Raw genomic sequence first — 230,686 nt, forward strand, 5'->3', positions numbered from 1 at the left:
AAAGCGCAGTCGTTTCCAGTGAGGGTGAGAACCCCCGCGGTTCGACAAATCGTCGGGAACGATTTGTGCCGCCGAAGGTGCCCGTAGGGGCGGGTACAGGATGTACCCGAGCACATCCCTCACTCTCCGGCGCTCAATACCCAATAACTTTAAACACATGCGGCTTTGCCACAACTGTATGATTTTCATACCCGGGATATACGACCACAGTCGCATTGTTACATCCTGTTCACATGTTTAGGCTGGCGTTTTCTTCGCGCAATCTAAAGGTGTAATGTGTCACAAGAAAGTTCTTCTTATCAAAAACTTCACAAACCGAGCAGTAGTTTTGAATCGCGGGACGACTACTTAAATCACGAACTACAAATTATTTCTCCAAAGCGCTGGCGCTTGAATCTTCCGGGTAAGGACTACCGTGTTGAGTGGGAGGACTTTATTCCGGGGATGGCCGCAACTATTGGGAAAATCGTCATGGTTGCGGCGGTAGTAGGGGCATTTGCTGCACCACTTGGCTTGTCACCTGAGTTCGTAATTGAAAACGTGCGCTTTGAACTGCTCATTGCCGCGGTGTTGTTTGTGGTTCTGATCTCTGGCTTTTTGAACCCTTCTGCCAATCTGGCGGGCACTCATGGTCCTCTTCTGCCACTCGTACCGTTAATGGTGGCTTCTGGTGGTCACCCCATGGCGTTGGGGCTGTTAATCGGTTTGTTTGGGTTTATTTTAGGTATAACTAAAGGCGGGAGTATTCTTGCCAAATTAACCAGTAACGGTGTCTGTGGCGGCTTACTGTTGTACTTAGGTTTTATTGGTATAACAGGGCAGGTTAAGAAACTGTTTGCGTGGGCAGAAAGTTTCGACATGGCGTACCTGGCCTTTGTCGTGATTATCGCCACTATTTTAATGTACGCATGGTTAGAGCATATTCAAAAACGCTGGCTGGCTATTCCACTTGGCGCAGTCATGGCAGCTGTCATTGCGCTTGCTTTCGGGGCACCTTTTGAATTTACCACCTCACCAGGTATGCCTAATTTAAACCCAGCGTATTGGTGGGGAGAAGATACAGGCTGGCAGTTAGGGTTACCTGACTGGTCGCATTTTATCGCGGTAATGCCTTTTGCCGTGCTGGCCGTAGCCATGTGGTCGCCAGACTTTCTGGGTCATCAGGTGTTTCAAAAGCTGAGCTACCCTAAAAAAAGCGAAAGAGCCCACATGAACATAGATGACACCATGATTGCTGCGTCAAGCCGCCAGGCGGTAGGTAGCTTACTGGGAGGTGGTAATATTTCTTCCTCTTGGGGAACCTATATTATACCGGCGTCAATTGCACGCAGGCCCATTCCGGGCGGTGCGCTGGTAACCGGCCTTCTATGTGTTATCGCCGCAATATGGGGTTACCCTATGGATCTCGCAATTTGGCCGCCGGTTCTCTGTGTCGCGCTGGTCGTGGGTGTGTTTTTACCGCTAATGGAAGCGGGTATGCAGATGACAAGGGAAGGCAAAACAACCCAGTCTGCGGCACTTGTCGTCATTTCTTCTGTGGTGGTCAACCCGGTTTTCGGATGGTCTTTAACCATGCTACTGGACAATATTGGTTTGGTAGGCTGCAAAGACAGAGCGATAGAGTTAGGTAAAGCCGGCCGCTGGTTAATTCCCGGTGTCACCTTTATTGTGTTGTGTACGGTAATGGCACTCATTGGAATGTTCCCGGGCGTACCTGCTCTGATGGAGACGTTTAGGCTTTAAATCGTCATTCGCGTGGGCTGGCCGAGCAGCCCACGCTTAATTTTATCGGTATTGCTTACCTGTCCCAGTAGGGAATATCCTCAAAATATTCGGACAAAAAATCTATGAACACCCGTAGCTTGTTTGATACGAGTTTACGGTGCGGGTAAACCGCATACAATGATACAGGCTCAGGAACAAACGCTTCCAATACAGAGACTAACTCTCCCCGTTTTAATGCACCACCCGCAATAAAGGTAGGCTGTAAAACATAACCTTCACCTTGTTTGGCGACGTTGAGTAAAACTTCGCCATTATTCGCCGTGAGTCTGGGCGTATATTTTTGGGCGTTGGCTTTCAGCGCTCTTATCAGTTCAGATTGATCGTTGTCGTAGTTAACATACGTGTATTCCAGATAATGATCAGGTTTTAATTCAGCAGGGTGTGAGGGCATCCCGTACTTCTCTAAATAAGCGGGCGAGGCGCAGAGGGCTAACTTTACAGTAGTGATTTTCTTTGCCACCAGCGTCGAACTGGCAAGGTGGCCTGCGCGAATGGCAACATCGAAACCTTCATCTACTACATCCACTTTCCGATCATTCAGTTGCAGGTTAATTGATACGTGAGGGTGGGCGTTTTGAAATGCTCCTAATGCCCCCGCGAGATGCAGAGTAGAAAAGGAAACTGGTGCACTCACATGCAAAACGCCTTTTGCCTGGGCATTGAAAAGCCCGAGTTGGCCTTCCATGTCATTAATACTTTCAAGAATATGGTTGGCATGCTGTAAGCACTGCCGCCCGGCTTCGGTGAGATGGATACGCCTTGTGGTGCGGTTGAACAACCGGGCGTCGAGATGCTTTTCAAGTTGCGCCACGTATTTGCTGACAAGTTGATTCGATGTATCCAGTTTTTCTGCCGCTTTGGTAAAACTGCCTTCATTTGCAGCCGCCACAAAGGTTTTGAGCAGCGCGATCCTGTCCATTTTCTTATCCGATTATCAATGGTGTATTGGTAATCATTCAACATGCAGCCACTTTATTCAAGTAGCGTTGGTAACTATTCTAAGCTCATAACGTTTGTAAGGCAGCGTTACAGCGGAAGACAAAGGCGCACGCAACGCCATTGAGGGAAGCCTTGCCGTTTTTAAGATTACAGAAATTGAGGATAATATGATGAGTCAGCAACTTTTGAATAAAATTTTTACTACTAATAACAGCTTCGCGAGTCTGGTGTTACGCATACCGGTAGGAATTATTCTGGCCGCCCACGGCGCACAAAAACTTTTCGCCTGGTTTGGGGGCTACGGCCTGGCGGGCACCGGTCAATGGATGGAGAGTATAGGGCTGGCACCAGGCTATCTCATGGCTTTACTGGCCGGTACCGCTGAGTTTTTTGGTGGAATTGCGTTAATCCTGGGTTTGCTTACCCGACCCGCTGCTCTGGTGAGCGCATTTACCATGATTATTGCGATTTTTAGCGTGCACGCTGCCAACGGTTTGTTTATGAGTAATAACGGATACGAGTTCGCTTTGTCGCTACTGGCTGCGACCAGCGCGCTGGCGATACAAGGTGGTGGGAAATACTCGTTTGATTTATTTATTGCCAATAAGCTGAACAGCAAAGGCGCTCGATAGAGACCAAATAACGTCACTAATTTTGTTTTTTCAGGGATAATTGAGGCGTTTTGTTTATCAATTGGTCGCTTAGACAAAAATGTTCAAATAAGTGCTTTACACCTCGGACGAAATCATTAAGATACGCAGCACTTCACGGAGAGTTGGCAGAGTCCGGTTGAATGCACCTGACTTGAAATCAGGCGAAGGGTCAAACCTTCCGGGGGTTCGAATCCCTCACTCTCCGCCACATTCCGAAAAACCCGCACAAGTTGCGGGTTTTTTTATAACTAAAAAAAAGCGCAGACTTTTCCAGTGAGGGTGAGAACCCCCGCGGTTCGACAAATCGTCGGGAACGATTTGTGCCGCCGAAGGCGCCCGAAGGGGCAGGTACAGGATGTACCTGAGCACATCCCTCACTCTCCGCCACATTCCGAAAAACCCGCACAAGTTGCGGGTTTTTTTATAACAAAAAAAAAGCGCAGACGTTTCCAGTGAGGGTGAGAACCCCCACGGTTCGACAAATCGTCGGGAACGATTTGTGCCGCCGAAGGCGCCCGAAGGGACAGGTACAGGATGTTCCTGAGCACATCCCTCACTCTCCGCCACATTCAAAAAGCACATCCCATAGTCACTAATCACTGATTAATGTGATTTGGCATGACCCAGTCATCGGTTTTATTCATTACAACCCAAACCAATAACCTTATCGCTCTTTTCATTTGCACTAAATAGTGGGTAAGCAGCTCTTTTTCAGCACGATACGCAAAAGTTACCGAAGCGGCTAATAACCTAAATAAATTCAGCGGTATTTATAACCTCGGTATGCAATTTTCCTTAATGGTTACAGGGCTTCCGTTAGCGCTTTTCTGATCTTATCAGCCGTGTAGCCGGTAAATATCGTATTATAAATATACATACAATCTTCCCCTCAGTGCTGCTATCGTTATACGTACTGCGAGTCGTCGACGTACGCCCTTGAGGCGATGACAACCTATGTGCATGCTTTTCACAGGGAGCCAATCATGACGCATCCACACACTCCTGATCTTGCGACGGGATCGGTTGAGGAGAAACGTCAGGAAATTCTGCGTTATTTTCATCATTCCTTCGACCTTTACGACTCTCTCTTCAGTGTATTGGCTACCGATGATGCATTTTATCAACGCCCTGAAAAGCTCCGTCATCCGTTAATTTTTTACTATGGCCACACGGCTACGTTTTTTATAAACAAGCTACTGCTGGCGAAACTCATTGATGAGCGCATTAACCCTGAGTTTGAATCCTTGTTTGCGGTAGGCGTAGACGAAATGAGTTGGGATGATCTTAACGACGCTCACTACGACTGGCCGTCCGTGGAACAAGTCAGAGATTATCGACGTCAGGTTCGTACGCTAGTGTCTGATCTTATTAGCACAATGCACTTTACAATGCCCGTGTCCTGGGAAAGCCTCATGTGGCCGGTTGTGATGGGAATTGAACATGAGCGCATTCATCTGGAAACATCCTCGGTACTAATTCGGCAGCTTGATATCGGCTATTTGCGCCAGTCGTCAGATTGGCCACGGTGTGAAGAGCAGGGTGACGCGCCGGCCAACCAATTGGTTGAGGTACCGGCGGGCAAGGTTTCGCGCAGTAAATCACATGATGACTCTATATATGGCTGGGATAATGAGTACGGCACAGAAGAAGAAGCAGTGGGGGCGTTTAAAGCCGCAAAATATCTGGTGTCTAACGGCGAGTTTCTTAAATTTGTTAAAGACGGGGGTTACCAGCAGTCGCAATGGTGGGAACAAGAAGGTAATCGCTGGCGGGACTACACGCAAGCCACTCACCCGGTGTTTTGGGTTGCCGGTGAGCACGGCTTTGACTACCGCAGCATGCTGGATATTCAGCCGTTGCCGCTAAACTGGCCTGTGGATGTTAATTATCACGAGGCCAAAGCGTTTTGTAACTGGTTAAGTGCGAAAGAGGGCAGATCAATTCGGCTGCCCACCGAGCATGAATGGCTGCGAATACGGGACGAAGCTGGTGTCACAGAGCGTCGTTATGCAGGTGACGCCAATATTCACCTGTCTGATAGCGCATCATCGGTGCCTGTGGATCGCTACCCACAGGGTGAGTTTTTTGATGTAGTAGGAAATGTCTGGCAGTGGACGGAAACACCCATTTACCCCATGGCAGGCTTTAAAGTGCACCCGTTGTACGATGACTTCACTACACCCACGTTTGATAATAAGCATAACCTGATCAAAGGCGGCAGCTGGATATCAACCGGTAATGAAGCAACCCGGGACAGCCGTTACGCATTTCGCCGCCATTTTTTCCAGCATGCCGGGTTTCGCTATATTGAATCGGACAGCAACATCCAGGTGTCAGACATGAATTATGAAAGCGATACCCAGGTCTCTCAGTACTGCGAATTTCATTATGGACAGGAGTATTTTGGGGTACCTAACTTTGCTAAATCCTGTGCACAAGTGTGTCTCCGTCATATGCAGGGGCGCCCTAAACAGCGGGCACTGGATCTCGGTTGCGCGGTGGGCCGCTCGGCTTTCGAGCTTGCCAGAGAGTTTGACCATGTTGATGCAGTGGACTTTTCCGCCCGGTTCATTAAAACAGCAGCAGCCATGCAGGCTAATGGCGAAATCCGCTATAGCCTGGCAGAGGAAGGCACGTTAACGTCATTTCATATTCAGCGGATAGCAGATATGGGTCTGACAGACGCTGCGCAGCGCGTCAGGTTTATGCAGGGCGATGCTTGTAATCTCAAGCCACAATTCGATAACTACGATCTCATTTTCATGGGCAACCTGTTGGACAGGGTATACAGCCCGCGCAAGGTATTACAAACCGTCACGGAGCGATTAAACACAGGTGGGATCCTGGTGGTGGCTTCACCGTTTACCTGGCTTGACGAGTATACAGAGCCCTCGGAGTGGCTGGGCGGATTTAAGGAGGATACCGGCGAAACCCTGACGTCTACCGATGCCCTGGAACGTGAACTGGCGGCACAGTTTATACGGCTGGATGGCCCGTTTGACATACCTTTTGTGATACGGGAGACCAAACGTAAATATCAGCATAGCCTGTCAGAATGCAGTGTATTTCAGAAGCGTAGCTGATGTTTGTCGACCGGCGAAATAGCGGTGCAGAGAAGTTCGATCGTAAACGGGCCCCCGGCAACTGTCAGCACGAAGATCCTTTGTACCTGTGGCTGGCAGATCTCGATGTGCCACCTCCCTCATGCGTACACAAGGCAGTGGCGGAATTTCTTGCATCCGACGCCTTCGGCTATGTAGAGACTGATATCGGGGCTGCGGTATCTCATTGGTATGCCAAACGTGGCACATTAGCTCCTTCCTTTACCCCTGTCCCGTTGTGTTCTGTTATTGCGGGTGTGCATACAGCAATCAGCATATTCTCCAAGCCAGCGGACTCGATAATGGTGTTCACACCCACGTACGGGCCACTCATAGACGCCATTCGCATAGCGGGACGCATTCCATTATACGTTCCGTTGCAGGCGGGTCGGCCGACTATCGAAAGCCTTTATCCCAGTGCTTCCATGCTGCTGGTCTGCCATCCGAATAACCCTGATGGCAGTCAGTTTTCAGAGGAGACACAGCGCCAGATTGCGAGGTTTTGTCAGCAACATGACATTACCGTGGTTAGCGATGAAGCACATGCCGATTTCACGTTTGGCGAGAGCCCGGTGATGCCCTGGGCTGCGCTCGATGCTGACGCCATATCGCTGGCCAGTCCGGTGAAAGGCTTTAATCTTGCTGCCATTCCTGCAGCCAGTTATGCCCTGATTGCTAATCAGACAAAGCGGGAGATGTTTGCTGATGCCGTAAAAAAGCGCCACCTGTCTGCCTCAGCGGTAAGCAGGGTGGCATTGAATGCAGCCTATCAGCAAGGTGGTGACTGGTTTACTGACGTACAGCATTGCCTGCATAAAAACCGTGTTCTCAGTGAGCAGTTAGCCAGCAAACTCCCCGGGAAGATTACCTGGTCAACGGGCACGGCAGGCTTTTTCATGTGGCTAAATCTTGCAGCAGGTTTGTCAGTGAATGACACCCACGCACGGTTGGATAGGGCGGGCGTAGTGTTGTCCCCGGGCGAGTCTTTTGGTGCTCCGGGCTGGTTTCGAATGAATTTGGCTTCCCACCCAGAAGTGTTAAAAGAAGCATTTTCCAGGCTCCTAAAATCATTCTAGATAATAGAATAAATGTTAAAAATTTAGCTGATATAAGTATGGAATATTAGATTGTAAACTGCCCTTATCTTAAGGCTTCAGGAGCAATGTATGCGATATATCAGACGAGCAGATGAGCGGGGACGAGTCGATTTTGGCTGGTTGCAGAGCCGTCACTCATTTTCCTTTGGCCATTATTATGACCCCGCGCACATGGGCTTTTCGGTACTGCGGGTGATAAATGATGACGTAGTAGCCGCGGGGAGGGGATTTGACACCCATGGCCACCGGGATATGGAAATTATCTCGTATGTGGTCTCTGGTAGCCTTGCCCACAAAGACAGCACGGGTACGGACGGTATTATTCCAGCTGGGGATATACAGCGCATGAGCGCTGGCAAGGGGATTATGCATTCGGAATACAACCCCTCGGAGACTGATACCGCCAATTTTCTGCAGATATGGATATTACCGCAGCACCGAGGTATAGCACCCAGTTACGCGCAGCGTACCATTAGTCAAAATGGCTCCGTGACACCTTTAATCACGCCAGACGGTAGCAATGGCACGCTGAGTATTAATCAGGATATGTCGTTGTTTCGGGTGTTTTTGCAAGATAACCAGAGTCAGTCTTTTAGTACACATGCACGGTGGGGCTACCTGCATGTTATCAACGGGTCATTGGATATTGACGGTTCAATTTACCGGGCAGGGGACGCAATTGGCCTTTCCGAAGAAGACACTATTACCATTACCGCATCTCAGACGGCTGAGGCGCTATGGTTTGATCTGCCGCCGGGCTAACAGTGCCTTAGTCGGTGTCTTTAACCCACTTGCCGTTGGTATTTTTGTGGTAGCTCTGTTTAACGGCCGACCAGGCAACCTTAAACGCAACGTCTTCCCGGCTGTTGTTGCCGTGTCGGTCTTTCGGCTCGGCATATTCCTCCCAGGCGCGGTTGAAGGCGGCAATGAAAATATCCTGGGCGTGAGCAGGCAAATTATCTTTCATTGAATCAGGTAACGATGTGCGGGATGAATAGGGCATAACATCTCTCCCTTGTTCGTCCCATACCTTACGCACAAGTCATTGACGCTGTTCACAATCTCATCATAAATCATTAAATTTCAATGAGTCTTGTCTTAGCTCTTCACTCCATCTTGGTGCATGGTATTATGCTGACTGTGCGTACAGCGAAATTAAACAATGAAAACACCAAATTCAGTGAGCGTTCAACGTGATTAAAATTATCCTGGCAGATGACCATGATCTGGTCAGAACAGGGATACGCCGAATTCTTGAAGATGTTGAGGACTTTGCCGTCGTCGCGGAGGCGAAGAACGGTGAAGAGGCTGTTCAATATTGCCGCAAAAATGCGCCGGATGTTGTACTGATGGACGTCAACATGCCCGGCATCGGAGGTCTGGAAGCCACCAAGAAAGTCGTCCGTATGTCGGAGAACACGCGGGTGATCTGTTTGTCTATGCACAAAGAACACCCCATCCCGTCTCAGGTTATGCAAGCAGGGGCGTTTGGCTTTCTGACCAAAGATGCTGAACCCGAAGAAATGATCAACGCCATATACAAAGTGGCAGCAGGGCAGAAATATTTGCCAGCCGAGATTGCCCACAACATTGCGCTGAGTAAGCTAAACCCCGACAGTGATAACCCCTTTGATTGTTTGTCCAGTCGTGAATTGAACATTGCCATGCGACTGACCCGCGGACAAAAGGTCCCGGAGATTGCCTCAGAACTGAGCATAAATGCCAAAACGGTGAATACGTACCGTTATCGCATGTTCGACAAGCTGGGCGTAAGCACCGACGTAGAGCTGACGCATTTGGCTTTGCGTCATAAACTGATCGACCCCAACCTATTATAAGTGGTTAATGACTGACTTCGACTCAGCGGCGTTTCTCAAAAATCTGACTAATCAGCCTGGCGTGTATCGGATGTACAACGCTCAGGAGGAAGTGATTTATGTAGGAAAAGCGAAAAACCTCAAGAAGCGCGTGTCCAGCTACTTCAGAATGCAGGTAGATAACGCCAAAACCCGCGCGCTGGTCAGTCAGATTGCCAATATGGACGTAACGGTAGTAAATAGTGAAACCGAAGCGTTCCTGCTAGAAAACAATTTTATTAAGAAGTACCGGCCCCGGTACAACGTCCTGTTACGTGACGATAAATCATACCCGTTCATTTTTCTGTCGGCGCATGAACACCCGCGGTTATCTTTTCATCGCGGCCCGCAAAAGAAAAAGGGGGAGTACTTTGGCCCTTACCCCTCGGCATGGTCGGTGCGGGAAAGCTTGCGTTCAATGCAGCGGATTTTCCCGGTACGTCAGTGTGAAGACAGCTACTACCGCGCCCGCAGCCGTCCGTGCCTGCAATATCAACTGCAACGCTGCAGTGCGCCTTGCGTGAAAGGGTATGTAAGCGATGAAGAATATGCCGAACAGGTCAACCTCGCCCGCTTATTTTTAAAAGGTAAAAATCAGCAGGTCATTGGTTCACTGGTGAAGAAGATGGAACTGGCCAGTGAAGCGCTTAATTTTGAGGCGGCCGCCCGTTACCGTGATCAGATCAACGCATTGCGCAAAATCCAGGAGCGCCAGTGGGTGTCCGGGACGCAAGACGAGATGGACGTATTTGGGTTTGCTGTGAAGGGCAACATGGCCTGTATTCAGGTGATGTTTATTCGTGATAGTCAATTACTGGGCAGCAAGGCATTCTTCCCAAAAGTCCCCAGCACCGCCGATGAACAGGAAATTTTTGAATCGTTCTTTTTGCAGTTTTATTTGGCAGGCAACAAACTTATTCCGAAACAAATCGTACTATCTCATGAATTCAGTGATGAAGAGGCGATAGCCGATTTGTTGAGCGGAGAAGCGGGTTATCGGGTTAAATTTTTTCGCGGCGCCCGAGAGGAACGTAAACGGTATTTGCACCTCGCCCAAACCAATGCTCAAACCGCATTGGATGCGCAGTTCAGTCAACAAAAATCAGTACACGCCCGCTTCCTGGATCTGGAAGCAGCGCTGGAAAAAGACACGCCTATTCAGCGAATGGAGTGTTTTGATATCAGTCACACGTCAGGTCAGCAGACCGTGGCGTCGTGCGTTGTATTTAACCGGGAAGGGCCGCATAAGTCAGATTACCGGCGTTACAATATTGAAGGGATCACACCGGGAGACGATTATGCGGCAATGGCGCAGGCACTTAAACGCCGGTATAAAACCGTTAAAGAAGTGCAGAAGATCCCGGATATTTTATTTATCGATGGTGGCAAAGGCCAGTTAGCGCAGGCTGAAACCTTCTTTCAGGACTGGCCCCACGACAAAAAGCCGTTACTAATCGGGGTGGCTAAAGGCACCAGCCGGAAGCCGGGGCTGGAAACATTGATTATGGCCGGGTCGCATGAAACACTGCAACTGGAAAGCCATTCACCGGGATTACATCTGATACAGCATATTCGTGACGAATCCCACCGCTTTGCTATTGCCGGTCACCGAAACCGTCGCCAGAAAGTGAAGACAACGTCCACGCTGGAGACAATACCCGGGATAGGCGCGAAGCGCCGCCAACAGCTTCTGAAGTACATGGGCGGGTTGCAGGGACTTAAGCGAGCCAGCCGAGACGAGATTGCCAGTGTACCGGGAATAAGCCCGCAGTTGGCAGAAACCATTTACGATCATTTGCATAATTAGAACTTATCGGCATAGTGTTAAACTCAGCCTCTTAGGACAATGTGCGATATAACAGCATACATACAGAGAAGTAATCATGTGGACCATTCCTAATATCATCACTATGTTCCGGGTTGTACTGATACCGGTTTTTGTCGTTGTGTACTTTCTGGACTGGCGGTGGGCCCACGAGGCCGGCGCGTTTGTGTTCTGGTTAGCGGCTATCACCGACTGGTTTGATGGCTACCTTGCCCGTCGCCTGAAGCAAAGCACGCCGTTTGGCGCATTTTTAGACCCTGTTGCAGACAAGCTGATTGTGGGCGCAGCACTGCTTATGATAACCCACAGCTATGCCTCGTTGTGGATCACCATCCCGGCTATTCTGTTGTTGGTGAGGGAGATTTATGTGTCAGCACTGCGAGAGTGGATGGGGCAGCGTGGCCTGAGTGCCACGGTGAAAGTGTCATTTATGGGCAAAGCGAAAACTACCGCACAAATGTTGGCGTTAATCGGCCTGTTGTCGGGGATGGAGTATTTCATGGGCTTCCCCATTTACTGGGTAACCCTGGGCCATGTCCTACTTTATATCGCGGCCGTGCTTTCGGTATGGTCAATGATCAGTTATAGCCTGGCCGCCTGGCCGCACCTGAAACCGTCAGCCGGCGACGATCACTGAACAGCTTGTGATCAAAGTGGGTAAAAATATAGCAAACGAGCAGCAAATTAAGGATTTACGGCTTTTTTAGCGGTTTTACTTATTGACAGATCGGGCTGCACAGGTAGAATGCACCCCACGTTTGAAGAGCACCTCTTCAGACAAAGTTGTAAAGATTTTGCGGGAATAGCGCAGCGGGTAGTGTACATGCCTCGTCACGAAGTGATTGCCAATTTGGCAAGGTGATGAAAAGCATAACAACCTCTGATGTGAAACCAATAAATTATGCGGGAATAGCTCAGCTGGTAGAGCACAACCTTGCCAAGGTTGGGGTCGCGAGTTCGAATCTCGTTTCCCGCTCCAAATTTGGCGGAATGGCAGAATGGCTATGCAGCGGATTGCAAATCCGTGGATCTCGGTTCGACTCCGGGTTCCGCCTCCATCTTCACTGCGCAAGCAGTAATGCAGGGACCAACCTGTCACCTTAATGCATTTTATGCATACCCCAGCCCGGGTGGTGAAATTGGTAGACACAAGGGATTTAAAATCCCTCGCTGGTAACAGCGTGCCGGTTCAAGTCCGGCCCCGGGCACCATTTTCTTGCTACACTCCAACACCACTAAACTGCTTCACCATAGAACATGTTTAGATACGCATCGAACTATACGTTTACGCTACCGAAACTACGCTGGCTGTGTGATTTCCATGGCAAGCTACGCGTTTTATTCAGTGTAAGCCCGCAGTTACCGCATTAATCCTTCGGGTTATCGTCCTGTCATTGACATCCTGGTTCGCAACGCGTATCAAGTTTGTGGAAAATACAGGAGTGAACACATGTTCGAATATAAGAAATTAGCGCTGGCGGTCTCGCTGGTGTTCGTAACAACGGCATGCACCGACGCGGTATCAGAACAAACAACAACCCCCGCCGAAACGCAAGCCTCAGCAGCAGAGAACAACTCTCAGGCTGTTGCTCAGACTGAATCAGAAAAAGCCAACCAGCTGTTCGAAGACATTTTCATGGAAAATGTGATGCGCAGCCCGATGTATCAGTCTTATCTTGGTATTAAGAAAGATCAGGATAAGTGGGATGACATCTCTGATGCAGCCAAACAGGAAGAGCTGGAGCTACAGAAAAAACATCTTGAGCGTGTAATGGCGATTGATGAGTCTAAGCTGAACGAACAAACCAAGCTTAGCTGGATGTTGATGAAGCAAAAACTCGAAAACGAGATTGCTGACTTCAAATGGCGCCATCACAATTACCCGGTTAACCAAATGTTCGGCCTGCACTCCAGTGTCGCTTCGCTGTTGATTAACCAGCATGGGATTAGCGAAGTAGGGGATGCAGAAGATTATATTGCCCGTTTAAACGGCTTGCCGGCCCTGTTCGACCAGCTGGCTGAAAATCTGAAGCTGCGTGCGGAAAAAGGCATTATCGCGCCGAAGTTTGTTTACCCTTACGTCATCAGCGACAGTAAGAATATCATTACCGGTGCTCCGTTTGACGACGGCGAAGCTAGCGCCTTATGGGCAGATTTCAATAAAAAGCTTGATGGGCTGGAGATTGACGACGAGCAACGTAGTGCCTTGGTTGCGTCAGCCAAACAGGCCATGCTGGAATCGGTGAAACCCGCCTATGAAAGCTTAATTGCTGCAGTTAAGGGTATTGAGAAACAGGCCACTACTAAAGATGGCGCCTGGAAATTCCCTGACGGCGAAGCGTTCTATAATAACGCCTTGCAGCGTACCACCACTACCGACCTTACTGCCGAAGAAATTCATAAAATTGGCCTAAGCGAAGTGGAGCGGATCCACGAAGAAATGCGCGGCATTATGAAGAAAGTAGGCTTCGAAGGCACCTTGCAAGAGTTCTTCGTACACATGCGCAATAACGACGATTTTGTGTATGAAAGTACAGAAGAAGGCCGTAAGCGTTATCTGGACGAAGCAAAAGCCATTATTGATGATATGCGTGGCCGACTGGATGAGCTGTTTGTTAACAAGCCGAAAGCTGGGCTGATTGTGAAAGCGGTAGAACCGTTCCGCGAAAAGTCAGCGGGTAAAGCCTTCTATCAGCAACCGTCTATGGACGGCTCTCGTCCGGGCACGTATTACGCTAACCTGTACGACATGGCGTCTATGCCTACCTATCAAATGGAAGCGCTGGCTTATCATGAAGGGATCCCGGGCCACCACATGCAAATTGCTATTCAGCAGGAGCTGGAAGGTATTCCTAAATTCCGTCGTTTCGGTCGCTACACCGCATACAGTGAGGGATGGGGCCTGTACACCGAGAAATTGCCGAAAGAAATTGGCCTGTATGAAGACCCGTATTCAGACTTCGGGCGTCTGGCAATGGAACTTTGGCGTGCGGTTCGCCTGGTAGTAGATACCGGGATCCATGACAAGAAATGGACCCGCGAAGAAGGTATCGACTTCTATGTAACTAATACCCCGAACGCTAAGGCTGATGCCGTGAAAATGGTGGAACGCCACGTGGTAATGCCGGGTCAGGCCACCGCCTATAAAATCGGCATGCTGAAAATCATGGAGCTGCGGGAGAAAGCCCGCACCGAGCTGGGTGACAAGTTTGATATTCGTGAATTCCACGATGTCATTCTTGGCAATGGTCCGGTACCGCTTAATATTCTCGAGCAGTTCGTTAACGACTATATCAGCGAAAAGAAAAACGCTTAATCGCTGACGTTTCGATACTAAAGCCTGCGTCATCCGCAGGCTTTTTTTATGCCACTAACAACCCTTACTTTTGTCCATCCTCATAATACAGTGGTAGTAAGTAAATTCGTACTTTTAATGCATTCAGGGATATCGGTATAAACCAAAGCGCCTGAAGTACGTAACGATTGGTAGTAAACCAATCATGGAAGGGCGGTAATGGTCTCAGATAAACCTGTTATTTTATTAACTGGCGCGTCGGGTAATGTGGGCAATGCGTTAATCAATGCCCTGCAAGCAGACTATGAAATCGTCGGGATGGACTTAAACCCGGCACCTGCTGCGGATGCCAGTATCGAGTGCGATTTCACATCTGACGACAGTATGGCGCTGGCCATGCGAGAAATTGACGATGTGTTAAACGGGCGGCCCATTGCTGCAGTCATTCATCTGGCGGCTTACTTTGACTTTACCGGTAATGATCACCCCCTTTATCACGAATTAAATGTTGCGGGTACCAGGCGGCTTCTTAGCCAGCTTCGCAGCAAGGCTGTAGAACGCTTTATTTATGCCTCAACCATGTTGGTGCATCAACCTGCCAGCCCCGGTATTAAGATTACTGAAGATACCCCTGTCGAGCCGGGTTGGATTTATCCACAATCTAAAGCTGACGCTGAACAGGTTATTGCCGATGAGCATGGCGAGATACCAGTGACGATCCTCCGAATGGCAGGACTGTATGATGATCATACGGCAGTACCCACACTCAGCCACCAAATCGCCAGAATCTATGAGCGGGATATAAAAAGCTGGGTGTATTCCGGCGATGCGATGGCGGGACAGGCATTTATCCATCAACAGGATATGACCGACCTGTTTGCCCGTGTAGTCAGCAAACGAAACAGTCTGCCTGACTACCACGCGTTGCTGGCCGGGGAAGATAAGGTGATGGGCTATCAGGCTCTGCAGAACAGGCTTGGGCAGTTAATCCATGGTAAACAGGAGTGGGAAACGCTGTCGGTGCCACAAAGTATTGCCAAACCGGGCGCCTGGATTGAAGAGAAAACGGAACCGGTCGTGCCGGATGACTTCGATCATGGCGATAAGCCTTTTATTCGCCCGTTTATGATTGACCTGTCCAGTGACCACTATGATCTGGATATCAGTCGGGCAGAAAGCCTTCTTGGCTGGCATCCACAACGCCGTATTCATGAAGGGTTAGCTAAACTGGTCGCTAATCTGCTCGAAGACCCTGCCAAATGGTACAGCGATAACGGCATTACCGCGCCGGACTGGATAACGGCCGCCGACGATAAACAAGTGAACGCAGAAAAAATTCGTCACAACCATATTAAGCAGTTTCGTCAGCAACACGATCATTTTTTGTGGGCGCATTTTCTCAACATGGGGCTGGCTTTCTGGCTAATCACTGCGCCGTTTTTAACCGGTTATCAAAGCCAGTCTATGATTGCCAGTGACATTGCCAGTGGGGTGGCGCTTTTCATATTCGCCAGCTTGTCCTTGTCCTGGAAGCTCAGTGCTGCGCGTTGGGCATGTGGTGCTATCGGCCTGTGGGTATTGAATGCGCCACTGGTATTCTGGGCGCCCACGGCACAGGCGTACCTGAATGACACATTTGTAGGCATGCTGATTATTGGCCTGGCGGTGTGTTCAAGACCCACTCCCGGGGTGAGTATAGTGGCGGCACAAACCGGACCTGACACTCCGCCGGGCTGGTCGTTTAATCCGTCGGGTTGGGTGCAGCGCATGCCAATCATTATTCTGGCATTTGTTGGCTTTTTTATTTCCCGCTACCTGTGCGCCTATCAACTTGGGCATATCGACGCAATCTGGGACCCGTTTTTTACCGGCACCCCGGGTAATCAGAAGAACGGCACTGAAGAGATTATCACTTCGTCGGTGTCAGAAGCCTGGCCGGTACCGGATGCGGGGCTGGGTGCCATGACTTATGCACTTGAGATCATAACCGGCATCATGGGATCTGTGCGGCGCTGGCGCACCATGCCCTGGCTGGTTATGTTGTTTGGTATCATGATCGTACCCTTGGGAGCGGTGTCTATTTTCTTTATTATCATTCAGCCCGTGGTATTGGGTACCTGGTGTACGCTGTGCCTGATTGCGGCTGCCGCGATGCTGATTCAGATCCCGTATTCGTTAGACGAACTGGTGGCGACCAGCGAGTTTCTTTACCGGCGTAAGAAAGCGGGTCGACCGCTGTTGCGGATCTTCTTTACCGGAGACACGGACGATGGTCCACAGGAGCCAAAACCTCACGAGTTCCGTCGACCAGCATGGGCAGTAATTAAGGATATGCTGGGTGGCGGTGTAAACCTGCCATGGAACCTGGCGCTGGGGATTCTGGTCGGGATATGGCTAATGTGTACCCGACTTACTCTTGGTGTGGACGGTACCATGGCTCATGCTGATCACATTATCGGCGCACTGGCGCTGACCGTTATTGTAACCGCGATGGCTGAGTCAGCCCGGGTGCTGCGTTACCTGCTTATTCCCTTGGGCGCAGCTTCAGTCATAGCCCCAATAGCGTTGAGCGCTGGCTGGCCGTCTGTGGTATCTGGCCTGGTCTGTGGAGGGCTGTTAATCGCCCTTAGCTTGCCACGAGGCCAGATTAATAATGAATATGGTCTCTGGCATAAACTCGTGCGGTAATGTTCAGGGGAGTTTACGTAAACGCTGTTAGGGTGACGCCGCGCACGCAAGCAAAAACTGGTGGTTACCAGACGCTTTGATAGAATGCGCGGCCTTTATCGTCGACAGTAACGGGACTCATGCAGGATTTATTACCTTTTGCACTGTTGTGCTTTACCTCTTTCTTCACGCTGATAAATCCTCTGGGGGTGATGCCGGTCTTTATGACCCTCACTGCGGACCTTACGCCTGCTCAACGGGTGAGAACCGCCCAGAAAGCGACCCTGGTTTCATTTATTACCATTGCGCTGTTTGCAATGGGTGGCCAATTACTGTTTTCTTTCTTTCATATTTCGGTAAACAGCTTCCGTATTGTGGGTGGCATCATTTTCTTACTGATGGGCATGGACATGCTCCAGGCACGCTTGTCGCGCATTAAGGTTGGCGAAGATGATGTGAAAACGTACGTGGAAGATATCTCCGTTACCCCTCTGGCTATTCCCATGATCTGCGGGCCGGGCGCGCTGACCAATGCCATTGTGCTAATGGACGATGCTGTCTCAATTAACTATGAGCTGGTGTTATTTGGCTCCATCTTTCTGGTGCTGTTTGTGACTTACTGGATCCTGTATTTCGCAGGCGGATTAATTAAGCTACTTGGTGATACCGGCATCAAAGTAATGATGCGCCTGATGGGCCTGATCATCATGGTTATCGCCATCGAATTTATCGTTGCAGGTATTAAACCCATCGTACTGGATATTGCCAGACAGTGGCCTCAATAGACCCGCCACCACGAGGTTGCACAACCGACGGCAGTCCAGGGTGACGGCGCTGTTTTTTTCGCCCTGTTCACCGTATGATATTTACCATCTGTTTGTAACACCAACCAATAAATAGCCTGCTGAAAGAGGAGCGTTCGTGAACTCACCCCTGATATCTGCCACTGCCGTGCGCGAGACACTGGAGCACCAGCCCGTAAGTTTGTTGCGGGCGCTAATGGATGAGCCGGGTTCTGGCACTCCGGATTCCCGCAATGCAGACCGTTTGCCTGGCTCAGTTGATTTTGACCTGGACGGGGACGGCAGTGATCCGCACGCTACCGCGCCGCATATGATGCCCTCATCGCAGACATTGGCTAACTACCTGGGGCGACTGGGTGTGGCTGAGTCGTCAGATATCATAGTCTACGACACCCGGGGGATGTTCTGCTCGCCGCGTGTATGGTGGATGTTAAAAGCCATGGGGCATGACAACGCAAAGATCCTCGATGGCGGGGTTCCGGCATGGCAGGCCGAAGGCTATCTGATGGTGCCGGGTGAGTCAGAGCAACCACCGGTACGAATGTATGAACCTGCCCTGGAAGCAGGCTGGTTTGTGCCAGCGCCTATGGTGTTAAGCGCCATTCAGGCTGGCAGGCAGATTGTGGATGCCCGGGGACCAGGACGTTTTAAGGGTACTGAACCTGAGCCTCGTAAGGGCGTGCGCTCAGGTCATATGCCGGGAGCCACCAACATTCACTACAGTACGCTGATTGAAAATGGCCAGCTGTTACCGGTGAATGAACTCAGACAACGGTTTGAGCAGGCTGGTATAAATTTGGCGGAACCCATTATTTGCACCTGTGGGTCGGGGATCACTGCCTGCATTGTGGCGCTGGCAGCCCGGCTGTGTGGCGCCACGCAAGTGAGTGTGTATGACGGCTCATGGGCTGAATGGGGCGCGAACCCTGACTATCCGGCAGAGCTGTCATGAGAGGGCTGCCACGGGTCGTGGTATTAACCGGGGCAGGGATCTCCGCCGAGTCCGGATTACAGACCTTCCGCGACAACGACGGGCTGTGGGAGTCACATCGCATCGAGGACGTGGCAACCCCCGAAGCCTTCGCCGCTAACCCTGAACTGGTTTACAGCTTCTACAATGCCAGACGGGCACAACTGCAACAGCCTGAAGTTACCCCTAATGCAGCGCACACTGCGCTCGCTAAGTTAGAGCAACACTTAGGCGATCACTTTCTGCTGGTAACACAAAATGTCGATAACCTGCACGAGCGGGCCGGCAGTGAGCGGGTGTTGCACATGCACGGAAGCTTGCTTGCAGCCCGGTGTAGTCATTCAGGTGAAAGTCATACGTGGAAACAGGCGTTTGATGGCAGCACTCCTTGCCCGTGTTGTGCATCGCCGGGGCAGTTACGGCCAGATATTGTCTGGTTTGGTGAAATGCCCATGTATATGGATGCGATTCACGATGCGCTCTCACAGGCCGATTTTTTTGTTTCTATAGGCACATCAGGCCAGGTATACCCGGCTGCGGGATTCGTTCAGACAGCCCGTGAGTTTGGTGCCACCACAATAGAACTAAACCTGGAAGCCAGCCAACGCGGTTCACTGTTTTCAGAATCATTCCAGGGGCCCGCGTCGAAGTTGGTACCTGACTACGTAGAGGCATTTATCGAGCAACTTTCTGTATCTGAGAAGTAACCATGTTCCCGTATTTTGAAGAATTTATTACCATCGCGTTGGTTCACCTGGTGGCAGTGGCCAGCCCAGGACCGGACTTTGCAATTGTGGTACGCCATAGTGTCGCATATGGTCGTCGTGTGGCCATGCTCACCAGTATCGGTATTGGCTTAGGGATTTTACTGCATGTAGCGTATTCACTGGTGGGCCTGAGTGTGGTGATTGCCACTACGCCTTGGTTATATGCGGCTATCAGCTACCTGGCTGCGGCTTATCTGATTTATTTGGCTGTAGGGGCGCTGCGCAGTGGACCGCCAGAAAAGAACACTGTCGTCACTGCGGATAAAAAAGCCCCGGCGGACAGTATGTCAGATAAAAAGGCGCTGTGGATTGGCTTTCTTACCAACGGGCTAAACCCCAAAGCCACGTTGTTTTTCCTGTCGTTGTTTACTGCCATTATCAACGTAGACACGCCGTTTACTATTAAACTGGGCTATGGAATTTACCTGGCCGTTGCCACCGGGATCTGGTTCTGCTTTTTATCATATCTGCTTAGTACCAGCCGGGTAGCCGAACTGATTGGTGCAAAGGGTTACTGGCTGGATCGTATGATGGGCGTATTGCTGATTGGATTGGCGGCCAAGCTTGTCTGGATGTAGTAGGGTTCCACGGCACAATACGTTACAATACGTGGGTTTATGAACACAGATGAGACCCTTGCGTGACGCAAAAAAACCATAATTCAGAATCACAAGTTAGCCAAACGGACAATCTTGAAGCCACGCTGGAAGGGCGTTATCAGTTTGATTTGCAGCGCACACTGGCCCGCGCGAATCACTTAGTTAAAACCCATTTTTCAGCCATGGTGCAGGCGTGCGTGGTAGTTTTTCTGGTGTTGGTGGTCATTGCACTTATCATGCAGTCATTGCCGGCTGAACAGCAGGGCTTTATTCAGATAGGTGCCATACTGGTGCTGGCACCGCTGCAAACCGGCCTGTATATGATGGGCGTGCGCGGCGCGCGCAACGAGTCGGTGAAAGTCATGGATGTATTCAGTTATCTGCCCATTACTATTGTGGTAGCGCTTACCCAGTTAATTGTGGCGATTCTTACGCAACTGGGATTGGTACTTCTGATTGTGCCCGGCATATATATCATGGTTGCATCAACCTTTGCGTTAACCCTGGTGGCCGACAGAAACTTGTCTGCAGTAAACGCCATACTGATGTCTTGCCGTATTGTTAACCGTTACTTCTGGCACATGCTGATGTTTACGGGCGTGTTTTTAGTCCTGATGGGCATTGGAATAGCCACGTTCGGTTTCGCGCTATTATGGGTAATGCCACTGTATTTCTTCGCCATTGGGGTGCTTTACGCCGATATGGTGGGCACATCAGGCGCACAATCATCGTCAGCAGGTGAACAGCATGAGTCAACCTTCGATGCATAAACGGGAAACCGTTAAAATTGTCCTCATTACACTCGGGGTATTGGGGGTAATTGTTATTAACGCCTGGATCCTCGCCAGTCGGGAACCTGACATTCTGGATGTGCCGGAAACCACTGAAGCGCGCAAACCGGTACCTGATTTCTCGGCCTACGACAATATTCAGGAGAAAAAGGCGGCGTTTTTCAGTTATCTGAAACCAGAAGTTGAGAAACAAAATGCGTATCTGCTGGCTCTGCGTCACTATCTGCAAACGCTGCTGCGACAGGTCCTGGCCGGTGAGACAGTAGATGACGACGATCTTGAACGAATTGGCTGGCTGTCGAAGGAGTATCGTGTGAAAGCCGATGCACCGGTTAAAGACCGTATTATGACGCTGCTTCAGAAAGTCGATATTTTACCGGTTGAACTGGTGCTAGCCCAGGCAGCCAACGAGTCGGCCTGGGGAACCAGCCGATTTGCACAACAGGGCTATAACTTTTTCGGTTTATGGTGTTTTCGTAAAGGGTGTGGCTTTGTACCTTCCCAGCGAAATGACGGCGCCAGTCATGAGGTGGCGAAATTTGATAACCTGTCACGCGCCACTTACACCTACATGCGAAATATAAACCGGCACGATGCCTATAAGCGGCTTCGCGAGATCCGCAGTCGCCTCAGAGCAAATCAAATCCCTATCAGTGGGGTGGCGCTGGCGGAAGGGTTAATGAATTATTCCGAACGCGGTGCCGCGTATGTGGAAGAACTGCAGAATATGATTGAATTTAATCAGGAGTACCTCACAGAATGAAGAAAGTATGGGTAGTGGCATTGGCCACACTGTTAAGTTTCCCGCTAAGTGCAGAAACTATCGAGGTTGAATACAGTCGTTTTTATAGTCATGTAAGAAAGCTAAACAGTGAAGATACCAACGCATTACAGTTCGCATTCGGCTTTTTACGGGTCGGTGAGGGGCGTTTGTGCGGTATCAATGATGCTGAAATCGTCACGGACAAACAAACATTACCGTTACAGGTGAGTGAGGAGAACCGCTTTACTGTGCCCTCTGAAAAAGTGCTTAAAATGGCTGATGCACTGATCAGAATCGATCTGGCTGAGGCAGCTAACGTGTGCGATATGTCAGTTCAGCTGGAAACCAAGCCAGAATACCTCAAGCAGTCGTATACTGCTGAAGAGCTTACCGAACTACTGGAAAACTACCGGGCATTTTTCAATGAAATGGGCAGCTTTCTGTCATTTATGATGCCCACCGTCGAGGGGCTTATGGTGCATTTCTCTGATCCCAATCTTGATTATCTGATTGAAGATGCGCCGGCGGTGAATAACGGCATGTTAATGCTGGATATGGACTGGCTGGACAAGGATAAAGGCATTGAGTTGCCTGAAAAACCGTTACGCATAACGGCCATGGCGTCCAAAGGGTAACCTTGAAGCCCGCTTCTGCTATGCCATGCGGACCTGGTGCTGGGGCAGTACGGTTTACTGTACCGCACATAATGGCGAGCCCGACGGCTTACATGTAAGCCGGTGGTTTCAGCTTCTTTGCAGTAGCTTATCCTGTATCAAGATTAATTAATCACCAATTGATACCGAATTTGCTCGGCCAGGCGATTAACCGTTTCTTCACCGCGTTTGCACATTTCCTCTGCGCGGTGAAATTCCATTAAACCCACATCAGTGAGCTGCGGCTCGATAAATATGTCTGGTGGATCGCCCGCCAGCCGCGACCGCGTTACCCTGGCCTGCAATATTTCCAGAGAGCTGCTCATAATGCTTAAAATACCCGGCGGGGTCATCTTATTTGGCTGGGTTTCTGGCGAGAACCACTGGCGTACTACGTTCTGACTTTTGGTAAAGAAGTCATCGGTTTTACGCTGAATTTCTTCATGCTCCATGCGCGCCTTTACCAGGCGCTGGGGGCGAAAATCGGCGTTCAGGTTCACCGCGATAACAAAGTCTGCACCGAGCTGGCGACACAGATTTACCGGCACCGGGTTAACGACCGCGCCATCTACCAACCAGCGCTCTTCATTGGCTACCGGGCTGAACAGAGCCGGAATGGCACAGGAAGCCTGCACAGAGTCGCCAACATCGCCACTACTGAATACCACCTCACGACCGGAATATAAATCAGTTGCTACTACGGCAAATGGCTTTTCCATTTCTTCAAAGGTAGGTGCACAGAAGTCACTGGCTAGTTTATCAAATACCTTCTGACCACTGGCCAGCGAGCCACGACGAATACCTACCCCCATCAGGGACAACACCTGCCACTCGGTCAGGCTTTCGGACCAGGCTTTTAATTCGTTTAATTTGCCACTGGCATAAGCGGCACCGACATAAGCACCAATTGAACTTCCGGCCACCACGTCGATATTTACACCGAGCTTTTCCAGTGCCTGAATGATGCCAATGTGCGCCCAACCTCTGGCCGCGCCGGAACCTAATGCAATTCCAATTTTCATCGCGTTGTATCCATTACCTGAATAACCTGAACGCCGTTGTTGTCTTGCTCATTTGTCATTTCCGGGGCATCAAGGATAGGGGCGTCGAAGCCAATATCACCGTCAGCCACCGGGCCATCCGAATGCGCTATATTCTGAAAGTCATACAACTTATTGTCGGCCAGATGAGAAGGGGCCACGTTTTGCATAGCGCGAAACATGCTCTCTATACGACCCGGGAAGCGGCGGTGCCAATCCTGCAACATGGCTTTGATGTTCTGGCGCTGCAGGTTTTCCTGCGAGCCACACAAATTACAGGGAATAATGGGAAACTCCACGGCGTCCGAATATTTCTGAATGTCTTTCTCGGTGCAATAAGTCAGTGGCCGGATAACGATATGTTTGCCGTCGTCGCTCACCAGCTTGGGGGGCATGGACTTAAGTTTGCCGCCATGGAACATATTCAAAAACAAGGTTTCCAGCATATCGTCGCGGTGATGACCTAAGGCGATTTTCGTGGCGCCCAGTTCGGTTGCGGTGCGGTACAAAATTCCACGGCGCAGACGGGAGCATAGCGCACAGGTCGTTTTACCTTCCGGAACTTTCTCTTTCACGATGGAATACGTGTCTTCTTCTACGATCAGGTACTCAACTCCCAGTCCTTCCAGGTATTGAGGAAGCACGTGCTCCGGGAAGCCCGGTTGTTTTTGATCCAGATTTACCGCGATGATGTCGAAATGAATTGGCGCAATCTTTTTCAGGTACAGCAGTATGTCCAGCATGGTATAGCTATCTTTGCCGCCTGATAAGCACACCATCACCTTGTCGTTTTCTTCAATCATGCCGAAATCGGCAATGGCTTTGCCCACATTGCGACGCAGTCGTTTCTGCAGCTTGTTGAAACTGTATTTCTGTTTACTGGTGGACGATGCCGACTCACTTGCTGCTGCGGGGGTTCCGGATACACTCATGGATTAACGCTTATTTCATACTGCTTAAAACACCATTATACCGAAGGGGTAAGGCATTCGTCACCTTGCCTCTGTACAAATTTTAAAGCTTTTCCTAACGCAGCGGGCATTGAAAGTCATCTGGCTTTACGGCCAGGACATCACAATCAAGATCATCAATGACGTGCTCAGCGGTATTACCAATTAATGCCGCGGATAACCCCACACGACCCACCGTGCCAATTATTACCAGTTCCGCATCAATGTCTCTGGCAACTTGCGGTACCACCTTTTCCGGCATACCTTCTTTCACATGACAATGATCAATTGAGATGGCATGCTTTTTCGCGTGCGATTGCATTTCTTCAAGGTGGTGGGTGCGCACCGAATGGTTGTAACGGTCAGGATCAAAGCCTGGCACCTCAATGGCAATATTCAGCGGCGTGCCAGGGTAGCTATTTACCAGATGCACGTGACCACTGAGTAAATTGGCGTAATCCCGGGCAATATGAGTAAGCTTGTCGTTAAGTTGGGCGTGCTCGTCGTCTTCCGTGCCCACGTTAACGGCGGCAATAATATTACCGTCTACCGGCCAGCCGTGATCTTTTACCAGTAGCACAGGGGAGGGGCATTTACGTAATAAGTGCCAGTCAGTAGGCGTAAATATGACTGAGGCCAAATCATCATGCCGCTTTGTGCCTTTCACTACCAGGTTAACTTCGTTGTCCAGCACGTAGTGAATAATGGCTTCAAAAGCCCGGTTATTCCATTCCACTACGACTTCGATGTCCTCGTTGCCTTGATTTTTAAGCTGTGCCGCCAGCCAGGCAGACCTGTCTTTGGTAACTGCATCACGCATGGCTTCGCGTTCATCAGGGCTGAGCATAGTGGTCATGTCATAAGAGAAGTCGTAGACCACCATGATTGCGGTTACCGTCGCGCCTGTTTTTTTGGCAATTTCCAGTGCCCGGGAAAGCGCGGGTTGATTGTCATTGTCAGGTTCGATAACAGCAAGTATGTGATTGTACTTAATCATAGGGTTGTCTCCGTACCAATGTCACCGACCTAAAGGCCCTGTGCAAGACTGTCGCATCTTAGTTAAGTGTAAACCCTGATTCTAAAAAATGGGGGAAATTTATGAATTTAACTGACATGACAAGCCTGCATCCCGGGTATGGGCAGAATGCAGGAAGTGGTACAAAGTAGACGTTTGCGATCAGACGAAATGATGAGCGGCCTGATAGAGCATGTACACGGCGTACGCCAGCAAGCTGACAGCGATAACTTGCCGTGAAATTGGATGCCGGAAACCCTGTAGCAGCCATTTCACACCATAACTGGCAACCAGCAAGGTGGGCAGCGTACCCAGGCCAAAGCAAAACATGATCAATGCACCCTGTAAGGCAGATCCTGAAGCCAGTGACCAAGTGAGGGTAGAGTAAACAAGCCCGCAGGGCAGCCAGCCCCAGATTGCACCATATGGGTAGGCAGCGAGGGGTGATTTGAACGGCACAAAGCGACGGGAAAGAGGCTGGAGGCGTTTCCAGATATGACGTCCAAGTGATTCAATATGGCGCAAGCCCAGCCACCACTGACCCAGGTAGCAGGCCAGTGCGATCAGCATGACGCCACTCAGGACGGCTAACACTGGCCCGAGCACGGGCAGTAAGGTGGCGGACATTTGCCCCAGCGCTCCGGTGATCGCGCCCGCCAGTGTATAGCTGCTGATACGGCCAAGGTTATAGCTCAGGGTATAGGGAAGGGGGTTAGTGTCGGCCGGAGTGACCACTCGTAACGCACTGATCACGCCGCCGCACATGCCAATACAGTGTACCCCGCCGGCCAGGCCAATCAGCAACGCGGAAAACAGGCTAATCTCGGTCATTCAGCAGTTTTTTCCGCTCTTCGGCCAGTTTTTTCTCTTCGGGCGGGAGGTCGTCATCGAATAAAATGTTGTAACCCTGACGGTCGAGATCTTCAAACTGGTTACTTTTTACTGCCCAGAAAAATATCCCTATAGCGGCAGCAATAATGATAATCGCCACCGGGATGAGGACGTAAATAATGCTCATAACCGCCTCCTATCTGAGTAACCGGGTTGAATTACTGACCACAATAATACTGCTTAATGACATGCCTACTACTGCCATCCAAGGCGACAGGACGCCACTGACTGCGAAAGGCAGGATGAGGACATTGTACCCGATTGCCCACGCCATATTCTGAATAATTTTACGCCGCGCCCGGCTGGCCAGCTCAAACAGGCTGGTGAGGGACAGTAGCTTATCGCCCAGTAAAACAATATCAGCAGCTGTTTTGGCTACGTCGGTGGCACCGCCCACGGCGACTGACACATCGGCGCTGGCCAGTACCGGTGCATCATTAATTCCGTCACCCAGCATCATCACCCGCTGCCCACGTTGCTGCAGGGCTTGCACGTGCTGATATTTTTGTTCAGGTGACAGCCCGCCGATAGCCTGTTGAAGCGGTAGCTCGCTGGCCAGTGTATCAACATGACTCTGCGCATCTCCGCTCAGTAAAATCAAAGCACGGCTCTTTAAGTACTGTAAAGTCTGCGCCGCGTCTTCGCGCAGGCTGTCGGTCACTAAGAAAGCGGCTAGGACTTGCTGTTGAGTGAACAGATACACGTTGGCATCGAATCCTGTGTGAGGCACAGAATGAGGGCAAAAGTGCCGGGCACCCATAAAATAGGTCTCCCCGTTAACATTACCTTTAATCCCTGCGCCAGGTGTGACCGAAAATTCACTGATTGCAGCAAGATCATGGCGGGAGAATGCCCGGGCTATGGGGTGCTCAGACCGGGATTCCAGCGTAGCGGCAAGCTGCAAAATATGTTCGACAGGCAATGCGTCGGAAAACCACTGCTTAGATACCGCAAATTCACCCACCGTAAGCGTGCCGGTTTTATCCAGTGCTACGGTATCTATGTCATTGAGTTGCTCCAGGACATCTGCTCGTTTTAACAGGATCCCCTGACGATTCAGTTTTGCCATTGCGCAGGTCAGTGCGGAGGGCGTGGCCAATCCCAGAGCACAAGGACAGGTAGCGACCAGTACAGCGATGGTGATCCAGAAAGCATCCTCGTTTTGCTGCCACCACCAGAATGTAAAAGTGGCAGCAGAAATGAGCAATACTGCGCAGACAAAGTAGCGTGAGAAGCGGTCGGCTAGCTGGGCAATGCGCGGCTTGCTGGCCATGGCTTCGGCCTGCAAGCGGATAATCTGATTGACCAGCGCATGTTTAAGGGTGCTGGTCACGGTGACAGTCAGTGTTCCGGCCTGATTGACTGTGCCCCCGAACACCTTATCACCTGGCTGCTTGCGAACCGGGACAAATTCCCCCGACAACATGGATTCGTCTACGCTGCTGGTGCCGTCGCTAATCACTCCATCTATGGGGACGGTTTCACCAGGTTTGATCAGCACCCGGTCACCCACGTTTAACTTTTTAGCCAGGCAGGTGTCCAACTGGCCATCACTAAGTAACAGGGTGGCCGACACCGGAATGTGCTGGGTCATATTCGCTGAAATTTCTGCTGCCCGGTGGCGGCTGCGGTGTTCCAGGAAGCGACTGAGCAACAGCAGGAAGATGAACATGCAGATAGATTCGAAATACACTTCACCAGATTCCGTTAAGGTGGCCTGCAGGCCGGCGCCATAGGTACCAAATATTGCCAGTGTGACCGGCACATCCATATTAACGGTACGTGCGCTCAGGGCTTTCAGGGCCCCCAGATAAAATATGCTGCCCGAGTAGAGTACAACCGGGGTGGTAAGCACTAAAGCCACCCAGTGAAAATAACGTCGGGTGTCTTCGTCGATACTGCCAAATAAATCGAAATACAGGCCGGCCATGAGCATCATAACTTGCATGGTCATCAAACCCGCCAGGCCAAGCTTCTTAAGAAACGACTTCTGTTCTTTTTTGTAAGAGGCTTCATGCTGGTCAGGCTGAAAGGGGATGGCCGTGTAGCCGATACGCTTTAATGCACTCAGTAAATGACTCAGCGACAGTTTGTCATCATGCCAGGTAACCATTGCCCGGCGAGCCTGCACGTTAACCGCGACCTTCTCAATGCCATCAACCCGGGCCAACTGCTTTTCAATTAGCCATCCGCAAGCCGCACAGGTAATACCCTCTACGGTGAGCTGGATCTGTTTGTGTTTGCCTTCTTCAAACACAAACTCTTCCTGAAGTGCAGGATCGTCGTACACATCCATGGTTTTCAGTACATCAGATAAGTCGGCATCACCCTGAACCGCAGGCTCTGTACGAAAGCGGTAATAGTCTTCCAGACCGTTATCGACTATGGCAGTAGCTACGGCCTGACAGCCGGGACAGCAAAGGGTGCGCGGCTCGCCTAATACAGTGGCCTGGTAGGAGTGAACAGGGTCGTTGGCCTGCCCACAGTGATAACAAACGTGGCTTGTCATATCAGGGGTTAAAGGTTATCTCACCCGTTTGAGGCAAGGTGATCACGTTAAGGATTTTCCACTCCTCGTTAACGGGGGTAAGGCTGATCCGCCACTTGCCGTTCAATGAGTTTTCGGTAAACCCACGATACACGCCCCCTGCATCCCGGCTGAGCATTACCGTGACATCACGTTCTTCTAACGTGGTGTGATAAAAGGCCAACTTAAGTGCCTGACCATCCTGAGGGATACCGGAGTGAAACTTCACTGAAATTGCGCCGTCGTTGATAACGAGGTCGCTGGTAATGTTCCGTCGCCGGGCTTCTTCCTCTTTATCAAGGTTGGCGTTAATGGCTTTACCTTCCTTGTAGTAATCATCAACCACCAGGCTGTCAGATGTGTTGGTCGCCAGGTTCAGCAACACCATCCCCATTGTGAAGGAGGCTAACGGAATAAAAATAAGAAACCAGGGCCAAAACTGTTTATACCAGGGCGTATTCATGTACTGCAGACCACACTAAGAAAAAGGATTGGTTACGGGATTAGACGGATAACAACTGATATTTTCGCATAAAAAAAGCCTCGTGATAACGAGGCTTTTTGCAAAACATAGAACGATTAGTTCGACAAACTGTACACGTAAGACGCCACCACATGGATTTTGTCTTCGCCCAGCGTATTCTTGAACGAAGGCATGACACCGTTACGGCCATAATAGAGCGTTTCTGTTACCGCACGCTTACTACCGCCATATAACCAGATGTTGTCAGTCAGGTTAGGTGCACCCATAGCCTGATTGCCTTTGCCGTCGGCACCATGGCATGCAGCGCAGGCTGCGAAGCGTGGTTTGCCCGCTGCGGCCAGTTCCGCATCTACGTCACGGCCACTCAGGCTTAACACGTACGCCACTACTTCATCAATGCCTTGCTCGCCCATGGCATCCAGCCACGCTGGCATGGCCGCCTGACGCCCCATCATAAGGGTTTCTTTGATTTTCTCGCCAGAACCGCCATACAGCCAGTCGTCATCGGTAAGGTTAGGGAAGCCGCCAGCCTGACCACGGGCATCTGAACCGTGACACTGAGAACAGTTTTGCAGGAACAGGCGCTGTCCCACTTTCAGTGCTTCAGGATCTTTAGCTAATTCTTCCACCGGCACCTGAGCATACGCTTCGAAGATAGGGTCAAATTTTTCTGCGGCGAAATCCAGTTCGCGGTCATACTCAACAATTAACCCTTGCTCTTTCGCGTCAATGCGTGCCTGACGGGACTCTTCCAGTGACTGAATGTTCTGGTTTGAACTTTTCCAGCCCCACAGCCCTTGCCAGGAACCTAAACCCGGGTAAAGTGCCAGGTAAATAACGCCCCATACAATGGTGATATAAAATAAGATGGTCCACCATTTTGGCAGCGGGTTGTTTATTTCCTCGATGCCATCAAATTCGTGCCCCATTGATTCACCTTCCGCTACGCCAGTGTGGTTACCCAAACACCAACGTAAAAGGAAGTAGCATCCAATGATTAACCCGAGGGTTATCACTGAAATCCATATTGTCCAAAACATAGTCATGAGTTTAAGACTCCCGCTTACTCTTATCGTGATTCTTCTTATCTTCGTCTGCGAAGGGCAGGTTGGCCGCTTCGTCAAACCGCTTTTTATTGCGACTACTGAACGCCCACCACACTACACCTGCAAAGCAGACAAAGACGATGACAGTAAATATGCTGCCTACAATTCCCTGATCCATAACTATTTCAGATGTGTGCCAAGAGATTGAAGGTAAGCAATCAGAGCCTGCATTTCTGTTTTGCCCTGAACTGCCGCTTTAGCGCCGGCGATATCCTCGTCGGTGTACGGAACGCCGAAACCACGGAATACTTCCATCTTTTCAGCGGTTAACTCGCCTGTCAGCGTGTTCTCTTCCAGCCACGGGAACCCAGGCATGTTTGACTCTGGAACAACGTTACGTGGATTAAGCAGGTGAACACGGTGCCACTCATCGCTGTAACGACCACCTACGCGAGCCAGATCCGGGCCAGTACGTTTTGAGCCCCACAAGAAGGGATGCTCCCATACCGACTCGCCGGCAACAGAGTAGTGGCCATAGCGCTCAGTTTCGGCGCGGAATGGCCGAATCATCTGGCTGTGACAGCCTACACAGCCTTCACGGATGTAGATGTCACGGCCTTCGAGTTCCAGCGCAGTATAGGGGCGCAGATCTTTAACCGGCTCCATTACCTGTTGCTGGAACATCAGCGGGGTAATCTGGACCAGCGCACCGAAACTGATTGCAACTAAAATCAGTACGGTGAGCAGGCCAACATTTTTTTCAATTAACTCATGTGCGTTTTTCATTCTACTGCTCCTTACGCTGGCTGTGTTGCTGGGTCAGCCGCAATGCTACCTTTCGGTGCGCGTACGGTTTTGTAGGTGTTGTAAGCCATGATCAGCATGCCAGCCACCACAAAGAGACCACCAATGAAGCGCACTACATAGAACGGTTTAGAGGCTTCCAGCGACTCAACAAAGCTGTAGGTGAGGGTGCCATCGGCATTCACTGCACGCCACATCAGGCCTTGCAGAACACCAGACATCCACATCGCGACGATGTAAAGCACCACGCCAATAGTCGCCAGCCAGAAGTGCACATTAACCAGGCTGGTGCTGTACATAGCACGTTGCCCGAACAGTATGGGGATTAGGTGGTAGATTGAGCCAATGGAGACCATGGCAACCCAGCCTAATGCACCAGAATGCACGTGACCGATAGTCCAGTCAGTATAATGAGAAAGCGCGTTTACCGTTTTGATAGCCATCATTGGGCCTTCAAACGTTGACATGCCATAGAAAGACAGCGACACAATCAGGAAGCGCAGAACGGGGTCGGTGCGCAATTTATGCCAGGCACCAGATAACGTCATAATACCATTGATCATGCCGCCCCAGGAGGGAACGAACAGAATGATAGACATCACCATGCCCAGCGACTGTGTCCAGTCAGGCAGCGCTGTGTAGTGCAGGTGATGCGGACCCGCCCAGATATAAAGTGAAATCAGTGCCCAGAAGTGAACAATAGACAGACGGTATGAGTAAACCGGACGTCCTGCTTGTTTGGGTACAAAGTAGTACATCATGCCCAGGAAACCAGCGGTCAGGAAAAACCCTACGGCATTGTGACCGTACCACCACTGCATCATGGCATCTACGGCACCGGCGTACAGCGAATAAGACTTGCCGAAAGCGACCGGGATAGCCATGCTGTTACCAATATGCAGAACCAGTACGGTCAGCATGAAGGCGCCAAGGAACCAGTTTGCTACATAGATGTGTGAGACCTTGCGGATCACCAGCGTGCCAAAGAAGTTGATCACGTAGGCAGTCCAGACCAGCGCGATCAGGATATCAATTGGCCACTCAAGTTCAGCATATTCCTTACTTGTGGTCAGGCCCATAGGTAAGGTGATAATGGCCAGAACGATAACGGCCTGCCAGCCCCAAAAAGTAAAGGCCGCCAGTTTGTCACTGAACAGCCTTACCTGGCTGGTTCTTTGGACAATATAATAGGAGGTGGCGAACAGTGCACAGCCACCGAAGGCGAATATTACGGCGTTAGTGTGCAGGGGACGCAGACGCGAAAACGTCAAATATGGGATGTCGAAGTTAAGTGCCGGGGCGAATAGTTGCGCAGCAATAAACACTCCCAGGCCCATACCAACGATTCCCCATACAATGGTCATGATGGTAAATTGCCTGACCACTTTATAGTTGTAGTCAGGTTGTGCTTGGCTTATTTCACTCATTTTAATGAATTTCCACTTCAAATGAACAATGGGTCTCCAACTGCCGTGAGGTCACGGTATTTGCGAGATTGCGGGTTCACATCGTGCCTGGAAAGAGTAATAATTATTGTCCCCAGGCCAGTCGGTACGCGGATGATAAAGTTTTTGTATACAAAAAGATACCACAAACTGTGCGTGTATGATCGTGCCCGATTATTAAAAAACCGAATGCTAACAAAGCCGCTGTAAACATGAACAAAAAGATAACAAAAATTTTACATAGAAGTGTTGCGCCGGTCAGTATTCTGGCACTTATCATAGTAGTGTATCTGGCTCAGGACCACCTGAGGATGCAGGGAAAGACCACACGAGTCATACAGGAGCCGGCTAACCACTGTGAATTTGTCAAAGGACGTTGTGATTTTCAGATAGCCGGGAAGCCGGCGCGAGCAGAATTTATTACTCCGGTGGCAACCGAAGAGTCGGTTACGGTGGCCTTTACCTTACCCAGTCATATCAGCCTGCAAAGCGTGTGGATAGAAGGCGAAAATATGTATATGGGGCAAATTCCGGTATTAGTAGAAAATGAGTCTGAAAATAGCTGGTCGGGCTGGTTTATGCTGGGAAGTTGTTCTGAGCCGGTCATGCGCTGGAAAATGCTGGTAAATATAAAAGGCCGGACAGAGCCGGCCTTATTGTACTTTACTACATCGTGATTACATCTGAGATTGTAAGTAGTTAGGCAAACCTATACGTTTGATTAAACCTAGCTGCTGTTCCAGCCAGTACGCGTGGTCCATCTCGGTGTCATCTAACAGCGTAATCAGCATGTCCCGGGTGACATAGTCTTTTTCCTGTTCACACAGGGCAATGACCTCACGTAATTTAGCATCAACTTCATACTCTACACGCAGGTCGCTTTCCAGCATTTCGGGTACGTCCGCGCCAATCTTCAGACCGGTGCGCTGCACCATGTCCGGCGTGCCTTCCAGGAATAGCATGCGTTCGATGAGTTTGGTTGCGTGACCACGTTCATCGTCGAACTCATGATCAATACGTTCATATAATTTGTGCAGACCCCAGTCGAGGTACATTTGTGAATGGATGAAGTACTGATCCATCGCAGCCAGCTCGAACGCTAGCAGGGAGTTTAACCCGTCAATTATTTTCTGATTGCCTTTCATTTGTCATCTCCCATTACTTGCGTCTGCAGATAATTTTCAATGCCCATATTTTCTATTTGATATTCCTGCGTTTCCAGCCAGTCCAGATGTTCTTCTTCGTATTCAAGAATGTCTTCCAGTAAATCCCGGCTGACATAATCTTGCTTCTCCTCACACAGCGCTATCGCTTCGCGGAGCAGGGGCAGTTGTTCATTCTGAAATTTAGTATCGCAGGCCAGCATTTCTTCGGTGTCTTCACCAATATAAAGTTTGCCCAGCGCCTGCAGATTCGGTAAGCCTTCAAGAAACAAGATGCGCTCAATCAAGTCGTCCGCTTGTTTCATGTCTTTAATGGATTTTTTGTAGTTCTTCTCGTTGAGCTCCTGTAAGCCCCAGTTTTTGAACATCCGGGCGTGCAGGAAGTACTGATTAATTGACGTCAGCTCACACGTGAGAACGTCATTCAGCTTAGCGACTACCTGTTTGTTGCCTTTCATAATGCGTCCTGTTGAAAAATGATGACGAAAGTTTAGTTTAAACTTGTCGCCTTGTCAAAAAATACTATAGAAAACAAAGGCATACTAACGATAATAGTTCTCACTGTAACCTTTGTTTGTATTCGTAGTCGAGCGCTACGATGCTGCCTGCGTAGGTGAGGGAGAACTCTCAACGAAAGCCAGGCTTTCCTCAGCAAAGCCAAGGCCGGCTTCAGTGAAGAAATTGAATACTTTGTCTACGCCATGCGTCAGTAAATAGTCCACTTCATCTTCATAACGGGCGATGGCAGCCACCTTGCCCTGATAACCTGCATTACGTAGCTGACGAGTGATGTTGATAGCATCTTCTATAGACGGCAAGGCCAACAGCACCAGACGTACCTGGCTAATATCCAGATTGTCCCACAGATCAACGTCTTCACCGTCGCCCACAACCACGTTCCAACCATCGTGTTTTAGGTGATTTACTTTCGTGCGATCAGCGTCCAGGCCCCAGACTTTACTGTCCACCAGCTTAGAAAGAGACTGGAAGGCGCCTGAACCAACCCGGCCCATGCCCACCACCAGAAACTCAGCGTTGTCGATTACGGGGTAAACGTCGTCTTTAAGGCGCCGAGAGCGCTCGTAGCGCTTAATTGACGATTTCATGCGGTGATACTGACTATGGGATGAACGATACAAAATACTGGTAAATACAAACGATATCGAGACCGCTAATGCAATCACCACCAGCCAGGATTCTGCCAGTAAGCCCAATGAGACCGACAACGCACCGACTATAAGACCAAATTCACTGTAATTTGTGAGCACCAGGCTGGTGAGGTAGGCAGTTCGTGCCCGCAGGCGTAGACGGGTGAACAAACCAAAGAATAAGAGGGCCTTGGCGGGTAGTAACAGGCAGAACAGTAGCGCCAGTAAAATCATCTGCATGTCTGGCATCGCCATCAGGCCAATGCTGAGGAAAAAACCAATGAGGAACAGGTCTTTGAAGCTCATCAACGACTTGGCCAGCTCTGTGGCTTTGGCGTGCCTGGCCATCAGGATACCGAAAATAAGCGCGCCTAAATCGCCTTTGATATTTACCAGCTCAAATACATGATAGCCACCAAGGGCCAGAATGAAGCCGGTCAGGGGCAATAACTCGCCGTGGCCCGATTGATTCAGCACTTTGTAAAAAACCGGTACCAGGGGCGGAATAGCTAACAGGCCAAACGCCCATATACTTGGTAACTTACCGGTGGCTGCAACCAGGAATATCACGGCGAAAATATCCTGCATTACCAGGATGCCTATCGCGAGGCGACCGTGGCGGGTTTTCATTTCACCGCTTTCTTCCAGCACTTTGACCACACACACTGTACTGCTGAAGCTCAGGGCAAAGGCAATAAGCGCTGCACTTTGCCAGTCTATTGCCGAGGTGGTTGCAGAAATAAGTGCGGCTGCGCCGTACAATGCACCGGCAATAACTGCTATCCACACTAGTGTATGGGTTATGCTGCCTGCCCAGACCTCCCGTCGGCTGAGATCGCGGATATTCAGCTTCAGGCCAATGGTAAACAGCATGATAGTAATGCCAAGGTCGGCAATAGACTGTAATGTACTGTTCGATTCAAAGCCGAACATATTGAGTACAAACCCGGCAACCAGATACCCCACCAAGGGCGGAATGCCAACCAGTTTGACAGCTAAACCACAAATAAAAGCGAAAAGAAGAAAAGCGTATTCCATGTAAGTAGGTGTTCCCTGGAAACTTAAAGGAGCGAACGTGTTGCCGAGGTAAGCTTGCTATATATGGGGCGGGAAGTAAATGCCGTAAATACCTGAAACTCAATGTATGTATAGGGCAGGGTATGCAATTGTTCTGGTCTCCTACATTTATATAATCACCATATGACCCTAACTACTCGCCCGGCTATATCGGGGGCATGCCAGGCGTGAGAAAAACGCTTTCTGGCGCGTAGGCAGGCGCACTCACTGTCACCAGTTATTATTGCCCGGTATTATACCCATCCCCGTCATTTCACAGAGGGTATTCCACCCTACACACACAAAAGTAAGCGGTTATGCAGTGATTCCCCTGGTTTAATTGTTTTTTTAGATTGGGCGCATAAAACATGAGCGAATAAGGGTTACGCGTAACTATTATTTAATTCATTATCAGTGAGTTAGGAGTATTATGTTTTGGGGTTTATTTGCCTTTCCTGTGCCTTTTGGCCACTAAATAAGTCTCATGAACCACAAAAAGAGCGCTGTCAGGCAGTGAACAGTCTACACAATTTACCCTGTGATTATTCTTAGTAGTTGAAGATTATTCCACTGGAATAATTGCTTTATTCCGCCTGGAATATGATCTTTTTGTGGGAACCGACCATACAGCAATGCATCCCATTGCTGTGCAGGGAGTGCCAATGCGACTTACCATTCTAATTTTTCTGTTTGCTACACTGGCCATAAATGTGGCCCTCGGATTTTATTGGCCACCCGCCTGGTGGTTTATTCTATTGACCGCCACCTTGTTGGGCTTTGCCATTTACGATGCCTTTCAACAGCAACATGCCATTCTACGAAATTTTCCCCTTATTGGCCGGATGCGCTGGACCATTGAAGGACTGCGCCCCTATGTTCAGCAATATCTGATTGAATCGGACACCGGCGGCACGCCTATATCCCGGATGTTCCGGGCAATTGTATATCAGCGGTCCAAGAACAGCCGAGAAACCGTGCCGTTTGGCACTCAGATAGACACGTATTCAGACGGGTACGAATGGATTGGACACTCATTGTCAGCCAGGCAGGTTGAAGATATGGAAGAAAACCCGCGGGTGACAATTGGCGGGCCTGCCTGCAAGCAACCTTACAGTTCAAGTTTATTGAATATATCTGCAATGAGCTTTGGTAGTCTTTCCAAAAACGCCATTCTGGCACTGAACAAAGGAGCGAAAAAGGGGGGATTCTCGCATAATACAGGTGAGGGCGGCCTCACCCCGTACCACCTGGAACACGGCGGTGATTTGGTCTGGCAGATTGGGACTGCTTATTTTGGTTGCCGCACAGTGGACGGTAACTTCGACGCTGATTTGTTTAAAGAAAAATCCCGCCTGCCCAGTGTTAAAATGATTGAGATAAAACTTTCTCAGGGCGCGAAACCCGGACACGGGGGCATTCTTCCGGCGTATAAGAATACACCGGAAATTGCTGATATCCGCGGTGTTGAGCCGCACACTCAGGTCGATTCCCCCGCCCGCCATCCGGCTTTTTCTACACCGCTGGAGCTAATGGACTTTATCAGCCAGCTAAGGGAGTTAAGTGAGGGCAAGCCGGTGGGGATTAAGCTGGCGCTGGGCAGAAAAAGTGAGTTTGTGGCTATCTGTAAAGCGATGCAGAAAACCGGTGTGATGCCTGATTTTATCACGGTGGACGGAGGCGAAGGCGGCACCGGCGCCGCACCACTGGAGTACACAAATTCAATTGGTAGCCCGTTGCGTGAAGCACTGGCGTTTGTTGATGACTGCCTGGTGGGCTTTGATTTGCGTCAGCACATAAAGATCATTGCAGCGGGTAAAATCATTACCGCATTTCAGATAGTGAAAAACCTGAGCCTGGGCGCCGATATTTGTAACAGTGCGCGAGGTATGATGCTGGCTTTGGGCTGCGTGCAGTCATTATCGTGCAACACTAACCGCTGTCCAACTGGAGTTGCCACGCAGGATCCCAGTCTGGTGCGTGGGCTTGATATCACCGATAAGTATGAAAGGGTGTACTGCTTTCACCATAAAACTATTCACGCTTTGATGGATATTCTGTCCTCTACGGGGCATACCTCACCGGAATCACTCAACCGTACCCACATCTTCCGGCGTGTGGATCAGGCATGTGTGAAGCGCTATGACGAAATTTTCCCTATTATCAAGAAAGGCAGCTTCCTTGGTGACGAAATCCCGCAAGACTTCAAAATACATGTACAGGAAGCCAGCGCCGAGAGTTTTATGCCTTACAGTGAACTCACCGACATGGAAGAAAAAGCGGAGTCAGTGACTTAGTCTTTGGCTTCTCTTTGTGTATTACGTAACTCGTAGAGGCGGTACTCGGTGGTGCGGTAGGGGACGACTTCGTATTTAGGCTGCAGGAATGCCACGATATCGATCAGGTCGGCCACTGTCATGATGTCATTCATATCGCGCATACGGCTTTTGCCGCCTTCTGTAGTCTGGCTAACGGGGTAGCGACGGCTTAACTTGTGTGACGGGTTGATGACACTGGTGACCAGTTCTCCGTAAGTGGTTACCCGGCTGCTACTGCCTCCCAGCGAGACCGGTTTAGGCATTACGTAATTATGATCAGCCGGAACGGTTATGCCTTCTACCGTATGACAGTCGGTGCAGCGGTACTCCGCGAAGAGCGCTTTACCCGCCTGCGCATCACCTTCAGGCAGGCTGAAACCACGGGGAGATTCGGGCCCGAAACCACATGCAGTAAGACCAACGCTCGTGCAGACTGCCAGTAACAATTGCTTTTTCATGTTTATGCCTAATTGAATAAAGTTGTTCTACACTACTGTTATAGAGCCACTTTACTTACGGCGTCAATATTTGTGTGAAGCGGCAGGTCTTGAAATGTGGAGAGGCAAGATGAGTGATTACGACACCATTCTGGTGGCACTGGACGTGTACGCAGAGCATGAGCCGGTAATAAACAGAGCAATGAAGATGGCCTCTTCGTCATCAGCAGTACATTTGCTCTATGTCACCTATCCACAAACCAACTTTGAGCCTTATGGCTTGTTTCTGGAGCGGGACTACTCCACGGATATTCAACAGCATGCCAGAGCGCGGTTACAGGAAGTAGCAGAAAAGCACAGCATTCCGTCAGAGCAGATCCATGTTGCTATAGGCTCGCCGGCCGACCAGATCCATCGCACCGCCGAAAGTGTACAGGCCGACTTAATTGTAATAGGCACACACGGTCAAAGCGGTATGCAGCTGCTGCTGGGCTCCACAGCGAACGCAGTTTTACACGGTGTCAAAACCGACGTATTGGCGGTAAAAGTATAAGATGTTCTCTGCCTGACGCTGAACAGGCAGCTTTTTCTCAGAGACCGAAACTACTCAGTGGCCAGCTTGTGCAGGCTGTGCAACAACACGTTGGCCCCTTTTTCTATATCCTGCCAGTGGGTCCACTCATCAGGCGCATGACTGATCCCATTTACACTGGGCACAAAAATCATCCCTGCCTGGGTAACCTTCGCCATATGTTGGGCGTCGTGTCCGGCGCCACTTGGCATGTGTTCATGAGGGAGATCCAGCCTGGTTGCCTGTTCGGCAATAAGCTTGATTATCGTGTCGGACATTGGTTGGGGTTCCAGCCAGCTCATCTGTTCAAACTCGAACATCAAATTGTGCTTTCGGGCAATAGCAGATAACACTTTGCGACAACTGTCGGCCAGGGCTTGCATCACGTCGCAGTCAGTATCACGTCCCACCAGAGTGAACTCAACCTCGCCTGGCACGGTGTGAGCGTGGCCAGGTTTGAGGTCGACTTTCCCCACCGTTAAACGACTTTTATCGGAGCCTTCTTCGGCAATGATACGGGGAATTTCGTTGGCAAAATTCGCCAGGCCCATGAACGCGTCACTGCGCATATTCATCGGCGCGGTGCCGGCATGATTAGATTTTCCAATTAGTCTAACTATCCATTTATACACGCCGGAAATGGACTCGACGACGCCAATGGGTTTTCTGATGGTGTCCAGTACCGGCCCTTGCTCAATATGTAATTCTATATAGCTTTTGAAATAGCCAGGATCGACCCGGGCCTCCAGCGCGCGCATAGGGTCCAGTCCACAGGCACGCATCTCGTCCTGTAACTTTACGCCGTTCACATCATGTGCCGACATCAGCCAGTCTGGGGTAAGTTCACCAATTAATGCCTGCACACCCATCATGCCACCAAAGCGACCTTCTTCTTCTGAGAACGCATACACCTCAACCGGTGTAGCCGGCGTAATATCGTGGTCACGCAGCACCCTTAATACTTCCAGACCGGCCAGCACGCCCAGGGTGCCGTCAAACATACCGCCGCTAATGACAGAGTCAATATGCGACCCGGTAGCAACTACTTGAGAAGGCTGTTCTGCTTTTGCTCTGCCCACCACATTGCCTGCCTGATCGATATATGACCAAAACCCTTCGTGTTCAAACCTTTCTTTAAGCCATTGTTTTGCTCTCGTGTCAGCCTCCGTAAAGCCTAAACGGGTTACACCTTTGGTTTCTGGGTTGTAGCCTATTTCAAACAGCGAGAGTAAGTCAGATTTGAGTCTTTCAAGGTTGATAGCTAGCGTGGACATAATGAAAATTTCCTAATGTTACGCATTAAATGAGGCGGGTTATTTCGAAATGAATGGACAATATTTGTTCACAGTAGAATGACTTTGATTATAGTGCAAATAATTAGTAGGCTAGATTTGCACTGGAGAAAAGGACACTCATTTTGTCGCGTTATCGCTGGCACGTGGTGCCAGACATTGCCGTTAAAATCATACTTGCGAGCTTACTGGTTTTTGCCGGTTGTGCTCCGGTCACTGCGGCAAACATCGAAAAGCGAACCAGCCAGGATGGCACCATTGTTGTTCCCTGGAAGGAGGGCTATGCCCGGTATCAAACGCTGCGAATCAATTCCGTCAGCGGAGATACGCTAAGCCGGCATCCGGTGGTGAACGGGCAGAACTGGGTGATAACCGGTCTGTCTGACGGACAATACCGCTTCATTTTATCCAGCTCTGACTCCCAAACACAGATCCTCTCACTTCATGTAAGCCATTATTCTTTAACCAGTGCCTTCGGCTTATTCACGTTGGGCCTGATCATGTTTGTTTATTTGCTGGTAGCGCTGATGAAGGGGGGCAGGGATGACTGACTTTATGCTGGGACGTGAAACTGCACTGGTTATCTTAGTGCTGTTCGGACTGGCCTGGGTAGGCTGGGGTTGGTATCTGGGGCGCAACAATCGCACTATTGAAGATTACGCTTTAGCTGGTCGCAGCGTGGGCTTTGCGATGGCAACCGCGACGGCCATGGCCACCTGGATTACCAGCAACACCACCTTAGTCGCCCCGCAACTGACTTACCAGTTTGGCGTATGGGGTATGCTGGGGTACAGCATGGCCGCTCTGGGTCTTATTCTGTTTGCCCCTCTGGCACAACGTATCCGTCAGTTGCTACCGAATGGATTTACCAGCGGTGACTTTATCTATCAGCGGTACGGCAGGTTTGCCTGGGCCATGTTTATTATTATTTCGCTGTGCTATGCATTCGGGTGGCTCGTCAGTCTGGGAATGGCCGGTGGCCTGTTGCTCTCCTCGTTGAGCGATCTCAGTTATCTTACGGGTATGACCGCTATCCTAGTGATTTGTGTAGGATACACCCTGTTAGGGGGGCTCAAAGCCGTTATCGCCACCGACTTTGTGCAGAGTATCGTGATTATTACCGGCGTGGTGATTGTTGCCTGGGTGTGTATAGACACGGTGGGCTTTGACACCATGCACACCACACTTACCCGCGAACAACCGGAATTACTTAACCTGTTGTTTCCCGCCGCCATTATGTTTTTCTTCAATAATATCTTTTTTGGTATCGGCGAAATATTTCACTCGAATGTGTGGTGGTCCAGGGCCTTTGCCTTCGGGCCGGGAATCGGAAAGAAATCGTATCTGACCGCCGGGCTACTGTGGTTACCGATTCCTGTGGTCACCGGGTTTATAGCGCTGGCAGCCAGTTCCCTGAACTTAGTGCCGCCCAGTGCAGATATGGTCGGGCCTATGGTGGCGGCTAAATTGCTGGGTAGTATCGGGGCGGTATTTATCTTTGTCATTGTATTTTCAGCATTAGCGTCCAGCATGGACTCTCTTCTTGCAGCCACTTCTGATCTACTTACCCAGGATATCGTTAAAAAGCTATTCGTACCGGACGCCAGCTCCGACACTTTATTGCGGGCTAACCGTTACATTGTCATCGGGCTTGGTATCGGTACCTGGTGTATCGCCGCATTTAAGCTGGCGACGCTGGGCGCGCTGCTCAATTTTACGGGGGCGTTTGTTGCATCCACCATCTGGCCGATTGTATTCGGGCTGTATCAGCCAAAACTGACCGGCAGATGGGCGGGTCTGGCTATGGTGGCCGGCACCACCTGTGGCCTGATTGGGTATTTTGCTATCGGTTTTTATGTGGCCGCCATTATCTCCTGTGGTGTGTCATTAGTGTGTTGCCGCATAGGCATAATGCAGAGTAAGGATTATTTTCAGTGGCATGAACTGGAGGAGAAAGGATGACGATAAGCGAATCGGCGCTGACAATTCTGGTTTATGTCTGTTTGTGCGCGAGCTGTATCAGCCCACTGCTGTTGTTGTACTGGCTGATACGCGACATAAAAGGTAAAAAATTATGGTGAAAGCAGAATTGGATGCTGTGGTCAGGTTTGAAAGGGAACGCCCCGATGTCTACGGCAGCGCCCATCCTAAATCGCTTCTGCGGGCTATCCAGGAAGATGGTGACCACTTAAGCAAAATGACTAACAAGCACATCTATTCAGCAGATCAGTTCGATCGTGAAAGTTTGTTACAGTTGTTCCGCCTCGCCGCCAAATACGAAGCCAACCCCGATCGTTTCAGCACTTCTCTGCAGGGGCAAATTCTTATTTCCGCGTTTTACGAGCCCAGTACCCGTACGCGGCTGTCTTTTGAGAGTGCCTGGCATCGTTTGGGGGGCGATATAATGTCAATTACCGATCGCTCAACCACAGGCATTGCGAAAGGTGAAAGCCTGGCCGACGTGGGAGAGATGTTTAATAACTATGGCGACTGTGTGGTATTGCGGGATACAAACGCAAACTCTGTCCGGGAAATGATGGGCGCGCTGCGTATACCCATCATTAATGCCGGCAACGGTACAGATGAGCATCCCACTCAGGCGCTGGCCGATCTATACACTATTTTCAAGTGGAAACCTGAGCTCATTACCAACCCGGGCGCGGAAAAAATTAACATATGTATTGTCGGGCTTCCTTCCAAAATGCGGACAGTGCGAAGTCTGTTAAAACTGGTAGTGTCGTTTGCAGACTGTTTTGGCAGGGTCACTATCGTTAACGATAAAAGCCGTGATGAGATGTTTGCCGATGATCAGCTTCAGCAAATGCTGGAGGCCGGTTTGGAGGTGCAGACCAGTGATAACCTCGACGAGGTGCTACCAGACTCTGACGTGGTGTATATCAATGCAATCGCCTGGGAGGGCAATTCCTTCAATCAATACGGTAAGCAGTTTCATATCGACAGCCAGTCACCACTGAAGAAAGACGCCATTGTACTGCATCCGCTTGCCCGCGGTGCAGAACTGTGTACCAGTCTGGATAACACCCCTCACAACTGGTATTTCGCCCAGGCCAGAGGCGCGGTTTTCTTGCGGCAAGCGCTGTTAACCTGTCTGGTTCGCAGAGTGGAGCGCGTTCTCGATATTGTTTAATTCAAGGGAGATATGAATTTATGTGTGGAATAGCTGGTATTTTTGCTGCGACACCTGATACTGCCATTGAATCACAGACCCTGGTCAATATGGCGGCCATTATGAACCACCGCGGTCCGGATAGTTACGGATACTGTAATCCAGCGGACATGGGCATTGGCATGAGCCACGCGCGGTTATCTATTATTGATTTGGACGAGAACCGGGGCCGCCAGCCTTTCTGGCTCGACGGTGGGCAGACCATGTGTGTGCATAATGGTGAGTTCTACGACTTCCAGCGGATCCGGACGGATCTAATGGCGGCGGGCGTGGATTTCACCAGTAAAAGCGACTCGGAAGTGTTACCCACGTTGTTTCGTCGGTTTGGTATGAACGTCACATTAACCCGCCTGCGTGGTGAGTTTGCTTTTTCTCTGTATGACGAAATGGAAGATACGTTGTATCTGGTGCGGGATCGGTTTGGTATCAAACCCTTGTATTGGACCCAGACAGACGATGCAATTATTTATGGTTCGGAAGTGAAAGTGCTCCTGGCACATCCGGATGTAAAACCTGAGCTAGATTCGGAAGGGCTGTTTCACCAGCTGATTCAGGTGATGGTTCCCGGCACCACGGCCTTTAAGGGGATCCAGCAGGTCGAGCCGGGTCATATGCTCAAAATTACCCGTAAAGACGGCGAATTTCATATTGAAACCCACAAATACTGGGATATGGACTTTCCGGTAATCGGCACCCGGGAAGAACACACCGAAGATTATTATATTGAAGGCGTGCGCCGGGAATTAATTGATGCAGTACAGGTCCGGCTGAATGCCGATGTGCCGGTAGGCTGTTATCTCTCCGGTGGTATCGATTCATGCGCTATTTTAGGGCTGGCGTCGGGCATTGAGCAGGAACCGCTAAAAGCGTTTACCATCAGTTTTGATAACGCCGACTACGATGAGTCTGATATAGCCAGGGAAATGGCGGAATCGGTCAATGCAGATCAGGAAGTACTGCAGCTGAATGCTGACTTATTGTATAACAACTTTTCCCGCACAATCTGGCACACAGAACGGACGATCTATAACACCCTGGCTGTGGCTAAACTGATGATGAGCCAGCGGGTTCGTCATGTGAAATACAAGGTAGTGTTGACCGGCGAGGGTTCTGATGAGCTGTTTGCCGGATACCCGGCCTTTCGCCAGGATATGTTTCTGCACGGCATGGAAGGGCTGGATGCGTCCCAGGCAAGCGAATGGCGTAAATCGCTGGAAACTTCTAATGCGTTATTTAAAGGGGCGATGCTGGCGAAAGACGAATATGTCTCAGAGGAATTAAACAGCAAGGTCGGCTTTACCCCGAGCTGTTTGCAGCCCTGGCTGGGTTGTAGCGAGCATGCGAAACAACTGATCCATCCGTCCCACCGGGAAAATCTGCAAGGTTATGAGCCAGGCAATGCCATCGCTGCCAAGCTCGATGACAGTTACCTCAGTGAACGTCACCCGCTGGACAAGGCTCAGTATGTCTGGATTAAAACCATGCTGGAAGGCCAGATCCTCACCTGGGGCGGGGACCGGGTAGATATGGCGAACTCAATGGAGGCCCGGCCACCTTTTCTTGACCACAAGCTGGCCGAATTTGCGGCGAATATACCTCCAGAAATGCGTATTCGCGGCAGTAAAGAAAAATACGTTCTGCGTGAGGCAATGAAAGGTTTATTGCCGGAGACCCTTTACAAACGTGAGAAATTTGCCTTTATGGCTCCGCCAGCACATACCGATGATGCAAAATGGCAAAAACTAAAAGCCTTGCTAAACCAGTATGCCAGCAGGGAAAAAGTGGAAAAGGCAGGCCTGTTGGATGCTGATTATCTGGAAACGCTGGTGAGCAAGCAGGAATCCTCGCACACCGATGTCAGTGAAAAGGTGCAAATCGACGCCATTCTTAATCATGCATTGGGCGTGATGCTGTTACATCATCATTTTATCGAAACAGATATTCCGGCGTATGCGTATGAACAAGCACAATCGTTGAACTGGGTAGTGTGATACTGCAAAGGGTATGTTACTAAAAAAAGGGAGGCCATTGCGGCCTCCCTTTTTATAGCGGCGTTTATTGCCAGGCTTTAAGCGACCCGATGAACACCGAGACGTTCTTACAGCCGATACTTTTCAGATAACTGGCTGCCACCGTGGCACGCTTCCCGCTGCCACACATACAGGTGTAATGAATGTCAGGGTTCATCTCACCTTGTTTTTCTTTCAGATGACCAAGGTAGATATGCAGGGCGCCAGGAAAGGGCGTGGATTCAACTTCATCCTGTTTTCTCACATCCAGTAGCACCCAGTTATCAGGTGGGGTTTGCAGCCGTTCGGCGACGGTCTCGGCCGTGACGACTCCCACGGTTGATGCTTCCAGCTCATTTTGTGAGGCAGGAAAGGGTATTGCACTGGTGTAGCCCTCTACAGTAGTGAAGCCCATACGATGGAGCTGTGCGGCTGCCTCGTTGGCCTGCTGTGCGCTGTCGGCCACAAACGCGAGCGGCGAGTCATAATCAAGTAGCCAACCACCATAGGCACTGATGAGACCGCCAGCCAGATTCAGACTGCCCGGGACATGTTTTTCCCGAAAGGCCGCGTGGGAACGAATATCAATTAAGGTACCCGGGCGTGAGTCAGGATCTAACCATTGTTTGGTTTGGTCTGGGCTTAACTGCATACACATACCATCGCGCAGTGGGTTATCTGCTCCTTTAACATTGGCTTCTTCCATTTTGCTAAAGTAGGGCGCGATGTAGTGACTTTCGTTTACTTTCGTATTGATGAAGGCATCTTTGTCCGATTCTCTGAATAGCGGATTGCTCTGCTTTTCGATGCCAATAGTGGTAAATTCACGGTCAGCCATACCCCCGCCGCAAACAGAACCTGCACCATGAGCAGGGTATACAATAACCCGCTCACCCAGTTCACTTAGCTTTTGCAGGCTATCGTACAGTTCACCTGCCATCTTCTCCATTTCATCGGGATAAAAGTCTGTGCGACCCACATCGCTCACGAACAGGGTATCGCCGGTAAACACGCCCACTGGCGTGTTGTCAGTCTTGGTATCGGTAAGCAGAATACAGATACTGTCTTTGGTATGCCCGGGCGTGGTTAAAATGTCGAGCTTGCAGGCGCCAATCTCGAGGGTGTCACCGTCGTTTACGGTATCGGCATATTGTACGGGCTCATCGGCATTCGGCCCGTGATAAACGTCTACGCCTATCCTGTTTTTAAGCGCCAGTGCGCCTGAAATAAAGTCTTCATTACGGTGAGTTTCAATAACTGTGGAAATGCGACATTCATTCTGTTTAGCTATGGAAAGATATTTATCAATATCCAGCTGAGGATCGATAACACAGGCTTCCCCGTCGCTTCCTACTACATAAGAGAGGTGCGCCACGCCTGGCGTCTTAATGCTTTCTACAAACATAATGTATCTCCTATACGTTGATATGCCTAAACACGGTAAACCTATGCAAGAATAGCTCCTTACATGCGACTCTTCATAATTGGCGCCAGTGGCTACCTTTAGCGACCCTCCACCATCCGGGGCATGCCGGTTGTGTGCAATAATTGCACAGGGGGGATGTAATAAATAACGGGTCGCCTTCGAGAGAGCTCCTCATTATTAAAATTGGCAAGCGATTTTTATAGTTTTGTAACACGCATCGCTTAGGCTTAGAGAAAAAATCAACATCGGCGACTATGAAAACAAAAAATACCGGTTTCGTCCGGCTTTACTTTGCAACTATCTATTCGGTAAAGGGGCTTATTGCAGCGTTTAAGAGTGAAGGCGCAGTACGCCAGGAGCTGGCAGTAATGCTGATACTTATTCCGATAGCACTAGTACTGGAGGTGAGTCTGGCTGAACGCATTCTGCTGGTTGCATCGTTGGTAATTGTGCTCATTGCCGAATTGTTAAATACAGCGATAGAGTCACTGGCCGACCGGGTAAGTACAGAAATTCATGTGCTGATTGCGAAAGCAAAAGATATTGGTTCTGCCGCCGTCTTTGTTGCCCTGATGCTGGCAGTGTTTACCTGGGGCGCGATATTATACAATTACTTTACTATAAAATAATTTGGTGATGAAAAGAGATAACAGCGCTTAAGCCGCAACGCTGTTATCTGTCTGTTTACCAAAAAAGGCGCAGCGCTTTATCAAAAAGACGCCACTTTCTTTCCATCGGGTAGGCAGTCATTCAACATCTCAGTCACGTTACCCTGAATGAGCTTGACGTGGGAATAATGGACCCGTGTAGAAGCCGGGGTTTCGAAACTCACCGTGCTGAATACCAAATCTTCGTTACTGGAGGTAACTTTTACCAGCAGGTGGTCGTCTTCACCGGCCACCGGAACCCGTAAATACAGCGGTTCATTGTGGGTGGACACATACTCGTTGGCTTGTTCCGGAGAGTGGAATGGTGGTTTCTTTTCCGGTTGTAACTTCCAGTGTGATGACTGCTCGACAATTTGAGCTAACGTTTTTGCGTGATGTTCTGAAATTTCGTTTGCCATGCTTCCTCCTTAATGCGGATTACGCTGTTAATACGAAAAGAACGACAAAAAGATTGCTTCGCGTTGTGAGCAATAATGGCAAGAGAAAAATTTCAATTATCTTGCGGGACAGGGCGGTTGGACGCCTTTGTGTAATGCTGATGGAGAAAACGTTTTAAGGCCTGAAAGTCCAGAGGCTTGGTGAAATGTTTATCAAACCCTGCTTGTTTAGCGAGCACTTTGTCTTTTTCCTGCCCCCAGCCGGTAGTAGCAACCAACAACATGGCATGACCGTTCGGCATATCTCTCAGCGCTTTGGCTACTTCATAGCCACTTATGTCAGGCAGACCAATATCGGAAAGCACCACATCCGGATTGAAGCTGGCAGCGCTTTTCACGCCACTCGCACCGTCGTGCGCAAAACGCGTGGTGTGACCGTTTAAATCAAACAGCATTGCGAGACTTTCTGCTGCATCTACATTGTCGTCAATCACCAGGATCCGTAATTTGGGTGTGACGGTCTCTGGTTCACGGGGGGTTACAGTTACCGCGCCGGACTGATCCTCGGCCAGCGGCATAGTCACGGTAAAGGTACTGCCTTTACCTATGCCTTCACTGTGAGCAGATATACTGCCACCATGCATCTCCACAAGCTTAGCAGCCAATGCAAGTCCAATCCCCAAACCGCCCTGGGCTCTTTCAATTGCCGGCTCAAGCTGGGAAAACATGCCAAAAATATGGGAAAGTTGGTCTTCTGGGATGCCAATCCCAGTATCGGTAATGGTAAATCGGATCTCCATACCGCTTACTTGAGCCTGCAACGATATCTTGCCCCCCACGGGGGTGTATTTTGCAGCATTGGTCAGCAAATTGGATAACACCTGGATGAGCCGGGTAGGGTCTGCGTGTAACAGCACCGGGGTCTCAGGTTGTGACACTGTTATATGATGTTTATTTTCTTCAATGATGCCATGGGACGCTTCCACGGCACTTTGCATTATGTCGGCAACATCTACTTTCTTTTTGCGCAACGATAATCGTCCCTGAGAAATGCGAGAAGCCTCCATGAGATCCTCAACCAGGTGGGTCATCTGAGAGACATGACGTTCGATAACCTCTTTGGACCAGCGCATCCACTGTTCCTGAGGATCCTTGGTACGGATAATCTCAAGTACATTCTGAATAGGTGCCAGGGGGTTTCTAAGCTCGTGTCCCAGGGTGGCCAGGAATTGATCTTTGCGCTTGTCGGCCTCTCTCAACTTCTGATTCAATTCAAAAAGCTCACGCTCAGCAGCTTTGCGGCCGGAGATATCGGTAAAAATGCCAAATATTGATACTGCTTCCCCTGACTCGGCGTAACTGCCGTGACCGCGCCCCTCCATATCCAGCCAGCTTCCATCACTGTGCTGTAAACGAAATTCAATGTCGTAATCGGCTTCATGTTTGATAGCCAGAGCCAACTCAGTGATAAATGCGTGACGGTCATCGGGATGAATAAGCTCAAGAAAGGCATCGCTACTGGACCAGCGAGATGTATCCGTAATACCTGTGAGCATTTGTAATTCAGTACTCCATTTAACCTGCCCACTGGCCAGATCCTGCGACCAAACACCCATGCGGGCACTGCGTATGGCGACGCTTAAAAACTCATTAGCCTGGCGTAGCTGTTGTTGGGTTTCATGAAGGGAGAGAAGCGAGTCTTCGACAGAACGGCGGGCCTTTAATAGCTCTCGTTCATAACTTTTGCGGTCAGCGGCCTGAATTAATGCCAGTTGATCATATTGGGTTTGCTGAAACTCAATTCGCGAGGCGTTAACCAGCATGGGCAATACAGTGCCTTGTGCAGTTTTTAGATCCAACTGAACTTCCGCTACTGTACCCTGGAGCTGCATCAGTGGCGCCCAGTGAGTCTGGTGGAAAACACGACCCCCGACAGTTAGCAGGTCCTGTATACGCCGGGTATACAGTAATTCGCCTGCTTCTATGCCCATCCACTTGCAAAACGTGGTATTTGCTTTAACGATGGTACCATTTAGTTCAGTGGTCACCAGACCACATGCTGCATGTTCGTAAGTTGCAGCTGTATCTGGGATCGCGGACGATAACGCTTTCGGCTTATTGATATTCTAAAAACCTCTTCATGGCAACTGCACACTGATCCGGTGAACTCATATGTGGACAGTGTCCCACATTATTAATAATAGACAATGTAGCGTCAGGCATAGTGTTTTTCATAAACTCCCCTACAGTGGTCGGAGCTATGAAATCATCATCGCATTGCAATATTAAGCTTGGAACCTGACACTTATCGAGTTCGTCGCGGTGATCCGAAGTGAAGGTCACATCAGCAAAATGTCTTGCGATATCAGGGTTGGTACGACAAAAGCTATTAGTAAGCTCCTCAGATAGCTCCGGCTGGTCGGGCGCGCCCATTATATTCGGCGCCATTGCACTGGACCAACCCAAGTAATTGCCTTCAATAGTTTCACACAATTCTGCAATGTCTTCTTCAGAGAATCCGCCGTGATAGTCCCCGTCATTTATATAGCAGGGGGAGGGCGCTACCATGATTTGACGGGAAAACTTTTCAGGCGCAGTGTTGCAGGCGAGCAGACCTATCATTGTACTTACCGAGTGCCCCACAAAAATAACGGGCTTATCAGTAGCGTCATCAATTATTTCAATAAGATCGTCTGCGTACCCCTGTAAGTGGCTGTATTTTTTGTAATCATAAGCGGTAAGGTCAGACTTACCACTTCCCACCAGATCAAATAAAACCAGTTTGTAATCACGGGTAAACGAGGGGGTTAAAAACCGCCACATGTTTTGATCACAGCCGAAACCGTGCGCCATAACCATGACAGTCTGTCCATCGCCTATAATATTGACATTATTTCGAAGTCGAACGTCCATAGTTCCCTCGTATGATATGGGAGTTTAGGTTGATAATTGATTTATAAAAAGTTTGTGACCTTATACTTTCGTTTATACCGTTTGGCAACGCACTGTGCAATGTCTTCGAACGAAGATATGGAGTATTTTCACCCTCTGCACAACTAATCCCGAAAATTTACAGGTTTGGCAAGGCGCAAAATTAATACTGAGCGCCCAGTTAAGACGGTTGAGCCAATTGATATTCGTCTTGTCTGTTAAATATTTTACATATGTATCGTGTTTGTCTAGAATTATACAAATGAGTTATCTGTCAGAGTCTGGAAGGTGAGAACGTGGAAAAGCAACGCACAAATAGTCAGGCCCTCGTGTCTAAAGCCTATCGAAATGCCTGCAAAGACTTTGGGCTCACGGATGCAGAGGCTGCCGCAATAGTAGGAAAGACCCGTGCGACATTAACAAATGGGAGGGGCTTTAACGAAAGCAGTAAAGAGCATGAAATTCAGGTGCTGTTTATCCGCTTATACCGGGCGTTATACGCCATTCTGGGTGGCGACAAAGCAGCGATGAAGCATTGGTTTACTACGGCCAATAAGCACCTGCGTGGCGTACCTAAAGATCTTGTGAAAAGAATTTCAGGTTTGGTAAACGTTAATGAGTACCTGGATGCCATGAGAGCGAAAATATGACGCCACGAGAGGTAGTGGAGAAGTTTGGCCAGCATGGTGAGTATGCGGGTAGCATATGGCGAATAGTAGAAACCCAGGAAGAGGCGGCCACGTATGGGTTGGTGGACGATCTGGAAGAGCACGCTCTGCTAGAAGATATTATAGATAACTTTAAACCACCGTATCCTGATGAAGCATATGGTCGCCATTACCTTATAAGTACGCCGTTTCGTTATCCCCCGCTCAACCACGGCTCCCGGTTCGGAACCCGCCATGAACCCAGTTATTACTATGCCAGTGAGGAGATCAGCACCTGTCTTGCTGAAGCGGCATTTTACCGGTTCGTCTTTTTTGACGGAATGGAAGCGCCTTTTCCTCATAAAGTACATTCAGATCACCAGCTATTTTCTGTCACCGCGGTAACAGCGAGTGCCTCAGATATGACTACGGTAAACGATCCGGTGGCGTTAAGTCAGTTAACCAGTGAAAAAAGTTACTCATTTACGCAGGCGGTAGGGGAAATTTCAAGGGAGGCCGGGACACAGCTTATCCGTTACTATTCTGCGCGGTGCGATCAAGGGGTTAACGTGGCGATAGACAACCCGGCAGTGATAGTCTCTTCCCAGCCCGAACAGGTTACACCGGTTCTGTGTGAAGTCTTGCCGGAGGCTAAGGTTCTGCGGTTCTCACTGCCTAAAGAGTTCCCGGTTACCTTCCGAATTGAACAGTTTTTGGTGGAAGGTGCATTGCCTTACCCGGCCAGCTAATGTACTTAAGGGTAGGGCGTGAGGACTATCGTAAAGGCTGGCCCTGCGATTAATTCCAGCTGTCTAAATAGTTCTGCAAGCTGGCTTCAGATAGCTCTCCCATATGACTGTCAGATAAACTTCCGTCAGGATTAAAAAAGAGAGTTGTAGGCAGACCATATGCACCCACTGCCTGGGCTGCGCTTCCTGAAATGTCGAAATAGACATTATCCAGTTCAACACCTTGTTGCTGAAGAAACTTACGCGCGGTGGCAGGAGATTCTTTTTGGTTAATAAAAACAAAAGTGACATCGCGCCGTTGGGCCTGCGCATTCTCCAGCACAGGCATTTCCCGCCGACAAGGCGGGCACCAGGAAGCCCAGAAATTAACCACAACAGGTTTGTCGGACAGTTGAGGCAAACTTACCGGCTCTCCATGTCGATTAACGACCTCAATTGAGGAATACGTTGTGGTGCTAGACAGCAGGGTGTTTATCACTACCAGCGGGAACAGCAACGCCACCGTGATTGCTCCTGATTTCACATAAGAGGTAACCAGCGCCTTATCGCCCCTGATTTTTACGAGTAAGGTGATAACGCCTGCCACCCAGCCAAAGCCGTGACTAAACCCACCGTCGCGAATGTCCAGCACAGACAGCAGGTTTTGCTGATAGATTTCCCAGAAAGCAATGACAAAAGAGAGGCGGGCCACTATGAAGCCGGCTATAAGAGCGGTGATGACGGCATCTTTAGCCTTCTGATGATGTTTAGATTTGCGGGTAAACAGGTGCACGGTCAAGTAAAACAGCGCAATTGCTGCCAATAACAGTGCTGTACTTGTCGCCAGTGCAAACGGGCCAATTGAAATGCTAGTCACAGAAATCCCTTATAGAAAACGAGATCGGGCATTTTACAGCATTGATATACAATGACGAGGGGAGTTAATCACCCACTAACGTTTGAATTTGGCGGCCAGTTTAGCCATGCCACCTTTACCCACGGCAGCCTGCTGGCCATAATGGCCGGGCATGTCAGGAGACTGCCAGCCCCCGGCCAGCTGCATTTCCGGTAACGTGGCGCCGTTCTCAGCCAGTGATACTGCGCCACCGACACGGCCAGAGTGCGGTGTGATTTTCTCTTTAATACCGGCAAGCCGGGCAATGCGCAACCAGGTACGATAAATACTGGAATAATGCAGCGTCGCAGCATGTTTCCCTGTAGCAGCTTCGTTGTAAGGAAGTAATGCGTGGCCCCGGTTCGCTACCCGACGAAACAAGACGCCATTATTTATACGTCTGGGATCATCAGATGGGCGAGGGCAGTCATGCCCGTGTTCATGGTTGGCTTCATTTATATACTCATCAATCATTGCCAGCGTACTGGAAGATAAATAGCGGTAGCTACCTTTACCAGTCTGGTCAGCTTTTGAGGTAAGTACCAGTAACGTATTGCTGCGCTTATTCACATGCTCCAATCGTACCCGGACTAATTCATCTGCACGCAACAGCGCATCAAACATTAGGTTAATAATAGCCAGGTCACGCATTTCCAGAAGCGTATCGGGGATCACCCGTTCATTTATTGTGTTAAGTAAATCGAGGGTTAGGGGGACTGCCTGAGCATGACTCAGCTGATACTTCTCGTTTTCAGCCAGGGATAACCGAATAAAGTCGCGCAAATAGACAGACTGAATAAGCGGGTTTGGCAGCTTAGCAATACCCAGAAATTTACTCAGCGCACTCAACCGGCGTTTAATGGTACGGTACGCGAGCGGAGACTGACAGAGTACTTCGACATAGCGCTTAATACAGTGTTCATTATTTGCCATGTTATCATCGAAGCCTGCCAGCCCGTCCTGACTGCAGAAAATAGCAAACTCGTTAAAGTCACTGACATAAGCGCGCTGGGTATTAAGTGGCAGTTTGGTAAATATGTCCTGAAAATACTCGTTCACAGCGTGTTTATATGTATGAGCAAAACCGGCTGAGACAGGAATATTTTCTGACATAACAACTACTTAACTGATGCCCTTTAGAACTTCACGCACGATAACTGGAATTATCATGCGTGAACATTTTCAACGTACTTTATGATGTATGCGGCGTGATGCTATACCGCACCACTGTCTGAATATACAGTTATCGTAAAAAGATGCAAGCCGAACGAAGTACAGGGTATAGCAAAGCCACAGTAGCGGCCTTGTTGTTTTCGGGCTGGGCTTGGTACTGGTCCGGTATAATACACGGCTTTCATTCAGGCCGCGCGGCGCTGTCTGGGTACGGTCTTTCGTAATACAGGTTCTGCGCAGCTATTAGCTACGACGGTGTGAGCCCCAAGCCTTACCAAAACGCATATCAGTAAAGGTAGTAATGAATTTCTGCAGCAATTTAACCTGAGCACCGCGTGCGATTGCGCATACGCTGGAAGCAAATCACCAGCCATGGGGACAATAGCGTACCTCGAAACACCATAGCGAGCTGCAAGGTAACAAGTAAAACCAGGAGTTGGCATCTGTGAGAATACGGAAACCTGGCACCAGAGTTACCTTACATGGCACGCAACATGGCGCAGACCAAATTAACCAACGCACAAACAACGCAGACTGTTGTGTACGAACAACAAATGCAAGTAAGGGCAGAGCTACGCGCACTTAATACTCACAAACAGTACGTATCCACCGGTAATACGACAGACAAAACATAACACACTGAAATACTGTAGCTTTATCAGAAGCTACTCTGGTCCTGCTGTACTTACTTTAATACCTTATTTAACATAATATACATTATGAGAAGTAAGCTATTGGGATGGATGAGGGCGTCTGGACGCGTCCTACCCATGCCTAGGGCTTGCTTATTGGTGTTCAGGCCTGCACATAGTGTTTCAGTGCGTATTAGGATTTTCAGTTAATTACGCAAGCTCATGGCTGTACTAAATGATATGTACGGGTTTATCTGCTTACCGTGGAGGTTCTTGCGTAGAAAGTAATAATTAATGACGCGTGAGCCAGCTCATAGCAACTACCGTTAGTGCTACATGATTAACCCTGGCTTTGCTGTGTTTATTGCAACGGTCAGACTAAGCCTTGATAACGTGGTCTCAATTTCCTTTTGTTTAAGACCATAACGCTACGTGAAATCTGACAGATTAAACGAGGTGTTGCCCGTTACATTTTACGCTGCGTACCACGGTACTGCGGCATTACGCTTCATAACTTTATTCTTTGAGTCTGGTTCTGGACAGCTTTGCAATTTATTGCCTGTCGTTATGTTGTGCGGCAATGTTACCTGAAGTTTGTAGCTTCCGGCGTTCATTACTGACTTTTTCACGTAACACGTCACTGGTTATATCTCCGCGAATTAACAGTCCCATGTAATACATGGTGTTTTGGCCTAACTTCATCGTGCCGTAAAACTTATCGCGGTCAGCTGTCAGGAATCGGTTGATTAACAGTATCCGGTTAACACAGCAGTCTTTAAGATCCTTGTTAAACGCATCCAGGTGTTTATACAGTGCCTGTTTTGCAACATCATTGTTTGCCACCGGCAGTGTTTCAACTTCCGTTTTATACTGCCTGAATGCCATCGATTTGGTTATGGCTTGATCAAATGCATTCAGGCTTGCTTCTGCCAGTGGTACTCGTATGGATGCCAGCCTGGCTTTAAGTGCAGTAAGTTCGCTGTTTTTCCAGCCTACAATACGTGCACTCGAATACACCTGATGTGCTTCGTGGACCAGGCTCTGGATCATTTCCAGTTCAGCCAGATTCTCTTCCGGCTGTTGCCATACATATTCGTTACCCAACTGTGATGCTTTTTCCACCAGAATGGCTGCTTCATTATCGGCAGCATTTCGCCGGATCATGGAGTCTGTTTGTACATTGGCTGGTTCGCAAGCTATACAACAAATAAGTATAGTTGGCATCATCAATACTTTAACAAAAGATAACGGCATTATTTAAGATTCCATTCTTTAAATAAGAGAATATCGGCAGACCTGGTTTATAAACTATTCTAAGTCCCCTGCTCTCGCCAAGGACTTTTAACCATCATTTCATTGTCGACCACTTTCAGCTACCCGATTAAGGGGCATCGACGTGCATCGGTCATTTTAATGCTTGTTCATTATACTGGTGTCCAAACGAGCCCCGTTCATAGATACTTGTTAATTAACGTTATCGTCTTTTTTATCAACTTCTTGCATTAGTTTATCTGCCAATGACTCTAATAAAGAAAGCTCTGTTTCTGTAATGGTGCGAGGTTTAACATCGATAACGCACAAGCTCCCTACTGCTTGTCCTGCGCGACTTCGTAGTGGCACGCCTGCATAGAAACGAATTCCGCGGCTTTTTAGAAATGGGTTGTTGGCGAACCTTTTATCTTTCGCGATATCTTTAATCACAAACGCACTGTTGTTTGCTACAACATGTCCACAAACAGATGTTTCCCTAGGGGACTCACCGGCCATGGCAAGGTCCTCCGGTAGACCAAAATGAGATTTCCAAAACTGCCGATCTGAATCAATAATAGACACCAGTGATATAGGTACCTTAAAGGCTTTTGCCAACGTACGTGAAATATTGTCGAATACCTCCGATGGTTCGTTAGTGAGTAAATTTAATCGGTGCACTTCCTTAATTCGTTTAGATTCGTCTTCTGGGATAGGAGCCGACTCGAAATGCGTTTCCTCAGGTACGTTCATTATCATCTGGGCACTGCTGACTGCATCCTGTATAGATGTCACCACAGTAGCTTCGGATATTTTAGTCATTCTACGTTGAAGATCATTCGCGTGGGCAGTTTGACTCCAAACACCGATTAAGCACTTCAATCCAGGACAACCGGCACTTAACCGACGACTAAGTTGCCGTGCGGGAATAAAGGCGTCAGGTGGTACTGCGGAAATGCACACCACTTTTATATCTTCCTTTCTCACTAAATCGGCGCACTCTTCTGGTAAGCTGGTTGCAGCGTGAATTTTGGTAGCGACTCCGTTCAATCGCATAGCCCATGCTAAAATTTTTGCCCCCAGTTCATCTATGTCGTCTTTTGCCGGAACTAACAACACATTGGCCGTATCTGATTCGAAACATGATTCGGGCGCGAACTCATCGCCCAGCTCTTCAAGCAGCTCAGGTGTATTTTGCAATATAAAGGTCTGTCGAATTTCAGCCAGATCACCTGAATTCCGGTCCGCCTCCGCCTCATTCAGTGCTGGTATCAATAGTTTATCGTAAAACTCCATAAACGAATTGTCTTTGATGTATTGCTGCGAGACTGTCAGCATTTCATCATAATCCATTGCCAGCATTCTCTGGTACAGCCTTTCGTGTGGTTTCAGAGCGGGAACACTTCCGAGCAAAACACTGATGAATTTCAAGCTGGGCACATAGTTACCCATTACTACAACGCACACGGTAAGTGGCGTTGATAAAAATAGTCCGACAGGCCCCCATAGCCAGGTCCAAAATACCGCTGCGACCATCAGCGCAAAGTTAGAGATTCCAGTGCTCACCCCATATAACCATGGCTCTATAACATTGTTACTGATTACTTCTAACGTCAAAAATAGTCCCAACGTCATAAACAATTTAGACCAACCGGGTTCGATAGCAAAAGCAAGCACTAGGGGGAAAAAAGCAGCAAGCCAAGGCCCTAAATAAGGAATGAACCGCAATAAAATAGCCAGTAAGCCCCATAGAAAAGCGTTTGGAACGCCAATAAAATAGAGACCAATCCCAATCGGGATCCCGTACGTAGCATTGACTAATAATTGCATGAGTAGATAACGTGATACACGCTTCGCAGCATCATCTATTGCCTCAGTCGCCATATTCAGGCGCCCGCCGCTGATGAGTTGGATTACTCTTTCCCGTAAATCTTCACGCTGAAATAAGATCGCTATAACAAAAATAGCAATAAGGGCGGTTGTGCCCAGTGGTCCAACGAATGGACCTATAATCTTCGCTGTCGATTCAATGAAGTTTTGTTTTTCAGATCGAATTTCAACTTCAATGGGCCTTGAATCCTTGGGAGGTGTTACAGTATTGCCATCATGACTCGGATGTTCTTCGGAGTCTTCAGTACGAAGCTCCTTACGCAAGTTATCTACCACATCACCCGCCCGCATTAACGGACTGTCTCCATGGTGGGTCTTATTTATCTGTCGTATTTTTCCCCGTAAGGTTTCTTCATAACGAGGGAGTTGCTCTGCTAAACTTACTACTTGGATGCTTACCGTCCATGCAATCGCAGTAATGATACTGAACGCAATGGCTATAGTAGCAATTATGGCGACCACTCTATGCACGCCATATCTTTGTAGACGAGTGACTAAGGGCGCTAGTAAGAAGGCCAACATGACGGCCACTGCAACGGGCATGATTACTACTTTTGCAAGGTATAAAATTGCAATGGCAGCCGTTAAACCCAATGTAGTTATCAAAAACGTTTGATCTGCGGCTTGGGGGCGGGTTGTTTTCACTTAGTATGCTTCCTTCAGAAGCGTTTGCACGTTTCCGGGCGCACTGTTACCGCTGCAGACGTTTATACTCGCTATCAGTCCACTTCTGATTCTTAGCTTATCAATGGTGACAAGTAGCATGTCGACCCTCGTTGCAAAGGTATGCTTACTAAAAAATTTTTAGGAGTAAAGATGCGTAAGTAAGAAAGTGTAGTTAATTCCTTGCCAGCAAAATTTCGCAGCTTCTGAAACTCGACAGGTGGTAGGTTAAGTCCACCTATATTCATCTGTAGAGTCTACCAACTCTGTTTCTTCACAAACCATTCTCTCCCCGCGGCTATTACCTGTAAGTATTTCAACTATCCAATGCCCTTTACCCTTACCGCTATAAAAACCAGTAGGTTGTGATATCACTTTTTCTAATAACTTTACTCTGTTCCCACTTTTAGAGAAAAACCTCTCATCACCAGTTATCATGCAATTTCAACCTTGAGATGGCCTCACGGACTTATACTTTAGTCTAAAATTTATTCGCTGTCATACTATCTAGGTGAGTTTTATTGAGGAACTAACCTGAACCAATACTAAGGAAGTCATCATATACGTTCTGCTGCACCCACAATGAATAGCTATAAGACCACAGACTAGCCTATGCGCTCATAATCTGGACGGATTCATGACTAAAAATAGGTCTCGTTTATAGCATCGTGAATTGTGAGCAGACCTAGTTGAATATCATCGATAACATCATGCAGCACATCCTGTTTTAATTCGGAAGTGTCGAGGTTGCTCAGTTCATTGCGAACATTGGCAATCCTGGTTTGCACTGCTTTCGGGTTAGGTAACTCTTTTAAGCATTTTTCTAATTGGCTTAAACCATGACTTAGTGAGCGAGGAAAGGTTTCTTTCTTCAATAGAAAGTTAAGGATATCTTCCCGTTTAATGCGTAACCGCATTTCCTGTCGGTACATCTGATAGGCAGTCAGCGACTTCAACACGCCCATCCATTGGATATTTTCGAAGGCGGTATGATCCTCTGATAAACCCGGTATCAGTGAGGCTGAGCGCACATCAATTATACGGGTAGTCATATCCGTCCGTTCGAGGTGCCTGCCGAGCCGCAGAAAGGCGTAGGCCTGATCACGATTCATGGTTCCGCCTACCAATCCGGTGATGGTTTGATTGCCGGTGATGACCCGGCTCAAGCAGTCAAAGCGGTGGCGACGAGTCAACACACTCTGGCCATCGTTTTTTGCCTGCGCATGTAAATTATTAATCAGCTCCCAGGCTTCAGATGGAATGATTTCCCTGACAATCCGTGCGTTCTCGCGCGCCATAGCCAGCGTATTGATAATAGAACTTGGGTTCGACGTGTCTGTGACCATAAAGCGAATAACACTTTTTTCATCGGCAGTTTCGTATTGCTCATAAAACGTGTCACGAAATGACAGTATATCGATGATGGGTTCCCAGCCTAACGTCACGCTTTTTGGCAAGTCCAGTAACAAGTGCGTGTTAACCTGAATGAGTCGGGCCGTATTTTCCGCACGTTCAAGATAACGGGCCATCCAGTATATGTGATTAGCTACGCGTGAAAGCATGTCAGACCTCCGAGTCCACAATCCAGGTGTCTTTACTCCCACCACCTTGCGAAGAATTTACCACCGTCGAGCCTTTGCGCATTGCCACCCGTGTCAAACCACCGGTGGTGACAGTGATTTTACTGCCAGACAAAATAAACGGCCGCAAATCGAGATGTCGTGCTTCAGCTTTGGTATCGATAAGCGTGGGCGCCGTCGATAAAAGAAGCATGGGTTGCGCTACATAATTACGGGGATCTCTGCGGATCAGCCGAACAAATTTGTCTCGTTCAGCTTTGGTGGCATGCGGGCCAATTAGCATGCCGTAGCCTCCCGACTCGTTGGCGGGCTTCACCACCATGTCGGCGATATTGTCGATTACATAGTCCCGCTCTTCTTTATTAATACACTTATAGGTGGGTACATTAGGCAGCAGTGGCTCTTCATTCAGGTAATAACGAATAATATCAGGTACAAAGGCGTACACGACTTTGTCGTCTGCCACCCCTGCCCCGGGCGCATTTGCCAGCGCGACATTACCCGCTTTCCAGGCCCGTAATAATCCGGGTACGCCCAGCATGGAGTCTTCCCGAAAGGCTTCCGGGTCGATAAACGCGTCGTCTATGCGCCGGTAAATCACATCTACCTGTGCCAGGCCCGCTACGGTACGCATAAATACTTTATCGTTTTCGTCGACCACTAAATCAGTACCCACGACCAGCTCCGCGCCCATTTGCTGAGCAAGGTATGCGTGTTCAAAGTAGGCGGAATTATAAATACCTGGTGTCAGTACCACTATCTCAGGTTGCTCAATCTGGCGGGGGGAAAGCTCACATAACATGTTGTAAAGATCAGAGGGATAATCATCCACGGGCAGGATGTTGTATTTGCCGAACAGCTCAGGGAAAACGCGTTTCATGACGTGACGGTTCTCAAGCATATACGACACACCAGAGGGTACCCGCAGATTGTCTTCTAGCACATATACCGTACCGTGATGGTCGCGAACTAAATCTGAGCCACAAATGTGCGCCCATACCCCATGCGGAGGCTGTATGCCCCGGCACTCTGGCAGATAATTTTTAGACTGGGTGAGTATAGACTCAGGGATGATATTGTCTTTAATAACGTGCTGCTCATTGTACAGGTCGTTTATGAACATATTGAGTGCTTTGACCCGTTGCTTCAGACCTTTTTCAATTTCTGTCCACTCTTGTTTATGAATAATGCGGGGAATAATGTCGAACGGCCAGGCCCGATCGATAGAGCCTTCTTCTTCACTGTAAACCGTAAAGGTGATCCCCATAACCTGAATGGCAGTGGTTGCCGCCAGTTTGTAATCGAGCAGCTCTCCGTCGCTCAGTGAACGCAGATATTGGCATAGTGCGTCCGCAGCCGGTCTGGCCTTATTTCTGCCGGCTATCAACTCATCATAAAATGGCCCCGTTTTATAACTCCCCCATCGTATCGCCATTACCATGCCCTTCCGTTGCTGACCATTTCTTATACATCTATACGCGGATAATGGGTAAAAAGCAATCAAGGAAATTAGCAACAATCTGCTAAAATTGCGTTGCGCATCAACGTCACAGCCGCCATGCTATATCAGAAGCTGTATTTCACAGGAAAGGCTGATAGTGACGTATTGTTTGGCAATAAAAGTAAATAAAGGCGTGGTTTTCGCCTCTGACTCGCGCACTAACGCGGGCGTGGACTACATTGCGACGTACAGCAAAATGACGCGCTTTGTTTGGCCTGGAGAGCGGGTAATTGTATTACTTACATCCGGTAGCCTGGCAACATCGCAGGCGGTGGTTAATGCGATCAACCGAGATCTGGAAAATACTGACAGCGAATTCACCTTGCGTAGTGGCAAACATTTGCATCAGGTTGCTGAATATGTCGGAAAGCTCAGTCAGCAAGAGCAACAGCGCCATGAAAAAGCCATGGAAAAAAGCGGTCACAGCGCTGAATCCAGCTTTATCCTGGGCGGACAAATTGCCGGACGGCCGCCGGAAATTTTCATGATCTATCCGCAGGGCAATTTTGTTTCTACGTCAAATGAAACCCCCTACCTGCAAATAGGCGAAAACAAATATGGCAAGCCGATCTTGGACCGAATTATATCGCCCGCCACCTCGCTGGAAGACGCTGCGCGCTGTGCTATTGTCTCGCTGGACTCTACTATTCGCAGTAATATTTCAGTGGGTCCGCCTATTGAGCTTGCCATGATCAATACCAATGCGCTGGAAGCGCCGTTTCATATGACCCTGACCATGAACAGCCCTATGTACAAGTCATTGCAAAAACAATGGACACAAGGACTAAAACGCACATTTAACCGGCTTCCCCGGTTTGAATGGGAGAAATCTTAGCGGTGCTGTTCAATGAGGTTGTGAATAAAGCGTAGTTTTCCAAGGGCATCGGGTGGAATGGTAAAAGGATAGGCATCATCTAAGCCCATGCTTCTGTTTAATGCATTTAGCACGGTAGTTAGCCGACACCAGTCAGCGTAAAGTCGGTCGAAATCAATACCACGGGTTTTATCAACCGGATCCACAACTTCATTGGTTTCAAGGCTCACGCCATATTGTGCAGCGGTGTCCAGGGTGTCGATGATGTGCAGATAATGGGCCCAGGATTCAGCCCAGTCTTCCCATGAATGGGCGCTGGCATAGGCGCTGATAAACTGCGACTCCCAGTCCATAGGTGGACCGCTCTCATAGTATCGTTGCAGCGAGGCCGTGTAATCTTCTCGTTCGTCACCAAACAGCTCGCGATACGTATTCAGATAAACGCTGCCTCTGATAAGCCACTCCCAGTAAAAATGGCCGGACTCATGTCTGAAATGCCCGATTAACGTGCGGTAGCGTTCATTCATTTGCTCGCGCATCATGACGCGGGAACTGTCTTCCGCTTCCTTGAGGTTCAGTGTGATCATACCGTTACTGTGACCGGTAACAACGGTCGATTTTACTGTGAGTTCCTGGCCATACTCGTCTTCCTCAACGTCCTCCAGAAACTCAAACCGCAGGTTAGGTTTATTACTACGCTGTTCCCATATTGGTAAGCCCAGAGACATAAGCGTAAACAACAGCCGTCGCTTGGCCTGTTCCATTCGAAACCATAGCTGCATATTGTGCGGCCGGGACAAATCGGGGATGGTTTTAGTCAGGGAGCAGGAGTGGCATAGCGACTGTTGGCTACCCTCCTCCACTACCCAGTTGCAGATGTGGTGATTTAAATAATTAGTACACGGCCAGTAACGTAGCCCGTTAACGTGTGATACCCAGGCACCGTCTGCCGCATTATCAAAAGAAGAAATGGCGACGATTTCTGGAACAAACCCCAGTGCACGGTTACATGACAGGCACTTGGTGTTGGCAAAGTAAACGGTGTTGCCACATTGACAGGTAAAGTTCTTCACAATTAAACCACCAACTTGCGGGTACTCTGTCTGTTATACGTGGTAATGCGTCCGCCTACAATGACGATTTTGTGGCTGCTGTGGAATGCTCTGCCCGTTTGCGGTTACCTGCACAGCGTTTGGAGCAGTAACGAACGCTTTCCCAGCTTTTTTCCCATTTCTTACGCCAGCTAAACGGGCGTTGGCAGACGGGGCAGATTTTTTCAGGCAGGTCAGACTTCTTCATCTTTTGACAGCTTTTGCAAAAATATAGCCGCAGATGTGCGGGTGGCGTCTAACTTTTCTTGCGTCATTTTATCGTAGGTACGATACATCATCGCCATACGGTGGTTACTGCGAAGTTTGTCTTCATGTTCGTCTATGAAACGCCAGTACAGATAATTGAATGGGCAGGCATCGTCACCTACCTTCTTCGTGACTTTATACCCACAGTTTTTACAATAGTCGGACATTTTGTTGATATAACTGCCACTGGAAATATAGGGTTTGCTTGCCAGGTTTCCGCCGTCCGCAAATAACACCATACCCGCCACATTCGGCAACTCAACCCACTCATAGGCATCGGCATACACCAATAAATACCACTCCTGCACTTCCTGGGGAGACAAACCGGTAAGCTGGCAGAAGTTGCCCAGTACCATCAGGCGTTGAATGTGATGAGCATAGGCATTGTCGCGGGTTTCTTTTATACACTGCCTTAGACAATTCATGTTGGTTTCGCCGGTCCAGAAAAATGCCGGTAATTTACGATGGTGATTAAAAAAATTCTCTGATTTTAATTGCGGCATAAAGTGCCAGTAGAACCCGCGCACAAACTCCCGCCAGCCAAGGACTTGGCGGATAAAGCCTTCTGCAGAATTTAGTGGTGCGCCGTCGTTATAATAAGCATTCTGCGCGCGCTCAATGACCTCTTTGGGCATCAGTAAACCGCAGTTTATGTAGAACGAAATATGCGAGTGATACAGCCACGGCTTCCCCTCTACCATGGCGTCCTGATATTTGCCGAATGTCGGCAGTCGTTCATTGATAAAGGTGTCGAGCACCTCTAACGCCTGTTCTCGGGTTACTGCAAAGTAGAAATTTTTCGTATCGCCGAAGTGATCGGGAAAATGTTGTTCAACCAGTTCAATAACATCGCGGGTAATAGGATCTGGATTAAACGTACAAGGTGCGGGAACCTGTTCCGAGGCGGGCATGGGCTCACGGTTTTGCGCATCATAGTTCCACTTCCCGCCCACCGGCGCATCCCCGTCCATAAGAACGTGATAGCGCTTGCGCATTTCACGATAAAAGAATTCCATCCGCAGTTGCTTGCGGCCTTTTGCCCATTGGGTGAAATCCTCTGGTGTCGAGAAAAAACGCGGATCCTCAAGCACAGTGACGGGGAAACCGAGCTGGTATTCCCACTGATACATGCTTTGCTGTAACCGGTACTCGCCCGGCTCGGTTACCATAACCTCGCTAAGCTCACTGTTTTCGCTAAGGGTGTGTTTTACCTGTTGAAGCAAGCTCCCCTGATTTTCACTGTCGTCGTAGCGACAGTAGACAACCTTAAACCCATCGCTTGTAAGTTGTTCAGCGAAATGTCGCATGGCACTGAATAAAAATGCAATTTTCAGTTTATGGTGCTTAACGTAAGTCGCTTCTTCACGCACCTCCGCTAACAGAAAAACATCACGAGATTGATCTGCCTCCTCGATGATTGGCAACGAAGCGGTAAGTTGGTCACCAAGGATAAGCCGTAAACTTGCGCTCATGAGTGACGCTACCCTTTTATGTCGCTGAATGCATCCAATGCGCGTTGCCGGCTGGCTTTCAGATCAACCAAAGGCTCAGGATAGTCTTCACCCAGGGTCAGTCCGGCTTTCTTTAGTACTTCATCTGGGGCATCCCAGGGTTTATGAATATACTTGTTGGGCAAATCAGAAAGCTCAGGGCAATAAGTTCTGACGTATTCTCCCTGCTTATCAAACTTTTCACCCTGCAGAAGCGGATTAAAAATCCTGAAGAAGGGGGCTGCGTCTGCGCCGCACCCAGCTACCCATTGCCAGCTGGCGGTATTGCTGGCGATATCTGCATCGACCAGGCAGTCCCAGAACCAACGCTCCCCCTCATGCCAGCTGATTAGCAGATTTTTAACCAGGAAAGAGCCTACCACCATGCGTACTCTGTTGTGCATATACCCGGTTTGCCATAATTCGCGCATGCCAGCATCAACAATTGGTATGCCGGTCTGACCCTGTTGCCATGCGCGCAAATCCGCGGCACTTTTACGCCAAGCAAATTTATCAAATTTGGCATTGAAGTTACGGTTTGGCAGTGTGGGAAAATGAAAAAGCAGGTAGTAACTGAACTCACGCCAGCCCAGTTCACTTAAGAACGTATCAATGTTTTTGTCTTCGTTATCGCCAAATTTGTCTTTAATGGCATACCAAATTTGATTGGGCGATATTTCTCCAAAGTGGAGATGGGGAGATAGTTTTGAGGTGCCGGCTGTGGCCGGAAAATCACGATCCTCTTTGTAACGACAAGCCGCTTCATCCATAAAGTGGGCCAGGCGGTCTGCAGCACCTTCCTCTCCGGGTGTCCAGCTTTCTGCAATGCCATCATCCCAGTTAACTTCTGGTAGCAGTGACAGACGGGCAAGCGAAGTCCCCTTGTCGGGCACGTCTGCGTAAGTGATCCTTGCCGGCGGTGCCTTGGGATAACGTGGCGGTGCGGCGTTCAGGCAACCTTTACGGTAATAAGGCGTAAATACTTTGTATGCCCCACCGTCCTTTTTGCTGATGGACATAGGCTCCCATAACAGGCTGCCGTTACAGCTGGTTACTGCATAGCCCGATTCTTTAAGCGATGCCTTGAGCGCTTTGTCTCGGTTTATCTGCCAGGGCGCGTAGCAACGGTTCCAGAAAATACCGCTTGCTGAAAAGGCTTCCATCAACTCAGGAATGATGATTTCTGGATCACCGGAAAAGAATTGCAAATGGCCATTAAGACGCTCATTCAGACTGGTCAGAGAATGATGTAACCACCACTTTGACGCGCCTCCGGGCTCACGTCCGTTAGGGACGCTGGTGTCGTAAATGTAGATGGGGATGATCTTGCCTTCATCGCAAGCAGCATTAAGCGCAGGGTTGTCTTTTACACGAAGGTCCTGGCGGAACCACATAATGCTTACTGGTACTGACATTTTTATCCTTTTTATAGGTCTTATGACGTTTTTTTTACGTAAGTGGAGCAGACGAGATCGATTCGTCATCACAAATAACAAAAGAAGACTTCCTATGCCCACACCTTCACGCGGTTTATTCTGGTTCAGGCACGACTTACGCTTACATGACCAGGTTGCTTTGCTGGCTCTGTCCGAACAGGTCGACACGCTGCTGTGTGTATACCTTTACCCCTCTGCCCATCAAAGTAAACATTTACCGGACTCCCTGGGTGATGGCAAAAACCGAAAACGTTTTCACGATGAAACCGTTATTGCCTTGAATGAAGCATTACAAGAAGTGGGACAAACACTGTGCGTGCTACCTGGTAATGAGACACAAAAATTACAAACAATTTGTAAAGACTATGGCATTACCCATATTGGCGTGACTGATTACGGCGGCTGGAATGAACGACAGGCAGTGCAGGTGCTGGCAGGCTCCCTGCCGGGTGTGAGCTTGGTAACAGGCGAATCCTGTACCTTATTCAATCAAGAATCATTGCCCTTTCCCATTGAGGCCATGCCGAATGGCTATACAGGCTTTCGCAAAAAAATAGAGAAACACTGTAAGGTTGAGGCGCCATTAGCGCCCCCTGTAGCGCTGCCACCACCGCCCGACACTCTGCCGCAGTCAAAAATACCCTCACGGCCGGCCAGTGCCACTGACTTCAAAGGAGGCGAGCAAGCAGGACTAGACCACTTGCACCGTTACTTTGCCAATACTGACGCGCCAGCCACGTATAAGGAAACCCGTAACGCTATGGATGGGTGGTGGCCGTCTACCAAGTTTTCGCCCTGGTTGGCGCTGGGCGCTCTGTCGCCCCGGCTGATTTATAAACACCTGGCAGACTTCGAGCAAAACGTAGTCAGTAACGATTCAACCTACTGGATCTATTTCGAACTGCTCTGGCGTGAATTCTTCCATTGGTTGCAGAGAAAACACGGAACCCAATTCTTTGCCTATGCCGGCTTTAAAGACAATATTCCTGACAGTCATTACAACATTGAAGTGATCAAGCGCTGGTGTTACGGAGAAACCGGTTACGACATTGTAGATGCCTGCATGCGACAACTAAACGCAACGGGCTATATGTCTAATCGCGGTCGCCAGTTAGTTGCCAGCTGCCTGGTACACGAACTGAATCAGGACTGGCGTGCCGGAGCGGCATACTTTGAGCGCCAGCTGATTGACTACGATGTGGGCAGCAACTGGGGGAACTGGCTTTATTTGGCTGGTGTTGGCAGTGATCCGCGCGGGCATCGCAAATTTAACCTGAAAAAACAAACTGACACTTACGATCCTGATGGCACATTCCGAAACAAATGGCTGAAGCAATAGCGCCTGCCACTAACTAGCGGTTCTGATCTTTCAGCCATTCATTTAATAGCCGGATCTGACCACATTTATAAGCAGCGTACGTAAGGCGTAACGAGTTCGACAGCACTTCAGAGTCACTCCAGCCGGTTTTTTCACGGATTTCTTCGTGACAACGCATAGCGTCCTGTGTCACATAGCCGCGCACCATCTTTTTCCCTGCTGCCTTCTGACGCTCACGAAAGCGCTTTTGTTTTTCGGCATTTACCGAGGCTGACACGGTGTTTTTATTAGTCATAGTTAAGCATTCCTCTACTGTAAAGCCAGTGTAGCACGGACAAATTATCATAAAAATTACTGTTCAGAGTTGTTTAGCGTACAAGTGTTCGCTAAATTAGCCGCGTCAATTCTTTCAACTAATTGAGAAACGAATGTCAGATAAACAAAACAGTTTTAATCGTGAAGACTTATTAGCCTGTAGCCGGGGGGAAATGTTTGGTCCCGGTAACAGCCAGTTACCCGCCCCTAACATGCTGATGATGGATCGGGTAGTAAGCATTACTGAAGATGGCGGCGAGCATGGTAAAGGCGAGATCGTCGCAGAACTGGATATCCAGCCAGACCTGTGGTTTTTCGATTGTCACTTCCCTGGTGACCCGGTTATGCCAGGGTGCCTTGGACTGGATGCAATGTGGCAACTCGTTGGCTTCTTCCTGGGCTGGAGTGGTGGTCCGGGCAAAGGACGCGCACTGGGTGTGGGTGAAGTGAAATTTACCGGCCAAATTCTGCCTACCGCTAAGAAAGTTACCTATCGAATTACTATGAAGCGCGTAGTGAAGAGAAGACTGTTCATGGGGCTTGCTGACGGCACTGTAGAAGTAGATGGTCGCGTTATCTATACCGCCAAAGACCTTAAAGTGGGCTTGTTCCAGGATACGTCTAACTTCTGATTTGGCGCATGGCGCTGGCCATTCCATCAAGACCAAAAAAGCCCCTTAAAGGGGCTTTTTTAATGAACATAACTTGAAAGAGATGAACCTATTTGACGGTGAATCCGAGTTGTCTGTCTTCTACCGCTTCGCGCCATCCTCCTAACCACTGCGATCTCGCATCAAATTGCTGAAATGGACAAAGCTCCTTTGAACGACCACTGATTCCTGCCTGATACCCTTTTTGATGGGCGCGGGTCAATTTATCTCTTTTTTGTCTTTTCATTGATTAGCCTCTTGTCTTGGTTAACGTACACCGATAATTCCGAGACCGCTGATAGCAAACAATAGGAAAGTAGCGCCTGGAAAATTATCGTGCACTATTATGTGATAGTGCACACCCGGAAAGGGTTCAAGTTTTTTTATTCGCGTAGTTACTTGACAAAAAGTAAGTTCATGACTGGAAATGATTTTTAATATTACACTTTTTTTGCATAATTATTACGTTACACAAAACAAAAGCACATAAAAAAGCCGCTCATGAAAGCGGCTGGTAGGCATATTTAACTGCGCCGGCGTCTGAATACGGCCAGTCCGGTCACTAACATGGCCCAAAGTGGAGAAATTGACGCTCCCTGACGTTCATAACTTTCCTCATCTTCATCACAGTTTTCGATGGTGCCGTTGGCCTGAGGGGATAGTTTTAACGCGACTATTCTGTCTCTTTCCACCGTCTCGCCATCGTTGTTAATGATGTCATTGCCGGTAATGTAGGTGTCGTTAACTTTGATCCGGGCATTCACGACAATTTCATTGTTGTCGTTAATATCCACCGCATCTACCAGCGTGTAAGGACTGTCGCAGCCAATCAGTTCGTTAAGGTTCGTGAACTCTTCAGTGTCAATGTTGTACATAAACGCATGTGTCTCGCGCAACGCATCTGTACTGGACTCCACATCTGCACTACCTACCACTATATTGTTGTTGTTAATGGCTTTGGCATCGACGCCTGCACTTTTGAAGAATCCCTGTGGGTATTTGGCATCGCCCGTATCTAGATTGTATACAAACAGACGCTGGCGAGCGATGGAGTTGGGTGCACGCAGCACAAACCCGGTTACCCAACCATTATCATTAATTGCCACCGCTTCACTTTGCAGGTTTTCGTCGCGGGGTAATAACTCGGTGGTTGCCCCATCGTCATAGGCTACTGCCACTTTTTCCAGTTCGAGCTGGGCGCGCTGAGAGCCCGGGCGGGTAATCGCTATGCCTTCGCCCGTCAACGCCGTCCCCACGGCCACACCCTGGTTATTGATGTCATAAGCACGGGCGTAGTAGCCATTTTCATCGTCTTCTTCAGGCTCGAACAGCAGCGGGAAAGTTTCAGTGCTAATTACGTCGCCATTGGCATCTAGCTGCCAAATATGAGGCAGGTTTACGGCTGAACTGAACCCGCTACCAGAACGAACAGCGAAGTAACACAACTCAAGAGGACGGTCGCCCCGGGTTTCTTCGTCATCACAGGTTTCAATGCTGGATTGCACTGACGCAGGAAAGCTTACCGAACCGTAGCCAGCAACCTGCAAATTCTGATTAATCGCAAATGCGTGACTTTTACCACCAAGCAAGTCATTGACAGGCGGCAAGCGTTTCGTCGTGCCATTAACCTGAACAAACGCCTGATCGTCTAATTCAGTGAATGTGTAATTTATATCGTTGCCATCTTCATTGGTATACACCAGCTCTTTGGTGATCCCTTCTGACGTGCCGACAATGTAGTCGCCGGCCAGGCTATCCCGGGCAAGAGTATCAACCGACTGTGTGTAGTCATCAAACTTTTCGGTTACCTCATCAAAGCCAGGTACTAAATTAAACTCTGTGGTATCGGTGACAAAGCTTCGGAACTCTGCCAGCTCCTGACCGACCGTACTCCCACGAATACTCAGCAGATAATTCACCACAATGGTGTAGTCAGTGTCGCTGAAAATGCCGGCTTTGACGTCGTCTTCACTTTCTAAAGGAAAACGCGCATTACCATACAGGCCCGTGTCTTCCAGTTGCTCTACATCGATGGGCGGATTATATTCAAATCGGGTGGTCGCCAGCATGAAGCCATTATTATCAATACCGGTGGCGAATACGTTTTTCGCTTCCTCATTAACAGGAAGTGGCGTTACAGAGTACGTAGCGGCGGCCGCAGATACACTGCCAGTCGCCAAAAGGACGGCTGCGGCAAGCTGAGTTCGTTTCATTTAAAATCCTATTTACTGCTGATTATCTTCCAGCATGCTTTCTAATTCATCCCAGCGCGCATATTTCTGGGAAAGTTCATTTTCAATGTCATTAAGCTGTGCCAGCAATGGCGCAGTGACCTCGTTGTCCTGCCTGAAAAAATCCGGATCGTTAACTTTTTCCTGCAACTCACCTAATGTGAGCTCCAGGTTTTCAATGTCGGCGGGCAACGATTCCAGTTCACGCTGATCTTTATATGATAACTTTTTCGTCTTACGGGGAGAAGACTTAGCACTAGGACTGTCACTCGCAGAATTAGTTTCATTCTTTGCGCTTTCCTGTGCAGCTTTACGTTGGGTGTCCCGTTCTTTGTCGCGCTGCTGATACCACCGTTCAACATCGGTGAAGCCACCCACAAATTCACGTAACTGCCCTGCCCCTTCAAACACCAAACAGCTGTTAGCCACATTATCCACAAACTCGCGGTCGTGACTCACCAGTAATACGGTCCCCTCATAGTTATTTAACAGGGTCTCCAGCATTTCCAGTGTTTCTACATCAAGGTCGTTAGTAGGCTCATCGAGTACCAGCACATTACTGGGTTTGAGCATCAGTTTCGCCAGCATAAGACGGTTTTTTTCACCACCTGATAGTGACTTAACCGGCGCATTTACCCGCTCAGGGGAGAACAGGTAATCCTGCAGGTAACTCATGACGTGGCGGGGGTGACCATTAACAGTGAGATCCCGCTTTCCATCCGCGACAGCGTCAATCACTGACTTTTCAAGATCCAGACCCAGCCGGTGTTGGTCGAAATACGCCACCTCAAGGTTAGTCCCTTGCCGACAATGTCCGGCGTCTGCCGCTAGCTGCCCTAACAAGAGCTTTATCAGGGTGCTCTTACCGCTACCATTAGGACCTATCAGTGCCAGTTTATCCCCACGCATAACGTTAAGGTTTAAATGCCTGACGATTGGTTTACCTTCAATAGCGTAACTTAAATCGTTAACTTCAAAGACCATTTTACCGGAGCGTGCGCCCTGGTGTTGCGCAACTACTGCTGAGCCCATCAGATCGCGGCGCGCCTGGCGGGCTTCGCGCAATTTCTTGAGCGCCCTTACCCGTCCTTCGTTCCGGGTACGACGGGCTTTAATGCCTTGCCTGATCCAGACTTCTTCCTGAGCAAGCTTGCGATCAAACTCCGCATTCTGGCTCGCTTCAACTTCCAGGTCGTGTTGTTTTTTATTTAAATAGGTTTCGTAATTGCCCGGATAACTGGTCAGTTGTCCCCGGTCGAGATCCACAATGCGGGTAGCCATGTTGCGGATAAACGCCCGGTCATGGCTGACAAAGACGATGGCGCCTTTAAAGTGCACCAGACTTTGCTCAAGCCAGCGGATCATCTCAATATCGAGGTGGTTCGTGGGTTCATCAAGCAGCAAAAGATCGGGCTGTCTGACTAATGCCCTGGCCAACGCAGCTTTTCTGCGCCAGCCACCGGAAAGCGTAGACAAGGACGCATCCGCATCCAGCTTCAGCATAGTTAATGTTTGTTCAATTTGCTGCTCAAATTGCCAGGCATCCCGGGTTTCCAGTTCTTCCTGGAGCTTTTGCAGGCGTTTAAGATTAAGCTCACTGGGGTCGTCTGCTACCAAACGGGTTTGGTGATAATAGTCCTTAATCGTGTCGCCGACATCAGCGAGCCCCTCGGCTACGTAGTCAAACAAACTGATTTCGGTGGTTTGCGGCGGATCCTGCTCAAGGCGGGCAATAATAGTATTACCCTCGATAATTCGCTGGCCATCGTCGGCAATAATATCGCCGGCAATAACTTTCATTAAGGTTGATTTACCACTGCCATTGCGACCAACCAGACAGACTCGTTCGCCGGGCTGAACCAGAAATTCCACGCCATCGAGTAACGGGGGATCGCCAAAAATCACAGTAATATTCTTTAACTGCAGAATGCTCACTGAAAAAACGTCTCCAAATCGTCGGTAGTGAATGGCCAGCCAATTTCCTGACCGGTGTCGGCGCGTTTGAGTACCGGAATGCGGGCACAATACAGATGATACCAGTCTGTGTTATCACGCACGTTACACATTTCAACTTCCAGTTTCTCAGCGCCTTTAACCTGAGACAAAGCGTGCTGTGCTAAGTCACACAAGCTACACTGCAGTCCGGTGAAAAACTGCACCTTCATAATTGTAAAATCCAGCATTTGTGAACAGGTGATTGCTTAACGAAATCTTCAGGAATGGTTCGACTGGTAATCTCTTCTACATTCAGACCCAGTGCCGATAATGCCTGATTATCCAGCTTGAAGCCTTTCCGGTTGTTCGAGAAGATAATCGTACCAGCCGGGCGCAGACACGCGACGGCATCTGTAATCAACGCAACATGGTCCCGTTGCACATCCCAGGTATTCTGCATACGTTTCGAGTTAGAAAATGACGGGGGATCGATGAAAATCAGGTCATATTTGCCGTCATGCTGATTTAACCAGCTGGTACAGTCAGCCTGCACAAAGGCATATGCGCCGGAGAGTTTATTGCGGGCAAAGTTTTGTCGGGCCCAGTCGAGATAGGTTTTAGACATATCTACGGTGGTGACCGAACGCGCCTGCCCCATTGCCGCAAATACCGACACGCTGCCTGTGTATGCGAATAAATTCAACACGTCTTTACCCTTAGCACGATCCTTCACCATTTGGCGGGTATCGCGGTGGTCAAGAAACAGGCCTGTATCCAGATAATCGGTAGGGTTCACAATGAATGTGGCGCCATTTTCGTGCACTTCAATTGTGTTACCTTGCTGCGCCATTTTTTCGTATTGCTTAGTGCCCTTTTGCTGACTACGCACTTTTAACGCAATTTTCTTTGAAGATACACCTGTTACCGCGGGCAAGTGTAACAGCACTTCCTGTAATCGCCGCCGGGCTTTGTCTTCTGAAACGGTTTTCGGCGGTGCATACTCCTGTACCACCAACCAGTCAGCATAACGATCAATGGCCACGTTATAGTCGGGCAAGTCGGCATCATAAATACGATAACAATCCGTATTCTGCTTCTTCAGCCAGCTCTTACGCTTTTTAAGGTTTTTCCGTAAACGGTTTGCAAATTCATGGTTTTCAGCCTCATCACCGAACTGTTCACAATTGGCGTCGTCCAGCTGATAGTTCACCAGGCGGCATTCCAGTTTACCGTTATTCATCGCGTAGTCTTTTGCAGCCCGCAACTTCATAACCCGCAGTAAATCCCGGTTGCTGCTGAGCAAGGTGACATGCCAGTCTTTCCACGCTTCTTTAAAGCGTTTACCCCACGCTGAGAAAAGCGGGATAAGGTCCGTCAGCTCGCCCAGTCGTTCACCATAGGGCGGATTTGTTACCACAAAACCAGGGGACTTGGTGGGTGGCGATGCTTTGGTTGCATCCTGAACGCTGAATTGAATGGCGTCATAGACGCCCGCCAAATCGGCATTCTTACGCGCGATTCCAATAAGTTTACGACTTATGTCTGCCGCCACAATAGTGCCCTCTGCAGGCCGTTGGGCTGCGAGTGCCTCGTCTACCAAAGAGTCCCACAGCGTTGGGTTATGTCCCAGCCATTGGTTAAACCCCCAGTATTCCCGTTTCATGCCCGGTGCAATATTGCGAGCTATGTAGGCCGCTTCAATAGCGATGGTGCCTGAGCCACACATGATATCAACTAAGGGCGCCGTGGGGGTCTGCGCCCAGCCACTACGCATCAGCATCGCGCAGGCGATGTGTTCTTTGAGGGGAGCATCACCGGTATCCTGACGATACGCCCGTTGATGCAGACTGCTACCAGACAGGTCAATACCGATTAATGCCGTTTCCCGTTGCAGCCGAACGTACACAGGAACATCCGGTTGCCGCTTTTCAACGCTGGGGCGAGGCTGGCCCTGTTCGACAAAGTGATCGACAATCGCATCTTTGACTTTGACGGCGCCGAACTGGCTGTTATTTATCGCCCGATTAGTACCTACAAATTGTACCGACAACGTATGTTTACTGGAAAGGTGCATCTGCCAGTCTATTTCGCTGGCGGTGTCATACAGCGCGTCAGCGTCGCCTGCTTTGCCGGTATTGAGTAGCCATATAACCCGGTTGGCCAGACGTGACCATAAACAAAGCGTATAAGCCTGTTCCAGAGTACCTGAAAACTGCATTGCGCCCGGTGACATTTTAATTTCCACACCAGGGCATAAGGTTTCAATTTCGCTTTTTAACAGTTCGTCCAGGCCACGACTGGTCGTGACTAATATTGTATTCATAATGTTCCTGAGTTAAGCCGCCATAAGGCTACAGTTGGCGTACTATATTGCACGGGCTATCTGGCGTATGAGTGACGGGCCCTGGTAAATAAATGAGGTATATACCTGCACCAGTGACGCCCCCGCCTGAAGGCGATCTTTCGCAGCCTGGGGACTATCAATGCCACCCACGCCGATAATGGGTATTTCCCTGTCTAAGGCCACGGCCAGCTTGCGGGTAACGTTCAGGCTCATATCGGTAAGAACTGCCCCGCTTAATCCCCCTGCCTCTTCGGCATGAGGAAAACCCTGTACCGCTTCCCGGCTCAAGGTGGTATTAGTAGCAATGACGCCATCCATTTTCGCCGTCAGCAGTGAGCGTGCAATACTGTTTATTTCATCGTCCGTCAGATCGGGGGCTATTTTAATAAATAACGGCACGTATTTCCCGTGAGTCTGACACAAGGTTTCCTGTGCTTCCTTCAGGCCACGCAGCAACGCGTCTAGCGCTTCGCCATACTGCAAGTTGCGTAACCCCGGTGTGTTAGGCGAGGATATGTTTACGGTAACATAACTGGCGTAAGGATAGACTTTATTCAGGCATATCAGGTAGTCGTCCAACGCCTTCGCATCGTCAGTGTCCTTATTCTTACCGATATTAATACCGATAGTACCATTGAACTGGCTGTGCTTTACCTGCTCTACCAGGTAGTCGACACCTTTATTATTGAATCCCATGCGGTTGATGATGGCCTGCTTGTCGCTGATACGAAACAAGCGTGGCTTAGGGTTGCCGTCCTGGGGACGAGGCGTCACCGTGCCGACTTCAATGAAACCAAAGCCCATGGCCGCAAATGCATCAATGCATTCGCCATTTTTATCCAGCCCGGCGGCCAGGCCAACCGGATTATCGAATGTAATGCCCGCCACCGTCACAGGCTTACTGACGGTTGGGGTAGAATATAACCATTTTAGTGGCGTATGCTGAGTTTTTTTCAGCCAGTTGATCGTGAAATCATGGCTTTTCTCAGGCTCACAGTGGAGCAGGAACTTTTGTGCTAGTGATTGCATGGAATTGGAACACTTTAATGCTTAAAAAAAAGCCCTGATAAACAGGGCCTTTTTTATCTCTGAATGTGCGTATTCTAATGGTTCGACTTAACGCTTAAAAGCATCAATTCGCGCAGAGCCACAGAAAACTTCGCAAACTCATGGGTGGAGCTGGTTTTAAACTCTGACATCATGTGATACCAGCGTTTAAGCAGTACCTGATTATTCTCCATCCAGGTGTTCAGGATCTCGTCTGCGTCGGTCGCATCGGGACGAGAAAGCAACAGGTTTTGGGCTATAGAGCGCTGTTGCCAATCCAGTTCTTCACGGTACGAAGCCCGAGCCAGCGCCTGCCAGTGGTTGCTCACAGCCTGATTGGTTATTTGATCCAAGAACCAGTGCAGCTCCAGTTTCGATCCCAGCTGGAAATAAAGTTTCGCAATAACTGAGGTTTCGTGACCGTCCGCTTCATTGATCTGCGCCAGATCCAGGCTTGAGAACATATTCGAGAAGCTGGCTACCTGATACGCAATATCGTCCGGCACACCGGCTTTAACTAGCCGACTCGTGGACTCTTCAAGCTGCGCATACTCGCCTTCCACGAGGTAGTGCTCAAGATTACGAGACAGGTTATCAAACGTATCCCGGTACTTGGCCACCGCGTCTTCGATACTGAGGGCTTTATTACCATGACGAATATACCAGCGTGATGCACGACGCATTGTTCTGCGTGCGGCCTCTAGCATTTCAAGCTGCAGACGGGCCGGGATCACATTATCCAGTGCTTCAATCTGCTTCCATAAGTCGTTGATATTGAAGATACTCTTCACAATTGCGTAAGCATTAGCGATTTCTGACACAGTGGCGCCGGTTTCTTCCTGCATGCGGAAGACGAAGTTTAGGCCCATGTCGTTAACCATGTTGTTGGTTAGCTTAGTGGCAATGATTTCGCCGCGCAGCGGGTGATCCTGCATGTCGTCGCTGAACTTCTCCCGTAGCACCGGCGGGAACGCTTCAATCAGCAGCTTGCTATGGTAAGGATTCTGCGTGATTTCAGGAATGTTCAAAGAGTCTTTTAGAACCATTTTGCCATAGGCAATGAGCACGCTCAGTTCAGGGCGGGTCAGTCCACGGCCAGAGGCCACCCGATCAGAAATTTCATCATCGCTGGGGATGAATTCCAGCTCACGGTTCAGGAACCCTTCCCGCTCCAGGCCGTGTATAAACCGCAACTGTTCCTTAAGGGTTTTAACACCCGCCAGCTCAGTAATAGAGATGCTTTGCGTCTGGCGATAGCAGTCGTGCAACACGATACGTGAAACATCATCGGTCATATCGTACAGCAACTTATTGCGTTGCTTGACGGTAAGATCGCCTTTATTCACCAGGCCGTTTAGCAATATTTTGATGTTAACTTCGTTATCCGAGCAGTCAACGCCACCTACATTGTCGATAAAGTCGGTATTAACACGACCTCCAACCGAGGCATATTCAACCCGGCCAAGCTGCGTCAGACCCAGGTTCCCCCCCTCGCCGACAATTTTGGCCTGCACATCTTTACCGTTGACACGCAAATCGTCATTGGCACGGTCACCGACTTCAGAGTGACTTTCTTTAGAGCTCTTGATATACGTCCCGATGCCGCCATTCCAGATAAGATCAACAGGCATTTTCAGGATATTGTGGATAAGCTCGTTCGGTGTCATGGTGCCCTGACGGGTGCCCAGCCACTTTTTCATTTCCGGCGTCAGCTTAATCGACTTCGCGGCGCGGCTGAATATACCACCGCCTTTTGAAATCAGACTACTGTCGTAATCTTCCCAGCTCAGGCGTGGGTTTTCGAATAGCCGTTGACGTTCCTTATAGCTGGCTTCGGCATCCGGGTTAGGGTCGAAGAAGATATGCAGATGGTTAAACGCTGAAATTAACCGGGTGTGCTTCGACAGCAACATACCGTTACCGAATACATCCCCGGCCATATCGCCCACACCGACACACGTGAAGTCAGTGGTTTGACAATCGATACCAATTTCACGGAAGTGACGCTTCACCGATTCCCACGCGCCACGCGCAGTAATGCCCATCTTCTTATGGTCGTACCCAATACTGCCACCAGAGGCAAAGGCGTCACCCAGCCAGAAGTTATACTCGTCAGAAATCCCATTGGCGATATCTGAGAAAGTTGCGGTGCCTTTATCGGCTGCAACAACCAGGTACGGGTCGTCATCATCCAGGCGCACGACATCTTTAGGCGGCACAATTTCGCCGTTAACTATGTTATCGGTAATATCCAGTAAGCTGCGAATGAAGGTGCGATAACACGCCTGACCTTCCGCCTGAATAGCTTCGCGGCCTTCCCCCATGGGTAGCTGCTTACATACGAAGCCACCTTTGGCACCTACCGGCACGATGACCGTATTTTTAACTTGCTGCGCTTTAACCAGACCAAGTACCTCAGTCCGGAAGTCTTCCTGACGATCCGACCAGCGCAATCCGCCCCGGGCCACTTTGCCACCACGCAGGTGGACACCTTCAACCTTGGGTGAATAAACAAAGATTTCAAACTTCGGCAGCGGCAATGGCATATCCGGGATCAGTTCCGGCAGCATTTTAAACGACACATAGCTTTTTTCGTTACCTTCGTCGTCAGACTGGTAGAAGTTTGTACGCAATGTGGCGCTCATCATATCCAGGTAACGGCGAATGATACGATCATCGTCCAGATTAGAAACGTTATCTAACTGCGCCTTAATTTCATCTAACAGCGTATCCTGTTTTTTCTGACTACGCTTTTTAAACGGATTAAACCGCTGCTCGAAGAAGTCGACCAACAACCGGGCAATATCAGGGTAATTAGCCAGTGTATTGGCAATATAATCGCGGCTGAAAGAACTGCCTGTCTGGCGCATATACTTAGCGTACGCACGCAGTACTGTCACCTTACGACCGGTCATGCCCGCGCCGAGAATTAGGCGGTTGAAGGCATCATCTTCCAGGGCGTTGTACCATACTTTAGAAAACGCATCCTGGAACAGCACCTGCGCCTGTTCCATATCAAAATGCTGACCGCTTTTATGCAGCATAGTGAAGTCCATGATCCAGTTGCGCTCACCCTCTGCACAGGTGATTTTATACGGGCTTTCATCGACTACGCGTAACCCGAAGTTCTCCAGCATGGGCAACACATCAGACAAATGGATGGGCTCAGCGCGGTGGAATAACTTCAGTTTCACCGTCTGGCTGTCTGACTGCTCTTCCTGCGGGCGATAAAACAGCATATCCAGGGTGTGGTTGTCATTCAGCTGTTCCAGCTTACCAATATCAACCAGAGCAGCACTGGGCAAGTTGTGATCCATGTAGCTGCGTGAAAACGCGTTGGTATATTTACGCTCCAGCGACTTGCCGTTAGCTTCTCCGTGAGCCGCTGTGATCGCCGCTGCCAGACGGTCATTCCACGTCTTGGTCAGCTCAATAATGTTCTTCTCTATTTCCTTCACGTCATATTCCGCGTCATTGTCTTTTACTCGGGCGATATAATGGGTTCTTGCATACACAGACTCAGAAAAGAAAGTAGTAAACTCCACTTCTCCTTCCGCATTCAGTGATGCTTTTAGCAGCTCCTGGGTTTCTTTACGCAGGTGAGTGTTGTAGCGCTCGCGCGGTACAAATACCATGCAGGAAAAGAATCGGCCAAATGTGTCACGGCGAATAAATAACCGTGAAATGCCGCGCTCTTGCATCTGGAATATTCCCATCACAATTTGCGCCAGCTCTTCGGCGGGGGTTTGCAGGAGTTCATCCCGAGGATAAGTTTCAACAATATTAACGAACGCTTTATAGGCGTGGGTACCAGGCTCAAAGCCAGACAAGTCGGTAATACGCTGAATTTTTTCACGCAGTATGGGCAACTGGGTCGCACTCTGGTTGTAAAACGATGCAGAGTACAGCCCCAGGAAGCGATGCTCACCGACTACCTGACCACTTTTGTTAAATACCTTAACCCCAACATAGTCCATATAAGCAGGTCGGTGGACCCGCGAACGGCTGTTAGTTTTAGTCAGAATAAGCGGGTTTTCACTCAGCGCTTCGGCGCGGGCTGAAGCCGGCAGTTTTGACAGTAAACGTTCTCTGTCACTGATGGAGTTTTTCATCAGACCTAAACTGCTGTCGTTGTCAGGCACCCAGCGGTGATCGCCGCGGATGGCCTTAACATCGTAGTAACGATAGCCCATCAATGTGAAGTTATGATCTGCCAGCCAGTCGAGGAAGCGCTTGGTCTGGTCAGTTTCTGATTTGTCCGCTGGCCATTGCATATCCGTAGCCTGCCCCGCCACTTCATGCAGTTTATCGGTCATTTGCTGCCAGTCGAGAACCGCCAGTGACACTTCGTCCACTACCGAGAAGAGTTCCCGCTTCAGGCTGTCCAGTTCTTTTTTGGTAGACTGATGGTCAATTTCGATGAACAACACGGTTTGCTTCACCGCGTCTTTGTCGGTGGTACCGGGTTCAACGAAGTCTGAAATTTTATTGTTATCGTCGCGCTTAAGCCAGATCGGGCTATGCAGGAAAAGGTGCGCGGTGATCCCCATGCGATTCAGTGCCATGCGTACCGAATCCACCAAAAACGGCATATCGTTTACAATGATTTCAACGATGGTGTGGCTTGAGTGCCAGCCATGCTTGGCAATTTCCGGGTTAAATACACGAATATACGGGGTTTTGCTGTCGAATTTATCCAGCGCATTCCACAAGCTGAGAGTGGCACCGTACATATCGCTGTCATTGCGGTGCTCGAGGTCGTCACTGGAGATATTCTTATATAACAAGCGACCGAATTGCTGAACGAGAGATTTCTTATTGGCATCCACTTTTTTATCGATGAGTGAATATACATTCTCTAGCAAAACGGAGTGTCGCTGTGAGGTGACTGTCATGTATAAACCTTATAATTGTCGTAAGTGCAGAGTAACACGCGCTATTTTCGCTAATTAACGGTGCCGAATAAAGCCCTTTTTAACGGAATATTAACAGCATAGATAAGTATGCAGAAATGGCCTATAAAAAAGGGCCCAAAGGCCCTTTTTTCTGATTAGCTATGCAAAAATAATTTATTAAGCATCAGGGTCGTTGCGGTTCCACCAAAGGAAACGGGCCAGTGCCGGCAGAACGATAATGGCACCGAGCATATTAACCACAAACATAAAGGTTAACAGTATGCCCATGTCCATCTGGAATTTGAGGGACGAGAACACCCAGGTGCTCACCCCAATCGCCAGTGTAATACCGGTAAACAGCACTGCACTGCCCCGCTCTTTGAGCGCCGCCAGATAGGCCTGCTGAACGGTGGCACCTTGCTTAAGCGCCAGACTCTTGGTAGACAGAATATAGATACCATAGTCAACACCGATGCCCACGCCCAATGCGATAACCGGCAACGTAGACACGGTAAGACCTATTTGCAGGTAGGTCATTAATGCTTGTGCCAGTACCGACACAACGTACAGCGGGATAACCACCACCAGGGTAGCGCGTACCGACCGGAAGCTGATTAGGCACAGTGCAATAACGGCACCGAATACATACATCATCATCGGTGTTTGCGCCGCTTTCACCGCTTCGTTGGTAGCGGCCATAACGCCCACCGGACCAGAGGCTAAGCTGAACGTCATATCATCAGTTTCATATTGGTCACGGTACATCTTCACCGCATCCACTACACGGGAAATGGTTTCAGCTTTGTGGTCTTCCATAAACAGGATAATGGGCATGACTGAACAATTACCGTTTAACAGCCCTGAAGAGGTAGGCACCCGTGAGATAGCCTGCACCAGGGTTTGCTGATTGCGGGGTAAGACCTGCCACTTCACGTTGCCTTCGTTATACCCTGCATTCACGGTTTTCGCGACTGACGCCAGTGATACTGAGGACTGCACGCCCGGAACGTTTTCCATTTTCCACTGGAAGTCGTCCATGGCTTTCATAACACTGTGTGAGGTACACGCCTCTGGAGTGGTTTCCACGAGAATGGAAATATAATCCACGGTCACTTCATACTTGTCGGTGATCAGGAAGGTGTCCTGGTTATACCGTGACGATTCATGTAATGCGGGCGCCCCAGCATGCAAGTCGCCAATTTTCATATTTTGTGACTGCATATAGCCGAATACAAATAACACCCCGGTTACCAGCAGGATCATACTGGCAGGCCCTTTTCTGGAACAGGCTGCAACCGCGTTCCAGAACGCTTCGTGTTTACGCTCTTTGCCTTCAAACTTACTGATGTAATCATCATCCAGCTTCAGGAAGCTCATGAGTACCGGCAGTAACAGCAGGTTAGTCAGGATGATAACGGCCACACCCAGGCTGGCAGTGATAGCCAGTTCGCGAATAATGCCAATATCAATAACCAGCAGCGTCATAAAGCCAACGGTATCAGACAACAGCGCGATTCCGCCCGGGACTAACAAGCTGCGGAATGCGCCCATGGCGGCCCGTTTTGCTCCTACTCCACCGACGGCTTTTTTCTCAACCGCATTGATCATTTGCACGCCATGACTCACGCCAATCGCGAAGACCAGGAAGGGAACCAGAATAGACATGGGGTCCATGCCGAAGCCCAGCACAGTTAGCAGGCCTAACTGCCATACCACCGCAATTACCGAGCAAAGTAATGGCAGTACGGTCAGCATCAGACTACGACAGAAGAAGAACACCATAATGCCGGTAATGGCGATAGCGATAGCAAAGAACAGCACCACGTCTTTTGCGCCGTCAGCCACATCTCCGATCATTTTCGCGAAACCAATGATATGTATAGAGATATCATCGCTTTCGTATTGATCACGAAGCTGCTTTTCAAGTTCGCCGGCAAAGGCCAGTGTATCTAACGGCTCACCCGTTTGCGGGTTTAAATCGAGAAGCTGGGCGGTAACCATTGCACAGGAATAGTCACTCGACACCTGCCGGCCAACTATGTTGGCTTTTTCTACGTTGGCGGCAACCAGGTCAAGGGCGCGTGGATTTGATGAGTCGAAATCGGCCGGGATGACCGGACCGCCAGCAAAGCCCCCTTCCACAATTTCAGTGAAGCGGGTTGAGGGTGAAAACAGGGAGATAACCAGAGAACGGTCAACACCGTTTATAAAAAACAGCTGGTCGTGGACGTTCTTTAAAGTGTCGAAAAAATTCTGGTTATAAATATTACCGTTCTTGTCACACACAGACACCAATATGTTGTTCGCCCCACCGAAATCCTTCCGGTGCTCCATATAGGTTTGCATGTATTCATGATTTAGAGGGATGTTCTTCTCGAATCCTGCGTCAAGACGCATTTGAGAAGCCTGGAAACCAAGAAAAATTGTTGCCAGTGCAAACAATGCGACAACAACCTTCCGATTTGAAAATATGATCTTTTCAATTAGCTGAGTGATGCTCGACATAATACTCTTATTTTAAATACATTTTTTTAATGCCGTTCGCCGATACCGCCAGGGTAACGCCGTTAAATTGCACTGCGTTTAACAGTGCGGCTTTGTCTTCCACCTGACGGGTAGAGATTCCGGCAGCGGGTTCACACCGGGTGTTTGTTGCGTACGGGTCGTTCTCACTGACCGGCAATGGCCGCTCAGCGGAGATCAACATCCCATTATTTCCCAGCGCTACAACACGGTTGTCACTGGCAACGTAAATGGAATTCAGTGTACTCGTGGAACAGGTATTCACGTATTGCCAGTTATTATTCTGGCGCATGACGAACATGTTGCCACGTAAGCCAACCGCTAACACCGTGGAGGCGTCCAGTGGGCGGACGTCAAAAAACGACCCGGTGTAGTCAACCTCATAGCGCTCCCAATCCTGACCACGGTTGTTACTGTAGGCAAGCAACCCTGCTTCGCCTGCCAGGTAAATCACACCGTCATCGAGTGTTACCCGGTTAATGTGAGGCAAAATAGAATTGAGTTCCTGTTGATAGAAATCCGGGTCTTCTTCACGAATGTCTTCCAGATATTCCCGGTCAAGTGGGTCTAACAGGCTGGCGTGCCGTTCTGCTTGCCAGGACTCACCACCATCGGTGGTGCGATAAAACAATCCATAGGCACCAACGGCTATACCCTCCTGCGCATTAAAAAATAATACATCCAGAAACGGGCGCTGGAGCTCGGGTTCGAAATTCTGAACTTCCCAGGTCTTGCCCCTATCGGCAGAATGCAGAATAACCGCGTCGTGGCCTACCGCCCAGATATTGTCACCCTGGATGGTGGTGGCGGTCAGCGTAGACTGAGTGGGAACCGGTAACTGACGAAATGCATCGCCATCTTCAGAAAGCAAAAGGTGGCCACGTTCACCAACAATTACCACATAATCAGTCGCCGCAATGTCCAGCAAAACCGACTGCTCTACGAGAGGAGCAATAAATGCTTCTTCAGCGACCGCGCCCAGGCTTAAAGATGCAGCCAAACACGCTGCAAGGGCCTTTCTCATATGACTTTACTTCCTATAACTTTTCATGCTGTCTAAACAAAAACGGTTGGCAATGCCAACCGTTTTCTTAACTTGGGCAATTACCGCATGCCTTCGCGACGTAACGCCTGGGGCGTAAACTCCCGATCCTTTGGACGAATGGAGAAGTCGTACATCGACTCTTCGTTATCCAGACCAATAGCCAGGTAACGACGTGAGTTCAGGTCATGATACACATCAAGCGTAGACCATTGTGTAGGGACATCATAGTAGTTTATGCCGTACGCAATGCCAACCCGGTATAATTCACCACGATTATCATACATATCAGCTACCTGAATTTGCCAGCTGTCTTCGTCGATGAAGAACACCCGCTTCTGGTAAACATGACGGAAGCCATCTTTCAGCGTCGCTTCAACCACCCATACACGGTGCTTTTCCCAGCGAGTCAGGTCGGGGTTAATATGATTTGGCTTCAGGATATCTGAGTAGCTAACCTCATCAGAATGCAGTGCATAGTTATTGTATGCCACGAACATTTCCTGTTTACCTTTCAGCTCCCAGTTGTAGCGGTTCGGTGAACCGTTGAACATGTCGAAGTCATCGGTCGTACGCAGACCATCTGCGGCAGTCCCTGGCGTATCGTAAGCAATATTGGGGGCCAGACGAACACGACGCTGACCTGTGTTGTAGGTCCATGCCTTACGAGGCTCTTTAATCTGGTCAACAGTTTCATGTACCAACAGCGCAGTACCGGCCAGGCGTGCTGGTTCAGTTACTTTCTGTTTAAACATGAACAGGATGTTGTCTTCAACCAACTGCTCAGGCGTAATTCCCTCTTTGGCATACTGGATTAACAGCTGTTCATCGAAACCAATAACATTGTAGTCACCGGACGACGTTACCGCTGCCTGACCACCATTACGTTGTACCGCTTCGCCACGGTAACGCAAAATGTGGTTCCAGATTGCTTCTAAACCATTCTGCGGAATGGGGAACGGAATGCCAACTGCAGCGCCTTTTATACCGTTGCCGCCGTCCAGTAACTCAGCCCGTGTCGCATTTGCTTTCGTTGCGTCATAGATATCCTGCGGATTAGACGCGGAACGACGGGTTTTATATACCGGCATACGGAAAGTTTCAGGGTATGCTTCGAACAGTTTTTTCTGTCCTTCCGACAACATGTCGGCATATTCCTGGTAGTTCTTTGCCGTAATTTCGAACAGTACTTTATCGTCCGGATAAGGGTCCGGGTGATGATCACCCACTGAGTAACCAGCCGGCGCTGCAGTAATACCACCTGTCCACGCAGGGATACTACCGTCGGCATTGGCCGCTTTTTCGGCGCCCAGTGGTGTAAGTTCATTTCCGAGTTTTTTGGCCTCTTCGTCAGAGACTTTTGCCAACACACTTGTACCTGACAATGCCAGTGACAGGGCGGCAGCAATTATTCCTACTTTCCTAATCATATACACCACTCTATTAGATTGAATACTTGATATTGAATGAAACGAAGTCACGATCGGCAAGCGCATTGGTTGTGCCAATACCGCCCCAGAACGCACTGTAAGATGCGGTAGCAGACCATTTACTCAGATAATCGAACGTAAAGGCCACACTGGCTGATTTGGTGTCTTCGGTGAATAAAAACAGCGGATCAGGCGTGGTACCGCTCACATCATGTGCGAAGGTCGCCCGGGTACGCAAGTTGATGCCGGAATACACGTTATTGAAGTCCGCTACCGCTAATAACCGGTATCCCCATGCGTCATCAGTCGCAAACGGATTTTCCTCTGGACCATTTGAAAGACCCGTATGTAATCCCTCACGGGTATTACCGTCAGGCGTAGGCTCCAGTGAAGGTGTTCTGGATGTACCCGGTGCGTTCAGGCGAATAACATCGGGATCCGGGAAGTCGACAACATTTACGTAGCCAACTTCACCCAGCAATATAAAGTTATCGGTCCCCATGGCCGGGCCAAATACGTGGGATGCAGTGAACTGAGCCTGCCAGGTATCTGAGAACAGATAACCTTGCGCGGTTTCACCCGGGCCTGCTGCACGACCAATATTATTAAGTTGTGAAATACCCTCAAGATCCGGGCGAAGACCTGCATTGGCAAGCTGCTCCGGCATACCCATGTAAAGTAACTCTACGTCGTCAATTTGCAGTGGTTCGTCTACCCGATACGCGAACTCCCCTGCCAAGGCTGTAGTACCTACGTTGGTATTAAAGCTGAAACCGTATAGTTTGATATCTTCAGGATAATAAAACTGCGCTTCGGTGAAGGCTCTTAGGTCAGTAATGTTGTCGCGGGTAATCTGGGTTTGTGCCAGCATACCTAAATCGGCACCAATACCTGCGGCAGTAAAATCAGAAGTTTTACCTGAAATCAGTGGACGCTGGCTATGGTAATTAATGTGGTAAAAACTCAGCTCTGACTGGTTCAGCATTTCTGCAAACCAGGTTAAACGTAAACCATATTGCCCCTGGTCATCTGCATCATTGTGCGCGTCATCAGAGTAACCACGAATCGCCACTTTGGTGGGGTACGCCAGATAAGCCTGCGAAATTTGGCTGGGATCAGCGCCGGCGCGCAATGCATCGCCCAGTCCATTCAATGAAGCCAGCAGATGATCCAGGTCAATGTCCGGGTTTCCTGAGAAACCAAGCTGAATATTATTTGACTGACCACCTTCACCGGCAAAGTCGTTGGTAGCAAAATAGCTTCCCGCTACGGGTAACCAGCTGCGTTCCCACTCGTACTGGTAATAACCAGAAATACTGACCGTGTCGCTTACACCCAGAGAGGCGAAGACCATACCTACCGGAATAAATACTTCTTTCAGTTCCGCGCCAGGCGCACGAGCGCGGGTGACATCGACCGGGTTGGTGGTATTTATGCCGTGCTGAATGAACGTGCTCTCACCCCAGCTAATCACTTGCTGACCAATACGGACCGTCAGTGGCTTGTCACCCACCCACCAGTCGCCATAGAAGAAAGCGTCCAGCAACCGAATGTCCTGACACAGTAAGTCTTTGGCTTCCGGATCTGAACACAAATCATATGACTGGCCAGTTATAGGGTTCGCGTAGTCGCGTTCCTTATTCATCTGTTCGAAATCGTAGAACCAGAAACCCCGGGCAAAGAAGCCGTAATCGCCAAAGTTGACGTCAAGTTCATGGTTACCGGATATCTGAGTAGAAAACTCTTCGCCGGGATCGTGCGCAAGGTTGCCCAGATCACCGTTAGTAGAGTATCCCCCATCGGCAAGTGCCCAAACATCTGCACTAGGATAGATGACATTGGTCGCAGCATTATATCCGCTCCAGTCAAACTGGGGGTGGTTACTGTTACCAATCAGGTCGAAATCCCTGTCTTCAGTACGGATACTGGTCGCAAGGGTAATGTTAGAGTCCAGCGTGACACTTACATCACCAAAATCCCAACTGGCCGCCTGTGCTGGCAGGGTCGCTGCACCTAAGAGGGCAAGAACACCTGTCGCAATGGGCGACTTTTTGAACGCGCGAGGCCTGTTTGTCATAATTTTTATTCTCCTAAGTCAACGCGATGCGTGCGCAGACGTAAAGACCAACCATAGTGATTAACAAAATGATTACATCATTTTGAAGGAATCGCAAGAACAAATCGTACCAGTTAACATTTAAAAGAAAATGTGTCCTTTCAGAGAGTTAATTGTACTTTCTCTTTTATGAACAAAAATTGAACGGCGCCTTAACGAATCCTTTCGAAACTTCTTATTTTATTTTTAGCGTTCACGACCATGCGGAACCGGCCATTAACACCATTTGAGCCAATGAATTGGCGTAACCTTGAGGTAGGAACCTGTACTCTTACTCCGTTTTCAGCAGTCAGAACGACCGCAGGGTTCGGAGACTGGTACAGTGCCTCACACATGTGGTAAGGCACTGAGATTGAGAAAAAATAAACTTTATCAGTTGGCAGTATGTTTGTCATAAGCGAGGCTCTTACTCACTTTTTCGAACAGATCACGACTAAGCCCTTTTTCATTCAGGAGTCTCGCCAACTGTGTTTTCATTTGTTCCTGATGCGATACTGCGTATTGGTGCCATTGCGTTAACGGGGTAACGATACGCGCGGCAACCTGAGGGTTGGTTTTATCCAGCGTCAGCAAGTAGTCAGTTACAAACTTATAGCCACTGCCATCGGCAGCATGGAAACCGGTACTGTTGTAAAAAGCAAAACTGCCGATCAATGCGCGTACCCGGTTTGGGTTACTGGTACTGAACTGCGGGTGTTCTTTCAGCATGCTGATATGCGCCAGGATGTCTTCCCGAGGTTGTGTCGCGTGCAGCGCAAACCACTTGTCCAGCACCAGCGGATCGTGTTTCCAGACGCTTTCAAACTCAGCCATCAGCTGTTCAAACACATCGTTCTCCCCATACTGAGAGGCTCGCAGCGCACCCAGCGTATCGGTCATGTTGTCTGAGCTACTGAAGTGTTGCTGGACGGTGTCGATATGCGTTGTTAAACGCGCTAAGTGGGCCAATACCACGTTTCTGCAACGACGCGCGTTTACCGCTTCCTGTTCGTAAACATAGTGCTGGGTTTCACAGCGGGCATACAGCGCGGCCAGTTGTGGCTCCAGCATTTCAGCGAACGCCTGGCAAAATGCTTCCCGCGCGGCGTGTAATGAAGCCACATCGATATCGGCGCGCGTCTGACACAGGGTTTCAAAACTGGGCACAACCAGGCACTCACCGAGTAATTCTGCATTGTCCTGTTCAGCTTCAATTACCGACTTAAGCCCAGACCAGATTTCTTTACTAATACGCTCAGGGTGACCAGTTTCATACTGAGCAATGCACCAGTCGTACAGCTGCTGTAATGCGTCCCAGCGGTTAAAGTCGTCATGGGCATACTTAAAGATCGTCAGACAATCTGTAGGCGATAAGTTGTTATTCACCCTGGCAGGTGCCGAAAAACTACCAAGTAATACTGGTGTTAATTCGGCAACGTCGGCATCTACTGTGAATTCAACTTGCTCATCAGCAAGTATCAGCAAGCCATTGTTAATCAGTCCCTCGTTGTCCTGATAGTGAATACCCTGCTTATCGATAAGCTCAATAGCAACAGGCATATATAACGGCAGTTTTTCCTGTTGGTCAGCAGTAGGTTTCGTGCGTTGCGTTAAACGAAATGTATGACGCCCCTGCTCTTTCGAATACTCACTCTCTACCGACAACTCTGGCGTACCAGACTGACTGTACCACCGGGCGAACTGGGTCAGATCGAGATCGGTCGCAAATTGCATGGCAGCAATGAAATCGTCACAGGTAACTGCCTGGCCGTCATGGCGACGGAAATATTCATCCATACCTTTACGGAACGCTTCTGCTCCGAGCAACGTATGGAACATGCGGATCACCTCTGCCCCTTTGTCATACACTGTCACGGTATAGAAGTTGTTCATTTCCATCACTTCATCAGGACGTATGGGATGACTCATGGCACTGGCGTCTTCGGCAAACTGATGCTCGCGCATTACCCGGACGTGCTTAACTCGGTTGCTCAATGGCGAGGTCATGTCAGCGCTAAACTGCTGATCACGGAATACCGTTAACCCTTCTTTGAGACTCAGTTGAAACCAGTCCCGGCAGGTGACCCGGTTACCTGTCCAGTTGTGGAAGTATTCATGCGCAATGACCGACTCTACATTAAAGAAATCGTCGTCGGTGGCCGTAGCCTGATCAGCCAGCACGAACTTACTGTTAAAGATGTTCAGACCTTTATTTTCCATGGCGCCCATATTGAAGAAATCGACGGCCACAATCATGTAAATATCCAGGTCATATTCCAGACCAAAAGTCTCTTCATCCCATTTCATTGCCCGCTTCAGTGAGTCCAGTGCGAACTGACCCCGGTCCCGCTTTCCTTTATCAACGTAAAGCTCAAGTGCAACCTGTTTGCCACTCATGGTGGTGTAAGAGTCGGTAAGTAAATCAAAGTCGCCGGCGACCACCGCAAACAGGTAGCTGGGTTTTGGATACGGGTCGTGCCAGGTAACCCAGTGGGTACCGTCTGCATTTTCACCCCGCTCAACCAGATTACCGTTGGCCAGCATAGTCGGTAACGTGGCCTTATCGCCATGTAAGGTTACCCGGTATACCGCCAGCACGTCCGGACGATCCAGAAAGTAAGTAATACGACGGAAGCCTTCGGCTTCACACTGGGTACAAAACACCCCGGCAGAACGGTAAAGGCCTTCCAGCGCCTTGTTATTGTCCGGGTCGATTTCTGTTTCGATTTCCAGCGAAAACTGGTCAGGCACATCACGCAACGTAAGCGTAGTGTCGGAGACTTCAGGCGATGAGACCGTAGCGCCATCTATAGCGACCGACGTTAAAGAAAGTTTCTCACCATCAAGTACCAAGGGTGCGTCTGCCGCACCTTCTCTCTTAACCTGAAGCTGACTGACCACGCGGGTCTTGGTGGGATGTAAATATATATTCAGCGTTACCGTTGAAATGCTGAATGCGGGCGGTTGATAATCCGCCCGACGTTTAACCTGTACAGACATAGTTGCTCCTTGTTAGAGAATACTACGCGTTACCCTCATTCTCACGCTCGGTGAAGGGCGGGTCCAATTTAAGAATTTTGACGCCCAGATACGCGTATATCACCGCCAGAATAGGGTTAATTACGTTGAAGAACGCGTAGAAGATGTATTCGAAAGGGTGCACCATTAATACGCCGTGCATATAGGCACCACAAGTATTCCATGGGATCAATGGCGAAGTCAGGGTCCCGCCGTCTTCCAAACTGCGTGACAAATTCAACTGGTGAAGGCCACGCTTGGAAAATTCTTCTTTGTACATGCGGCCCGGCATAACGATAGCCATGTACTGGTCGGCAGTAACCAGGTTGGTGCCAATACAGGTAAGGATAGTCCGGCTTATCATGTCACCGGCAGATTTCGCGCCTTTCAGAATTGCACTGACCACACGCTTAAGCAGGCCGACTTTTTCCAGTACCGCGCCAAACGACATTGCACAGATAATCAGCCAGATGGTATTAAGCATGGAAGACATCCCGCCGCGGCTGAGCAAATCATTGAGATTGTCGTCGGATGTTGCAAAATTGACACCGTCAAATAATGCAGTCCAAACTACTTTGATGCTGGCGACCGCTGCCGAATCATCGGTATTACTCATGCTGGTAATCACCTCGGGCTGAAATAAAATTGCCCAGATCCCACCGAGAATTGCACCAATCGATACCGCCGGAAAGGCAGGCATTTTTTTAATGGCCAGTGTTAACAACACCAGTAAAGGAATAAGTAAATGCCAGCCCAGGCTGAAGGAGTTATCCAGCAGTGATTGCATCTGTTCTATACGCGCCGCGGTGGCCGAACCGGACTCGCTAAAGCCCAGCACCATAAACAGGATCAGGGCAATAATGAAGCTGGGGACAGTCGTCCACATCATGTAACGAATATGTTCAAACAGATCTGTTCCAGCCACTGCCGGCGCCAGGTTGGTCGTTTCTGATAAAGGCGAAATCTTATCACCAAAATACGAGCCCGAAACAACGGCGCCAGCGGTGATCGCCGCTGACATGTCCATGCCCGACGCCACGCCCATTAACGCCACACCGACAGTAGCCGCGGTAGTCCATGAGCTACCAATGCTCATCGCCACCACCGCGCAGATGAGGCAAGTGGCCGAATAAAACAGTGACGGGTTGAGCAGCTCCAAACCATAATAAATCAGTGTCGGGACCGTGCCTGCCAGCATCCAGGTACCAATCAACGAGCCTACTGCCAGCAAAATCAGACATGCACCCAGCGCCATGGATATGCCACTGATAATGCCCTTTTCAATGGACTTCCAGCTGTGGCCGTTTTTCATGCCAATGATGGCGGCCAGTCCCATACCCAATAGTAAGGCAATCTGGTTGGGCCCGTACGAAGAGCCGTCACCGAACAAATATACCGATCCACTCATCATCACGATAAGTGCAAAAATGGGGATCAGAGCGTCACTCAATGTAGGAGATTTTATAGAATTACTCATTGTTATAATTATTTTCCTATTACGCGCTGGCGTTACACAACGGAGCGATAAAACATGATGAAAATAATGACCGGACAAACAAAGCGGACATACCAAGGCCAGATTTTCCAGAACCAACCACTTTCAATATCCTCATTGCCCTGCCGCAGTTCCTGCAAAATTGCATCGCGGCGCCATACCCAGCCAGCAAATATACACAGTGCCAATCCAAGCAGAGGCTGACTGTATTGAGTTGTAAGCGCAATGACAAGTCCGAACAGCTGTTCGAAATTAAAGATGATGACCGAACTGGCAACAAAGATGACCGTAGTAACCGTCCAAACGGCGCGCTTACGCGCCAACCCTTTACTTTCCACAAGGTAAGCAACGGGTACTTCAAGCATGGAAATAGATGAAGTTACCGCCGCGATAACCATTAACGCGAAGAAGGCGAATGCCACTAACAGTCCGACTGTCCCGATAGTATCGAATAACGCCGGCAATACTTTAAAGATAAGTGTATCACCCTGAATAAGTGCGCCGTCAGCGGTGAAAATTTCTACCCCGTTATTCAGTGCCACATACATGGACGGAATAATCAGCATACCGGCAATGACCGCGACACCAATATCCACCAGGGCTACGGATGCGCCCAGAGTGGGCAGGTTTTCGTTTTTACTGACATAGGAGCCATACACCAGCATGGTGCCCACACCCAGTGACATTGAAAAGAATGCCTGGCCCATTGCGCTAATCAACAGGTCCGGATTCATTATTTGTGAAAAGTCAGGTACCAGATAAGCACTCCAGCCTTCAACCGCACCGGGCTGAAAACTGACATAAACAATCAGCGCAACAATAATAACTACCAGTGTAGGCATCAGTCGAACAGACCATTTTTCAATGCCCGACTTCACACCACCGATGACAATAAGGGAGGTCAGTACCAGGAACACTGCACAGAACAGCACATCCCGCAACACAGAGCTTTCTAACAGCCAGTCGGACGCTGCTTCCATGCCTACCACGTTTACCGCAGAGTCGGCAAAGTACACCAACATCCAACCGCCGACTATGGCATAGAAGGACAGGATCAGCGCGACGGTTACCCCGCCCCACACACCGGTGGCCCGGCCCATCCAGCTATTCGAAATCTTACCCAGCGCATCGACCATGTTCGAGCGGGTCGACCGCCCGATAATCAGCTCCGCCATTAATACCGGGTAAGCCAGTACAAATGCCAGCAACAAATAGACAAGCACAAAGGCAGCCCCCCCGTTGCTCGCCACTTTGGTAGGGAAGCCCCAAATGTTACCCAGTCCTACTGCAGAACCTGCCGCAGCCAGTACAAACCCAATCCGAGAGGAAAACTCGCCTCTGATAGCCATGACTAACGCCCTTTTATTATTGTTTTATCTGGATTTTATTTTTGCAGACATAAAAAAAGGGCTGGCGTTACACCAGCCCTCTTACACATTATTTTAATTTTGTGTGATCGCGTACTTTCCTGTTTCGATGAGGTCGTAGGTTATGTTTGCCGCCTCATCGAGGAACGGATCCACTTCTTCTATATCCTCAGGCAGATCCTCCATTTTTTCAATGGGCGCTTTGCCTAGTCGTTTCAGACGCTCATTGGTGCGTGCCAGTTCTTTTTCCTGCGCCTCTTCCTTTTCGGCAATGCGCTCTGACTTCACCAGCGAAATATATTTACGATCTTTATTTTCATTGTATTCGTCTATGTCTTCATAGATATAGGCGAATTCAGGATCCTGCATAATGCGCTTGTTATGCTTTGCGGTCAGCACATCCAGGGCATTCTTACCGTCACCAAAGGTGGTGTAGTTTGCCCGGTTAATGCTGTCCCAGGGTAGTGCAGTATCTTCCTGACTTTCGCCCCACTCGGCCGGATCGATGGCTGAAGGATACAAAATGTCCGGCACCACACCTTTGTGCTGCGTACTGCCACCATCGATACGGTAGAATTTAGCAATCGTGAACTGTACGCTTCCTAATGGGTTGTCGTACAAGTCATAAATACGTCCCAGACCGCGGTGCTGCTGAACAGTCCCCTTACCAAAGGTTTGCTCGCCAATGATTAGCGCACGGTTGTAATCCTGCATAGCCGCAGCAAAAATTTCTGATGCTGACGCACTGTAGCGGTCAACCAGCACGGTAAGCGGACCATCGTAGGATACCAGACCATCAGTATCCCGGTTTACGCTCACCTTGCCTTCACCGTAGCGGATCTGTACTACCGGGCCTTTCTCAATAAACAGGCCGGTAAGCAGCGTCGCTTCAGTGAGAGAACCGCCGCCGTTGCCACGTAAATCTACAATCACGCCTTTGACGTCCTGCTTCTTCAACGCGTCGAGCTCTTTTTTGACGTCCGCATGCAGGTTGTTGTAGAAGCTGGGGATGGTTATCACACCCAACTTCTCGCCGGCATGGGGACCGGTATCAGGTACGTACACCTCAGATTTAGCTGCACGATCTTCCAGTTTAATCTTGTCCCGGGTAAGACTGACCACGGACATACTTTTCGTTTCTGTGGCGCCTTTTTGCACCTGCAAACGAACCGTACTGCCTTTCGGCCCTTTGATCAGTTCCACCACTTCATCGAGACGCCAACCGATGACATCGACAAACTCTTCGTCATCCTGGGCCACGCCGACAATTTTGTCTTCAGGCTTAAGGGCATCAGATTTGTCCGCCGGGCCGCCGGGAACGATACTTTTTATTACGGTGTAGTCTTCTTCGCTCTGTAATACAGCACCGATGCCTTCAAAAGACAGATTCATTTCCATCTGGAAGCGATCTGCATTGCGCGGTGACAGGTAACTGGTATGCGCCTCAATACTGCGGGCAAAAGAATTCATCACAGTCTGAAACACGTCCTCGCTTTGTGCCTGCTTCAGGCGTTTGATAGCCCGGTTATAGCGTTTCTCAAGGAGTTCTTTGGCTTCTTCCCAGGTCTTATCAGCTAAAACGAGATTAAGCGCATCGTATTTGACACGCTGACGCCAGAGTTCATTCAACTCAGCTTTGGTTTCAGGCCACTCTGCTTCTTCACGATCGTAGTAAAACTTGTCGTTTTCTTTCTCGAAGTCGAAAGGTTCTTCCAGCAGACTCAGCGCGTATTCAAACCGTTCAATACGACGCTGAGCGCTTTTGTTGTACATGTCGTAGGCAATACTTAAATTGCCGCGACTTAACGCATCATCGAAGTCATCTTTGTACTCTTTGAATTCCTCAATATCTGACTTCAGCATGACCTGTTTGTTGTGATCTAAGGATTCAAGATAACGGGCGAAAATTTCTCCGGATAAAGCATCATCCAACGAAATTTCCTTATAGTGGGCGCGGGTAAATAATGCGCTGACGCGCTTTGCCGCCACACTATGCTGTGTTTCCTGTTGTAATACCGGCAGGTTTTCAACATCAGGGGTGGATGTCACAGCGCCTGCGCCTACACCTACTGAAAGGAAGGCACTGGCAATGGAAATTCGTAGGATATCTTTCATTTTACGACCTCTTGGAACGAGCCAAACGTAAAGCCTCTGGAGTGACTTTGACGACCATGCCTGAATCAAGTTGCACATGAATACCGTCTTTAGCAATTTCAGTAATGACCGCTGGCATAGGCGCTTTGCCCAATTTGACGGTTACTGCCGTACCTTGCTTCAGATCTTCATCAGTCAACTTTGCAGGCGGTGTCTTATTTGGTCTGTTAATTTTCGGTTTAGTTCCACGGTCGCCATCAGATTTTGGCTTCGCCTGGGGCGAATCGCCATTTTGACGACCAGGGGGACGTTTATTCTGTGCTTTGGGCGACGCCTGCTGCCTTGCTTTACGCTTTTCAGCAGCCTTCGCTTTACTTTCTTCCAGCTGCTGGCGGGCATGGTCGGCGTGTTCTTTCTCAATCACGTCGCCAGGGTTGCCGTCGAGATCGACCCGGTGGGCCCCCTCTTTAATGCTGTGCAGGTAGCGCCAACTGTTGGTGTAGTGGCGCAGCGTCGAGCGCAGCATCGTTTTGCTGACACGCTCATCCTCTTCGAGCCGGCTGGCCAAATCCTGAAATATTCCAATTTTCAGTGGTTGAGCTTCGCCTTCCACTGAAAAACAGTTTGGGAATGTCTGTGCAAGAAAGGCAATGACTTCCTTACTGCTTTTAAACTTCTCTGGTGATTCCATTAATGATATCTAATATGGTCAATATAATTCGTTATTGTCCGAATCATCCCAAGTTGCCAGCGTGTGGTCAACCCAATCGAGCAATTCATCGTCTTCAATATCCATTAAATTGCTGTCTCGCTGCCATGATTCCCAGCAAAAGTGCAAAATTCGTTCAAGACGCTCAGTTTCTATCTCTTCTTCCGCCCGGTCGTAGGCAGCATGAAGAATAAAATTCAACCGGTCTGAAGCTTCATACGGATCTTCATGAACATCGTTCATATCTTCTGGTGTGGATAGCACCACCTGGATATCTACGCTGTACTTCATAATTTATTGCTGGCTCTCTGTTAGCACGTTGGCAATCGCCACCAGGCCCTTTTCGTCTTCTTCATCAAATCTGCCATGACTGGGGCTATCGATATCTAACACACCGAGCAGCTTATTATTGACCATCAATGGCACCACAATTTCAGAATTAGATGCCGCATCGCAGGCAATGTGACCTTCAAAGGCATGCACATCAGCAATTCGCTGTACCTCGCCCGTTTGGGCGGCAGTTCCACACACGCCAGCCCCCATAGGGATGCGGATGCAGGCTGGCTGCCCCTGAAACGGGCCAAGAACCAGTTGTGAATCTTTATAGAGATAGAAGCCGGCCCAATTTACATCGTCAAGGTAATTGAACAACAATGCACTGAGATTAGCCATGTTTGCGATCAGATCAGACTCGCCACTAACCAGGCTGCGAGCTTGTCCCAATAGTTGTTCGTACTGTTGTGATTTCAATGCCACCCCTTATTACTGTTGAATAGAAAACGACACATTCAGCTGTGCCTGTACTTGTTGCTGACCTGGTAGTGCTCCAGACATACTCTCTGCTGACCGGGCATGCATCATGGGGACCGGCGCATTGCCGCCAGACTCTGAGACAGTCAAAACCTTACCCAAAGCCACATCAAGCTCAGCCGCCATCAAACTGGCTCTGGCTTTAGCATCCTTGATAGCGGCTACCAGTGCCTTGTCGTAGGCCCCGTCCTGCTGACTGGAGGTAAACCGGAAACTCTGGATTCTATCGACCCCACGGGCCAGCACACCGTCAATAATAATATCATAGCTGGAAATGTCAGAGTGGGATATCTGCACCTCACGGCTTAAGGTGAAACCACTCTGCTTACGGCCTTGCGGAGAATTTTCATACCGGGGATGAAGGCCTACCTGCATCGACTGGATGTCAGTTTCTGCAATACCCTTAGATTGTAAAAAAGCGACGACCTCTTCGACTTCATGGTTAAGACGCTGACTTAGTTTAGCCACCGTTTCACCGCTGTTTTCAAAAATAAAGGTGACTGTATAGCCATCTGGGGTAACAGCTACCGAGCCCTGCCCCTGAACATGAATCGCTGGCACTGCGCTGGACTGAGCCATCACCTGAGCCGCCGGTACAGTTAATAAAAGGGCAGCGGCGCATGATTTAAGTACGTTTTTCATATAATTCTCCGTGTTTCAGACATCTGCAGCGTGACGGGGACAGGCTGAATCTGTCCTGAATAGCCCCGCCAGGCAATTAGCCGAAAAACCAGTAGCTCACACCTATTGCCGTGAGTATACCAGCGAGATCTGCACTCAGGCAGCAGGCTACCGCATAACGTGAATGCTTAATCCCAACTGCGCCCAGATATACGGCGAGTACGTAAAAAGTTGTTTCGGTGGATCCCTGTAGGACCGAAGCAAGGCGGCCGGCAAAGGAATCGGCACCGTGGAATTGCATGGTTTCAATCATCATGGCACGTGCCCCACTGCCACTTAACGGTTTCATTAATGCAGTTGGGATAGCTTCCACAAACCGGGTATCCAAACCAAGCAACGCAACCAGACTACCGATGCCTTGCATCACTCCATCTAATACACCGCTGGCGCGTAACATCCCAATAGCAATAAGCATGGCAATAAGGTATGGGATAAGGGTAATGGCCACATCAAACCCTTTCTTGGCACCTTCTACAAACTCTTCATAGCCATTGACCCCGCGCCGCCAGGCTGTGACCAGCACCAGAATTATAAAAGAAAATAACAATACGTTAGCCACCACCGCTGACTGGCTGGCCAGCACCTCAGAGGCCAGTTGGCCGAAATACAGTACAATGGCCGTGAGCAAGGAAAAGGCGGCCAGCAGATAAATCATAATTACCCGGTTTAACAGATTCGTTCGCTGAACCAGACAGGTCACGATTAAGCCCACCAGAGTCGAGGCACTGGTCGCGAGTAAAATAGGGACAAACACATCCGTGGGCTGAGCGGCGCCCTGCTCCGCCCGGTATAAAAAAACCGCGATAGGAAACAACGTAACGGATGATGTATTCAGAACCAGGAACAGGATCTGGCTATTGGTCAGCGTGTCTTTCCGGGGCGCAAGCGATTGCATATCCTGCATGGCTTTAATACCAAACGGCGTGGCGGCATTATCCAGTCCAAGCATATTGGCTGACATGTTCATGGTGATACTACCCAGCGCCGGGTGATGACGGGGAATATCTGGCATAACCCGACACAGGAATGGCGCCAGCACCGATGCGATGCGGTCCACCAAACCTGACTGTTCGGCCACCCGAAAAATACCCAGCCAAAAAGCCAGTACTCCTATGAGGCCAATGGCAATTTCAACACTTAAAGAAGCCATCGCAGTGACAGCGTCCATTACCTGCTGAAAACTGCCCGGCTGGTCGTTAAACAGTGCCTGATAACAGGCCGCTACAAATGCTGAGACAATAAATAACAGCCAAATTCTCGATAACATTTACGTTAAACCACGAATATCCATGGCGGTAAGTGTACAGGATTTGATATTAAACTCAGCCGGTTATGCGAATTTTGCAGCTACGACAATGCTCGCTTAAGCGCTGCAAGACAATGGTCAATGTTACGGGGCTTACACGCATACCCCATGAGGCCGATGCGCCACACTTTGCCGGCAAATTCACCCAGCCCGGCGCCAATCTCAAGATTACTGTGTTTCAGCAGCTGACGGCGTACCTCTGTATCATCGACGCCGTCTGGGATTTTCACCACATTCAGCTGCGGTAACCGGTACTCGGGCGCTACCGCCAACTCCAGTCCCAATGCTTGCAGTCCTTCGGCAAGTTGCTGATGGCCATTTTCATGACGCTGCCAGCAGGCTTCCAGTCCTTCTTCTTTTAACATTCTAAGAGACTCATAGAGGGCATAAATACTATTGACCGGTGCCGTATGATGGTATGCGCGCCTCCCGCCTTTTCCCCAGTATCCGACAATCAGGTTCATATCGAGGAACCAGCTCTGTACCGGTGTAGTACGCGACTGAATTTTGGCTACCGCACGCTCACTGAATGTCACCGGAGACAAACCGGGCACACAACTCAGGCATTTTTGAGAACCTGAATACACCGCGTCGATTTCCCATTCGTCTACAGCTAACTCAATACCGCCTAACGACGTCACGGCATCCACAATGCTCAGGCACTGATATTGTCTGGCCAGCTTGCACAATGCCTGGGCGTCGTTTCTGACCCCGGTAGAGGTTTCAGCATGTACAAATGCGAGAGCAACAATATCCGAGTGGGCTTTTAAGGCGTCTTCTACTTTTTGTAGTGACGTCTGCTGCCCCCAGGGATCTTCTACAATTACTGGCTCTGCACCCATGCGCTTCACGTTTTCCACCATGCGGCTGCCGAATACGCCATTGACGCACACCACTACTTTCTCACCGGGCTCAATCAAATTAGCTAAGCATGCCTCCATACCTGCAGATCCGGGGGCGGAAACAGGCATTGTCAGCGCGTTCGATGTTTTAAACGCATACTGAAGTAAGCTTTTGGTTTCATCCATAAGCTCGATAAATAAAGGATCGAGATGACCCAGAGTAGGACGCGCCATGGCGTTGAGCACGCGGGGGGATACGTCGGAAGGGCCGGGTCCCATTAGTGTTCTTTCAGGGGGGATGAATGGCGAAGGCGTAGTCATGGATGTGTCCTTTCGTGTGGTCTGTGAGAATCAGTATTCTTGCAAGGTATATGCTGAAGAACAATACACTGTGCTGAGTATAACCGGAGTGAATGGGCTCGGTCGCCGAAACGAAGATCCAGACCTCAGCTGAATAAAATGTGCACAAGCTGTGTGTTTTCTGTGCACTTCATTTAATGAGATCAGACCAGCTTCAAGCACCTGAATTTTCAAGGCTGTTGATAAATACGCTAAGTCTCTGATAAACTTTTGTATAAATTTTAATGAAATTGTTTATAAATTGAACGGAAGTGGGCTATTATTACTATCCGTTTTAAACAGTTTGCATGTACTTCTCCCTTGCAATAGTTAGCGCACGGCTCAGCAATGAGCCATTCCCCTAGGCCCAGAACGTCAGTTCTGGGCATTTTTTATGGGGCAGAGAAAAGTCAGATAAATGCGCCAGGGTCACTTAACGACGACAACTCATCGGCAAAGCGACGGCCGTTGGCTTTATAATGCTCCGCAGAGGCTTTAAGCTTTTCTGCCACGGACGGGTCGAGAGAACGCACAACTTTACCTGGTGAACCCACTACCAGTGAATAGTCGGGGATCTCCATTCCTTCGGTTATCAGGGCATTCGCACCCACAATACAAAATTTGCCCACTTTAGCGCCATTTAATACCACCGCATTGATGCCAATGAGGCTGTAGTCACCAACTTCACAACCGTGCAGCATCGCTTTATGACCAACGGTGACCCCTTCACCGATCTGCATTGCCACACCTTCATCAGTGTGCAGCACACTGCCGTCCTGAATGTTGGTATTGTTACCTATTCGAATGGTATCCATGTCGCCCCGAATGACCGCGTTGAACCAGACACTGGCATTTTCACCCAACTCTACCTGGCCAATTACATGGGCGCCTGGTGCTATATAAACGTTGTCATTGATTACCGGCTGGTACTCACCTAATGCATATATCATTACGGAACCCTGTTAGTCTATTTTTCGCATCAGACCTTCCTGCATGGTAGAGGCTACAAGCTCCCCTTGCTGGTTAAATAACTGGCCTTTCACAATCCCTCGTGCGTTACCACTGAACGGGCTTTCCATGGCATATAATAGCCATTCGTTCATATTTACCGGGCGATGAAACCACATGGCGTGATCGATAGTGGCAATTCGCAGGCTTTTGTCCGTAACGGCTATGCCATGGGGCTGCAATGACGTGCTCAGAAAATGATAATCAGAGGCATACGCCAATGCCGCCTGATTCAGGCTGGCCTGCGAGGCCAATGCATCCCGCGAACGCATCCAGATATAGCGAACGGGCGCGCGCTTAACGGCCTGATAAGAATTAGCGGCGTCTACCGTGCGAATATCCACCGGCTTGTGGTAGCTCAGCGCCTCCTGCATGGGCTTGGCCATTTTTTCGAAATTGGCCTCGTAAAAAGCGATATCAGGCTGTACCTCTTCCGGCGCAGGCACTACCGGCATTTCCGCGTGCTGATGCTGCATCCCTTCTTCTGGTAACTGAAATGAGGCGGTCATATAAAATATGTTTTTGCCGTCCTGAATGGCTTTCACCCTTCTGGCAGAAAAACTGCGGCCATCGCGTACAATTTCCACATCATATACTACTGGCTTCTGGGCATCGCCGGGTAACAAAAAGTAGGTATGGAATGAGTGGGCCACTCTGCCCTCTGCTACCGTTTTATACGCTGCCGCCAGTGCCTGACCCAGTACCTGCCCACCAAACAGGGCACGAAATCCTAAGTCCCAGCTTTGGCCGCGGAACAAGCCCGCTTCGATTTTTTCCAGTTCAAATAGTGATGCGAGTTTTACCTCTGACATAGGATGGTTTTGCTCCTGCTAATTCAATTTTGGGTTACGTGGATAGTACTTGTCGGGTAACTGGGCTTTGTGTTCAAAATACCGGGTATCTTTGTACGGTAACTTCATAAAGCCGGAAATGCCCAGACCGTCTATACGCGGCACCAGCGTGACTAATGTCTGCAATAGTTCACGAAACCGGTCCTCCTGGTCATGATCAAGCAGCATGTAATAACTGTGGATCTTCAGGTGGGTGGACATGGCCTCAAAGATGATGCAGCCAGTATGATGGATCGTGTTTAACTCTTCCAGTACCGCCATTATCGCGGGTGGAAGCTTCAGCAGTTCATCAGGATCGTCCCCGTCTTCAAAATAGGAGTGGGTTCGGCTCTCATCTTTACTTAACGCGACCCGGGAAAGTTCAAACGGTATATGACAACCGGATTCGGGAATAAAGGGGGCAAGCTCATCGTCTCGCTCCACGTGAATAGTATCTTTAGCGTTGAACATGCAGCATTTGAAAATACCGCTGCGGTGTATTGCTCTGGCCAGAGTAATTACGTTATTCACGGCCAGTTCAAATGCAGTTTTTAACGCCGGGTTATAAAGGTTGAGGCTGGAATCTACATAAATGCCATCCGGCTCCCAGCGAATGGCCAGGCCCCCTACCACCGGATAACGCCCAAGCCTGCTTACCGCGGCAACAAACCCTTTTTCAGTCTCGCCCATACCTTGCAGATAATTCTTATAGTAGCGGTCGAATTGCGCATCGTTCACGTACTTGAGCTCGGTTTCCGCGTCGAGGTTTTCCTGACGCAGAAAAGACTTTCGGGAAGAATAAACGACCGTTTCGATTTCACTTACAGACTGACCAATCCAGGTGGGGATGAGAGGCTGATAACTTATTGGCGTGTCCTCGGTAAAAACCAACTGGCGCAGCACATGCAAGTTTTTGAAAAAATAGTCGCCGCCCTGACGACGTTTGCCCGGGTCGTCGCTGAGCATATAGTCGAGTATATTGGCGAGCATCTTAGGTAGTCCCAGTGACAGCGGTGTAATAACCTTGCGACCATAGCGGCTGGACTGGCCAGAGGCCAATGCATACAGGGTACTTGCCATGCCCTGCTCATCGAAACGCGGTGAGGATAACGCGCCGTTAAGCTGATCTTCGCCGATGAAATAGACGTCACCCAGACGTGCGTTCGTCTGGTGCAATTCACCGGACATCAGGTCCATGACGTTATTCCCCACGTATTGACCACTGGCATCGGTTTGAGCAAACACCGATGAGCCCCAGTCAATCAGGCCGACGCTTTCTGTCGCCGCGTTCCATACCAGGTTAGACGGCTTTATATCACCGTGCACAAGCGGCTTGGTAGCCCCTTTTTCGGTGTAATTACGCAAATATTTCAGGATGTCGCCCAGCTGAACGGCCAGTTTCACAATCAGACGGGGGGGTAACGGACCCTGTTGCAGGCTAACCTTTTCAAGGTCTTCGCCAATTGCACGTTGCATTACCAGAATGGCCTGCTTGCCTATCTGCTGAAACTCTACTAACGGTGGAATCAGCGGGTGACGGGCGTGTCCCAGCATAAATGCTTCTTCTTCCAGGCGATCCTGGATGTGCTGAGGTAAATTGACACGTGAGAATTTAAAAACGTGCTCTTTACCAGCCGGGGTTTCACCGGCGAAGGCAAAACCAAATGCACCCTTACCAATCATTTCAATATTTGCATACCCAAGTTGCTCTAGCTGGTCTTTACACAGTTGTACCCAGTCTTTGAACTTCTTTGCGTCGGCATGAGAAAGCAAATATACCGACTGATCTTCAGGAATATAGAAATGTTTAAGTGCTTTTGGCTGATTCACGTCAGACCGGCTCCGTTTTGAGCCAGTTAACCGTAGCATCGGCATTATCAGCGAGGGACGGCGCGAGACAATTGAGTGCAGCAGTCACCGTCTCATCCAGTTGCCATGACGGGTTTAAAATACACACCCCCGAACCATACATACCGGTATCTGTCTCTTTCTCTGTAACGGTAAGGTCTGCGTAAAAGGCTGTTTTCGCTAAATCAGCAAGTTTGTTACGCATCGCCTCGCTGGCTCCCGCCTTCTTACCTGCGCGTGCTGATAATAATGGATACCACACCATAATCTGCGCCTGCGGCCAACGGGCAAGCGTTGCAGCAACCGCATCCACCACTTCCGCGTATTCTTCCAGCCTTTCATAGGAGGGGTCGATGAGCACCGCACCACGATTCGGTCTCGGGGGAGCCATGGCAACGAGACCCTCAAGGCCATCACGGTAATGCAGGTGTACATGGCCTTCACCCCGATCAGTAAGATTACGGGTTAACTTGTCACTTTCTGCAGGGTGCAGTTCCATCGCGTGCAAACTATCCCCTGACCGCAACGCGTCAGCTGCCAATGCCGGCGAGCCTGGATACTGGCGGTTTCGAGTATAACCGGCACATAATTCGAGGTAACGCGTAACCGTTTCATCGCTGAATGTTTCACTATTCAGCTTCACTATGCCCGTTTCAAACTCTGACGTTTTCTGTGCTTCGTCTGCGTCGAAGTGATATAGGCCCGCGCCAGCGTGAGTATCAAACAGCGTGAAGGGTTTGGCTTTATTTTTTAGATATTCGATGATGGCGACCCAACAGACATGTTTGATGACGTCTGCGTGATTGCCGGCGTGGTAGGCGTGTTGATAGCTGAGCACGGGCGTCCTGATAACAATACAGATTGACCCATAGTGTAGCGTAGCCCTGCCCGCTAACAAACAGGAAAATGCGCTTCCGGGGGACGGAAGCGCATTACCTGATTACTTTAAATGCATCAACATTTTCGAGGGGTGTTGCAAGTATGAACACCATAAATTGTTGAAGCGTACCATGGTCGCGCCGTCAATAATGCGGTGATCACCGGACCAGTTCACCATCATGATGCTATGTGCTTCGACGTTGCCCTGCTCATCGAAACGCGGCAGCGATTGGGTTTTACCCAGCGCCACGATAGCCGCTTCCGGTTTGTTAATCACCGGCGTCGCCGTCATACCGCCAATCGCACCAATGTTAGAAATGCTGATGGTGCCGCCTTTGAGGCTGTCTCCATCCAACTTACCTTCGCGCGCTTTGTCGATAATGACCTGCATTTGTTCGGCAATTTCAAACAAACTCAAATCTTGTACCCGCTTAATATTGGGCACCAGCAAGCCGATTTTGGAGTCCACTGCAAAACCAATATTGTGGTCATCAAAAAACGTTTGTTCTGTTGCTTCATCATTCAGTTGACTGTTTATCTGGGGAAACTCGGTGAGTGCCAGCGACAATGCTTTTACAAAAAAAGGCATGAAGCTAAGTTTCACGTTTTTCTCAGCAAACACGGGCTTCAGTTCCTGACGTAGCGCAATCAAGGCATCCATGCGCAACTCATCACTCACTGTAAAGTGCGGGATAGTATGCACTGACGCTGACATTTGCTTCGCCATCGCCGCCTGAATACCGCGTACTTTTTCAGTCCGGGTATTACCGGGTGCTGTATAAGGCGTGGTGGAGGTCGCTGGTGCCTGAGGCGTAGCAGATTGTTCGGCCTTTCCTGCGGTAGTGTTCGCGACATCTTTTTTCAGGATACGGCCTTTCTTACCTGATCCGGTTACCTGAGTAAGATCCAGTGATTTCTCTCTGGCGATACGACGTACAGCCGGACTGGCCAGTACTTTACCTGGAATAGCGACAGGTGGCTCATAGGCTCCATCTGGCCACTTGTCGTTGCTGCCGTCAGACTGCGTAGCGGATGCAGTTGTTTGCTGTTGCGGGGCAGACGTAGCAGACTCACTGGTTGCGCTTCTCTTAGTCGTCGCAGGCGCATCACCTTCAGTAGCAAGAGCAAATAGAGGCTCATGCACCCGGGCTATATCCCCTTGCTGATAATACAGCTTGTGTACTGTACCGGCATGCTTTGCAGGTATTTCAACCACGGCTTTATCGGTCATCACCTCAACCACGGGTTGATCTTCGGCAATCTCATCGCCTTCCTGTACGTGCCACTTGACGATTTCACACTCGACAATCCCCTCACCTATATCAGGCAAGATAAAATCTTCTGTCTGAGTGTTGCCACTCGCTTGGGCCGGTTGCGAAACCTGCTCTTGTTCAGGTAGTTCGGGTGTGGCTTCCTCTGCGTCCTGAGGCTTCACATCACCGTCGATATCCATTGCAAACAAGGGTTCGTGCACCTTGGCAATATCGCCCACTTTGTAATGCAGCTTTTTCACCGTACCTGAATGCATCGCCGGAATTTGCACTGTGGCTTTGTCGGTCATGACTTCTGCAACAGGCTGGTCTTCTTCAATATGATCGCCCTCAGCTATCAGCCATTCCAGCAATTCACACTCAACAATACCTTCGCCGATATCGGGCAAAATAAATTCTGTTGTCATTATGCCTTCCTTAATAGTTCAGCGTGCGTTTGATGGCTTCGTACGTTTTGTACTGATCCGGCATATATTCTTTCTCATGCGCCAGAGGATAAGGTGTATCTAAACCGCACACACGGGCAACAGGCGCTTCCAGGTACAGGAAGCAGCGCTCCTGAATGGTTGCAGCAACTTCACTGGCAAACCCGCCAGTCATCGGTGCTTCATGGTTAATCAGCAAACGGCCGGTTTTCATAACAGACTCGGCTACCGCTTTAGCGTCCCACGGCAATATGCTGCGCAGATCGATGATTTCGCAGGATACTCCGTCCTCCAGTGCCATCTCTGCAGCTTTTTGCAGAATCTCGATTTGCGCGCCCCAGCCCAGAAGCGTGATATCTGATCCTTCCTGAACGACATCCGCTTTTCCTAATGGCAGTTCATAATCATCTTCAGGCACATCAGACACCGACGCACGATAAAGGCGCTTTGGCTCCATGAACAGTACCGGGTTTTTATCGCGAATAGACGCCAGCAGCAATCCTTTCGCCTGGTATGGATTACGGGGAATGACGATCTTCAGGCCTGGGCAGTGTGCAAAAAACGCTTCAGGAGACTGGCTATGATAAAGACCGCCGGCAATGCCACCGCCGTAAGGCGTGCGGATGGTCAGTGAACCCACATCAAACTGGCCACCTGAGCGATAACGAAATTTTGCAGTTTCGTTTACGATTTGATCGAACGCCGGAAAGATATAATCGCCAAACTGGATCTCCGCCACCGGCACTGAGCCCTGAGAGGCTAAGCCATTCGCAAAGCCGATAATGCCCTGCTCCGTTAATGGTGTATTGAAGCAGCGTCCTTTACCGAACTTTTCCTGCAGATGACTGGTGGCACGGAAAACACCGCCGAAGTGGCCTACGTCTTCACCAAATACCATAACCCGTTTGTCACGCTCCATCTCCGTGATCAGGGCGTTATTAATTGCTTGTAGTAAATTCATTTTAGCCATTACTTCACTCTCCCTGAGGTTTTGGGATAGGCGTCCGGGTATTTACGTATATGTGCTTTAAGTTCATCTACCTGTTCTTTCAGATGCCACGGTACTTCGTCATACACATCGGTGACAATGTCATCAATTGGACATACATCAATTTTTTCAGCTTCTTTCAATGCAGCCAGCACATCCTGACGGGATTTTTCAATCAGCTTTTTATTAGCGGCTTCGTCATACCAGCCTTTCTTTTCAAGCCACTTCGCCATGCGCTGAATAGGATCTTTTGCACGCCACTTATCTTCTTCCTCGCGGGAACGATAGCCAGTCGGATCATCCGACGTTGAGTGTGCGGCCAGACGGTAAGTCATGGCTTCGATCAACACCGGGCAGCTTTCTTCGAGTGCTAATTCCCGGGCTCTCTGAGTAGCAGCATACACCGCCAATGGGTCGTTGCCGTCAACACGAATAGTTTTAACACCGTATCCAATGCCACGTGAGGCAATGCCATCACCGGCAAACTGTTCTTCTGCTGGCGTTGAAATGGCGTAACCATTGTTCCGGCAGAAGAAAATGACCGGGCAGTTCAACACCGCAGCCATATTCAAACCAGCATGGAAGTCGCCTTCTGACGCCGCGCCTTCGCCAAAATAACAAATAGTCACGGCCTCGTTACCCGCCATCTTCTGACCATATGCATAGCCAGACGCTTGTGGGATCTGAGTTCCTAGCGGTGAGGAAATAGTCATGAAGTTCAGTGGTTTGTCACCATAATGAATAGGCATCTGACGGCCCTTGTTGGGGTCGGCCTCATTGCTGAACATCTGGTTCATGAATTGTGAAGTAGTATAACCACGATAGGCCAGCGCGCCCTGTTCACGATATTGGGACATGATCATATCGTTGTCTGACAGCGCTGCCGCACTGGCAACGGCCGCTGCCTCTTCGCCAGTACTGGCAAGATAAAAACTGATACGCCCCTGACGCTGCGCCCCAATCATTCGTTCGTCCAACACCCGGATATATTCCATGGTGTCATAAATACGGGTAGCGGTGTCTTTATCCAGGTCAGGCTCTTTGGCTTCTTTATGCAGGGAACCATCTGGTTGCAGAATTTGTAGCATCGGAATATCAATCAGGCCATTTTCTATGATGTGCACCTGATGTGTGGTTGATACCCGGGCAAGGTGATTTCGATCTTTCACAATCCATCCCTCTTATTGGTGGTTGGTACAACTTGTACCTGATGCCCAATATCCTAGACCATCATGAAAACGAAGACCTTGCTAAATAGTATCAATACCTGACACTGTAAAACCTTACATCCTACCTTTCGACGCACTAGCAGGACATGCATCCTAATTTTAACAAAGTTAGGCCATTCTCGTTCACCGCCGTTTACAAAAAAGAAACGTTTTCGTGCAAATAACAAACAGTTAAGCTTCTGAAACGCAAATCTACTCCGACCACCGTTATAACTTCATGTTTTGCAATTAAAATTAATGTTCGACGAAAGTCTAAATGTTACAAAATGTGTTCAAAATTTAATTAATTAAATGAATTCTATCGGTTGAAAAAGTGTGCTAGAAATACCTTCTGTGGAAAAAATACCGCACTGAAGTTGTGTAATTTAAGCACACGAAAATAAAAAAATACCCAATCCAGGGGAACAATAACAAACAGGAAAACTACGGAGGTTACCTGTGAATAATAAAGTGACATTAGCTGTCTCAGCGGCACTGATGTCGATGTCCATGCACTCCGCTGCAGAGCTCAATGCGAATTCTGATAATTCATTTAATGTATTGGAAACAGTTGCTCCGACATCGATAAATAAATACAAAAATATAACTACTCCATCCCAGCGAAAAGCACTTTACAAGGCTGAGAAAGGACTTGAAAACAAAGAGTACGTCTTCATAGTCCAGCTCTCTGACGACCCCGTTGCAATGTACAATGGTGGTATAGAAGGACTTGCAGCTACCAACCCACAAAAGTCTTTTAGGCTAACCCTTGAGTCCGCCAATTCCAGACATGACGCAAAACTTAATGTTAACTCTCCCCAAGTGCAGGCCTACTCAAATTACTTGCAGAAGAGACAAGCATCATTTTTCACCAGTGCGCAGCAAATCGGCTCGATTGAAAAAGTAGCTGAGTATAAATACGCGTTGAATGCGCTAGCTATCAAGGCAACACCGGATGAAGCAGAACGTATTGCAAAACTACCCGGTGTAAAATCAGTAGAAAGAGACCAGATATATAAGTTAGACACCGATACTGGCCCAGGGTTAATTGGCGCTCCAGGTGTTTGGGACGGTACTTCTACAGATAGCGGTGTAGGAAGGCAAGGTGAAGGTGTAGTTGTAGGTGTATTAGATACCGGCATAAATAGTGACCACGACTCCTTCAAAGATGTCGGTGGAGATGGTTACGATCACAACAACCCTCTTGGCTCCGGCGTATATCTGGGGGATTGTGCTGGTGACTTTGCAGAAATGTGTAACGATAAACTTATCGGGGTGTACAGCTACCCAGAAATTGTTTCTGCCTATTCAGACACTGAAGTTTTTCCAGCAGATTTGCCATTAAATGGTGAGGACTATAATGGGCACGGATCTCATACAGCAGGAACTGCAGCTGGTAACGTCCTTTTCGATGTCAATGAAGTAACAGTTGAGTTTGATGCTAACGAAAGTGACGGAATACCTACAGGTTTCAAATTCGAAAGAATTTCTGGTGTTGCACCGCACGCAAATATAATTGCTTACGCTGTATGTCAACCTGGAGATAGTGGCGATACTTATGCCGGCTGCGCTGGTGCACCAATGGTATCGGCGGTAGAAGATGCGATTGCCTCTGGCGTTGTGGATGTACTTAACTTTTCGATTTCCGGAGGTGGGTACCCATGGTCAGGAGCGCTAAACGCTGCTTGGCTTTCAGCCCGTAACTCAGGAATTTTTCTTGCGCAATCAGCTGGAAACGATGGCCCCGATCCGTTCACAACTTCAAAACACGCTCCCTGGGTTACTGCAGTAGCAGCAGCAACACATGGCCGCTCAGTTGTTTATGAAAAAATGCTAACTGACTTTGCCGGTGGAGACACGGAATTAGAGCCGATTGAAGGAAGTAGTAATTCGGGCAGCATCACTGCCTCGATCGTTTATGCTGGTAATTATGATAACCCTAATGATCCAGATAATGACCCAGCTCAGTGCCTGGAGCCTTTCCCTGAAAACACATTTAGTGGAGAGATTGTGGTATGCGACCGGGGCTCTATCGCGCGGGTAGATAAAGCCGTTCACGTTGCAGAAGGCGGTGCCGGAGGGTTTGTTCTTGCTAATGTTGATGACGGTGCCACAAGTATTGCTAACGATGCTTACATTATACCGGGTATTCATATTAGTGCTGAGAGCGGGAATTTACTGCGCGATTGGCTTGCATCAGGTGAAGGTCATACCGCTACAATTACTGCAGCAGAAGGTGAGCTCGTTGTTGATCCATTAGCTGTTGATAACACTGCTGCTTTTTCTTCAAGAGGGCCTAACGCTTCAATAAGTACATTGACCCCTTCAGTTACCGCTCCTGGTGTTGATATTTACGCAGCTTACTCTGACCAGCAGTACGGTCATGATCAATCCGGCACAGCGCCAGCAGATTACGCATATTTGTCTGGTACATCCATGTCTGGCCCACATGTTGCCGGTGCAGCTGCTCTGGTTAAACAAGAGAAACCTTCGTGGACACCAGATAATATCCGTTCCGCACTGATGATGACCGCGAGCACTGACGTACGTAAAGAGGATGGCGAAACACCAGCTGATTGGTTTGATATGGGTGCTGGCCGCATCCAAGTCGACCTGGCAGTTCAAAGTGGCTTGGTAATGGATGAAACTGACGACAATTACTCTGGTGCAGATCCTGCGCTTGGGGGAGAGCCTCGTACGTTGAATATCCCTTCAATCACAGACAACAACTGTGTAGGAAGATGTAGCTGGAAACGAACTGTAACTGCTACTAAAGATGGTTCGTGGAGTGTAGAAGGAGTCAGCATTTCAGAAGGACTTAGTATTACGGTTACACCCGCTACTTTTGACCTAGCAGCCGGAGAATCACAAGAGTTAACTATAGATATTGATGCGTTTGGGGCAGAAAGCGACGTATGGTCTTTTGGCTCGATCAATTTGACATCTTCTGTGTCTCCGGACCTCCACCTACCAGTTTCTATCGTTGCATCAAATGGGAACATTCCGGACAGTTTTGACTTCAAAGCCCATAGAAATCAGGATTCTTACCTGATTGAAGATGTTATGGCTGTCGAAATTACAAACTTCCAATCAGTATCTTATGGGCTTACTAAAGCAACTTTAACAGAAGGTTCAGTCACACAAGACTCAGACAATTCAGATTATTTGGATGACCTTGAAGATGGACTAAGCATTACGACGGTCGAAGTACCAGAAAATGCGGTTCGCTTGACTGCCACAACAATGGAGTCCACCTCACCTGACTTAGATCTATTCATCGTTCACGATGTTAATGGAGATGGGATTCCTCAAGAGGAAGAAGTGGTTGGTTTTAGTGCTTCCGCTTCAGCAGAAGAGTACGTAAATGTTGAAATGCCTGAAGCAGGTAACTACTGGATAATTGTCCAGAACTGGTCAGCTTCTTCAGAAGGTGCTACAGATACGTTTACTCTTGCACACGCATTGGTTGATAGTGAGCCAGGTGATGGTCTTAGCATTGAAGCTCCGTCAGCTGTACCACAATTAACTGAGTTTGATATGCGATTGACGTGGGATTTAGATGACGCAAGCGAAGGCGACATCTTCTTTGGTGCAATTGCTCTGGGTACCGACGAGGAAAATGCTACCAACCTTGGCGTGATTCCAGTCGACATTGTCAGAGGGATGGCAGATGTATATGTCACCTCACCTACCACTGAGCGTGTAAATCCTGGGGATACACAAGAGTTTGCAGTTAACGTGATGGCTAACTTTACGCCTGAGGATCGTATTTACGATGTGTCATTGACACTTCCTGAAGGCGTTACATTGGTTGAAGGTTCTGTATCCTCAGAAGGTATTGTTGACGGTGATACTATTAGCTGGACGGTTGAACAAGAGTCGTTACTAGGTGTTGAGCCAACATATACAATCACTACGAATGCTACAGATGCGATGTGTATGAACCCTGAATTTGGTCAGGGTAATGGTGGCTATATAGACCTTGCAGGATTTGGGATTGGCTTCAGTGCCCTTGATGGCGACACTGTTGATGCAACCTTCAGCATTCCGGGTTATTTTCTTGGAGAACTATACGGTTCAATGACTGTAACCGACGATGGGTTTATTACTTTCGGTAACGGTACTGGTTCCGCTCCATGGATTAATCAGAATATGCCTGACTCAGAGTTACCAAACGGGGTTGTTGCTCCTTACTGGCGAGATCAGGAACTTGATGTCGCTAATGGGTCTGGTGTGTCAGTTGCCACAGCGGGGCCAAATTACACGATTGTTGAGTGGGACAACATGAAGTTTTATGGTATCGGCGACTCGTATGCGGATATTGCGGATTATCAAGTTGTATTCGTAAATAACGCAACTGAAAGCCAGCCAAACATCATCTACTCATACACTGATGTGGAACATGAACTGGGCGCAGTATTACCTGTATCCATTGGTTATGAAAATGCTACAGGTACTGCTGGACAAACTCCGATATATAGTGAGTACAGCGGTTCAGGTGCTGCAGGTGACTTTGAAACAACAATAGTTGAAGGTGCACAATTTTGTATGTACCTCAACGATGTTTCAGACGCTCCTACTCAGCTTACGTTCTCTGTAACTGTCGATGAAAATAACACCGGCGGGCCTATTCAAATGATGGCCATGTCGGAGGTTACCAATATCCCTGGAGCCGGTTCGGCCGTCTCACCGATATATGAAGGAGTGCAAGTGGAAGGTCCTCCCCAGGTAACGATTGATGGGGAGGTAGAAGCAAGCCTTGAAGTTGTTGAGTTGCGTGAATTACCACTCCCGGGATTAGTGGTAGAACCCAACGGCGACAAAGTTGATATTACTTGGAAGCAAGTTGGTGGGCCACCTGCAGTTATCGCTGGTAACGGTCTTCAAGAAGCAATTCTTATGGCCCCTGAGGTCGAAGAAGATACGTTAATTGTCTTGGAACTTACTGCGGAAGATTCCAATGGTAACGAAGCGACAGCAATCGCTAATGTTATGGTTAAAAATAACCTTCCCCCTGAAATAAGTGTTACGGCACCGACCACGATAGGTGAAGGCGAAACTATAACTATTACGGCTTCTGCAACAGATCCAGAAAATGACAATGTGACATTCACTATCAATGGCGTACCTGGTAGTACATATTCTACCTCTGCTCCAGGCACCAATAGTGAAACCACAGTGGCATTCGAAGTTGTTGCTAGTGACGGTTTGAACACGACTACTGAAACGGTTTCAGTAATAGTAACAGACAAGAGCGGTGGCTCTATGGGCTGGCTGGCATTACTGCTGGTTCCTGTAGCGTTCCTGCGTCGTCGCAAGTTCCACTAATCACTAATTAGCAATAGTTAGTTCCCAAAGGCCGCGCAAGCGGCCTTTTTTATTGCTCTTACCAGTAGCATTGCCATTTACCCGTCATATTGGAGGTGTATAGTGAAAATTCACTCACCAAGGAGAACTTCAATGGCAGATGGGCGTTACCGGATCCCACGGGATGGACAAAATGATTACAGTGTTGAACAGGCGCGTACTCGTAGGGAGTTTTTAAAAGAGCACACGGGCGCTGAACTTACACAGACGGGCGAATATACAATCGACCCCGGTCAGTTGCCCGGTAACATTGAGAATTTTATTGGCATAGTACAAATGCCGGTCGGTGTAGCAGGACCGCTTGAAATTAATGGTGAGCATGCCAACGGGCGGTTTTATGTTCCACTGGCCACCACGGAGGGCACTCTGGTTGCCAGTTATAGTCGTGGCATGCGGGTAATTAATGAGTGTGGCGGTGTAAAAACCACTGTTGTTGAACAGTTTATGCAGCGGGCACCGGCGTTTATATTTGATGATGCCCGTGAGGCACGGGACTTTGGCCAGTGGCTGGAAGACCATTTTACAGAGGTAAAAGCGGCAGCTGAAGAAACCACGTCAATCGGAAAACTTATCCATTTGGAACAGTGGTCGGTCTCGAAGACACGCTATGTTCGTTTCAATTACACCACCGGCGATGCCGCCGGGCAGAATATGGTCGGCAAGGCTACTCTGGCTGCCTGCGAATGGATTAAAGCTAACTATCCTGAGAAATGTGAATATTTGTTATCCGGTAATATGGATACTGATAAAAAACATTCTCACCTGAATATGCTGCACTCTCGCGGGAAACGAGTTATTGCCGAAGTCACCCTGAAGTGCGATGTAATGAAAAAGCTCATGAAAGTTGATACCTGGATGATGGCACGCTCCTCCGTATTAGCAAACATGGGCGCGATGCTTGCCGGTGCTTCCTACAATGGTCCGCATTCTGCCAACGGTATTGCCTCTTTATTTATCGCCACCGGGCAGGACGAAGCCAATGTCGTAGAGTCTCACGCCGGGTTACTATCGCATGAGCTGCAGCCTAATGGTGACTTGTACCTGTCGGTTACCCTCCCCTCACTCATTGTTGCCACCTATGGTGGCGGCACCGGGTTACCCACCCAGCGGGAATGCCTGGAGTTACTCGGCTGTTATGGAAAAGGCAAAGCCAATAAGCTGGCTGAAATCGTTGCTGCCACTGTATTAGCGGGTGATATTTCGTTGGCGTGCGCAGTGATCACTGGCCACTGGGTTTCCAGTCACGATAAATTCGGACGTAATAAGTAACTATAAACCTCCAACCTGACTTGCAGTGCGTCAGTCATCCGGTGAGAGCGTAAAGCTGTCGCCGGTTTGTTGGTGTGAAGAGGGCTTATCTATTGGAACTACCGTAAACGTATGCCGTAGCCGCGGTGTTAGCAGGTCGTCCAGTGCCTCCGTCGTGGACACACGACTGTCCAGCCAGCGCTGCACACTGTTGTCTTCAGGCGATAACATAAGCGGACTGGCTTTATTATGAATAGGCATGAGTTGTGGATGTGGCGGCAAAGTCACCACCGAGCAAGACAGTTCGTAAAACGTATCACCGCGTTCACTTGTCCCCTGCCACCACCGGTAAAGCCCCCCCATGGCCAGGGACTCATTGGGATCGGCCACCAGATCATGGAATACCGCACCGGCCCCTCTGCCGAGTGTTTCTCCGAAACCTGCGGCAGGTATAATGCAACGCTGCTCACGGAAAGGCTTATAACCCGCACTGCGCGGTACATTTAACTTGTCTGAACGGGTATTAAACGAAGTATATTTAGATGGCTTGAATACCGTTCCAGACGGCCCGGCCTGTTTGTCTAATAACAACCACCAGATCGCATTGTGCATCTCTCGTTTTCCGTCCCGCTCGAAAACCACTGAGACACGGTCAGTAGCACGCACAAAGCGCTGCATCACCATCCCCGAGTCTGGCCACAGCGAAATCTCCAGTTGCTCGCATAAGCTTCTTATTCCCGGTGAGTCGGTAACATTCAGCCGTCCGCACATAACAAAACTCCTTTATTCCTGCTGATACCGCGCCAACAACGTTGTGCTGCTTTGCCACTATACTTTACAAAAAATATACGAGATAGTAGCAATTATGAACAATAATGCGTTCACAACGCATCATTGGCTAGCGACATGATTTTATTATAGGCGCTCACAGTGAGGTTACGCCTGCATAAGGGAACGTAAGTGGACACATCAAGTGTACAGCTTATTACTGTAATTACATTGGCAGCGGCCCTTGCGGGCTGCACCTGGGCCTTGTTAGCCCGCCCTCTGAAGTTATACCAACGGGCCAGCGCGCGTTTTGCTCTCACCAATTTATGCCTGGTGTTGGCTATTCTGGTGAGTCAGTTGCGCACCGAGCAAACGGGTACTTTCGCTTGGGTTCTGGCAGATTCGGCCTTTCTGCTAACCGTACTTGCCTATCAACTGGCCATTACACAGCTTTTTCGACGTAAATTTCGCACCAGACTGGTAGTGAGCGTTATCGGTACTGTGCTTGGCGCTACTGTTCTGGCTGCAGTTGTGCCAATGAGTAAATGGGGGCTGAGCGCACTAATCTACCTGCTTACCGGGGCATGCTTGTTGAGTACGGCGATAACCAAGTACCGGGCGCTATATCATGAGTTTACTCCGTTAGTCGCGCGTTTATTTACCGCACCGGATATTCTGCTCACCGGGCTCATCTTCGTAAAGGTGATGTGCTTGTTATTTGCCCCGGAAGTGGTGGCCGGGTACCTGTTTACACAAGACTACAATAACACCGCATTTTTGTGGGCATTTTTGTCAGTCTTGTTGCTTCTTAATATCACCGCTATGGCGACCACTATCACCCGGTTGATCATGCGCATGAAGTTTCTCGCTCACCGGGATCAGTTAACAGGTCTGTTGAACCGACGCGCGATGTCAGATGAGTTGGACGGCCTATGGCAAGAGCATGAAAACCAACAGCGGGAGTTTTGTGTGTTGATGGTTGATGTTGATCACTTCAAGAAAATTAACGATACCCACGGTCATCATGTGGGCGACTTAGCCATAATTCACCTGGCTAACTCACTACGAAAGCACCTCAGGAAGTCAGATATTTGCAGCCGGTTTGGAGGTGAAGAGTTTCTGGTCGCTCTGCCAGAAACCAGTTTAGCCGCAGCGCAACAGGTAGCGGCTAAACTGGTAATTAACTTCAGTCAGAATAGCTGGTCCCATACCGACACCAGTATTACTGTGAGCGTGGGTATAGCAAGTTCCACACAAGCCAGTTCGTTAGAAATGTTGCTGATCCAGGCAGACCGCGCACTGTATTCTGCAAAATCAGCCGGACGCAATCGTGCCATTGCCTATCAACAAGACGCCGTTTACTCGCTGACCTCTTCGTCTTCCACCTGATGCGCTACTGAAGCTGGTAACGATTTACTGGGTTGTACACCTAATTTCCTGAACTGCTCTATTTGACGCACAATGTTTCCGCGCCCCTGACTTAGCTTATTAAAGGCACCCTCGTAATGCTTTTGGGTGGTATCCAGCGACTTGCCAATCTTTTCCATGTCAGTCACAAAGCCACTGAATTTGTCGTAAAGCTTGGCGGCATGTTGCGCGATTTTCTGCGCATTCTGATTCTGGTATTCGTACTGCCATATATTGTTAATAGTACGCAGTGCAACCAGTAAATTGGTCGGGCTAACCAGCATAATATTGTGGTTTAAGGCCAGCGTGACCAGCTCCGGATCTTCTTCAACAGCTAACAGAAACGCTGGCTCTACCGGTATGAACATCAACACATAGTCCAGGGTGCGCAGACCATCCAAATCCTGATAGTCTTTCGCGCCCAACCCCTTAATATGGCCACGTAGAGACGCCACATGATCTTTAAGGTGCTGTTTACGTGTCTCTTCGTCATCGGTATTAAAGAAGCGCTCATAAGCTGACAGGCTGACCTTTGCATCGATGATCACGTCTTTGTCATTCGGTAAATGCACCACCACGTCAGGCTGCTGTAACTTGCCGTCATGAGAGCGCATGGAGACCTGCGTTTCAAACTCGTGGCCTTCCCGCAAGCCTGATTCTTTTAATATCCGCTCGAGAACCACTTCACCCCAGTTTCCCTGTTTCTTGTTATCACCTTTCAAGGCCATGGTTAACGCGTTAGCTTCTTCGGTGATGCGTTTATTCAGCTCTTTAAGCGACATAATTTCGGTCTTGAGTGAGGCGCGCTCCTGCCCTTCACGGACGTACTGATCACTGATTTGTCGCTTGAATGTTTCGATCTGTTCTTTAAGCGGGGTCAGGATAGACTCCAAGCCTGACTTGCTCTGCTTCGAGAAGTTTTCACTCTTATTCTCGAAAATCTTATTAGCAAGGTTTTCAAACTGGGTTTGCAGACGTTGTTCGGCCGCTTCCATTAATGACAGCTTTTCATCGTGAGAACGCTGGACTTCGGCCATCGTTGCTGCCTGAGCGTCATGACGCGCTTGTAATGCAGCGTGTGCTGACTGGAGCTGCTTATATTCATCCAGCTGAGCGCGATAATCCGTTTGCAGTTGTACAAGCTGCTGAGCTTTTTGCCCTAACTCACCCAGTTGGTTCTGCATACTCATCAGTTCACGGTGCTGTTCGGAAATAACACTTTCTTTCTCAGCCAGTTGCGCATCGCGCTGCTGCTTTAGCTGCTCAAGTTCAGTTTCTGCCTGTGAAACACTTTCTTTCAATGCTGCATGGCGCTGTTTCGTTGCGTTCCTGGCCAGCACGTAGGTCACCAATGCACCGGAGACCACGCCCACGGCCAGCATGGCCAGATGAATTTCATTCAATTGCAACATAGTTAGACAATCCCTGATTTAATTGATCATACAAAAAAGCGGGCACGTTTCCGTCCCCGCCTTTTCTAAACTTATTTAAAAATTATTTTGACAGCTCGCTGTCCAGCTCTGCAATTCTGGCCTGCCAAATTGCTGGCCCCGTTTCATGGGCGTTCGCACCGGTGCTGTCCACCGCAACGGTGACTGGCATATCTTCAACTTCAAATTCGTAGATAGCCTCCATGCCCAGTTCCTCAAACGCCACTACGCGGGATTTCTTAATGGCCTTTGATACCAGGTAAGCGGCACCGCCCACAGCCATCAGGTATACGGCTTTATGTTTCGCAATAGAATCGACGGTGGCAGGTCCTCGCTCAGCTTTCCCGATCATGCCAATCAGGCCGGTTTTATCCAGCATCATGTCGGTAAATTTATCCATGCGTGTGGCCGTGGTAGGACCGGCAGGGCCGACGACCTCGTCGCCCACTGCATCCACAGGGCCAACGTAATAAATAAACCGGTTGGTCAGATCCACGCCCTCGGGCAGGCCTTCGCCATTTTCAAGCATTGTCTGAATGCGTTTATGCGCCGCATCACGGCCGGTTAGCATCTTACCTGACAACAGTACTGTTTCACCGACTTTCCACTCCTGAATGTCGTCTTTTGTGACTTCATCCAAATTCACGCGCCGGGTATTGCTACCCACTTCCCACGTGACCTCAGGCCATTCTTCCAATTTTGGCGCTTTTAACTCAGCCGGGCCTGAGCCGTCTAAGTAAAAGTGTGCGTGACGGGTGGCAGCGCAGTTGGGGATCATGGCTACAGGCTTAGAGGCAGCATGGGTCGGCATTGATTTAATTTTCACGTCAACCACTGTGGTCAATCCGCCAAGACCCTGCGCGCCAATACCGAGTTTATTTACCCGGTCGAAAATTTCCAGCCGCAGCTTCTCATCGGTGGTTTCCGGGCCACGGTCCATTAGTTCCTGAATGTCTACCGGATCCATCAGCGACTCTTTTGCCAGCACGGCTGCTTTTTCAGCTGTACCGCCAATTCCTATCCCAAGCATCCCGGGTGGACACCAGCCTGCCCCCATGGTTGGCAGTGTTTTGACTACCCAGTCTACAATGTCGTCACTGGGGTTTAGCATTACCATTTTAGATTTGTTTTCTGAGCCACCGCCTTTGGCCGCTATCATTACTTCAATTTTATCACCGGGCACCATATCGATGTGCACGACTGCCGGTGTATTGTCTTTGGTGTTGCTTCTTGCGCCAGCCGGATCGGCAACAATAGAGGCACGCAAGGGGTTATCACTGTTGGTGTAGGCGCGTCGGGTACCCTCATCAACCATTTCCTGTACTGTCAAATCGGTTTTATCCCAGCTTACCCCCATCCCGACTTTCACAAAACAAGTCACAATCCCAGTGTCCTGACAAAGCGGTCGTTTGCCTTCAGCTGACATTCTGGAGTTAATCAGGATCTGAGCCATTGCGTCTTTGGCAGCCTGACTCTGCTCTTTTTCATAGGCCTTTTCAACGGCCTTTACATAATCCAGAGGGTGATAGTAAGAAATAAACTGCAGCGCATCTTCAATGCTGTCTATGAAGTCTTGTTGACGGATAACGGTCATGGCATCCTCTTTTGATAGGCTTATCGTGGTCTTAGCCTGCTAAAAAAGCGTATACTAGCGCAACTGGCGCGGTGGCACCAAGAAAATCACACGTTACCGGTTAATGCTTCCGGCGCACCAGTATTGGACTATTAACCCGGCCGATATGTTTTGCCGTTGTCGAGAGGTACGCAGTATTAATACCACATTCGAATCACACACCGTTGTAATTAGCCCACTCCCCGCTACAAATTCAAGGTGTTTAGCTGACATTTTCGAACACTTCTCAGCCAAGCCCTGGTCGGTACTGTTCGATACCGCTGGCAGTAAGCAGAGCAAGGGTCGATATAATATAATGGTCTGGGACCCCGCGCTTACCTGTGAGGCCAAAGACGGCATGGTTACGTTAACCAATGCAGCCAGCGGTGAGTTTACCGAATATCCTGATACCCCGCTGGAAGTCGCCCGTCAGGCATTCCATGAACTCTTTGCCGGAGTACAGTTGTCTGCGTGTAGCAGACAGCATGAACATTTACCGTTTATGGTGGGTGTGGCCGGACTGGCAGGTTACGACCTGGGGCGCTATTACGAAACCCTCCCCTCCCGGGCTGAGGGTGGTTACGCCTGCCCGGATTTGGCACTGGGTTTCTACGAGCAATCACTGATTGAAGATACGCAAACCGGCATTATCTACCATTGTCGGTTATCGCATATAGCTCCATTCCACCCTGTTACCAGTGTGGCCAAGGGGTCTGACTTTAAGCTAACTTCCGGTTGGCAGGCCAACCTGTCACAACACGATTATACGACAGCGCTTAACAAAATAGATGATTACCTCCGAGCGGGCGACTGTTATCAAATTAATATGGCACAACGCTTCCAGGCCAGTTACCAAGGCGATGAATGGCAAGCGTACTGCCACTTGCGGGACACCAATCAGGCACCCTTCTCGGCGTTTATGCGATTACCGAATTCCGCAGTATTGAGTATTTCTCCTGAGCGCTTTTTATCCGTGAGAGAGGGCGTGGTAGAAACCAAACCCATTAAAGGTACCCGTCCCCGTTATGCCGATCCACAACAGGATCAGGAAAGCGCTCAGTCTCTGCTTATGTCAGAAAAAGATCAGGCCGAAAATTTGATGATCGTGGATTTACTGCGCAATGATATCAGTAAAAATTGTCAGGATGGATCGGTCGAAGTGCCACATCTGTTTAAACTGGAAAGCTATGCAGCGGTCCACCATATGGTGAGCACCGTGACGGGCAAACTGAACGACGGTGCATCCCCGCTAGAGTTGCTGGCCGGGGCATTTCCCGGAGGCTCAATCACCGGGGCACCAAAAGTGCGCGCCATGGAGATAATTGACGAACTCGAGCCCCACCGTCGTAATATCTATTGCGGAAGTATGCTATATATGGGGTTCAGGGAAGATATGGATTCAAGTATCTGCATTCGGACATTGTTGGCAGAAAACCATCATCTGTACTGCTGGGCAGGCGGCGGTATTGTGCTGGACTCCAATCCGGCAGATGAATATCAGGAAACCCTGGATAAAGTCGCCAGAATATTACCGGAGCTGACAACCTTTCGTGACCAGAGCTGAGTTTATTAACCGATTTCATCATGCCCGGACTGTGGGTGTTGAACGGGATTACCCGTTAACACGCAAAGGCCGTCCGGCGGCGGTACTGATCCCGCTCGTAGACTATGGTGACTATCTGACAGTGTTGCTCACTGAGCGCGCTCACCACCTTAAGCACCATCCCGGCCAAATCAGTTTCCCTGGCGGGGGGTATGAAGACCAGGATACCAACCTGGTGGCAACCGCGCTGCGTGAAGCAGAAGAGGAAATCGGTCTGCCGCGGAGTCATGCAAACGTCATTGGTTCGTTACCCGACTACCGAACTATCAGCGGCTATACCATCTCCCCGGTGGTCGCATTTATAAACCCTGACTTTGAGGCTGCACTCGACAGTAATGAGGTTGCCAGCATGTTCGAAGCGCCTCTGGCGCATGTGCTGGACAGAAGAAATCACCTTATCCATCACACCCATCGTTCCGGTCGCACGTTTCCGATTTACTTTATTCCCTGGCAAGAACGGATGATCTGGGGAGCCACCGCGGCCATACTCCGCAACCTGTCTCACCATATACACCCGCAACACTAGCAACTAATCTTTACATCTCATTAGCAGGGCTAACCATTCGATTAGCAATACTATGTTGTAGAAATGGCGAAGGCCATGCATGATCGCACTATAAAAATGAAAGGACGACGTACTCTATGATTAGTGTTTTTGATATGTTCAGCATTGGCATTGGGCCTTCCAGTTCGCATACGGTCGGGCCAATGCGCGCGGCGGCCGAGTTTGCTAAAGAGATAACTGGCGCTGACAATACCATTACCAGTGTAAAGGTCGAGCTGTTCGGTTCGTTGGGCCAAACCGGTAAAGGACATGGTACGGGCAAAGCCGTTATCCTTGGCTTATTGGGTGAGCTACCGGAAAGCATCGACGTGGATAAGATTGACGCGATGCTTGAGGGCATCGATAGCCGGCAGTTATTGATGCTGAATGGCGAAAAGGAAATTAAATTTCCCCGCAAAGACGCCATTGTGTTTCATCGCCGTAAAACGTTACGTCGCCACGCGAATGCCCTCACCCTGCATGCATTAAATGGCAAAGAGTGTATTCGTTCGCAGACCTATTACAGTATCGGCGGTGGTTTCATCATCAAAGATGAAGAATTTGAGGATGCGAAAAATCTGGCGATTGGTCAGCAGGCAAAAGTGCCCTACCCATTTAATTCTGCAGCTGAGCTATTAGAGCAATGTCGTACACACGGCCTTTGTATAAGTTCACTGATGCTGAAAAATGAAGCCGTGCACCGTCCTGCTCATGAGGTAAAATCAATCCTGCATGAAATCTGGCAAACCATGAAAGCCTGTATTCAGCGGGGTATTGAAAGCGAAGGCATCTTACCCGGCGGCTTAAAAGTCGTCAGACGTGCCCCTGCGCTGTATCGTCGCCTGCAGACCGAGCATACTACTGATCCTATGCAAACCATGGACTGGGTCAACCTGTTTGCGCTGGCCGTTAACGAAGAAAACGCGGCCGGCGGGCGCGTTGTGACTGCGCCAACCAATGGGGCGGCGGGTATTATTCCCGCTGTGCTGCAATATTTTGACAAGTTTATCCGGCCGGTGGATGCAGATACTGCCTGCCGATTCTTGCTGACTGCTGGCGCTATCGGCATCCTTTATAAAGAAAATGCATCAATTTCTGGCGCCGAAGTGGGTTGCCAGGGCGAAGTTGGTGTAGCGTGTTCCATGGCCGCGGGTGCCCTCACCGAGATCATGGGTGGTACGGTACTGGCAGTAGAGAATGCCGCGGAAATTGGTATGGAGCACAACCTTGGGCTGACCTGTGATCCGGTGGGCGGTCTGGTTCAGGTGCCGTGCATTGAGCGTAATGCCATGGGTGCCATTAAGGCCATCAACGCCTCTCGTCTAGCCCTGCGCGGGAGTGGCGAGCATAAGGTATCTCTGGATAAAGTGATTAAGACGATGCGGGATACCGGCAATGATATGAAAACTAAGTACAAAGAAACCGCCCGCGGCGGTCTGGCGGTTAACATCATCGAGTGCTAACCGCATGTGGGGGCACTGCTATTTAACCGGCAGTGTCACCCCTTTGAACATCTTCTCAACCTCATCATTATTCTTCAGCATCATGGCCTTCTCCACCTTGTCTTTCGTCAGGTGGGGGGCAAACCGCTCGATGAAATCGAACATATAACTGCGCAGAAAAGATCCCTTACGGAAACCTATTTTGGTGGTACTGTAATCGAACAGATGGCTGGCATCGATTTTGACCAGATCGTCATCCAGCTCTTCGTTCACCGCCATCGATGCAATAACACCAATGCCTACCCCCAGCCTGACATAGGTTTTTATTACGTCGGCATCTGTGGCGGTAAATACAATCTTCGGCGTCAGCCCCGCCCGCTCAAAAGCATGATCCAATTCTGAGCGGCCAGTAAAGCCAAACACATAAGTAACCAGGGAATATTTCGCAATATCACTGATCTCGATAGAGGTTTTATTGGCAAGGGGATGCTCTTTATTCACTATCACACTGCGATTCCAGTGATAGCATGGCAACATCACCAGGTCGTTATAAAGGTGTAACGCTTCTGTGGCGATAGCGAAATCAGCTTCGCCTTTCGCAGCCAGATCGCTGATCTGAGAAGGGGTGCCCTGATGCATGTGTAATGAGACTCTGGGATACTTGTTCATGAACCCCTGAATAACATCTGGCAGGGCGTAGCGGGCCTGGGTGTGGGTGGTCGCAATGTTGAGCTTGCCCTGATCCGGTAAGGTATGTTCCCGGGCCACCGCTTTAATACTCTCAACTTTCGCCAGAATTTCCCGGGATATGTTAATTACATCATTACCGGCATCCGTCACGTGGGTCAGGTGTTTGCCGCTACGGCCAAAAATTTGTACGCCTAACTCATCTTCAAGCATTCTTACCTGCTTGCTTATTCCCGGTTGAGAGGTATACAGGCTTTCGGCAGTGGCTGACACGTTGAGGTTGTTATTGACGACCTCGACGATGTATCGCAACTGTTGTAATTTCATAAATCCCCGGCCTTATTTCCAGAAGCTTCCTATATGCCTTTACGTTATAACCAAAACTGTCCATTATTGCTATAGCACTTTGCAGACTTGTCCGCATCAGTAGCAAATTAGTATGGAATTAACCCGTGTGTCCGCTCGCCGGCGACAGAATTAATAATAATCAGAGTACTTATGGCCGATCATCTTCCCTACTCCTCCTCCATCGATTTCTCATCCGTGCTGGCAGCCGCTGTCCACGATATGAAAAATTCGTTATGTTTACTTATTCAGTCCATAGAGAACCTGGCCGATAGCCTGCCTGCTGACAGTTCCGATGCGCATGAACAGGTGGCCAATGTGCACTATGAAGCGTCACGCCTGAACACGAATCTTGTACAAATACTGTCGTTATACCGGGCAGAACTGGAAAGTCTGCCGATAACCGTAGATGAATGCTTCATTGAAGATTTATTCAGCGACGTGCTTGGCTCTAACCGTGTTTATGTGCAGCAAAAAAACTTCGACGTTGAGTTGGCTATGACGGAGCATTTAAGCTGGTACCTGGACAGTGAACTAATTTACCTGCTGATCAACGATATGTTAGTAAACTCACTTCGTTACGGTAAATCAAAAATTCGTCTGTCTGCATTTTCAGAGGGCCAATACCTGGTTTTACGCATTGAAGATGACGGCCCCGGTTACCCCGATTCTATGTTGGTAAACAGTAATACCTGTTTGTCAGAGTTCCAGGTTGGGCAAGGACGGACTGGGCTTGGTTTGTTTTTTGCGCGGTTAATTGCCGCTGCGCATACGCAAGGTGAAATTTGTGGCGAGATTTCACTATCTAATGGTGGTACGCTTGGTGGTGGAGTATTTGAGGTAAAATTACCGTAAACTCTGCCGACACAATAATAATGAATTCAAGCATTTCACAATATTTGAAATGTAAGCAAGCCGGAAACATACATGTTCGCGATAATAATTATTTTAATTGTAGTGCTCATTGTCGCTGCAATTTTCATTAATGCTTTTCAGCAACACCGCGCTAAACTCGAGTCAGAACGGCGTGCCGAACTCGCCAAACAGCGGGCTATCATTGACGAAACTGAAAATGTCATTATGGCGTGCAACACCATGCCAATTTCTCCCCGGCTTACTCAGATATTACATATTCGGGTGCTGAATGCGCTGAAGGTGATGAATGACCTGTCACATTCAGCTGAGATTTCGCAACGTATAAAAGATGCGGAGAAACGGGTTCAAGAGCCAGAGGACAACGCCCCGCCGCCCTCAGAGTTCGTACTGCCTGAAAGTGACAAACTGATTATTCAGTATATACAGGCTGTTAAGAAACTCCGTATTTTGCTTCGAGCCGAACACTCGAAAGGTAAAGTGGACACCAAGACCTACATTGAAGAAGACAAGCAGCTTGAACGGCTGCAGTTGAAAGTTAATGTGGAAACACTTATCCGCCGAGGACGGTCAGGCATGCAGTCCAATATGCTGGGCTCTGCCCGACAATATTTTGAAAAGGCCGTTACGGCGTTGGAGAACCAGACCCAGCAGGACGACTACATCAAAACCCGGATTGCCACGTTACAGGAATGGCTCCACGAAATTCAGAACAACCTGAAAAACGTGAACGCTGAGGATCGCGCCCGTAAGAAAGAAGAAGAGCGTGATGAACTGGATGAATTGTTTGCCCCCAAAAAGAAATGGTAGGCACTAGTATTCGGTATAAGAGAGCGCTACCCGGCGCTCTGCTCACTTCCTACACATTGCTCCCACAAGGCCTGGGCAGCTACTGATAAACCTCCCCGTACTAAGCGTATAAGTCCTACCCGTTTAACCAGTGGGCTGTCGCTGATGTCAATACAGCGTAGGCCCCGGGCTTCCATCTGACCTCGACACAAGGCCGGAACCACTGAAATACCCAACCCCTCGCCAATCAACTGACCCAGCGAGCCCAGCTGACCGGTTTCCGCAATGATATTTACGTTACCGTATTGTTGAGCGGCCTGTTCCGTCCACTTTCTTACCGCAGAGCCACGGTTCATTGCTACAAAGGGATAATTCAGGCAGGTACTCCAGTCTACCTGAGAGCATGCTGCCAGCGCGTGTTCGCCATGTACTACAGCCACAAACCGATCTTCGAACAGCGGCGCAAATACCAGTCGGTCCATAACCTCTGGCTCAAACGTGAAGCCCAGTTCAGCGCGACCGGTAAGCACCCGGTCGATGACAGACTCCATGACGACATCAAGTATTTGTAAACGGATATTCTGATATTGGGTGTGATAACGACTCAGTATTCCGGGCAAGTGAGACTCCGCAAACGACGGCATGGCTGCCAGAGTCAGCTTTCCCTGCTGCATGGCAAACAGATTTTGCATGTCCTGATAGGTTTCATCCCACTCATCTATCAGTCGCCTGGCTGTTGGCAGCAATGTATTGCCTTCCGGGGTCAGATGCACCCGCCGGGTACTGCGAGAAAACAACTTACCTCCGAGTTGTGACTCCATTTTTTTAATCGCCGCCGACAAGGCCGGTTGGGTTAAATGAAGCTTCTCCGCGGCTTCCGCGAAGGTATTTGACTCGGCAACCCGAATAAACGCCAGCATGTTCCGATAGGGTATTGACATTATTCAAATAAATTTATTAATAATATTATAAAATCAATTTTACAAAATTAGTGTGGTCACTGATACTTTTTTTGTTCAGAAAACGGCAAACAGGAGAACACTATGTCGGGTTTCGATAAAGTCGTAACCAGTTATGACGACGCGATGGATGGGCTCAAAGACAACATGACCATTATTGCGGGCGGTTTCGGGTTATGTGGTATCCCGGAAGGACTGATTAATCAGGTTAAGAAAATGGGCACCTCCGGACTCACCATTGTATCAAACAACTGTGGTGTCGATGGCTTTGGTCTCGGCGTCTTGCTGGAAGACAAACAAATAAAGAAAATGGTTTCGTCCTACGTGGGCGAAAATGCCCTGTTTGAAAAACAGTTACTTAACGGTGAGCTGGAAGTAGAACTTACCCCACAAGGCACTCTTGCAGAGAAAATGCGCGCTGGTGGCGCGGGCATACCTGCATTTTTTACCGCCACCGGTTACGGTACTCCCGTAGGTGAAGGTAAGGAAGTTAAAGAATTTAATGGCCGTCCGTACATTCTGGAAGAGTCGATTACCGGTGACTTTGCCATCGTTAAAGCCTGGAAAGCGGATCGTTACGGAAACTGTGTTTATCGTCATACTGCCCAGAACTTTAACCCTATGGCGGCGACAGCCGGAAAAATCACGGTGGTAGAAGTTGAAGAGATTGTGGAGCCCGGTGAACTGGACCCTACACAAATTCACACTCCCGGTATTTATGTGGACCGCGTCATTCAGGGTACCTTTGAAAAACGCATAGAACGCAAAGTACTGGCTAAGGAGGAACGCTAAAATGGCCCTTTCACGTGATCAGATTGCCATGCGCGTGGCAAAAGAATTTCGCGACGGTAACTATGTAAACCTGGGCATTGGGATCCCTACCCTGGCCGCTAACTATGTGCCAGAAGGGATTGATGTCATGTTGCAGTCAGAAAACGGGCTGCTGGGCATGGGGCGTTACCCGACCGAAGCCGAAGTTGATGCGGATATGATTAACGCCGGCAAAGAAACCGTCACTGCCATTACCGGAGCGTCGATTTTCGATTCGGCAGAAAGCTTCGCGATGATCCGCGGCGGGCATGTAGACTTTACCGTACTGGGAGCCTTTGAGGTTGACGTAAATGGCAACATCGCCTCCTGGATGATACCCGGCAAACTGGTAAAGGGTATGGGGGGCGCTATGGACTTGGTAGCTGGCGCCAAAAACATCATCGTCACCATGACCCATGCGGATAAACGGGGCAATTCAAAACTCTTACAAGAGTGCTCATTGCCGCTGACTGGCGTGAACTGCATTACCAGCATCATTACCGATCTTGCGGTGCTGGAAGTAAAAGACGGTGCGTTTCACTTGCTGGAGCGGGCACCGGGCGTCAGCGTAGATGAAATTCGTGAAAAGACGGCCGGTAAACTGGTGGTAGAAGGTGACGTGCCGGAGATGCAGCTCGATTAACGGGCGGACGATTGTGTTCGGAAGCGGAAATACCTGCATTTAACAGGCGTTTTCACCTCCGGCACATCACACTATTAATTCAGGCGGCAGAAAGCCGCCTGAATTGTTCCCGCTTCAGCCTTTCACTTACTTCACCTTTCAGAGATAATGGCAGCGTAAATTTTAATGAGGCCAGCCATTGCAAGTTAGTGAACTCCCCGTACACCATAAAATCATTTCCCGCCTGACCGACAAAGGCATTGTTGAACTGACAGAAATTCAGCAGCGAACCATGCTCCCGGCGTTGCAGGGCAAGGACATCATTGCGTCGTCTAAAACCGGTTCGGGTAAAACCTTTGCGTTTCTGGTGCCGGCTATACATCGGCTGGTCACGTCCAAACCACTGAGCAGGCAGGACCCTCGGGTGCTCATACTGGCGCCTACCCGTGAGCTGGCAAAGCAGGTGTTCATTGAAGCCAAACAGTTGTGTACCAATCAGTCACTACAATGTGCACTAATTGTGGGCGGTGAAAATTATAATGACCAGGTGAAGGCGCTTCGTCGTACGCCGCATATCGTTGTGGGAACCGCCGGACGTATCGCTGACCACCTGAATGACAAATCGTTTTTCCTGAACGGCCTTGAAATGCTTATTTATGATGAAGCCGACCGGATGCTGGACTTGGGCTTTGCACCTCAGTTGTCGCTAATTAATCGTTATGCCGACCACCGTAAACGCCAGACAATGCTGTTCTCCGCGACCCTGGATAATATTGAGCTGAAGCACCTGTCGGGGGATTTCTTGCGTGCGCCGGTACGTATCGCAGTAGGAGAATCCACCGCCCAGCATGCGGATATTCAGCAACACTGCTATTTTGCCGACAATGTGAGTCACAAAGATAATTTGCTTACCCACTGTCTGCAACAAACCGCGTTTAATCAAGCGGTTGTGTTTACCGCGACGCGGGAAGACACTGACCGGCTGACAACGTTGCTGAATGAGCAACAAATGGAAGCCATTGCCCTGCGGGGAGATTTACCGCAGAACCAGCGGGCTAATATTATGAGTGAGTTTAGCCGCGGACGTCACAGTATACTGGTAACCACTGACGTGGCATCCAGAGGGCTGGATCTAAGAAAAGTCGGGCTGGTTATTAACTTCGATTTGCCCAAACAGGCCGATGAATACATTCACCGGATTGGCCGAACCGGACGCGCAGGCGAAAAAGGCACGGCGCTGTCTTTTGTGGGGCCTCGTGACTGGCAGAGTTTTGTTGCTATCCGATCCCATGTCCAATATCCCATAGCTGCAGAGCCTCATCCGGAACTTCCCGCTAAGTTCAGTGGCAAAACAGAACGCAAGAAAGTGCAGCCCGGTAGCCAAACGGCAACACAACCGTCAGGTAAAAAAGCCCAGTCAGCTACGGATAAAAAGAAAAAGCGGGTGGATACAATGGAAGGGGAAGAAACCGGTTTTGCACCGTTGAGAAGAAAGAAGCAGGATAATAATCCCGAAGAGCAATAGTAGTGTCAGGGTGGTTTGTCCGAATTCGGTGAAGCCACCCTTACTGACTAAACAGTGTACCTGCTAGTATTCCCACCAGCACTCTTGCCACCAGTCAAGAAACTCTTCGAAGTCGATGTAGCCATCGTTGTTACTGTCAATCAGCTTGAAGCCTTCTTCTACATGACTGGCCTTGGTTTTTGGCGATAACACGGTCAGTAACTCAACGAATTCGGTCAGATCGATCTGGCCGTTACCGTCTCTGTCAAAGAAGCTGAAGTCGCTTCTGATCTCTGCAATCTTATCTTCTGAAAGCTGGGCGTTCACTTACTTTTCCCTTAATTACTACTTCTATGGAAAACCAGTGTAACGCCCCTGCAGAGCGCTGTCTATGCTTGTTTTTGCTGTGCTTTGAGCGCCCGTTCACGCTGCGCCCGTGCCTTTTCCAGACGTTTCTGCTCCATCACTTCGCGGGCTTCAGTGCCAACATGTTCTTGCTTACGGGCTTTCGCTAAATTCACCTGCTTTTCACGCTCACGAAAGCGGGCAAGTTGCTCTTCGGTATGCGTACCGTAGCAATGCGGACAACTCACGCCAGACTCGTATTTTTCGCTTTGTTTATCTTCTTCAGTAATCGGCAGACGGCAGGCGTAACACTGGTCATAACGACTTTTTTGCAGATCATGATCAACCGCTACCCGGTTATCAAACACGAAGCAGTCACCTTCCCACAAAGATTCCTCTTTAGGCACCTCCTGAAGGTACTGCAAAATGCCCCCTTCCAGATGATACACTTCATTAAAGCCCTGTTCTTTCAGGTACGCCGTCGACTTTTCGCAGCGGATGCCGCCGGTACAGAACATTGCGACTTTTTTATGCTTCGCCGGGTCCATCTCCCGCTCCACATACTGAGGGAACTCACGGAAAGTTTCGGTTTTCGGATCTACGGCATTTTTAAAGGTACCGATGTCAATCTCGTACCCGTTACGGGTGTCTATGACCAGTACATCCGGATCGCTGATTAGCGCATTCCAGTCTTTAGGTTTCACATAAGTGCCGACTGTCTGACGCGGATCAATACCTTCTACCCCCATCGTAACAATCTCTTTTTTGAGCTTTACTTTGGTGCGGTAAAACGGCTGCTCTTCATGCAGTGATTCTTTACAGGAGATGGGGTTTATCCGCTCGTCGCTGTTCAGATACGCAAGCAGCGCATCAATCCCTTCACGAGGTCCGGATACGGTACCGTTTATGCCTTCATGGGCCAGTAATAAGGTACCTTTGATATCGTTAGCCACCATCACATCGTGGAGGGGCTGACGCATTGCTTCGAAATTATCCAGCGCAACGAACTTGTACATCGCGCAGACGATGAATTTAGACATATAACTTCTCTTTGCTTATTGGAACGTAAAACCAGTGCAAAATGCGGCGGCGACTATAGCAAAATTGGCCATCAGACGCCAGAGGGGGCTAGGCGGCGAAGCGTTCGGCTTGTTTAACCAATTCATCCAGCAAGGTTGGGTCTTCATCTATAGTATCTGCGGTCACGGTTTTCTGGTGGGCTTGCTGCGTGGCCAGCGAGCAATTGCTCAATATATCTGCTGACAACTTCTTGCTGTCATTGCGCAGTGTGTGCGGATCAGGGTGCATACACTGCCACAACCTGGCATCGTCCACTGTGCCGCTGCTAAGTAACCGGGACGTAGTCTGATTAACCCCGCCCTCAGATGCATCCAGGGGCGGCCGTCGATAGTAATTCAGCCGTGCAGGGAAATTACTGTCACTAACCGCTTCCTCTTCCTGACTGAGTACCTGAGCAGGTGGAACCCCACTGCCCAGCTGTAACGCCAGCAATAAAGAGAAACTGGCACCCTGCCCGGCCGCCTGGGCTAGCTTACCCTGCCACTCCAGTTGATTAACCGGATGGAGCTGTATTGTCGAATCCGTCGGTGTCATAGCAAGCAGCGTTAATGAAGATATTTTATTATCGACAACCAGACGGGTTTACTTAACCACTTCGCACTACGACAGGCGAAATTTTCGTCGCCCGGATACCACGAGGAAAGGATTTTTCTCGACGTCCTTGCGGTAACCGGGAATTTAATTGATGATGTTATGCAGTTCACACATAGCGATACCAAGCTGGTAAGTGCATGAAATATGCTGATAAACAGATATTGATCATTGAAGATCAACGCCCGTTTCTATTGCTTTTACGCGGGTTACTGAATGCCATGGGGGCGACCAGCGTGGTGACGAAGTCCTCGGCGGAACAAGGCCTTTCACTGTGTCGGAAGCAAAAATACGACATCATTATCTGCGACCTGCACCTGGGGGCAGATAAGAAAAACGGCTTTGAACTGATTGAGGAACTGCGCATTCGTAAGCTTATCAAGCCGTCCGCCATATTTCTTATCATCAGCGCCGACAGTGCCCGGCCCATCGTATTAGGTTCTATTGAGCGCAGGCCGGATGATTATCTGATTAAGCCGTTTTCGCAGGCACAACTGAAATCACGTCTTGCCCGTAGCTGGCAAAAGCGGCAATTCCTGCAGCCAGTTTATGCAGCCGTATTTGAAGAGGAATGGGATAAAGCCATTGATAATGCCGAGCAACTGGCAGCACAGACGTCCCCTTATCAGCGCACGTGCGAGCAACTACTGGTGGAACTTTACTGGGAAGTCGGCGATGCGCAAAAAGCATTACAGGTGTTAAAGCCCTATGAGGACAATAAGCAAGTCATGTGGGCTCAGATAGCGCTGGGCAAAACCTACCTGAAACTTGAACAACCGGAAAACGCGTTGGAAATTGCGCAGGCTGTCCTGCAAAAGAATCGCTTCAGTCCGGACGCCCACGACATCATGGCCGAGGCACATGATAAGCTGAACCATGGCCCCGAGGCTGAACTGGCCATCCAGCAAGCAATTAAGTTATCCCCTTACTCTTTACCGCGGCATTTCGCAGCCTGTTATATTGGCTGGCATAACCGAAACTTTGTCCTCACCGCCGAATCAAGTAAAGCTATCTGGGAATTGTCTAAACATACGGTTCATCAGTCGGTAAGCAACTGGTGTGGTTATGTGCGCAGTATGTTGGATGCTGCTGAGCATACTGAGGACAGACGAACAAAAAACCGTTACCAGCAAGAGGCCCTGCTGGCTTTACAGCGAGGCAAGTTAGAGGATGTACTGGTACGCCACCGCGACACATTCGATGTGGATATATACGAACAGGTGATGTCAGCACGGGTAAACGCGCTGGATGGCAAAATGCTGGATGCCAAACGTCAGTTGGCTGCCTCTCAGCAGGCAATTTTAGATAAATTTGATAACTACCCACTGGACTTCGCTCCCGATAGCCTGAAAGTCATGTATGACATTGGCGAATATGACGACTTGCTCCCCCTTAAGAAGCTAATGGAACTCAACGAGGCGGATCTGGACCCCAGCAGTCTTGAACTGATGCGCAGAGAGGAACTGAGTGCGTCGGAGAAGCAGGCTAACTACCAACAGTTTAACCGTCAGGGAATTGACTTGTATCAGCAGGGGCAGTACGAGAAAGCCCGTGAGGCATTTATGCTCGCCCAATCATTTGCCCCCGTGAATACCGGGGTTGCGCTCAACCTGCTACAGTGTTTAATCAAGATACTGGATAAAAGCGATAAGCCAGAAGCTGAGCATATTAAAGAATGCCGGCGAATCTACAAACTTATTGAAAATATGCCACTGAAATTGCAGCACCAGGAAAAGCTGGAAGCTTTACAGGCTGACCTGTTTAACTATATAGGATAAGCGCTATGCAACAAGTTAAAGGAATGATGATGTGCGGTTCAGCCATGCTGGTATTGGCGGCTTGTTCGTCGGCACCGCCGTGCGAGGACATTTTGGAAGTGAATCACCAACTAAAGACCTGTCAGTCACTGGCAAAGATTATGACAGATAACCGCTACCCTCAGCAGGCTCTCACCGCCCGCAAGCGATATCAACAGGAATGTGAAGATATGCGTTACTACCGGGACGGCTATGACACTATCTGCAAAGGCAATCAACCTGCCATTGGTCAGCGCCAGGAGCGCCAGCCTCCGGTGACGCCCGTCGCCCCGGAGTATTAAGCGTGGTCGAGTAAGTCTTCCAGATCTGCCACCATCTCATCGAGCTCAGTTATTAGATGACGCTTCTGCGCTGCCGTGAACGTACTGGCTATTTCAGCAATCATCTTTGTATACAGCTCGCGGTTTTGTTGACGTTTCAATTGATAGTCCGGGCTTCGGTAATTATCAGGGTTTGACATCACCGTCACCAGTTCGTCGGTAAACGCCGGGTTACTGTCGCGTAAAATAAACAATTTGCGGCCCGCATTCTGGATATTCCGGCGATACGTAATCCAATCGCCAAAGGTCGATGCATATTGCGGCGCATACCGCTTTATAATGCGCTTTTGCTGGTCACTCAACTCCCCTATTCTGTCTTCAAGGTTATCGGTCATATCGTCTATCCGCTGTTCTAGCCGTTCCTCTTCAGGCTCTTGCATACGCTCACGATATTCTTCTTCCTCTTCTTTGTTGTCTTCTTCCAGAGCCGCGAATAAACGAATCACCTGTTCATCATTAAGCGTAGTTGCCAGCTGCGCCAGCTCGGGGGCTATTTCTTCTCTTAACCTTATCCAGTGTGCTGTGGCTTTTTCGAGGTGATCGTTTATCACCTGTGGCGTGAGGCGATCTTCAGTGATATCCGTGCGAATGGTCTGTAGCTGGGCAATATAGTGGTTAAGCTCTTCATTGCGGTGCCAGTTAATCCAGCGCTGAAGATGGCGATCAAACACCTTTTCCTGATGGTCGGTAAGCTCCACATAATCATCCATATACCAATAAACTAACCAGTCGAGATTATTATAGGCCAGCTTCGACGAACACCCGGCCAACATAATTGCCAGCAACGCTACACACAGTTTTTTCATTACGCTTCCCATCGAATTAACTTGCTTATTAGTCACTCTGCATTGAATTTGGTTTCGCACTACAATGTAACTGAGTATGTCAGCGCCAAGTGCAGTCCCCTGGCTCCACGCTTGTTGTATCTTGATTTACCATCGCACGGCTGGCAAGGTTAATCGCAGGCTGACGCAGCCAATACGTTTTGTACACAATGAAAGGATGAATAACGTGCCAAAAACTATCGCCGTACTGACATCAGGTGGTGACGCACCGGGAATGAATGCGTGTATACGGGCTATTGTACTGGCCTGCGAACGTGAGAATTACACCGTCTACGGCTATCTACACGGATATAACGGGCTGTTGAACCAGGAATACACCCAGCTTCACGCTGAACGGGTGCATAACTTAAACCAGCTGGGCGGCACCATACTACACAGCGCCCGCTGTCGGGAGTTTAAAACCCAGGATGCGGCTGAACGCGCCGCCGCCAATCTTGACGCCCTGGAAGTAGATATGCTGATTGTTATCGGCGGTGACGGCTCTTTCCGCGGGGCTATGCATCTGAGTAACTACTGGGACGGACAAATTATTGGTATCCCGGGCACCATCGATAACGATATTAACGGCACCGATGCCACCATTGGCTATTACACTGCCATCGAAACCGCAGTGGACTCTATTGATAAAGTCAGGGATACCGCCGATGCATTCGAACGAATATTTCTGGTGGAAGTCATGGGCCGGCATGCGGGCTTTCTGGGATTAAGCGCGGCACTGGCTTCAGCGTCGGACTTTGTACTACTTCCCGAATTATTTGAAAGCGAGGCGGCCACCCTGAAACAAATCGGTGAGCAGCTCAGTGAGCGTCGGGAGCAACGGGGCAATATCAGTTACATTATTGTGCTGGCTGAAAACCTGTGGCCCGGCGGTATTAATAAGCTAGCCGAAAAATTGCAGTCACTAACCCAATCTGAAGTCCGGCCTGTCATCCTCGGCCATGTTCAGCGGGGCGGCGCACCAGTGAGTCAGGACCGGATTATGGCCATGAAATTAGGTGCCCATGCGGTGTCATTGGCCGGCAGTCAGACCAACTGTGTGATGGTAGGTGAAAGATATGGCAAGCCGTGTGAGGTTCCCTTGCCCGTCACCTGGTCTGAGCCCAAACCCCTCAGTGACAGCGACGTCAATACCATGAAGCAACTCATGAATAACCGTTACGCGTAACCCTTTTCCTTAGTCCGGTTGGTCATTAACACGCTTGAGGGAGTGGATGCTGGCTATACCGGCGCACCCACCCGGGGTTGTTGCTGCATGACGATGTGTTTTTACATCTTCATCGCCGCTTTGACTTTATCACGGTGACTACGACTGACTTTCAGTTCAGTATCGTTTTGCAGGATAAGATGATATTCGCCGCTGATATGGCTCACCAGCTTTTTCACAAAGCGGATATTGGCAATGGCAGAACGGTGGACCCGTACAAACCACTGGGGATTAAGTTCCTGCTCAAGCTCTTTCATGGTTTTACGCATAATATGCATACCATCCAAGGCATGGACACACATGTAATCACCGGCAGCATCTATCCACTGAATATCCTTCACATTTACACGGGTCACTTCCGAACCATCTTTAATGGCCAACACATCCGGGTAAGGGTTGGTATCAACAGGCTCCCCTTTAGCCAGTTTCCGCAATATCTCTTCACAATCATCACCGGTAAGTTCTGCCACCAGATTCACCAATTTGCGTGACTGCTCATCCTGATACTGAGTCGAAAAATACTCTCTGACCTTGTCCAGCGCAGCTTTTAAGCGCGTGTCGTCAGCTGGTTTGAGCAGATAATCCAGGGCGTGGACGTCAAATGCTTTAATGGCATAACTGTCGTACGCGGTCACAAACACAATCATGGGTACAGGTTGTTGGAGCTCTCGCAATTTATGGATGACCTGGAAACCGTTTAATCCCGGCATCTGAATGTCCAGAAACACCAAATCAGGACGGTGCTGGGTAATCGCATTTACTGCATCGACACCGTTCTGACACTCGGCCACGACCTCCACATCTTCATGACGCTCTAGACGCGCCCGCAAGCCTCTTCTGGCAAGCGGTTCATCGTCTACCACTATTGTTCTAATTTTATTTTCGGTCATATCATGCGTCCTTTACTTCATAGGGGATCCGTATCCTCACCCGAACCCCCGACGGCTTATTGTGCTCAATAGAGAATGCAAAATTCCGGTGATACAGGGAGTTCAGGCGTTCCTTTATATTAACCAGGCCTACGCCGTTTTCGCGGCTTAGCTGGCCCTTCTGAATATCAGCGCCCGGACCGTTGTCGGCAACGTCCAGGAGTAAATCGTTGCCAAATGTGCGAGCTGAAATCTCAATTTTTCCACCCTGCTCCATCTTCGAAATAGCGTGTTTGATAGCATTTTCAATAATGGGTTGCAGGATCATGCTCGGCACAAGCGCATATTCGCACGAATCGTCGATATCCCAGCTCACGTCTAAACGATCGTCAAAACGTACCCGCTCTATCTCAAGGTAGAGTCGCAGTGCTTTAATTTCCTGCCCCAACGGGACTTTCTTAATGGGGTCGTTATCCAGTGAATAACGCAAAAAGTCGCTCAGCCGGGACACCATCGCTTCTGCAGTGTCATTTTCCTTAAGCAGCACCAGTGTGGAGATTGCGTTTAATGTATTAAATAAGAAATGAGGATTGAGCTGATAGCGAAGCATCTTAATATGGGCCTGATGCGCCATTGTGGTAGCTTTAAGGGCGTTTTGCTTTTCCTTTTGCAACATCTGAAAGTTTTTGATGCCAAAGTACACGCCGCTCCAGCAACCAATCATGATCAGTGAATTAATGGTACTGCTGAAGTACATGTACCAGGCTTCGGGACGATAACCGTGTTTATAGATCTCCCAGTAATTCACATTTTTGACCACCGTCCATAGCAGCGCGACACCGTAACAGGCCGCTATAACGGTAAATATCATTTTCAGGGGCGGCTGTTTGCGGGCCCACCGGTACAGGTAACGCAGCGGAATGGTAAGTAACCAGCCAGCGTAGGCGTTAAGCAGGATGATGAAAACCCAGATAGGCCGCACATCGTGAAGGAAGGATCCTACATAGTAGATGATCGCAAAGCCCGCCCAGCCAGCACTGTGCAGTGCCCAGAACAGACGTTCATTGCTTTCGAATAAGCGTTGCCAACGGCTCACATTACTACCGGTTCGTGAAATAGTCTTCTGATTATACAAGTTACAGCCGCTGTCGACTGTAACTTAGTCGTGTGTCTCTGTAGGCTGGTCGCACATGACCGACCAGCAAAATGTGGATTGCATAATTAATAGCTGATATTCATACGTTTTAACCAGTGCACCCACCACCAGGCGGGACCGACCAGCAAAAAACGTAAATCTTCGAAAAAGGAAGGTTTTTTCCCCTCTATCTTATGGCCCACGAACTGTAAGATCCACATCACCACAAACAAGGCCAGGCAGAACTGCCACACTGAAATACCGGCCATGACCAGCAGATTGATACCTAAAAAACACGCTATGGTAAGCAAAGTCATTGCCGCGCCTATCGGGCCTGATAGCAGGAAATAATAATATAACACCGGAATAGCAATGATATGGGCCCATGTCACATCAAAGGCGGCTAGCCAGGATGGCACAGGGATCGACCAAATCAAGCCCAGCGTTACGAAGTATATACTCGGTACGGCCACCGCATGAATAAGCACATTGGTTTTATTCCGATGGCTTTCATCATATCGCATTAATAATCTTTCAATGTCTCGCATAGCACTTCTCCCTTTTAAGCAATTGTTTTTATTTTTATATACGCCTAACCCAGCAAGATATGACGCTTCAGCAATGTATTGACAGATTCCTGCTCGTCATCAAATTTAACCCCGTAATAAATATATTCTTTTTGCTGGCTGCTGTTTTTAACTTCGCCTTGCAGGGTCAGGGATTGTCCATCATAACTGTAGGTCATTGTTACTGTCTGTTCCTGAACCAGGATGGGCCAGTCCGGCTTTACCGGCATCGCAATGCGACAGCCATCAACCGATACATCCACGATGATGCCAGTTGCCTGACTGATATGCGGAGCATCATCTATGTTCACGTCAACCGCTATCCCGGGTTGGGAGCGTTTCGTTGCGCGCAAACCAAATGACTGCACCCCGGTGGGGAACGTGGTCATTAACAGCCCGCTGGGATGGGACAATAATTTCAGTACTTTGACTCTGAAAGCGACGACCTGCCCTGAATCCCCTTCCAGGACATACCTCACCACCACCTCGTTTTCTGGCAGCAGTAAATCGCGTACCAGTGCCCATTTGGCAGTCACCGGAATTTGAAAAATCATGCAATTAGGAATTTCCATTCCCACATACTGTGTTTTTACCCGCTTGGGTGACGTCGGCGTGGCTATTTGCAAATCGATAGTCGAGCCAGGTACCAGGCCTTTTAGTGCCTGTATATCTTCACTGCTTAACGATAATTGTTCATCTGCGGCCATAAACGGGCTCTGACTCATAGGACTGGTTCCAATGTAACCAATTTTTAACGGGCTGACAAAAAGTTCCTTCTGCGGCATCATGGCTGCCATTATCAGCTGTAGGAATGTACTATGCTTACTAAACCTGACACCCTGAGCTACGCGCTGGCCGTGTCTGCACAACAGCCTCACACGTTTGACGTATCAGTGACGATCCCGTCCCATCAGACAGATACCCTCACACTGACGTTGCCAGCCTGGATCCCCGGCAGTTATATGATCCGCGACTTTGCCCGCAATATTACTGCGCTGGCAGCAACGACCGCCGACGGAAATATTGTTTCCAGTACCAAAACCGATAAACAGACCTGGCAAATTAACGCTGGCGGACAAGCGGTCACTGTTAACTATAGTGTTTATGCCTATGATTTGTCAGTGCGCTCTGCGTTTATTAACGATGAGTATGCGTTTTGTAACGGCACCAGCGTATTTCTGAAAGTATCCGGTATGGACGATGTTCCCTGCACGCTTACGCTAACCAAGCCCGCACACAAACCGGCATGGCAGATAGAAACCAGCATGCCCAACCTGGAGGACCGGGACAATACCCTGCATTTTCAGTGTGAAGATTATGACGAACTCATAGACCACCCTATTTTTATCGGTGAGTGTAGTCGTCTGGTGTTCACTGAAAACGGCGTGGAGTTCGTGATGCTGTTTTCAGGTACTACGGATATCGATATAGACAGAGTATGCCGGGATCTAGCGCCAGTTTGCAGGCATCATATGCGTTTGTTCGGCGACCCCCAGCCTGTGGAGCGCTACGTATTCATGACCCTGCTCAGCGATACCGGTTTTGGCGGTCTGGAACACCGTAGCTCTACTGCACTGCTGTTTCCCCGTTTCGATTTACCTCTCAACGGTGACCCGCTTGAAAAGACTGATGCTTACATAACGTTTTTAAGCCTGTGTAGTCACGAGCTTTTCCACACCTGGCATGTTAAGCGCATTAAACCTGACGTGATGGTTAAGCCTGATTTACTCAGCGAAACTTATACAGAACAACTTTGGATTTACGAAGGCTTTACCAGCTTCTACGACGACCTGACGCTGGCCCGCGTCGGTCTGATCACGCCGGAGAAATATCTGGATATCGTGGCACAGAATAACAGCCGGTTGCTGGTCAATGCGGGACGCTTTAAACAATCTGCCGCTCAGAGCAGCTTCGACGCCTGGACCCGGTTTTATAAACAAGATGCCAGTGCCACCAACCAGATAGTCAGTTATTACACCAAAGGCGGCATTATTGCCTTGGGTCTGGATTTGCTCATACGCGAGCAAAGCAATCATAAGCACTCACTGGATGACGTTATGCGGGTGTTGTGGACCGACTATGGCAGGGAAATTAAAGGCACACCGGACGAAGTAATTACCACTATCTGCCAGCACCATTTCAATATTGATGTCAGTGATTACCTTAACGACGTTGTCTACCACACCCGGGACGTACCGCTTGATGCTCTTTTGCACACCATGGGGGTTACACAGCAGCTTCGCCAGAAGGTTCAGTTTGATGATAAAGGTGGCAGAGCGACTTCAGACAAGCGTATCAACCGGGCGTTTGGCGCTGTTATGAAAAACCTGGAAACAGGTGTGCTGATTCAGGTGGTAAGGGAGAATACGCCCGCTGCAAAAGCTGGTCTGCAAGTGAACGATAAGTTACTGGCAGTAGAGGACTATGTGGTGACGTCACCGTTGGTGCAGCGGATGCTGGACGCCACAAGCAAGAAAACGCTGAAGCTACTGGTTCTTCGGGAAGGCCGCGTCGTCACTCTGGAGTTGCCGGTGACCGAGGCCGAATACGAGGTGTGTCAGTTCACAATCACCGACACTGACAAATTCCAACGCTGGCTAAATACAAACGGCTAGCCTGCTTCTGGGGTACCACTGACGACGGATTGCGGATCCAGACGCATAGTGCCCCAGTTAATTCGCCAGTCAAGATGTGGGCCGGTGGCTCTGCCTGTCGCTCCGATGGTTCCGAGTGCACCGCCGCGGGGTAGCTTATCGCCGGCCTTCACGTCCATAGTGTCCAAGTGTAAAAAGGTAGAAAAGACTCCCATCCCATGATCAAGGATGACGGTGTTGCCTGAATAATACAGGTTATCGGCCAGGGTCACGATGCCTGCGGCCGGCGCCACTACGGCAGTGCCTGTCGGGCCGCCCACATCTACACCATAATGCGGACGCTTAGGCACGCCGTTTAATATTCGCTGGCTGCCATACACGCCGGTAATCGGGCCTTTGGCAGGCCACATAAACCGGGTAAACACCGCGTCATAGTCGCGTTTACCACTGCGGGCTTCAGCCACGTTCGCGCCATCTTTACGAATGCGTTTCAACACGGCTTCCGGCGGCGAAACCATGTTTTGTGCCAAGCCGTCGATACGCTGAATGTCGTACTCACGTTCTGCTACATGCAGTTCCCGGGTAGCGGTTTCACCCGCCGGTGTTTCGACTTCCAACGTATGCGTGGACGCCGCATCACGGTCGAAGCCGAACACAAATTTTCCCTGCGCATTAACTTTAAGGGGTTCACCGTTAAGCAGCACCTTGCTGTCAGCAGGTACCTGACCGCGTATCAGGCTACCCTGGGCAATCTTACCATTAAGGGTAAGAAGCGAGGCTGCCGGAGAAGGCTGACCTGCTATCGTGGGAAACCAGATTAACGCCGCTGCAGCAAGCAACAACCGTTTCATGATCCGGTCACCATGGCACCTTTACCTACACCCTCATACGCCACCACCTTATGCTGATGGCCGGGATGCCGCCGCTGCTGTGCGTTTAATAAAAACTGCGCCAGGCACTCTACCGTGGAATCAGTACCGACCACTTCGCAGCGCGCTTTGGGTACAAGGATTTCAAAATAACCTTGTGAAGCTTCATAAGCAAAGCACAGATAATTGTCAGGGGTATCTACCTCGCCGGCAATTTTACGCTCGCGGTAGTCAATACGGTCTTCGTCAGTGGCTATATAGATATCTGCCCAGCGGTTGGCCCAGTAACTCTGGCCTTCTTCGCTTAATTCGCCATCAATATAAACATCTATACGGGAGCGATGCCCGTGAGCGATACGCTGACAATTGCCATCGTGCTTTTTCAAGCCGTGGGTATAATGGTAATACGGTGATGTAATTACCTCATTGCGCAGATGCAACTCAATATTATCGACATTCTGAGGCAAGTGGGTTGCGATAACCTCACGCAGATATTCACCTACACTGCCCATGGTTACGCTATCTGAGTAAATAAACGCGTAGGCTTCCGACGGGCAGTACAACATCCATTGCTCACCATTCTCACAGGTAAACTGTACTTCCACCTGCTCACTGTCACTGTCGTGCAGCACCACGGACCGGGCATGTTCTGCAGGCACCAGTAGCTTATGATCGACATAATCATCAATCAGACGCTTAAGATTCTTTTTCACCTTACCGAAATCTTCGATCATGCTTTCGTCATTCAGATCACCATCCAGAACAACGTCCACAATCCAGCTTTCGCCTACCATGCCGCGTTTAGGGCATAAGTAAGAGAAGTCCATTACGGTCAGGTCATTAACAAATAGTTGCATAACACTCTATATCAAAAATTCTTGCCGCTATTATACGGCGAAAACGGCCGGGTTTCAGACTTTTAATCCATACCCGACTGACGCTTTAACTGATCACGTAAATTCGGTGGAATGCCGCGAATGGTCAGCGTATCGGAGGCCGGGTCGTAAAATACCCGGTCGCCGATTAGTTTACGCTCGAAACTTACCGAGACACCGCCACCCTGGCCGGTAAACTTCGCCAGTTGTCTTAACGCCGCCGGATCAGGCTGAATTTCCTGCTCTAAGGGCGTCTCCAGCGCTTCCGTGAATCTGGCAAAATCTGACTGACTGCTCTCGTCTGCAGGCAACCGCCCGGACAATTCTTTCACCGACAGCGATTCGCCGCTGTCGATTTTTTCTTTAAAGTAACTTTTCACTTCTTCGCGGTGCTGGTGCTGCTCTTCTGCATCCAGTGACTCACTGGCCAGGTACGCGTCTACCGTTGAAATCAGTTGTTTATTCTGTTGCTTTACGTCTACCAGTTCTTCACAGCCAATGAACTGCATAAAGAAATCAGATACTTTACGACCCATCCGGCCTTTGATGAAGCTGATATAACGTTGTTGCTCCGGCTGTACTGACCACTGGGTGAGGTCGATGCGCACTGCCAGTTGCATGCGAGCCAAATCCAAATGTTCCCGGGATGCCAGTTCCAGTGCCTGGTTAACTTCCACATGAGAGCGGGTATTGAGCAACGCCACCATCAGATACTGCGTGGCCAGGTATTCATACTGACAAAAAATTAAGAAGCCTGTTTCAACACTGCCGGTATCTGCCAGCGCTTTAATGAGCCGACTGGTTGCCGCCTTTGAAAACTCATGAAAGGTTTCCTCGACGCCTTCTTCTCCCGATTGACGATGTTGCCAGTAGCTGTTAAGTCCGGAGGCAAACTCGCTGACATCCCTGCCGGTGTCTTCCCCGTCTGCAGCGGGCGCAGAATCGACGAAGTGCCCTACCCCCTTACCGGGCTTACTGTTAAAGCTATGGTTAATCTGATGAGCGAGATGCTCAATTTCGGGGGTGACGGTTAAACAGCTCTCCCGGGGGATCGCTTCAATTTTTTCATCTTGGTTAACGATCAGCCGGTGAACAACAAAGTGATGAATCAGTGCACTCATAAAGTATGTGGTGTCCTGTCGATGTTATGAAATTAACTGGGGAATTGCGGGATTTTAGAATGAATGATTGTTATCACTCAAACAACGATTATAATCATTTTATTTGTAAAACCATTCTTTTTATTTAAGAAATCACTAAAAGAGGCGCACCCATGCCCCAACAGAGTCGCTACAGCAATGCTGAATTCGAAGCGCTAATGAACGAAATCATACTCACGCTGGAAAAAAACCAGGCCGATCGTGACTTATCCCTGATGGTGCTGGGTAATGTGGTTACCCACATTTTCAATTCCCAGGTGCCACCTGAGCACCGCGAAAGCATGGTAAATCAATTTGCTGATGTCCTGAAGAAAAGTATCAAAGGGTAAACCCAACTATTATGATTTTAGCTGAATCACCCCGACGCCAGCGCGTAACCAAACTGGTTAACTGGGGGCACTGGTTTGCTCTGGCAAATATTGTCATAGCCATCATTATTGCGTCCATCTTCGTCTTTTCCTCGCCGCCTCCCGGCTCTTTGACAGGAACCGTGTACTTGCTGGCCAACTGGTTCGGGCACATTGGCTTTATGACGTTTTTCGGATTTGTGATCTTCGTTCTGCCGTTATGCTATCTGGTCAGTAACCCGAGTGCGATAAAAGCCACAGCGTCAACGATCGCAGCGGTAGGGCTGGCATTACTTGCCTTTGATGCCTTGCTTTACACACGCACAGGCTTCCACCTCAGCGGCAGCTCTGCGGATTTGTTACGCAGTGAGGCGCAGTCGCAAATCAGTCAGTTTGGCTGGCAGGAATGGTCATTTCTGTTAATGCTGTTTGTCGTGTGGCTAGGTTTTCAGCTAATTCTGGCAAATGCGGTCTGGAAGCGGCTTGACCGCCTGATGCATTACAAAATAGGGATCCCGGTAACCTCGTTTTTCCTGGTGTGTTTTGTTACCAGCCACGCGGTGCATGTATGGGCTGATGCCCAGCTGTATCAGCCCGTGATTAAGCAGGACAACATGTTTCCGCTGTCTTATCCGGCCACCGCAAAAACTACCATGTCTCGCTACGGCCTGTTGGATCTCGACGCCTACGAAGAGCGCAAACAGCTGCAGTTTGATCCAGACATCCATAATATTACCTATCCGGCCCAGCCCGTTTATTGTTCTGTGGAAGAAGATAAATCCATGACTGTTATTGTGCAGACGGACTCCCAGCCACTGACCGGCATGGATGCGCTGGGTCTGGCGCCAGTGGACAACTACTTCACCACTGCATCGTCACTGGATGCACTGATCATGACCACGCTGTTTGGCGTACCGGAGATTTATAAAGACAGTCTGGCGGAGAAAAAGCCTGTGTTGCTGGCGCTGCCCGAAGGTGTTGGCATGCCTGTGTCGATTCACATTGATGAGTCGCTGCCAACAGAAATGCTGAACAACTACCGGCAACCGCTCAGTCACCAGCACGATGGACTGCATATTGCGTTTTTACCGGCGAACAAAATTCAGCAGTACCTGAATAGCGGTGTAAACGAGAACAGCGAGTTGATTGTGGCAAGCGGCTTTGCACCTGACGGTCAGCCAGACAAAGGTAAGCTGTTTACCTCGTTTGATATCGACGCTGATATCGCCAGTACAGAAGACCTGGCGCCCACCATACTGAATGCTCTGGGTTGTCACGCGCCGGTTCATTATTATTCGACCGGTCGCAATCTGTTAACGCCGTCACGAAACTGGCTGGTAAGTACATCCGGTGAAAGGATCGTCGTTATCCATAATGCTCAGCGCACTGAAGTGCTAAGTAACGGCAGCTACGAGATTTCGGATATTCATGACAATTCACGCAGCAACGACCCACTGAATGTGGATTTGCTAAGTCAGGCGATTAAACACCTGACGCGCTTTTCACAATAATCCGGCCAGGGTGTCAGCGTCGAGAATGGCGCTGACACTGCCCACCTGTAAAACGCCGGAAATTGTCTGTGCCGGCTTTGCCTGGGTACTTACGAACACCTTGCGGGAAACCCCCGCTGCGTCGGCGGCCTGTATATCCCGCCAGCTATCGCCAATCAACAGTGACTCATCAAGCGCGAGACCATGATCCCGGGTTGCCTGTAGGATCATTCCCGGCTCAGGCTTACGACACGCGCAGGACTGTAAGTAACCAGCAATGGCCTCTGTGGGGTGATGAGGGCAATAGTAGACCGGAATAGCAGGTAAGCCTTGCCGGGTAAACTGCGATTGCATCCACTCACTAAGCTGGTGAAAGTCAGTCTCGGTGTACATACCGCGCCCTATTCCGGACTGATTGGTTACAATGACCGGCGTATAACCGGCTGCAACAAAACGCGCTATGACTTCGAAAATTCCGGCTACAAATGTCACCTGTTGCGGCTTACTGACGTAACCGGTGTCAACATTAATAATGCCATCACGGTCGAGAAACAGTGCTTTACCCGGCATCACGAACGCCTTGCAGATGTGTGTCAGGTGTCCATAGCCTGATACAAAATGAAGCTGTCACCTGTGTTAATTCCTCTCTTAACGCGGTGCGACGGGCAGGTTGCAGCTTCCAGGTATAGGGTGTCATTGCGAGCAAGGCATCAGCGTGAGCGGGATCCTGCAGAGTTAAGTTAAAATTCACCTGCTGTTCGTCCACACAGCGCAGAGCGTCTGTATAACTGGCGGGAGCTTCATGCCGTTTTGGCGTATCGTAAACCGCCCGTTTCAGTTCTATCAGGTGCTCGGGGCCAGGGTCTACCGTCAACAGTACGCCCTGCTCGCTAAGCACTCTCGCGTATTCACTGTCCTTACCCGGTGCAAACACCTGTAACATTGCTGTTACGCTGTTATCCCTGACCGGGAGCTGGTGACTGCTGGCCACTACGTACTGGTGATGCCGGGCCTGTTTGGAGGCCATTTCTACCGCCACCTTGGCAATATCGCTGCCGCAGGCATGAACGTCATGGTTTGCCTCTTGAAGGGCAGTATCCACATGCCGCAAATACGCACCTTCGCCACACCCGGCGTCAAACAGAGTCACCGGCGCCTCAGCGGGGATATGTGACAACAATAGCTCCGACATAGCGTGCATCAACGGCGCATAACTGCCGCGTGCGTGAAATTCCCGGCGAGCCTGCAGCATGGCCTTGTCATCACCGGGCTGTAACGACTTTTTAAATTGCACGGGAAGCAGATTTACATAGCCAGCTTTGGCGACGTCAAAGGTATGGTTGTTTTCACAGGTCCAGCTATTACCGCTGGTCTCCAGAGAGTGGGGACAGAGTGGGCACTGCCACATGTTCGCAACCCTTTTAATTACACAAAGTGGCGGCAATGCTAGCAGAGTCGGGAAAAGAAACGAAGCCGGGCGTGTTCGCCCGGCCGGTTAATACACCTACTTGTTGTCAAACAGTGTAAAAATACTGGAGAAGTCTTTGTCTCCGTTACCGTTACGCTGATGCAGTTTATACAACCCCTGCGCCGCTGACGCCATAGGCGTGGCAGACTGGGAGTTGGCAGCGGCGGTCATAGCAAGGTTGAGATCCTTGTTCATCAGCTTAACCATAAAGCCACCGGTGTAATCCTTAGAAGACGGAACATCTTCCATGACACCCGGGCACGGGTTGTACTTCTGCAACGTCCAGTTGCAGCCTGAGCTTTGCAGCATAATGTCTGACATAACTTTCGGGTCAAGACCGTTATCTATGGCTAGTTGCAGCGCCTCAGAGGTACCGCTCATCAGTACGGCCAACAGCATGTTGTTGCAAATTTTAGCAACCTGGCCGGCACCGGTATCGCCGGCATGAAACAGGTTTTTACCCATGCACTGTAATACAGGTGTAGCTTTAGCCACTGCATCGACTTTCCCGCCCATGATAAACGTCAGCGTACCCGCTTTGGCGCCCGCGACACCACCTGATACCGGCGCATCCACAAACAAGCGGCCAGTTTGTTCCACGGCCTGCCCTACGGCGCGGGCAGAATCCGCATCAATGGTACTGGAATCAATAAATAACGCGTCTTCTCTGGCGGCCTGCAGTATACCGTTCTCACCCAGATAAAGAGATTTCACATGGGCTGCAGCGGGCAACATCGACACGATTACATCGGCGTCTTTTACTGCTGACACGGCAGACTCTGCAGCCTTTGCGCCTTCGTCCACCAGCGCATTAACGTTTTCCTGCACCAGGTCAAATACGGTGACCTGCATACCGCTACTAACCAGATTCGCGGCCATGGGACCACCCATATTGCCCAAACCTATAAACGCAATACGTGTCATTGTTGTTCTCCCAGAGATTGTAGTGGATGTGCGCCCTCGCCCCATGGGGAGGTAAAGAATTTCGCAATGAATTCATCCGGCACATCACTTACCGACTTAAATTGCCAGTCAGGCTTATTGTCCTTATCAATTAGCAAGGCACGTACGCCCTCCTGAAACTCGCCCAACTCACCGCAACGGCACGACATAATCAGTTCCATGCGGTAACAGTCAGCCAGCGACAGTTCAGCGCCGCGCTGGCACTGTTGGTGGACAAGGTGTGCCGTAACCGGCGACCCGGCGGTCAGTGTTTTCTGTGCCCGCTGTAACCACTTATTGTTCTCAGACGGCATTGCCTGAATAGCCGAGACTATGTCAGCCAGGTCGTTTTTATCGCAGGCCTCATCGATAGCTGACTGCAATGATTCAACCTGACCTTCCGGCATCATTGCTTCACCGGGCAAGCTATTAAGGATCGTCGTTACCTGATCATGCAAATCCTGACTTTGCCACTGGTGATCGCGCAGGGCTTTGAGCAACGCATCTTTGTTTGCAGCATCGGTGGTATGGTCAGCTAATCCGAGGTAACGGGCGTCGGTAGCGTTGATACTTGCTCCCGTCAGGCCAAGAAACTTACCACTTTGTCCGGGTAGCCGTGGCAGAAAATAGCTGCCCCCTACATCCGGATACAGGCCGATGGTTATTTCGGGCATGGCCAGTCGTGAGGTTTCAGTGACCACCCGATGGCTCGCGCCTGTCATTAAGCCCATGCCGCCGCCCATTACAATACCGCTGCCGAACACCACAACCGGTTTCGGAAAGATACTGATGGTGTGATCTAACGTATACTCAACAGTAAAAAAGGTTTCCAGAAAAGCTGGAATTTCGCCTTGTGAACTGGCCATGGCCTGATGCATAGACACCACGTCACCACCGGCACAAAATGCTTTCTCACCTTCCCCCTGAATCAGGACGCAGGCGATATCGTCTCTTTCGGCGTAGCCAGAAAGTGCATCCAGCATCAGCTCGGCCATGGTTAAATCAAGTGCGTTAAGCGCCTTGGGCTTATTCAGAGTTAGTACCGCAACTTTCTTATCGCCCCCTGCCGCTAACTCGCTGACCGTTACCGGCAATTCAGTTGTCTGTGTCGACATTTCGCCTCCCTGTTACAGAACCTCGCGTTCGTCCATTATTAGCCGACGGCCAATAATGACTCGCATGATTTCGTTGGTGCCTTCCAGAATCTGGTGTACCCGGACATCCCGCACAAACCGCTCTAACGGGTATTCTTTGATATAGCCATACCCACCATGTAATTGCAGGGCATCGTTACACACATTAAAGCCGACATCGGTGGCGAAGCGCTTCGCCATCGCGCAATAGGTAGTGGCATCGGCATGTTTGTTATCCAGTTTGCTGGCTGCCAGACGCACCAACTGGCGGGCCGCAACCAGCTCCGTAGCCATATCTGCCAACTTAAACTGCAGGGCCTGGAAACTGGCAATCGGCTTGCCGAACTGTTCACGTTCTTGCATGTAATCCCGTGCAACATTCAGCGCAGTCTGAGCTGTACCGATCGAGCATGTGGCAATGTTTATGCGGCCACCATCCAGCCCCTGCATGGCCATTTTAAAGCCCTCGCCCTCTTTACCGAGGCGCCAGGACTTTTCAAGTTTCACATCTTCAAACGTGATCATGCGGGTAGGCTGGGCATTCCAGCCCATTTTCTCTTCTGGCTTGCCGTAGGTAATTCCTTCAGCATCAGCAGGCACCGCAAAGGCGGAAATGCCTTTTGGCCCGTCGCCACCGGTACGCGCCATCACCACCAGCACATCCGTACTGCCAGCACCGGAAATAAATACTTTTGAGCCATTTAATACGTAACCGCCATCCTGCTCTTTAGCAGACGTTTTCAGCGAGGCCGCATCTGAGCCTGAGCCCGGTTCTGTCAGACAATATGACGCCAGTTTATTACCGGCCACCAGCTCGTCGCACCAGGTGGCTTTAACATCGTCCTGGCCCCACGTGGCAATCATCCAGGTGGCCATATTATGAATAGTAAGCATGGCAGTCGTGGTTGTGCATCCCGTCGCCAGCTGTTCAAAAATAATTGACGAATCCAGCCGGCTCAGGCCAAGGCCACCCTGCTCTTCTGGCGTATACAAGCCGCAGAAACCCAGTTCACCCGCTTTCTTAATGGTGTCTACCGGAAAGGTGTGGTCTCTGTCCCATTGCGCAGCAAACGGTGCCAATTCCTGCTCTGCGAATTGTCTGGCGGTCTCGGCGAACGCTTGTTGATCTTCAGTCATTTCAAAGTGCATGCGACAACTCCCCGATTAATCCATCGAAATAGTTAGGTTCGGGCCACCTGGAATATCGCCTTCCAGCCAGCGTGAAGTAATGGTTTTGGTTTCAGAATAGAAGCGGATGGCTTGCTTGCCATAGGCATGCAGGTCACCGTAGAACGAGTTTTTCCAACCAGTGAAGGAGAAGAATGGCAGCGGCACAGGAATGGGAATGTTAATCCCTACCTGACCGACTTCCACGTTACGCTGATACTTACGGGCAGCGGGGCCGCTGTTAGTGAAAATTGACGTTCCGTTTCCAAATGGATTGGCGTTCACGACTTCCAGTGCGTCTTCCAATGAATCGACATTCATGCAAGATAATACCGGTCCAAAGATCTCTTCTTTGTAAATGGTCATGTCAGTGGTGACATCAGAAAATACCGTGGGGCCTACCCAGTTGCCCTTTTCGTAGCCTTCCAGCGTAAAATCCGAGCCATCCAGCAAACATGAGGCGCCTTCTTCTTTACCTTTTTTGATATAAGAAACAACGCGCTCTTTAGCCTGAGGGCTGATCAACGGACCAAAACCGGCGTTTTTATCGTCCCACAGGCCAGGTTTCACTTTGCTGATACGTTCGGCTAACTCTGGGATCCAGTTTTGTGCTTCGCCCACAAAAACAGCTACAGAAATCGCCATGCAACGTTGCCCGGCCGCGCCGACGGAAGCACCTACCAGGTTATTCAGCACATGTTCTTTGTTGGCATCCGGCATGATCACGCTGTGATTTTTGGCTCCGGCGAAACACTGTGCTCGCTTCATGTTGGCCGTTGCTGTGCGGTAAATGTATTGGCCTACCGGCACTGATCCTACAAATGAGACCGCTTTAATGCGCGGATCGGTTAGCAGAGGGTCGACCTGATCTTTACCGCCATGCACAATGTTCAATACCCCTTTAGGCGCACCCGCCTCCATAAACAGCTCCGCCAGCTTCATAGGCGTTTGCGGATCCTGCTCGGAAGGTTTAAGTACAAAGGTGTTACCACACGCAATCGCCATGGGGAACATCCACAGTGGGATCATTGCCGGGAAATTAAACGGTGTAATACCGGCACACACGCCAAGCGGTTGGATGTAGCTGTAAGTATCAATGCCCCGCGCGACGTTTTCGGCTGTCTCCCCCATCATTAAAGAAGGAATGTTCATCGCCTGTTCAACAACTTCAATACCGCGCCATACGTCACCTTTAGCGTCATCGAATGTCTTGCCGGTTTCCGATGCGAGTATTTTAGCAATATCTTCCTGATGTTCTTTTAGTAAGGCCTGATAACGCATCATCAGTCTGGCACGCTCGGTGACGGGAACCTCTTTCCAGGTTTCAAACGCCGCTTCGGCGCTGGCTATGGCCTGATCCATTTCCTGAGATGTGGCACACGGTGCCTGCGCAATCACGCTGTTGTCAGCCGGGTTAGTAACGTCGATGTATGAAGAAGAAGAAGAGTCAACGAATTCGCCGTTGATGAGTAAGGGTACCTTGTACATGGCTGCCTCTGATTAATTGTCGTTTAGACCGCCACATTAACCAATATCTACCCTTGACGTAAACGTAAACGTTAATGCGGCGTATCTTTGCTTGTAAATTTAATGTGACACTTGTAACAATTTTCTGACCCAATTTTCAAGTATAGGTTCCAACACCCTGTTGCAAACACAGAACATGCAGAAATGCCCTAAGCTTGGTAAGCTAACTCTATCCACCATGAACCCGCTCCGGCGAACTGTCAGGTGCTCAAGTGCAATACCGCCTTGCCATTGTTGAAGATAATGCCACTGCCCGCGCCAGCTTGCGTAGTCACCTGCTGCCAATGGGTTTATTTGAGGTAAGTAGCTTCGCCAGTGGCACCGAACTGAAAGCCGCGCTGCGAAAGCAGCATTTTGAGTTGATCATTTTCGACTTCCACCTGGGGAGTGGCAAAAATGGGGTGAATTGGGTTCAGAGCCTGCGCGACGCCCGTTTTATTAAACCCAGTACCGGGATTATTTTTCTTACCTCCGATCGCATACCCCAGACCATAGGGCAGATCATGGATGTGCAGCCCGACATTCTGCTCATCAAGCCCTATAATATTGGCACATTACGCCGGCAACTTGACCATTACATCAGCTACCGAAGTTTTGTCTCTCAGGTACTCAGCGCCCTAGACGACGGCGATTTAGAGGGTGCCCTGCGTCAGATATCACGCCTTACCCGGGAACGGGTGCCGCGGCGGCTGCAATCAGACATTGTCAAACTGCACGCCAGGTTGCTGGTTGATAACCAGCAATATACGTTGGCACAAACCTTATACGAAAACGTATTGCAGCAGTCTGACAAAGTTTTGTGGGCGCAATGGGGGCGCGTAAAGTGCCAGTATGCCTCTGGAAATTACCTCGACTGCACTGCCCACCTTGACGGCCTGGTTGAGACCAGTCTGGCCCGTGAGAAAGCGTTCGAATGGCTGGCTTGTCTGAGTTTTGAACAACAGGCCTACGAGCAGGCAGAGCAATACCTGAACCATATCAAAGCCAGTGAGTTGAGTATGCCCGCCACGCGTCTGAAAACACAGACCTTTCAGCGGCAAAACCGGGTGCTGGACAGCATTGAGTTGCTACAGAGGAAGCGGGCCATGCACCGCACCGCTAATGATACTTTCAACGACTTTACTTTTGCGCTGGCCGAGTTTTATCTGCAGCTGGCGGAGAACAGCCCGGAAACCAACAGGCAGGAAAGCCTCTCTCAGGCTCGCAAGCTTATTGGCATTGCCGGGCGCAGCCAGCGGGATCCCCAACAATCACAGAAACGGGATTATCTGCTCGCCTATTCGGCCACGCTGGAAAACGACCTTACCAAGGCTGGGCAAATGATTAAAAATGACGGTATGTCGGCATTTGCCCGCACTGATACCCCTACCCTAATCGTTGCCGCAAAAGTGCATGCGTCGCTGGGAAATGTCCCCACAGCCAAAGCTCTAATGCAAATGGCCCATGAGCGCAATCAGCTCAACGATGATATCAGCGACAGGCTGATAAACAGCACGGATATTATTACCACTGAGCAACAGCTTGGCCTGGCCAGCGATACGGCATTTGATTTAAACGATAAAGGCACGGAGTTGTTTGTAGCAAGCGAATATCTGGCCGCGATGGACCATTTTTATCAGGCCTGTTTATTGCTGCCCTCTGTACCTGCGTTTCTGCTGAACCTTCTCCAGTGTATGGTAGAGGCGGGAAAACCCCAGTACAAACGCTTTGCGGTTCATCAGATGCTGGCAGATTTGCAGGAAGAGTCGCTCAGTGAGCCGAACCAGCAGCGTTTAAACAGTGTGATACAACAGATTAACAGCCGGGGAAGTCTGTTCTCTCCTCCTTCACCGGCCTAATAAACCCATTATTCTTCGGCTGACAGCGGATTAAGTAAGTCGCGCCAGCAAGCTGGACGTATCCCAGCGCCCCCCACCTAGCTTCTGCACCTCGGCATAATATTGATCAACCAACGCAGTCAGCGCCAACGTTGAGCCGTTGCGGCGGGCCTCATCAAGAGCAATACTGAGATCTTTGCGCATCCAGTCCACCGCAAAACCAAAATCGTACTCATTGTTTAGCATGGTATGGGCTCGGTTCTCCATTTGCCAGGACTGAGCGGCTCCCTTGCTGATGACGTCAATAACTTGCGAACAATCCAAACCGGCCCGCTGTCCAAAATGCAGCGCCTCTGCCAGCCCCTGAACAATACCGGCGATACATATCTGATTCATCATCTTAGCCAGCTGCCCGCTGCCTGATGGTCCCAGACACTGACTATGACGTGCAAAGCAATCGATAACCGGTTTTATTTTTTCATACACGCTGTTGTCGCCCCCCACCATCACGGTAAGTTGCCCCTTTTCCGCGCCGGCCTGCCCCCCTGATACGGGCGCATCAAGAAAGCCTATGTCCGCGTCGGCACACTGTTTTGCCAGTTGCCGGGCTACGGTGGCTGACGCCGTGGTATGGTCAATTAATACACTGCCAGGCCGCATCTGCGCCAGCGCGGCTTCGCCTACCTCCAATACATCTGAGTCGTTACCCACACACATCATCACAATATCTGCGCCTTGCGCTGCTTCGCCTGGTGTGGCTGCCATCTGACCGGTGTATTGTTCAAGCCAGGCACTGGCTTTGCCGGGAGTGCGATTGTACACCGTCACTGCATATCCGGCCTGAGCCAGGTGGCCCGCCATGGGAAATCCCATCACCCCTAATCCTAAAAAGCTCACGTGTGTCTGGCTCATATTTAGTTCTCTTTAACCGCTTTGTGTTTATACTATTAACAGGCAGTGTAGCAAAATCCCTATTTCTGCCAATGACTTTACTGTGTCTTTCACCCCTAATACGAGGCTTGTTGTATGTCCACGTCGCTTTACGAAATTACTGCCACACGCAACTCAGGCGAGACCGAATCAATGTCCGCGTATCAGGGGCAGGTATTATTAATTGTGAATACGGCAAGCGAATGCGGTTTTACTTATCAGTATGAAGGCCTGCAAAGCCTGTACGACACGTTTAACAAACAGGGATTTCAGGTACTCGCTTTTCCCTGCGATCAGTTTGGTCACCAGGAGCCCGGCTCAGATGAGGAGATTGCCAGTTTTTGTACCGCCCGGTTCGGCGTAGAATTCCCTCTGTTTAGTAAAATTGATGTCAACGGTCCCGATACGCATCCGCTTTACGCATACCTTAAGCAAGCTGCCCCGGGGCTGTTGGGAACCACCAATATAAAGTGGAATTTCACCAAGTTTCTGATCAGTAAATCAGGGGACGTAATCAAACGCTACGGTCCCACCGTAAAGCCGGACAAACTGGACGCAGATATCCGGGCAACCCTGGCCGGTTAAGCTAAGGAGATACTGCCATGACCCTGCGCGTTGGCCTGTTTAGCAGCAAACCGTATGACGAAAACGTATTCAGACCGTTAGCAGATGGCGAAAAAGTAACTTTTGATTTTTTGAATATGCCACTTACGCCGGACACCGCCTTATTGTGTGAAAAGTATGACGCGGTGTGCGTGTTCGTTAATGATGAGGTAAGCAGTGCCACGTTATCAGCTCTGGCGGCCTCTGGCGTCAGGCATGTGGCATTGCGATGCGCCGGCTTTAATAACGTCGATATTAATGAAGCGCACCGTCTTGGCATTGCCATATCGCGGGTTCCGGCTTACGGCCCGGAAGCTGTGGCCGAGCACGCGATAGCCTTAATGCTGACACTTAACCGGAAAACGCATAAAGCATATAACCGGGTAAAGGAAGGTAATTTCGAGCTCAACGGCCTGATGGGATTTACTATGCATCAGAAAACCGCGGGTATTATTGGTACCGGCAGAATCGGTCAGGCTACTGCAAAGATACTCCTTGGGTTCGGCTGTGAGATACTCTGCTACGACCCTCAGCCTGATTCAGAGTTTGCAAAGCTACCGGTCGCTTATGTTGGCTTTGATGAATTATTGAAGCGCAGTGACATTATCAGCTTACACTGCCCGCTGACACCGCAAAGTCACCACTTGATAGATGCTGCGGCACTGTCCAAAATGCGTGATAACGTGATGCTAATTAATACCTCCCGGGGTGCGATGGTGGACACTCAGGCAGTGTTGCAAGGGTTAAAATCCGGGAAGATTGGCTACCTGGGCCTCGATGTCTATGAGATGGAATCTGAGTTGTTTTTTCAGGATCATTCCGAACAGCTTATTGATGATGAGGTGTTTGAACGGCTATCCACCTTTCATAACGTCATTATTACCGGCCATCAGGGCTTTTTCACCCGTGAGGCCATGACGCAGATAGCCACTACGACGCTTGGTAATCTGGTAGCCGTTGCTGCTGGCCAAGCGGAACCTGCTAACCTGGTTCTGCCGGAAGAAAACTAACCGTCTTTTTGTAAAATAAGGTGGAAGTAACGCCCCAGCCAACAATAAGGCGCTTGTCCACCATATTGTTTTTCCAGTGCCAGCACCTCGTCATAGCGATTTTCCTGCATACTTCTGTCGCGCAAATAGTCGTGAAAGCAGCGGATCCCGGTTTTTGCCTGCACCCGGAACCCTAGCTTTTCGCAATGGGCAATAATTTCCGCGGGCGCCAGCGGTTGTTTGGGGTTGAGGCGCACCTGTTTTTTGACTTTCATGCCGCGCGCTATGTAATCAAAATTACCGTACACCGCATTGTTAAAAACTGCTGCATCGCGGTTAAAAAAACTCAGGCTCAGTTGTGCGCCCGGCTGCATTTTCGAATACAAATGACTGAGTGCATCCAGTGGTGTCGCTAGCCACTCCAGCACGGCGTGACATACAATAAACCTGAAGGCGTGAATATCATCGATGTCTAGCATTGGCTGGTGCCTGAAAGTGGCGTTATCTTTACCGGTCAGCAAAGCCTGCGCATTCTCTAACACATCGACAGAGGCATCGGTAAGGGTTACGGGATAGCCGGCGTTAGCCAGATACAATCCCATCTCCCCGGTCCCACACCCTAACTCAAGAATAGGTGTGGGCGATGCTGGTAGCCAGGGGGCCATGGCATGGCACAATAGTTCGTGGCGTAACCTGCCTTTTGTGGTGCCATAAATATTGCGGCTAAATTTACCCGCCAAGCCATCAAAGTGGTGATCTGCACTCATCCGTTAAACCGGGTTAGGAATGTCGATAAACTCGACGCTGATGGCGTATTGTTCGGCCAGATACTCACCTAACGCCTTTACCCCATAGCGCTCAGTGGCATGGTGTCCGGCAGCAAAAAACACCACCCCACACTCCCGGGCGGTATGCACGGTCTGCTCTGACACCTCACCGGTAATAAACGCATCCACGCCCGCTGCCACGGCTTGCTCAATAAAACCCTGCCCACCACCAGTGCACCAGGCAACCCGGCTAATCTCTTTGTCATCGGGTCCGGCGATTAACGGCTTTCTTGCCAGCACCCGGGTCAGCTTATCCGCAAAAGCCTGTGGTTTAGCGGGGTCATCCAGCTCCCCGTGCATGACAATCCCCTCAGGTTTCACCCCGGACAAAGGGCGAATGTTGTTAACTGATAACAATTGACCTAACTGGGCGTTATTCCCCAGTTGCGGATGAATATCCAGGGGTAAGTGATAAGCCAGCAGGTTGATATCATGCTCCAGCAGTGCTTTTATGCGACGGCGCTTCATGCCGGTGATAGTCGCATCCTCGCCTTTCCAGAAGTAGCCGTGATGCACGAGGATCGCATCGGCCTGGCGATCTATTGCTTTTTCAATCAGCGCCTGCGATGCAGTCACGCCGGTGACGACCTTGGATATGATCGCCTTGCCGGCTACCTGTAAGCCATTGGGACAATAATCGGAAATTGCCGCTGAATTCAGTAGCTCATCAATAGCGGCGCTCATTTCTACTGTCGCAATCGTCACAGAACCCCCTTCGAAAGTGGACTTTTTGTACTAAAAACGTTATAAAAGTGCGGATATTGTAACATCAACACAACTCAACGAGTCCAATAAAAACATGAGTAAATTAGATAAAGACCAAGTAATTGCACAATTCACCGCCGCTTATGAGCGAGCACATAATAAGCAACCGGATATTGAAGCAAAAGGCGGTTGGTATAGTGTAGACGGCGGCAAGAATATGCGGTTAGCGCAACTTAAAGACATGGCGGATGAACTGGAGCAAGGCACTGCGCCTGCATCAGGCAGCAGTAAACCTGCCAACAAGAAAGCGAAACCCGCCCGCAAAGAAGGTTTCTCGGTAAAAGCATTCTGGAACGATAAAATTGTTAATGACAACGACGGTTCCATTTTGCCGCGTTAAGCGACTGCCTACCAACAAAGCGTGTCCGGTTACCTGGGTTTAAGCGAAACCATGAAGACCACACGCTTTTTTAATTCTTTTTCTCCGCGGCAATACCACTGGCCACAAACGGCACCAACTGTTTAATCACATCGGCAATATCAACCTGGCGATTATAGTCTGCTTCCGCAATTTCCCGCAGCGCCTGACTGGAAGCCATAGAAAACACAAAGCTGCCTATAGCAAAATGCAGACGCCAGAAAAGTTCCTCTTCTCCCACCTCCGGTAAACAGCTATGGATCTGTGCCACTAACTTGCGCAATGTTACACCGTAATCTTGCATTATAAAGCGTCTGAGGTGCCCCTGAGACTCGTTATACCCGCGTCCTAACAGCTGCACAAAGAGTTCAGTCCCGTTGGCTTGTACTGACCGAAGCGTAAGCATAGGAGTAATCAGTGAGGTCAACACCTGACCTATTCCTTCGCTACCTTGAGCAGGTTCAAGGGCATCCAGTGTCGCATCAACCTGCGGCATCAGTACGTCAAAGTATTGCTTGAGTACCGCCTGAATGAGGTTCTTTTTGCTACCAAAGTGGTAGTTTACCGAGGCTAGATTGACCCCTGCCCGGGCAGTGATCATGCGCAGTGAAGTTTGCGCATAGCCCTGCCCGGCAAAAAGCACCTCTGCAGCGTGCAAAATTGCATCTTTCGTTTTTTGACTCATTACGGCAATGCCAGCAAATTAAAACCAGTGACGGGTCTGATTCCATAACCGCATCACTGTTCGCTCAGCCACACTGGCAAATGACAGTCCCAGTTTTTCGGCCACATTTTTTTTCTGGCTGTACTTCACCGCGAAAATTTCCCGCTCCGGGTATTGCGACAAAATGTAATCGTCTGATGTCATGATTTCATCAACCAGACCCAGCTCTTTTGCTTTAATTGCCGCCCAGTATTCACCGGTGGCAACTTTATCAATATCCATGTCTTGGCGCTGCGTGTGAACAAAATCTTTAAACAGAGTATGAATTTCTTCAATTTCCTGTTTGAATTTTTCACGCCCTTCATCGCTGTTCTCTCCAAACACGGTAAGGGTACGCTTGTACTCGCCAGCAGTGTGTTGCTCAAACTCGATATCGTTTTTCTTAAGAACCTTATTAAAATTGGGTAGCTGCGCCAACACACCGATAGAGCCTATGTAGGCAAAACGGGATGCCAGCAATTTATCCGCCACGCACGCCATCATGTAGCCTCCGCTGGCCGCCACTTTATCCACCGCTACCGTGAGCTTCAGCCCTTTATCCCGTATGCGTTGTAGTTGCGATGCTGCCAGACCATAGCCGTGTACAACGCCACCACCGCTTTCCAGCCGAACCAGCACTTCATCCTGCTTTTCTGCCACACACAAGATGGCGGTAATTTCTTCGCGTAAACATTCTACTTCGTGCGCATCCATCGAGCCTTTGAAGTCAATGACAAACATCCGCGGAGATTCGTCACGCTGCCCGGCTTTTGCTTTTAGCCGCGCCTTCTCTTCTTTTTTATGCTGCTTAGCCAGTTTTTTTAGTGTGGCTTTATCCAGCAATACCTGGCGGGCGTATTGCGTTATATCTTTAAGCTGCTCAGATAAGGATTGTATTTCAAGATGTCCTTTACCCTGCTTTTGTTTATTTGCCGCGCCTACAATAGCCGCGACAACTATGACAATCGCCACGACCAGCGTCACGGCCTTGGCTAGAAACAAACCGTATTCGTACAAAAACTCCAACTTAGTCTCCTAAAACAAAATAAAAGGACCTGTGTGAAAGGTCCTTCATTGTTAATGACAATAATTGCCTGTGAGTTTATCAGGCTTCGGTTACTCTGACGATAGCGTCATACTGGTAACCGCATTCGCCGTTATCTCTTCTTCGGTGAAGTACATCTCCCGTAATTGCGGTTGCTCAGAGTAGAGGCGGGTCTGATCCAGATTGTTTTCGTCGCCGAACACCCGGGATTGTGAATACGTCAGAATGCCCCTGCCCTCCGGGCCCGTGTCGGTGAAGTTTATAACCATCATCCAGCTACTGCCGTAATTAATGTGATAACCAGAAGCTTCAGCACTCATGATAGTACCGGGTAAAGGCGTGTACGTATGACGAGGCAGCATAGTGCCATTATTGCCCGGCACGATATTGAATACGTTAAAACCACCTTCGATATTGTGCGCACCGCCCCACGGTAGTTTCTCGCCGCTGGGCGAGCCATCGGGCAGACTCCGCTCAACAAACTGAACGTCACCTAATTTTGCATCGGGTGCCACGCCTGCCGCATTTATCAACTGTACTGCACGGGCGAACTGCTGCAGAGAGGTCTCATTCTGCTTGAGTCCCGACGGGGTGGTTGCAGGCGAATCTACATCAAACGGCACTTCCCACTGCGGATTGTTGTTAAACTGAAACGCAAACTCCCGGAACACATGTGCGCCGGTACTGTTTACATTCATAGTGCCATCCCAGTCTGCCAGTGCATCACAGGCTTCACTGATATCCACACTCTCCTCTTCCACCATTACCGGTGTGTCGCTCTCACGTTCGCACAACTGTATTAGCGAAGGTAAGATATCTTCAGCCAGGTAACTGCGGTTACTCATTAACAGGCTTTCCACTTCTTCTGCAGTGAAGGTGCCATCACTGCCAGTTTCATTTTCAATGAATTTCTGACCCAGACGTGAACGCAATGACTGCTGATTATCAGTACGGCCATAGAGTGGCGAGACCCCGGTAATGGGTGAGTTAAGGTTAGTTAGCCAATAACTGTCATTAGAGTTTTGGACCGAATCATTACCTTCGTATTTCGGTGCGTTTTCATACGGCACCGGCCCGTCGAAGTCGAACGCCGACAGATGACCGGGTAAGACCGTAAAGCCGGCGGCCTGTTTTGCACCAATCAGTAATGGGTTGGTAGTCAATTCGTTGATTGCGGTGCTGGTCAGGTTTGGCACGGTGGAATCATCGATATAGAACACTTGCCCATCGGCTGACGCCGCCATAGTGTTATTGAATATCACCCCATCATAATCTTTGAACGCCTGTTTAAAGGCGTCCATATCGTCGGCCATATTCATCGCCAGCCAGTGATCAACAATATCCAGATTTGGCAGGTTAGCGTCTTTAATGGCAAACGCTTCCTCGGCAGACCAGTCAAAGTTGCCGGGTACTTCAATCATAGGTCCGTAATTCGTATAGTAGGCAGTCTTGTTGAGGGTAACCGTTTGACCAGCGCCTACCGCCACTTCAATTTGCAGTGGCTTGGCGTAGATAGTGCGTTTGTTGCCATCCACGGTATGAGTAAGGCCTGCGGCATCATCTTCATGTAGCTGCAACTGATACACAACAAAGTGCTCAGCTGTTGAAAAGGTATGCGTCCAGGCCACATTTTCATTGAAGCCGATGTTTACCGCTCCGGGTAACCCCATCAAAGAACTGCCGGTAACATTCAGGTGCTCAGGAATAATGGCGTGAAACTGCCAGAACCGCAAATTCCCGGTATGAGGAAAGTGCGGATTGCCCAGCACTATGCCCTTTCCGTTCGTGGTTTTTTCACTGCCCAGTCCCCAGCCGTTTGAGCCCATCTCCTGTGGATTATGTGCGGGTAACTGGATATCCGGCTGGATATTAATTGTGATTTCAGAGCTGGCTGAGGATGCAGGCTGTGGCAGATAAGACTCTCCCGGTGGTGCTGCCAGGAACATAGGGCCGAGGAAATTGCCAGCGCCGGGTAACAATGCCACTCCCAACGAGTAAGTCAGCAAATCAACACTGCTGATTTCGGTTACCCAGGGCTGCCCAGCACATTGCGGATCCTGTTCTTCTATTGGCGTGTCTGCCAGGTATTTATTATACCCGGCAGTATAGCCCTGGAACATGGCCCGGCTGTTGGCAGACATTCGCGGCAAATTCTCTTCTGCCAGTTCACGGATCCCCAGCGTAAGATACCCGAAATCATTGATCAGGTGCTCTGAATCCCCGCTGCCCGGTTGCATGTCAGGCCCGAAGAACTTCGCCCGCTGTGAGTTATATTTAACAATTTGATCTGCCAACACGCACAGGTTGTCCTGCGCAAACGCATAACCTACACCATAGGCCATGCCTTCCAGGCTGTCGGCTTTTACGTGGGGCACACCGTAAGTAGTCCAGGTGATGTCAGCCTCTAAGGTACCTTCTGCAGCAAACGCGGGAACGGGCACAGGTTCAGCCGCAGGAGGTGGTGGCGCTGGCTGTTCCGGTGGCGTGACGTTGCTGAAATCGTTGTCGTTGTCACCACAGGCCGCCAGGGCAAGGGTAACACTCAACGCCAGTGTGCTTCTGGCGATGAAAGAAAGTCGGTTGTTGGTATTCACAATTCGTCCTTTATTGATTTAGTTCCACTTCTTGAGGCTGAGCCTAACAGACCAGCGTGATATACATTTATCACAGGTCAGACCTATTAACAATTGATTAACGATTAACGTTTCTAACAATTCCGGGCATAAAAAAACCGGGCCAAAGCCCGGTTTGAATCAGTCATGAACCACGGGGTTAATTTGCTACCACCGCCTCGTTGGTAATGGGCAGCATACGGGCTTCGCTGGCTATATAACCTGCCACTTCCCGCTGCATTTCTTCTGTTACTGCTGCGTTCGGCTCAGGATTAAGACTCGAACCATGTGCACCTTGCAGGAATTGCACCCAGCCACTGACCGGATCAGTTGACGTAACAGTGGAAGAAACCTGCTCAAGACCAATTGTCTGTGCCAGTCCGGCCTGACCTGCCAGAGGCAGCGCTGTAGTTACCGGAATAACCTGATCAGGCAGATTTTCGCCGCCGTCCCCCACTACACTCATCATGTGTACCGGTGTAGTGGCTCCTAACGTTACCGCATAGTTGTTAGGGTCCCCGGCATCCATTACGGTTTGGGCTGCGAACGCAAATTCAGCGAAAATAGCATTAACTTCAGCCATTTGCTGACTATCAAGAGCATCAAAGAACGCACTGACAGCCTGCACCAATTGCTCCTCGCTGACATCGGTCGTTCCGTACAGCTGCGTGAGCAGTGCCTGGAACTCAGGTGATGCTTCGCTCAGCAACAACCCTTTAATCAGTGGACCAAATGAGGGAGACTCAATCAAAAACTGCGCAACGCCGCCACCCGGTGATTCAAGCGAGGCTTCGTTGACCGCATACATACTGTCCAACTCCCCTAGTTGCTCACCCATGGTAGAGTTAGCTACAGCAGCAAAGTTACCACCGGTCATTGCGCCCAGCGACACGCCCATAATAGAAACCCGCGACAGGTCGAAGTCGATGGCCTGAGTTGCGGTAGTGTCTACTACTGCATTCAACCCTAAGCGCAACCCAAGTAAATCAGATACGCTTTGACGCAAATTGTCACGCGCAGTAGGCAAACTCGCCAGATTCATATAGTGGGTTGCACTTACCGTGGTAGCATTAATTTCATCGTTACCATCGCCATCGAGATCGAAGCCACGGCTACCGTGCAGCGGGTGGTCGATTGCCACCGAGGCAATGCCTGCCAGTGCCAGCGTGCCACTAATTGCCAGCATGTCTTCTTTTTGTCTGGTGATACCATGGGCCAGAATAACCACGGGCCAGCCGGCTTCCGGCTTTTCTATGGTAAAGCCTAAGCCTGCGGCTACCGCGACATCAGGAATGGTGATCTGGACGTCCAGCGTTTCTTCACCCATGTTGCCGCCTTGTGGCTGCGGGAACGGGTTAAAGCGGGTGATATTCCGTGCGCTGTCCAGCATTTCGCCATTCACACGTAAATCAGCCAGCCCAAAGTTGCTGCACATTTCATTGTTAGGACCCGGCGTAGCCGCAGCCAACACTTCATCAGGCGCGCCAGCCAGCACGATACCGCTGTCACACGCTGCCTGCCAGAACTGGTTCACTGGCGCTAGCGGGTTTTCGGCACCCGGTACACCCAGGAAGTAAGGTAATGATACTGTTCCTTCATAGCGCTGAGCAGCACAGAAAGGCCCCACCTGAGTAAGAATTCCAGTACTGACTGCAACGGCAAAATCATTTACCGCGCCCCATGAGGCCGACAGGTTGCCAGATGCGGTGGCAAGTAAGCCTCCACAGGTTTGCAATGGACTAAAGTCAGTACTCTCAATCAAGGGCACTAACCCTGCCGCTTCTGGTGGTAAGCCGGCTATACCCTGAGCCACAGCCCCTGCCAGCGTTTCCTCATCTACCAGATTAAGCGCTTCCATGGCATTTGGTGCCCCTTCAGCGTCACCGGCCACAATCACGGGTAACGCTTCACCCGCGTTTGGATCACCGGCATTGGCCCGGGCAGCAAACTCGCTGATCATTACCTGTTTAATGGTATTGAGTGAGACGTCGGTAGATTGTGTGGTGAAGGCCGACACATAGGTTATTTCTTCGCGGTCATAGCCTGCGCCCAACAGCGGATCGATAAGGCTGTTAACTAATGTTTGTAATTCCAGTTGGGAGTCGCTGGACAAGGGTTTGGTATCGATATCCTGACGGACTAAATCCCAGGTCGTCGAGCCCTGAATTGCTTTGCCGCTGGTATCTTTTAACGCCGTCGTCATGACCAGCATGTGACCCTGAGCGGCTTTGAACGGCCGTAACGGCACTACGGTTACTGTGTCTTCGTCCTGCAGGGACAACACGTAATCCACGCCGAATTGGAGCTGATCGCCTAACAAACAGCCTGCAGACGGGATCTCAATTGCGGCGCACTCTGGCACACTTTGATCCAGACCCAGGGTAGCTTCATACAGATGAATGCCGGCTGACAATGTGCTTGCATCAATCGCCACGCCTGCGGTGGTTTCGATATTAATCACAAAGGGATGTTGGGTGGACCAGCCGTCCAGCACATTCAGTGCATTTTGCGGGTCACCAAAGTCAGTAGGGTCAGCCACGGGAATGTTTAACGTGTAATCAAAGAAGCCGTCATCGCCTGGCAGCATCAGTAGATCGTTTGGTATGTTCAGATCCCCATTGGCCGGGTCAAAGACAATACGAGAATGGGGCGTTTGCACGGGAGTTTCGGCCTGGATATCGTCAAAAGATTCACCCGAACCGCCACATCCTGTTAGACCCAGTGCCACAGCAACACTGGAACTGATAAAGAGTTTTCTCATTCTTTCTCCCTACAAAGACTTTGTTGTTATTCTGTGTTTAAAACCTGGCTGTCCGGTTTTGCCGTCCATGCCGCACCGCTTTGTTAACACAATGTCAGAAAAGTTTTAAACATGTTAGACCAGTTGGATATAGCCCAATCTTATTGACTTTACTGAGACTTTGCAAAGGTTTGTTAACTATTTGTAAGCGTATTTACGCAAATAATTTTTTTCAGTCATGTCGTTTACTTACGATCCCCAGTGCGTATCATCGTGTGCTATCCACTTTCAGGCCACACGTTTCCTATTATCACAAGGAACCCGTTTATGAATAACTACCAGGCGCCGGCCGATTTACTCACCGGCAAAACAATCTTAATCACCGGGGCCGGCGCGGGCATCGGGGCTCAGGCCGCCAAAACTTTTGCCGCCCACGGCGCTACCTGTATTTTATTGGGCAGAACCGTGTCGAAACTTGAAGCAGTTTACGATGACATTGTGCAGGCAGGCCATGCTGAGCCCGCAATTATTCCCCTCGATTTAAAGGGCGCGACCCCTGGCCACTATAAAAGCATGACGGATACTATCCGTGATCAGTTCGGTACTCTTGACGGGGTGCTGCACAATGCGTCGCTGCTTGGGCACCTGGGCGTATTTAAAGACATCAGTGCTGAAGAATGGCAGGACGTCATGCAGGTCAACGTTAACGGCGCCACCTATATGACTCAGGCGCTGCTGCCCTTGCTGGAAGAGGCTCCAGCGGCCTCGGTGATATTTACTACGTCCAGTGTGGGGCGTAAAGGTCGTGCATTCTGGGGGACATATGCGGTATCGAAGTTTGCCACAGAAGGCATGATGCAGGTACTTGCCGATGAATACAAAAATAAGTCGGTGCGTTTTAATTGCATAAACCCTGGGGCTACCCGCACCGATATGCGGGCGAAGGCGTTCCCGGCAGAAGACCCGGAGACCCTGAAAACACCGGAACAGATTATGCCACTGTATTTATATCTGATGGGTGATGAAAGTGTGCAGGTTAATGGGCAGTCATTAGATTGCCAGCCGAAATAGCACTCAGAGAGAGTGAACTGGTAAGGTGCCAGTTACGCAACAAAAAAGGCTGCTTAGTAGCAGCCTTTTTCGATATTAGCGTTGATTAATCACCAATTTTCGCCCACGTGTCCCGTAGTCCTACGGTGCGGTTGAATACCGGCAAGTCAGGCTGTGAGTCTGGATCCAGGCAGAAATAGCCGGTACGTTCAAACTGCCACGCCCCACATGCCGGGCTGCTGTTCTGTAAACCAGCTTCCACCCATCCTTTGCACACGGTGAGTGAGTCAGGATTGATAGCATCCACAAAGTCTTCCTGAGCAGCAGGATTAGGCACGTTAAATAACCGGTCGTACAGACGAAACTCCGCTTCTTGGGCAGTGGTTGCGTCAACCCAGTGAATTACTCCTTTCACTTTGCGGCCGTCGGCAGGATCTTTACCCAGCGTACCTGCGTCGTAACTACAGAAAACCGTCGTCACATTACCGTCCGCGTCTTTTTCTACACGTTCGGCTTTCACCACATAGGCATTCCGCAGGCGGACTTCTTTGTCCAGCACCAGGCGCTTGAATTTCTTGTTGGCCGATTCCCGGAAGTCTTCGGCTTCAATCCAGACTTCACGGCTGAAGGATACAGAGCGGGTGCCCATTGACACATCATTCGGATGATTTGGAGCAGTCAGCGTTTCTGTTTCACCTTCCGGGAAGTTTTCGATGACCAGCTTAATTGGATTCAACACCGCCATGGCCCGGGGGGCATTCACGTTCAGATCTTCGCGAATACAGGCTTCTAACATGGACATTTCGACCATATTGTCCATTTTTGTTACGCCAATGCGCTTACAGAATTCACGCACTGAACCGGGGGTATAACCGCGACGACGCAATCCGGCAATCGTCGGCATACGCGGATCGTCCCAGCCACTGACGTAGTTTTCTTCCACAAGCTGAATCAGACGACGTTTACTCAACACCGTATACTCCAGATTCAGACGGGAGAACTCGTACTGGCGGGGCGTACAATCTATCGAAATATTCTCAATAACCCAGTCGTACAGACGGCGGTTATCCTGGAATTCCAGTGTACACAACGAGTGGGTAATCCCCTCCAGCGCGTCAGAAATACAATGGGTGAAATCGTACATGGGGTAAACACACCATTTATCACCCGTTTGGTGATGATGGGCGTGCTTAACACGATAAATTACCGGGTCGCGCATGCACATGAACGGCGAGGTCATGTCAATTTTTGCACGCAGGCTACAATGCCCTTCTGGGTACTCGCCCGCTGTCATTTTCGCAAATTCAGCTTTATTCGTGGCCACGTCAGTATCGCGATAAGGACTGTTCTTACCAGGTTCTGTTAATGTGCCACGCATTTCACGCATGGTTTCCTGCGCAGAGAAGTCAACATAGGCCAGACCTTTGTCGATTAGCTCATTAGCAAAGCCATGTAACTGATCAAAATAGTTGGAAGAGTAGCGCGCCTCACCGGCCCACTCGAAACCCAGCCAGTGCACATCTTCCTTTATGGAATTTACGAAAGTAATGTCTTCTTTCGCCGGGTTGGTGTCGTCAAAGCGAAGATTACACGACCCCTGATAGTCTTCTGCAATGCCGAAATTCAGGCAAATAGACTTCGCATGGCCGATGTGCAGAAACCCGTTTGGTTCTGGCGGGAAACGCGTCCTGATACTCTCGTGCTGGCCCGCGGCCAAATCTTTATCGATTATCTGACGAATAAAGTTGGTCGGACGGTGTTCAGTCTCGGCCATTCGCTACTTCCCCTTGTAAATTGATACTTAAATTGATTCCTGCAAGTATACCATTAGCTGATCTGTGGCCACTACGTTTTCTTGTTCGTGAGTCACTGACTGTGCAAATAAAAAACGATGCGGCGATAATTTCTTCAGCCAGACAGGCCAATTGTCGATTTCATCTTGCCCTTAGAAAAACTATGGTAACCTCTTTTGTAATGACGAACCACTCGTCGAGTTAAGACTTGGTGTCCATGAAAGAAAAAGCTACGTCCTTCGATATTGCCCACCGGGCTGGAGTATCCCAGTCTACCGTGTCTCGTGCGTTGAGTAACAGTCCGCTGGTTAACAAAGAAACCCGCGAGCGTATCCAGCGGATTGCGCAGGAACTGAATTATAAAGTCGATAAGAATGCCAGTAACCTGCGTAAACAAAAAAGTAATACCATCGCATTATTACTGTTTGAGGATCCCACTTCAGACGACTCAATGATTAATCCGTTTTTCCTGTCCATGCTGGGGAGCATCACCCGGGCCTGCGCGACCGCCAATTATGACCTGTTAGTTTCTTTTCAGAACCTGGAAGATGACTGGCATGCGGAGTACGAAGATTCAAATAAAGCCGATGGCATTATTCTGCTAGGTTACGGTGATTATATGGCATATCGCACTAAGCTCGCGCAGTTGCAGGAACAGGGCACCCATTTTGTGCGCTGGGGAGCCCATGACGCAGAATATCCCGGCATTAGTATTGGCTGTGACAACTTTCAGGGCGGCTACGATGTCACCCATCACCTGCTCTCTTTAGGTCATCAGCGCTTTGCCTTTATCGGTGACGCCGGTGGCCATGCACCTGAATTTATGGCGCGCCACCAGGGGTATCTGAGCGCGCTGGAGAATGCCGGACTCCTGCATGATGACCTGCCACGCATCGATGCCATCTCCACGGAAGATGCTGGATTTGATGCTATGCAAACGTTACTGGCAAGCGATACGCTGCCCGATGCCGTGGTGTGTGCGTCGGACAGTATTGCCCTGGGCGTGCTAAAAGCACTGCGAAACACGTCACTCACGGTAGGTAAAGATATCGCTGTTGTAGGCTATGACAACATTCCCGTATCAGCGTTTGCTACCCCAAGCCTGACCACCGTGCAACAAAATACCCGGCGCGCTGGCGAACTACTGGTCAATGCACTGATCAGCGCGATAAATAATAAAGCCGTTGACGATTTCCTCATGCCTGCCGAACTCATTGTCCGCCAATCGTGCGGCACCAAAGACAGCACAGACTAACCTGCATACAGTAATAAAAAAGGGCGAAACCATGTTCGCCCTTTTTCGTGAAATATCCGTTAACGCCGGCTTATTGCACTTCCATTTGTGCGGCAAGGGTAGCAATAAGCTCAGGGTTGTTTATCTGACCTTCCCGGACCCACACCTGTACACCATTTGCACCAACGGTGGTCTGCAGTGACTCACCCTCAGCCAGCATAGTACGGTTGCCAGAGAGCTGCTCCTGCCAACTACCCGGTTGCATATACTGGTTAACGTTGAAGTCGGCCGGTGTGGCACCCTTATTTAATAATACCAGTGCAGTTTGTTGCGCTTCATCATCCTGCAATACCCGATAGAACACCGCTTCGTTGCCAGCGAGACGCACGTTTACCTGCAAACCACTTTGTAATGCCGGTACAGACTTACGTACATTGGCGATCGCTTTTAACGACTGGTAGATAGCGTTTTGCGGCGCTGCATCAATATTTTCCTGCCCGTAGTAATTACGATTACCGGCGTGCTCCGCGGTGCCCCGCATATAACCGATTTCTGACCCCATATACACCACCGGGATGCCACGCACGGTAAACAACCAGTTGTGAGCATTGATAAAACCGTCATCGGTGGCATTCATCCGTGGCATATCATGGTTATCGTAAAACGTCGTCAGGTCGTACGGATTGTGATACGGACCGTGAGTCAGGTGCAGCACCTCTTCCATCTCTGCAAAATCAGACTCCGCAGGGTTCTCAAACACCTTCAGCATGGCTTTCTGCATAGGAAAATCTAGCACGCTGATCTGACCGTTTTTAGGCTGGGTGTGCTGAGCAATAAAGTTGGCATCATATTGAAAGCTCTCACCAAACATATAAAAGCCCGGATGTTCAGCCCGGATACGGTCGGACGCTTCTTTCCAAAATGAATGAGGAACATGGCGGATTGTATCAATGCGGAACGCATCAGCCCCCTGCTCTATCCAATACAGATAGCTATTGATCAGGTAATCACGTACATCAGGGTTGGTGTCATCCAGGTTGGAGAGCTTGACCAGATCCGGGTAGGGATGGAAAAACGCATGCAGCGGGTTCGATTCCGGTTGCAGGTCTTCCGGGTGCAGATTCTGGTGATCCGCGACCAGATTACCGTCTTTGTCGTAAAGCTCGCCGTAACCGGGCTGGTCTTCAGGCATGGTGAAACTGGGTGAACCGTGATTGGCCACAATATCGAACACCGATTTCAAACCAAATTGGGTTTTCATGGCGTGGGTATAATCTTTCACTGAAAGATCATCACTGATCAAATGCTCATCGGGCTGGTAAAAGTTGGTGGCCCAATAGCCGTGATAGCCGGTTTTTCCGCCGTCTTTGAACTGGCCACCATAGGTGATCTGCTCATCGCCAGAGAATGCCTGATCAGGGTTATCTACCACCGGTGTCATCCATACTGCGGTGAATCCCATATCTTTAATGTACTCTGCATTGTTCAGAATACCTTTGAGATCGCCCCCCATATAACCGACATTCGCATGTTTACCATCCGGGCCTTCAAGTCGCAGATCCCAGGTCGGGAATTCCCCGCCCTGATCTTCGTGGTTATTTTCAGGGTCGCCGTCCACAAACCGGTCAGTAACAACAAAGTACACCGCTTCTGCAGCAAAGGGCTCTTGCGTGCCATAGAACGCGGGTGCTTTCTGCGCGGTGTCCTGCCCTTGCGTTTGTGCATTTTCGGTGGCAGCACAACTAGTCAGCGTACCGATTATGGCCGCTGCTACGGCAGAATATCTAATCGCCTTCATGGGGTCTCTCCTTCAATAACAGGGGGTGGCAGTTCGTCGGGCTCTTTTACAAAGAATACGGACAGTGCGCCAAGCAACATCGACACGCCCGCAACCACAATGATGTATTTGGCGTCATTATCGAACACGCTGCTTAAAATCCAGCCTGCGGTAAGCCCTGACACAATTTGCGGTGCGGCCACGGTGAAGTTGAAAATGCCCATATAAACCCCCGTCTTATTCGGCGGCAACGCCCCTGCCAGCATGGCATAAGGCATGGCCAGAATGGCTGCCCACGCAATGCCAATGCCGACCATAGGCAGCATCAGATTTACGGCCCCGGCCGGTACCGTCACTTCCGTAATCAGCAGGTTCACATTCACAGAGGTCAGGTCCTGGAAGAACAGGAAACTTACATAGCTAATCCCGCCCAGTGCCAGGGAGCCGGCATAAACCACCTTACGGCCCACTTTGTCTGCCAGCTTGGCAAGAAAAATTGAAAAGATTGCGGCAAACACAGAGTAGGCAGCGAATAAGATCCCCACCCAGTCACCTGCAGCGCCTTTTGCCATTATAATCGTTTCTGGCACCATTGGCACGGTGGCTATATAGGCCGGATCGAACCATTTTTTGTCGACATTCCAGATATGCTGGGTGATGGCCGGAGTGGTATAAACCCACATGATGAACAGCGCGAACCACGAAAAGAACTGTACCACTGCCAGCTGCTTCATAGTTTTCGGCATATTAACCACCAGCACAAAGAAGCCCTGTAAACGCTCTTTCAGCGGCGGCTTCGACTCAACCTGGTCAATATCTTCGGGTTTAACACCTTTATACCGGTAGTAGTCTTCCGGAGAATATTCTTTGGTGCGCACCACGGTCCAGATCACACTACCGAGTAACACTGTCGCCCCAATATAGAACGCCCAGACCACTGAAGGTGCGACTTCTCCAAGTTGAGCAGTATTAGACAACCCCACTACATTGGTCAGCACGAACGGCAGGATAGAACCAATCACCGCGCCAATATTAATTAGCAGTGATTGCACCGAGTAACCGATATTCCGTTGCTCTGCCGGTACCATGTCGGAAACCAGAGAACGGAAAGGCTGGAAACAAACGTTAAATGACGCATCCATCAGCGCCACCATCATGGCACCCATAATCATCGGCGCCATGAACGCAACAAAAATAGGTGCATTAGGCAACAATACCATCCCTACTACTGCGGCGATTGCCCCAGCAAGAATGAAGGGCCGGCGGCGGCCCAGTCGGTTCCAGGTGCGGTCAGAGGCCGAGCCAACAATAGGCTGTACCAGCAAGCCCATAATAGGTGCCACCAGCCAAAACAATGAAAGCGAGTGCAGATCAGCGCCTAAATCTGAAAGAATGCGGCTAACGTTGGCGTTCTGCAGCGCGAAACCAAATTGCACCCCCAGAAAACCAAAACTGACGTTCCATATCTGCCAGAAATTCAAACGAGGTTGTTGTGTTTGCATAAAATACTCTTGTTATTGTTATCGATAAGCCGCCCGTTGCGACGCGTTATTCGATGATCCATACAGTGGCAGAGGACGCAGGCAAAGTCAGGCTTTGCGCTAGTGGCTGCTGCGACTCACCGAGACGACGAATGTTATCGTAGCCGGTTAACATGGACGAAAAACGTGCCAGTGGCAATGCTTTCGACTCGGCGTTTTTATTCAGTACGACCATGACTTTGGCATCGCCGGCATGTTCAGTGTGGCGAAAATACACATATACCCCATCGTCTGGCGTATAGTGCGTCAGTTTGCCTGCAAAAACCTGCGGATACTGCTGGCGAAGCTTGAGCATTGACTTGATACGGTCTTGTGCCCACACCTGCTGGTCTGTCAGCCCTTCGCCCGTGAACGCGTTAATCTTATCGTCGGGCCAGCCACCTGGGAAATCACTACGAATAATGCCGTGATCCTCTGTGCCGGGATTTGCCATGAGTATTTCAGTGCCATAAAACACCTGCGGAATGCCGCGCATAGTCAGCACTGTCGTCATCGCCATATCCCACAGCGCCGGATCTTCATCCAGTTGCGAATAAATACGACTCATATCGTGGTTATCCGCGAACACCACCAGATTGTAGGGGTCACCATACACAAAGTCACTGGCCAGAATTTCGTATAGCGTACGCAGTCCGGAAGACCAGCTCTCGCTGTTTTTCAACGCTTCTGTCAGGGTAGCCTGCAACGGGAAGTCCATCACGCTCGGTAAGGCGCTTTCATAGTCATCGTGACGCTGTGAACCCGCCTGCCAATACGCAGTGATCAGCGGGTTTACGGTCCACTCTTCACCCACAATGTTCAGGTTCGGATATTCTTGCATCAGCCGTGCGGTCCAGTCAGACAAGAATGCTTTATCTGAATATGAGTAAGTGTCCACCCGTATCCCGCTGAGGCCGGCATATTCTACCCACCAAATCGCATTTTGAATAAGGTACTGTGCCAGGTGCGGATTACGCTGGTTAAGGTCAGGCATAGTGGGCACGAACCAGCCATCGTTGAAGGCGACCTTGTCTGACTCGACGCCATGGGGATCGTGCAACGCCTCACGTCGATGCGAGGTAGGCACAAATTTACCGTCGTTATTTATCCAGTCTTCAGCCGGTGGATCCTGCATCCACTGGTGACCACTGCCAATATGATTAAGGATCACATCCATGATCACGCCCACACCGTGCTGCTCGGCTTGTTGGCTGAATTCCCTGTACAGTTCATTACTGCCAAACCTGGGATCTATCCGGTAGTAGTCGGTGGTGGAGTAACCGTGGTATGAGTAAGCATCCATGGCGTTTTCCAGTAACGGCATGGTCCACACCTGGGTAAAGCCCATATCACTGATGTAATCCAGCCGATCTATCATCCCCTGTATATCACCACCATGACGGCCGCCCTTGTCATCACGGTCAGCCTTGTCTACATACCCGGCCACTGAATCATTCGACAAGTCGCCGTTAGCAAACCGGTCGGGGGTAATGAGATAAATTACATCAGTCTGATTAAAACCTTCCCGTTGCGATGACCCCTCTTCGCGGGTCTGAAGCTGATAGTTAACCGTTACGGGATCGCGATCGCTAAAGGTGAATGTAAGAGGAATGACACCCGGCTTTGCCTGTTCGGTATCCAGAGTAACAAACAAATAATTATTGCTGTCCTGCCGGACACTGGAGAGCACTTTTACTCCCGGATAGTCTGCCTTCACGCTGGCTTCTGCAATACCGGGTTCGTGGATCATCAGTTCCACCGTAGGACTCACCATGCCGGCCCACCAGTTTGGTGGCGCAACTTCTACAGCTTGCACCGGCCATGCCAGCGCAGCGGCGAGTGTGGTACTTAAAGCACAATAACGCATCTCATTACTCCCTTAGCTTGCCCGTTCACCGCCAGACATTCCTCTGCGAAAACAGGCTATCAGTACCCCACTTAATCAGGGGTGTGATAAATTTGTAGGTCAGACTTCCCATCAGTGTTAACAGGACGTTAAGATAGACACAAATAGTACCTTTGTCGTGTCCGCAGACCAACCGACTGCATACGTATTCACCGCTGCAGGCCAGTAAAATCAATAATAACGGGGATAACAGGCCCCTTTCTTCAAGCACTTCTGATTGGCAGACCACTATACCCGTGAATAATCCAGACTACCCAGACCATATAGTAATTGCAGGAGGCGGATCCGCTGGCTGGATATCTGCCAGCCTGATTAGCCACCATTTCCGCCATGCTCACACCCGCATTACGCTAATAGAGTCGCCCCAGATAGGCACCGTGGGTGTAGGCGAAGGATCTACACCTCATCTAAAACAGCTGTTTACAACACTGGGTATAGAAGAGTCGGTATGGATGGCGGCGTGCAGCGCCACCTACAAAAACGGCATTCAGTTTGAACAATGGTACAAGGAAGGCGCACCTGGCTATTTTCACCCTTTTCCCAGCGCAATCGACCATGCCACTGCCCGGGAATTTCTGATTGCCTGTGAGCGCCGCAGACAGGGTTATAATTGCACCACTGTATCTGATGAATACTTTCTGGCCAGCTGGCTCACCCGACATTATAAGTCACCCAAAACCAATGCAGGTGAGCAGCAGGTTGCTATAAACTACGCCTATCATTTTGATGCGGGGAAGCTTGCTGACTTTTTAAGAGATGTCTCGGTAAAACAAGGTGTTACCCACATCCAGAGCACTATAGACGAGGTTACGCGTAACCAAAAAGGCGACCTCGCGACCCTCCACCTGGCTAATGGCGATACAATAAAGGCGGATTTCTTCCTGGACTGTACCGGTTTCAGCAGCCGGTTGCTGCAAAATGCTCTGGAAGTGCCCTTTGTCAGTTATGCCGACAGTCTGTTTAACGATCAGGCGGTGGCGGTCGCAACAGGACCCACCGCGACGCCATTACCGGCAACCCGGTCAGTGGCGATGACGAACGGGTGGCGCTGGGAAATTCCGCTTACTAGCCGGGTTGGTAATGGCTATGTGTTTGCATCAGATTTTGAAAGCCCGGAGGATGCAAGTGACCGCTTAATGGCTCAGCTCGGCCGGAAACAAGTTAATGCAGACAGCATACGGCATATCAGGATTAAGGTTGGCCGGGTAAGTGAGTGTTGGTCATACAACTGCCTGGCGGTGGGTTTGAGCCAGGGGTTTATTGAGCCACTGGAAGCTACAGCCCTGCATTTGGTGCAGGAAACCGTGGAACAGTTTTTATCGGCCTGGTCAGCGGGCAACTATAGTCCGCAGCACCAGCTGCAGTTTAATCAGTTAATGGCCGACCGCTTTGATGGGATCCGTGACTACATCGTTGCCCATTATCACCTGTCATCAAGGCAAGGCCCTTACTGGAACACAGTGCGCCATGAGGCCAGGCTTTCCGATACACTGCAGGCCCTGTTGCAATGCTGGCAGGAGGGCGGGAACCTGATCCAGTTTATAGAACAGGAAAACATCGGCCATTACTACTCGCCGGTATCCTGGTATTGCCTGCTCAGCGGCTATCAGCTGTTTCCAGTATTGCGTAACTCTGAGTCGCCGAGGCCCCCTCTTACAGCTATCCAGGCCACGCTGACTAAATGGGGCGCACGGTTCCAGCCACATAACGCTGTACTTCATGCCACACCATAAAAAACGCCGCCCGGCTAGTGCCCGGCGGCGCTTTTATTTAAGTCATTAAAGACTGTGTAAATTAACGGTTACCAATGCACCGTAAACTCACCGTGACCTTGTAACCGCTGGTTCACATGCAATGTTTTCGAAGACGCATCCCAGTACACCGCACTGTTTTTATCAGTGCTTACCGCTACCTTGTCCGACAACATGACATCCTCAGGTTGCTGCGTTAACCCATGCAGTACCCACTCCAGCTCTCTGTTTGTCGGCATACGGTCATAGCCGCCCGTAGTGAGCATCTGTACGCGCATGCTGTCTGACTGACGCTGATGTATCACCTGTCCGGTCATAAACGCATTATCTTTCAGGGAGTCCACTCGTTTGCCGTCATCTTCATAATAATGGTACTGATGCTCAACCCCCTGCTCGCCAGCCCAGACATGCATTGTCATTTGAGAAAAGTCAGCCTCAGCAGTAGTACTGGCAGCGTCAAGCATAGGTACCACGCCACCGGCTTTTACCATTACCGGTATCTGGGTTAAGGACGCAGGCACTGACACAGGTTTACCGCCGGTATAGATTTCGTCGGTATAAAAGTGATACCAGGTGCCTGGGGGCAAGTCCACCATCCACTCGCTTACACCGGCTTCAGTGACCGGTGAAATCAGCAGGTTTTCACCCCAGTAATAACTGTCTTTGTTCGTAAACCAGGCATCGCCTTCGTGATAGAAAGACAGCGGACGCATCATCGGCATGCCGGTCAGGCTGTTCTCGATCGAGAGCGCATAATTGTAAGGCAGCATCTGATACCGCAAGCGGATAAGATCCCGGGCCTGGGCTACTGTCTGCTGATCATGATAAACAGGTTCTGGCGCAATATCCTCCTGGGCATGAGGCCGGAACACCGGTGAGAATACGCCTAATTGCAACCAGCGTTGATACAACTCAGCATCAAACTCGTCCCCGCCGGCGAAACCACCAAGGTCACTGTGGGTATAGGCAAGCCCGAAGACCCCCATCTGCAGCGCCAGCTCAACCTGTGGTTTCAGGCCGCCCCAGCTGCGGCTCACATCGCCGGTCCAGGGGATCATTCCGAACCGCTGACTGCCCACAAAGCCACTGCGCATTAATACAAACGGGCGTTTGTCAGGCTGAATATCCAGACTGTGTTCATACACCATCTGCGCCCAGCGGTGGCCATAGGCATTGTGTACCGCATCTGCGGTATATAAACTTCCGTCAACATTGTGCAATGTATCACCCGGGTGGACTTCCGGTTCACCCAAATCACCCCACCAGCCTGCTACGCCCTGCTCTGCCAGCTTAGTATAATATTGCTTGAACCAGTCCCGACCCGCCGGGCTAAACACATCTACCAGCCCGGTATTGCCGAAGTAAAAATCGAAGGTTTTTACTTCGCCATCCAGTGACTTGGCAAGCGCATCTGCCTGTACCGCACTGTCGAAGTGTGAGGAGGTAGTCAGCACGAACGGTTCAGTGATAACAATGGTCTGCACGTCCTGTTCGCGAAAATCGGCCATCATGCCGTCGGGATCGGGGAAGGCTTCACGATCCCAACTCAGGTTACCCATATGCCCTTTTACATCTTTCCCAAACCAATATAAATCCAGCACTACCCCATCCAGCGGGATATCAGCGTCCTGATACCTTTTTACCACATCCCGGGTCTGACTCTCGTTTCGGTACCCGAATCGGGAGGCGAAATTACCCAGCGCCCAACGCGGCGGTAACGGTTGTTTGCCGGTCACTGAGACCAGGTTACGGGATACATCTGCGAGATTTTCACCCAGCGTCACCAGGTAAGCAGTACGACCCGCGCGCGCATCGAACTGTAATACGTCTGCTTCACTGTGGCCTATATCCAGATTACCGGACGCGGAATTGTCAAATACTACGGCGTAATTTTCTGAGGACATGACTGCGGGCAGCGAATAATACATCTGGTTAGACTCAGTGGTGTAGCCATAATGTGCGCGATTATACAGGGGCATTTTATGTCCCCTGCGATCCATGCCCAGCACCCGTTGCCCGCCACCGTACAGTTGCTCATCCGGTTGCAGGGCAAACCGGAACCCACGCAGGCTGTCTACATGGAAAAAGCCTTTCTCCTCACTGAGGCGGTGTTCATTGTCAAAATAAAATGCCAACTGAAACGGCGATTCAGATACCCGCGCAGTGACCCGGCCGTAGCTGAATGTTGTTCCCTCTGGAGCCTTCCCAACCTTGACAGGCTTTACAGAAACCTCGGCGGGAAGTGCCATGGAAGGGAGTTGTTTTTCGTCGGCACGGTACAGCACTTCAACGGTATTATGCCCAAGGAACGACACTCTTACCTTGCTGTTATCATCCAGCGTTAACAGGATGCGGTGATCACTGACATGGTGAGAAACCAGAGACTGCGCCATCGTGGTCACCGACACGCAAGCCATACTCAGCCCTATCAGGACCCAGGATAAAACGTTATTCATGGTGTTGTTCTGCTTTGTTATCAAAATTGGTTAGAAAACCCAGAAATGCCAGCGCAGGCGTCACCTGCCCGCGCCAGAATGCTTCATTATGCTCGGCACCGGCAATCACGGTGGCCCTGAGTGCTTCGTCAGGGTGTTGCTGGGCAAGATGCAGGCTTGCCATCGCTTGCATGCCATCCACCATCTGACTGCCTTCTTTTTCCCCCACATTCATATACACACGATGGCTGTCCGGCAAAGGATGTGCTTCGGCAAATTCAAAACTGCTCTGTGAATACCAGTACGAGGGGGAAAATACTGCTGCCCGGGAGAATATGTCAGGTCGCGCCACTATCGCATAATGGGACATCAAACCGCCCATTGAACTGCCCATGATGCCAGTATGAGCCGCTGCGGGGCGGGTTCGGTAATGACTATCCACGTAGGGCTTAACGGTCTCCGTGATAAATTGCAGATAGGTATCACCGCTTGCGTCGCCAAAGCGGCTATTCGTCCACGGACTCAACTCCTGCATACGCTTGTCACCACCATGATCCACAGCCACCACAATGGGCACGCCAACGCCCTCAGCATGCAAAGCATCGAGTGTCTCATCCACCTGCCACTCCCCCGCGTAACTGGTTTCCTTACTGAACACGTTCTGTCCATCATGCATATACACTACCGGATAGCGGGATGAGCTGGTGGTGTAATCGGGCGGCAGGTAAACCCAGATACGCCGATCGCTGCCATCGGGGTATTGCACGGCCTCTGGTAACACAGTGACGTGCTCTGATACCGAGTTATCAGCGGTGGTCTGGGCTGACGGGGGATCAACTGTCGATGAACTTTGCTGGCTGGTGCCCGGCTTCTGTTCGCTACAGCCCATTAATACACCTGCCAGCGCCACGGCAACATAGAGTTTAGAACTCATAAACAGCTGACTCCAGCGGCCCTAATTCCAGGGTTATCGTCTGCCCGCTCTCGCCCACTGTGGCGGACACGTCAGAAGATAACAAAGCGTCGAAAGGGGTGCCGCTGTTCAAACCCAGTTCAGATGCTAACTGTTCCGGGACAGTCAAAGTAAGCTTGCGGGTTTGCGAGGCAAAATTAGTTACCACCAATAACCGGCTGTCCCCGGTATACCGTACAAACGCCATTTGCTGCTCGCTATACTCACTGTCATTGTTCAGGCTACTGGCATGCAGACTGGCAAACTCACCGTTCATAGCTGGATGCGAGGCTGAAATTTGCATGACCTCGATATAAAACGCCCGCAGCGCCCTTTCTTTATCAGAGAGCTGACCGCCATCGAATTTGCCGTCATTCATCCAGCGCTGATGCGCAGGAACGCCCGCATAATCAAAGATAGTGGTGCGGGTAGGATCGCCAAAGCCGGTCTCTTCGCTGCCGTCTTCCCCCACATCCTGACCAAAATACAACATGGTAGGAGAGCGGCTGATCAGTGCAGATACCACCAATGCGGGTTTACCTTTTTCTGCATCGCCGGCAAAATCCGGGCTGGCAATACGCTGTTCATCGTGGTTTTCAAGGAAATGCAACATGCTCGGTGCTATTTTTCCGTGAGCTTCCTGAATCGCCACTAAGTCCGAGACTTTGCCACTTCCCTGCATAATGGTTTTCAGGGTGTCGTAAAACTCTACCTTGTCGTACAGATAATCCATTTTGCCTTTATTCAGGTAGGCGCGGTAAAGATGCGGCTGATACACCTCAGCCAGTAAAAATGCATCCGGGTTCCGCATCTTGATGGCACTGTTTAAGAATGACCAGAACTCCACCGGCACCATTTCAGCCATGTCGTAACGGAAACCATCTACACCTTTATCCAGCCAATAGAATGCGATATCGCGAAATTTGTACCAGGAATCGGGTAATGATTTATCCCGCCAGAATTCAGCGTGCGCCTCTACACCTTTTTGTGCATAGTCATCGGGTAGCGTAGGGAAATCATAGCTGCCGTCGGGTTTTACCCCGTAGTTTACTTTAACCGTTTCATACCAGTCGTTCTGATCCGGTTGTGCAGCACGGGCGCCATTGCCCGTCCATTTAGCAGGCGTTTCGTCGAACTTGCCGTCGGCCAGGGGGTGCGGATGACCGCCCAGCACCTGGTAATTATCTTTGGGTTCAGGTACCCGGAATGACTCGCCTACCACGTAATAAAAATTGTTATCTCTGGCGTACTCCACCGTCGTATTGTCATTGGCACCAAAATCACTGACGCCTTCCGGCGCACTCAGCGACTCATACTGCCTGGCCACATGGTTTGGAACGATATCGATGATCACCTTCATGCCATGCTCATGGGTTCGCTCAATCAGAGCTTCAAATTCCGCCAACCGGTTGGCCGGATCGTCAGCCAGATCGGGGTTTACATTGTAGTAATCTTTAACCGCGTACGGCGAGCCCGCCCGTCCTTTAATAACATCCGGGTCATCCAGTGAGATACCGTATTCGGTGTAGTCGGCAACGATGGCATGATGGGGAACGCCGGTGTACCAGATGTGCGTGGTACCCAGTTCTTTTATTCCGGTTAACGCAGTATCCGTAAAATCACTGAACTTACCAACCCCATTTTCTTCCCGTGTGCCCCAGGGCACATTGTTGGTGTTGGTATTTCCGAACAGGCGGGTAAATACCTGATACACCACAGGCTTCCCCTTTTTTGCGGGTTCGGTCTGGTTAGCCGGTGCGGGTTTCATTGATTGGGTATCTTGTTGTTGTGAGCCCTGTCCGGAGCAGGCGGCAAGGGTCAGTGCCAGGGTGATAGTGGCAACCAGCCGGTTGCGCCGGGGAACGGTATCAAAGTCCATCTGTTATTCCTGTAAGTTCAAGAGTAAGACAAGAATACAGGTTAAAAAGATGTTACGACAATTACATACGTATTCAGCCGATAACTTTGTCAGGCAGCCCGGCGACGTTTTTGCTGTTGCTTCTTCACTTGTGCAGTGCGGTTATGGTAATTCGACAGCGCGTGACCGAATTCTGGTACGCCGTCCAGTTCTACCATAATTTTTCTTTGAAAACGGCGTAATGCCGGCGAAATCTGCTGCATAAATTCGGCTGGCGACAATTGATAGGCCGCCCGAGAACCATGGTAATCCACCTCATTGCCAAGCTGCTGAAAGCTGATCCCCAGTAAACGCATGCTGCGTGCCAGCTTAGGCTCCATCATTACATAAACATTTTCTACATCCCGGATCAGGCAAATACTCGCTGCGAAAAAATACAACGCCATCGACAAATACGGAAACGAGCGGGACGCATGTTGATTGACCAGATTTTTCTTGGAATGCTTGCCCGTGACAGGAGAAAGTTTACTGTCAGACTGACGGCGACGAAATCGTTTGGGAATGGCCAGCCGGGAGACTTCACAGATTGAATGTCGGGGGTAACGCTGTGGACTGTGTTCGTCAAAACGGATTGCCTGAGGGCAATTTTGTTCCAATGGCAACAACTGTCCGGGGTGTACTGGCATGACCAGCCGAATCGTCCCCGCGCAATCGCCGGTGGCTTTGTGCTTTATATAACAACTCAGCGCATAGTCGTCGAATTCGTCGGTTTCCAACCCCGACTGACGTACCGGTTCAAACCCCATTTCTTCACAATAAACCTGGTGGCGGGTTTTGTAACATTCCCGCTGAGACGCCTCATCAGTGGCAACCACTAATGTAAAATGCTCAAAAAAATGACTGGCAATGGCATCAACCGTTTTGTTCACCTTGCGGCGGATAACAGGTCGCACAACATGTCGCACGCCGGGGGCGTGTTTTACTCTGTTTAAAATGTTCAAAAGTCGGCGCTTCACCCGTACCTCAACTCTTCATTATTGCGTTGTTGTTGGGACACTATCCATGTGGGGTTTTTGACGGATCATAATGATCCAAGGTCGAATGCCCTACACTGCCTGAATCTAACTACGCTGTAAACCATACCTATGTATACAAGCGCATACGCAACTGGTTTGTGTTAGATCAATAAAGAGGGAATTTTTTACGCAACTCTATGAAATTATGACAGAACCCGGGTGCGGTTATTCTGATCACGACTTTGCCGGATTCTTTCATTGCTCGCGTCATAGCGACGCTTTGACATTCTGTCGTACAGTAAAACATTCGCGGTAGCCGCCAGATTCATACAATGAAAAGTAGGCACATATACCACATCGTCAGCGCGGGACAGTATATTCTCGTTGACGCTGCCATCTTCCGGGCCAAAGACATAAAACGCGTTGTCCGGGTGGGAATATTCAGGAAGCGGAATAGCGCCTTCAACCAACTCCACCACCACCACCTTCGACGCCGTTGGTTTACACTCAAACAAGTCTTCCACCCCTATGGTGGGGATCATCTTATGGAAGGCACGGGTATCCGCATTGAAATCTTTTGCATACCGGTAACGCTGCCCTGTATAGAGCACGTGGTCTACCCCATAACATCCCGCAGCACGCAGAATAGACGCCACATTGACGGCTGACTTTGGATTCACCAGCCCCAGGCTGACATGAGCACTCACCAGCATATTCTCCTTAGAACAGAGTATAAATGAACGTCGCCAATGACGATTGCTGAGTTGCCACAACCAGACCACCCAGTAAGGCCAGAATAACGATGATAGGCATCAACCACATCTTCTTGCGTACGCGTAAAAACGCCCAGAGGTCTTGAATAAACTCCACCATGTTAAAACGGCTCCCGTAAATGTTGTTCGTTGGGCTCGTGAGCCCGGTCTGTCCAGAATGATTTGCTGGCCGAATCAGGGCGGCGATTATACTGTAATTTCCGGAAAAGGCGCAGTGTAATACCAATAGGGGTAATTACCACAAAAAACACCAGCCCCAGCAGCAGGCGGGTATTGAGGTAATTCATTACACTGGCAAAGACCATCCACAGTCGGTAGACAGGATATACCGCCACGGGAAAAAATATGGCCGAAACGGTGAGCGGCAACACCACAACTGCGAGCCACCAGGGTGACGGTGTAGCGAATAGCCAGGGTAACAGAACACAGAAAACCATCGTTATCACCAACGCCATTCCTAAACCAAAATGTCTTAGCGCCTGATGGTCGGTGGCGGGTACTGTGGGTAACCAGAAATTATTCATTAATCTTTCTCAAATGTGATGGTTTTCGCCCGGGCAATCGCAGCTTCAGTGGCAGCTGATTTATCAATGATGAGAGACCCCAATACCAGATAGTCCATATCCGTCGCCAAAAAACACCGGATGGCGTCGTCCGGAGAGCACACAGGCGGTTCGCCGCGTACGTTAAAAGACGTATTGATTACCAAGGGCACCCCGCCGGCGTCAGCAAATGCTTCTATGAGCGCGTGAAAGCCTGCAGAAGTTGCTTTATCTACTACCTGTACTCTGGCTGAGTAATCAATATGCGTGACCGCAGGGATACTTGAGCGTACCGCGTTGACGCGTGCCAGGCCTTGCAGATCGGTATTGTCAGGTAAAATCAGATGCGGCTGCACCCGGGCCACTTCCAGCATGTAAGGATTTCCCGGCTCGGCATCAAAATAGTCTTTCAAAGACCCTCTGAGTACAGCCGGCGCAAACGGCCTGAACGATTCCCGCTGCTTAATTTTCACGTTCATTGTTCGCTGCATTTGGGAGCTTTGTGGATTCCCCAGTATGGAGCGGTTACCCAGCGCCCGAGGGCCGTACTCTGCCCGTCCCTGGAACCAACCCACGACCTTGTCGGCCAGCAACAGGTCTGCCACACGTCGATGCAGTTCGGCCGTCTCGATAAAGTGCGGTGTCAGGTCCCAGTGTTTGCATGCAGCCCTCATCTCATCTTCCGTATAAGCTGGCCCTAATTGGGCGCCTTGCATCGAATCCACACTGGGTTTTACGGCGTCAGGCTGACGAATATACCAGGCACTCAGCGCTGCACCCAGTGCGCCGCCGGCGTCCCCCGCTGCAGGCTGGATCCAGATATCATCGAACAGACCGCTTTGTCGCAGTTTGCCATTGGCTACACAATTCAGGGCGACGCCACCAGCCAGACAAAGATGACGGGCGCCAGTAAGCTGCCGGGCGTGGCGGGCAATATTCTCGACAATATGCTCCGTGACCTGCTGTATAGAGGCTGCCAGATCCATACAGCGTTGATCCGGGGCTTTGTCCTGTGGCCAGGGAGGGCCGTCAAATAACTGATGGAATCGTGCACTGGTCATAGCGTGCCCGGTTTCAAAGTCGAAGTAATCCAGATTGAGCGCAAAGCTGCCATCGTCTTTAACGGTCACCAGATTTTGAAGAATGGTGTCGGTATAACGAGGCGTACCGTAAGGCGCCAGGCCCATGAGCTTATATTCCCCACTGTTTACCCTGAAGCCACAGTAGTAGGTAAATGCGGAATATAATAAGCCCAGCGAATGGGGAAACTGCAACTCTTTAAGCAGCTTTAATTTGCTTCCCTTGCCTTCCCACACCGAAGAGGTTGCCCATTCCCCCACCCCATCCAGACACACGACCGCAGCATGGGTGAAGGGTGAGGGGAAATAAGCAGACGCAGCATGACTCTGGTGATGTTCTGTAAAATTCAGCGGTGGCAGCTGCTCTCGTCGTAAGCCAGGTTGCAGCGCCAGCAGCTCTCTGCGCAACACCTGTTTCAGATAGAGTTTTTCTTTCAGCCATACTGGCATGGCCTTCAGAAAGGTGCTGAAACCCCGCGGTGCACGAACCAGAAAGGTTTCCAGCAACCGTTCAAACTTCAGTAGTGGCTTATCATAAAATACAACGCAATCAAGTTCTGCAAGACTGCACCCCGCCTCTTTCAGACAGTATTGAATGGCGCGGGCGGGAAAAGCCGGATCATGTTTTTTGCGGCTGAAGCGCTCCTCCTGCACGGCGGCAACAATCTCGCCGTCCTTTATAATGGCGGCTGCACTGTCGTGGTAGTACGCGGAGATCCCCAGAATATAGCTCATAGCTTATTGTTATTATTGTGTGAACAGGCTCTACAGTGGAGCATACCTCAACAAAAAGATTCGTCCTAGTGCTTCGCCGCTGCATACGTATCCAGCTTGCGCTTGGCTGACTTGTCAGCGTATTGTGTATACTTTTGTTATTGTTAATTAAATGTATTATGCCAGCCTCACCGAAAGCCACATCAAGATGGTTCACACTTATCGCATTACTCATTCCGGTTCTGGTACTCGCTGCAGTTGAGGGTGGCCTGCGGATCGCCGGATTCGGCAAAACATACCCGTTGTTTGTCCCAGCCTCTCAACCGGGATATTTAGTTCCTAACCCTGAACTCATTCAGCGTTACTTCCATGTCGGTGCGCCCGCGCCCAATGTGAGCCCGGATACTTATTATTTTGAAAAAAACAAGCCGGCTGACCAGTTGCGTATAGTGTTGATGGGCGGGTCTACTGCGGCAGGCTTTCCCTACGGACGTTTCGGGTCTCCGGCCGGACTGCTTGAGGCACGGTTACAGGCAGAATACCCAAACCTGGATGTGCGGATTATCTCTGTGGCCATGTCCAGTGTGAACAGTTATACCCTTCGGGACATTACTGATGAAGTTATCGGCATTCAGCCAGATGCAGTGTTAATTTACGCCGGGCACAATGAATATCTGGGCGTCATGGGTGCCGGGTCCGTGTACGCTGGCTTTGGCAGTCACTTCGCCAATGTCATGTTTTTAAAACTGAAAGAACTGCGTTTATTTCAGGCACTACAATGGCTAATGCAACCGCGCAGTCAACCAACGCCTGGCAATGGCGATGCCCGCACGGTAATGGCGCAGGTCGCGCAAAGTCAGCATATCCCATATAACTCCGCGGTGTTTAAAGCTGGTGAATTCCAGTTTACCGATAATATGGCTGCCGTACTGTCACAGCTAAATGATGCCGGCGTGCCCACACTGGTATCCAGTATTGCCGCCAACTTACAGCATCAACCGCCGTTTGCTTCAGCGCCTCTGGCAAACTCTGACTCCAATTCCATTTCATCTGCGGCAACAAACACGCTTTCCTCTCAGCACGCTGACGCTCTTGCCGGGATCGCTTCCGCAGACGTACATTATCGCTTGGCTAGTGCGGCCCTGCCAGACTCACCGGGGCTGGCGCTTACCCATTTTATCCACGCCATGGATGCGGATTTACTGCGTTTTCGCGCCCCGTCGCACTTTAATACATTGCTTAAACAGTTAGCCCACACTCCTCACGCAACATGGGTAGACAGTTATTCCCTGCTGGCCGCCCACAGTCCGAACGACATTATTGGCGAATCGTTAATGCTGGAGCACCTGCACCCCAATGAAAAGGGGTACTTTCTGATTGCCGAGGCTTTTTACCAGCAGTTAAAAGCACAGCATATTCTCCCTGAACCAGTGCACTCATTGTCCGCAGATGAAGCCTGGCAGCAACGGCCACTCACCGCAGTCGATGCCCGGGTAACCGAACTGAAGATAGCCAATCTTACCTCTGACTATCCGTTTCAACGCAGCCACACGCCGTTTACACCACCAGCGGCCAACTCTGCTGTGGGGCGCTTTGCGCTGGCACGCTATAATGGCACACCATGGTTGGCTCAACAGCCCCGTTTGCTGACCTGGTATCAGCAGCAAGAGGACTGGGAGAGTGCCGCTAATGTGGCCGCCGCACTTGCCAGCGCCTTACCATTCAAAGCTGACATTGCTCAGGTAGCGGCACAATTGTCATTACGGGCAGGTCGCCCTTTCCGAGCCTGGTATTTCGCCCGTCAGGCAGTAACTCATGATAATAATTCACTCATGTACCAGCTAACACTGGCAGAAAGTCTGTTTAAGGCCGGTCAGAAATCTGCGGCTATTCGTCAGCTTCGCGCTGCAAAAGAGCAATTCCCTGACAGCCAGCGGCCTGACTACTTTTTACAACAACTGGGAGCCAGCTAATGACAGTGGGCAGACAATGGCTGTTTCGCATTATCGCTTTATTGATCCCCGTTATCGCCTTGCTGTTACTGGAGGGTGGGCTGCGCCTGGCTGGGTTTGGCGGAAAGCTCGCATTGTTTATCGACAACCCCGCCCACGACGATTATCTGTTACCCCGTCCGGATATTCTGAACCGGTATTTTCCTGAGGAAGTGGTGCCCAGGGTTACCATGGAGGCTAATTTCTTTCTACGCGACAAACCCGACAATGGCCTGCGTATATTCGTGCAGGGCGGATCCACTGCTGCTGGATTCCCATACGGGCTGGGTGCATCATTGGCAGGCATGCTGGAGGGGCGCCTAAGACAGTCTTACCCGCAGCGGCAGGTGGAAGTGGTCAATACGGCAATGTCTGCGGTGAACAGTTATTTACTGGCTGACCTGGCGGATGAAATCGTCTCACAACAACCTGATGCCGTATTAATTTATGCCGGACATAACGAATATCTGGGTATTTTTGGTGTTGGTTCGCACTTTCAATTTGGCGGCCCCTGGATCACGCGGGCTTACCTCAACCTTTATCAGATTGCCATTGTCGACGCCCTGCAATCTTTGTATTACACCCTGCTCCCCATCACACAGACAAACGAGAGCGGGCGCACGTTTATGGCGCAGGTCGCCAGTGACACCGTCATTCCATTCCGCTCCCCCCGTTACCAACAAGGGCTTCAGCAGTTTGAAACCAATATGCGTAAGACCCTGTCTGTCTATCAGGAGGCCGGGGTTCCCGTCTTCATAAGTACTATCGCCAGTAATGTTCGGGATCAACCGCCGTTAGGGAGCACAGACACCAGTGACTACCGGGCTGATGTGGCCTTCAAAAAAGGTCAGGAGGCCCTTCGGCGAGGTAATCTGACCATGGCCAGCCAGCACTTGCGGCGGGCACGGGATTACGACACATTGCGTTTTCGGGCACCCTCCGATATTAACACGATCATCCGGAAGCTGGCGCAACTCCCCGGGGTCACCCTGGTTGATGCTGAAGCCCGGCTTCGCCAGCGCAGCGAGGACGGTATCATCGGTAATACACTGATGCTGGAACACTTGCATCCCAATGTCCCTGGCTACTTTCTGCTCGCCGATACATTTTATCAGGCGCTGCATTCCTCCCGCCTGGCTACCGGCACATATATTTCAACGGCTGAGGCCTGGCGTCACCGGCCCCTGCTGGCCGCAGAAGAATATGCGGGATACGCGCAAATTCAGGCACTTAAAGCCGACTTTCCGTTTTCTGCAACGCCCGTTCCGATCAAACTGGCACCGCCTGAAGACCAAGAGCAGCAATTGGGGAAACAGTATTTTGAACAGGCCATCAGCTGGCGGAAAATGGTAGCGTCACTCCGGGAACTATACCTGCAACAGGGGAACACGCCACTGGCTATTAAAGCGACCATGCTGTTGGCAGACGCCCTGCCCCATGATCCTCTCACCAACGAACAGGCCGCCGACATGCTGTTTAAACATCAGCGCCACGCAGAGGCACTGCATTATTATCGGCGGGCTGAGCGCGCGGGAAGTATTACTTCCCACCTTACCAGTCGCATGGGGCTACTGGAGAAACGTCTGCGTTAGCGGGTAATTGCGGGTTCCAGCAACCGGCCTACGCGTTCCGCTACAGCATCACTTAACGCGTGCACCGTTACCAGCTCTGTAGCCGCAGCAATGTCAGGAGCAAAATAGCGATCTTTATCATAGAAGGTCACTTTGGTGCGTAGCAGGTCATGCACTTCTTGTAGCCCCTCACTGGTAGTAAGTGGACGACGGAAGTCAACTCCCTGCGCCGCGGCAAGCCATTCTATGCCGAGGATCCCGGCGACATTCTCAAAAATATCCTTGAGTCGCCGGCCGGCAAAGGTTGCCATGGACACATGGTCTTCCTGGTTAGCCGAGGTCGGCAACGAGTCAATGGACGCCGGATGGGCCAGGGTTTTATTTTCACTGGCCAGCGCCGCACAGGTTACCTGAGCAATCATAAAGCCGGAATTTACTCCGCCATTATCCACCAGAAATGCCGGTAGACCACTTAAATTGGAGTCTATCAACAATGCCATTCGGCGCTCTGATAACGCGCCGATTTCTGACAGCGCAATGGCAATCATATCGGCGGCCATTGCCACCGCTTCGGCGTGAAAATTTCCACCGGACAATATGTCCGACGAATCAGCAAATACCAGCGGGTTGTCCGACACACCGTTGGCTTCAGTTTGCAGGGTATCGGCCGCGAATCGCAGTTGCTGCAGACACGCGCCTAATACCTGGGGCTGGCAGCGGAGTGAGTACGGATCCTGCACTTTTTCACAGCCCGCATGGGCGTTTCCTATTTCTGACTCATCCAGTAAAGCACGAAAGCCGTGGGCTATATCCTGCTGTGCCTGGTGTCCGCGTACCGCGTGGATGCGGTCATCGAATGGAACCCGGGAGCCCTGCGCCGCCTCTACACTCAGTGCACCTATCGCCATGGCACTGTACAAGGCGTTTTCGGCGTAGAATAAACCCTCAAGCGCAAACGCTGTAGAGGCCTGTGTGCCATTCAGTAGCGCCAGGCCTTCCTTCGGTGCCAGCGCCACGGGGGTTAACCCGGCACGTTCCAGCCCTGCTTTTGCCGCACACAGCTTGCCCTCTATCAGCACCTCGCCTTCGCCAAGCAACACCGCACTCATGTGCGCCAGGGGGGCCAGATCCCCCGACGCCCCAACAGATCCTTTCTGGGGGATCGCCGGCCAGACCTGATGATTGTAAAGTGTGATTAATGCATCAATGACCTCTGCACGGATCCCTGAGTAGCCCCGCGCCAGAGAGTTTATTTTCAGCAGCATCATGAGCCGCACCGTCGAGGGTGACATATACTCACCAATGCCGGCGGCATGCGATAACACAATACTGCGTTGCAGTAATTCTAATTCATGCTCCGGAATGCGGGTATTCGCCAGCAAGCCGAACCCCGTATTAATACCATATACCGTACGCCCCTCTTTAAGCACTTCGGTGACTGTCTGCTCAGCCCGGTGAATAGCCGGGTACGCTTTCTCATCTAACGCAATGGGCTGATGAGCACGGAAGCACTGACGGCAATCATCTAGGGTCAGTGCGCCGGGATACAACGTAAATGTAGCTGACATATCAGGCTCCTTTATTCAGCATAGGTAAATCCAGTTGATGCTCTGTGGCACACTGGCGGGCAATGTCATAGCCGGCATCAGCGTGACGCATCACACCGGTCGCCGGGTCGTTGTGCAGTACCCGGGCGATGCGGGCGTCGGCTTCTTCGCTGCCATCACACACTATCACCATGCCCGCGTGTTGACTGAAGCCCATTCCTACGCCGCCCCCATGATGTAAAGACACCCAGGTGGCACCTCCTGCGGTGTTCAACATGGCATTCAACAGCGGCCAGTCAGACACAGCGTCAGAGCCATCCTGCATGGCTTCGGTTTCGCGATTAGGCGAAGCAACAGAGCCGGAGTCCAGGTGGTCACGGCCAATCACTACCGGTGCAGTTAACTCACCACTGCGAACCATCGCATTAAATGCCAGTCCCAGCTTTTGACGCTCCCCAAGGCCTACCCAACAAATGCGTGATGGCAGCCCCTGAAACGCAATACGCTCCCGGGCCATATCCAGCCAGTTATGCAGGTGATCATTATCGGGAATTAACTCCTTCACCTTTGCGTCAGTTTTGTAGATATCTTCCGGATCTCCGGATAAAGCGACCCACCTGAACGGGCCAACCCCTTCGCAGAACAGCGGACGAATATACGCAGGCACAAAACCCGGGAAATCGAACGCATTGTTCACCCCTTCTTCAAAGGCCATTTGCCGAATATTGTTGCCATAATCGAGGGTGGCAGACCCTTGTCGCTGAAATTTCAGCATGGCTGCGACCTGCACAGCCATTGAGGCTTTCGCAGCACGCACCACGTCCTGTGGATCTGACTTACGCCGGGCAGCCGCTTGTTCCAGCGTCCAGCCTGAGGGCAGATAGCCATTCAGCGGATCATGTGCGCTGGTCTGATCGGTCACTACATCCGGAATGATGCCTTTTTCCAGCAACGCCGGAAAAACATCCGCAGCATTGCCCAACAGTCCTACAGAGACCGGCTTTCCACTGTTTTTGGCAGTCTCAAGGAACGCCAGCGCTTCATCAATACTGGTGGCTTTCTTGTCTACGTAGCCAGTCCGCAAACGAAAATCAATGCGGCTCTCGTCTACTTCTACAGCCACCATTGAAAAGCCCGCCATGGTGGCTGCCAGTGGCTGCGCTCCGCCCATACCACCCAGTCCACCGGTGAGGATCCAACGCCCCTGCGTTTGCCCTTCGAAATGCGCTCTGGCGACACTACCGAAGGTTTCGTACGTGCCCTGCACAATGCCCTGGGAACCAATATAAATCCAGGAACCAGCGGTCATTTGCCCGTACATCATAAGCCCTTTCTTATCCAGCTCATTAAAATGCTCCCAGTGGGCCCAGTGTGGCACCAGATTAGAGTTGGCGATCAGCACCCGGGGAGCATTACTATGAGTAGGAAATACGCCCACCGGTTTGCCAGACTGAATAAGCAGAGTTTCGTCGTCCTTCAGGCGCTTAAGCACCTCAACAATTTTGTCGAAGCAAGGCCAGTCACGGGCAGCCCGCCCTATCCCGCCGTAAACCACCAGCAACTCAGGATGCTCTGCTACTTCTGCGTCAAGATTATTCATTAGCATTCGTAACGGCGCTTCGGTTTGCCAGGATTGTGCGGTTAGTTCCTTGCCCCGGGGGGCACGAATTTTACGCGTGGGATCTTCGCGGTTCATGAGGTCTCCTTGTTCGGTGATTGGGTAAAGTTCAGGTGATCGCCGAGTCGGTACCGGTCACCAGGATGAATAAGCGTAGCCACACTGATTACGCCCAGGTGGCTGAATGTGCGGCGATGGATTTGCAAACATGGCAGCGAGGCCGAAACACCCAGTGCCGCAGCCTGTGCTGCAGACGGCAGCACGGCTTCCACAACGTGATCCGCCTCGGTCAGGGGGGCCTGCTTACTTAGGTACTCGTTCGGCGTGGTCAGGGAAAAGTCCTGGTGAATATACTCAGGTACCCAGCTGGGATTGACCCAGCGGTATTCCAGCTGCACGGCGAGGTCGTTATCAAAATGGGTTAATTCTGTGTAGAACAGCGGCGTGTTTTCATCGACTCCCATCCACTGGGCTACACCGTTTTCAGCAACTCGCTGGTCATGGCATAACAACTCACAGTGGTGCTTGTGACCGCGGGCCCGTATTTCTTCCTGGATGCCCCGTACCGTCAACATAGACGCCATTGGCCGGCTGTCTGCCACAAATGTCCCTACGCCCTGTGTACGGGCCAGAATACCTTCCGTCACCAGCTCACTGATGGCTCTGCGCGCCGTCATTCGGCTTACACCAAAGCGAGTGGCCAACTGATTTTCTGACGCGACCTGCGCGCCTGGCTGCAAACGCCCGGCGGCAATGTCATCCAAAAGCGCAGATTTGATAGTAATAAAGCGGGGTTGCATAGGTATGGGCCGTATTCATTTTATGTAACTGTAACGTTAACAGCTTGTATATACAAGTATAGCCACGTACACTACCCCCGACTCTTTCACGAGGAAAAAGCGATGCATAATCTCCTTGTAAAAAACGCCAGAATAGCGTCTATGCAGGATACTGCGAAAGCGTATGGCGAGTTATCGGCGACGGACATTCGCATCCGTAACGGGATAATTACTGAGCTTGGCAGCGGACTCACCGCGGCTGACGATGAACACTGTGTGGATGCTGACGGGCAATGGTGTCTGCCGGGGCTGGTGGACTGCCATACTCACCTGGTCTATGCAGGTAACCGTTCTGACGAGTTTGCCCAGCGACTGACAGGCGTCAGTTATCAGCAGATCAGCAAACAAGGTGGCGGTATCAGCAGTACGGTACGCGCCACCCGCCAAGCTTCAGCAGACACACTGCATGCTGAAGCCTTACGCCGCGCGCAGCGTCTGGTAGAGGAAGGCGTTACGACGGTGGAAATTAAATCCGGCTATGGACTCGATCAGGAAACAGAGTTGCGTATGCTCGACGTTGCCGGCAAGGTCGCAGAGACGCTTGGCATTCAGGTTCGGCGCACATTTCTGGGCGCCCACGCCCTGCCCCCGGGCGAGAACGTCTCGGCGGATGACTATATTACCTTCGTATGCGACACCATGATCCCCCATGTGGCCCAACATGCTCTGGCGGATGCCGTGGATGTATTCTGTGAGAGCGTAGGCTTTTCACTGGCAGAGACCCGCCGGGTCTTCGAGGCGGCCAAACAGCATGGGTTAGCTGTAAAGGGTCACGTTGAGCAGCTCAGTAACAGCAACGGAGCGACATTGGCGGCCAGCTATAATGCCCTGTCAGTGGATCACGTTGAATACCTGGATCCTGCTGATGTACAGGCACTCGCCGCTGCAGGGACGGTCGCCGTATTACTGCCAGGGGCGTTTTATTATCTGAAGGAAACCCAGCTTCCCCCAGTGGAAGCCCTGCGGAATGCAAAAGTGCCTATGGCCGTCGCCACCGACTTTAACCCCGGTACCTCACCGGTGGCCTCATTGCTGACTTGTGCCAATATGGCCTGTGTCCAGTTTGGTCTTACTGTGGAGGAAGCATTGCGGGGGATCACGGTTAACGGCGCGAGAGCTCTGGGGCTAACCAATACCGGGCTTATTGCTGAACAATACCGGGGGGATTTAACACTTTGGGATGTCCCGGATCCATCCGCACTGGTGTATGAAATTAATGGCTACCGCCCCTCGGCAATTATATGTGGGGGAAAGCATGTCCGTTAGTTCATTGTGGCAAGGGCGAATCGACGCTGAAGATGGGGCAGCAGGCCATCGCTGGCATCAGGTCGTTAAGAGCGCGGTCAAGGACACTCAGGTCAACGCACAAGACGTGGTTTTGGCCGGTTACCCCAATGATACCGGGGTAGCGGCCAATAAAGGGCGTGTGGGTGCGGCGGGCGGACCCAATGCGCTACGTCAGAACCTGGCTAGTTTACCCTGGCATCTACCGGTACAGCTCTATGATGCGGGTGACAGTAATATCAGCACTACACTGGCCGACACCCAGCAGCATTACGCGTCATTGCTTGGCCGTCATCTACATCAGGGCGCCCACGTCATCGGTCTTGGCGGGGGGCATGATATTGCGTGGGGCAGTTTTCAGGCGTTGAACGAGGCCAGACCGGACAAGCGGATAGGTATTATTAATCTGGATGCCCATCTTGATTTACGCAGGTTTGACAGTGGCGCCTCCTCGGGTAGCCCGTTCCGGCAGATCTCAGCGTATTGCCAGCAGCACAACAAATCTTTTGACTATGCCTGTCTGGGTATTAGCGATGCTGCCAATACCACTGCCCTGCTGGACTACGCCAGAGAATCCGGCACGCTTACGCTTAATGATTATGCCTTTTCGGCGCAGCACGCACTGGAATGTGTGCAGCCACTGCTGGACACGGTGGAAGAACTCTATGTGACTGTATGTATGGATGTGTTCCCCGCCGCCGTCGCGCCGGGAGTAAGTGCCCCTGCCGGGCTCGGCATCCCGCCTGCGGAAGCTGTACTATTTATCCGTCAGCTTGCTGCTGAAGTGCGTACACGTTCTCTGGCGTGGCGGCTGAGCGACATCGCCGAGTTAAATCCGGTGTATGACAGTGATCACCGCACCGCTCGTCTGGCAGCCAGAATGGTCTATGAACTCACTCAGGCTATGGATCAGGCAGCCCGCTGACAGCCGTCAGCAAGTAGCCGGCGTGCCGCATTTTTACCGCTGCGATACCCCATAGCCAGCTTCAGTTTATCCATTGTCAGTCGCTTTACCTTAAACGTAGTGTCTGGCGCCACCACCTGAATATGGCAGTCGGCCGGTGGGTTGGTAAGAAATGCCAGGGTTTCGTTATAACTGTCTGGCCGGCGTTTGAGGGCGTCGAGCAGTGCCGGTTGCGCACCATATAGCTTGTCCAGTAACCAGCCCGCTTTGAGTTTTGGTTTTGAAAAGCCTAACGGCTGAGACAGAATAACCGTGATGTCCCTGGCGCCCATTTCGTAAGCCTGCTTAACCGGGATAGCGTCAGCCACACCACCGTCAGTGTAACGCTTTCCATCGATGACCGGTTGCTCACGATAGGCGGTCGGTATTGCGCAGGATGCCACCATCAGTTGGTCGATATTGTCAGCGGTGACCCGCGGGTACTCACATTGTCCGGTTTCCACATTCGTCACACCCACATACAGGGGAATGTCACTTTTCGGAGACATTTTGCACCTCGGCAGTGCAGCCTTACATTGCTGCCATAACCAGTGTACATCCGTCATATGACCGCCGCGGATAAAGCGCAGCGGACTAAAAAACTCCCGTTTGGTTGCATACTGAGTAATGATGGTTTTACTGAGCCCGGGGGACCGGGTGACATACGTTGCAAGATTGGTTGCACCTGCTGAAACCCCTACCGCAAAGTCGAACGGGTAGTACTCACGGGACATAAAGCTATCCAATACGCCAGCAGCAAAAATACCACGCATTGCACCGCCTTCTACTACTAATGCTCTTTTCATCACTCACTCCTTAGCAACTCCGTGCACTGGCTGACTACGCCGGATTTTGTGATCCGGGTCAGCTATCACAAATAATAGGTAGCAAGAAGTGGTCCATCCACTGGTATTTTTAGGAGCTCATGTTCATAGTCCCTGCCCTTATATACCCGAACAACAGGTATAAAAAAAGCCGCTCAACTGAGCGGCTTCGGTCATTTATAACAGGTTACTTTTCAGTCACCGTTAACGTAGGTGCCGTACCATCCGGCCCCTCAACTCTGAACTCATAGGTACCCGCCGATACGTCTATAAGTAAATTGTTGTTACTGGTGCTAATTGTTTTTGGTGTTTGTGGTGTCACCAGGTTACTGGCTTCACCATCCGGGTTACCCAGATTAACAGCCGCCCAGTCTTCTGAAGCCACCTTAAACTCAGTTGCCCCTTCGCTAAGGTCGATATCTACGGTATAAACACCGCCGCCCTGGTACATGAACTCATTGTCAGTTCCCCAACCATTCATGCCACCACGCAAATACACCGGTGTATTACCCCAGAACTCTTCCTTGAATACCCGAATTTTAGGCTCTTCAAGCGTAGTCACATCAAAGATGAAGACATAGCTTTCCTCACTTTCGATGTTGATGAGCAGGTTGTTGTCAGACGGTGTCAGGAAGGTATCCTGCCCCAGCTCCACGACCCGGTCAGCATCATCACCAGACAGCGCACCGAGGTTAACGGTAGACCAGTCTTCCGAGGCCACCTTAAACTCATAAGCGCCTTCAGCCATATCGATAGACGCAGAATACAGGCGACCGCCATCGTAAGTCAGCTCGTTGTCTGTGCCCCAGCCGTTCATGCCCCCGCGCAGATAAACCGGTGTACCCACATACGGCTCTTCGTTCTCAACGGTAAGCACGGGTGCGTCTTTATCTGTAGCATCGATAGTGAACAGGTACGTCGCGTCGACACTTGGCGTGAAGATAAGGTTATTGTTGCTGGCAGCCAGCACCTTCTCTTCTGTCGCGATGACTTCCTGCGCATCACCGTCGGCAGCGCCGAAGTTAACACCTGACGGATCCCCCCAGTCTTCTGCCGCGACTTTAAACTCGTAAGTGGTCGCTGCAATCAGCTCTATCGCTACCTGGTAAACGCCTGCACCACGGTACTCCATAGCGTCAGACACGCCCCAGTCGTTCATGCCACCACGTACGTACACGGTGGTATCGCCGTAAGGCACTACGTCAGGCGCACCAGCTGTAGCGTAAGCAGACAGACCATAACCCTGCGCGCCCATTTGTGGCTTCACAAAGACCGCCATGGTCAGCGCAGGTACAGTGAAGGTCCCGTTGCCTTCTGCGTCACCGGTGCCTTCCGTGAAGTATGCGCCGCGCACCGCCGCATCTACCGAGTTCATCTGCACCATGTGCAGTTCAAAGCCGGTAGCTGTATTTACGGTAATGGACTTCTCTTCATAGCCGGTATTCACTACCACCATGATGGCATCGTTCATTGGATCCAGGTCTTCAAGCATGACCTCAGAGTCTGGCGTAATGCCATCATCCAGTGACATGGCAATCAGACCTTGTTGCTGACGACTGCCCAGGTTATGGAAGCCTACACGGTCAATAATTGTCTGTTGCGTGGTCAGTCTGAACAGCGGACTTTCCGTACGAATGGTCAGGAACTCGTTAAACACCGCGGAGGCAAACTCAATATCCGTCATGCTGGCAGCACGCTCTGGCGAGTAAATAAATTCACCCATTTCTTCCCAGCGTGCTTCGTTGTCCTGCGCAGGTGGCAGGCCCACATTCCAGTTATTGGTCTGATACGTGAAATCTACATAGTTGAACCAGTCGCCTGAGTCATAGCTGTTACGATCCATCGACTTGGAGCGCAGCATGTCACCACCCATTTGCAGGAACGGAATACCCTGAGACATCAGTGGAATACCAATCCCGATGTTCTGGGCACGTACCCGCTCTTCCAGCGAGATATCCATTGGCAGGGTGTAGTTGAACTGATCCCACAAGGTCTCATTATCATGCTTAGACACATAGTTAATGATGTCAGCCGGATCCTGTGCATAACCCCCTAAGTTACTGGTTGTGCTGTCGGTACCGCCAGACGTTTTCAGTACGTAATCAGTCAACGTACCCGCCATGCTCACTTTCACACGATCCTGGTCACTTAGCGCAGCGTCGCTGTCAGGGTTAAAGATATTGCCCTGACGAATAGCTTCACGAATACGGTCGTTATACGTACCAATTTCGGTACCGGCCATATTCAGCTGATTCGCTTGTTCGTAGCCACGGTCAATTTTAGTCCAGCCTTCGCCGTAGAAATAATTATCCGGGTCTATAGCCTGAACCGCGTCACGCAAGCGCACCATGGTATCTACCGTTGCCTGACTCATAATGTCGAAGCGGAACGCGTCAAACTTGTAGTGTTCAGTCCACATCAACAAGGAGTCGTGCATGAACTTTTCCATCATCACGTTACGCGGCTCTGTATCGTCACAGCAGGTTTCACGCACAATGGCACCACTGTCAACTTCGTAACGGTGATAATAACCAGGCACTACTTTATCAAGCACAGATTTAGGGAACACGCCGGAAGCGTTGGTATGGTTGTACACCACGTCCAGTGCCACACGCAGTCCCATCTCGTGCAGGGCCTGGTTCATAGCACGCATTTCAATAATGCGCTCTACCCCTTCGGCACTTGAGGCGTAGCTGCCTTCCGGTGCATTGAAGTGGTGCGGATCATAGCCCCAGTTGAACGTATCCACGCCGCGCAGATCAGCAGTCAGCTGTTGCGCTTTAGCCGCTTCTGCCAGCGGATCGTAGCTGTTATATACGTCAATCAGTACCGCATCGCTGCTTTCTTCTTCACAGACAGTGGCGTCACGGTTCAACACACACAATTCACCGACCGTGCTGTACAGGTCAATGGTATTGGCCGGGTTTTCATCAATGGTGGCAATGTCATTCGCAGGCAATACGTGGAAGTGGGTCAGACCCGCTTCAACCAGTTTTTGCAGGTGCATTACCGGCGCTGTATCGGTTTCAGTAAACGCCAGATAGTTACCGCGGTTTGCCTCTGAAGTAGACATATCACGGGCACTGAAGTCGCGAATATGGCCTTCGTAAATCACTGCATCTTCCGGGTTCTGAATGGTCGGAATGCTGTGATCATCCCAGCCTTCCGGCTTCAGGTCATCATCACTGAGGTTAACGAACCGTGAAAAACGCCCGTTGGTGGTCAGTGAGACCGAGTACGGGTCAGTCGTTTCCAGCGTTTCTATTGCGCCAGTGATTGGATGGAAGACAGTGATTTCATACCGGTACAAGGTCCGGTCCAAATCCATGCTGCCTTCATAACGCCATACCCCCGACGCATCATCGCGGACCATGTCATAACTGGCAGCCAGCGTTTTGTTGTCGTTATACGACATCAGGCGGACATTTTGTGCCGTCGGGGCCCACACCGCAGCGGTAATGCCGCTGTCTGTGTAAACCGCACCCAGGCTGGCTTCATCAGCGTCAGCTTCACCACGGGTGTAAACCTGATCAATCGCATTGGCCATCTGAATACCCGTGGCCGCGACTAAGGTGCCCTCTGAGTCATATCCGCCCAGAACCGCCTGGGTGGTCAGCACTGTTTTGGCATCTTCCAGTGACCATTCGCCGTACCAGGCTGACATCGACGACAGATGCGGCGCTATGGCTGCCTGTTCGTCTGTCAATTCGGCCATTTCCAGTTCAACGGCAGTGCCGTTAAGCCCGGATTCCAGTGAGGTTTCCAGATCGGCAGTAGCAGAATAGTGAAGCTTTACAGTGTCGACACCTTCCGGGGTGTCCCACAACAGCGTATTGGCATCCAGCCAATGCGCTGCCAGACCTTCAATATCTACCGGCTGCGGGCCCAGTGAGATAATCGGAAACTCAAACACAGTAGGCTCACCCGATAAGGTGAAGTTCATGCGTGTGAAGGTTTCGTCATCCTGCACCAGCGACCCTTTGAAGTCGCCGCCGCCAAGTTCCTTGCCAGCATCATCAGTGCCGATGTGGATAATGAAGTTGTGGCAGCTGCCATACCCTTCTTTTAGCTCCAGCACCCAGTAAGCACCATAGTTAGGATCGATACCGGTTGGCTGACGACCATTGGCCCAGTCGGTATCTGCATCCGCGTAGGCATCACACTCGTCATTGTTCCAGGTATGCAAACGCCAGCCATCGTAGGCCGGATCGTTTGGTACATTGTCGGCATCTACGGAGCCACGGTTGTAGTAGAGTACCGCCTGATTATCACCCGGGAAAAATACCGGATCAGGTAGCGTTGGGTCTGCACCTACCACACACGCGTCGTTTGTCTCATTAGGGACCGTGGGTGGGTCACATTCAATGGGTGGCGGGGCCACACATTGGGTACCCGCTTCATTCGGTACGTTGGGTGCGTCACAGGTTAACAGGTCGTTGCTGCCTGACTCTACGTCAGAACCGCCACAGCCTGTGAGCACCAGGGTGGAGAGCATGAGACCAAACAGTCCCATTGCCCGCTTGCTGTTACACATAGGTTGTTGCTCCAGTGTCATTCTTTGCGTTGGCGCACCATCGTACGCACGGTCGAATAGTCTTGTTATTTTCATAGCGTGTACGATAGCCCCAGGAAGTACTGTGTGCCGAAGAACTGAATCGTCCCGGTTTGCTCTTCAGACGTGAAGTAGCTCTTAGTGGGCTCGTCAGTCAGGTTGTTAACCTGGAAAAGCACACTCATGTTGTCATTGATCTCGTACGAGGCCTGGTAATCTATTACCAGTTCATCATCGAAATTCACCGTTTGATCGTTCACGGCCACCTGTTCGGACACAAACGCGTCACGATAACGACCTGATACGCGGGTTTCGAAACCTTCGTACTCCCAGAATACGGTCAGCGTCGCCACATTCTCAGACAGACCCGGGAGGCGGCTCGAGAAGACGCCGTCACTCAGGGTGCGCTGAATTTCACTCTCGGTATACGAAAAACTGGCACTCACACCCAGACCTGACCAAGCGCCGGGTAACATGCTGTAAATTTGTGTGTAGGCCAATTCAATACCACGAATGTAACCACCCTTCGCATTGTTAATGGCGGTTTCATAGCGCCCGTTTTCGGTGGGAACGGTGATAAACATCGGGTCACCATTGGCATCCCGGGCAAGCTCAGGCTCCTGGCCTGAAAACTCTGCTTCCAGATACACCGGCACTTCAATTTCAGACGGTACGATAAACCCGTTGTCCTCGAAGTTATAAGGTTCTATGGCAATGTTTTCGATGAACGAATCTATATCTTTGTAGAAACCGGCCACGATAAGGGCCCCATCAGTCTCTTCAAAGTAGTACTCCCACGAAATGTCATATTGGGTAGCGTAGAACGGGTCCAGATACGGACTGTTGCGGGCTGAACCGTTAATTTTCGCGGTCGGTTTAGACAAGGTGACTTCCCCTGAATCCCGATCCATGGTTGCCGTGACTTCTTCCACCGTGGTAGACGCATTAGCCGCAAAACGGTTTATCGGCGCCCTGCCCATGACCTTGGCGGCGGCCATTCTTAATTGCGTATTATCAGTCAGCCCGAAGTTCAGGTTGATTGACGGCAACATGTCCGTGAATTCATGGGTCAGAATGGTTGGGCGATAGAAGTTATTGATCAGGCCCGTCTCATCCATGATGTTTTGTGCACCCGCAGTAGGGTCGCTGACTTCCACCGAGGTGCCGGTTTCCGGATCGGTGACAAACCGTGTCGCTCGCTGTAGCGTCGTTGAGCGCTGTTTAGACTGCACGTAGCGAACCCCAACGTTACCCGTCACCCGCACATCACCCAGCTCGGTGTCGAGATTTGCCATCAGGTAGGCAGCGTTGACGGTTTCAAATACGTCACCACTTTCCTGGACCGACCATGCCGTATTAGGGCCTGTGCCTGGTCCATTAATGACGCCAGCCGCACCCGGGCCCCACGTTTGCTGGGGCTGCGGCACACCATTCGGGAACCAGGCATTCAGAGCGGCATTTAAATCGACCGATAAGTAACTCGGGAAATAACTGTAATCGCCTGACCAGTTCACTACATCGACCATATCCTGTGTCAGACGTAACGGCGGCTGATTAACCGAAAAACCACCATCGTTACCGTATTCAAACACTGAACGGTCGTTGTTGTATTCGCGATCTGAGTAGCGGTAGCCAAATTCAAAAGAAGAAATAACCGGCAGCGATACCAGGTACTGGAAGTCACCGCGGTAAGCATGCAGCTCATCTTCATTTTCAAATGGATAGATGCCGTACTTGCTCACCATTACCCGGTTAATATCGGAGAATGCATCGGCCTGATTAAACGCCACATCGGGCAGATTCAGACCGTTAAGCAAATAGGAAATCTGAACATTTTCGTCAAAGGTCGGGCTGACAGCTCCGGCGTCTTCGGCGACTAACGACCATAACAGGCCGTTACGGAAATTACTTTCCGCTTTTGATAGCGAGACGTCAAACTGGGCAGATAAGTCATCGGTAATCTGCCAGTCTGCTTTTACGCCATAGCTTTCTACCTGGTCGAAATCCTGGTTATCATCGTTAACCAGTTCCACCCGGGTAAAACTACTGTCGGTGCGGGTAAATGTTCCCCCCACCACCGAGTTGTTCACTACTACAGGGTTAGTGATACCGGCATTGACGCCACCCAGCTTAACCCGATAGCCCCGGGCAAAGGCTTCTGAGTCGAATTTAGAGATAAACGCATCGGCTTTCAGGGTAAAGTCAGCAGTAGGCGCCCACTCGATGGCTGCCATATAGCCATCACGGGTTTCTTCCCCGCCCTTATGCTGAATCTCAAAGCCTTCGCTGATCAGTTCGCATTCCGGGCATTCACTACCCACATTGTCGGTATCACCCTCAATACCATCCACATCCACTTCACCGTTATAGGCAAGGCCGACAAACTGCGTCGATACGCTGGGCTGGAACAACCGGGCATAACCCAGCGACACACCCAGCGTGTCATCCATAAATTTGCCCTGATAAGAGAAACTTATCCGGTGTCCGTATTCCTCTGCATCAGGAATTTCACTGGCACGGTCGTTATACATACCACGCACGTTGGCACTGAATTTGTGCTGCTCTTCAATTGCCAGCGGGCTGGCCGTTTGCAATTCTACAGTTCCGGCAACGCCGCCTTCAATTAGTGAGGCTTTCGGTGACTTGTACACCGCCGCAGAATTGATCAACTCAGAAGGATACTGGTCAAATTCAATCGCACGGCTGCCACTGGTGGACACCTGTTCACGTCCGTTCAGCGTTGAAAACACGAAATCACCGGCCAGGCCCCGAATGTTGATTTCGGCAGCCTGCCCACCTGTTCGAACCGCCGAGATGCCCGGCAGACGGGTTAACGCATCCGCCATTGACACATCCGGTAAGCCACCGAGATCATCTGCTGAAATTTGCTCTGTTACAGTATCGCTGAAACGTTTCTGGTTGAGTGACTGAATAAGGCTGGTACTGAAACCACGTACCTCGATGCGCTCTATGACTTCCTCGTCCGGCGGGGTTTCCTCCGGTTCGGCGTCCTGGGCGTAAACAGGTTGCGCAATGTACGCAAGCCCACTCGCCATCAGCGCAGCCATAATGGTGCTGGGTTTGAAAGTTCTCATGGGTGTCCCATTCCTTTGTTATGTGGCAAATTACAGACACACTTCGCCTGTTAATGCCTATTATGGTTCAACTATAGATAGTAACGGTTAGTATGAAAAAGGAGCAATTAACTGCATACGTATTCAATAACATTTCACAACATTTTATTTACACGTATAGCCTAGTAGCAGCGTAACTAGCTGGAAAATGGTGAATATTTACCGACAGCCACAATATTGGGGAACGGGGTAATACCGTGAATGCGTAAATGTGTTGTAAATGGTCCGTGTTATCTGCGCAATAACAGACTGAACGCGGGTGTTCTTTGCAGGAATGACAAACACTGGCAGCACCTTCCAGCCAATAAAAAAGCCACTCCCCTCACAGGCAGTGGCTTTTACTTATCCAGGGATGCGGCGGTTAGCCGCGGTGGTTCAAATTAGAACGAATAGTTGAAACCTAACAGGTAGTTCGCACCGTAAGACTGGTGCAGAGTTACCTGGCGTGAATCAGTACCTGCCGTCTGAACGTCTTCTTCGTCAGTCAGGTTTTGTGCCTGTAAGGTTACACGCAGGCCTTCCAGTGACTCGATGCCTGACTCACTGAAGTCATAACCAATCTGGGCATCCACAAACGTGCCGCCCTGGTTAGTGGCATCAGACAGTGCCAGGCTTAAACCACGGGTTTCTGTCAGGTAGTCAGTACGCTTCGTCGCAGCAAGACGTACTTCGAAACCAGCATTTTCATAGAAAACTGTCATGCTGTAGTTTTCCTCAGACAAGCCGGGGATACGGGTTTCCGAAGTGCCTGGCGCCGCTTCTGCGTAGCCATCCAGGAAGGTAGCGCTGGCGAACATACCGAAGCCTTCAAGGGCGTCGTGCAGCATTTCGCCAGGGAGGCTACCCTGGATTTCCCAGCCGCGTACGAAGCCTTCGTAGCCATCCAGCGGCTTAGTTTTCTGACCTTCGAACAGTACCGGTGCCTGGCCATCTGATGTCTGGTGCAGACTAGGGATATAGTCGTCAGAGAAGTCAGACAATACGGCGTTATCACGGTGCCAGTTTTTGATGTCTTTAAAGAAGAAAGACACAGCCACATAGCCGGTATCAGCAAAGTAGTTCTCGTACGCCAGGTCAATCTGGTTAGACTCGTAAGGCTTCAGCTCAGGGTTACCTGAACTACCGCCCCAAGGGCCATTATCAATGTCGTCGCTCAGGATCTGGTTGTCGTTAAACGAGAACGTTACCTGAGTGTTTGGACGAAGGTCATCCATACGCGGACGAGACAGAACTTTGGCCATGCCTAAGCGAACAAACTGGTTATCAGCAATTTCAGCACTCAGGTTCAGAGTCGGCAGTACGTCGGTGTAATCAGTGCCACCAGATACTTCTGTTGCATTCACCATACCCGCCTGGTTCAGTGATGTACTGAAGCCAAATGACTGTTGGTCAGCACGTACAACCTGCACACCAACATTACCGCGAATGAAGATCCCTTCATACTCAGTATCGATATCCAGTTTACCGTACAGCGTAGTTAGTTTTTCTTCCACGATATAGGTATCACCCAGGCGATCTGCCTGTACCAGTTCCGCGGCCGTGGCATCATAGTAACCACTGTTATACAGGCCCAGTGAGTCATAGGCCAGAATGCCATCAATACCCACGAAGTCCAGCGGTACTACGCCCAGCACGTCTGGAATAGCATCGTCGCCAGGATAACTCGGCGCCGTCAGGTATGCACCGTTGTTATCTTTCGCCTTCTCACGATCCGCATAAATCACACCGGCTTCAACGCCAGTGAAGATACCCCAGTCTACATAGCCTTCCATATCGAAACGCATGGTAGTCAGTGTTTCTTCAAACTCTGGGTTATTAACAAAGCCATCCTGCGCGTCAGAACCAATAATTGGTGCACCCCAGGCCTGCGGGCCGGCCAGACGAATAAGGCTTGGATCAGTCAGGTCAACAGAACCCATAGTCGGGTGATCCGCGTACATAACGCCCGTGTCGGTCATGGTCCATGAACGCGCGGTAATTGGACGGTTGTCAGTTCCTGCACGGCCTACACCCGAGTAACTTTCCACGTCGGTAATCAGCTTGTCTACTGAACCGGTAGAGATATCGGCATTGGCTGTCCAGTTATCGTTCAGAATGTATTCTACATTCAGGCCGAAGGTTTTCAGGTCGGCTTCCTGACGACGAACATCATTACGGATGACGCTGTAGAAACCATCATAGTAACCGGAAGTGACCAGACCATTCTCAACACCGGTGATAGTGTACGCACCGGTACCCCACTCGGCGCCGCCTTCTTCAAGGCCGCGACGGGCATCATCTTCACTGAAGTCGATGTACAGGCCATCAAACTGAACGTTAAGGCGATCGTCCGGAGCCCACTGGATTACTGTAGCGAATGAGTCACGCTTCATCATCGCAGAACGCGCAAAGCTGTCGTGGCCGCCCAGAACTTTGGTTCCTTCGGGTACAGTCACGCCTTCGGCAGCATTTTCCGGGTTAGCATCGGCATAGCCCCAGCCACGGAACTGCTGCTCCTGACGAGGCGACTCCATGGTCGCAATAGTTAACGCTACGCCCAGCGTATCATCCGCAAACTGATCAACCATGTTGAATGATAAACGGTGTCCATCATTGTCAAAATCAGGGTTTAACGAGTCTTCTTTATTTTTCTCGTAAGTCCCGTTAAAGGTCATTGTTTGCTCTGCAGTCAGTGGTTTAACTGTCTGCAGGTCGATGCTGCCACCAATGTTCTGTGTTGTCATTCCGGCTTCAGGTGTCTTATAAACCAGAATGTTTGAAATAATTTCTGTAGGGTATAAGTCGAACTCAACCCCGCGGTTATCACCCATACCTAACAGCTCACGGCCGTTTAATGTGGTGCCAACGTAGTTTTCGTTGAATCCGCGAACAGAGATACCGCTGGTACGACCGTTACGACGTTCACCAGATACACCTGGCAAACGTGCCAGTGATTCAGCAATACTGGTATCTGGCAATTTACCGATGTCTTCTGCAGATAACGCCTCAACAATGGAAGTGTTGTCCATCTTGATAGCCTGAGCACGCTGCAGTGAGCCGCGGATACCAGAGACCTGGATAACCTCAACCATGCTCTCGTCGACCTGATCTTTGTCTGCATCTTGGGCCATGGCTGGCATTGCGCCAAAAGCAACACCACTGGAAATCAGCGCTGCCTTAATAAGGTTCGGTTTAAATTGTGTCATAAGGAGGGTGTCCCTTTCAGTTAGTTAGATTGCCGTGTTTTTTTATTTTTATGACAATTCGATGACATAGTTATTGTCCACAGCATCCTATCCCTGTGCGGGGTTCCGCTCAATTCTCTGCATACGTATTCATCAAAATTAATACACACTTAGTTAACAAGTTCAGTGCTTGTTTACAATTTATAAGCACCAGTTACACACACTTAAGGCCATGATTCTTCACAGGTATTACCCCTAAACTTAATAAAACTACCTAGCAGATATGGATTTTTCGTTAAGAGAGTTGCTAATAAATACAAAGACCCGGTATGCATTTACGTTTTCATAACGTACATCAGATGGATGTCGTCCGGGGCCTGCTAAGTGATCACCTCACCACCTGGGTGCCAAGTGATTCGATGCTGACTGCGTTTTTGTTCGGCAGTCAGGCTCAGCAGGCAATGGCAGACATAAAAAAACCAGGCAGCTTTCGCTGCCTGGTTTTTTAACGCTGGTACGCGTGAGCACTCAGGCTCACAGTACCTTGCGGATACTTACCAACCGGTAACTTCGCGCAGTGCTTTACCAATTTCCGCCAGTGAGCGAACAGTTTTAACACCTGCCGCTTCCAGCTCTGCAAATTTCTCATCTGCCGTACCTTTACCACCGGCAATAATGGCGCCGGCGTGGCCCATACGTTTACCCGGAGGCGCAGTAACACCTGCAATATAAGAAACAACTGGTTTAGTTACGTTCTCTTTAATGAACGCCGCGGCTTCTTCTTCCGCTGTACCACCGATCTCACCAATCATAACGATAGCTTCGGTTTGTGGATCGTCCTGGAACATTTTCAGGATATCAATGAAGTTTGAACCCGGGATAGGGTCACCACCGATACCAACACAGGTAGACTGGCCGAAGCCTTCGTCAGTGGTTTGCTTCACGGCTTCATAGGTCAGTGTTCCTGAACGAGAAACAATCCCCACTTTACCTGGCTTGTGGATATGACCTGGCATGATACCAATCTTACACTCTCCCGGTGTAATTACACCCGGACAGTTAGGACCAATCATGCGGGCGCCTTTAGCTGCGACGTACTCTTTCACGTACAGCATATCCAGTGTAGGAATACCTTCAGTGATACACACGACCAGTTCAATACCGGCGTCTACAGCTTCTACAATAGAATCTTTGCAGAACGGTGCAGGTACGTAGATAACTGACGCAGTAGCACCTGTCTGGGCAACAGCTTCACGGACTGTGTTAAATACTGGCAGACCCAGGTGCTCAGTGCCACCTTTACCTGGCGTTACACCGCCAACCATTTGAGTACCGTAAGCGATGGCTTGCTCAGAGTGGAATGTACCCTGACCACCAGTAAAGCCCTGGCAGATTACTTTGGTGTCTTTATTAATTAAAACTGACATTATTTGCCCTCCGCAGCGGCAACCACTTTCTCTGCTGCATCGGTCAGAGATTCTGCAGCAATGATATCAAGGCCAGAACCGGCCAGAACTTCACGGCCCTTCTCTGCATTTGTACCTTCAAGACGCACAACCACAGGCACGTTTACGCCAACTTCTTTAACGGCACCAATGATGCCTTCAGCAATCATGTCACAACGTACAATTCCGCCAAAGATGTTTACCAGTACGGCTTTCACATTGTCGTCTGACAAGATGATTTTGAATGCTTCAGCTACACGCTCTTTGGTCGCGCCGCCACCAACATCCAGGAAGTTTGCTGGCTTACCGCCGTGCAGATTTACGATATCCATGGTACCCATGGCCAGGCCTGCACCGTTAACCATGCAGCCGACGTTGCCGTCCAGTGCAACATAGTTCAGCTCGTATTGCGCAGCATGCGCTTCACGGGAATCTTCCTGTGAAGGATCGTGCATGTCTTTTACTTTTGGCTGGCGGTACAGGGCGTTGCCGTCTACGCCAAGCTTGGCGTCAAGGCAGTGCAGGTTGCCGTCTGTCTTAATAACCAGTGGATTGATTTCGATCAACGCCAGGTCCAGGTCTTCAAACATTTTCGCCAGACCCAGGAAGATTTGCGTAAACTGCTTAATTTGCTGACCTTCCAGGCCCAGTTTAAACGCCATCTCACGTGCCTGGTAAGGCTGCGGCCCAACGATGGGGTCGATTTCTGCTTTCAGAATTTTCTCTGGCGTTTCTTCAGCCACAGTTTCAATTTCTACGCCGCCCTCTGTAGACGCCATAAATACAACGCGTCGGGTTGTACGGTCAACAACCGCACCCAGGTACAGCTCATTGGCAATATCTGTGCAAGATTCAACAAGGATCTTGCTCACTGGCTGACCTTTTTCGTCAGTTTGGAAGGTCACCAGATTTTTGCCCAGCCACTTTTCAGCAAATTCGCGAATGTCGCTCTTGTTTTTAACAAGCTTAACGCCACCGGCTTTACCGCGGCCACCCGCGTGGACCTGACATTTAACAACCCACTCGTCACCGCCAATGCGGTCTGCGGCTTCTACTGCGCCTTGAGGAGTGTCGGTCGCGTATCCTTCAGAAACAGGTAAGCCGTATTCTTTGAATAGCTGCTTACCTTGGTATTCATGCAAATTCATGGTGTTTCTATCCGATTTTTAGTAAGACAAAAGCCGCTTTCGCGACTTGATTAGCTTGGCTGGTTGTAATGATTAAACCAGCGCTGTGCCAGTCTGCCGTGGAACATCACAACGACAGACTGCACACAATTTCTGAGCCGGGAGTGTTACACGTCCAATAACAGGCGTGTAGGATCTTCCAGCATTTCTTTCACTGTCACCAGGAAGCCAACAGACTCTTTGCCGTCAACAATGCGGTGGTCATAAGACAGTGCCAGATACATCATCGGTAAAATTTCTACTTTACCGTTTACCGCCATAGGACGATCCTGGATTTTATGCATGCCCAGGATAGCGCTCTGAGGCGGATTGATGATGGGTGTAGACATCAGCGAGCCGAACACGCCGCCGTTTGTGATGGTGAAGTTACCACCCTGCAGGTCAGACATGGCCAGTTTGCCATCACGCCCTTTAATGGCCAGATCTTTGATGCCTTTTTCGACATCTGCCATACCCAGTGTATCCGTGTCTTTCAGTACCGGAGTTACCAGTCCACGTGGGGTAGATACGGCAATCGAAATGTCGAAGTAGTTATGATAGCAGATATCATCGCCATCAATAGAAGCATTCACTTCCGGGAAGCGTTTCAGCGCTTCGGTAACCGCTTTTACATAGAACGACATAAAGCCCAGGCGAATACCGTGACGCTTCTCGAAGCTTTCCTGGTATTGCTTACGTAACTCCATGATTGGCTTCATGTTCACTTCGTTGAACGTGGTCAACATGGCCGTAGAGTTTTTCGCTTCCAGCAAGCGGTTTGCAATGGTTTTACGCAGACGAGTCATTGGCACACGTTTTTCAGTGCGGTTACCCGCTGGCAGCTCTGATGCGTCCGCAGGAGTCGCAGGCGTCGTTGACTTTTTGTCATCACTGCCTGACTTCAGGTATTGCTCAACATCTTCTTTCGTAATGCGACCGTTTTTGCCGGTGCCTTTTACTTTGGCAGCGTCGATGCCTTTTTCTGATAACAGGCGACGAACTGACGGACTCAGCGCATCGCTGCCGGCATCATCACTGTCGTTACTGTCATCAGACTCAGCTTCTGCGGGTTTTGCGCCGCCTGAGCCAGTTACAAATTTAGCAATCACTTCTTCGGCCGTGACGGTTGCGCCCTCTTCCGCAAGAATCTCGCTAAGCGAACCATCGGCCGGTGCCACTACTTCCAGCACCACTTTATCAGTTTCGATATCTACCAGGTTCTGGTCACGACTTACTGACTCACCCACACTCACATGCCAGGTAGCGATTGTCGCGTCAGCCACCGATTCAGGTAAAACCGGTACTTTAACATCGCTGGCTTCACCCGCATCACTGTCACTGGTTTTAGCTGTTTTTTCAGTAGTGTCTTTTTCTGCTTTATCTTTGCTTTCAGACTCTGACGATTTGTCATCCTGTGACTTTTTAGCTGCGCCGCCCTCACCTTTCTCCAGCTTCGCAATAACCTGCTCGCCCATGACAGTCGCACCTTCTTCATCAAGGATTTCTGCCAGGACGCCGTCTGCTGGTGCCACTACTTCCAGCACAACTTTATCGGTTTCTATATCAACCAGGTTTTGATCGCGTTTTACTGAATCACCGGCCTTTACGTGCCAGGTTGCAATGGTCGCATCGGCAACTGACTCAGGAAGGACCGGAACTTTTATCTCAATTGTCATCTTTGTTCCTTATTTAATAGTGAGTGCGTCTTCAACCAGAGCTTTCTGTTGCTGGTTGTGAACGGAAACATAACCAACTGCAGGTGACGCTGATGCCTCTCGGCCTGCATATGTCAGTTTGGCGCCCTCTGGAATGGCTTGCCAGAAGTGGTGCTGGCTACAGTACCAGGCTCCCTGGTTCTGTGGTTCTTCCTGACACCAAACCCAATCTTTCACGTGGCTGTATTCTGCCACAACTTTGGCACATTCTTCTTGCGGGAATGGATATAATTGCTCCAATCGAATGATTGCAACGTCTGTTTGTTCATTTTTTCGACGCTGATCAAGCAAATCGTAATAAACCTTACCGGAGCACATGACCACCCGCTTAACTTTTTTCGGGTCGAGATCGTCAATTTCACCGATAACGTTATGGAATTGTCCTTCTGCCAGTTCTTCCAGAGTCGACGTCGCCATGGGGTGACGCAGCAGGGATTTTGGTGACATCACGATCAGTGGTTTACGCATAGGACGCACTACCTGCCGACGGAGCATATTAAATACCTGTGCAGGTGTTGATGGGACACACACCTGCCAGTTATGGTCCGCACACATTTGCAGGAAGCGCTCCAGACGGGCTGAACTGTGTTCAGGTCCCTGGCCTTCATAACCGTGTGGCAGCAATACCGTCAGGCCACACAGGCGGCCCCATTTAGCTTCACCTGAACTCAGGAACTGATCGAATACGACCTGGGCACCATTGGCAAAATCACCAAATTGCGCTTCCCAGATTGTCAGGCAGGAGGGCTCTGCAGTGGCATAACCATATTCAAAGGCCATTACTGCTTCTTCTGACAATACTGAGTCATAAATCTCAATTTCACCCTGACCTTCGCGGATGTGCTGCAACGGCATATACACAGAAGCGTCGGTCTGGTTGTGTAGCACGGCGTGACGGTGGAAGAAGGTTCCGCGACCAGAGTCTTGTCCGGTAATACGAATGTCGTTTCCGCCATCAACGATGGTGGCATAAGCCAGGTTTTCAGCCATACCCCAGTCGAGCTTCTTATCACCGGCAACCATGGCCTTGCGGTCCTGGTACAACTTATTTACCCGCGAGTGCAGTTTGTGATCTTCCGGGTAAGTAGTCAGAGCTTTGCCAAGCTCTTTTAGTTTCTCAATACTGAGCTCACCGTCATACGGCGTATCCCAGTCGTGCCCCAGATACGGTGTCCAGTCGACAGAATGCTCTGTCATTGGACGCCACTCTTCAACTACGCAGGCACCGTGATCAAGCGCAGCGCGGTATTCATCAAGATAGCGATCTGCATCACGCTTTTCAATCACACCTTCAGCAATCAACTGGTCGGCGTATAACACACGGGGAACCGGGTGCTTTTTAATCTTCTGGTACATCAGCGGCTGTGTTGCATTAGGCTCATCCGCTTCGTTGTGACCATGGCGGCGATAACACACCAGGTCGATGACCACGTCTTTCTTAAATTTATTGCGGTATTCCAGTGCCAGCTGGGTTACAAACTGCACCGCTTCCGGATCGTCAGAATTAACATGGAAGATTGGTGCCTGAACCATTTTGGCTATGTCAGTACAGTACTGAGTAGAACGGGTATCATCAATTTTTGAGGTGGTGAAACCAACCTGGTTATTCACCACGATACGAACAGTCCCGCCCACCGCAAAGCCGCGGGTTTCAGACATGTTGAAGGTTTCCTGCACCACGCCCTGCCCGGCAATCGCCGAGTCACCATGAATTGTGATTGGCAGTACTGTATTGGTGTCGTTGTCACGACGAGCCAGACGTGCGCGCACAGAACCCATCACTACCGGGTTAACTATTTCTAGGTGAGACGGGTTAAACGCCAGTGCCAGGTGAACATTGCCGCCCGGGGTAGCGAAGTCTGATGAGAAACCAGCATGGTATTTAACGTCACCGGCGCCCAGCGAATCATCATGTTTGCCAGAAAATTCGTCAAACAATACCGAGGGGTTTTTACCCAGCACATTGACCAGTACATTCAGACGGCCGCGGTGGGCCATACCAATAACACACTCTTTAGTGCCACCCGCGCCCGCTTTACTGATAATACCTTTCAGCATGGGGATAAGCGCATCGCCACCTTCCAGCGAGAAGCGCTTGGCACCCGGGAACTTCGAGCCCAGGTACTTTTCCATACCATCAGCTGCAGTTAACCCTTTAAGGATACTAATCTTTTCTTCTTTGCTGATTTCCGGCTTGGCTTGCACCGATTCGATTTTCTGCTGAAGCCAACGCTTCTGCTCCGTATCGGTGATGTGCATATATTCTGCACCAATCGAGCCACAGTAGGTTCTGTTCAACGATTTGAACAGGTCACCTAATGTCATAGACTCTTTGCCGATGGCATAAGAGCCCACATTAAACGTGGTATCAAAATCGTCTTCAGAAAGTGAATGGTGGGAAAGTTCCAGATCACGCACCCGTTCCTGTTGCCATAGACCGAGGGGATCGAGGTTGGCGTGTTGGTGGCCACGGAAGCGGTAAGCGTTAATCAGCTGAAGAACCTTGACCTGTTTTTGGTCAGACACGCTACCGGCAGACACCTGGGTGGGTGCCATCCTTGCGGTGGGGCCCAGTGCCGCGAGTTTTCGGAACTGATCCTTGATGGTTGAGTGTTTATTTTCCAGCTCTACGCCTTCTACTTTCGGAAGACTATCGAAGACCTGGCGCCAGGTGTCTGAGACGCTTTGAGGATCGTCAAGGTACGCTTCGTACAACTCTTCCACATAAGCCGCGTTTGCGCCTGCCATGTGTGACGAGTCCCACCACGCTTTCATCACGCTTTCTTGCATTATTGTGCCTTGCTACGTTTCGTAAAAACTAATGATATCGGCCTGTATTATGAGGATTAATAACGCTGTATCCAACCTTAATTCCGATATAAACAAAAAAATAGCCATCCTCAGCGGATGGCCATTTAGAATGTTGCTTTCTGTAACCAGTAAGTTGACAGAAATATAGTACTAAACAGCCCGTTGTAAAAGCATCGACTTGATATTACCGATAGCTTTAGTCGGGTTAAGCCCTTTAGGACATACACTCACACAGTTCATAATACCATGACACCGGAACACGCTGAATGCATCGTCCAGATCGTTCAGACGCTCTTCTGTCGCCGTATCGCGGCTGTCAATCAGGAAGCGATACGCATGCAGCAGACCGGCCGGACCAATAAACTTGTCCGGGTTCCACCAAAATGATGGGCATGACGTTGAACAACATGCACATAAAATACACTCATACAGCCCGTCCAGCTTTGCGCGCTCCTCAGGAGACTGCAAATGTTCCCGCGCCGGCGGTTGTGTCGCGTCATTAATCAGGAACGGTTTGATTTTCTCATACTGCGTGTAGAACTGGGTTAGATCAACCACCAGGTCACGCACTACCGGTAAGCCCGGTAGTGGACGAATGACAATTTTACCTTTACCCAGGCTGGACAGCGGTGTGATACATGCCAGGCCGTTCTTGCCGTTCATGTTCATGCCATCCGAACCACACACACCTTCACGGCATGAGCGACGCAAAGAAAGTGTAGGATCCTGTTCTTTTAACGCCAGCAGCGCATCAAGAACCATCATGTCGCGACCCTCTTCCACTTCCAGGGTGTAATCCTGCATACGTGGTGCGTCGTCAACCTCAGGGTTATAGCGATAGATTGAAAAAGATAGTTGCATGATCGTTGCCTCTCTTAATATGACCGGGCTTTCGGCGGGAATGCTTCGCGAAGCTTCGGTGCCATATTGACTTCACGTTTGACCATTGAATCATCCTGCGGACGGTACACTGAGTGACACAACCAGTTCTCGTCATCACGGTCCGGGTAGTCAAAGCGACTGTGCGCGCCCCGGCTTTCGGTACGGAAGTTCGCGGCAACTGCGGTGCTGTACGCGGTTTCCATCAGGTTATCCAGTTCCAGACATTCGATACGCTGGGTATTGAAGTCAGAGCTCTTGTCATCAAGACGGGCGTGTTGTAAGCGCTCACGAATTTCACCCAGTTCTTTCAGACCATCGGCCATGGCATCACCTTCACGGAATACAGAGAAATTCAGTTGCATACATTCCTGCATGTCTTTCTTAATCTGTACCGGATCTTCGCCCTTACCTTTCTCTGAGTTTTCCCAGCGATTGAAGCGGCTCATGGCGGCCTCAAGGTCAGACTCAGACGCATCACGGCTGGGTGACATTTCATCCAGGGATTTGCCCAGATGCATACCTGTTGCACGACCAAATACCACCAAATCAAGCAGCGAGTTACCGCCCAACCGGTTGGCACCGTGTACTGATACACAGGCAATTTCACCACAGGCGAATAACCCGTTCACCACTGACGCCTGACCGTTTTCATCTACCGTCAGACATTGACCGTCAACGTTAGTGGGAATACCGCCCATCATGTAGTGACAGGTAGGGATAACCGGAATCGGCTCTTTAACCGGGTCAACGTGGGCAAAGGTACGTGATAACTCAAGAATTCCTGGCAAACGTGATTCGAGCACTTCTTTACCCAGGTGATCCAGCTTAAGTTTAATGTGGGTACCCCACGGACCATCACAGCCCCGACCTTCGCGGATCTCGGTCATCATTGAGCGCGCGACCACATCCCGGCCTGCCAGATCTTTAGCATTTGGTGCGTAACGCTCCATAAAGCGCTCGCCGTCTTTATTCAGCAGGTAGCCACCTTCACCACGACACCCTTCGGTTACCAAGGTTCCCGCGCCGGCAATACCGGTGGGGTGAAACTGCCACATTTCCATATCCTGTGCGGCTACGCCTGCGCGCAACGCCATGCCAATACCGTCTCCGGTATTGATGTGCGCGTTGGTGGTCGAGGCGAAAATTCTGCCTGCACCACCGGTTGCCAGTACGACTGCACGGGATTTGAAGTAAACCACTTCGCCGGTTTCAATATCAATGGCCGTACAGCCGACAATGTCACCGTCCTGATTTTTCACCAGATCCAGGGCATACCACTCACTGAATACCTTAGTTTTGTTTTTTACGTTTTGCTGATACAGCAAGTGTAATAAGGCATGACCGGTACGGTCAGCTGCTGCCGCAGTACGCGCAGCCTGCTCACCACCAAAATTCTTTGACTGACCACCAAACGGACGCTGGTACACCTTTCCGTTTTCGAAACGGGAGAAAGGCAGCCCCATGTTTTCCATCTCAATGATGGCTTCCGGGCCATTTTTACACATGTATTCAATGGCATCCTGGTCGCCTATGTAATCTGACCCTTTAACGGTGTCATACATATGCCATTCCCAGTTATCTTCGTGGGAATTACCCAGCGCGACGGTAATGCCGCCCTGTGCCGAAACGGTGTGTGACCGGGTCGGGAAAACTTTCGAAAGCAGTGCGCAAGATTTTCCAGACTGAGAAATCTGAAGTGCGGCACGCATACCTGCACCGCCGGCGCCAATGACGACAGCATCAAACTCGTGAACGGGTAAACTCATACTACACTCCCCACAAAACAAACAGACCCACCGCTACATAAGCGAATGCAATAATGTTCAGTACATATTGCACGGTGCCGCGCAGTGCGGCGGACTTTACGTAGTCAGTTAAAACCTGCCAAAGGCCAATGCGAACGTGGATCATCACAGCAATCAACGTCGCCAGAGTAAAGACTTTCATAGCAATGCCAGAGAACAACCCCTGCCATACTGCAAACGTGATGTTGTCGGTGGTGATAAAGAACCACGCCATGAAGAACGTATACGCAGCAATTAAAACCGCGGTTGTGCGCAACGACACGTAATCCTGAACGCCGTTACGTCTGATACTTGCCTGATTCGTTACCATAATGCCACTCCCAATACGATAGTCAGAACAATCCAAAGTCCGATAATGACGTTGGCGCTAAGATTTCCTGACTCCAGTTCTTCCCAGTACCCCATATCCATGATGCCGTGGCGAATGCCGCCAAGAATGTGGTAAGTCAGCGCGGAAGCTGTGCCGATTGCAATCAATTTTCCAACAATACCATCCATCATAGCCTGAACGCTGGCGAAGCCTTCCGCTGAAGTCAGCGAGACAGCCCATGCCCAGATTACGAACAACAATGCAAAGAACATTGCCACGCCGGTAATACGGTGGAGAATTGACGAAACAGCAGAGGGAGGAAATTTAATTGTATTGAGTTCTAAATTTACTGGTCTTTGCTTTTTCACAATTTATGCCTGTTTAATCCGTAGGGACGTTGAACCACCCAATATTGTTATGTCCTGTATGGGTGCATTCGCTTGTTACCTGTTAAAATCCTCATCCACTGAGTTGTTAACAATTTGTGAATTATATATCACTTGATTTACAGGTGATATTCCCGTGTTTTCAAGTATGGCTGAGTATATCCAGCGCATGCCTTAATTACAATTTTTTGTGCTTTTTTAGGGCGTTAGTTTACGCTTTGAACACAAAGGCTGGTCGCGCACCGCAAATAGGTTAAAATTGATCAGGATTACCCAGAGTTGCAGTATAAAAGCGCGACTCATTTGTTCGGTGGCTACGCGCATAACTATCTAACAGTTTGGTAAATTACCGCGTTTTAATAAAACAGCAGAGGTTTGACACTATTCGTCACTACGCTTTGTCACCGATTTGGTGAATATCAGATATTCGCTCGGGTTACAGGTTACAATAGCGAAAACCTTTTTTTATTAGTTTTACAACAACTTTGTATATGGAACGTTAAAAGCTGGCTGTATTTGTGTTAATAATCCGGAGTATTTATCCATCTAATGTGCATTTAAATTGACTTGTAAGTGCATAATAAAGTACAAATACGCCACTTTTCCCAACGAGTCGGGGAATAATCCCTGAATTCGCTGCAAACAGAACCATTCTGAGGAGAGCAATTTATGGCAGATCAGAAAGCCATTCTAAAAGCGGGCGACAAGGAAATTGAACTTCCGATCTTGTCCGGTACTGAAGGACAGGATGTAATTGACGTCCGTTCGTTAGGGGCTAACGGGTACTTTACCTATGACCCTGGCTTTATGGCGACAGGATCTTGCGAATCAGCAATCACCTACATCGATGGCGCAAATGGTGTACTGCTACACCGCGGTTTCCCAATTGAAGAATTGGCTCGCGACGCAGACTACCTTGAAGTGTGCCATATGCTGTTACACGGTGACGCGCCTTCAAAAGAAGAATACGAAGAATTTAAATCCACCATTACCCGCCACACCATGTTGCATGAACAAATCAACATGTTCTTCCACGGCTTCCGTAATGACGCCCACCCTATGGCAATGCTTTGCGGCACAGTGGGTGCGATGTCTTCGTTCTACCATAGCGATTTGGATGTTTCTAACCCTGAACAACGTATGCGCAGCGCGCACCGTTTGATTGCGAAGATGCCAACGCTGGTAGCAATGTGCTACAAATATAACATTGGTCAGCCATTCGTTTACCCACGTAACGACTTAAGCTATGCGGCCAACTTCCTGAACATGATGTTCTCAGTTCCGGCAGAAGAGTACGAAATCAGCCCTGCGGTTGAGCGTGCTATGGACCGCATCTTTACCCTGCATGCTGACCATGAACAAAATGCATCTACATCCACAGTACGTTTGGCTGGCTCCTCTGGCGCTAACCCTTACGCATGTATTGCGGCGGGTGTCGCATCTTTGTGGGGCCCTGCCCATGGTGGTGCCAACGAAGCGTGCCTGAACATGCTGGAAGAAATCGGCAGTGTTGACCGTATTCCTGAGTTTATCGACAGAGCAAAAGACAAGAGCGATCCGTTCCGTCTGATGGGTTTTGGTCACCGGGTTTACAAGAACTACGATCCACGTGCAACTGTGATGCGTGAAAGCTGTCACGAAGTCCTGAAAGAGCTGAATGTTCAGGATCCACTGCTGGATGTGGCTATGGAACTTGAGCGTATTGCGCTTGAAGACCCCTACTTTGCTGAGAAGAAGCTGTTCCCTAACGTGGATTTCTACTCTGGCATCGTACTGAAAGCTATCGGTATTCCGACTAATATGTTTACCTGTATTTTTGCACTATCCCGTACAGTGGGCTGGATTTCACACTGGCATGAGATGATGAGCGACGATAAACAGAAAATTGGTCGTCCCCGTCAGCTGTACACCGGTCACAGCAAACGTAAATATACTCCACTAAAATAAGCCATTCGGCTTGTTAGGTAGTAAATAGAAATAGCGCCTGTGGGCGCTATTTTTTTAGGAGAATTATATGCCTTATTCAGCAGTAGCATTGGGCTTTGCCGGGCTTATCCCGTTTATTGCGCTGCCGGTCATGATTATGACTGGCATGCTCTCTTTGAGCGAGGGAGCCAGGTATTTCACACAATATTCTGCGGTTCTGCTGTCTTTCTTCGGCGGGGTACACTGGCTTGACGCACTTCAGCATAACCGTACCAACCACCAGCTGTATGTGGCCATGCTGCCCACTATCATAGGCTGGTTATGTCTGGTGTTCAGTGGCGATGTTAAGGTGCTTGGGGTGTTGTCAGTGGCTTATATAGCCATGCTGTTTTACGACAAGTTTAATCTTATCCTGCCGCAAAAAATTGTTGTAGGCTACACCAGCGTACGTATGGTGCTGACATCGGTCGTGGTGATTAGCCATGCGGTGATGATTGGTATACTGACCTGAGCAGCAATTGCCGCCCCCAGCTTTCTCCAGGCACAAAAAAAGCGCCGTCCCCGGCGCTTTTTACTTACTGATATGCAGGTTATTCGTCGCGAATAACTGCCAGTAGTTCCGCGGTTTTTTCTTCCATTAACGGAATATCACCACGGGACTCTACGTTGAGGCGAATAACAGGCTCGGTATTAGATTTACGTAAATTAAACCGCCAGTTGCCAAATTCCAGGCCCACTCCGTCGGTTTCATCGATAACGGCCGCATCACCCTGGTATTTATCCAATACCCGCTGAAGGGCAGCATCGGCATCTTTCAGCTTGCTGTTAATTTCACCAGAGGAAGGATATGCCGCGATACGCTCTTTCACCATCGACGCCAGCGATTGCTGCTTGGTACACACCAGTTCAGCAATAAGCAGCCAGGGGATCATGCCTGAGTCACAATAAGCAAAGTCGCGGAAGTAATGGTGAGCACTCATTTCACCACCATACACTGCATCTTCCTTACGCATTCTTTCTTTAATGAAAGCATGCCCTGTTTTTGACTTAATAGGCTGACCACCCGCCTCTTCTACAATCGCTTCCGTATTCCAGTAAACCCGTGGGTCATAAATGACTTTAGCGCCACGCTCTTTATCCAGGAAGGCTTCAGCCAATAAACCGACGATGTAATAACCCTCAATAAAGTTACCTTCAGCGTCAAACAGGAAGCACCGGTCGAAGTCACCGTCCCAGGCAATACCAAAATCGGCGCCCTGCTCAATCACCGCGTTAGCTGTATCAGCGCGGTTTTCAGGCAACAACGGATTCGGGATACCATTAGGAAACTTACCGTCTGCCTCATGGTGCACTTTGATAAAGGAAACCGGCACCTGCTGCTTTATAAACGCCTGTTCGATGGCGTCCAAAGCATTACCCGCGGCGCCATTGCCTGCGTTTACTACAATTTTGAGCGGGGTAAAGTTGGCAGGTTCTATATAGGTCAGTAAGTGATCGACATACGCATCCATACAGCTGGTTTGCTGATAGTGCCCGGATGCTTCCAGACGTGCGCGCTGGATATGGGCGTGACCGTTAAAAAACGCCTCTGCGTCAATTGCTTGTCCGCCGGTATAAGCTGTCAGAGCGCTACGAACGTCATCATCGTCCAGTGCTTCTGCTCGTTCTTTAATGGCGTTCAGACCGGTGTCACCACTGATAGGCACTGACCCGGCTTTTACCAGTTTCATACCGTTATAATCGATGGGGTTATGACTGGCAGTGACTTCAATACCGCCATCCACCCCAAGGTGGGAAGTCGCAAAGTAAATTTCTTCAGTGCCTGCCATACCAATATCCGTCACGGTCGCGCCGCCGTCAATCAGCCCTGCAGTCAGTGCCAGTTTTAGCGGTTCCGAAGTAAGACGCACATCGCCACCTACAACCACCGTCTTGGCATTCAGTTCCCGGGCAAATGCAAACCCGATGCGGTATGCAACCTCTTCATTCAGTTGGCTATTGAGCTCGCCCCGAATATCGTAGGCTTTAAAACAGGTAATGGGTTGTCCCATAGTTAATAAATCCTCTTTGCCTGCTTACTTAGCGACGCGGCCATAACGGTCTGAAAAACGCACAATGTCATCCTCGCCCAGGTATGCACCCGACTGTACCTCAATAAGCTCCAGCGGTATTTTGCCCGGATTTTCCAGCGCATGAACATCACCGATGGGGATATACACAGATTCATTCTCTGTCAGTAGCTGCGTCTTTTCGCCAATAGTGACATTCGCAGTACCCGATACCACAATCCAGTGTTCTGCACGGTGATGATGCATCTGCACCGATAACTTTTCGCCAGGCTTAACCGTGATCCGCTTCACCTGAAAACGATCACCGTTATCTATGGAGTCATAACTGCCCCATGGACGGAATACTTCACGGTGGAATTCAAATTCAGGGCGTTTCTCCGCCTTGAGCTTACTGACCACCTTTTTAATGTCCTGAACCTTATCTTTGTGCGCAACCATGACCGCGTCTTTGGTTTCAACCACCACCACGTCGTCAAGACCAATCACCGACACCATTCTGTCTTCGGCGTTGATGTAGCTGTTGCTTACACCCTCGAGGATGGCATCGCCTACCACTACGTTGCCTTGCTCGTCTTTGTTCTCTGCCGTTTCCCACAGTGAAGACCAGCTGCCCACATCAGACCAGCCTGCATCTAACGGGACCATGGCCGCATGCTGGGTTTTTTCCATCACGGCGTAATCAATAGAGTCGTCCGGACAGGTAGCAAAGATATCTGCATCCACCCGGATAAAGTCCAGGTCAGTACTTTCAGAGGCAATGGCCTTCTTACAGACAGCTAAAATTTCAGGATTGAATTTTTCGAGCTCTTCCAGGTAACGGCTGGCTTTAAACATGAACATGCCGCTGTTCCAGTAATACTTTCCTGAATCAACATACTGGCGCGCCGTGGCTTCATCTGGCTTTTCGACAAACTCTTTTACTGCAAAGCCCCCGTCCAGTTCAGCACCTGACTGGATGTAACCATAGCCCGTATGGGGCTGATCCGGAACGATACCGAACGTGACCAGATGGCCTTCTGTAGCCAGTGCTTCTGCTTTAGTTATCGCCGCATGAAATGCATCACGCTGTTTAATCAAGTGATCGGCAGCCAGCACCAGCAGTACCGGATCTTCACCATTTTGGGTAGCATGCAGTGCGGCCAGGGCTATGGCCGGGGCAGTGTTTCTGCCCACTGGTTCCAGCATGATGCCGCCATGTTTCGCATCTAACTGGCGTAGCTGTTCTGCCACTAAGAAGCGATGCGCCTCATTACAGATCAAAATCGGCTGTTCAGCACCGGTGCCATCAAGGCGGGACAGGGTTTCCTGTAACATGCTTTCATCAGATGTCAGTGATAGAAACTGTTTGGGAAGTGCTGCACGCGATTTTGGCCATAGGCGACTTCCGGTGCCGCCGGCAAGAATTACTGGTTTCATTGTCAATCCTGTTTTGATAGGCAAGGGCCTTAAATTTCCTGTCAGGAATGATAGAGAACCCACTCCATTCATTCAATCTTAATAAAGACATTACAGCGGAAAAAAAACCTAACTGTGTAAATAACCAGCAACCAGCCAGGTTGGTAGCTTCCACTACCCCGCCTGCCCCAGCCTACCAGCCTGAAAGTCAGCAATAGCCTCCCTGATTTCCTCGGCCGTGTTCATCACAAACGGGCCATGCTGGACTACTGGTTCCCCCAATGGCGCCCCGGCCACCACGATAGCCTTACCGGCCCCTGTTACGTGCACATCGCCCTGCCGCTCTAATATGGCTAACTCACCGGCCGCAACCGGCTTGCCCGCCACCAGCACAGTATCGTCGTAGCAATATAAGAACGCAGTATGCCCGTCAGGAACGGGCACCGTCACATCATCGTTACTCAGGTGGAGGTCAAGAAACAGTGGCGCGACCGCCTGCGTACCTACCGGGCCCTGTGCCTCGCCAAACCACCCTGCCAGTACCCTGACCTTACCACTCGCCAGCGCGACTTCGGGCACCTGCGATGACGGGATGTCCTGGTAACCCGGCGCAGACATCTTCTGTGCCGCCGGCAGGTTGACCCATAACTGAAAGCCCTGCAAAAGGCCATCTTCTTGCTCAGGCAGCTCTTCATGCACAATCCCGCGCCCGGCATTCATCCATTGGATCCCGCCGGCCTCGATTATCCCGTCATTGCCCACGGAATCACGATGACGCATCCTTCCTGCCAGCATGTAAGTCACAGTCTGAAACCCGCGGTGTGGATGTGAAGGAAACCCTGCCAGGTAATCCTGCGGTGTGTCTGAACCAAAAAAATCCAGCATAAGAAATGGGTCAAGTTGGCCCTGGGCCGGCTGACCAATGATGCGGGTCAGCTTCACACCCGCCCCATCCTGCGTCGCTATGCCACGAAGCGTGCGCACTGTACCTCGTTTCATTGTATTACTCCGCTACTGGCGTGGTCAGATCCTGCTCAGGTCCCACAGGCACTACCTGGGTAGGATTGATCATCGTATGACTGTAATAATAATGCCGCTTGATATGGGTGAAATTCACTGTTTCAGCCACCCCGGGATGCTGATACAGGCGCTTCATATAATTATATAACGCCGGGTAATCGGCTATCTGTCGCCGATTGCACTTAAAGTGTCCATGATAGACCGGGTCAAAGCGAATTAACGTTGTAAATAAGCGCCAGTCAGCTTCAGTAAGCGTGTCGCCAGCCAAATAACGCTGTTGTTGCAACCGCTCTTCCACTACGTCTAACGAACTGAATAATGCAGTCACAGCCTCTTCGTAGGCATCCTGAGTGGTGGCAAATCCGGCTTTGTATACCCCATTGTTGATAGTGTGATAAACCATCTCGTTTACGGTATCTATTTCCTCCCGTAACGCTGCGGGATAATAGTCATCGGTATTGCCGGTCAGTTCATTAAAGGCCGTATTGAACATCCGTATAATTTCAGAAGACTCATTACTGACAATTTGTTTAGTCTGCTTATCCCAGAGTACGGGTACGGTCACCCGAGTGGTTACCGTCTCATCATGCAGGGTATAAATTTCACGCAGGAATTGTTTACCATACAAGGTATCTCCGGTGGCTCCGGGGAAATCCGCAAACGTCCACCCCTCGTCAAGCATGTCGGGGCAGACCACCGACACCGAGATATGTGTTTCAATCGCTTTTAATTTGCGAAAAATCAGTGCCCGGTGGGCCCAGGGACAGGCCAATGAGACATATAAATGATAACGTCCGGACTCGGGAGGAAAAGCCGCTCCCTTCTCGTTACTGATTTGGTCCCGGAAGGATGCGGATTCACGTTTGAATTTACCGCCATTGCTGTCGGTGTCGTACCATTTGTCTTGCCATTGTCCGTTAACCAATAAACCCATTTGTTACGCCTCCTGTGTGGTCAGGGGTGCTATTTCAGCACATACCGGTACAAACGTATGCCAGTAACATTTGGATTGACTGTTCTACTCCTTCGAACGATGCCATCACATTAGAGTGTGTCGGCACGCTCAAGGATTGCCCGGGCAATCGGCATTGCACTGGTTGCAGCGGGTGATGGGGCATTTCCTACGTGCAGTGTGCGGGCAGACGCAGTGAACAGGAAATCGCTTACCAGACTACCGTCTGTACGCACCGCCTGAGCCCGGATCCCTGGGCGGAAAGGGGCAAAATCATGCTCGGTGACAGCCGGACAATAGCGTTGGATAAGCGATGCATAGTATCTTTTACTGGCACTGCTGCGTAACTCCGACATGACGCTGCGCCGATACCGCCAGAGCAACTTCCATAGGCCTGCGTACCCAGCCATATCGAGGACATCTTTTACAGACGTGTCTTTCCAGCTATAGGCTTCACGGCCGGTGGCCAAGACCGCATTAGGGCCTACGGTAGTAAAACCGCCAACCATTTTTGTCAGGTGTACCCCCAGAAACGGCATTGCCGGGTCTGGCACCGGATAGATTAATCGTTGGGTGATTTGGTCAAACCGGGTATGCAGGCGGTAATATTCGCCCTTAAAAGGCATGATCTGAAAGTCACACGGCAAGCCCTGCATCCGTATCAAAGCGTCGGCGTGCACGCCCGCGCAGCAGATAAGCTGTTGCCCGGTTACCCGGGTGCTTTCTCCGTAATGCTGTAGGGTCACCACCACCTGCTTATCCTGTTCATCGATACCGGTAACTTCGCTCCCCGTACAGAGCTCAAGTTGGACTTTTTCCTTCGCTTTAGCCAGCATGCACCGGGCTATGGTCTGATAATCGGTAATCCCTGAATGCCGGACAAACACCGCCTCTACGCCACGGATGTGGGGTTCCATCTGGGTGATTTTTCGGGCCGTCACCATTTCAGGTTGCAAATCGTTCTGTTCACACCGGTCATAAAGCGTCGCCAGTCTCTCACGCTCATCCTCGGAGGTGGCAACAATCAGCTTTCCACACTGTTCGGCGGGTAAATCATTGTCCTGACAAAATGCGAAGGTGTCCTCCAACCCCTGCCTGCAATACCGGGCTTTGAGCGAGCCCGGAGGATAATATACACCTGCATGGATCACCCCGGAGTTCCGCCCGCTCTGGTGGCTGCTTATTTGATCAGACTTGTCGATCAGGGCAATTTTCCGACCGGGATGGCGAGTCGCATATTCATTGGCCACCGCTGTGCCGATAATGCCTGCCCCCACTATAATCAAATCATAATGCATAATGCCCTTGTTCCTGCCCACAGCGCTATCGCGCTTGAAAATTACTGGTAGTCTGCCATTATGCGCGCGTTTAAAACAGTCTGATCAGGCTCAGACAACAAGGTGTGTAAATAATATGAGTTCACAACAACAGGCACGGTTTGGTGGCATCGCCCGGCTTTACGGCGCTGAGGGCGCCAGCGCGCTGGCAAATAGCCATATTTGTGTGGCAGGGATCGGAGGCGTGGGGACCTGGACTGCCGAGGCGCTGGCCCGCTCCGGGGTGGGAACCATCACGCTGATTGACTTAGATGATGTCTGCATTACCAACATCAATCGCCAGATCCATGCCATGACCGAGACTGTAGGGACTGCGAAAGTTGAGGTCATGAGCCAACGAATTCACAGTATTAACCCTGAGTGCAATGTAAATGCGATCGAAGATTTTGTTACTGAGGACACTGTTACCGAATATCTGACGCCTGATATAGATATTGTTATAGACGCCACTGACAGTATTCGTGCTAAGGCCGCGATGATCGCGCATTGCAAACGTCAGAAAACCCCCATTATTACGGTAGGGGGCGCAGGCGGCCAAATCGATCCGACACAGGTGACCCGGGGTGATCTGGCCAAAACCACTCAGGATCCGCTGGCAGCCAAGTTGCGCAGCGAATTACGCCGTCGCTACAACTTCAGTAAAAATCCTAAGCGACGGTTCGGGGTAGAATGTATTTATTCTACTGAGCAATTGCGCTATCCCCAACCCGACGGCAGTGTGTGTTTCGCAAAATCCGCCATGGAAGATGGCACCCGGCTTGACTGTGCCGGCGGTTTTGGTGCGGTCGTTACCGTCACTGCCACCTTTGGCATGTTCGCGGCGGCAAGTGCAATCAACCGTATCACCGGGCAAAAATAGACATCGCCACCTAACTCGCGCACAATAATCCAAATTTACAGGAGAGCATGATGGAACAACAAGAACTAGAAAAACTCATGGCTGATTGCGCAAATGATGCCGTCGCCACTGCCCGTGACGAATTTGAGCTGGAACTGGACTTTTCTGCCAACAGTATAGCGACTGTCGATGATATTTTGTTAGGGTTTGTCGACAAATATCACGATAAAGCGCTGGAAGATGACGCCGTTTTCACGCTCTGTAATGTGTTTGGTGCTTATGTAGGGGAAACGTTTAAACGCCATGTCGGGGGCACCTGGCGCTACGACCAGTCCACTCCGTCAGCGCCTTATATACTGTTGGTGCTGGGCGAACGCTCCTACGCGTTTGCGGGTATTTGCTATGAGCGTCTGGTTAACGATAGTCAGGTCAGCGTTCAGTCTTATTTCGATCAGGCGTTGTCGCACCACGTGCAGTAAGCATGGCGTCCCGGTCCAGTTAATTGGGTAAACGCCAGTCTGACACCATCCAGCGTAAATGCCGGCTTTTTAACAGTGCATAACATGCACAAAGACTGGCCAGCATGCGCGCTGCCACCACAGGCTGAAACTGCCAGAACTGCGCCATCAATGGCCACACCTGTAAACTTACCTGCGCGAGCAGGCTCATCGTAAC

Annotated in this window: 187 protein-coding genes and 4 tRNA genes (1 of these 191 only partly in view); 67 read left to right on the forward strand and 124 right to left on the reverse strand. The window is 50.1% G+C overall.

Going from position 1 to position 230,686, the window contains the following annotated elements; all coding sequences use genetic code 11:
* The first annotated feature begins 276 nt into the window (after positions 1-276).
* Positions 277-1,743: a DUF3360 family protein gene (locus tag OCL06_RS05735; RefSeq protein WP_262992781.1), complete on the forward strand. Its 1,467-nt coding sequence runs from the start codon at positions 277-279 to the stop codon at positions 1,741-1,743.
* 55 nt (positions 1,744-1,798) lie between these two features.
* Here OCL06_RS05735 and OCL06_RS05740 read toward each other — a convergent pair whose 3' ends face one another.
* Positions 1,799-2,704 (reverse strand): LysR family transcriptional regulator, encoded by a 906-nt coding sequence (locus OCL06_RS05740; RefSeq protein ID WP_262992782.1) that lies wholly within the window; start codon positions 2,702-2,704, stop codon positions 1,799-1,801.
* A gap of 190 nt (positions 2,705-2,894) precedes the next feature.
* On the opposite strand from OCL06_RS05740, the gene OCL06_RS05745 reads away from it, so the two are divergent.
* The 5 genes from OCL06_RS05745 (at position 2,895) to OCL06_RS05765 (ending at position 8,337) form a co-directional block, all read left to right on the forward strand.
* On the forward strand, positions 2,895-3,356 hold the full coding sequence (locus tag OCL06_RS05745; RefSeq protein WP_262992783.1) for a DoxX family protein: 462 nt from the start codon (positions 2,895-2,897) through the stop codon (positions 3,354-3,356).
* Between the two features lie 137 nt (positions 3,357-3,493).
* Positions 3,494-3,585, forward strand: a tRNA-Ser gene (locus OCL06_RS05750).
* A gap of 775 nt (positions 3,586-4,360) precedes the next feature.
* Positions 4,361-6,460 (forward strand): 5-histidylcysteine sulfoxide synthase, encoded by a 2,100-nt coding sequence (gene ovoA, locus OCL06_RS05755; protein ID WP_262992784.1) that lies wholly within the window; start codon positions 4,361-4,363, stop codon positions 6,458-6,460.
* Complete coding sequence (locus tag OCL06_RS05760) at positions 6,460-7,554, forward strand: aminotransferase class I/II-fold pyridoxal phosphate-dependent enzyme (RefSeq protein WP_262992785.1); 1,095 nt, start codon at positions 6,460-6,462, stop codon at positions 7,552-7,554. Before ovoA ends, OCL06_RS05760 begins: the two co-directional genes overlap by 1 nt.
* Positions 7,555-7,644: 90 nt before the next feature.
* Positions 7,645-8,337: a pirin family protein gene (locus OCL06_RS05765; protein ID WP_262992786.1), complete on the forward strand. Its 693-nt coding sequence runs from the start codon at positions 7,645-7,647 to the stop codon at positions 8,335-8,337.
* A gap of 7 nt (positions 8,338-8,344) precedes the next feature.
* Here OCL06_RS05765 and OCL06_RS05770 read toward each other — a convergent pair whose 3' ends face one another.
* A complete protein-coding gene (locus OCL06_RS05770; RefSeq protein WP_262992787.1) occupies positions 8,345-8,578 on the reverse strand; it encodes a ChaB family protein in 234 nt (77 codons plus the stop codon).
* Between the two features lie 190 nt (positions 8,579-8,768).
* Between OCL06_RS05770 and uvrY the strand changes: the two genes are divergently transcribed.
* The 15 genes from uvrY (at position 8,769) to OCL06_RS05845 (ending at position 22,546) form a co-directional block, all read left to right on the forward strand.
* A complete protein-coding gene (uvrY, locus tag OCL06_RS05775) occupies positions 8,769-9,413 on the forward strand; it encodes a UvrY/SirA/GacA family response regulator transcription factor (protein ID WP_262992788.1) in 645 nt (214 codons plus the stop codon).
* A gap of 7 nt (positions 9,414-9,420) precedes the next feature.
* Entirely contained in the window at positions 9,421-11,238 is a 1,818-nt protein-coding gene (gene uvrC, locus OCL06_RS05780; protein WP_262992789.1) for an excinuclease ABC subunit UvrC, read from the forward strand.
* A 76-nt stretch (positions 11,239-11,314) separates the two neighbouring features.
* Positions 11,315-11,893, forward strand: coding sequence for a CDP-diacylglycerol--glycerol-3-phosphate 3-phosphatidyltransferase (pgsA, locus tag OCL06_RS05785; protein ID WP_262992790.1), 579 nt, complete (start codon positions 11,315-11,317; stop codon positions 11,891-11,893).
* Between the two features lie 266 nt (positions 11,894-12,159).
* Positions 12,160-12,235, forward strand: a tRNA-Gly gene (locus tag OCL06_RS05790).
* A gap of 5 nt (positions 12,236-12,240) precedes the next feature.
* Positions 12,241-12,314: transfer RNA gene (locus OCL06_RS05795), tRNA-Cys, on the forward strand.
* Positions 12,315-12,380: 66 nt separating this feature from the next.
* Positions 12,381-12,467: transfer RNA gene (locus tag OCL06_RS05800), tRNA-Leu, on the forward strand.
* Positions 12,468-12,706: 239 nt separating this feature from the next.
* Positions 12,707-14,572, forward strand: a complete 1,866-nt coding sequence (locus tag OCL06_RS05805) for a DUF885 domain-containing protein (RefSeq protein WP_262992791.1) — start codon at positions 12,707-12,709, stop codon at positions 14,570-14,572.
* A gap of 198 nt (positions 14,573-14,770) precedes the next feature.
* Positions 14,771-17,239 (forward strand): vitamin K epoxide reductase family protein, encoded by a 2,469-nt coding sequence (locus OCL06_RS05810; RefSeq protein ID WP_262992792.1) that lies wholly within the window; start codon positions 14,771-14,773, stop codon positions 17,237-17,239.
* A gap of 119 nt (positions 17,240-17,358) precedes the next feature.
* Entirely contained in the window at positions 17,359-18,003 is a 645-nt protein-coding gene (locus OCL06_RS05815) for a MarC family protein (protein WP_262992793.1), read from the forward strand.
* Positions 18,004-18,139: 136 nt separating this feature from the next.
* Positions 18,140-18,973, forward strand: coding sequence for a sulfurtransferase (locus OCL06_RS05820; RefSeq protein ID WP_262992794.1), 834 nt, complete (start codon positions 18,140-18,142; stop codon positions 18,971-18,973).
* Positions 18,970-19,698 (forward strand): Sir2 family NAD+-dependent deacetylase, encoded by a 729-nt coding sequence (cobB, locus tag OCL06_RS05825; protein ID WP_262992795.1) that lies wholly within the window; start codon positions 18,970-18,972, stop codon positions 19,696-19,698. The genes OCL06_RS05820 and cobB overlap by 4 nt, the downstream gene beginning before the upstream one ends.
* Before the next feature lie 2 nt (positions 19,699-19,700).
* The gene (locus OCL06_RS05830; protein WP_262992796.1) at positions 19,701-20,336 is read left to right on the forward strand and encodes a LysE family translocator; all 636 of its coding nucleotides are present in this window, start codon (positions 19,701-19,703) and stop codon (positions 20,334-20,336) included.
* Positions 20,337-20,398: 62 nt separating this feature from the next.
* Positions 20,399-21,127 (forward strand): DUF2189 domain-containing protein, encoded by a 729-nt coding sequence (locus OCL06_RS05835; RefSeq protein ID WP_262992797.1) that lies wholly within the window; start codon positions 20,399-20,401, stop codon positions 21,125-21,127.
* Complete coding sequence (locus tag OCL06_RS05840; RefSeq protein ID WP_262993119.1) at positions 21,120-21,911, forward strand: glucosaminidase domain-containing protein; 792 nt, start codon at positions 21,120-21,122, stop codon at positions 21,909-21,911. Before OCL06_RS05835 ends, OCL06_RS05840 begins: the two co-directional genes overlap by 8 nt.
* The gene (locus tag OCL06_RS05845; protein WP_262992798.1) at positions 21,908-22,546 is read left to right on the forward strand and encodes a DUF2987 domain-containing protein; all 639 of its coding nucleotides are present in this window, start codon (positions 21,908-21,910) and stop codon (positions 22,544-22,546) included. The genes OCL06_RS05840 and OCL06_RS05845 overlap by 4 nt, the downstream gene beginning before the upstream one ends.
* A gap of 143 nt (positions 22,547-22,689) precedes the next feature.
* On the opposite strand, the gene rssA is transcribed toward OCL06_RS05845, so the two are convergent.
* The 11 genes from rssA to ccoN form a co-directional block, all read right to left on the reverse strand.
* Positions 22,690-23,586, reverse strand: a complete 897-nt coding sequence (gene rssA / locus OCL06_RS05850) for a patatin-like phospholipase RssA (RefSeq protein ID WP_262992799.1) — start codon at positions 23,584-23,586, stop codon at positions 22,690-22,692.
* Positions 23,583-24,536 (reverse strand): tRNA 2-thiocytidine(32) synthetase TtcA, encoded by a 954-nt coding sequence (ttcA, locus tag OCL06_RS05855; protein ID WP_262992800.1) that lies wholly within the window; start codon positions 24,534-24,536, stop codon positions 23,583-23,585. The genes rssA and ttcA overlap by 4 nt, the downstream gene beginning before the upstream one ends.
* A 94-nt stretch (positions 24,537-24,630) precedes the next feature.
* Positions 24,631-25,551, reverse strand: coding sequence for a universal stress protein UspE (uspE, locus tag OCL06_RS05860; protein ID WP_262992801.1), 921 nt, complete (start codon positions 25,549-25,551; stop codon positions 24,631-24,633).
* 180 nt (positions 25,552-25,731) lie between these two features.
* Entirely contained in the window at positions 25,732-26,400 is a 669-nt protein-coding gene (locus tag OCL06_RS05865; protein ID WP_262992802.1) for a sulfite exporter TauE/SafE family protein, read from the reverse strand.
* On the reverse strand, positions 26,387-26,587 hold the full coding sequence (gene ccoS, locus OCL06_RS05870; RefSeq protein ID WP_262992803.1) for a cbb3-type cytochrome oxidase assembly protein CcoS: 201 nt from the start codon (positions 26,585-26,587) through the stop codon (positions 26,387-26,389). Before ccoS ends, OCL06_RS05865 begins: the two co-directional genes overlap by 14 nt.
* Before the next feature lie 9 nt (positions 26,588-26,596).
* Positions 26,597-28,969: a heavy metal translocating P-type ATPase gene (locus OCL06_RS05875; protein WP_262992804.1), complete on the reverse strand. Its 2,373-nt coding sequence runs from the start codon at positions 28,967-28,969 to the stop codon at positions 26,597-26,599.
* A 1-nt stretch (position 28,970) separates the two neighbouring features.
* Complete coding sequence (locus tag OCL06_RS05880; protein ID WP_262992805.1) at positions 28,971-29,450, reverse strand: FixH family protein; 480 nt, start codon at positions 29,448-29,450, stop codon at positions 28,971-28,973.
* Between the two features lie 116 nt (positions 29,451-29,566).
* Complete coding sequence (gene ccoP, locus OCL06_RS05885) at positions 29,567-30,517, reverse strand: cytochrome-c oxidase, cbb3-type subunit III (protein WP_262992806.1); 951 nt, start codon at positions 30,515-30,517, stop codon at positions 29,567-29,569.
* A gap of 4 nt (positions 30,518-30,521) precedes the next feature.
* Positions 30,522-30,695: a cbb3-type cytochrome oxidase subunit 3 gene (locus OCL06_RS05890; RefSeq protein ID WP_262992807.1), complete on the reverse strand. Its 174-nt coding sequence runs from the start codon at positions 30,693-30,695 to the stop codon at positions 30,522-30,524.
* 2 nt (positions 30,696-30,697) lie between these two features.
* A complete protein-coding gene (ccoO, locus tag OCL06_RS05895) occupies positions 30,698-31,303 on the reverse strand; it encodes a cytochrome-c oxidase, cbb3-type subunit II (RefSeq protein ID WP_262992808.1) in 606 nt (201 codons plus the stop codon).
* Between the two features lie 11 nt (positions 31,304-31,314).
* Positions 31,315-32,748 (reverse strand): cytochrome-c oxidase, cbb3-type subunit I, encoded by a 1,434-nt coding sequence (gene ccoN / locus OCL06_RS05900; protein WP_262992809.1) that lies wholly within the window; start codon positions 32,746-32,748, stop codon positions 31,315-31,317.
* Positions 32,749-32,978: 230 nt separating this feature from the next.
* Between ccoN and OCL06_RS05905 the strand changes: the two genes are divergently transcribed.
* Positions 32,979-33,443 (forward strand): hypothetical protein, encoded by a 465-nt coding sequence (locus OCL06_RS05905; RefSeq protein WP_262992810.1) that lies wholly within the window; start codon positions 32,979-32,981, stop codon positions 33,441-33,443.
* Here the strand turns inward: OCL06_RS05905 and bfr (OCL06_RS05910) are convergent, their stop codons facing one another.
* The 3 genes from bfr (OCL06_RS05910) to OCL06_RS05920 form a co-directional block, all read right to left on the reverse strand.
* Positions 33,444-33,911 (reverse strand): bacterioferritin, encoded by a 468-nt coding sequence (bfr, locus tag OCL06_RS05910; RefSeq protein WP_262992811.1) that lies wholly within the window; start codon positions 33,909-33,911, stop codon positions 33,444-33,446. It abuts the gene before it with no gap.
* Positions 33,908-34,387: a bacterioferritin gene (gene bfr / locus OCL06_RS05915; RefSeq protein ID WP_262992812.1), complete on the reverse strand. Its 480-nt coding sequence runs from the start codon at positions 34,385-34,387 to the stop codon at positions 33,908-33,910. Before bfr (OCL06_RS05915) ends, bfr (OCL06_RS05910) begins: the two co-directional genes overlap by 4 nt.
* A 135-nt stretch (positions 34,388-34,522) precedes the next feature.
* Complete coding sequence (locus OCL06_RS05920) at positions 34,523-36,115, reverse strand: cation:proton antiporter domain-containing protein (RefSeq protein ID WP_262992813.1); 1,593 nt, start codon at positions 36,113-36,115, stop codon at positions 34,523-34,525.
* Between the two features lie 680 nt (positions 36,116-36,795).
* Between OCL06_RS05920 and OCL06_RS05925 the strand changes: the two genes are divergently transcribed.
* Positions 36,796-38,427 carry an FMN-binding glutamate synthase family protein gene (locus tag OCL06_RS05925; RefSeq protein WP_262992814.1) on the forward strand — a complete coding sequence of 544 codons (1,632 nt, stop codon included), beginning with the start codon at positions 36,796-36,798 and terminating at the stop codon, positions 38,425-38,427.
* Here the strand turns inward: OCL06_RS05925 and OCL06_RS05930 are convergent.
* Positions 38,424-38,906: a c-type cytochrome gene (locus OCL06_RS05930; RefSeq protein WP_262992815.1), complete on the reverse strand. Its 483-nt coding sequence runs from the start codon at positions 38,904-38,906 to the stop codon at positions 38,424-38,426. The genes OCL06_RS05925 and OCL06_RS05930 overlap by 4 nt on opposite strands.
* Before the next feature lie 109 nt (positions 38,907-39,015).
* On the opposite strand from OCL06_RS05930, the gene OCL06_RS05935 reads away from it, so the two are divergent.
* A complete protein-coding gene (locus OCL06_RS05935) occupies positions 39,016-39,438 on the forward strand; it encodes a universal stress protein (RefSeq protein ID WP_262992816.1) in 423 nt (140 codons plus the stop codon).
* Between the two features lie 50 nt (positions 39,439-39,488).
* On the opposite strand, the gene OCL06_RS05940 is transcribed toward OCL06_RS05935, so the two are convergent.
* The gene (locus tag OCL06_RS05940; protein ID WP_262992817.1) at positions 39,489-40,730 is read right to left on the reverse strand and encodes a Zn-dependent hydrolase; all 1,242 of its coding nucleotides are present in this window, start codon (positions 40,728-40,730) and stop codon (positions 39,489-39,491) included.
* 143 nt (positions 40,731-40,873) lie between these two features.
* Here OCL06_RS05940 and OCL06_RS05945 point away from each other — a divergent pair, with 143 nt between their 5' ends.
* From OCL06_RS05945 to asnB, 4 genes are all read left to right on the forward strand, one after another.
* Positions 40,874-41,299 carry a hypothetical protein gene (locus OCL06_RS05945; protein WP_262992818.1) on the forward strand — a complete coding sequence of 142 codons (426 nt, stop codon included), beginning with the start codon at positions 40,874-40,876 and terminating at the stop codon, positions 41,297-41,299.
* Positions 41,292-42,710, forward strand: a complete 1,419-nt coding sequence (locus OCL06_RS05950) for a sodium:solute symporter family transporter (RefSeq protein ID WP_262992819.1) — start codon at positions 41,292-41,294, stop codon at positions 42,708-42,710. The genes OCL06_RS05945 and OCL06_RS05950 overlap by 8 nt, the downstream gene beginning before the upstream one ends.
* Before the next feature lie 112 nt (positions 42,711-42,822).
* Complete coding sequence (locus OCL06_RS05955) at positions 42,823-43,896, forward strand: aspartate/ornithine carbamoyltransferase family protein (protein WP_262992820.1); 1,074 nt, start codon at positions 42,823-42,825, stop codon at positions 43,894-43,896.
* Positions 43,897-43,916: 20 nt separating this feature from the next.
* Positions 43,917-45,926, forward strand: a complete 2,010-nt coding sequence (gene asnB / locus OCL06_RS05960; RefSeq protein WP_262992821.1) for an asparagine synthase (glutamine-hydrolyzing) — start codon at positions 43,917-43,919, stop codon at positions 45,924-45,926.
* A 64-nt stretch (positions 45,927-45,990) separates the two neighbouring features.
* Here asnB and OCL06_RS05965 read toward each other — a convergent pair whose 3' ends face one another.
* Positions 45,991-47,349, reverse strand: a complete 1,359-nt coding sequence (locus tag OCL06_RS05965; protein ID WP_262992822.1) for an MBL fold metallo-hydrolase — start codon at positions 47,347-47,349, stop codon at positions 45,991-45,993.
* Positions 47,350-47,624: 275 nt separating this feature from the next.
* Here OCL06_RS05965 and OCL06_RS05970 point away from each other — a divergent pair, with 275 nt between their 5' ends.
* Positions 47,625-47,999, forward strand: coding sequence for a diacylglycerol kinase (locus OCL06_RS05970; protein ID WP_262992823.1), 375 nt, complete (start codon positions 47,625-47,627; stop codon positions 47,997-47,999).
* Between the two features lie 80 nt (positions 48,000-48,079).
* Here the strand turns inward: OCL06_RS05970 and OCL06_RS05975 are convergent, their stop codons facing one another.
* From OCL06_RS05975 to OCL06_RS05985, 3 genes are all read right to left on the reverse strand, one after another.
* Complete coding sequence (locus OCL06_RS05975) at positions 48,080-48,436, reverse strand: hypothetical protein (protein ID WP_262992824.1); 357 nt, start codon at positions 48,434-48,436, stop codon at positions 48,080-48,082.
* Between the two features lie 92 nt (positions 48,437-48,528).
* Entirely contained in the window at positions 48,529-50,538 is a 2,010-nt protein-coding gene (locus OCL06_RS05980) for an ATP-binding protein (protein ID WP_262993120.1), read from the reverse strand.
* Positions 50,531-51,328 (reverse strand): alpha/beta fold hydrolase, encoded by a 798-nt coding sequence (locus OCL06_RS05985; RefSeq protein WP_262992825.1) that lies wholly within the window; start codon positions 51,326-51,328, stop codon positions 50,531-50,533. The genes OCL06_RS05980 and OCL06_RS05985 overlap by 8 nt, the downstream gene beginning before the upstream one ends.
* Positions 51,329-51,642: 314 nt before the next feature.
* On the opposite strand from OCL06_RS05985, the gene OCL06_RS05990 reads away from it, so the two are divergent.
* Together OCL06_RS05990 and OCL06_RS05995 are read left to right on the forward strand one after the other, a co-directional pair.
* The gene (locus tag OCL06_RS05990) at positions 51,643-51,996 is read left to right on the forward strand and encodes an MbcA/ParS/Xre antitoxin family protein (protein ID WP_262992826.1); all 354 of its coding nucleotides are present in this window, start codon (positions 51,643-51,645) and stop codon (positions 51,994-51,996) included.
* Positions 51,993-52,742, forward strand: a complete 750-nt coding sequence (locus OCL06_RS05995; protein WP_262992827.1) for an RES family NAD+ phosphorylase — start codon at positions 51,993-51,995, stop codon at positions 52,740-52,742. The genes OCL06_RS05990 and OCL06_RS05995 overlap by 4 nt, the downstream gene beginning before the upstream one ends.
* A gap of 49 nt (positions 52,743-52,791) precedes the next feature.
* On the opposite strand, the gene OCL06_RS06000 is transcribed toward OCL06_RS05995, so the two are convergent.
* The 6 genes from OCL06_RS06000 to OCL06_RS06025 all read right to left on the reverse strand — a co-directional run bounded on the left by OCL06_RS06000 (position 52,792) and on the right by OCL06_RS06025 (position 62,237).
* On the reverse strand, positions 52,792-53,598 hold the full coding sequence (locus tag OCL06_RS06000) for a TlpA disulfide reductase family protein (protein WP_262992828.1): 807 nt from the start codon (positions 53,596-53,598) through the stop codon (positions 52,792-52,794).
* Positions 53,599-53,673: 75 nt separating this feature from the next.
* The gene (locus OCL06_RS06005) at positions 53,674-54,729 is read right to left on the reverse strand and encodes a tyrosine-type recombinase/integrase (protein ID WP_262992829.1); all 1,056 of its coding nucleotides are present in this window, start codon (positions 54,727-54,729) and stop codon (positions 53,674-53,676) included.
* A gap of 1,244 nt (positions 54,730-55,973) precedes the next feature.
* Positions 55,974-56,585, reverse strand: a complete 612-nt coding sequence (locus OCL06_RS06010) for a hypothetical protein (RefSeq protein WP_262992830.1) — start codon at positions 56,583-56,585, stop codon at positions 55,974-55,976.
* 300 nt (positions 56,586-56,885) lie between these two features.
* Positions 56,886-59,204 (reverse strand): AI-2E family transporter, encoded by a 2,319-nt coding sequence (locus OCL06_RS06015; protein ID WP_262992831.1) that lies wholly within the window; start codon positions 59,202-59,204, stop codon positions 56,886-56,888.
* A gap of 659 nt (positions 59,205-59,863) precedes the next feature.
* Complete coding sequence (locus OCL06_RS06020) at positions 59,864-60,784, reverse strand: alpha-E domain-containing protein (RefSeq protein WP_262992832.1); 921 nt, start codon at positions 60,782-60,784, stop codon at positions 59,864-59,866.
* 1 nt (position 60,785) lies between these two features.
* On the reverse strand, positions 60,786-62,237 hold the full coding sequence (locus OCL06_RS06025) for a circularly permuted type 2 ATP-grasp protein (RefSeq protein WP_262992833.1): 1,452 nt from the start codon (positions 62,235-62,237) through the stop codon (positions 60,786-60,788).
* 163 nt (positions 62,238-62,400) lie between these two features.
* On the opposite strand from OCL06_RS06025, the gene OCL06_RS06030 reads away from it, so the two are divergent.
* Positions 62,401-63,138 (forward strand): proteasome-type protease, encoded by a 738-nt coding sequence (locus OCL06_RS06030; protein WP_262992834.1) that lies wholly within the window; start codon positions 62,401-62,403, stop codon positions 63,136-63,138.
* On the opposite strand, the gene OCL06_RS06035 is transcribed toward OCL06_RS06030, so the two are convergent.
* The 4 genes from OCL06_RS06035 to OCL06_RS06050 are packed head-to-tail and all read right to left on the reverse strand — an operon-like array spanning position 63,135 to position 67,380.
* The gene (locus OCL06_RS06035; RefSeq protein ID WP_262992835.1) at positions 63,135-64,190 is read right to left on the reverse strand and encodes a zinc-binding metallopeptidase family protein; all 1,056 of its coding nucleotides are present in this window, start codon (positions 64,188-64,190) and stop codon (positions 63,135-63,137) included. The two genes, OCL06_RS06030 and OCL06_RS06035, sit on opposite strands and share 4 nt — an antisense overlap.
* Before the next feature lie 55 nt (positions 64,191-64,245).
* Positions 64,246-64,416: a DUF2256 domain-containing protein gene (locus OCL06_RS06040; RefSeq protein WP_262992836.1), complete on the reverse strand. Its 171-nt coding sequence runs from the start codon at positions 64,414-64,416 to the stop codon at positions 64,246-64,248.
* Positions 64,403-65,947: a cryptochrome/photolyase family protein gene (locus OCL06_RS06045; protein WP_262992837.1), complete on the reverse strand. Its 1,545-nt coding sequence runs from the start codon at positions 65,945-65,947 to the stop codon at positions 64,403-64,405. The genes OCL06_RS06040 and OCL06_RS06045 overlap by 14 nt, the downstream gene beginning before the upstream one ends.
* Before the next feature lie 8 nt (positions 65,948-65,955).
* On the reverse strand, positions 65,956-67,380 hold the full coding sequence (locus OCL06_RS06050; RefSeq protein ID WP_262992838.1) for a cryptochrome/photolyase family protein: 1,425 nt from the start codon (positions 67,378-67,380) through the stop codon (positions 65,956-65,958).
* A 94-nt stretch (positions 67,381-67,474) separates the two neighbouring features.
* On the opposite strand from OCL06_RS06050, the gene OCL06_RS06055 reads away from it, so the two are divergent.
* Positions 67,475-68,740, forward strand: a complete 1,266-nt coding sequence (locus tag OCL06_RS06055; protein WP_262992839.1) for a DASH family cryptochrome — start codon at positions 67,475-67,477, stop codon at positions 68,738-68,740.
* 13 nt (positions 68,741-68,753) lie between these two features.
* Here the strand turns inward: OCL06_RS06055 and OCL06_RS06060 are convergent, their stop codons facing one another.
* A complete protein-coding gene (locus tag OCL06_RS06060) occupies positions 68,754-69,014 on the reverse strand; it encodes a hypothetical protein (protein WP_262992840.1) in 261 nt (86 codons plus the stop codon).
* Between the two features lie 133 nt (positions 69,015-69,147).
* On the opposite strand from OCL06_RS06060, the gene fabA reads away from it, so the two are divergent.
* Positions 69,148-69,666 (forward strand): bifunctional 3-hydroxydecanoyl-ACP dehydratase/trans-2-decenoyl-ACP isomerase, encoded by a 519-nt coding sequence (fabA, locus tag OCL06_RS06065; protein WP_262992841.1) that lies wholly within the window; start codon positions 69,148-69,150, stop codon positions 69,664-69,666.
* An 88-nt stretch (positions 69,667-69,754) separates the two neighbouring features.
* Here the strand turns inward: fabA and rmf are convergent, their stop codons facing one another.
* The 29 genes from rmf to OCL06_RS06210 all read right to left on the reverse strand — a co-directional run bounded on the left by rmf (position 69,755) and on the right by OCL06_RS06210 (position 110,305).
* Positions 69,755-69,931 carry a ribosome modulation factor gene (gene rmf / locus OCL06_RS06070; RefSeq protein ID WP_262992842.1) on the reverse strand — a complete coding sequence of 59 codons (177 nt, stop codon included), beginning with the start codon at positions 69,929-69,931 and terminating at the stop codon, positions 69,755-69,757.
* A 277-nt stretch (positions 69,932-70,208) separates the two neighbouring features.
* Positions 70,209-71,897: a DUF3466 family protein gene (locus OCL06_RS06075; protein WP_262992843.1), complete on the reverse strand. Its 1,689-nt coding sequence runs from the start codon at positions 71,895-71,897 to the stop codon at positions 70,209-70,211.
* A 12-nt stretch (positions 71,898-71,909) separates the two neighbouring features.
* A complete protein-coding gene (gene uup / locus OCL06_RS06080) occupies positions 71,910-73,850 on the reverse strand; it encodes an ATP-binding cassette ATPase Uup (protein ID WP_262992844.1) in 1,941 nt (646 codons plus the stop codon).
* Positions 73,847-74,080: a glutaredoxin family protein gene (locus OCL06_RS06085; protein WP_262992845.1), complete on the reverse strand. Its 234-nt coding sequence runs from the start codon at positions 74,078-74,080 to the stop codon at positions 73,847-73,849. Before OCL06_RS06085 ends, uup begins: the two co-directional genes overlap by 4 nt.
* Positions 74,077-76,173 carry a bifunctional 23S rRNA (guanine(2069)-N(7))-methyltransferase RlmK/23S rRNA (guanine(2445)-N(2))-methyltransferase RlmL gene (gene rlmKL / locus OCL06_RS06090; protein WP_262992846.1) on the reverse strand — a complete coding sequence of 699 codons (2,097 nt, stop codon included), beginning with the start codon at positions 76,171-76,173 and terminating at the stop codon, positions 74,077-74,079. Before rlmKL ends, OCL06_RS06085 begins: the two co-directional genes overlap by 4 nt.
* A 42-nt stretch (positions 76,174-76,215) precedes the next feature.
* Entirely contained in the window at positions 76,216-77,223 is a 1,008-nt protein-coding gene (gene pyrD, locus OCL06_RS06095) for a quinone-dependent dihydroorotate dehydrogenase (RefSeq protein WP_262992847.1), read from the reverse strand.
* 74 nt (positions 77,224-77,297) lie between these two features.
* Positions 77,298-82,136, reverse strand: coding sequence for an NAD-glutamate dehydrogenase (locus OCL06_RS06100; RefSeq protein WP_262992848.1), 4,839 nt, complete (start codon positions 82,134-82,136; stop codon positions 77,298-77,300).
* A 177-nt stretch (positions 82,137-82,313) separates the two neighbouring features.
* Positions 82,314-84,641, reverse strand: a complete 2,328-nt coding sequence (locus OCL06_RS06105; RefSeq protein ID WP_262992849.1) for an efflux RND transporter permease subunit — start codon at positions 84,639-84,641, stop codon at positions 82,314-82,316.
* Between the two features lie 7 nt (positions 84,642-84,648).
* The gene (locus tag OCL06_RS06110; RefSeq protein ID WP_262992850.1) at positions 84,649-85,683 is read right to left on the reverse strand and encodes a WD40/YVTN/BNR-like repeat-containing protein; all 1,035 of its coding nucleotides are present in this window, start codon (positions 85,681-85,683) and stop codon (positions 84,649-84,651) included.
* A gap of 80 nt (positions 85,684-85,763) precedes the next feature.
* A complete protein-coding gene (locus OCL06_RS06115; RefSeq protein WP_262992851.1) occupies positions 85,764-87,131 on the reverse strand; it encodes a DUF1329 domain-containing protein in 1,368 nt (455 codons plus the stop codon).
* 13 nt (positions 87,132-87,144) lie between these two features.
* The gene (locus tag OCL06_RS06120; RefSeq protein ID WP_262992852.1) at positions 87,145-89,208 is read right to left on the reverse strand and encodes a DUF1302 domain-containing protein; all 2,064 of its coding nucleotides are present in this window, start codon (positions 89,206-89,208) and stop codon (positions 87,145-87,147) included.
* 191 nt (positions 89,209-89,399) lie between these two features.
* On the reverse strand, positions 89,400-89,642 hold the full coding sequence (locus tag OCL06_RS06125) for a DUF2835 family protein (protein WP_262992853.1): 243 nt from the start codon (positions 89,640-89,642) through the stop codon (positions 89,400-89,402).
* Positions 89,620-92,226 carry an aminopeptidase N gene (gene pepN / locus OCL06_RS06130; protein WP_262992854.1) on the reverse strand — a complete coding sequence of 869 codons (2,607 nt, stop codon included), beginning with the start codon at positions 92,224-92,226 and terminating at the stop codon, positions 89,620-89,622. Before pepN ends, OCL06_RS06125 begins: the two co-directional genes overlap by 23 nt.
* Before the next feature lie 22 nt (positions 92,227-92,248).
* Positions 92,249-93,721, reverse strand: coding sequence for a Na+/H+ antiporter NhaC (gene nhaC, locus OCL06_RS06135; protein ID WP_262992855.1), 1,473 nt, complete (start codon positions 93,719-93,721; stop codon positions 92,249-92,251).
* Positions 93,722-93,753: 32 nt separating this feature from the next.
* Positions 93,754-95,088: a sodium-dependent transporter gene (locus OCL06_RS06140; protein ID WP_262992856.1), complete on the reverse strand. Its 1,335-nt coding sequence runs from the start codon at positions 95,086-95,088 to the stop codon at positions 93,754-93,756.
* Positions 95,089-95,181: 93 nt separating this feature from the next.
* Positions 95,182-97,221, reverse strand: coding sequence for a carboxy terminal-processing peptidase (prc, locus tag OCL06_RS06145; protein WP_262992857.1), 2,040 nt, complete (start codon positions 97,219-97,221; stop codon positions 95,182-95,184).
* Position 97,222: 1 nt separating this feature from the next.
* Positions 97,223-97,891 carry an RNA chaperone ProQ gene (gene proQ / locus OCL06_RS06150; RefSeq protein ID WP_262992858.1) on the reverse strand — a complete coding sequence of 223 codons (669 nt, stop codon included), beginning with the start codon at positions 97,889-97,891 and terminating at the stop codon, positions 97,223-97,225.
* 18 nt (positions 97,892-97,909) lie between these two features.
* Positions 97,910-98,200, reverse strand: coding sequence for a hypothetical protein (locus OCL06_RS06155; RefSeq protein ID WP_262992859.1), 291 nt, complete (start codon positions 98,198-98,200; stop codon positions 97,910-97,912).
* A 3-nt stretch (positions 98,201-98,203) separates the two neighbouring features.
* Entirely contained in the window at positions 98,204-98,659 is a 456-nt protein-coding gene (gene msrC / locus OCL06_RS06160; RefSeq protein ID WP_262992860.1) for a free L-methionine (R)-S-oxide reductase MsrC, read from the reverse strand.
* 12 nt (positions 98,660-98,671) lie between these two features.
* Entirely contained in the window at positions 98,672-99,361 is a 690-nt protein-coding gene (locus OCL06_RS06165) for an SIMPL domain-containing protein (protein ID WP_262992861.1), read from the reverse strand.
* 76 nt (positions 99,362-99,437) lie between these two features.
* Positions 99,438-100,667, reverse strand: coding sequence for a spore maturation protein (locus OCL06_RS06170; protein WP_262992862.1), 1,230 nt, complete (start codon positions 100,665-100,667; stop codon positions 99,438-99,440).
* A gap of 80 nt (positions 100,668-100,747) precedes the next feature.
* Positions 100,748-101,869, reverse strand: a complete 1,122-nt coding sequence (locus tag OCL06_RS06175; RefSeq protein ID WP_262992863.1) for a pyridoxal-phosphate-dependent aminotransferase family protein — start codon at positions 101,867-101,869, stop codon at positions 100,748-100,750.
* A 428-nt stretch (positions 101,870-102,297) separates the two neighbouring features.
* Positions 102,298-102,837, reverse strand: coding sequence for a gamma carbonic anhydrase family protein (locus tag OCL06_RS06180; protein WP_262992864.1), 540 nt, complete (start codon positions 102,835-102,837; stop codon positions 102,298-102,300).
* Between the two features lie 12 nt (positions 102,838-102,849).
* A complete protein-coding gene (locus OCL06_RS06185; RefSeq protein ID WP_262992865.1) occupies positions 102,850-103,707 on the reverse strand; it encodes an acyl-CoA thioesterase in 858 nt (285 codons plus the stop codon).
* Positions 103,708-103,725: 18 nt separating this feature from the next.
* Positions 103,726-105,555, reverse strand: a complete 1,830-nt coding sequence (locus OCL06_RS06190) for a protein kinase domain-containing protein (protein WP_262992866.1) — start codon at positions 105,553-105,555, stop codon at positions 103,726-103,728.
* A 1-nt stretch (position 105,556) separates the two neighbouring features.
* Positions 105,557-106,411: a 23S rRNA (adenine(2030)-N(6))-methyltransferase RlmJ gene (locus OCL06_RS06195; protein WP_262992867.1), complete on the reverse strand. Its 855-nt coding sequence runs from the start codon at positions 106,409-106,411 to the stop codon at positions 105,557-105,559.
* 102 nt (positions 106,412-106,513) lie between these two features.
* Complete coding sequence (locus tag OCL06_RS06200; RefSeq protein WP_262992868.1) at positions 106,514-108,130, reverse strand: dihydrolipoyllysine-residue acetyltransferase; 1,617 nt, start codon at positions 108,128-108,130, stop codon at positions 106,514-106,516.
* A 10-nt stretch (positions 108,131-108,140) separates the two neighbouring features.
* A complete protein-coding gene (locus OCL06_RS06205) occupies positions 108,141-109,118 on the reverse strand; it encodes an alpha-ketoacid dehydrogenase subunit beta (RefSeq protein WP_262992869.1) in 978 nt (325 codons plus the stop codon).
* Positions 109,118-110,305 carry a thiamine pyrophosphate-dependent dehydrogenase E1 component subunit alpha gene (locus OCL06_RS06210; protein ID WP_262992870.1) on the reverse strand — a complete coding sequence of 396 codons (1,188 nt, stop codon included), beginning with the start codon at positions 110,303-110,305 and terminating at the stop codon, positions 109,118-109,120. The genes OCL06_RS06205 and OCL06_RS06210 overlap by 1 nt, the downstream gene beginning before the upstream one ends.
* Before the next feature lie 498 nt (positions 110,306-110,803).
* On the opposite strand from OCL06_RS06210, the gene OCL06_RS16165 reads away from it, so the two are divergent.
* On the forward strand, positions 110,804-115,672 hold the full coding sequence (locus tag OCL06_RS16165; RefSeq protein WP_308445997.1) for a S8 family peptidase: 4,869 nt from the start codon (positions 110,804-110,806) through the stop codon (positions 115,670-115,672).
* A 132-nt stretch (positions 115,673-115,804) separates the two neighbouring features.
* On the forward strand, positions 115,805-116,980 hold the full coding sequence (locus OCL06_RS06230) for a hydroxymethylglutaryl-CoA reductase (RefSeq protein WP_262992871.1): 1,176 nt from the start codon (positions 115,805-115,807) through the stop codon (positions 116,978-116,980).
* 30 nt (positions 116,981-117,010) lie between these two features.
* Here the strand turns inward: OCL06_RS06230 and OCL06_RS06235 are convergent, their stop codons facing one another.
* Entirely contained in the window at positions 117,011-117,730 is a 720-nt protein-coding gene (locus OCL06_RS06235) for an SOS response-associated peptidase family protein (RefSeq protein WP_262992872.1), read from the reverse strand.
* Positions 117,731-117,919: 189 nt separating this feature from the next.
* Here OCL06_RS06235 and OCL06_RS06240 point away from each other — a divergent pair, with 189 nt between their 5' ends.
* Positions 117,920-119,116, forward strand: coding sequence for a GGDEF domain-containing protein (locus tag OCL06_RS06240; RefSeq protein WP_262992873.1), 1,197 nt, complete (start codon positions 117,920-117,922; stop codon positions 119,114-119,116).
* Here OCL06_RS06240 and rmuC read toward each other — a convergent pair.
* Both rmuC and OCL06_RS06250 read right to left on the reverse strand, forming a co-directional pair.
* Positions 119,086-120,546 (reverse strand): DNA recombination protein RmuC, encoded by a 1,461-nt coding sequence (rmuC, locus tag OCL06_RS06245; RefSeq protein ID WP_262992874.1) that lies wholly within the window; start codon positions 120,544-120,546, stop codon positions 119,086-119,088. The genes OCL06_RS06240 and rmuC overlap by 31 nt on opposite strands.
* Before the next feature lie 82 nt (positions 120,547-120,628).
* The gene (locus tag OCL06_RS06250; RefSeq protein ID WP_262992875.1) at positions 120,629-122,158 is read right to left on the reverse strand and encodes a fumarate hydratase; all 1,530 of its coding nucleotides are present in this window, start codon (positions 122,156-122,158) and stop codon (positions 120,629-120,631) included.
* Between the two features lie 145 nt (positions 122,159-122,303).
* Between OCL06_RS06250 and pabB the strand changes: the two genes are divergently transcribed.
* From pabB to OCL06_RS06265, 3 genes are all read left to right on the forward strand, one after another.
* Complete coding sequence (gene pabB / locus OCL06_RS06255; RefSeq protein ID WP_262993122.1) at positions 122,304-123,740, forward strand: aminodeoxychorismate synthase component I; 1,437 nt, start codon at positions 122,304-122,306, stop codon at positions 123,738-123,740.
* Positions 123,727-124,305, forward strand: a complete 579-nt coding sequence (locus OCL06_RS06260; protein ID WP_262992876.1) for a CoA pyrophosphatase — start codon at positions 123,727-123,729, stop codon at positions 124,303-124,305. Before pabB ends, OCL06_RS06260 begins: the two co-directional genes overlap by 14 nt.
* Before the next feature lie 116 nt (positions 124,306-124,421).
* Positions 124,422-125,786, forward strand: coding sequence for an L-serine ammonia-lyase (locus OCL06_RS06265; RefSeq protein WP_262992877.1), 1,365 nt, complete (start codon positions 124,422-124,424; stop codon positions 125,784-125,786).
* 18 nt (positions 125,787-125,804) lie between these two features.
* Here the strand turns inward: OCL06_RS06265 and cysB are convergent, their stop codons facing one another.
* On the reverse strand, positions 125,805-126,779 hold the full coding sequence (cysB, locus tag OCL06_RS06270) for an HTH-type transcriptional regulator CysB (protein ID WP_262992878.1): 975 nt from the start codon (positions 126,777-126,779) through the stop codon (positions 125,805-125,807).
* A gap of 171 nt (positions 126,780-126,950) precedes the next feature.
* Between cysB and OCL06_RS06275 the strand changes: the two genes are divergently transcribed.
* Together OCL06_RS06275 and OCL06_RS06280 are read left to right on the forward strand one after the other, a co-directional pair.
* Entirely contained in the window at positions 126,951-127,652 is a 702-nt protein-coding gene (locus OCL06_RS06275) for a sensor histidine kinase (protein WP_262992879.1), read from the forward strand.
* 72 nt (positions 127,653-127,724) lie between these two features.
* Entirely contained in the window at positions 127,725-128,480 is a 756-nt protein-coding gene (locus tag OCL06_RS06280) for a hypothetical protein (RefSeq protein ID WP_262992880.1), read from the forward strand.
* Positions 128,481-128,506: 26 nt separating this feature from the next.
* Here OCL06_RS06280 and OCL06_RS06285 read toward each other — a convergent pair whose 3' ends face one another.
* Positions 128,507-129,400, reverse strand: a complete 894-nt coding sequence (locus OCL06_RS06285; protein ID WP_262992881.1) for a LysR family transcriptional regulator — start codon at positions 129,398-129,400, stop codon at positions 128,507-128,509.
* A 102-nt stretch (positions 129,401-129,502) separates the two neighbouring features.
* Between OCL06_RS06285 and OCL06_RS06290 the strand changes: the two genes are divergently transcribed.
* The 3 genes from OCL06_RS06290 (at position 129,503) to OCL06_RS06300 (ending at position 132,375) form a co-directional block, all read left to right on the forward strand.
* Entirely contained in the window at positions 129,503-130,210 is a 708-nt protein-coding gene (locus OCL06_RS06290; protein WP_262992882.1) for a CoA transferase subunit A, read from the forward strand.
* A gap of 1 nt (position 130,211) precedes the next feature.
* Entirely contained in the window at positions 130,212-130,871 is a 660-nt protein-coding gene (locus tag OCL06_RS06295) for a CoA transferase subunit B (protein WP_262992883.1), read from the forward strand.
* Positions 130,872-131,049: 178 nt separating this feature from the next.
* A complete protein-coding gene (locus OCL06_RS06300) occupies positions 131,050-132,375 on the forward strand; it encodes a DEAD/DEAH box helicase (protein ID WP_262992884.1) in 1,326 nt (441 codons plus the stop codon).
* Between the two features lie 63 nt (positions 132,376-132,438).
* Here the strand turns inward: OCL06_RS06300 and OCL06_RS06305 are convergent, their stop codons facing one another.
* The 3 genes from OCL06_RS06305 to OCL06_RS06315 form a co-directional block, all read right to left on the reverse strand.
* The gene (locus OCL06_RS06305) at positions 132,439-132,681 is read right to left on the reverse strand and encodes an EF-hand domain-containing protein (protein ID WP_262992885.1); all 243 of its coding nucleotides are present in this window, start codon (positions 132,679-132,681) and stop codon (positions 132,439-132,441) included.
* Between the two features lie 62 nt (positions 132,682-132,743).
* Positions 132,744-133,739 (reverse strand): oxygen-dependent tRNA uridine(34) hydroxylase TrhO, encoded by a 996-nt coding sequence (gene trhO / locus OCL06_RS06310; RefSeq protein ID WP_262992886.1) that lies wholly within the window; start codon positions 133,737-133,739, stop codon positions 132,744-132,746.
* Between the two features lie 88 nt (positions 133,740-133,827).
* Positions 133,828-134,313, reverse strand: coding sequence for a VC2046/SO_2500 family protein (locus OCL06_RS06315; protein ID WP_262992887.1), 486 nt, complete (start codon positions 134,311-134,313; stop codon positions 133,828-133,830).
* A 197-nt stretch (positions 134,314-134,510) separates the two neighbouring features.
* On the opposite strand from OCL06_RS06315, the gene OCL06_RS06320 reads away from it, so the two are divergent.
* Together OCL06_RS06320 and OCL06_RS06325 are read left to right on the forward strand one after the other, a co-directional pair.
* On the forward strand, positions 134,511-136,148 hold the full coding sequence (locus OCL06_RS06320; RefSeq protein ID WP_262992888.1) for a response regulator: 1,638 nt from the start codon (positions 134,511-134,513) through the stop codon (positions 136,146-136,148).
* Positions 136,149-136,153: 5 nt separating this feature from the next.
* Positions 136,154-136,468 carry a hypothetical protein gene (locus OCL06_RS06325; RefSeq protein ID WP_262992889.1) on the forward strand — a complete coding sequence of 105 codons (315 nt, stop codon included), beginning with the start codon at positions 136,154-136,156 and terminating at the stop codon, positions 136,466-136,468.
* On the opposite strand, the gene OCL06_RS06330 is transcribed toward OCL06_RS06325, so the two are convergent.
* On the reverse strand, positions 136,465-137,313 hold the full coding sequence (locus tag OCL06_RS06330; protein WP_262992890.1) for a DUF6279 family lipoprotein: 849 nt from the start codon (positions 137,311-137,313) through the stop codon (positions 136,465-136,467). The two genes, OCL06_RS06325 and OCL06_RS06330, sit on opposite strands and share 4 nt — an antisense overlap.
* 196 nt (positions 137,314-137,509) lie before the next feature.
* Here OCL06_RS06330 and OCL06_RS06335 point away from each other — a divergent pair, with 196 nt between their 5' ends.
* A complete protein-coding gene (locus tag OCL06_RS06335; RefSeq protein WP_373318446.1) occupies positions 137,510-138,517 on the forward strand; it encodes a 6-phosphofructokinase in 1,008 nt (335 codons plus the stop codon).
* A gap of 101 nt (positions 138,518-138,618) precedes the next feature.
* On the opposite strand, the gene OCL06_RS06340 is transcribed toward OCL06_RS06335, so the two are convergent.
* The 4 genes from OCL06_RS06340 to OCL06_RS06355 form a co-directional block, all read right to left on the reverse strand.
* Positions 138,619-139,446, reverse strand: a complete 828-nt coding sequence (locus tag OCL06_RS06340) for a LytR/AlgR family response regulator transcription factor (RefSeq protein WP_262992892.1) — start codon at positions 139,444-139,446, stop codon at positions 138,619-138,621.
* Position 139,447: 1 nt separating this feature from the next.
* Positions 139,448-140,521: a sensor histidine kinase gene (locus tag OCL06_RS06345; RefSeq protein WP_262992893.1), complete on the reverse strand. Its 1,074-nt coding sequence runs from the start codon at positions 140,519-140,521 to the stop codon at positions 139,448-139,450.
* A 125-nt stretch (positions 140,522-140,646) separates the two neighbouring features.
* A complete protein-coding gene (locus OCL06_RS06350) occupies positions 140,647-141,108 on the reverse strand; it encodes an Mpo1 family 2-hydroxy fatty acid dioxygenase (protein WP_262992894.1) in 462 nt (153 codons plus the stop codon).
* A gap of 44 nt (positions 141,109-141,152) precedes the next feature.
* Positions 141,153-141,851, reverse strand: coding sequence for a PilZ domain-containing protein (locus OCL06_RS06355; protein WP_262992895.1), 699 nt, complete (start codon positions 141,849-141,851; stop codon positions 141,153-141,155).
* A 93-nt stretch (positions 141,852-141,944) separates the two neighbouring features.
* Between OCL06_RS06355 and OCL06_RS06360 the strand changes: the two genes are divergently transcribed.
* Positions 141,945-143,741 carry a M61 family metallopeptidase gene (locus OCL06_RS06360; protein WP_262992896.1) on the forward strand — a complete coding sequence of 599 codons (1,797 nt, stop codon included), beginning with the start codon at positions 141,945-141,947 and terminating at the stop codon, positions 143,739-143,741.
* Here the strand turns inward: OCL06_RS06360 and OCL06_RS06365 are convergent.
* From OCL06_RS06365 to yejK, 3 genes are all read right to left on the reverse strand, one after another.
* The gene (locus tag OCL06_RS06365) at positions 143,738-144,571 is read right to left on the reverse strand and encodes a M23 family metallopeptidase (protein ID WP_262992897.1); all 834 of its coding nucleotides are present in this window, start codon (positions 144,569-144,571) and stop codon (positions 143,738-143,740) included. The two genes, OCL06_RS06360 and OCL06_RS06365, sit on opposite strands and share 4 nt — an antisense overlap.
* Entirely contained in the window at positions 144,568-145,446 is an 879-nt protein-coding gene (locus tag OCL06_RS06370; RefSeq protein WP_262992898.1) for a 6-carboxytetrahydropterin synthase, read from the reverse strand. Before OCL06_RS06370 ends, OCL06_RS06365 begins: the two co-directional genes overlap by 4 nt.
* Positions 145,447-145,508: 62 nt before the next feature.
* Complete coding sequence (gene yejK, locus OCL06_RS06375; RefSeq protein WP_262992899.1) at positions 145,509-146,585, reverse strand: nucleoid-associated protein YejK; 1,077 nt, start codon at positions 146,583-146,585, stop codon at positions 145,509-145,511.
* Positions 146,586-146,737: 152 nt separating this feature from the next.
* Here yejK and OCL06_RS06380 point away from each other — a divergent pair, with 152 nt between their 5' ends.
* Both OCL06_RS06380 and OCL06_RS06385 read left to right on the forward strand, forming a co-directional pair.
* A complete protein-coding gene (locus OCL06_RS06380) occupies positions 146,738-146,953 on the forward strand; it encodes a YejL family protein (RefSeq protein WP_262992900.1) in 216 nt (71 codons plus the stop codon).
* 11 nt (positions 146,954-146,964) lie between these two features.
* On the forward strand, positions 146,965-148,482 hold the full coding sequence (locus OCL06_RS06385; RefSeq protein ID WP_262992901.1) for a DUF3413 domain-containing protein: 1,518 nt from the start codon (positions 146,965-146,967) through the stop codon (positions 148,480-148,482).
* Here the strand turns inward: OCL06_RS06385 and OCL06_RS06390 are convergent.
* The 6 genes from OCL06_RS06390 to OCL06_RS06415 form a co-directional block, all read right to left on the reverse strand.
* Positions 148,474-149,031 (reverse strand): D-glycero-alpha-D-manno-heptose-1,7-bisphosphate 7-phosphatase, encoded by a 558-nt coding sequence (locus OCL06_RS06390; RefSeq protein WP_262992902.1) that lies wholly within the window; start codon positions 149,029-149,031, stop codon positions 148,474-148,476. The genes OCL06_RS06385 and OCL06_RS06390 overlap by 9 nt on opposite strands.
* A complete protein-coding gene (locus OCL06_RS06395; RefSeq protein WP_262992903.1) occupies positions 149,021-149,869 on the reverse strand; it encodes a putative RNA methyltransferase in 849 nt (282 codons plus the stop codon). Before OCL06_RS06395 ends, OCL06_RS06390 begins: the two co-directional genes overlap by 11 nt.
* A 96-nt stretch (positions 149,870-149,965) precedes the next feature.
* Complete coding sequence (gene mmsB, locus OCL06_RS06400) at positions 149,966-150,853, reverse strand: 3-hydroxyisobutyrate dehydrogenase (protein ID WP_262992904.1); 888 nt, start codon at positions 150,851-150,853, stop codon at positions 149,966-149,968.
* Positions 150,850-151,986 (reverse strand): enoyl-CoA hydratase/isomerase family protein, encoded by a 1,137-nt coding sequence (locus OCL06_RS06405; protein ID WP_262992905.1) that lies wholly within the window; start codon positions 151,984-151,986, stop codon positions 150,850-150,852. The genes mmsB and OCL06_RS06405 overlap by 4 nt, the downstream gene beginning before the upstream one ends.
* 12 nt (positions 151,987-151,998) lie before the next feature.
* Positions 151,999-153,153, reverse strand: a complete 1,155-nt coding sequence (locus OCL06_RS06410; RefSeq protein WP_262992906.1) for an acyl-CoA dehydrogenase family protein — start codon at positions 153,151-153,153, stop codon at positions 151,999-152,001.
* A gap of 15 nt (positions 153,154-153,168) precedes the next feature.
* On the reverse strand, positions 153,169-154,659 hold the full coding sequence (locus OCL06_RS06415) for a CoA-acylating methylmalonate-semialdehyde dehydrogenase (protein ID WP_262992907.1): 1,491 nt from the start codon (positions 154,657-154,659) through the stop codon (positions 153,169-153,171).
* Positions 154,660-154,910: 251 nt separating this feature from the next.
* Here OCL06_RS06415 and OCL06_RS06420 point away from each other — a divergent pair, with 251 nt between their 5' ends.
* Positions 154,911-156,536, forward strand: coding sequence for a response regulator (locus tag OCL06_RS06420; RefSeq protein ID WP_262992908.1), 1,626 nt, complete (start codon positions 154,911-154,913; stop codon positions 156,534-156,536).
* Between the two features lie 30 nt (positions 156,537-156,566).
* Here the strand turns inward: OCL06_RS06420 and OCL06_RS06425 are convergent, their stop codons facing one another.
* A complete protein-coding gene (locus tag OCL06_RS06425) occupies positions 156,567-157,427 on the reverse strand; it encodes an NAD(P)-dependent oxidoreductase (protein ID WP_262992909.1) in 861 nt (286 codons plus the stop codon).
* Positions 157,428-157,541: 114 nt separating this feature from the next.
* Between OCL06_RS06425 and OCL06_RS06430 the strand changes: the two genes are divergently transcribed.
* Both OCL06_RS06430 and OCL06_RS06435 read left to right on the forward strand, forming a co-directional pair.
* On the forward strand, positions 157,542-158,030 hold the full coding sequence (locus tag OCL06_RS06430) for a glutathione peroxidase (protein ID WP_262992910.1): 489 nt from the start codon (positions 157,542-157,544) through the stop codon (positions 158,028-158,030).
* Positions 158,031-158,047: 17 nt separating this feature from the next.
* Positions 158,048-159,058, forward strand: coding sequence for a 2-hydroxyacid dehydrogenase (locus tag OCL06_RS06435; protein WP_262992911.1), 1,011 nt, complete (start codon positions 158,048-158,050; stop codon positions 159,056-159,058).
* Here the strand turns inward: OCL06_RS06435 and OCL06_RS06440 are convergent.
* Together OCL06_RS06440 and OCL06_RS06445 are read right to left on the reverse strand one after the other, a co-directional pair.
* Positions 159,055-159,804 (reverse strand): methyltransferase domain-containing protein, encoded by a 750-nt coding sequence (locus tag OCL06_RS06440; RefSeq protein ID WP_262992912.1) that lies wholly within the window; start codon positions 159,802-159,804, stop codon positions 159,055-159,057. The genes OCL06_RS06435 and OCL06_RS06440 overlap by 4 nt on opposite strands.
* A 3-nt stretch (positions 159,805-159,807) precedes the next feature.
* The gene (locus OCL06_RS06445; RefSeq protein ID WP_308445998.1) at positions 159,808-160,569 is read right to left on the reverse strand and encodes a Nif3-like dinuclear metal center hexameric protein; all 762 of its coding nucleotides are present in this window, start codon (positions 160,567-160,569) and stop codon (positions 159,808-159,810) included.
* Between the two features lie 94 nt (positions 160,570-160,663).
* Between OCL06_RS06445 and OCL06_RS06450 the strand changes: the two genes are divergently transcribed.
* On the forward strand, positions 160,664-160,969 hold the full coding sequence (locus OCL06_RS06450) for a hypothetical protein (protein WP_262992913.1): 306 nt from the start codon (positions 160,664-160,666) through the stop codon (positions 160,967-160,969).
* Between the two features lie 70 nt (positions 160,970-161,039).
* On the opposite strand, the gene OCL06_RS06455 is transcribed toward OCL06_RS06450, so the two are convergent.
* The 4 genes from OCL06_RS06455 to OCL06_RS06470 all read right to left on the reverse strand — a co-directional run bounded on the left by OCL06_RS06455 (position 161,040) and on the right by OCL06_RS06470 (position 168,108).
* Positions 161,040-161,672 carry a TetR/AcrR family transcriptional regulator gene (locus tag OCL06_RS06455; RefSeq protein ID WP_262992914.1) on the reverse strand — a complete coding sequence of 211 codons (633 nt, stop codon included), beginning with the start codon at positions 161,670-161,672 and terminating at the stop codon, positions 161,040-161,042.
* A gap of 18 nt (positions 161,673-161,690) precedes the next feature.
* Positions 161,691-162,716: a protease SohB gene (sohB, locus tag OCL06_RS06460; protein ID WP_262992915.1), complete on the reverse strand. Its 1,026-nt coding sequence runs from the start codon at positions 162,714-162,716 to the stop codon at positions 161,691-161,693.
* Positions 162,717-162,806: 90 nt separating this feature from the next.
* On the reverse strand, positions 162,807-165,332 hold the full coding sequence (locus OCL06_RS06465; protein ID WP_262993124.1) for an acylase: 2,526 nt from the start codon (positions 165,330-165,332) through the stop codon (positions 162,807-162,809).
* Positions 165,333-165,507: 175 nt separating this feature from the next.
* Positions 165,508-168,108 carry a VolA/Pla-1 family phospholipase gene (locus OCL06_RS06470; RefSeq protein ID WP_262992916.1) on the reverse strand — a complete coding sequence of 867 codons (2,601 nt, stop codon included), beginning with the start codon at positions 168,106-168,108 and terminating at the stop codon, positions 165,508-165,510.
* Positions 168,109-168,414: 306 nt separating this feature from the next.
* On the opposite strand from OCL06_RS06470, the gene OCL06_RS06475 reads away from it, so the two are divergent.
* Positions 168,415-169,158 (forward strand): YciK family oxidoreductase, encoded by a 744-nt coding sequence (locus tag OCL06_RS06475; RefSeq protein WP_262992917.1) that lies wholly within the window; start codon positions 168,415-168,417, stop codon positions 169,156-169,158.
* 85 nt (positions 169,159-169,243) lie between these two features.
* Here OCL06_RS06475 and glnS read toward each other — a convergent pair whose 3' ends face one another.
* Positions 169,244-170,911: a glutamine--tRNA ligase gene (gene glnS, locus OCL06_RS06480; protein WP_262992918.1), complete on the reverse strand. Its 1,668-nt coding sequence runs from the start codon at positions 170,909-170,911 to the stop codon at positions 169,244-169,246.
* Positions 170,912-171,147: 236 nt separating this feature from the next.
* Here glnS and OCL06_RS06485 point away from each other — a divergent pair, with 236 nt between their 5' ends.
* Positions 171,148-172,185 carry a LacI family DNA-binding transcriptional regulator gene (locus OCL06_RS06485; protein ID WP_262992919.1) on the forward strand — a complete coding sequence of 346 codons (1,038 nt, stop codon included), beginning with the start codon at positions 171,148-171,150 and terminating at the stop codon, positions 172,183-172,185.
* A gap of 70 nt (positions 172,186-172,255) precedes the next feature.
* Here the strand turns inward: OCL06_RS06485 and OCL06_RS06490 are convergent, their stop codons facing one another.
* Genes OCL06_RS06490 through OCL06_RS06500 form a run of 3 tightly spaced genes read right to left on the reverse strand, consistent with a single transcriptional unit; the run spans position 172,256 to position 177,328 of the window.
* Positions 172,256-173,962 carry an alpha-amylase family glycosyl hydrolase gene (locus tag OCL06_RS06490; protein ID WP_262992920.1) on the reverse strand — a complete coding sequence of 569 codons (1,707 nt, stop codon included), beginning with the start codon at positions 173,960-173,962 and terminating at the stop codon, positions 172,256-172,258.
* Positions 173,959-175,443, reverse strand: coding sequence for an MFS transporter (locus OCL06_RS06495; RefSeq protein ID WP_262992921.1), 1,485 nt, complete (start codon positions 175,441-175,443; stop codon positions 173,959-173,961). The genes OCL06_RS06490 and OCL06_RS06495 overlap by 4 nt, the downstream gene beginning before the upstream one ends.
* Positions 175,444-175,489: 46 nt before the next feature.
* A complete protein-coding gene (locus tag OCL06_RS06500; protein ID WP_262992922.1) occupies positions 175,490-177,328 on the reverse strand; it encodes a glycoside hydrolase family 13 protein in 1,839 nt (612 codons plus the stop codon).
* Between the two features lie 275 nt (positions 177,329-177,603).
* Between OCL06_RS06500 and OCL06_RS06505 the strand changes: the two genes are divergently transcribed.
* Positions 177,604-179,100, forward strand: a complete 1,497-nt coding sequence (locus OCL06_RS06505; protein ID WP_262992923.1) for a tryptophan halogenase family protein — start codon at positions 177,604-177,606, stop codon at positions 179,098-179,100.
* Positions 179,101-179,168: 68 nt separating this feature from the next.
* Here OCL06_RS06505 and OCL06_RS06510 read toward each other — a convergent pair whose 3' ends face one another.
* The 8 genes from OCL06_RS06510 to OCL06_RS06545 form a co-directional block, all read right to left on the reverse strand.
* Positions 179,169-181,574 carry a glycoside hydrolase family 31 protein gene (locus OCL06_RS06510; protein WP_262992924.1) on the reverse strand — a complete coding sequence of 802 codons (2,406 nt, stop codon included), beginning with the start codon at positions 181,572-181,574 and terminating at the stop codon, positions 179,169-179,171.
* Entirely contained in the window at positions 181,567-182,487 is a 921-nt protein-coding gene (locus OCL06_RS06515) for an alpha/beta hydrolase (protein WP_262992925.1), read from the reverse strand. Before OCL06_RS06515 ends, OCL06_RS06510 begins: the two co-directional genes overlap by 8 nt.
* Positions 182,477-184,384, reverse strand: a complete 1,908-nt coding sequence (locus OCL06_RS06520) for an alpha-amylase family protein (protein ID WP_373318447.1) — start codon at positions 184,382-184,384, stop codon at positions 182,477-182,479. Before OCL06_RS06520 ends, OCL06_RS06515 begins: the two co-directional genes overlap by 11 nt.
* An 89-nt stretch (positions 184,385-184,473) precedes the next feature.
* The gene (locus OCL06_RS06525) at positions 184,474-185,316 is read right to left on the reverse strand and encodes a PEP-CTERM/exosortase system-associated acyltransferase (RefSeq protein WP_262992926.1); all 843 of its coding nucleotides are present in this window, start codon (positions 185,314-185,316) and stop codon (positions 184,474-184,476) included.
* A 266-nt stretch (positions 185,317-185,582) separates the two neighbouring features.
* Positions 185,583-186,092: a TrmH family RNA methyltransferase gene (locus tag OCL06_RS06530; RefSeq protein WP_262992927.1), complete on the reverse strand. Its 510-nt coding sequence runs from the start codon at positions 186,090-186,092 to the stop codon at positions 185,583-185,585.
* Between the two features lie 7 nt (positions 186,093-186,099).
* On the reverse strand, positions 186,100-186,252 hold the full coding sequence (locus OCL06_RS06535) for a DUF5989 family protein (RefSeq protein ID WP_262992928.1): 153 nt from the start codon (positions 186,250-186,252) through the stop codon (positions 186,100-186,102).
* A gap of 1 nt (position 186,253) precedes the next feature.
* A complete protein-coding gene (locus OCL06_RS06540; RefSeq protein ID WP_262992929.1) occupies positions 186,254-186,676 on the reverse strand; it encodes an SxtJ family membrane protein in 423 nt (140 codons plus the stop codon).
* Positions 186,676-188,508: a carbamoyltransferase family protein gene (locus OCL06_RS06545; protein ID WP_262992930.1), complete on the reverse strand. Its 1,833-nt coding sequence runs from the start codon at positions 188,506-188,508 to the stop codon at positions 186,676-186,678. The genes OCL06_RS06540 and OCL06_RS06545 overlap by 1 nt, the downstream gene beginning before the upstream one ends.
* Positions 188,509-188,666: 158 nt before the next feature.
* On the opposite strand from OCL06_RS06545, the gene OCL06_RS06550 reads away from it, so the two are divergent.
* A complete protein-coding gene (locus OCL06_RS06550; protein WP_262992931.1) occupies positions 188,667-190,460 on the forward strand; it encodes an SGNH/GDSL hydrolase family protein in 1,794 nt (597 codons plus the stop codon).
* On the forward strand, positions 190,460-192,070 hold the full coding sequence (locus OCL06_RS06555; RefSeq protein ID WP_262992932.1) for an SGNH/GDSL hydrolase family protein: 1,611 nt from the start codon (positions 190,460-190,462) through the stop codon (positions 192,068-192,070). Before OCL06_RS06550 ends, OCL06_RS06555 begins: the two co-directional genes overlap by 1 nt.
* Here OCL06_RS06555 and hutH read toward each other — a convergent pair.
* From hutH to hutC, 3 genes are read right to left on the reverse strand one after another with little or no spacing between them, the layout of a single operon-like run.
* On the reverse strand, positions 192,067-193,617 hold the full coding sequence (gene hutH / locus OCL06_RS06560) for a histidine ammonia-lyase (RefSeq protein WP_262992933.1): 1,551 nt from the start codon (positions 193,615-193,617) through the stop codon (positions 192,067-192,069). The genes OCL06_RS06555 and hutH overlap by 4 nt on opposite strands.
* A 1-nt stretch (position 193,618) precedes the next feature.
* Positions 193,619-195,292 (reverse strand): urocanate hydratase, encoded by a 1,674-nt coding sequence (hutU, locus tag OCL06_RS06565; RefSeq protein WP_262992934.1) that lies wholly within the window; start codon positions 195,290-195,292, stop codon positions 193,619-193,621.
* A complete protein-coding gene (gene hutC / locus OCL06_RS06570; protein ID WP_262992935.1) occupies positions 195,289-196,014 on the reverse strand; it encodes a histidine utilization transcriptional repressor HutC in 726 nt (241 codons plus the stop codon). The genes hutU and hutC overlap by 4 nt, the downstream gene beginning before the upstream one ends.
* Positions 196,015-196,116: 102 nt before the next feature.
* Here hutC and hutI point away from each other — a divergent pair, with 102 nt between their 5' ends.
* Both hutI and hutG read left to right on the forward strand, forming a co-directional pair.
* Positions 196,117-197,319, forward strand: coding sequence for an imidazolonepropionase (hutI, locus tag OCL06_RS06575; RefSeq protein ID WP_262992936.1), 1,203 nt, complete (start codon positions 196,117-196,119; stop codon positions 197,317-197,319).
* Entirely contained in the window at positions 197,309-198,262 is a 954-nt protein-coding gene (gene hutG, locus OCL06_RS06580) for a formimidoylglutamase (protein WP_262992937.1), read from the forward strand. Before hutI ends, hutG begins: the two co-directional genes overlap by 11 nt.
* On the opposite strand, the gene OCL06_RS06585 is transcribed toward hutG, so the two are convergent.
* The 4 genes from OCL06_RS06585 to OCL06_RS06600 form a co-directional block, all read right to left on the reverse strand.
* Positions 198,247-199,086, reverse strand: a complete 840-nt coding sequence (locus OCL06_RS06585; RefSeq protein WP_262992938.1) for a patatin-like phospholipase family protein — start codon at positions 199,084-199,086, stop codon at positions 198,247-198,249. The two genes, hutG and OCL06_RS06585, sit on opposite strands and share 16 nt — an antisense overlap.
* Positions 199,087-199,291: 205 nt before the next feature.
* Positions 199,292-203,638, reverse strand: coding sequence for an alpha-1,6-glucosidase domain-containing protein (locus OCL06_RS06590; protein WP_262993126.1), 4,347 nt, complete (start codon positions 203,636-203,638; stop codon positions 199,292-199,294).
* A 71-nt stretch (positions 203,639-203,709) separates the two neighbouring features.
* Entirely contained in the window at positions 203,710-206,751 is a 3,042-nt protein-coding gene (locus tag OCL06_RS06595; RefSeq protein WP_262992939.1) for a TonB-dependent receptor, read from the reverse strand.
* 419 nt (positions 206,752-207,170) lie between these two features.
* Positions 207,171-209,975, reverse strand: a complete 2,805-nt coding sequence (locus tag OCL06_RS06600; RefSeq protein ID WP_262992940.1) for a TonB-dependent receptor — start codon at positions 209,973-209,975, stop codon at positions 207,171-207,173.
* A gap of 308 nt (positions 209,976-210,283) precedes the next feature.
* Here OCL06_RS06600 and OCL06_RS06605 point away from each other — a divergent pair, with 308 nt between their 5' ends.
* A complete protein-coding gene (locus tag OCL06_RS06605; RefSeq protein WP_262992941.1) occupies positions 210,284-210,463 on the forward strand; it encodes a hypothetical protein in 180 nt (59 codons plus the stop codon).
* Between the two features lie 45 nt (positions 210,464-210,508).
* Here OCL06_RS06605 and sucD read toward each other — a convergent pair whose 3' ends face one another.
* From sucD to sdhC, 8 genes are all read right to left on the reverse strand, one after another.
* Positions 210,509-211,381: a succinate--CoA ligase subunit alpha gene (gene sucD, locus OCL06_RS06610; RefSeq protein WP_262992942.1), complete on the reverse strand. Its 873-nt coding sequence runs from the start codon at positions 211,379-211,381 to the stop codon at positions 210,509-210,511.
* Positions 211,381-212,547, reverse strand: a complete 1,167-nt coding sequence (sucC, locus tag OCL06_RS06615) for an ADP-forming succinate--CoA ligase subunit beta (protein ID WP_262992943.1) — start codon at positions 212,545-212,547, stop codon at positions 211,381-211,383. Before sucC ends, sucD begins: the two co-directional genes overlap by 1 nt.
* A 146-nt stretch (positions 212,548-212,693) precedes the next feature.
* Positions 212,694-214,241, reverse strand: a complete 1,548-nt coding sequence (gene odhB / locus OCL06_RS06620) for a 2-oxoglutarate dehydrogenase complex dihydrolipoyllysine-residue succinyltransferase (RefSeq protein WP_262992944.1) — start codon at positions 214,239-214,241, stop codon at positions 212,694-212,696.
* A gap of 9 nt (positions 214,242-214,250) precedes the next feature.
* Positions 214,251-217,070, reverse strand: a complete 2,820-nt coding sequence (locus tag OCL06_RS06625; protein WP_262992945.1) for a 2-oxoglutarate dehydrogenase E1 component — start codon at positions 217,068-217,070, stop codon at positions 214,251-214,253.
* 171 nt (positions 217,071-217,241) lie between these two features.
* Positions 217,242-217,952 carry a succinate dehydrogenase iron-sulfur subunit gene (locus tag OCL06_RS06630; RefSeq protein ID WP_262992946.1) on the reverse strand — a complete coding sequence of 237 codons (711 nt, stop codon included), beginning with the start codon at positions 217,950-217,952 and terminating at the stop codon, positions 217,242-217,244.
* Positions 217,953-217,966: 14 nt separating this feature from the next.
* Entirely contained in the window at positions 217,967-219,739 is a 1,773-nt protein-coding gene (gene sdhA / locus OCL06_RS06635) for a succinate dehydrogenase flavoprotein subunit (RefSeq protein ID WP_262992947.1), read from the reverse strand.
* Position 219,740: 1 nt separating this feature from the next.
* A complete protein-coding gene (gene sdhD / locus OCL06_RS06640) occupies positions 219,741-220,088 on the reverse strand; it encodes a succinate dehydrogenase, hydrophobic membrane anchor protein (protein WP_262992948.1) in 348 nt (115 codons plus the stop codon).
* Positions 220,082-220,456: a succinate dehydrogenase, cytochrome b556 subunit gene (gene sdhC / locus OCL06_RS06645; RefSeq protein WP_262992949.1), complete on the reverse strand. Its 375-nt coding sequence runs from the start codon at positions 220,454-220,456 to the stop codon at positions 220,082-220,084. The genes sdhD and sdhC overlap by 7 nt, the downstream gene beginning before the upstream one ends.
* Before the next feature lie 687 nt (positions 220,457-221,143).
* Here sdhC and OCL06_RS06650 point away from each other — a divergent pair.
* Both OCL06_RS06650 and OCL06_RS06655 read left to right on the forward strand, forming a co-directional pair.
* On the forward strand, positions 221,144-222,421 hold the full coding sequence (locus tag OCL06_RS06650) for a citrate synthase (RefSeq protein ID WP_262992950.1): 1,278 nt from the start codon (positions 221,144-221,146) through the stop codon (positions 222,419-222,421).
* A gap of 67 nt (positions 222,422-222,488) precedes the next feature.
* Entirely contained in the window at positions 222,489-222,911 is a 423-nt protein-coding gene (locus OCL06_RS06655) for a DUF3429 domain-containing protein (protein ID WP_262992951.1), read from the forward strand.
* Positions 222,912-222,990: 79 nt separating this feature from the next.
* Here the strand turns inward: OCL06_RS06655 and OCL06_RS06660 are convergent, their stop codons facing one another.
* The 5 genes from OCL06_RS06660 to lhgD form a co-directional block, all read right to left on the reverse strand.
* A complete protein-coding gene (locus OCL06_RS06660; protein ID WP_262992952.1) occupies positions 222,991-224,451 on the reverse strand; it encodes a phosphohexomutase domain-containing protein in 1,461 nt (486 codons plus the stop codon).
* A 24-nt stretch (positions 224,452-224,475) separates the two neighbouring features.
* Positions 224,476-225,885 carry a mannose-1-phosphate guanylyltransferase/mannose-6-phosphate isomerase gene (locus tag OCL06_RS06665; RefSeq protein WP_262992953.1) on the reverse strand — a complete coding sequence of 470 codons (1,410 nt, stop codon included), beginning with the start codon at positions 225,883-225,885 and terminating at the stop codon, positions 224,476-224,478.
* 153 nt (positions 225,886-226,038) lie between these two features.
* Positions 226,039-226,863 carry a pirin family protein gene (locus OCL06_RS06670; RefSeq protein WP_262992954.1) on the reverse strand — a complete coding sequence of 275 codons (825 nt, stop codon included), beginning with the start codon at positions 226,861-226,863 and terminating at the stop codon, positions 226,039-226,041.
* Positions 226,864-226,867: 4 nt separating this feature from the next.
* On the reverse strand, positions 226,868-227,818 hold the full coding sequence (locus tag OCL06_RS06675) for a glutathione S-transferase family protein (protein ID WP_262992955.1): 951 nt from the start codon (positions 227,816-227,818) through the stop codon (positions 226,868-226,870).
* Between the two features lie 110 nt (positions 227,819-227,928).
* On the reverse strand, positions 227,929-229,134 hold the full coding sequence (gene lhgD / locus OCL06_RS06680; protein ID WP_262992956.1) for an L-2-hydroxyglutarate dehydrogenase: 1,206 nt from the start codon (positions 229,132-229,134) through the stop codon (positions 227,929-227,931).
* A 115-nt stretch (positions 229,135-229,249) separates the two neighbouring features.
* Between lhgD and tcdA the strand changes: the two genes are divergently transcribed.
* Both tcdA and OCL06_RS06690 read left to right on the forward strand, forming a co-directional pair.
* Entirely contained in the window at positions 229,250-230,032 is a 783-nt protein-coding gene (gene tcdA / locus OCL06_RS06685; protein WP_262992957.1) for a tRNA cyclic N6-threonylcarbamoyladenosine(37) synthase TcdA, read from the forward strand.
* A 50-nt stretch (positions 230,033-230,082) separates the two neighbouring features.
* On the forward strand, positions 230,083-230,490 hold the full coding sequence (locus OCL06_RS06690; RefSeq protein WP_262993127.1) for a hypothetical protein: 408 nt from the start codon (positions 230,083-230,085) through the stop codon (positions 230,488-230,490).
* Between the two features lie 19 nt (positions 230,491-230,509).
* On the opposite strand, the gene OCL06_RS06695 is transcribed toward OCL06_RS06690, so the two are convergent.
* Positions 230,510-230,686 carry the final stretch of a DUF2919 domain-containing protein gene (locus tag OCL06_RS06695; protein WP_262992958.1) on the reverse strand. 303 nt of this gene lie beyond the right edge of the window, so 177 of the gene's 480 nt are visible here — the last part of the coding sequence; its start codon lies off the right edge, out of view; its stop codon occupies positions 230,510-230,512.

Origin of the sequence: Alteromonas salexigens (genome assembly GCF_025628895.1) — a bacterium.
GTDB classification, from domain to species: domain Bacteria; phylum Pseudomonadota; class Gammaproteobacteria; order Enterobacterales; family Alteromonadaceae; genus Alteromonas; species Alteromonas salexigens.

Coding starts and splice junctions, on each gene's coding strand:
- OCL06_RS05740 (WP_262992782.1), bottom strand. CDS start 2,704: ATGGACAGGATCGCGCTGCTCAAAACCTTTGTGGCGGCTGCAAATGAA.
- OCL06_RS05745 (WP_262992783.1), top strand. CDS start 2,895: ATGAGTCAGCAACTTTTGAATAAAATTTTTACTACTAATAACAGCTTC.
- ovoA (WP_262992784.1), top strand. CDS start 4,361: ATGACGCATCCACACACTCCTGATCTTGCGACGGGATCGGTTGAGGAG.
- OCL06_RS05760 (WP_262992785.1), top strand. CDS start 6,460: ATGTTTGTCGACCGGCGAAATAGCGGTGCAGAGAAGTTCGATCGTAAA.
- OCL06_RS05765 (WP_262992786.1), top strand. CDS start 7,645: ATGCGATATATCAGACGAGCAGATGAGCGGGGACGAGTCGATTTTGGC.
- OCL06_RS05770 (WP_262992787.1), bottom strand. CDS start 8,578: ATGCCCTATTCATCCCGCACATCGTTACCTGATTCAATGAAAGATAAT.
- uvrC (WP_262992789.1), top strand. CDS start 9,421: ATGACTGACTTCGACTCAGCGGCGTTTCTCAAAAATCTGACTAATCAG.
- pgsA (WP_262992790.1), top strand. CDS start 11,315: ATGTGGACCATTCCTAATATCATCACTATGTTCCGGGTTGTACTGATA.
- OCL06_RS05805 (WP_262992791.1), top strand. CDS start 12,707: ATGTTCGAATATAAGAAATTAGCGCTGGCGGTCTCGCTGGTGTTCGTA.
- OCL06_RS05810 (WP_262992792.1), top strand. CDS start 14,771: ATGGTCTCAGATAAACCTGTTATTTTATTAACTGGCGCGTCGGGTAAT.
- OCL06_RS05815 (WP_262992793.1), top strand. CDS start 17,359: ATGCAGGATTTATTACCTTTTGCACTGTTGTGCTTTACCTCTTTCTTC.
- cobB (WP_262992795.1), top strand. CDS start 18,970: ATGAGAGGGCTGCCACGGGTCGTGGTATTAACCGGGGCAGGGATCTCC.
- OCL06_RS05830 (WP_262992796.1), top strand. CDS start 19,701: ATGTTCCCGTATTTTGAAGAATTTATTACCATCGCGTTGGTTCACCTG.
- OCL06_RS05840 (WP_262993119.1), top strand. CDS start 21,120: ATGCATAAACGGGAAACCGTTAAAATTGTCCTCATTACACTCGGGGTA.
- OCL06_RS05845 (WP_262992798.1), top strand. CDS start 21,908: ATGAAGAAAGTATGGGTAGTGGCATTGGCCACACTGTTAAGTTTCCCG.
- rssA (WP_262992799.1), bottom strand. CDS start 23,586: ATGAAAATTGGAATTGCATTAGGTTCCGGCGCGGCCAGAGGTTGGGCG.
- ttcA (WP_262992800.1), bottom strand. CDS start 24,536: ATGAGTGTATCCGGAACCCCCGCAGCAGCAAGTGAGTCGGCATCGTCC.
- uspE (WP_262992801.1), bottom strand. CDS start 25,551: ATGATTAAGTACAATCACATACTTGCTGTTATCGAACCTGACAATGAC.
- OCL06_RS05865 (WP_262992802.1), bottom strand. CDS start 26,400: ATGACCGAGATTAGCCTGTTTTCCGCGTTGCTGATTGGCCTGGCCGGC.
- ccoS (WP_262992803.1), bottom strand. CDS start 26,587: ATGAGCATTATTTACGTCCTCATCCCGGTGGCGATTATCATTATTGCT.
- OCL06_RS05875 (WP_262992804.1), bottom strand. CDS start 28,969: ATGACAAGCCACGTTTGTTATCACTGTGGGCAGGCCAACGACCCTGTT.
- OCL06_RS05880 (WP_262992805.1), bottom strand. CDS start 29,450: ATGAATACGCCCTGGTATAAACAGTTTTGGCCCTGGTTTCTTATTTTT.
- ccoP (WP_262992806.1), bottom strand. CDS start 30,517: ATGACTATGTTTTGGACAATATGGATTTCAGTGATAACCCTCGGGTTA.
- OCL06_RS05890 (WP_262992807.1), bottom strand. CDS start 30,695: ATGGATCAGGGAATTGTAGGCAGCATATTTACTGTCATCGTCTTTGTC.
- ccoO (WP_262992808.1), bottom strand. CDS start 31,303: ATGAAAAACGCACATGAGTTAATTGAAAAAAATGTTGGCCTGCTCACC.
- ccoN (WP_262992809.1), bottom strand. CDS start 32,748: ATGAGTGAAATAAGCCAAGCACAACCTGACTACAACTATAAAGTGGTC.
- OCL06_RS05905 (WP_262992810.1), top strand. CDS start 32,979: ATGAACAAAAAGATAACAAAAATTTTACATAGAAGTGTTGCGCCGGTC.
- bfr (WP_262992811.1), bottom strand. CDS start 33,911: ATGAAAGGCAATCAGAAAATAATTGACGGGTTAAACTCCCTGCTAGCG.
- bfr (WP_262992812.1), bottom strand. CDS start 34,387: ATGAAAGGCAACAAACAGGTAGTCGCTAAGCTGAATGACGTTCTCACG.
- OCL06_RS05920 (WP_262992813.1), bottom strand. CDS start 36,115: ATGGAATACGCTTTTCTTCTTTTCGCTTTTATTTGTGGTTTAGCTGTC.
- OCL06_RS05925 (WP_262992814.1), top strand. CDS start 36,796: ATGCGACTTACCATTCTAATTTTTCTGTTTGCTACACTGGCCATAAAT.
- OCL06_RS05930 (WP_262992815.1), bottom strand. CDS start 38,906: ATGAAAAAGCAATTGTTACTGGCAGTCTGCACGAGCGTTGGTCTTACT.
- OCL06_RS05935 (WP_262992816.1), top strand. CDS start 39,016: ATGAGTGATTACGACACCATTCTGGTGGCACTGGACGTGTACGCAGAG.
- OCL06_RS05940 (WP_262992817.1), bottom strand. CDS start 40,730: ATGTCCACGCTAGCTATCAACCTTGAAAGACTCAAATCTGACTTACTC.
- OCL06_RS05950 (WP_262992819.1), top strand. CDS start 41,292: ATGACTGACTTTATGCTGGGACGTGAAACTGCACTGGTTATCTTAGTG.
- OCL06_RS05955 (WP_262992820.1), top strand. CDS start 42,823: ATGGTGAAAGCAGAATTGGATGCTGTGGTCAGGTTTGAAAGGGAACGC.
- asnB (WP_262992821.1), top strand. CDS start 43,917: ATGTGTGGAATAGCTGGTATTTTTGCTGCGACACCTGATACTGCCATT.
- OCL06_RS05965 (WP_262992822.1), bottom strand. CDS start 47,349: ATGTTTGTAGAAAGCATTAAGACGCCAGGCGTGGCGCACCTCTCTTAT.
- OCL06_RS05970 (WP_262992823.1), top strand. CDS start 47,625: ATGAAAACAAAAAATACCGGTTTCGTCCGGCTTTACTTTGCAACTATC.
- OCL06_RS05975 (WP_262992824.1), bottom strand. CDS start 48,436: ATGGCAAACGAAATTTCAGAACATCACGCAAAAACGTTAGCTCAAATT.
- OCL06_RS05985 (WP_262992825.1), bottom strand. CDS start 51,328: ATGGACGTTCGACTTCGAAATAATGTCAATATTATAGGCGATGGACAG.
- OCL06_RS05995 (WP_262992827.1), top strand. CDS start 51,993: ATGACGCCACGAGAGGTAGTGGAGAAGTTTGGCCAGCATGGTGAGTAT.
- OCL06_RS06005 (WP_262992829.1), bottom strand. CDS start 54,729: ATGTCAGAAAATATTCCTGTCTCAGCCGGTTTTGCTCATACATATAAA.
- OCL06_RS06010 (WP_262992830.1), bottom strand. CDS start 56,585: ATGATCCGGCGAAATGCTGCCGATAATGAAGCAGCCATTCTGGTGGAA.
- OCL06_RS06020 (WP_262992832.1), bottom strand. CDS start 60,784: ATGCTTTCACGCGTAGCTAATCACATATACTGGATGGCCCGTTATCTT.
- OCL06_RS06025 (WP_262992833.1), bottom strand. CDS start 62,237: ATGGCGATACGATGGGGGAGTTATAAAACGGGGCCATTTTATGATGAG.
- OCL06_RS06040 (WP_262992836.1), bottom strand. CDS start 64,416: ATGAAGAAGTCTGACCTGCCTGAAAAAATCTGCCCCGTCTGCCAACGC.
- OCL06_RS06045 (WP_262992837.1), bottom strand. CDS start 65,947: ATGAGCGCAAGTTTACGGCTTATCCTTGGTGACCAACTTACCGCTTCG.
- OCL06_RS06050 (WP_262992838.1), bottom strand. CDS start 67,380: ATGTCAGTACCAGTAAGCATTATGTGGTTCCGCCAGGACCTTCGTGTA.
- OCL06_RS06055 (WP_262992839.1), top strand. CDS start 67,475: ATGCCCACACCTTCACGCGGTTTATTCTGGTTCAGGCACGACTTACGC.
- OCL06_RS06060 (WP_262992840.1), bottom strand. CDS start 69,014: ATGACTAATAAAAACACCGTGTCAGCCTCGGTAAATGCCGAAAAACAA.
- fabA (WP_262992841.1), top strand. CDS start 69,148: ATGTCAGATAAACAAAACAGTTTTAATCGTGAAGACTTATTAGCCTGT.
- rmf (WP_262992842.1), bottom strand. CDS start 69,931: ATGAAAAGACAAAAAAGAGATAAATTGACCCGCGCCCATCAAAAAGGG.
- OCL06_RS06075 (WP_262992843.1), bottom strand. CDS start 71,897: ATGAAACGAACTCAGCTTGCCGCAGCCGTCCTTTTGGCGACTGGCAGT.
- OCL06_RS06085 (WP_262992845.1), bottom strand. CDS start 74,080: ATGAAGGTGCAGTTTTTCACCGGACTGCAGTGTAGCTTGTGTGACTTA.
- rlmKL (WP_262992846.1), bottom strand. CDS start 76,173: ATGAATACAATATTAGTCACGACCAGTCGTGGCCTGGACGAACTGTTA.
- pyrD (WP_262992847.1), bottom strand. CDS start 77,223: ATGCAATCACTAGCACAAAAGTTCCTGCTCCACTGTGAGCCTGAGAAA.
- OCL06_RS06100 (WP_262992848.1), bottom strand. CDS start 82,136: ATGACAGTCACCTCACAGCGACACTCCGTTTTGCTAGAGAATGTATAT.
- OCL06_RS06105 (WP_262992849.1), bottom strand. CDS start 84,641: ATGTCGAGCATCACTCAGCTAATTGAAAAGATCATATTTTCAAATCGG.
- OCL06_RS06110 (WP_262992850.1), bottom strand. CDS start 85,683: ATGAGAAAGGCCCTTGCAGCGTGTTTGGCTGCATCTTTAAGCCTGGGC.
- OCL06_RS06115 (WP_262992851.1), bottom strand. CDS start 87,131: ATGATTAGGAAAGTAGGAATAATTGCTGCCGCCCTGTCACTGGCATTG.
- OCL06_RS06120 (WP_262992852.1), bottom strand. CDS start 89,208: ATGACAAACAGGCCTCGCGCGTTCAAAAAGTCGCCCATTGCGACAGGT.
- OCL06_RS06125 (WP_262992853.1), bottom strand. CDS start 89,642: ATGACAAACATACTGCCAACTGATAAAGTTTATTTTTTCTCAATCTCA.
- pepN (WP_262992854.1), bottom strand. CDS start 92,226: ATGTCTGTACAGGTTAAACGTCGGGCGGATTATCAACCGCCCGCATTC.
- nhaC (WP_262992855.1), bottom strand. CDS start 93,721: ATGAGTAATTCTATAAAATCTCCTACATTGAGTGACGCTCTGATCCCC.
- OCL06_RS06140 (WP_262992856.1), bottom strand. CDS start 95,088: ATGGCTATCAGAGGCGAGTTTTCCTCTCGGATTGGGTTTGTACTGGCT.
- prc (WP_262992857.1), bottom strand. CDS start 97,221: ATGAAAGATATCCTACGAATTTCCATTGCCAGTGCCTTCCTTTCAGTA.
- proQ (WP_262992858.1), bottom strand. CDS start 97,891: ATGGAATCACCAGAGAAGTTTAAAAGCAGTAAGGAAGTCATTGCCTTT.
- OCL06_RS06155 (WP_262992859.1), bottom strand. CDS start 98,200: ATGAAGTACAGCGTAGATATCCAGGTGGTGCTATCCACACCAGAAGAT.
- OCL06_RS06165 (WP_262992861.1), bottom strand. CDS start 99,361: ATGAAAAACGTACTTAAATCATGCGCCGCTGCCCTTTTATTAACTGTA.
- OCL06_RS06170 (WP_262992862.1), bottom strand. CDS start 100,667: ATGTTATCGAGAATTTGGCTGTTATTTATTGTCTCAGCATTTGTAGCG.
- OCL06_RS06175 (WP_262992863.1), bottom strand. CDS start 101,869: ATGACTACGCCTTCGCCATTCATCCCCCCTGAAAGAACACTAATGGGA.
- OCL06_RS06180 (WP_262992864.1), bottom strand. CDS start 102,837: ATGATATATGCATTAGGTGAGTACCAGCCGGTAATCAATGACAACGTT.
- OCL06_RS06185 (WP_262992865.1), bottom strand. CDS start 103,707: ATGTCAGAGGTAAAACTCGCATCACTATTTGAACTGGAAAAAATCGAA.
- OCL06_RS06200 (WP_262992868.1), bottom strand. CDS start 108,130: ATGACAACAGAATTTATTTTGCCCGATATCGGCGAAGGTATTGTTGAG.
- OCL06_RS06205 (WP_262992869.1), bottom strand. CDS start 109,118: ATGGCTAAAATGAATTTACTACAAGCAATTAATAACGCCCTGATCACG.
- OCL06_RS06230 (WP_262992871.1), top strand. CDS start 115,805: ATGGCAGATGGGCGTTACCGGATCCCACGGGATGGACAAAATGATTAC.
- OCL06_RS06235 (WP_262992872.1), bottom strand. CDS start 117,730: ATGTGCGGACGGCTGAATGTTACCGACTCACCGGGAATAAGAAGCTTA.
- rmuC (WP_262992874.1), bottom strand. CDS start 120,546: ATGTTGCAATTGAATGAAATTCATCTGGCCATGCTGGCCGTGGGCGTG.
- OCL06_RS06250 (WP_262992875.1), bottom strand. CDS start 122,158: ATGACCGTTATCCGTCAACAAGACTTCATAGACAGCATTGAAGATGCG.
- pabB (WP_262993122.1), top strand. CDS start 122,304: ATGTTTTGCCGTTGTCGAGAGGTACGCAGTATTAATACCACATTCGAA.
- OCL06_RS06265 (WP_262992877.1), top strand. CDS start 124,422: ATGATTAGTGTTTTTGATATGTTCAGCATTGGCATTGGGCCTTCCAGT.
- cysB (WP_262992878.1), bottom strand. CDS start 126,779: ATGAAATTACAACAGTTGCGATACATCGTCGAGGTCGTCAATAACAAC.
- OCL06_RS06275 (WP_262992879.1), top strand. CDS start 126,951: ATGGCCGATCATCTTCCCTACTCCTCCTCCATCGATTTCTCATCCGTG.
- OCL06_RS06280 (WP_262992880.1), top strand. CDS start 127,725: ATGTTCGCGATAATAATTATTTTAATTGTAGTGCTCATTGTCGCTGCA.
- OCL06_RS06285 (WP_262992881.1), bottom strand. CDS start 129,400: ATGTCAATACCCTATCGGAACATGCTGGCGTTTATTCGGGTTGCCGAG.
- OCL06_RS06290 (WP_262992882.1), top strand. CDS start 129,503: ATGTCGGGTTTCGATAAAGTCGTAACCAGTTATGACGACGCGATGGAT.
- OCL06_RS06295 (WP_262992883.1), top strand. CDS start 130,212: ATGGCCCTTTCACGTGATCAGATTGCCATGCGCGTGGCAAAAGAATTT.
- trhO (WP_262992886.1), bottom strand. CDS start 133,739: ATGTCTAAATTCATCGTCTGCGCGATGTACAAGTTCGTTGCGCTGGAT.
- OCL06_RS06315 (WP_262992887.1), bottom strand. CDS start 134,313: ATGACACCGACGGATTCGACAATACAGCTCCATCCGGTTAATCAACTG.
- OCL06_RS06320 (WP_262992888.1), top strand. CDS start 134,511: ATGAAATATGCTGATAAACAGATATTGATCATTGAAGATCAACGCCCG.
- OCL06_RS06325 (WP_262992889.1), top strand. CDS start 136,154: ATGCAACAAGTTAAAGGAATGATGATGTGCGGTTCAGCCATGCTGGTA.
- OCL06_RS06330 (WP_262992890.1), bottom strand. CDS start 137,313: ATGAAAAAACTGTGTGTAGCGTTGCTGGCAATTATGTTGGCCGGGTGT.
- OCL06_RS06335 (WP_373318446.1), top strand. CDS start 137,510: ATGAATAACGTGCCAAAAACTATCGCCGTACTGACATCAGGTGGTGAC.
- OCL06_RS06340 (WP_262992892.1), bottom strand. CDS start 139,446: ATGACCGAAAATAAAATTAGAACAATAGTGGTAGACGATGAACCGCTT.
- OCL06_RS06350 (WP_262992894.1), bottom strand. CDS start 141,108: ATGCGAGACATTGAAAGATTATTAATGCGATATGATGAAAGCCATCGG.
- OCL06_RS06355 (WP_262992895.1), bottom strand. CDS start 141,851: ATGAGTCAGAGCCCGTTTATGGCCGCAGATGAACAATTATCGTTAAGC.
- OCL06_RS06360 (WP_262992896.1), top strand. CDS start 141,945: ATGCTTACTAAACCTGACACCCTGAGCTACGCGCTGGCCGTGTCTGCA.
- OCL06_RS06365 (WP_262992897.1), bottom strand. CDS start 144,571: ATGAAACGGTTGTTGCTTGCTGCAGCGGCGTTAATCTGGTTTCCCACG.
- OCL06_RS06370 (WP_262992898.1), bottom strand. CDS start 145,446: ATGCAACTATTTGTTAATGACCTGACCGTAATGGACTTCTCTTACTTA.
- yejK (WP_262992899.1), bottom strand. CDS start 146,585: ATGAGTGCACTGATTCATCACTTTGTTGTTCACCGGCTGATCGTTAAC.
- OCL06_RS06380 (WP_262992900.1), top strand. CDS start 146,738: ATGCCCCAACAGAGTCGCTACAGCAATGCTGAATTCGAAGCGCTAATG.
- OCL06_RS06385 (WP_262992901.1), top strand. CDS start 146,965: ATGATTTTAGCTGAATCACCCCGACGCCAGCGCGTAACCAAACTGGTT.
- OCL06_RS06390 (WP_262992902.1), bottom strand. CDS start 149,031: ATGCCGGGTAAAGCACTGTTTCTCGACCGTGATGGCATTATTAATGTT.
- OCL06_RS06395 (WP_262992903.1), bottom strand. CDS start 149,869: ATGTGGCAGTGCCCACTCTGTCCCCACTCTCTGGAGACCAGCGGTAAT.
- mmsB (WP_262992904.1), bottom strand. CDS start 150,853: ATGACACGTATTGCGTTTATAGGTTTGGGCAATATGGGTGGTCCCATG.
- OCL06_RS06405 (WP_262992905.1), bottom strand. CDS start 151,986: ATGTCGACACAGACAACTGAATTGCCGGTAACGGTCAGCGAGTTAGCG.
- OCL06_RS06410 (WP_262992906.1), bottom strand. CDS start 153,153: ATGCACTTTGAAATGACTGAAGATCAACAAGCGTTCGCCGAGACCGCC.
- OCL06_RS06415 (WP_262992907.1), bottom strand. CDS start 154,659: ATGTACAAGGTACCCTTACTCATCAACGGCGAATTCGTTGACTCTTCT.
- OCL06_RS06425 (WP_262992909.1), bottom strand. CDS start 157,427: ATGAGCCAGACACACGTGAGCTTTTTAGGATTAGGGGTGATGGGATTT.
- OCL06_RS06430 (WP_262992910.1), top strand. CDS start 157,542: ATGTCCACGTCGCTTTACGAAATTACTGCCACACGCAACTCAGGCGAG.
- OCL06_RS06435 (WP_262992911.1), top strand. CDS start 158,048: ATGACCCTGCGCGTTGGCCTGTTTAGCAGCAAACCGTATGACGAAAAC.
- OCL06_RS06440 (WP_262992912.1), bottom strand. CDS start 159,804: ATGAGTGCAGATCACCACTTTGATGGCTTGGCGGGTAAATTTAGCCGC.
- OCL06_RS06450 (WP_262992913.1), top strand. CDS start 160,664: ATGAGTAAATTAGATAAAGACCAAGTAATTGCACAATTCACCGCCGCT.
- OCL06_RS06455 (WP_262992914.1), bottom strand. CDS start 161,672: ATGAGTCAAAAAACGAAAGATGCAATTTTGCACGCTGCAGAGGTGCTT.
- OCL06_RS06470 (WP_262992916.1), bottom strand. CDS start 168,108: ATGAGAAAACTCTTTATCAGTTCCAGTGTTGCTGTGGCACTGGGTCTA.
- OCL06_RS06475 (WP_262992917.1), top strand. CDS start 168,415: ATGAATAACTACCAGGCGCCGGCCGATTTACTCACCGGCAAAACAATC.
- glnS (WP_262992918.1), bottom strand. CDS start 170,911: ATGGCCGAGACTGAACACCGTCCGACCAACTTTATTCGTCAGATAATC.
- OCL06_RS06485 (WP_262992919.1), top strand. CDS start 171,148: ATGAAAGAAAAAGCTACGTCCTTCGATATTGCCCACCGGGCTGGAGTA.
- OCL06_RS06490 (WP_262992920.1), bottom strand. CDS start 173,962: ATGAAGGCGATTAGATATTCTGCCGTAGCAGCGGCCATAATCGGTACG.
- OCL06_RS06495 (WP_262992921.1), bottom strand. CDS start 175,443: ATGCAAACACAACAACCTCGTTTGAATTTCTGGCAGATATGGAACGTC.
- OCL06_RS06500 (WP_262992922.1), bottom strand. CDS start 177,328: ATGCGTTATTGTGCTTTAAGTACCACACTCGCCGCTGCGCTGGCATGG.
- OCL06_RS06510 (WP_262992924.1), bottom strand. CDS start 181,574: ATGAATAACGTTTTATCCTGGGTCCTGATAGGGCTGAGTATGGCTTGC.
- OCL06_RS06515 (WP_262992925.1), bottom strand. CDS start 182,487: ATGAGTTCTAAACTCTATGTTGCCGTGGCGCTGGCAGGTGTATTAATG.
- OCL06_RS06520 (WP_373318447.1), bottom strand. CDS start 184,384: ATGGACTTTGATACCGTTCCCCGGCGCAACCGGCTGGTTGCCACTATC.
- OCL06_RS06530 (WP_262992927.1), bottom strand. CDS start 186,092: ATGCTGGTGAGTGCTCATGTCAGCCTGGGGCTGGTGAATCCAAAGTCA.
- OCL06_RS06535 (WP_262992928.1), bottom strand. CDS start 186,252: ATGGTGGAGTTTATTCAAGACCTCTGGGCGTTTTTACGCGTACGCAAG.
- OCL06_RS06540 (WP_262992929.1), bottom strand. CDS start 186,676: ATGAATAATTTCTGGTTACCCACAGTACCCGCCACCGACCATCAGGCG.
- OCL06_RS06545 (WP_262992930.1), bottom strand. CDS start 188,508: ATGAGCTATATTCTGGGGATCTCCGCGTACTACCACGACAGTGCAGCC.
- OCL06_RS06550 (WP_262992931.1), top strand. CDS start 188,667: ATGCCAGCCTCACCGAAAGCCACATCAAGATGGTTCACACTTATCGCA.
- OCL06_RS06555 (WP_262992932.1), top strand. CDS start 190,460: ATGACAGTGGGCAGACAATGGCTGTTTCGCATTATCGCTTTATTGATC.
- hutH (WP_262992933.1), bottom strand. CDS start 193,617: ATGTCAGCTACATTTACGTTGTATCCCGGCGCACTGACCCTAGATGAT.
- hutU (WP_262992934.1), bottom strand. CDS start 195,292: ATGAACCGCGAAGATCCCACGCGTAAAATTCGTGCCCCCCGGGGCAAG.
- hutC (WP_262992935.1), bottom strand. CDS start 196,014: ATGCAACCCCGCTTTATTACTATCAAATCTGCGCTTTTGGATGACATT.
- hutI (WP_262992936.1), top strand. CDS start 196,117: ATGCATAATCTCCTTGTAAAAAACGCCAGAATAGCGTCTATGCAGGAT.
- hutG (WP_262992937.1), top strand. CDS start 197,309: ATGTCCGTTAGTTCATTGTGGCAAGGGCGAATCGACGCTGAAGATGGG.
- OCL06_RS06585 (WP_262992938.1), bottom strand. CDS start 199,086: ATGAAAAGAGCATTAGTAGTAGAAGGCGGTGCAATGCGTGGTATTTTT.
- OCL06_RS06590 (WP_262993126.1), bottom strand. CDS start 203,638: ATGTGTAACAGCAAGCGGGCAATGGGACTGTTTGGTCTCATGCTCTCC.
- OCL06_RS06595 (WP_262992939.1), bottom strand. CDS start 206,751: ATGAGAACTTTCAAACCCAGCACCATTATGGCTGCGCTGATGGCGAGT.
- OCL06_RS06600 (WP_262992940.1), bottom strand. CDS start 209,975: ATGACACAATTTAAACCGAACCTTATTAAGGCAGCGCTGATTTCCAGT.
- OCL06_RS06605 (WP_262992941.1), top strand. CDS start 210,284: ATGCATTTACGTTTTCATAACGTACATCAGATGGATGTCGTCCGGGGC.
- sucD (WP_262992942.1), bottom strand. CDS start 211,381: ATGTCAGTTTTAATTAATAAAGACACCAAAGTAATCTGCCAGGGCTTT.
- sucC (WP_262992943.1), bottom strand. CDS start 212,547: ATGAATTTGCATGAATACCAAGGTAAGCAGCTATTCAAAGAATACGGC.
- odhB (WP_262992944.1), bottom strand. CDS start 214,241: ATGACAATTGAGATAAAAGTTCCGGTCCTTCCTGAGTCAGTTGCCGAT.
- OCL06_RS06625 (WP_262992945.1), bottom strand. CDS start 217,070: ATGCAAGAAAGCGTGATGAAAGCGTGGTGGGACTCGTCACACATGGCA.
- OCL06_RS06630 (WP_262992946.1), bottom strand. CDS start 217,952: ATGCAACTATCTTTTTCAATCTATCGCTATAACCCTGAGGTTGACGAC.
- sdhA (WP_262992947.1), bottom strand. CDS start 219,739: ATGAGTTTACCCGTTCACGAGTTTGATGCTGTCGTCATTGGCGCCGGC.
- sdhD (WP_262992948.1), bottom strand. CDS start 220,088: ATGGTAACGAATCAGGCAAGTATCAGACGTAACGGCGTTCAGGATTAC.
- OCL06_RS06650 (WP_262992950.1), top strand. CDS start 221,144: ATGGCAGATCAGAAAGCCATTCTAAAAGCGGGCGACAAGGAAATTGAA.
- OCL06_RS06655 (WP_262992951.1), top strand. CDS start 222,489: ATGCCTTATTCAGCAGTAGCATTGGGCTTTGCCGGGCTTATCCCGTTT.
- OCL06_RS06660 (WP_262992952.1), bottom strand. CDS start 224,451: ATGGGACAACCCATTACCTGTTTTAAAGCCTACGATATTCGGGGCGAG.
- OCL06_RS06665 (WP_262992953.1), bottom strand. CDS start 225,885: ATGAAACCAGTAATTCTTGCCGGCGGCACCGGAAGTCGCCTATGGCCA.
- OCL06_RS06670 (WP_262992954.1), bottom strand. CDS start 226,863: ATGAAACGAGGTACAGTGCGCACGCTTCGTGGCATAGCGACGCAGGAT.
- OCL06_RS06675 (WP_262992955.1), bottom strand. CDS start 227,818: ATGGGTTTATTGGTTAACGGACAATGGCAAGACAAATGGTACGACACC.
- lhgD (WP_262992956.1), bottom strand. CDS start 229,134: ATGCATTATGATTTGATTATAGTGGGGGCAGGCATTATCGGCACAGCG.
- tcdA (WP_262992957.1), top strand. CDS start 229,250: ATGAGTTCACAACAACAGGCACGGTTTGGTGGCATCGCCCGGCTTTAC.
- OCL06_RS06690 (WP_262993127.1), top strand. CDS start 230,083: ATGGAACAACAAGAACTAGAAAAACTCATGGCTGATTGCGCAAATGAT.